This is a genomic window from Rhizobium sp. NLR16a (assembly GCF_017948245.1).
In the GTDB taxonomy this organism is placed as follows: domain Bacteria; phylum Pseudomonadota; class Alphaproteobacteria; order Rhizobiales; family Rhizobiaceae; genus Rhizobium.
The window spans coordinates 229,025-452,254 of sequence record NZ_CP072867.1; the positions used below are offsets into that span (position 1 = coordinate 229,025).

Annotated in this window: 219 protein-coding genes, 6 pseudogenes and 1 riboswitch (2 of these 226 only partly in view); of the genes and pseudogenes, 110 read left to right on the forward strand and 115 right to left on the reverse strand. The window is 61.5% G+C overall.

The window, feature by feature from the left end:
* Positions 1-45 carry the final stretch of an NYN domain-containing protein gene (locus J7U39_RS23280; protein WP_210632616.1) on the forward strand. 708 nt of this gene lie to the left of the window's left edge, so 45 of the gene's 753 nt are visible here — the last part of the coding sequence; the start codon falls outside the window, past its left edge; its stop codon occupies positions 43-45.
* Positions 46-293: 248 nt separating this feature from the next.
* Complete coding sequence (locus tag J7U39_RS23285) at positions 294-605, forward strand: DUF982 domain-containing protein (protein ID WP_210632617.1); 312 nt, start codon at positions 294-296, stop codon at positions 603-605.
* A 374-nt stretch (positions 606-979) separates the two neighbouring features.
* Here the strand turns inward: J7U39_RS23285 and J7U39_RS23290 are convergent, their stop codons facing one another.
* From J7U39_RS23290 to J7U39_RS23305, 4 genes are all read right to left on the reverse strand, one after another.
* On the reverse strand, positions 980-3,499 hold the full coding sequence (locus J7U39_RS23290; RefSeq protein WP_210632618.1) for a DEAD/DEAH box helicase family protein: 2,520 nt from the start codon (positions 3,497-3,499) through the stop codon (positions 980-982).
* A 257-nt stretch (positions 3,500-3,756) separates the two neighbouring features.
* A complete protein-coding gene (locus tag J7U39_RS23295) occupies positions 3,757-5,664 on the reverse strand; it encodes a UvrD-helicase domain-containing protein (protein WP_210632619.1) in 1,908 nt (635 codons plus the stop codon).
* The gene (locus tag J7U39_RS23300; protein ID WP_210632620.1) at positions 5,661-8,048 is read right to left on the reverse strand and encodes an AAA family ATPase; all 2,388 of its coding nucleotides are present in this window, start codon (positions 8,046-8,048) and stop codon (positions 5,661-5,663) included. The genes J7U39_RS23295 and J7U39_RS23300 overlap by 4 nt, the downstream gene beginning before the upstream one ends.
* Positions 8,049-8,377: 329 nt before the next feature.
* Positions 8,378-8,563, reverse strand: coding sequence for a 4-oxalocrotonate tautomerase (locus J7U39_RS23305; RefSeq protein ID WP_221102530.1), 186 nt, complete (start codon positions 8,561-8,563; stop codon positions 8,378-8,380).
* A 123-nt stretch (positions 8,564-8,686) separates the two neighbouring features.
* Between J7U39_RS23305 and J7U39_RS23310 the strand changes: the two genes are divergently transcribed.
* The 6 genes from J7U39_RS23310 (at position 8,687) to J7U39_RS23335 (ending at position 12,647) form a co-directional block, all read left to right on the forward strand.
* Entirely contained in the window at positions 8,687-9,571 is an 885-nt protein-coding gene (locus J7U39_RS23310) for a LysR family transcriptional regulator (RefSeq protein ID WP_210632621.1), read from the forward strand.
* Positions 9,572-9,665: 94 nt separating this feature from the next.
* Positions 9,666-10,175 carry a nucleoside kinase gene (locus J7U39_RS23315; protein WP_210632622.1) on the forward strand — a complete coding sequence of 170 codons (510 nt, stop codon included), beginning with the start codon at positions 9,666-9,668 and terminating at the stop codon, positions 10,173-10,175.
* A gap of 198 nt (positions 10,176-10,373) precedes the next feature.
* Positions 10,374-10,721 (forward strand): metalloregulator ArsR/SmtB family transcription factor, encoded by a 348-nt coding sequence (locus J7U39_RS23320; protein WP_210632653.1) that lies wholly within the window; start codon positions 10,374-10,376, stop codon positions 10,719-10,721.
* Complete coding sequence (locus J7U39_RS23325) at positions 10,714-11,217, forward strand: SRPBCC family protein (protein ID WP_210632623.1); 504 nt, start codon at positions 10,714-10,716, stop codon at positions 11,215-11,217. Before J7U39_RS23320 ends, J7U39_RS23325 begins: the two co-directional genes overlap by 8 nt.
* A gap of 103 nt (positions 11,218-11,320) precedes the next feature.
* Entirely contained in the window at positions 11,321-11,686 is a 366-nt protein-coding gene (locus J7U39_RS23330) for a VOC family protein (protein ID WP_210632624.1), read from the forward strand.
* 100 nt (positions 11,687-11,786) lie between these two features.
* A complete protein-coding gene (locus J7U39_RS23335) occupies positions 11,787-12,647 on the forward strand; it encodes an NmrA family NAD(P)-binding protein (RefSeq protein WP_210632625.1) in 861 nt (286 codons plus the stop codon).
* 91 nt (positions 12,648-12,738) lie between these two features.
* Here the strand turns inward: J7U39_RS23335 and J7U39_RS23340 are convergent, their stop codons facing one another.
* Positions 12,739-13,602, reverse strand: coding sequence for an NmrA family NAD(P)-binding protein (locus tag J7U39_RS23340; RefSeq protein WP_210632626.1), 864 nt, complete (start codon positions 13,600-13,602; stop codon positions 12,739-12,741).
* Between the two features lie 118 nt (positions 13,603-13,720).
* On the opposite strand from J7U39_RS23340, the gene J7U39_RS23345 reads away from it, so the two are divergent.
* A complete protein-coding gene (locus J7U39_RS23345) occupies positions 13,721-14,620 on the forward strand; it encodes a LysR family transcriptional regulator (protein WP_210632627.1) in 900 nt (299 codons plus the stop codon).
* A 102-nt stretch (positions 14,621-14,722) separates the two neighbouring features.
* Here J7U39_RS23345 and J7U39_RS23350 read toward each other — a convergent pair whose 3' ends face one another.
* From J7U39_RS23350 to J7U39_RS23415, 14 genes are all read right to left on the reverse strand, one after another.
* Positions 14,723-15,493, reverse strand: coding sequence for a glucose 1-dehydrogenase (locus tag J7U39_RS23350; protein WP_097598957.1), 771 nt, complete (start codon positions 15,491-15,493; stop codon positions 14,723-14,725).
* A gap of 245 nt (positions 15,494-15,738) precedes the next feature.
* Positions 15,739-17,496 (reverse strand): adenylate/guanylate cyclase domain-containing protein, encoded by a 1,758-nt coding sequence (locus J7U39_RS23355; protein ID WP_210632628.1) that lies wholly within the window; start codon positions 17,494-17,496, stop codon positions 15,739-15,741.
* A 170-nt stretch (positions 17,497-17,666) separates the two neighbouring features.
* Positions 17,667-17,828, reverse strand: coding sequence for a hypothetical protein (locus J7U39_RS23360; protein WP_210632629.1), 162 nt, complete (start codon positions 17,826-17,828; stop codon positions 17,667-17,669).
* 257 nt (positions 17,829-18,085) lie between these two features.
* Positions 18,086-18,964, reverse strand: coding sequence for an FHA domain-containing protein (locus tag J7U39_RS23365; protein WP_210632630.1), 879 nt, complete (start codon positions 18,962-18,964; stop codon positions 18,086-18,088).
* A 2-nt stretch (positions 18,965-18,966) separates the two neighbouring features.
* Entirely contained in the window at positions 18,967-19,872 is a 906-nt protein-coding gene (locus tag J7U39_RS23370) for a type II secretion system F family protein (protein WP_210632631.1), read from the reverse strand.
* Positions 19,869-20,732, reverse strand: a complete 864-nt coding sequence (locus J7U39_RS23375; protein WP_210632632.1) for a type II secretion system F family protein — start codon at positions 20,730-20,732, stop codon at positions 19,869-19,871. The genes J7U39_RS23370 and J7U39_RS23375 overlap by 4 nt, the downstream gene beginning before the upstream one ends.
* Positions 20,733-20,742: 10 nt before the next feature.
* Positions 20,743-22,641: an ATPase, T2SS/T4P/T4SS family gene (locus tag J7U39_RS23380; RefSeq protein WP_210632633.1), complete on the reverse strand. Its 1,899-nt coding sequence runs from the start codon at positions 22,639-22,641 to the stop codon at positions 20,743-20,745.
* 19 nt (positions 22,642-22,660) lie between these two features.
* Positions 22,661-23,581, reverse strand: coding sequence for an RcpC/CpaB family pilus assembly protein (locus tag J7U39_RS23385; RefSeq protein ID WP_210632634.1), 921 nt, complete (start codon positions 23,579-23,581; stop codon positions 22,661-22,663).
* A complete protein-coding gene (locus tag J7U39_RS23390; protein ID WP_210632635.1) occupies positions 23,578-24,489 on the reverse strand; it encodes a hypothetical protein in 912 nt (303 codons plus the stop codon). Before J7U39_RS23390 ends, J7U39_RS23385 begins: the two co-directional genes overlap by 4 nt.
* 1 nt (position 24,490) lies before the next feature.
* Positions 24,491-25,171 carry a pilus assembly protein gene (locus J7U39_RS23395; RefSeq protein ID WP_210632636.1) on the reverse strand — a complete coding sequence of 227 codons (681 nt, stop codon included), beginning with the start codon at positions 25,169-25,171 and terminating at the stop codon, positions 24,491-24,493.
* Positions 25,143-26,783, reverse strand: a complete 1,641-nt coding sequence (locus tag J7U39_RS23400) for a Tad domain-containing protein (RefSeq protein WP_210632637.1) — start codon at positions 26,781-26,783, stop codon at positions 25,143-25,145. The genes J7U39_RS23395 and J7U39_RS23400 overlap by 29 nt, the downstream gene beginning before the upstream one ends.
* A complete protein-coding gene (locus J7U39_RS23405; protein ID WP_210632638.1) occupies positions 26,780-27,577 on the reverse strand; it encodes a TadE/TadG family type IV pilus assembly protein in 798 nt (265 codons plus the stop codon). Before J7U39_RS23405 ends, J7U39_RS23400 begins: the two co-directional genes overlap by 4 nt.
* 5 nt (positions 27,578-27,582) lie before the next feature.
* Positions 27,583-28,146 (reverse strand): A24 family peptidase, encoded by a 564-nt coding sequence (locus tag J7U39_RS23410; protein ID WP_210632639.1) that lies wholly within the window; start codon positions 28,144-28,146, stop codon positions 27,583-27,585.
* Between the two features lie 14 nt (positions 28,147-28,160).
* Positions 28,161-28,364, reverse strand: coding sequence for a hypothetical protein (locus tag J7U39_RS23415; RefSeq protein WP_064808298.1), 204 nt, complete (start codon positions 28,362-28,364; stop codon positions 28,161-28,163).
* 509 nt (positions 28,365-28,873) lie between these two features.
* Between J7U39_RS23415 and J7U39_RS32200 the strand changes: the two genes are divergently transcribed.
* Both J7U39_RS32200 and J7U39_RS23420 read left to right on the forward strand, forming a co-directional pair.
* Positions 28,874-29,005, forward strand: coding sequence for a hypothetical protein (locus J7U39_RS32200; RefSeq protein WP_257784635.1), 132 nt, complete (start codon positions 28,874-28,876; stop codon positions 29,003-29,005).
* The gene (locus tag J7U39_RS23420) at positions 29,005-30,159 is read left to right on the forward strand and encodes an ATPase, T2SS/T4P/T4SS family (protein WP_246717755.1); all 1,155 of its coding nucleotides are present in this window, start codon (positions 29,005-29,007) and stop codon (positions 30,157-30,159) included. Before J7U39_RS32200 ends, J7U39_RS23420 begins: the two co-directional genes overlap by 1 nt.
* A 66-nt stretch (positions 30,160-30,225) precedes the next feature.
* Here J7U39_RS23420 and J7U39_RS23425 read toward each other — a convergent pair whose 3' ends face one another.
* Both J7U39_RS23425 and J7U39_RS23430 read right to left on the reverse strand, forming a co-directional pair.
* The gene (locus tag J7U39_RS23425) at positions 30,226-30,960 is read right to left on the reverse strand and encodes a class I SAM-dependent methyltransferase (RefSeq protein ID WP_210632641.1); all 735 of its coding nucleotides are present in this window, start codon (positions 30,958-30,960) and stop codon (positions 30,226-30,228) included.
* Between the two features lie 40 nt (positions 30,961-31,000).
* Complete coding sequence (locus tag J7U39_RS23430) at positions 31,001-31,252, reverse strand: DUF1127 domain-containing protein (protein ID WP_210632208.1); 252 nt, start codon at positions 31,250-31,252, stop codon at positions 31,001-31,003.
* A gap of 95 nt (positions 31,253-31,347) precedes the next feature.
* Here J7U39_RS23430 and J7U39_RS23435 point away from each other — a divergent pair, with 95 nt between their 5' ends.
* The 13 genes and pseudogenes from J7U39_RS23435 to J7U39_RS23495 all read left to right on the forward strand — a co-directional run bounded on the left by J7U39_RS23435 (position 31,348) and on the right by J7U39_RS23495 (position 44,937).
* A complete protein-coding gene (locus J7U39_RS23435) occupies positions 31,348-32,184 on the forward strand; it encodes a helix-turn-helix transcriptional regulator (RefSeq protein WP_210632209.1) in 837 nt (278 codons plus the stop codon).
* A 268-nt stretch (positions 32,185-32,452) separates the two neighbouring features.
* Positions 32,453-33,349: a GGDEF domain-containing protein gene (locus J7U39_RS23440; RefSeq protein WP_210632210.1), complete on the forward strand. Its 897-nt coding sequence runs from the start codon at positions 32,453-32,455 to the stop codon at positions 33,347-33,349.
* 136 nt (positions 33,350-33,485) lie between these two features.
* Positions 33,486-34,517: a LacI family DNA-binding transcriptional regulator gene (locus J7U39_RS23445; protein ID WP_210632211.1), complete on the forward strand. Its 1,032-nt coding sequence runs from the start codon at positions 33,486-33,488 to the stop codon at positions 34,515-34,517.
* 272 nt (positions 34,518-34,789) lie between these two features.
* Entirely contained in the window at positions 34,790-35,803 is a 1,014-nt protein-coding gene (locus J7U39_RS23450; RefSeq protein ID WP_210632212.1) for an SIS domain-containing protein, read from the forward strand.
* A gap of 120 nt (positions 35,804-35,923) precedes the next feature.
* Positions 35,924-37,264 (forward strand): extracellular solute-binding protein, encoded by a 1,341-nt coding sequence (locus J7U39_RS23455; RefSeq protein ID WP_210632213.1) that lies wholly within the window; start codon positions 35,924-35,926, stop codon positions 37,262-37,264.
* 2 nt (positions 37,265-37,266) lie between these two features.
* Entirely contained in the window at positions 37,267-38,232 is a 966-nt protein-coding gene (locus tag J7U39_RS23460) for a sugar ABC transporter permease (RefSeq protein ID WP_210632214.1), read from the forward strand.
* Positions 38,229-39,089: a carbohydrate ABC transporter permease gene (locus tag J7U39_RS23465; RefSeq protein ID WP_210632215.1), complete on the forward strand. Its 861-nt coding sequence runs from the start codon at positions 38,229-38,231 to the stop codon at positions 39,087-39,089. The genes J7U39_RS23460 and J7U39_RS23465 overlap by 4 nt, the downstream gene beginning before the upstream one ends.
* Positions 39,090-39,108: 19 nt before the next feature.
* On the forward strand, positions 39,109-39,267 hold the full coding sequence (locus J7U39_RS23470; protein WP_210632216.1) for a hypothetical protein: 159 nt from the start codon (positions 39,109-39,111) through the stop codon (positions 39,265-39,267).
* Positions 39,267-40,121 carry a PfkB family carbohydrate kinase gene (locus J7U39_RS23475; protein ID WP_210632217.1) on the forward strand — a complete coding sequence of 285 codons (855 nt, stop codon included), beginning with the start codon at positions 39,267-39,269 and terminating at the stop codon, positions 40,119-40,121. Before J7U39_RS23470 ends, J7U39_RS23475 begins: the two co-directional genes overlap by 1 nt.
* Before the next feature lie 4 nt (positions 40,122-40,125).
* Positions 40,126-41,532, forward strand: coding sequence for an FAD-binding oxidoreductase (locus J7U39_RS23480; RefSeq protein ID WP_210632218.1), 1,407 nt, complete (start codon positions 40,126-40,128; stop codon positions 41,530-41,532).
* A 116-nt stretch (positions 41,533-41,648) separates the two neighbouring features.
* Positions 41,649-42,386: pseudogene (locus tag J7U39_RS23485) on the forward strand (GGDEF domain-containing protein); the annotation flags it as partial.
* Positions 42,387-42,475: 89 nt separating this feature from the next.
* Complete coding sequence (locus tag J7U39_RS23490; RefSeq protein ID WP_210632219.1) at positions 42,476-43,387, forward strand: HNH endonuclease; 912 nt, start codon at positions 42,476-42,478, stop codon at positions 43,385-43,387.
* 176 nt (positions 43,388-43,563) lie between these two features.
* The gene (locus tag J7U39_RS23495; protein ID WP_210632220.1) at positions 43,564-44,937 is read left to right on the forward strand and encodes a hypothetical protein; all 1,374 of its coding nucleotides are present in this window, start codon (positions 43,564-43,566) and stop codon (positions 44,935-44,937) included.
* On the opposite strand, the gene J7U39_RS23500 is transcribed toward J7U39_RS23495, so the two are convergent.
* Positions 44,934-45,623, reverse strand: a complete 690-nt coding sequence (locus J7U39_RS23500) for a hypothetical protein (protein WP_210632221.1) — start codon at positions 45,621-45,623, stop codon at positions 44,934-44,936. The genes J7U39_RS23495 and J7U39_RS23500 overlap by 4 nt on opposite strands.
* Positions 45,616-47,217, reverse strand: coding sequence for an adenylosuccinate synthetase (locus tag J7U39_RS23505; RefSeq protein ID WP_210632222.1), 1,602 nt, complete (start codon positions 47,215-47,217; stop codon positions 45,616-45,618). The genes J7U39_RS23500 and J7U39_RS23505 overlap by 8 nt, the downstream gene beginning before the upstream one ends.
* Before the next feature lie 79 nt (positions 47,218-47,296).
* On the opposite strand from J7U39_RS23505, the gene J7U39_RS23510 reads away from it, so the two are divergent.
* From J7U39_RS23510 to J7U39_RS23520, 3 genes are all read left to right on the forward strand, one after another.
* Positions 47,297-47,848 (forward strand): hypothetical protein, encoded by a 552-nt coding sequence (locus tag J7U39_RS23510; RefSeq protein WP_210632223.1) that lies wholly within the window; start codon positions 47,297-47,299, stop codon positions 47,846-47,848.
* A 198-nt stretch (positions 47,849-48,046) separates the two neighbouring features.
* Positions 48,047-48,625: a hypothetical protein gene (locus J7U39_RS23515; protein WP_210632224.1), complete on the forward strand. Its 579-nt coding sequence runs from the start codon at positions 48,047-48,049 to the stop codon at positions 48,623-48,625.
* The gene (locus J7U39_RS23520; protein WP_210632225.1) at positions 48,618-49,526 is read left to right on the forward strand and encodes a hypothetical protein; all 909 of its coding nucleotides are present in this window, start codon (positions 48,618-48,620) and stop codon (positions 49,524-49,526) included. Before J7U39_RS23515 ends, J7U39_RS23520 begins: the two co-directional genes overlap by 8 nt.
* A 101-nt stretch (positions 49,527-49,627) precedes the next feature.
* Here the strand turns inward: J7U39_RS23520 and J7U39_RS23525 are convergent, their stop codons facing one another.
* From J7U39_RS23525 to J7U39_RS23565, 9 genes and pseudogenes are all read right to left on the reverse strand, one after another.
* Complete coding sequence (locus J7U39_RS23525; RefSeq protein ID WP_210632654.1) at positions 49,628-50,386, reverse strand: ATP-binding cassette domain-containing protein; 759 nt, start codon at positions 50,384-50,386, stop codon at positions 49,628-49,630.
* Between the two features lie 47 nt (positions 50,387-50,433).
* A complete protein-coding gene (locus J7U39_RS23530) occupies positions 50,434-51,423 on the reverse strand; it encodes an ABC transporter ATP-binding protein (protein ID WP_210632226.1) in 990 nt (329 codons plus the stop codon).
* Position 51,424: 1 nt separating this feature from the next.
* Positions 51,425-52,282: an ABC transporter permease gene (locus J7U39_RS23535; protein WP_064808333.1), complete on the reverse strand. Its 858-nt coding sequence runs from the start codon at positions 52,280-52,282 to the stop codon at positions 51,425-51,427.
* Positions 52,283-52,285: 3 nt separating this feature from the next.
* Positions 52,286-53,290 (reverse strand): ABC transporter permease, encoded by a 1,005-nt coding sequence (locus tag J7U39_RS23540; RefSeq protein WP_210632227.1) that lies wholly within the window; start codon positions 53,288-53,290, stop codon positions 52,286-52,288.
* A 117-nt stretch (positions 53,291-53,407) separates the two neighbouring features.
* Complete coding sequence (locus J7U39_RS23545; protein ID WP_210632228.1) at positions 53,408-55,312, reverse strand: ABC transporter substrate-binding protein; 1,905 nt, start codon at positions 55,310-55,312, stop codon at positions 53,408-53,410.
* Between the two features lie 180 nt (positions 55,313-55,492).
* Positions 55,493-57,001 carry an alpha-N-arabinofuranosidase gene (locus tag J7U39_RS23550; RefSeq protein ID WP_210632229.1) on the reverse strand — a complete coding sequence of 503 codons (1,509 nt, stop codon included), beginning with the start codon at positions 56,999-57,001 and terminating at the stop codon, positions 55,493-55,495.
* Positions 57,002-57,212: 211 nt separating this feature from the next.
* Positions 57,213-58,139: an ArsR family transcriptional regulator gene (locus J7U39_RS23555; RefSeq protein WP_210632230.1), complete on the reverse strand. Its 927-nt coding sequence runs from the start codon at positions 58,137-58,139 to the stop codon at positions 57,213-57,215.
* Positions 58,140-58,244: 105 nt separating this feature from the next.
* A pseudogene (locus J7U39_RS23560) lies at positions 58,245-58,666 on the reverse strand (type II toxin-antitoxin system VapC family toxin).
* Positions 58,663-58,911 (reverse strand): plasmid stabilization protein, encoded by a 249-nt coding sequence (locus J7U39_RS23565; protein ID WP_210632231.1) that lies wholly within the window; start codon positions 58,909-58,911, stop codon positions 58,663-58,665. Before J7U39_RS23565 ends, J7U39_RS23560 begins: the two are co-directional and overlap by 4 nt.
* A gap of 230 nt (positions 58,912-59,141) precedes the next feature.
* Here J7U39_RS23565 and J7U39_RS23570 point away from each other — a divergent pair, with 230 nt between their 5' ends.
* Positions 59,142-59,498, forward strand: coding sequence for a hypothetical protein (locus J7U39_RS23570; RefSeq protein ID WP_210632232.1), 357 nt, complete (start codon positions 59,142-59,144; stop codon positions 59,496-59,498).
* On the opposite strand, the gene J7U39_RS23575 is transcribed toward J7U39_RS23570, so the two are convergent.
* From J7U39_RS23575 to J7U39_RS23585, 3 genes and pseudogenes are all read right to left on the reverse strand, one after another.
* Entirely contained in the window at positions 59,469-59,852 is a 384-nt protein-coding gene (locus J7U39_RS23575; RefSeq protein WP_210632233.1) for a type II toxin-antitoxin system VapC family toxin, read from the reverse strand. The genes J7U39_RS23570 and J7U39_RS23575 overlap by 30 nt on opposite strands.
* Entirely contained in the window at positions 59,849-60,049 is a 201-nt protein-coding gene (locus tag J7U39_RS23580) for a type II toxin-antitoxin system VapB family antitoxin (protein ID WP_210632655.1), read from the reverse strand. Before J7U39_RS23580 ends, J7U39_RS23575 begins: the two co-directional genes overlap by 4 nt.
* A 239-nt stretch (positions 60,050-60,288) precedes the next feature.
* Positions 60,289-60,633 (reverse strand): annotated as a pseudogene (locus J7U39_RS23585) (cytochrome-c peroxidase); the annotation flags it as partial.
* A gap of 6 nt (positions 60,634-60,639) precedes the next feature.
* Here J7U39_RS23585 and acpA point away from each other — a divergent pair.
* A pseudogene (gene acpA / locus J7U39_RS23590) lies at positions 60,640-61,345 on the forward strand (acid phosphatase); the annotation flags it as partial.
* A 55-nt stretch (positions 61,346-61,400) separates the two neighbouring features.
* Here acpA and J7U39_RS23595 read toward each other — a convergent pair.
* Positions 61,401-62,159 (reverse strand): IclR family transcriptional regulator, encoded by a 759-nt coding sequence (locus J7U39_RS23595; protein WP_210632234.1) that lies wholly within the window; start codon positions 62,157-62,159, stop codon positions 61,401-61,403.
* A gap of 132 nt (positions 62,160-62,291) precedes the next feature.
* Between J7U39_RS23595 and J7U39_RS23600 the strand changes: the two genes are divergently transcribed.
* Genes J7U39_RS23600 through pcaF form a run of 3 tightly spaced genes read left to right on the forward strand, consistent with a single transcriptional unit; the run spans position 62,292 to position 64,901 of the window.
* Positions 62,292-62,999 carry a 3-oxoacid CoA-transferase subunit A gene (locus J7U39_RS23600; RefSeq protein ID WP_210632235.1) on the forward strand — a complete coding sequence of 236 codons (708 nt, stop codon included), beginning with the start codon at positions 62,292-62,294 and terminating at the stop codon, positions 62,997-62,999.
* A complete protein-coding gene (locus J7U39_RS23605) occupies positions 62,996-63,685 on the forward strand; it encodes a CoA transferase subunit B (RefSeq protein ID WP_210632236.1) in 690 nt (229 codons plus the stop codon). The genes J7U39_RS23600 and J7U39_RS23605 overlap by 4 nt, the downstream gene beginning before the upstream one ends.
* A gap of 10 nt (positions 63,686-63,695) precedes the next feature.
* Positions 63,696-64,901 carry a 3-oxoadipyl-CoA thiolase gene (pcaF, locus tag J7U39_RS23610; protein WP_210632237.1) on the forward strand — a complete coding sequence of 402 codons (1,206 nt, stop codon included), beginning with the start codon at positions 63,696-63,698 and terminating at the stop codon, positions 64,899-64,901.
* A 185-nt stretch (positions 64,902-65,086) separates the two neighbouring features.
* Here pcaF and J7U39_RS23615 read toward each other — a convergent pair whose 3' ends face one another.
* A complete protein-coding gene (locus J7U39_RS23615; protein WP_210632238.1) occupies positions 65,087-66,025 on the reverse strand; it encodes a transglutaminase domain-containing protein in 939 nt (312 codons plus the stop codon).
* A gap of 229 nt (positions 66,026-66,254) precedes the next feature.
* On the opposite strand from J7U39_RS23615, the gene J7U39_RS23620 reads away from it, so the two are divergent.
* From J7U39_RS23620 to J7U39_RS23640, 5 genes are all read left to right on the forward strand, one after another.
* The gene (locus J7U39_RS23620; RefSeq protein ID WP_210632239.1) at positions 66,255-66,737 is read left to right on the forward strand and encodes a GNAT family N-acetyltransferase; all 483 of its coding nucleotides are present in this window, start codon (positions 66,255-66,257) and stop codon (positions 66,735-66,737) included.
* 133 nt (positions 66,738-66,870) lie between these two features.
* Complete coding sequence (locus J7U39_RS23625; protein ID WP_210632240.1) at positions 66,871-68,085, forward strand: MFS transporter; 1,215 nt, start codon at positions 66,871-66,873, stop codon at positions 68,083-68,085.
* Between the two features lie 329 nt (positions 68,086-68,414).
* Positions 68,415-69,209 carry an SDR family NAD(P)-dependent oxidoreductase gene (locus tag J7U39_RS23630; RefSeq protein WP_210632241.1) on the forward strand — a complete coding sequence of 265 codons (795 nt, stop codon included), beginning with the start codon at positions 68,415-68,417 and terminating at the stop codon, positions 69,207-69,209.
* Positions 69,210-69,312: 103 nt separating this feature from the next.
* Positions 69,313-71,469 carry a glycogen debranching protein GlgX gene (gene glgX / locus J7U39_RS23635; protein ID WP_210632242.1) on the forward strand — a complete coding sequence of 719 codons (2,157 nt, stop codon included), beginning with the start codon at positions 69,313-69,315 and terminating at the stop codon, positions 71,467-71,469.
* Positions 71,470-71,484: 15 nt separating this feature from the next.
* Entirely contained in the window at positions 71,485-72,513 is a 1,029-nt protein-coding gene (locus J7U39_RS23640) for a DNA topoisomerase IB (protein ID WP_210632243.1), read from the forward strand.
* On the opposite strand, the gene J7U39_RS23645 is transcribed toward J7U39_RS23640, so the two are convergent.
* The 3 genes from J7U39_RS23645 to J7U39_RS23655 all read right to left on the reverse strand — a co-directional run bounded on the left by J7U39_RS23645 (position 72,496) and on the right by J7U39_RS23655 (position 73,946).
* On the reverse strand, positions 72,496-73,221 hold the full coding sequence (locus J7U39_RS23645; RefSeq protein WP_210632244.1) for a glutathione S-transferase: 726 nt from the start codon (positions 73,219-73,221) through the stop codon (positions 72,496-72,498). The two genes, J7U39_RS23640 and J7U39_RS23645, sit on opposite strands and share 18 nt — an antisense overlap.
* Positions 73,222-73,223: 2 nt before the next feature.
* Positions 73,224-73,514 carry a DUF3175 domain-containing protein gene (locus J7U39_RS23650; RefSeq protein ID WP_210632245.1) on the reverse strand — a complete coding sequence of 97 codons (291 nt, stop codon included), beginning with the start codon at positions 73,512-73,514 and terminating at the stop codon, positions 73,224-73,226.
* A gap of 117 nt (positions 73,515-73,631) precedes the next feature.
* Positions 73,632-73,946: a plasmid stabilization protein gene (locus J7U39_RS23655; RefSeq protein WP_210632246.1), complete on the reverse strand. Its 315-nt coding sequence runs from the start codon at positions 73,944-73,946 to the stop codon at positions 73,632-73,634.
* Between the two features lie 178 nt (positions 73,947-74,124).
* Here J7U39_RS23655 and J7U39_RS23660 point away from each other — a divergent pair, with 178 nt between their 5' ends.
* A complete protein-coding gene (locus J7U39_RS23660; protein ID WP_210632247.1) occupies positions 74,125-74,514 on the forward strand; it encodes a hypothetical protein in 390 nt (129 codons plus the stop codon).
* On the opposite strand, the gene J7U39_RS23665 is transcribed toward J7U39_RS23660, so the two are convergent.
* The 9 genes from J7U39_RS23665 to J7U39_RS23705 all read right to left on the reverse strand — a co-directional run bounded on the left by J7U39_RS23665 (position 74,511) and on the right by J7U39_RS23705 (position 84,301).
* Positions 74,511-77,246, reverse strand: a complete 2,736-nt coding sequence (locus tag J7U39_RS23665) for a response regulator (RefSeq protein WP_210632248.1) — start codon at positions 77,244-77,246, stop codon at positions 74,511-74,513. The two genes, J7U39_RS23660 and J7U39_RS23665, sit on opposite strands and share 4 nt — an antisense overlap.
* Positions 77,247-77,442: 196 nt before the next feature.
* The gene (locus J7U39_RS23670) at positions 77,443-77,991 is read right to left on the reverse strand and encodes a hypothetical protein (RefSeq protein ID WP_210632249.1); all 549 of its coding nucleotides are present in this window, start codon (positions 77,989-77,991) and stop codon (positions 77,443-77,445) included.
* Between the two features lie 11 nt (positions 77,992-78,002).
* A complete protein-coding gene (locus J7U39_RS23675; protein WP_210632250.1) occupies positions 78,003-78,734 on the reverse strand; it encodes an ABC transporter permease in 732 nt (243 codons plus the stop codon).
* Positions 78,734-79,171 (reverse strand): YqaA family protein, encoded by a 438-nt coding sequence (locus J7U39_RS23680; protein ID WP_210632251.1) that lies wholly within the window; start codon positions 79,169-79,171, stop codon positions 78,734-78,736. Before J7U39_RS23680 ends, J7U39_RS23675 begins: the two co-directional genes overlap by 1 nt.
* Positions 79,172-79,175: 4 nt before the next feature.
* Positions 79,176-79,454 (reverse strand): metal-sensing transcriptional repressor, encoded by a 279-nt coding sequence (locus tag J7U39_RS23685; RefSeq protein ID WP_210632656.1) that lies wholly within the window; start codon positions 79,452-79,454, stop codon positions 79,176-79,178.
* Between the two features lie 72 nt (positions 79,455-79,526).
* Positions 79,527-80,900 carry a cation diffusion facilitator family transporter gene (locus tag J7U39_RS23690; protein ID WP_210632657.1) on the reverse strand — a complete coding sequence of 458 codons (1,374 nt, stop codon included), beginning with the start codon at positions 80,898-80,900 and terminating at the stop codon, positions 79,527-79,529.
* A 172-nt stretch (positions 80,901-81,072) separates the two neighbouring features.
* Positions 81,073-81,852 (reverse strand): sulfite exporter TauE/SafE family protein, encoded by a 780-nt coding sequence (locus tag J7U39_RS23695; RefSeq protein ID WP_210632252.1) that lies wholly within the window; start codon positions 81,850-81,852, stop codon positions 81,073-81,075.
* Between the two features lie 78 nt (positions 81,853-81,930).
* On the reverse strand, positions 81,931-82,809 hold the full coding sequence (locus tag J7U39_RS23700) for an MBL fold metallo-hydrolase (RefSeq protein ID WP_210632253.1): 879 nt from the start codon (positions 82,807-82,809) through the stop codon (positions 81,931-81,933).
* Positions 82,802-84,301 (reverse strand): aminotransferase class V-fold PLP-dependent enzyme, encoded by a 1,500-nt coding sequence (locus J7U39_RS23705; RefSeq protein ID WP_210632254.1) that lies wholly within the window; start codon positions 84,299-84,301, stop codon positions 82,802-82,804. Before J7U39_RS23705 ends, J7U39_RS23700 begins: the two co-directional genes overlap by 8 nt.
* A 96-nt stretch (positions 84,302-84,397) precedes the next feature.
* On the opposite strand from J7U39_RS23705, the gene J7U39_RS23710 reads away from it, so the two are divergent.
* The gene (locus tag J7U39_RS23710) at positions 84,398-84,880 is read left to right on the forward strand and encodes an Lrp/AsnC family transcriptional regulator (protein WP_210632255.1); all 483 of its coding nucleotides are present in this window, start codon (positions 84,398-84,400) and stop codon (positions 84,878-84,880) included.
* 274 nt (positions 84,881-85,154) lie between these two features.
* On the opposite strand, the gene J7U39_RS23715 is transcribed toward J7U39_RS23710, so the two are convergent.
* Both J7U39_RS23715 and J7U39_RS23720 read right to left on the reverse strand, forming a co-directional pair.
* Positions 85,155-85,730 (reverse strand): peroxidase-related enzyme, encoded by a 576-nt coding sequence (locus tag J7U39_RS23715; RefSeq protein WP_210632256.1) that lies wholly within the window; start codon positions 85,728-85,730, stop codon positions 85,155-85,157.
* On the reverse strand, positions 85,727-86,209 hold the full coding sequence (locus J7U39_RS23720) for a hypothetical protein (protein WP_210632257.1): 483 nt from the start codon (positions 86,207-86,209) through the stop codon (positions 85,727-85,729). Before J7U39_RS23720 ends, J7U39_RS23715 begins: the two co-directional genes overlap by 4 nt.
* Before the next feature lie 154 nt (positions 86,210-86,363).
* On the opposite strand from J7U39_RS23720, the gene J7U39_RS23725 reads away from it, so the two are divergent.
* From J7U39_RS23725 to J7U39_RS23750, 6 genes are read left to right on the forward strand one after another with little or no spacing between them, the layout of a single operon-like run.
* Entirely contained in the window at positions 86,364-87,362 is a 999-nt protein-coding gene (locus tag J7U39_RS23725; protein ID WP_210632258.1) for a LysR family transcriptional regulator, read from the forward strand.
* Positions 87,359-88,834, forward strand: a complete 1,476-nt coding sequence (locus tag J7U39_RS23730) for an NAD(P)/FAD-dependent oxidoreductase (protein WP_210632259.1) — start codon at positions 87,359-87,361, stop codon at positions 88,832-88,834. The genes J7U39_RS23725 and J7U39_RS23730 overlap by 4 nt, the downstream gene beginning before the upstream one ends.
* A gap of 8 nt (positions 88,835-88,842) precedes the next feature.
* Entirely contained in the window at positions 88,843-89,583 is a 741-nt protein-coding gene (locus J7U39_RS23735; RefSeq protein WP_210632260.1) for an amino acid ABC transporter ATP-binding protein, read from the forward strand.
* Positions 89,584-89,598: 15 nt separating this feature from the next.
* The gene (locus J7U39_RS23740) at positions 89,599-90,417 is read left to right on the forward strand and encodes an amino acid ABC transporter substrate-binding protein (protein WP_210632261.1); all 819 of its coding nucleotides are present in this window, start codon (positions 89,599-89,601) and stop codon (positions 90,415-90,417) included.
* A 56-nt stretch (positions 90,418-90,473) separates the two neighbouring features.
* Positions 90,474-91,181, forward strand: a complete 708-nt coding sequence (locus J7U39_RS23745; protein ID WP_210632262.1) for an amino acid ABC transporter permease — start codon at positions 90,474-90,476, stop codon at positions 91,179-91,181.
* Between the two features lie 18 nt (positions 91,182-91,199).
* Positions 91,200-91,892 carry an amino acid ABC transporter permease gene (locus J7U39_RS23750; protein WP_210632658.1) on the forward strand — a complete coding sequence of 231 codons (693 nt, stop codon included), beginning with the start codon at positions 91,200-91,202 and terminating at the stop codon, positions 91,890-91,892.
* A 109-nt stretch (positions 91,893-92,001) separates the two neighbouring features.
* On the opposite strand, the gene J7U39_RS23755 is transcribed toward J7U39_RS23750, so the two are convergent.
* The 5 genes from J7U39_RS23755 to J7U39_RS23775 all read right to left on the reverse strand — a co-directional run bounded on the left by J7U39_RS23755 (position 92,002) and on the right by J7U39_RS23775 (position 94,851).
* A complete protein-coding gene (locus J7U39_RS23755) occupies positions 92,002-93,207 on the reverse strand; it encodes an MFS transporter (protein WP_210632659.1) in 1,206 nt (401 codons plus the stop codon).
* Between the two features lie 105 nt (positions 93,208-93,312).
* Positions 93,313-93,492 (reverse strand): hypothetical protein, encoded by a 180-nt coding sequence (locus tag J7U39_RS23760; protein WP_210632263.1) that lies wholly within the window; start codon positions 93,490-93,492, stop codon positions 93,313-93,315.
* 3 nt (positions 93,493-93,495) lie between these two features.
* The gene (locus J7U39_RS23765; RefSeq protein ID WP_210632264.1) at positions 93,496-93,663 is read right to left on the reverse strand and encodes a hypothetical protein; all 168 of its coding nucleotides are present in this window, start codon (positions 93,661-93,663) and stop codon (positions 93,496-93,498) included.
* A gap of 137 nt (positions 93,664-93,800) precedes the next feature.
* Complete coding sequence (locus tag J7U39_RS23770) at positions 93,801-94,067, reverse strand: DUF2934 domain-containing protein (protein WP_210632265.1); 267 nt, start codon at positions 94,065-94,067, stop codon at positions 93,801-93,803.
* A 142-nt stretch (positions 94,068-94,209) separates the two neighbouring features.
* Positions 94,210-94,851 carry a UdgX family uracil-DNA binding protein gene (locus tag J7U39_RS23775; RefSeq protein WP_210632660.1) on the reverse strand — a complete coding sequence of 214 codons (642 nt, stop codon included), beginning with the start codon at positions 94,849-94,851 and terminating at the stop codon, positions 94,210-94,212.
* 161 nt (positions 94,852-95,012) lie between these two features.
* Between J7U39_RS23775 and J7U39_RS23780 the strand changes: the two genes are divergently transcribed.
* From J7U39_RS23780 to J7U39_RS23790, 3 genes are all read left to right on the forward strand, one after another.
* Positions 95,013-96,476, forward strand: coding sequence for a phosphatidylserine/phosphatidylglycerophosphate/cardiolipin synthase family protein (locus J7U39_RS23780; RefSeq protein ID WP_210632661.1), 1,464 nt, complete (start codon positions 95,013-95,015; stop codon positions 96,474-96,476).
* Between the two features lie 95 nt (positions 96,477-96,571).
* A complete protein-coding gene (locus J7U39_RS23785; RefSeq protein WP_210632266.1) occupies positions 96,572-97,387 on the forward strand; it encodes an endonuclease/exonuclease/phosphatase family protein in 816 nt (271 codons plus the stop codon).
* A 150-nt stretch (positions 97,388-97,537) separates the two neighbouring features.
* A complete protein-coding gene (locus tag J7U39_RS23790) occupies positions 97,538-97,873 on the forward strand; it encodes a hypothetical protein (RefSeq protein ID WP_210632267.1) in 336 nt (111 codons plus the stop codon).
* A 35-nt stretch (positions 97,874-97,908) separates the two neighbouring features.
* Here the strand turns inward: J7U39_RS23790 and J7U39_RS23795 are convergent, their stop codons facing one another.
* On the reverse strand, positions 97,909-100,437 hold the full coding sequence (locus J7U39_RS23795; protein ID WP_210632268.1) for a HAMP domain-containing methyl-accepting chemotaxis protein: 2,529 nt from the start codon (positions 100,435-100,437) through the stop codon (positions 97,909-97,911).
* A gap of 751 nt (positions 100,438-101,188) precedes the next feature.
* On the opposite strand from J7U39_RS23795, the gene J7U39_RS23800 reads away from it, so the two are divergent.
* The 9 genes from J7U39_RS23800 (at position 101,189) to ligD (J7U39_RS23840) (ending at position 110,482) form a co-directional block, all read left to right on the forward strand.
* Entirely contained in the window at positions 101,189-101,911 is a 723-nt protein-coding gene (locus tag J7U39_RS23800; RefSeq protein WP_210632269.1) for a FadR/GntR family transcriptional regulator, read from the forward strand.
* A complete protein-coding gene (locus J7U39_RS23805) occupies positions 101,908-103,074 on the forward strand; it encodes a PLP-dependent transferase (protein ID WP_210632270.1) in 1,167 nt (388 codons plus the stop codon). The genes J7U39_RS23800 and J7U39_RS23805 overlap by 4 nt, the downstream gene beginning before the upstream one ends.
* 52 nt (positions 103,075-103,126) lie before the next feature.
* Complete coding sequence (locus tag J7U39_RS23810; protein ID WP_210632271.1) at positions 103,127-104,386, forward strand: sugar ABC transporter substrate-binding protein; 1,260 nt, start codon at positions 103,127-103,129, stop codon at positions 104,384-104,386.
* Between the two features lie 248 nt (positions 104,387-104,634).
* A complete protein-coding gene (locus J7U39_RS23815; protein ID WP_085781048.1) occupies positions 104,635-105,570 on the forward strand; it encodes a sugar ABC transporter permease in 936 nt (311 codons plus the stop codon).
* 4 nt (positions 105,571-105,574) lie between these two features.
* On the forward strand, positions 105,575-106,405 hold the full coding sequence (locus tag J7U39_RS23820) for a carbohydrate ABC transporter permease (RefSeq protein ID WP_210632272.1): 831 nt from the start codon (positions 105,575-105,577) through the stop codon (positions 106,403-106,405).
* A gap of 5 nt (positions 106,406-106,410) precedes the next feature.
* On the forward strand, positions 106,411-107,469 hold the full coding sequence (gene ugpC / locus J7U39_RS23825; protein WP_210632273.1) for a sn-glycerol-3-phosphate ABC transporter ATP-binding protein UgpC: 1,059 nt from the start codon (positions 106,411-106,413) through the stop codon (positions 107,467-107,469).
* A 217-nt stretch (positions 107,470-107,686) separates the two neighbouring features.
* Positions 107,687-108,586: a Ku protein gene (locus J7U39_RS23830; RefSeq protein WP_210632274.1), complete on the forward strand. Its 900-nt coding sequence runs from the start codon at positions 107,687-107,689 to the stop codon at positions 108,584-108,586.
* Positions 108,587-108,598: 12 nt separating this feature from the next.
* Positions 108,599-109,417 (forward strand): Ku protein, encoded by an 819-nt coding sequence (locus J7U39_RS23835; RefSeq protein ID WP_210632275.1) that lies wholly within the window; start codon positions 108,599-108,601, stop codon positions 109,415-109,417.
* A gap of 3 nt (positions 109,418-109,420) precedes the next feature.
* On the forward strand, positions 109,421-110,482 hold the full coding sequence (ligD, locus tag J7U39_RS23840) for a non-homologous end-joining DNA ligase (RefSeq protein ID WP_210632276.1): 1,062 nt from the start codon (positions 109,421-109,423) through the stop codon (positions 110,480-110,482).
* A 22-nt stretch (positions 110,483-110,504) separates the two neighbouring features.
* On the opposite strand, the gene ligD (J7U39_RS23845) is transcribed toward ligD (J7U39_RS23840), so the two are convergent.
* Both ligD (J7U39_RS23845) and J7U39_RS23850 read right to left on the reverse strand, forming a co-directional pair.
* A complete protein-coding gene (ligD, locus tag J7U39_RS23845; RefSeq protein WP_210632277.1) occupies positions 110,505-113,150 on the reverse strand; it encodes a DNA ligase D in 2,646 nt (881 codons plus the stop codon).
* A gap of 329 nt (positions 113,151-113,479) precedes the next feature.
* The gene (locus J7U39_RS23850; protein ID WP_210632278.1) at positions 113,480-113,794 is read right to left on the reverse strand and encodes a DUF982 domain-containing protein; all 315 of its coding nucleotides are present in this window, start codon (positions 113,792-113,794) and stop codon (positions 113,480-113,482) included.
* A gap of 227 nt (positions 113,795-114,021) precedes the next feature.
* On the opposite strand from J7U39_RS23850, the gene pepT reads away from it, so the two are divergent.
* Positions 114,022-115,254: a peptidase T gene (pepT, locus tag J7U39_RS23855; protein WP_210632279.1), complete on the forward strand. Its 1,233-nt coding sequence runs from the start codon at positions 114,022-114,024 to the stop codon at positions 115,252-115,254.
* Between the two features lie 30 nt (positions 115,255-115,284).
* Here pepT and J7U39_RS23860 read toward each other — a convergent pair whose 3' ends face one another.
* The 5 genes from J7U39_RS23860 to J7U39_RS23880 form a co-directional block, all read right to left on the reverse strand.
* Positions 115,285-116,106 carry a cell wall hydrolase gene (locus tag J7U39_RS23860; protein WP_210632280.1) on the reverse strand — a complete coding sequence of 274 codons (822 nt, stop codon included), beginning with the start codon at positions 116,104-116,106 and terminating at the stop codon, positions 115,285-115,287.
* 231 nt (positions 116,107-116,337) lie between these two features.
* Positions 116,338-117,378: a sulfate/molybdate ABC transporter ATP-binding protein gene (locus J7U39_RS23865; RefSeq protein ID WP_210632281.1), complete on the reverse strand. Its 1,041-nt coding sequence runs from the start codon at positions 117,376-117,378 to the stop codon at positions 116,338-116,340.
* Between the two features lie 10 nt (positions 117,379-117,388).
* The gene (gene cysW / locus J7U39_RS23870; RefSeq protein ID WP_210632282.1) at positions 117,389-118,261 is read right to left on the reverse strand and encodes a sulfate ABC transporter permease subunit CysW; all 873 of its coding nucleotides are present in this window, start codon (positions 118,259-118,261) and stop codon (positions 117,389-117,391) included.
* Complete coding sequence (gene cysT / locus J7U39_RS23875) at positions 118,251-119,108, reverse strand: sulfate ABC transporter permease subunit CysT (RefSeq protein WP_210632283.1); 858 nt, start codon at positions 119,106-119,108, stop codon at positions 118,251-118,253. Before cysT ends, cysW begins: the two co-directional genes overlap by 11 nt.
* 8 nt (positions 119,109-119,116) lie before the next feature.
* A complete protein-coding gene (locus J7U39_RS23880; RefSeq protein ID WP_210632284.1) occupies positions 119,117-120,142 on the reverse strand; it encodes a sulfate ABC transporter substrate-binding protein in 1,026 nt (341 codons plus the stop codon).
* A gap of 355 nt (positions 120,143-120,497) precedes the next feature.
* On the opposite strand from J7U39_RS23880, the gene J7U39_RS23885 reads away from it, so the two are divergent.
* Entirely contained in the window at positions 120,498-121,514 is a 1,017-nt protein-coding gene (locus J7U39_RS23885; RefSeq protein WP_210632285.1) for a porin, read from the forward strand.
* Positions 121,515-121,562: 48 nt separating this feature from the next.
* On the opposite strand, the gene J7U39_RS23890 is transcribed toward J7U39_RS23885, so the two are convergent.
* The 8 genes from J7U39_RS23890 to J7U39_RS23925 form a co-directional block, all read right to left on the reverse strand.
* The gene (locus J7U39_RS23890; protein WP_210632286.1) at positions 121,563-122,018 is read right to left on the reverse strand and encodes a PTS sugar transporter subunit IIA; all 456 of its coding nucleotides are present in this window, start codon (positions 122,016-122,018) and stop codon (positions 121,563-121,565) included.
* 41 nt (positions 122,019-122,059) lie between these two features.
* On the reverse strand, positions 122,060-122,752 hold the full coding sequence (locus tag J7U39_RS23895) for a response regulator transcription factor (protein ID WP_210632287.1): 693 nt from the start codon (positions 122,750-122,752) through the stop codon (positions 122,060-122,062).
* Positions 122,749-125,457 carry a sensor histidine kinase KdpD gene (locus J7U39_RS23900; RefSeq protein ID WP_210632288.1) on the reverse strand — a complete coding sequence of 903 codons (2,709 nt, stop codon included), beginning with the start codon at positions 125,455-125,457 and terminating at the stop codon, positions 122,749-122,751. The genes J7U39_RS23895 and J7U39_RS23900 overlap by 4 nt, the downstream gene beginning before the upstream one ends.
* 294 nt (positions 125,458-125,751) lie before the next feature.
* Positions 125,752-126,321: a potassium-transporting ATPase subunit KdpC gene (gene kdpC / locus J7U39_RS23905; protein ID WP_210632289.1), complete on the reverse strand. Its 570-nt coding sequence runs from the start codon at positions 126,319-126,321 to the stop codon at positions 125,752-125,754.
* 61 nt (positions 126,322-126,382) lie between these two features.
* On the reverse strand, positions 126,383-128,443 hold the full coding sequence (gene kdpB / locus J7U39_RS23910) for a potassium-transporting ATPase subunit KdpB (protein WP_210632290.1): 2,061 nt from the start codon (positions 128,441-128,443) through the stop codon (positions 126,383-126,385).
* Between the two features lie 64 nt (positions 128,444-128,507).
* The gene (gene kdpA, locus J7U39_RS23915; RefSeq protein WP_210632291.1) at positions 128,508-130,211 is read right to left on the reverse strand and encodes a potassium-transporting ATPase subunit KdpA; all 1,704 of its coding nucleotides are present in this window, start codon (positions 130,209-130,211) and stop codon (positions 128,508-128,510) included.
* A gap of 67 nt (positions 130,212-130,278) precedes the next feature.
* Positions 130,279-130,368, reverse strand: a complete 90-nt coding sequence (locus tag J7U39_RS23920) for a K(+)-transporting ATPase subunit F (RefSeq protein ID WP_003594574.1) — start codon at positions 130,366-130,368, stop codon at positions 130,279-130,281.
* A 324-nt stretch (positions 130,369-130,692) separates the two neighbouring features.
* On the reverse strand, positions 130,693-131,055 hold the full coding sequence (locus J7U39_RS23925) for a copper resistance protein CopC (RefSeq protein WP_210632292.1): 363 nt from the start codon (positions 131,053-131,055) through the stop codon (positions 130,693-130,695).
* 498 nt (positions 131,056-131,553) lie between these two features.
* Between J7U39_RS23925 and J7U39_RS23930 the strand changes: the two genes are divergently transcribed.
* Positions 131,554-132,597: an NAD(P)-dependent alcohol dehydrogenase gene (locus J7U39_RS23930; protein ID WP_210632293.1), complete on the forward strand. Its 1,044-nt coding sequence runs from the start codon at positions 131,554-131,556 to the stop codon at positions 132,595-132,597.
* 14 nt (positions 132,598-132,611) lie between these two features.
* Here the strand turns inward: J7U39_RS23930 and J7U39_RS23935 are convergent.
* Positions 132,612-133,143, reverse strand: a pseudogene (locus J7U39_RS23935) (DedA family protein).
* Here J7U39_RS23935 and J7U39_RS31900 point away from each other — a divergent pair.
* A complete protein-coding gene (locus tag J7U39_RS31900) occupies positions 133,075-133,218 on the forward strand; it encodes a hypothetical protein (RefSeq protein ID WP_247241790.1) in 144 nt (47 codons plus the stop codon). The pseudogene J7U39_RS23935 and the gene J7U39_RS31900 sit on opposite strands and share 69 nt — an antisense overlap.
* Here the strand turns inward: J7U39_RS31900 and J7U39_RS23940 are convergent.
* From J7U39_RS23940 to J7U39_RS23950, 3 genes are all read right to left on the reverse strand, one after another.
* Positions 133,215-134,576 carry an FAD-containing oxidoreductase gene (locus tag J7U39_RS23940; RefSeq protein ID WP_210632294.1) on the reverse strand — a complete coding sequence of 454 codons (1,362 nt, stop codon included), beginning with the start codon at positions 134,574-134,576 and terminating at the stop codon, positions 133,215-133,217. The two genes, J7U39_RS31900 and J7U39_RS23940, sit on opposite strands and share 4 nt — an antisense overlap.
* Positions 134,573-135,034 carry a DUF4126 domain-containing protein gene (locus J7U39_RS23945; protein WP_210632295.1) on the reverse strand — a complete coding sequence of 154 codons (462 nt, stop codon included), beginning with the start codon at positions 135,032-135,034 and terminating at the stop codon, positions 134,573-134,575. The genes J7U39_RS23940 and J7U39_RS23945 overlap by 4 nt, the downstream gene beginning before the upstream one ends.
* Before the next feature lie 97 nt (positions 135,035-135,131).
* Entirely contained in the window at positions 135,132-136,319 is a 1,188-nt protein-coding gene (locus J7U39_RS23950; RefSeq protein WP_210632296.1) for an acyl-CoA dehydrogenase, read from the reverse strand.
* A 168-nt stretch (positions 136,320-136,487) separates the two neighbouring features.
* On the opposite strand from J7U39_RS23950, the gene J7U39_RS23955 reads away from it, so the two are divergent.
* On the forward strand, positions 136,488-136,826 hold the full coding sequence (locus tag J7U39_RS23955; protein WP_210632297.1) for a cupin domain-containing protein: 339 nt from the start codon (positions 136,488-136,490) through the stop codon (positions 136,824-136,826).
* On the opposite strand, the gene J7U39_RS23960 is transcribed toward J7U39_RS23955, so the two are convergent.
* Positions 136,827-137,780, reverse strand: coding sequence for a LysR family transcriptional regulator (locus tag J7U39_RS23960; RefSeq protein ID WP_210632298.1), 954 nt, complete (start codon positions 137,778-137,780; stop codon positions 136,827-136,829).
* 248 nt (positions 137,781-138,028) lie between these two features.
* Between J7U39_RS23960 and J7U39_RS23965 the strand changes: the two genes are divergently transcribed.
* From J7U39_RS23965 to mmsB, 8 genes are all read left to right on the forward strand, one after another.
* The gene (locus J7U39_RS23965) at positions 138,029-138,268 is read left to right on the forward strand and encodes a hypothetical protein (protein ID WP_210632299.1); all 240 of its coding nucleotides are present in this window, start codon (positions 138,029-138,031) and stop codon (positions 138,266-138,268) included.
* Positions 138,269-138,602: 334 nt separating this feature from the next.
* Positions 138,603-139,808, forward strand: coding sequence for an ABC transporter substrate-binding protein (locus J7U39_RS23970; protein WP_210632300.1), 1,206 nt, complete (start codon positions 138,603-138,605; stop codon positions 139,806-139,808).
* 5 nt (positions 139,809-139,813) lie between these two features.
* The gene (locus J7U39_RS23975; RefSeq protein ID WP_210632301.1) at positions 139,814-140,596 is read left to right on the forward strand and encodes an ABC transporter ATP-binding protein; all 783 of its coding nucleotides are present in this window, start codon (positions 139,814-139,816) and stop codon (positions 140,594-140,596) included.
* The gene (locus J7U39_RS23980; RefSeq protein ID WP_210632302.1) at positions 140,596-141,297 is read left to right on the forward strand and encodes an ABC transporter ATP-binding protein; all 702 of its coding nucleotides are present in this window, start codon (positions 140,596-140,598) and stop codon (positions 141,295-141,297) included. The genes J7U39_RS23975 and J7U39_RS23980 overlap by 1 nt, the downstream gene beginning before the upstream one ends.
* A 4-nt stretch (positions 141,298-141,301) precedes the next feature.
* On the forward strand, positions 141,302-142,189 hold the full coding sequence (locus tag J7U39_RS23985; protein ID WP_085739908.1) for a branched-chain amino acid ABC transporter permease: 888 nt from the start codon (positions 141,302-141,304) through the stop codon (positions 142,187-142,189).
* 1 nt (position 142,190) lies between these two features.
* Positions 142,191-143,180: a branched-chain amino acid ABC transporter permease gene (locus J7U39_RS23990; RefSeq protein ID WP_210632303.1), complete on the forward strand. Its 990-nt coding sequence runs from the start codon at positions 142,191-142,193 to the stop codon at positions 143,178-143,180.
* Between the two features lie 76 nt (positions 143,181-143,256).
* Positions 143,257-144,852 carry a GMC family oxidoreductase gene (locus J7U39_RS23995; protein ID WP_210632304.1) on the forward strand — a complete coding sequence of 532 codons (1,596 nt, stop codon included), beginning with the start codon at positions 143,257-143,259 and terminating at the stop codon, positions 144,850-144,852.
* A 9-nt stretch (positions 144,853-144,861) separates the two neighbouring features.
* Complete coding sequence (mmsB, locus tag J7U39_RS24000; protein ID WP_210632305.1) at positions 144,862-145,743, forward strand: 3-hydroxyisobutyrate dehydrogenase; 882 nt, start codon at positions 144,862-144,864, stop codon at positions 145,741-145,743.
* Positions 145,744-145,751: 8 nt separating this feature from the next.
* On the opposite strand, the gene J7U39_RS24005 is transcribed toward mmsB, so the two are convergent.
* From J7U39_RS24005 to J7U39_RS24045, 9 genes are all read right to left on the reverse strand, one after another.
* Positions 145,752-146,531, reverse strand: a complete 780-nt coding sequence (locus tag J7U39_RS24005; protein WP_210632306.1) for an ATP-binding cassette domain-containing protein — start codon at positions 146,529-146,531, stop codon at positions 145,752-145,754.
* A 159-nt stretch (positions 146,532-146,690) separates the two neighbouring features.
* Positions 146,691-147,449: a fumarylacetoacetate hydrolase family protein gene (locus J7U39_RS24010; RefSeq protein ID WP_210632307.1), complete on the reverse strand. Its 759-nt coding sequence runs from the start codon at positions 147,447-147,449 to the stop codon at positions 146,691-146,693.
* A gap of 81 nt (positions 147,450-147,530) precedes the next feature.
* Positions 147,531-148,904, reverse strand: a complete 1,374-nt coding sequence (locus tag J7U39_RS24015; RefSeq protein ID WP_210632308.1) for an FGGY-family carbohydrate kinase — start codon at positions 148,902-148,904, stop codon at positions 147,531-147,533.
* Positions 148,901-149,221, reverse strand: a complete 321-nt coding sequence (gene rhaM / locus J7U39_RS24020; RefSeq protein WP_210632309.1) for an L-rhamnose mutarotase — start codon at positions 149,219-149,221, stop codon at positions 148,901-148,903. The genes J7U39_RS24015 and rhaM overlap by 4 nt, the downstream gene beginning before the upstream one ends.
* Entirely contained in the window at positions 149,218-150,228 is a 1,011-nt protein-coding gene (locus J7U39_RS24025) for an ABC transporter permease (RefSeq protein WP_210632310.1), read from the reverse strand. The genes rhaM and J7U39_RS24025 overlap by 4 nt, the downstream gene beginning before the upstream one ends.
* The gene (locus tag J7U39_RS24030) at positions 150,225-151,214 is read right to left on the reverse strand and encodes an ABC transporter permease (protein ID WP_210632311.1); all 990 of its coding nucleotides are present in this window, start codon (positions 151,212-151,214) and stop codon (positions 150,225-150,227) included. The genes J7U39_RS24025 and J7U39_RS24030 overlap by 4 nt, the downstream gene beginning before the upstream one ends.
* Positions 151,215-151,224: 10 nt before the next feature.
* Entirely contained in the window at positions 151,225-152,760 is a 1,536-nt protein-coding gene (locus tag J7U39_RS24035) for a sugar ABC transporter ATP-binding protein (RefSeq protein ID WP_210632312.1), read from the reverse strand.
* A gap of 74 nt (positions 152,761-152,834) precedes the next feature.
* The gene (rhaS, locus tag J7U39_RS24040; protein WP_064808509.1) at positions 152,835-153,830 is read right to left on the reverse strand and encodes a rhamnose ABC transporter substrate-binding protein; all 996 of its coding nucleotides are present in this window, start codon (positions 153,828-153,830) and stop codon (positions 152,835-152,837) included.
* A 48-nt stretch (positions 153,831-153,878) separates the two neighbouring features.
* On the reverse strand, positions 153,879-154,691 hold the full coding sequence (locus J7U39_RS24045) for a DeoR/GlpR family DNA-binding transcription regulator (protein WP_210632313.1): 813 nt from the start codon (positions 154,689-154,691) through the stop codon (positions 153,879-153,881).
* A gap of 196 nt (positions 154,692-154,887) precedes the next feature.
* On the opposite strand from J7U39_RS24045, the gene J7U39_RS24050 reads away from it, so the two are divergent.
* Together J7U39_RS24050 and rhaI are read left to right on the forward strand one after the other, a co-directional pair.
* Positions 154,888-156,984, forward strand: a complete 2,097-nt coding sequence (locus tag J7U39_RS24050; protein WP_210632314.1) for a bifunctional rhamnulose-1-phosphate aldolase/short-chain dehydrogenase — start codon at positions 154,888-154,890, stop codon at positions 156,982-156,984.
* A 212-nt stretch (positions 156,985-157,196) separates the two neighbouring features.
* The gene (gene rhaI, locus J7U39_RS24055; RefSeq protein WP_210632315.1) at positions 157,197-158,489 is read left to right on the forward strand and encodes an L-rhamnose catabolism isomerase; all 1,293 of its coding nucleotides are present in this window, start codon (positions 157,197-157,199) and stop codon (positions 158,487-158,489) included.
* A 66-nt stretch (positions 158,490-158,555) separates the two neighbouring features.
* Here the strand turns inward: rhaI and J7U39_RS24060 are convergent, their stop codons facing one another.
* Positions 158,556-159,014, reverse strand: coding sequence for a carboxymuconolactone decarboxylase family protein (locus J7U39_RS24060; protein WP_210632316.1), 459 nt, complete (start codon positions 159,012-159,014; stop codon positions 158,556-158,558).
* Between the two features lie 108 nt (positions 159,015-159,122).
* Here J7U39_RS24060 and J7U39_RS24065 point away from each other — a divergent pair, with 108 nt between their 5' ends.
* Positions 159,123-159,992: a sigma-70 family RNA polymerase sigma factor gene (locus tag J7U39_RS24065; RefSeq protein WP_210632317.1), complete on the forward strand. Its 870-nt coding sequence runs from the start codon at positions 159,123-159,125 to the stop codon at positions 159,990-159,992.
* Between the two features lie 164 nt (positions 159,993-160,156).
* The gene (locus tag J7U39_RS24070) at positions 160,157-161,371 is read left to right on the forward strand and encodes an amidohydrolase/deacetylase family metallohydrolase (RefSeq protein WP_210632318.1); all 1,215 of its coding nucleotides are present in this window, start codon (positions 160,157-160,159) and stop codon (positions 161,369-161,371) included.
* A gap of 20 nt (positions 161,372-161,391) precedes the next feature.
* On the opposite strand, the gene J7U39_RS24075 is transcribed toward J7U39_RS24070, so the two are convergent.
* Together J7U39_RS24075 and J7U39_RS31905 are read right to left on the reverse strand one after the other, a co-directional pair.
* Entirely contained in the window at positions 161,392-162,231 is an 840-nt protein-coding gene (locus tag J7U39_RS24075) for an IclR family transcriptional regulator (RefSeq protein WP_210632319.1), read from the reverse strand.
* 177 nt (positions 162,232-162,408) lie between these two features.
* Positions 162,409-162,522: pseudogene (locus tag J7U39_RS31905) on the reverse strand (PIN domain-containing protein); the annotation flags it as partial.
* A gap of 73 nt (positions 162,523-162,595) precedes the next feature.
* Between J7U39_RS31905 and J7U39_RS24080 the strand changes: the two are divergent.
* Positions 162,596-163,453, forward strand: a complete 858-nt coding sequence (locus J7U39_RS24080) for an SDR family oxidoreductase (protein WP_210632320.1) — start codon at positions 162,596-162,598, stop codon at positions 163,451-163,453.
* 97 nt (positions 163,454-163,550) lie between these two features.
* Here the strand turns inward: J7U39_RS24080 and J7U39_RS24085 are convergent, their stop codons facing one another.
* Positions 163,551-167,159 (reverse strand): hydantoinase B/oxoprolinase family protein, encoded by a 3,609-nt coding sequence (locus J7U39_RS24085; RefSeq protein WP_210632321.1) that lies wholly within the window; start codon positions 167,157-167,159, stop codon positions 163,551-163,553.
* A gap of 85 nt (positions 167,160-167,244) precedes the next feature.
* Between J7U39_RS24085 and J7U39_RS24090 the strand changes: the two genes are divergently transcribed.
* Positions 167,245-167,772, forward strand: a complete 528-nt coding sequence (locus J7U39_RS24090) for a winged helix DNA-binding protein (protein ID WP_210632322.1) — start codon at positions 167,245-167,247, stop codon at positions 167,770-167,772.
* Positions 167,773-167,824: 52 nt separating this feature from the next.
* On the opposite strand, the gene J7U39_RS24095 is transcribed toward J7U39_RS24090, so the two are convergent.
* Entirely contained in the window at positions 167,825-168,040 is a 216-nt protein-coding gene (locus J7U39_RS24095) for a hypothetical protein (RefSeq protein ID WP_210632323.1), read from the reverse strand.
* Between the two features lie 126 nt (positions 168,041-168,166).
* Here J7U39_RS24095 and J7U39_RS24100 point away from each other — a divergent pair, with 126 nt between their 5' ends.
* Entirely contained in the window at positions 168,167-168,790 is a 624-nt protein-coding gene (locus tag J7U39_RS24100; RefSeq protein WP_210632324.1) for a TetR/AcrR family transcriptional regulator, read from the forward strand.
* A gap of 63 nt (positions 168,791-168,853) precedes the next feature.
* Complete coding sequence (locus J7U39_RS24105) at positions 168,854-169,054, forward strand: hypothetical protein (RefSeq protein WP_210632325.1); 201 nt, start codon at positions 168,854-168,856, stop codon at positions 169,052-169,054.
* A gap of 1 nt (position 169,055) precedes the next feature.
* Here J7U39_RS24105 and J7U39_RS24110 read toward each other — a convergent pair whose 3' ends face one another.
* Complete coding sequence (locus tag J7U39_RS24110) at positions 169,056-169,592, reverse strand: prepilin peptidase (RefSeq protein WP_210632326.1); 537 nt, start codon at positions 169,590-169,592, stop codon at positions 169,056-169,058.
* Between the two features lie 256 nt (positions 169,593-169,848).
* Here J7U39_RS24110 and J7U39_RS24115 point away from each other — a divergent pair, with 256 nt between their 5' ends.
* The 14 genes from J7U39_RS24115 to J7U39_RS24180 all read left to right on the forward strand — a co-directional run bounded on the left by J7U39_RS24115 (position 169,849) and on the right by J7U39_RS24180 (position 182,752).
* Positions 169,849-170,043, forward strand: coding sequence for a hypothetical protein (locus J7U39_RS24115; protein WP_210632327.1), 195 nt, complete (start codon positions 169,849-169,851; stop codon positions 170,041-170,043).
* A 99-nt stretch (positions 170,044-170,142) separates the two neighbouring features.
* On the forward strand, positions 170,143-171,057 hold the full coding sequence (gene cpaB, locus J7U39_RS24120) for a Flp pilus assembly protein CpaB (RefSeq protein WP_210632328.1): 915 nt from the start codon (positions 170,143-170,145) through the stop codon (positions 171,055-171,057).
* A 55-nt stretch (positions 171,058-171,112) separates the two neighbouring features.
* Positions 171,113-172,600 carry a type II and III secretion system protein family protein gene (locus J7U39_RS24125; protein WP_210632329.1) on the forward strand — a complete coding sequence of 496 codons (1,488 nt, stop codon included), beginning with the start codon at positions 171,113-171,115 and terminating at the stop codon, positions 172,598-172,600.
* Positions 172,584-172,889, forward strand: a complete 306-nt coding sequence (locus tag J7U39_RS24130) for a hypothetical protein (protein ID WP_210632330.1) — start codon at positions 172,584-172,586, stop codon at positions 172,887-172,889. The genes J7U39_RS24125 and J7U39_RS24130 overlap by 17 nt, the downstream gene beginning before the upstream one ends.
* A 93-nt stretch (positions 172,890-172,982) precedes the next feature.
* Positions 172,983-174,587 carry a TadE/TadG family type IV pilus assembly protein gene (locus J7U39_RS24135; protein WP_210632331.1) on the forward strand — a complete coding sequence of 535 codons (1,605 nt, stop codon included), beginning with the start codon at positions 172,983-172,985 and terminating at the stop codon, positions 174,585-174,587.
* The gene (locus J7U39_RS24140) at positions 174,584-175,063 is read left to right on the forward strand and encodes a TadE/TadG family type IV pilus assembly protein (protein WP_210632332.1); all 480 of its coding nucleotides are present in this window, start codon (positions 174,584-174,586) and stop codon (positions 175,061-175,063) included. The genes J7U39_RS24135 and J7U39_RS24140 overlap by 4 nt, the downstream gene beginning before the upstream one ends.
* Positions 175,057-175,683 carry a TadE/TadG family type IV pilus assembly protein gene (locus J7U39_RS24145; protein WP_210632333.1) on the forward strand — a complete coding sequence of 209 codons (627 nt, stop codon included), beginning with the start codon at positions 175,057-175,059 and terminating at the stop codon, positions 175,681-175,683. Before J7U39_RS24140 ends, J7U39_RS24145 begins: the two co-directional genes overlap by 7 nt.
* A gap of 27 nt (positions 175,684-175,710) precedes the next feature.
* The gene (locus J7U39_RS24150; protein WP_210632334.1) at positions 175,711-176,853 is read left to right on the forward strand and encodes a pilus assembly protein; all 1,143 of its coding nucleotides are present in this window, start codon (positions 175,711-175,713) and stop codon (positions 176,851-176,853) included.
* The gene (locus J7U39_RS24155; protein WP_210632335.1) at positions 176,850-177,413 is read left to right on the forward strand and encodes a L,D-transpeptidase; all 564 of its coding nucleotides are present in this window, start codon (positions 176,850-176,852) and stop codon (positions 177,411-177,413) included. Before J7U39_RS24150 ends, J7U39_RS24155 begins: the two co-directional genes overlap by 4 nt.
* A gap of 16 nt (positions 177,414-177,429) precedes the next feature.
* Positions 177,430-178,878: a CpaF family protein gene (locus J7U39_RS24160; RefSeq protein ID WP_210632336.1), complete on the forward strand. Its 1,449-nt coding sequence runs from the start codon at positions 177,430-177,432 to the stop codon at positions 178,876-178,878.
* The gene (locus J7U39_RS24165) at positions 178,875-179,831 is read left to right on the forward strand and encodes a type II secretion system F family protein (RefSeq protein WP_210632337.1); all 957 of its coding nucleotides are present in this window, start codon (positions 178,875-178,877) and stop codon (positions 179,829-179,831) included. The genes J7U39_RS24160 and J7U39_RS24165 overlap by 4 nt, the downstream gene beginning before the upstream one ends.
* 7 nt (positions 179,832-179,838) lie before the next feature.
* Entirely contained in the window at positions 179,839-180,783 is a 945-nt protein-coding gene (locus J7U39_RS24170) for a type II secretion system F family protein (RefSeq protein WP_210632338.1), read from the forward strand.
* Between the two features lie 15 nt (positions 180,784-180,798).
* Positions 180,799-182,103 carry an AAA family ATPase gene (locus J7U39_RS24175; protein ID WP_210632339.1) on the forward strand — a complete coding sequence of 435 codons (1,305 nt, stop codon included), beginning with the start codon at positions 180,799-180,801 and terminating at the stop codon, positions 182,101-182,103.
* Between the two features lie 73 nt (positions 182,104-182,176).
* Entirely contained in the window at positions 182,177-182,752 is a 576-nt protein-coding gene (locus tag J7U39_RS24180; protein WP_210632340.1) for a hypothetical protein, read from the forward strand.
* A 118-nt stretch (positions 182,753-182,870) separates the two neighbouring features.
* Here the strand turns inward: J7U39_RS24180 and J7U39_RS24185 are convergent, their stop codons facing one another.
* The 3 genes from J7U39_RS24185 to J7U39_RS24195 all read right to left on the reverse strand — a co-directional run bounded on the left by J7U39_RS24185 (position 182,871) and on the right by J7U39_RS24195 (position 184,523).
* Positions 182,871-183,392, reverse strand: a complete 522-nt coding sequence (locus J7U39_RS24185) for a tetratricopeptide repeat protein (protein ID WP_097600785.1) — start codon at positions 183,390-183,392, stop codon at positions 182,871-182,873.
* 306 nt (positions 183,393-183,698) lie between these two features.
* Positions 183,699-184,136, reverse strand: coding sequence for a DUF1810 domain-containing protein (locus J7U39_RS24190; protein WP_210632341.1), 438 nt, complete (start codon positions 184,134-184,136; stop codon positions 183,699-183,701).
* Positions 184,137-184,247: 111 nt separating this feature from the next.
* Positions 184,248-184,523: a hypothetical protein gene (locus J7U39_RS24195; RefSeq protein WP_210632662.1), complete on the reverse strand. Its 276-nt coding sequence runs from the start codon at positions 184,521-184,523 to the stop codon at positions 184,248-184,250.
* A 270-nt stretch (positions 184,524-184,793) separates the two neighbouring features.
* On the opposite strand from J7U39_RS24195, the gene J7U39_RS24200 reads away from it, so the two are divergent.
* Positions 184,794-186,164: an amidase gene (locus J7U39_RS24200; protein WP_210632342.1), complete on the forward strand. Its 1,371-nt coding sequence runs from the start codon at positions 184,794-184,796 to the stop codon at positions 186,162-186,164.
* A gap of 66 nt (positions 186,165-186,230) precedes the next feature.
* A complete protein-coding gene (locus J7U39_RS24205; protein ID WP_210632343.1) occupies positions 186,231-187,091 on the forward strand; it encodes a TIM barrel protein in 861 nt (286 codons plus the stop codon).
* Positions 187,092-187,096: 5 nt separating this feature from the next.
* Here the strand turns inward: J7U39_RS24205 and betC are convergent, their stop codons facing one another.
* Positions 187,097-188,611: a choline-sulfatase gene (gene betC, locus J7U39_RS24210; RefSeq protein ID WP_210632344.1), complete on the reverse strand. Its 1,515-nt coding sequence runs from the start codon at positions 188,609-188,611 to the stop codon at positions 187,097-187,099.
* A gap of 95 nt (positions 188,612-188,706) precedes the next feature.
* Between betC and J7U39_RS24215 the strand changes: the two genes are divergently transcribed.
* The 3 genes from J7U39_RS24215 to J7U39_RS24225 all read left to right on the forward strand — a co-directional run bounded on the left by J7U39_RS24215 (position 188,707) and on the right by J7U39_RS24225 (position 190,757).
* Entirely contained in the window at positions 188,707-189,615 is a 909-nt protein-coding gene (locus J7U39_RS24215) for a LysR family transcriptional regulator (protein ID WP_210632345.1), read from the forward strand.
* A gap of 88 nt (positions 189,616-189,703) precedes the next feature.
* Positions 189,704-189,901, forward strand: a complete 198-nt coding sequence (locus tag J7U39_RS24220; protein WP_210632346.1) for a hypothetical protein — start codon at positions 189,704-189,706, stop codon at positions 189,899-189,901.
* 61 nt (positions 189,902-189,962) lie between these two features.
* Positions 189,963-190,757, forward strand: coding sequence for an aldolase/citrate lyase family protein (locus tag J7U39_RS24225; RefSeq protein ID WP_210632347.1), 795 nt, complete (start codon positions 189,963-189,965; stop codon positions 190,755-190,757).
* Positions 190,758-190,764: 7 nt separating this feature from the next.
* Here the strand turns inward: J7U39_RS24225 and J7U39_RS24230 are convergent, their stop codons facing one another.
* From J7U39_RS24230 to J7U39_RS24285, 12 genes are all read right to left on the reverse strand, one after another.
* On the reverse strand, positions 190,765-191,442 hold the full coding sequence (locus J7U39_RS24230; protein WP_210632348.1) for a hypothetical protein: 678 nt from the start codon (positions 191,440-191,442) through the stop codon (positions 190,765-190,767).
* A gap of 70 nt (positions 191,443-191,512) precedes the next feature.
* Positions 191,513-192,412, reverse strand: a complete 900-nt coding sequence (locus tag J7U39_RS24235) for an ATP-binding cassette domain-containing protein (RefSeq protein WP_210632349.1) — start codon at positions 192,410-192,412, stop codon at positions 191,513-191,515.
* Positions 192,409-193,212, reverse strand: a complete 804-nt coding sequence (locus J7U39_RS24240; RefSeq protein ID WP_210632350.1) for an ABC transporter ATP-binding protein — start codon at positions 193,210-193,212, stop codon at positions 192,409-192,411. Before J7U39_RS24240 ends, J7U39_RS24235 begins: the two co-directional genes overlap by 4 nt.
* Positions 193,209-194,087 (reverse strand): ABC transporter permease, encoded by an 879-nt coding sequence (locus J7U39_RS24245; protein WP_210632351.1) that lies wholly within the window; start codon positions 194,085-194,087, stop codon positions 193,209-193,211. Before J7U39_RS24245 ends, J7U39_RS24240 begins: the two co-directional genes overlap by 4 nt.
* Position 194,088: 1 nt before the next feature.
* Positions 194,089-195,066, reverse strand: coding sequence for an ABC transporter permease (locus J7U39_RS24250; protein ID WP_210632352.1), 978 nt, complete (start codon positions 195,064-195,066; stop codon positions 194,089-194,091).
* A gap of 54 nt (positions 195,067-195,120) precedes the next feature.
* The gene (locus J7U39_RS24255; RefSeq protein WP_210632353.1) at positions 195,121-196,767 is read right to left on the reverse strand and encodes an ABC transporter substrate-binding protein; all 1,647 of its coding nucleotides are present in this window, start codon (positions 196,765-196,767) and stop codon (positions 195,121-195,123) included.
* Positions 196,768-196,810: 43 nt separating this feature from the next.
* Entirely contained in the window at positions 196,811-197,833 is a 1,023-nt protein-coding gene (locus J7U39_RS24260) for a glycoside hydrolase family 3 N-terminal domain-containing protein (protein WP_210632354.1), read from the reverse strand.
* Positions 197,834-197,857: 24 nt separating this feature from the next.
* A complete protein-coding gene (locus J7U39_RS24265) occupies positions 197,858-198,337 on the reverse strand; it encodes a GNAT family N-acetyltransferase (protein ID WP_210632355.1) in 480 nt (159 codons plus the stop codon).
* Between the two features lie 207 nt (positions 198,338-198,544).
* A complete protein-coding gene (gene thiD, locus J7U39_RS24270; protein ID WP_210632356.1) occupies positions 198,545-199,354 on the reverse strand; it encodes a bifunctional hydroxymethylpyrimidine kinase/phosphomethylpyrimidine kinase in 810 nt (269 codons plus the stop codon).
* The gene (gene thiE, locus J7U39_RS24275; protein WP_210632357.1) at positions 199,351-199,986 is read right to left on the reverse strand and encodes a thiamine phosphate synthase; all 636 of its coding nucleotides are present in this window, start codon (positions 199,984-199,986) and stop codon (positions 199,351-199,353) included. The genes thiD and thiE overlap by 4 nt, the downstream gene beginning before the upstream one ends.
* On the reverse strand, positions 199,983-200,786 hold the full coding sequence (thiM, locus tag J7U39_RS24280) for a hydroxyethylthiazole kinase (RefSeq protein ID WP_210632358.1): 804 nt from the start codon (positions 200,784-200,786) through the stop codon (positions 199,983-199,985). The genes thiE and thiM overlap by 4 nt, the downstream gene beginning before the upstream one ends.
* A gap of 50 nt (positions 200,787-200,836) precedes the next feature.
* A riboswitch (TPP riboswitch) is annotated at positions 200,837-200,933 on the reverse strand.
* A gap of 128 nt (positions 200,934-201,061) precedes the next feature.
* Positions 201,062-201,646: a DUF1349 domain-containing protein gene (locus J7U39_RS24285; RefSeq protein WP_210632359.1), complete on the reverse strand. Its 585-nt coding sequence runs from the start codon at positions 201,644-201,646 to the stop codon at positions 201,062-201,064.
* A 228-nt stretch (positions 201,647-201,874) separates the two neighbouring features.
* Here J7U39_RS24285 and J7U39_RS24290 point away from each other — a divergent pair, with 228 nt between their 5' ends.
* The 12 genes from J7U39_RS24290 (at position 201,875) to aspA (ending at position 215,911) form a co-directional block, all read left to right on the forward strand.
* Positions 201,875-203,401, forward strand: coding sequence for an ABC transporter substrate-binding protein (locus J7U39_RS24290; protein WP_210632360.1), 1,527 nt, complete (start codon positions 201,875-201,877; stop codon positions 203,399-203,401).
* 83 nt (positions 203,402-203,484) lie between these two features.
* Positions 203,485-204,426: an ABC transporter permease gene (locus tag J7U39_RS24295; RefSeq protein WP_210632361.1), complete on the forward strand. Its 942-nt coding sequence runs from the start codon at positions 203,485-203,487 to the stop codon at positions 204,424-204,426.
* On the forward strand, positions 204,426-205,295 hold the full coding sequence (locus tag J7U39_RS24300) for an ABC transporter permease (RefSeq protein WP_210632362.1): 870 nt from the start codon (positions 204,426-204,428) through the stop codon (positions 205,293-205,295). Before J7U39_RS24295 ends, J7U39_RS24300 begins: the two co-directional genes overlap by 1 nt.
* Before the next feature lie 48 nt (positions 205,296-205,343).
* Positions 205,344-205,856, forward strand: coding sequence for a RidA family protein (locus J7U39_RS24305; RefSeq protein ID WP_210632363.1), 513 nt, complete (start codon positions 205,344-205,346; stop codon positions 205,854-205,856).
* 137 nt (positions 205,857-205,993) lie between these two features.
* Positions 205,994-207,190: an aminotransferase class V-fold PLP-dependent enzyme gene (locus J7U39_RS24310; RefSeq protein WP_210632364.1), complete on the forward strand. Its 1,197-nt coding sequence runs from the start codon at positions 205,994-205,996 to the stop codon at positions 207,188-207,190.
* Positions 207,191-207,224: 34 nt separating this feature from the next.
* Positions 207,225-209,072: an ABC transporter ATP-binding protein gene (locus tag J7U39_RS24315; protein WP_210632365.1), complete on the forward strand. Its 1,848-nt coding sequence runs from the start codon at positions 207,225-207,227 to the stop codon at positions 209,070-209,072.
* Positions 209,073-209,136: 64 nt separating this feature from the next.
* Positions 209,137-209,958: a bifunctional allantoicase/(S)-ureidoglycine aminohydrolase gene (locus J7U39_RS24320; protein WP_210632366.1), complete on the forward strand. Its 822-nt coding sequence runs from the start codon at positions 209,137-209,139 to the stop codon at positions 209,956-209,958.
* A gap of 93 nt (positions 209,959-210,051) precedes the next feature.
* Positions 210,052-210,771 (forward strand): FadR/GntR family transcriptional regulator, encoded by a 720-nt coding sequence (locus J7U39_RS24325; RefSeq protein WP_210632367.1) that lies wholly within the window; start codon positions 210,052-210,054, stop codon positions 210,769-210,771.
* A gap of 48 nt (positions 210,772-210,819) precedes the next feature.
* On the forward strand, positions 210,820-211,527 hold the full coding sequence (locus J7U39_RS24330; RefSeq protein ID WP_210632368.1) for a FadR/GntR family transcriptional regulator: 708 nt from the start codon (positions 210,820-210,822) through the stop codon (positions 211,525-211,527).
* A gap of 226 nt (positions 211,528-211,753) precedes the next feature.
* On the forward strand, positions 211,754-213,226 hold the full coding sequence (locus tag J7U39_RS24335; RefSeq protein ID WP_210632369.1) for an amino acid permease: 1,473 nt from the start codon (positions 211,754-211,756) through the stop codon (positions 213,224-213,226).
* A 61-nt stretch (positions 213,227-213,287) separates the two neighbouring features.
* Positions 213,288-214,382, forward strand: coding sequence for an asparaginase (locus tag J7U39_RS24340; protein WP_210632370.1), 1,095 nt, complete (start codon positions 213,288-213,290; stop codon positions 214,380-214,382).
* 101 nt (positions 214,383-214,483) lie between these two features.
* Entirely contained in the window at positions 214,484-215,911 is a 1,428-nt protein-coding gene (gene aspA, locus J7U39_RS24345; protein ID WP_210632371.1) for an aspartate ammonia-lyase, read from the forward strand.
* A 125-nt stretch (positions 215,912-216,036) separates the two neighbouring features.
* On the opposite strand, the gene J7U39_RS24350 is transcribed toward aspA, so the two are convergent.
* Both J7U39_RS24350 and J7U39_RS24355 read right to left on the reverse strand, forming a co-directional pair.
* Entirely contained in the window at positions 216,037-216,966 is a 930-nt protein-coding gene (locus tag J7U39_RS24350; RefSeq protein WP_210632372.1) for a TauD/TfdA family dioxygenase, read from the reverse strand.
* Positions 216,967-217,023: 57 nt separating this feature from the next.
* Positions 217,024-217,272, reverse strand: a complete 249-nt coding sequence (locus J7U39_RS24355; RefSeq protein ID WP_210632373.1) for a hypothetical protein — start codon at positions 217,270-217,272, stop codon at positions 217,024-217,026.
* On the opposite strand from J7U39_RS24355, the gene J7U39_RS24360 reads away from it, so the two are divergent.
* A complete protein-coding gene (locus tag J7U39_RS24360; RefSeq protein WP_210632374.1) occupies positions 217,266-217,673 on the forward strand; it encodes a carboxymuconolactone decarboxylase family protein in 408 nt (135 codons plus the stop codon). The genes J7U39_RS24355 and J7U39_RS24360 overlap by 7 nt on opposite strands.
* 78 nt (positions 217,674-217,751) lie before the next feature.
* On the opposite strand, the gene J7U39_RS24365 is transcribed toward J7U39_RS24360, so the two are convergent.
* The 5 genes from J7U39_RS24365 to J7U39_RS24385 form a co-directional block, all read right to left on the reverse strand.
* Complete coding sequence (locus tag J7U39_RS24365) at positions 217,752-219,413, reverse strand: GH32 C-terminal domain-containing protein (protein ID WP_210632375.1); 1,662 nt, start codon at positions 219,411-219,413, stop codon at positions 217,752-217,754.
* Positions 219,414-219,523: 110 nt separating this feature from the next.
* Positions 219,524-220,885, reverse strand: coding sequence for a NosD domain-containing protein (locus J7U39_RS24370; protein ID WP_210632376.1), 1,362 nt, complete (start codon positions 220,883-220,885; stop codon positions 219,524-219,526).
* A 54-nt stretch (positions 220,886-220,939) separates the two neighbouring features.
* On the reverse strand, positions 220,940-222,082 hold the full coding sequence (ugpC, locus tag J7U39_RS24375; RefSeq protein WP_210632377.1) for a sn-glycerol-3-phosphate ABC transporter ATP-binding protein UgpC: 1,143 nt from the start codon (positions 222,080-222,082) through the stop codon (positions 220,940-220,942).
* A gap of 13 nt (positions 222,083-222,095) precedes the next feature.
* Positions 222,096-222,932, reverse strand: coding sequence for a carbohydrate ABC transporter permease (locus J7U39_RS24380; RefSeq protein WP_210632378.1), 837 nt, complete (start codon positions 222,930-222,932; stop codon positions 222,096-222,098).
* Positions 222,925-223,230 carry the 3' portion of a sugar ABC transporter permease gene (locus tag J7U39_RS24385; protein WP_210632379.1) on the reverse strand. It continues 576 nt past the right edge of the window, so the window shows 306 of its 882 coding nt (coding positions 577-882); its start codon lies beyond the right edge, outside the window — the gene reads right to left on this strand; the stop codon is at positions 222,925-222,927. The genes J7U39_RS24380 and J7U39_RS24385 overlap by 8 nt, the downstream gene beginning before the upstream one ends.

The following is a 223,230-nucleotide window of genomic DNA, read 5'->3' on the forward strand; positions in this document are numbered from 1 at the left end:
CTGAAACCTGCGCCAACAAAAAGCAGGGTGAAGCCGGCAACCTAACGCATCGGCAGATAACGCTGATTGGATCTCAGATCCCGCGAGGGTTTGCGTTTCGATATGATTTGGATTGTCGCTCCCTCTGCTTCGGCGGCGGCCTCGTCAGCGTAAGCGCCGAATTACGGCGAACTTTCATTCACAAATTCGCGTTCAAGCCGTGTCTAACGACAAATTTCAATTCCAAATTTTTAAATACGCGCGTACATTGAACATGGGGACTGTAGTATCCGTGCGTTGAGGGGTCGGGGAAAATGTGCTGGAATACATCAACAGCATTCACGCCTGTCGGTTTTGCTTTGCGGGGTCCGAAATCTCGCAAAATCGTGTGGACATTGGGCGACGCGGCGCGTCTCCTGATGAACGACTGGCCTTGCGATGACGGCGAGGAATATATGGCTGCCGTCAAAGCCTGCGTCGACGCCATCACCGGCAAAATTGCCCCGGAACAATTCCGCGAAGTGCTTTTGCGTGCGGCCGACGAGGCGGGTATCCGTACGCTATCGCTGGTTCCGCTGGGAATGGGAGGGCCGCGGCCGGGCCTGCCGCCGATGATGCGATCGTAGGCCGTACATCGAGCGCCCAACCTTTTAGACGTCACCGCTGAGCCTACAGAGCGCTCACTGGGCTCGGCGTGAGGAACGGCAGATTCGGGGCCGGGAGAGGCCTGTCCGCTGTTGGGGTGCCGTAAGGCGAAAGCCGACAGTCGGTCTACTGGTACTGCTGTCCGAGTTCGGGCCGTTGCGGACATAATAGTATGAACACTAAAGCCAGCTTTGCGTCCGCGTTCCGGTCGTTCACATAGGCCGCAGGGATTTCCCCGAAGCAGCCGCTCGACATGTTTGGGCTTGAATATCCAGCTAGGCGGATGCCAGCACGTGGACAGTCCGATCGCTCGGTGCAGGGCATTGCCAAATCGGCGGTGGCGCACCGCCTCGCATTACTTCATGTCCTTGAGCTGGCGAGAGTATTTCGAGAGAAGGTCCGGAACCGACAATCCGTGGGCTTCGAGTACCTTTTGAATATGGGTTGCGGTGAGATCGTCAAGGTTCTGGTTTTCGAACGACTTGAAGAACTCGCGCGTGGCTTTTATTAGTTTCTTAAGGTCCGGCTCCCGGACGCCTTCCACGTAGTGGGTAAACGCCGCAGCGCTTTCGATCTTTCCTGCCGGATGGATAATGAGACGCTTGACCTTCATTTCCTTGTAATGCTTGGCGAACCAGGCGCTCGACCGGTTCATCTGCTCGGCTTCCCGCTTATTTATCTCGGCACGAGTCACGCCGACTTCGCTCTTGCATTCGAACAAGATGTACTGGCTGTCGTCCAATGCCCAAAGGTTGTCCGGGCCCTCCTTCCACTCTGCATCCGGCCGTTCTCCGACGAAACCAAGAGCAAAGCTCAACTCGTTAAGCGCGGCCTCAAACTTGTCTGCCTTCGTTCCGAAAACCAGTCTGCCCAGCATTTCGGTGACCACGACATTAAGGTCTGCATAATCGTTGTGGGCTCTTATCCATTTCTTGACGCGCTCTGCGCGGCCTTGGCTCACCACCGTGAGTTTGGTGACAGTAACGCCGGACGCGGGTTTAAGCAGGAGCCTGTTCCGTTTGTGCGCGGCGATCTGAAGAACATCTGCTTCGGCGCGATTGGACATGAAATTGTATCGGGCCTGGGTTTGCAAATGCCAACCCTTCTCATCATCGTCTAGGGTACCCTTATCGATGATGGCCTGAACCATCTTAACGGCACCGGCGTAGTCGCCCCTGATGTGTGCTAGTTCGGCGTCCAACTCAGATTTATAGAGCTTCAAAGCCGTTTGATCGGAGCCGGCCACTGAAACCTTCTCCATTTGCTCGGCATAGAACGCCTTCCAGTCGTCGTCTCGCTTGATACATTTGTTCGCGAGATCGACAAAGGCCTGCAATGGCTCCATGCCGTCTTCGATATCCTGCTTGGCCATATTGGTGATTTCGAGGCCGATCTCGATCTGCGTGGCCATTTGCGACGAAAGAAACCGACGCGAAGACTTATCCCGAAGCAGTCGGACGAGATCGGAACCGATGACAACTACGACCGAGTAGTCCTTCTCGCCGCGCACGCTTCTACCCATGCCCTGCTCAACGGTCCGCACGGTACGCATTAGGGTCGCGGCGCTATGCGGACGGCATTGCTCTTCGTAGAGGTCCGTGAGACTTTCGGCGTATGGCTTCGAATCGAAGACGAGGATGCGGCACGTCTTGTCGGGTAGATCAACCCCATCATAGCGGTTCGCGAGGACGACGGTCTCGTCGAACTCTCCTCGAGAAAGCGCGTCGATCGCCGTGCCGATAGTCTCTGTCTTCGGGACTAAGGCGCCACCGCTTTCCCAAGGTTTCGCCTTTTCAAAGCTGGGCACGAGCGCCACGCGTCCGTAAGTTCGCCTCTTGCTGCTTTTGGCAAATTTCTCGACGATGAAACCGTGGTCCAAATCCTCGTGGATGAGCGACGGCAACAGGACCATCTTTTCGCCCGACCACTTTTCCCCGTCGTACGTCAGCGGTTTGACGATCGTTTCCGGCGAAAGCCGTAAGCCTTTGACTAGGAATGCGTCGTCGGTGACGGTGGCGGACATGAAGATGCGATGTCTGGCCTTGTCGTAAGAACCGAAGGCGTCGAGCGGCGGGATGTAGGGCTCGATCTCGACGGCATTCCCTGAAATGACGCACTGGCAATGGGTCAAAAGATTTTTGAGCAGGGGCCAGGCGAACTTGATCGACTTGCGGTCGGAATTCTTCGAAAGGATGCCGGCTACCTCTGCTTCTCGCGGGATCCATGCCCAGTAAGGCACAGGCAGGAACGCGTCTCGTTTCTCGTTCTCTATATCGGCGTAGGTGCCCATACCCTGCTGTTCCAGATCGGCGGAAAACAATGCCTTCAATAGGCTGTAGGCTTCCTCCTCGCGGGGGATGTGGATTCGGCACTGGTTGCGAATCGTGTCCGAACAGGCATGCGCGTCGTCCATCAACATGGTGTCGACCGGTACCGACTGCTTGTTGAGTCCGAACTTAGTCAGGCCATTGAATACCTTCTGCACCGATGTGACGAAGATGGATCGGCCGTCGATGAAATCCTCTGGCAGATCACCGTCCGAAGTACACGTCCGTATTCCAAATTGGCGTGCCTGCTCACATGTCTGGTCGACCAGGAAGTTGTTCGGACAGATATAGACCACTGGTCCATGGCCGGCGTTCAAACGCGACTGCAGCATGAGAAGGCCGATCAGCGTCTTGCCTTGACCCGTATGCAACTTGACGATCGTGTCGCGCTTGTCAGTGTCGATCTCGAACCATTTTGTGAGCACGGCAATCTGTGCAGGGCGCAAAGGGCCTTTGTCCGCTTCGCGATCCAAAGTGTCGTAAAGCTTGACGGGGTCCGTCGGTTTCTCGACGGCCTTGCCGCCAAGTTTCTTCTTGAAGTCAACCATGTGCAATCACCGAAAAAGAGAGCGGACAATCAATATTCTTATTGGGATTACACGCGGCACTCACGGTCGTAAACAGCTTATCCGGGTGTTGCAGCTAGAATAGTTTCCGTGCTCTCTGGTAGCCTTGTCGCCCCGCCCTTCAGTAGCGGACGGTCCCCCCAAGTCACGCTCTCGGTTCTGTGACGGGGCCGCTAGAGGAAGTCGGCTCATCAGCTTACAGGTGGCAAAGCCGACGTTCTTAAAGCTAGTCGTCGCTCCTAGACGATCAGTTCTATCTCACCTGGCTCGAACCACTCCTGCCTAATCATTGCGTCGCGTGCCAACGTCGGATCAGCAGTGTAGTAAACGACGGCAAGGCTTTGCTCGGCACGGCTGCAGGTCACGTAAAATAGTCGCCGCGTCCGATCGATGGTCGTCTCCTTCCCGGCCGCTTCATTCTCAAGATCCGTCTTGCTCTTCGCCTTCGTCGCGAAAAGCTTGTCATAAGCGAACATGAAGCCACGGGCTTCATCGTCACTAACGACAACCATTACCCTTGGAAATTCCAGCCCCTTCACCCCCTGGTGCGTGTCGAACTGCGAGACGCCGCGAACGTAGCGATCATATCGCTCGATCTGATCGAAGGGCGCCTCAAGCGCCAACCGCCAACCGCCCAACTCGCTTTTGACATCGATTTCTTCTTCCCGGTCGTCGGCGTCGCCTGCAGCGTCAATCTCGCCTTCCGCGACTACGGCATCGGCGGCGGAAAACGGGACTAACACCTCGGGTATGGTGAAGAGGTTAGTTTCGGCGACGTAGCGCAAGACCGTGCGCGCGGTCGGCTTCTCATCCGCATTCACCAGAGCCAGCAGGCCATCGCAGGCGGCCTTTACCTTGCTGAGAATCTCGACCTGCTTCTGGTCTGCAGCTTCAAGCGCTTCGCGCTCGAGGAGTGGCGACGTGCGCCGAACGACTGCGGCGACAGCAAACCGATCTCCCGTGCGCAGGGCTGTGACCAGCGGCAGTATCTCGCGCGTGAAAAGTCCGATGCCCGCTCCGGTCCCTTGCAGAAAGCTCGTGCGGATGCGCTCGACAGCGTAGAGAGGCTCGAAGAATTGTTCGAAGCCAAACCTGCGCGCGGACATCAGGTGCTCCAGCGCCAGCGTCTTGACCGCTTCGGCTCCCTCCGCCCAACTCGGATCGCCCGTGATCTCCGCCATCCGTGCAGCTACGGTGGCCTCGGCCGCGCTCTTGTCGGCTACCGCGTGCGAGACGACGAACAGCCGAACAACGCCCTGTTCAGCATCGCTCCGCGGCTGCTGTTCCTCACCATCCTCATCCCGTCTAATTTTGTTGATGAGCGTGATGACGCGCGTGGGGCAACGATGGTTCATCCGCTTCCTCGGCCTGGCCCAGGCCTGCGGGATCGCCTCCGCTAAACGCTCCTTACCGTCGGCGTAGATTCGCTGCATCGTGTCGCCAAAGAGTCCCAGGCAAAAGGCCTCGCGGTATCCCGCCTCGACATCGAGCAGCGCGTCCATGAGCCTTCGGCTCGTATCCTGACTCTCGTCGATCAGCAGGATTGGGAAACGGGTCACTAGCAGCCGGCGCAAACCAGGCTTCGAGCAGAGAAAATCGGCGGTCATGGCGATGACCTCCGCGTGGCTCAGAGAGTCCCTCGTGCGGTTGTCGCCCGTCGGACTGTAAACGAATCGCGTAATTTCGGCGAGGTTCTCGCGGCGACGCCGCTTGCTTTCTATCGAGCGAGCGCGGTCCGACGCGGCTTTGCTGGTTGCCCGACCCTTCGCCTGTGCTTCTTCCAACTCCGCGATATCCGCCAGGAGCCGGGTCGACAGCCACCCTCTAATATCAGCGTCGTAGCCGGCAATCAACGACCACGCGAACGCGTGAATGGTCGATACTTCCACGCGAGGATCGAACTCGAGGCGTTGCTTGATCTCGTCGCAGGCGGCATTGGTGTAGGTAATCACCCCGATCTTCTGACCGGATAGCGACAACCGCCGGCCCTGCTCCTTGCACACTGTCCGGATCGCCTCGACGAGCGACCGGGTCTTGCCCGATCCGGCGCCAGCATAGAGAAAGAAGCTCCTCGGCTTCTCGACGTTCAGGCAGGCGAGGATCATCTCATCGGCTTCGGAATCGAATTTGTCGTCGACCGCGCTCATGCGTCGACCTCCTCGATTTCGGCGACGACATGCTCTTCGACCAGCGGGCCAGCCTCGACCTCCTCCTCGGGCGGTGCCTCCTTGACCAGAGGCAGAATCTCAACCTGCTTTTTCTTGAGCTGCGCGAGTAGCCACTCAAGTCCCTCGGCGATGTAGCGCGGCACGACAATCGTGTCGAAATTCTCAACCTCCATCACGTCAAGCGCAAACTCAGCCTTCTTACCGTTCTTGAGGGCGAGGTACATCTTCCCACTGATCGCGGCCACCCCGCCACCATCAGCGATCGCATCGCGAAACTTGCGGACCAGGCCGGTCCCATCCAGTTCGGCGAAGAAGCTGAGGTTGTCGAACGCCAGCGCGTCCTCAAACGTATACGGATATGCGATCTCCGGCCCGACAATACCCGGTGACGTCAGACCCATCGGGATCTGATACGCGGCTCGCACAGCAAATAGCGGATCGCCGTCCTCATGCAGCGTCTTCGTCGCGGCATCAGCTCGCATCAGCTCATCGACGTCGTCGAGCTTTGGCACCCATGTCTTCAACGTCGCATTATTGGTCTTCTGACCAGCGCCTTTTGCGGGTTGGACCGAGGCGCCGCCCGTTTTATCCAGCGTATCCAGGTCAGTGATGATCAGCGTCAGCAAGCCGAGGTGATCAATCAAAGGCTTGAGACGATGCGCGTGGCTTCCTCCGATCTCAAGTAGGGTGATGTAGCACTGGTTGAGCTCGTCGTAGTGCGCTCGGATGAAATTGGGGACGAGCATGCGCTCCGCTGGCCCCTCCACCAAAATGGCCGCGTCGGCGAAGAACAGATCCGCGTGCTGTGCCCGAAGATATCGGGTCACGAAACGCTCGGTCTCACTGCCCGGACCAAAAACCTCCGACAGATTGATAACAGTGGAGACCGGCACTTTCGCGGCCATACCCGCAGGCAGCCGCCGGAAGTAGCGCAGGCAAGAGAACGACGTCTCATGCGCGACATGACTCGAATGGGTGCTAACAACCAATTGGGTGCGCAGCTTTTGGCTGTCACCTAGGTCCTCGTGCGCACGCAGCACTGCATAAGCCTTCTTGATGAAGACTTGCTGGACCTGCGCGTGCAAATGCGCTTCCGGTTCCTCGACCAGGACGAGATGGAGGGGCTCGGTCGTGGCCACCGTCGCACCGGTTGATGCCTTCCCGACGCGCATCCAGGCGTCTCGAAAGCTCATCAACCGGAATATCATCGAGATCAGGTTTTGATAGCCGAGGCCGTTATTTGCCTCGGGCAACCGCAAAACGGGCGTCGTCGCGCCGTCCTCGGCAATGACGTCCACCTCGAAGCTGATCGCCGCATTGTGGTTGAGACCGTCGATAGCCTTCAAGCGCGTCGAGACGCGCGGACGCGGATCGGTCACGCCAGGGTATCCCATACCCTCGACTTCTGTGAACGCCACCTTGAAACTCTCGGTCAGCCGCTTGTCGAACGCGTCCTGGGCGGCTTCTATCGCCTGCAACGCGCCGAGGTCCTTCGGGTCAGGTCCCTTCGTCGGGTCGAGGTGTTTAGCGTAGTAGCTTCTGAGCTGATCGGACAGCCGACTGCCACTTGCCGACACAGGGGCATCGTCCTCCTCCGCCGCCTGCTGCTCCTCACCGAAGCCCCTCTGCGCCGGTATGTCGTGGACACGAATCAGGCCGCTCAGCGGGTCGCCATCGATCGGCCGAGAACTGCCCGGAAGGACCTGCGGGCGCGCCAGAGATTTCGCAGGAGCGATAAGCTGACCCGGATCCAGCGAATAGGCCCGGATGGTGAAGTGCGTCGACAAACGCTTGCTCAGGAAATCGATCAGACTCTCAGGCCAGATCGTCAGTTTGTGCGGAGTGGCAGGCGGATCAGCGTCAGGATTCTCCGCCTCAGCGGCCGCGACGGCCGCCGCCCTCATCGTCTCGGCATCGCTCACCGCACCCATGTACTCCTTGTACAAGAGCGCAAGGTCCTTCGGCTCGTAGCGCAGTCGGACACCGAGTCGTCCCCCCTCCCAATCCAAGGTCGGGATGAGGTCGCGAACGTGGTGCATTTCTCCCGCTTCGACATGCAGCCACAGATCCAGAGTCGGCAATGCGCTAACCCAGGGATCAACGACTAGGTCGACGATTTCCTCCGCGTTCCGGGCAGCAATCCACGCCTCACCCAAAGCGATGATCGTGGGCCAATGGCACAACGTGAAATCGTGCATCTCGAACGGGCAGCGGCGCGGCGACAGGAAGCGTCGTAGCGCAAGCATCGCCGACGTCTTGCCGCTATTGTTCGCTCCGACGAAAAGTGTGGTCGTGGTCGAAAGATCGACCCGCGTCGACAACAACTTCCGGAAATTGGTGATCTCCAAGAATTCAATATGCACAACTAGCGCCTCCTACCCCGGTATGGATCGACAATAACCTCAGAGAGGGACTACAATCTAGGGGTGTCTTGAGCGTCCGCCTCTGGGTGGAAACGAATTCTATCTGAACGTCCGTTATGGGGCGCAAAGCCGCCATCTCCCACATCAACGAAGAGTCCCTCTTAGGACAGACTCGGTCGGTTCAGATGCAAGAGAAGCCAGAATCGCCGGCGAAGCCGGCTACCCGGAGGCTTGCAGGTGTTGTATGCGGCAGCCGATAAGGTTCCGGTCAGGGCCGGAGCCGAGGTCCTGGCTATGGCCCGCCGCCCGCCGATCGCTCCTTCGGCCTCTCAGCCCTCGGATTTCAGCTTGCCGCCGACCCCCCAGGAATCCTTGGCAATCTCCGTGATCAGGATTTCCAGCGATTCCGGCGGGCAGGCCAGGGTTTCGACGGCGGCCTTGGTTGCTTCGCGCACGAAGGCGCGTTTCTGCTCGTCGGTGCGGCCGGGATGCATCTGCAGGTGAAGAATGGGCATGTTTTTTCCTTCGTTTTTGGCAATGTCCTTCGCCTTGCGGCGGGCATCACGACTATGTTGTAAATGCTGAGGTTGATAAATAAGCTGCCGGTATCGTCATTCGAAACCTGTGAGTAGGCAATCATGGACAAGCTGGCCGGCATGGCGATGTTCGTCAGGGTCATCGACAATGGCAGTTTCGCGGCCGCCGGGGAGATCGCGCGGGTGTCGCCGGCCATGGTTGCCAAGCACATCAAGACGATCGAGACCCGGCTCGGGGCGAAGCTCATCCATCGCACCACGCGGCGCCATCAGCTAACGGAGGTCGGCCAGCTCTATTACGAGCGCTGCAAGCGGGCGCTTGCCGAAGTGGCGCTGGCCGAAGCTTCGGCAAGCGAGCTGCAATCGGCGCCGCGCGGCCGGCTCCGGCTGGTGGCACCCGTCAGCTTCGGCACGCAAGTCCTGGTGCCGGCGCTGATCGAATACCAGAACGCCTATCCCGACGTCAGCATCGAGCTGTCGCTCGACAACAATGTCCATGATCTCGTCGGCGAGGGGTTCGAGCTCGGCATCCACATCGGCCCGCTCTCAGACAGCAACCTCGTCGCTCGACCGCTCACGCCCTATCGGCGCATTCTCGCGGCCTCGCCGGATTATCTTGCCCGCCATGGTCGGCCGGCCGCGCCGGAGGATCTGACCAACCATCTCTGCCTCGGCCATTCCTATTGGCGCATGCATGACCGCTGGCACCTGGTCGGGCCGGGCGGCGAAATGCGCGATGTGCCGATCTCCGGAAAATTTTCCACCAATCAGGGCGCAGCACTGCGCATCGCAGCGCTCAGCGGCGCCGGAATCGTGCTTCAGCCAGAACTGCTGCTGGCTGCCGATATCGCCGACGGGCGGCTTGAGCAGGTGCTGCCGGAATGGTCCTACAGACCTGTGCCGATGTACCTCATCTATGCCCCAAACCGGCGTCCGACAGCGATGCTGCGGACGGTGATCGATTTCCTGGTGGAACGATTCGGCTAAGCCGATCGATGTCGACATAGTGACGGGCGTGCCGGCTCATCCTCCGTCCGGTGAGACTCTTCTCACCGGATCAAAGCCCGTGATAAGAGCGCTCATGGGCATCAAGAACTATTTGATCGAAGGCAGTTCGGGCACTGGAAAAACCTCTGTCGCTTCCGAACTGGAGCGGCGGGGCTACCATGTTGTCCATGGCGACCGCGTCCTGGCATATGTGGGCGACCCCGAGACAGGCCAGCCACTCGCGGGACCACCTGAAGGCGCCGATCGCCTTGTCTGGGGATACGCGCATTGGATCTGGCCTGCCGAAAAGGTCCGGGCCATTGCTGCCGACACCACCCACCCTGTCACTTTCTTCTGTGGCGGCTCGCGCAATTTCCACAAGTTCTTGCACCTGTTCGATAAGGTTTTCGTGCTCGACATCGACGTTGAGACTTTGAACCGGCGATTGGATGGGCGGCCCGATGAGCCTGGCTTCGAGCCGGCCGAGCGGGCTCTGGTGCTCCGTTACCATAAGACCCGGGAGTATCTTCCCGTCGGCATCAATATCGACACGGCGGGTAGCATTACAGGTGTCGTCGACGATATCCTCGCTCAGCTCACCTAAAGTCCTGAAGCTGAATCGGATGCGAAGCGCTCGATCATTGTTCGAAGTGCGCTAAGCCGCGTGAAAGCTGATCAGCTGGATTTCCGTTCGTAGGCACCGGCAGCCGCCGCGGTGCATGACCTCGAGTGGCCGGTCTTCGGCGGGGAAAGTTCGGGGACGCTTGCGCTACCTGCGCGAGCAGGTTATACACTGAACCATATGGTTCAGTATGAAAGTCCTCCTCTCGATCTCTCATTCGCGGCGCTGTCCGATGCGACCCGACGCGGGATCATCGATCAGCTTGGGCGAGGGGACGCGTCGATCACCAGTCTGGCGGATAAGTTCCAGATGACGCTGACCGGCATGAAGAAGCACGTCCAGGTTCTCGAGCGGGCGGGGCTCGTCGTCACGCAGAAGGTCGGACGGGTGAGAACCTGCAAGCTTGGGAAACGCGGCCTCAAGGCGGAGGCCGAGTGGATCGAGGCGCATCGCCAGCTGTTTGAGGCCCGCTTCGAAGCATTGGATGAAATCATCAGCGAAATGAAACGGGAGGGAAGCGATGACTGAGCAAGTTGAGAGGACAGGTGACGCGCAGAACCGCACGTCGGTCGAGCGCAGAGGAGATCGCGAACTCGTCGTAACCAGGACATTCGATGCGCCGCCGAGCACGGTTTACAGGGCGTGGAGCCAGCCCGAGCTGTTCCAGCGCTGGTGGGTGCCGAAATCGGGGCCCGGCATTTCGCTGGTATCATGCGAAATGGACGTCCGCACCGGCGGCAAATATCGGCTGGAATTCGGCGCCGGCGGTTCGGATACCATGGCCTTCTATGGCAAGTATCTCGAGGTGGCGCCGAACGAGCGCATCGTCTGGACCAATGATGAGGGCGAAGAGGGCGCGATCACGACCGTGACCTTCGAAGACCAGGGCGGGAAGACACTTGTGGTTTTCCACGAAGTCTATCCGTCCAGGGAGGCGCTTGAGGAAGCACTCCAGGGCTCGGCTGTCGCATTGCCGGAGCAGTTGGAACAGCTCGACCAATTGCTTTCCAGCCTGACCGAGTAGCGGACGGCCCTTCAGACCGCCCTTGCCGCCATCCACGCAGGTTTGGAACGCACCTCGTCCTGTTTCATTACCGTGGAGGCGGTAAGCAAGGGGAGTTATGGCAATGCTGATCCAGGGAATCTACGCCGCGCTCGCAACGGCAGACATGGATAAAGCGGAGCAGTTTTACACGCAGCTGTTTGACCGGGAGCCTGATGATCGTCCGATGGAGGCGTTGATCCAATGGCGCAATGTCGCCCGGGGGAACATTCAAATCTTCCTCGACAAGCAGAATGCCGGGTTCGGCAGGCTGACCATTGTGGTGCCGAAAATGGATGAAGCCCGCAGAGCGCTCGAAGAGATTGGGGTGACGCTCACAGGTGAATCCGAGGGTGACTACGGAAGGATTGCCCAGATCGCGGACCCCGACGGCAATCGCATCACCCTTGCGGAGCCGCCCTCCCGTCCATTCGATACGCAGCGAAGATAGCGCCGCTGCTTGACGCTCTGGTTTGCGCGCGCCTAACGGCAATGGAACCTTCGGCAGCGCCGAAGTGTTGTGCTCGGCATGATTGCGGGAGGCATGACCGATGTACATCATTGTTGGCGGGACGGGGCGCGTTGGCTCAGCAGTGGCGAAGACGCTGCTCGACGGGGGCGAAGCCGTCACCATCGTCACCCGAAACCCTGAGAAGGCGGGCGCATGGCGACAGCGGGGCGCAGAGGTTGCGATCGCCGACGTCCACGACGTCACCTCGCTGCGGACCGTGTTCCGCCGCGGGAAGCGGGCCTTCCTGCTGAACCCGAACGCTGACATCGCGAGCGATACGGACCGGGAGGAGCGCGAGACCGTGCGCTGCCTGCTCGAGGCGATCGAAGGGTCCGGGCTGGAGAAGGTGGTGGCGCAATCAACCATGGGCGCGCAGCCGGGCGAGCAATGCGGCGATCTCAATGTCCTTTACGAACTGGAGACGGGCCTGAGAGGCCAGCCGATTCCCGCCAGTGTCATCCGCGCAGCCTATTACTACAGCAACTGGGACACGATGGTGGGACCTGTCGCGAAGGACGGGGTGCTATCAACCATGCTCCCGGCCGACCTCACGCTGCCGATGGTCGCGCCCGAGGATCTGGGAAGTGTGGCTGCACAGCTCCTGCGGGAGCCGATCGACCGGATCGGCATATACCCAGTCGAAGGGCCGGAACGATACTCTCCCAATGACGTTGCCGCAGCCTTCGCCGCCGCCCTCGGCCGGGCCGTTCGCGTCGAGGTGATCCCGCGCGAAACCTGGGAAGACGCATACCGCAATTTGGGCTTCTCCGACGCGGCGGCGCACTCATATGCCAGGATGACGGCGCTCACCGCCGATGGCCCCGAATATCCCGAGGACTCAATTCGCGGATCGATCTCGCTCCAGACATACATAGATGGGCTCGTTCGGGACTCGTCCTGACGCGCCTTCGTATGGGACTTGTGCCGGGGCAGGCGCCTCGTCTTCAGGTGGCGACCTCCATGGGATCGCTGAAGCCGCCACGGCGTTTTCATCAACCGCGTTCGACCAGTTTGCGGATAGCGGTCTCAAAGGTCGTTGTGCCCTTGCGCGATCGGGCCTCGCCATCTTCGAACTCGATCCAGCCTTCGTTGAAGCCGTCAAGCATGCGCATACGGGGTCGGGGGTTCTGCATGCCCTGGTTCAAAAACAGCGCTTCCCATGTCTCCCTTGCCACCGGCTCGGCACGGACCCTCTTGCCGAGCACGGCAGAGAAGGCCTCCGCCATCTGCAGCGGCGTGATGCGGAGCGGACCCTCAAGCTCGACGATGCGTTTACCGGTCCAGTCCTCCTGCAGCATTTCAGCCGCAGTTGCGCCGACATCGCGCACGGAAACCATTGGCACCGGTTTGGTGACCGGCTGCAGAAAGCTTGGCATGATGCCGCTCTCCCTTGCCGGCGCGATGTCCCAGGCTGAATTCTCCATGAACCAGCAGGCGCGCAAGAACGCTACCGGCATCGGGAGTGTCGACATTGCCCGCTCGACGAGGCCGAGCTGGCTCAGCAGATTCTCCTGCTTTGCCTGCGCGCCGATCGTCGACAGGCACACCACCTTCTTCGGTGACGCCTTTGTGAGCGCCGTCTTGAGCACTTCTATGATTGCTTTCACCTCCGGGAAACCCGGCGCAGGATCGAAGCTTGGCGGCAGAAGCAGGAAGACGCCCTCGGCGCCTTCGAAGGCTTGGGCGAGACCCGCCGCGTCCGTCATGTCGGCAATGGCGACTTCCGCACCTCGATCCCGCCAGGCGCCTGCTTTTTCCGCGTTGCGCAGGACTGCACGGACAGCAAGACCCTGATCTATCAGTTTCGCGCCGACCACGGCGCCGACCTGACCTGTTATTCCAGTGACAGCAAACATTATCGGACTCCTTTTGTCAGCGGCTTTCGCCGCGCCGAGTGAATGATGCGCCAAAGTCGCCTTTGACTGAATTGCCCTTTTGTCAGATAACTCATGACAAAATATCAGGAACCGAATGATGTTCGACGGACGATTGCTGAATGGGGTCAGCGTGCTTGCCGCCGTCGTTGAGAGCGGCAGTTTCGTGAGGGCAGGCGAGGCGCTGGGGCTGACACCTTCCGGAGTCAGCCGGGCGGTGGCGCGACTTGAGAGCCGTATCGGCGTGCGGCTGCTCGAGCGGACGACCCGTTCCCTGAGGCTCACCGATGACGGCACGCGTTTCTACGAGCAGGTCGTGCCGTTACTCGGTGGCATCGAAGAAGCCGCTGCCTATGCGGCCGGGACGACGCAGACGGTGCGCGGGAGGCTGCGGATCAATGTAGATCCCTATTTTTCGCGGCTGATCCTCGCGCCGAAGCTCGGCACCTTTCTCGACCGCTATCCCGATCTTCAGCTCGAGGTGGTTACAAGGAACGAGATCGGCGATCTTGTCGCCGACGGCATGGATGTGGCGGTGCGCTTCGGCGAAATCCCGGCCAAGAGCTCGCTGATTGCCCGGCAACTCTTTCGCACGAGGGTGATCACGGTTGCCGCGCCGTCCTATCTCGCACGGCATGGCACGCCGACGCTGCCTGCCGACCTGACCGATCATACCTGCATCCAGTATGAGGACCCCTTGACGGGCAGGCCTTTCGAATGGGAGTTGCGGCGCGGAAAGAAGGTGGTGCCGATCCAAACGCATGGGCGCATCCTCGTCAATGATGCCGGTACGGCCCTTGCCACCTGTCTCGCCGGGATCGGGATTGCCCAGGTCTTCTCGCTCGGAATGAAGCCCTATCTTGACAGTGGCCAGTTGGTCGCTCTCTATCCCGATTGGCCCGATGAGACCTTTCCGTTGCACTGCTTCTACACCTCCCGCCATCATGTGCCGGCCAAGGTTCGCGCCTTTATTGATTTTTGCTTCGAAATCGTCAGCTAGATGCCGCTGCGAGGATCGGCTCGGAGGCTTTTACCGGGCATCTTCAGCGGCTTCCAAAAGCGCCATAAGTCGCATTACAATTGCCGGCGATGTGGCCTTGCCTCAGGCGACGGACCAGCCACCGTCCACCAGCAGGTTCGCGCCGGTGATCAGGCTCGCAGCCGGCGATGCCAGGAAGACGACGGCGCCCACGACATCATCGGTTTCACCGATCCGGCCGAGGGGAATGTGATCGAGCGTCGCTTGGCGATTGGCGGCGTCGGATAGAAAGGGTGCCGTGCCATCCGTATGGATGAAGGTCGGCGATACGGTGTTGACGGTGATATTGTAGCGTGCCCACTCGGCCGCAAGGCAGCGCGAGAGGTGATTGATGGCCGCCTTGCTCATGCAATAGATGGCCTCGCCGCGCAGGGCCACGGTGCCGGCCTGTGAGCTGATGCTGATGATCCGGCCGCCATTCTGCTTGATCATCTGGCGCCCGACCGCCTGGGTCATCAGGAAGGTGCCCTTGACGTTGACATCGAGGATCTCGTCGAGGTCCTTCTCCTCGACGAGCTCGGCGAGATTGCCGGGAGCCACGCCGACATTGTTGACGAGGACGTCGATCCGATCAAACGTCGTCAACGCCGCGTCGACGGCTTGTGCGATATGGGCTTTGTTGGGAATTTCCAGTTCAACAGCGAGGACTTTTCGTCCCGTGCCCTCGAGCTCGGCGACCAGGTCCGCCGAGGCTGCGACGTCACGGACCCCCAAGACAATATCGGAGCCTGCCGCGGCACAGGCAAGCGCGCAAGCTCGCCCGATGCCACGGCTCGCGCCTGTTACCAAAGTCACTTTGCCCTCAAGGCTGAAGTCCGGCGCGTTCCTCTGCATCATGGTGCCTCCCTTGATGAAATCAATTTATGCCAGAGTCGGCGCGGCTGCCAGATACTCTGCGCATGTGCAGCGGCCTCCCCGCCGGACCGCAGCGCCGGGGTTCAAGAGAGCCTCATCATGAGTTGCCCCGCAGGGGGCCTCGAAGGACGAGGCGGGTGCTCAGCCATTGTTACCTGCAAGAAGCAGCGTTGCGGCATTCGGTAGCAAACGCCACCATCGGTTCTCGAGGACAATCCGACCCGTCAATTCAGGCCGGCACGGGTAAGTCCTTCGATCAGACGCGCCCGATCCTCGGCGCGGACGAAAGAAGATGTTGCTCCGACCGCGTCCCGTGAGATATCAGGAACCAGCGATTTAAGCCGTCCGAGCAAGTCCATGGCAGCCTCCCGGTTGTCGAGAAGTCCGGCACAGGCCGTGCCAATGATCAGCGGAACCGCATGGCCGGACCGCAATCGATGCGCCTCCCGTGCGTAACTCAATCCAAGTTCGTAATTCGCGCCCTGGAAATGAGCCATGGCGTAGTAAAACTGAAAGTCGCCGAGAAAGGCCTCGCGCGGGCTCAGTCTGAGGGCGTAGTCGATGCAACGAATGGCGTCCGCCGCGCGGCCCCCGTTGGCATGCGCAAGTCCCAACTGGCCGTGTGCAAACGCGGAGTTGGGGTTGATCGCGACAGCCTGGCTGATCGCTGCCACCGCCAGGACATTGTCGCGCGTCCCAAAGGCTATCATCGCCTGCGCAAGGTAAGTCCACGGTTCCTTATCGTCCGCGGCCATGGCTTGTTGAACGACATCCCTGGCAAGGCCCAAGGCATATCCCATGTCCTCCCACCCCTGGAACGCGCGCCACATGGTAATCCAACCTTTCATGGCGAGCGCCTGGGCATAGCCGGGGGCCAGTTCGATTGCCCGATCGAGCAGCGGGAGCATCTTCCTGCTGCTCTCCTCAGATAGTTGGGAACACAGGAACACCGCCCGCACGACACATTCCCAGGCATCAAGGCCATGATGCGGCTTGGGGCTTTCGCGAGCATGCTCCGCCGCCAGGAGTTCCGGCCCGATGCGGCCGACGACGCTTGCGGTAATTTCGTCCTGAATGGCGAAGATGTCGCCGAGGTCGCCGTCGTACCTCTCGGCCCAGAGATGGACGTCGGAGGCCGCATCGATGAGCTGCGCGGTCACCCTCATCCGGCTGCCGGACTTGCGGACACTCCCCTCGAGAACATAGCGGACCCCGAGTTCGTGCCCGATTGCGCGCACATCCACGGGCTTTCCCTTGTAGGTGAACATCGTGTTGCGGGCGATCACGAAGAAGCCCTTGAGCTTGGATAGCGCGGTGGTGATGTCCTCGGTCAGCCCATCGCTGAAGAAGTCCTGCTCCGGTTCGGCGCTCAGGGCGTTGAACGGCAGCACGGCAATGGATGGCCGCTCCGGAAGTGCAGACCTCAACGATGCCGTTCCTGCGGCCGTCCTTTCCTGAAGGGGGCGGTACAGTCGCACCGGCCTTTCCATATTCTTCAGCGCGCGCTCGCCGAGGTATTCGTAGTCGCAGTCAAGCTTGCCCGGGAGGTGATCGTAGGCCGTGCCGGAAATGCAAATGCCGCCCGGATCCGCCAAGGTCTGGAGGCGGGCCGCGATGTTCACGCCATCGCCGTAGAGATCCCCATCGAGCTCGTGGACCACATCACCCAGATTGACGCCGATCCGGAAGACGATGCGTCGCTCCGTCGGGATATCGGCCTGGTTCTCGGCAACCCCCTTCTGGATCGCGACCGCGCACGCGACGGCATCGACGACCGAGCCGAACTCCACGAGCGCACCGTCGCCCATCAGCTTGACGATACGGCCCTGATGCTCGGTCAGCAGCGGATCGATCACCTCCCGACGCAGAACCTTGAGGGCCGACAACGTCCCAGTCTCGTCATGTTCGACGAGGCGGGAATAGCCGACGACGTCAGCGGCCAGGATCGCGGCCAGCCGCCGCTCTGCTCTTGCGGTTGCCATGGCTGTCTCCCCTCAGGAGATGCGCCGAATGAAGCCCAGGCGATTGACGCGACATGCACCATCCGGCTGCCCGACACCGCGACCGTGCCGGTTCATGATACCACTGAGACGCTCATATGGCGACGATTCACAAGGGTGCCGCCTGCAACGGAACTGGAGCCGCGAAGCGGTCAACGCAAAGGTCTGTTGCCGCCCCATGGAAGAACGGCTTTATTCGAAGGAAGGTCCGTTTCGGAATTTGGAACCCACTGGCGTGGCGTGCTGAGCAGATCCTCGATCCGGGCATCGATCTCACCCAGGTTCGCTTCCAATTCGTCTACGACTTCGACCATACGCGACGCTCCCGAGGCACCCTTAGGAGATAACATCGGCCTTCATCGGAAACTTGTGGCACTTGCTCCATAATGCCGCAGCGTTGCGGCGCGCTTCGGGGCTTCGCCCCTTCGGGCTTTGCACCTCGGCGTGAGGGACGTTGGAGGATGCCGCGCTCCGATAACAGGCTCTTGGAGATGCATTACAAATCACGCGGTGGGAGAATGTAGCGCCGGGTTTCAAGAGAGCCTCATCCTGAGGCGCCCCGAACCGCCAATCACCGCCGCGCCGGCGGCTTGGTAGCGGCGCGCCGTTGCAGCGCGAAACGCGCGGCCGAGCAGTTGACGTCGGGAACGAGATCGTAGGTCTGCTGGTAGAGGCTCTGGGCCAGCGTGTTGTTGCCGCGGTTTTCAGAGGCGAGGGCGGCGAGCGCCGTGCGCTTGTAGGCCTCGACGATCGGCTCCGCCGCCTTTGCCAGCGCCGCGTCGTCGGCGGGTTCGGTGCTAAGCGCCAGTGCGGCATAGGTGACATCGCCGTCCCTACCGACGCGGCCGCCGACGGCACCGTTGAAACTCTGCTCGGAAACCTGGCGCATCCGCCGGGCGTTCTTGATGCAGGTCGGAATGCGGGCGGCTTCGGCATTGATGCGCTCGGCCGTCGGACCGGCCTCCGTGCTGCCGCCGCCGGAAAGGATCACATAGCCGATGATGCCGACGACCGCGAGGTAGACGAGGCCCATGCCGGCGAGGAAGGCCGGCTGCTTGAAGAGCGGCTTTTTCGGCTTGCCGTCGTCTGCCTTGGCAGCAGCCTCCTTTTTCGGCGCCTCCTTGGTCGGCGCCTTCTCCACGAACTGGAATTCGACATCCTTGCCGAGGCGGAAGCTGTCGCCTGTTTTCAGTGAGGCCGTCTGCAGCAGCGCCTCGCCGCGCAGCATGATCGGGTTCAGCCCCATGCGGCGGATGATGAAGCCGCCGTCGCTCTGCTTTTCGATGCGCGCATGGATCGGCGCCAGGAAGGGATCGTCGACGACGATATCGGCATTGGCTGCCCGGCCGATCGACATTTCCGCCCGGTCGAGCACATGGCTGCGGCTCTGGCCGCCGGGGCCGGTCTGCAGAAGGCTGGGTTTGTTGCCGCGAAAGAAGGAAAACACCATGATCAGAACATCCCACTCGACATCATCTCGACGATAGCCGGCGCCAGCACCAGAAGCAGGATCGAGACGACGATCATCATCGCCGGCATGACGATCTTGGCTTTCAGCTTTTCACTGGCCCTGTCGGCCTTCTCCCAGCGGCGGAAGCGCAGGTCGCGCGCATGCTCGCGCAGCAGCTCGACGCGGTTGCTGCCCTCGACCTCGCCCTGGATGACGGCGCGGATGACGCGCACCACCTCCTCGGCCGTCACGCGTGCTTCCAGGCGCTGCAGCGCCTCGATCATGCCGGTGCCGAGCGCCACGTCCTTCAGTGTCTGCTCGATCTCCTCGCTCATCACGGTGCCGGGTGCTGCCTCGGCATAGAGCCGCAGGCTTTCCGGCAGGGTCGCCTGCGCCTGCTGCGTCATGACGACGAGATCGAGGAAATAGGGAAATTCGCGCGAGATGCGTTCCTTGCGGTCCTGCATCTTGTCGTCGGCGACGACCCAGAAATAGATGGCGGGGATGAAGCCGAGGATCAGGCCGGCGACCAGCCCGCCGATGATGCTGCCGCTCGCGATGCCGAACAGCACACCGAGCAGGATGAAGCCGAACAGGCTCAAGACGATGAGAAGGGCGATATATTCACGCCCCGTCACGCCGCCGAAGGGCCGGCCGCCATAGATCAGCTTCTTTTCGAGCTGCGCGCCGAAATCGGCGAGGAGCGGCTCGAAGTGTCTCAGCACGAATTCGACGGGCGTGCGCATGCCGATGCTGTCGACGATATTCGGCGGCGGCCCGTCGCCGCCGGCCTTTCGCCGCACCACCTGGATGCTGCCGAGCAGGTCGCCGAGCCACCAGACGATGAGCGCCGCGGTGATGCCGGCAAGGACGATGATGATCGGGGCGAGCGGGATTTGCGACATCATACCGACACCTTCATCATCGAGCGCATCCAGAAGAAGCCGGTGGCGTAGAGAATGGCGCCGACGATCGCGATAACGATGCCGATGGCGTTGCCGAACACCTTGTCGATCAGCTCCGGCTGGCCGAAGAAGATCATCAGGATCATGAACAGCGCGCCGCCATTGACGACGCGGAAGTTCATCCGCGCCTGCGACGACGAGGTGCTGATCTTCTGGTCGAGCTTCCAGATCTCCTTGAAGGATTTCGACATTTCCGTCAGCGGCTCGGATATGTCGCCGCCCTGGCGGGCAAACAGGCCGAGGGCGGCGTCGACCATCTTGAAATGCAGGCTCGGCACGGTGCGGCCGTGGCGGTCGAGCGCCTCGACCAGGCCGATGCCGAGCTTCTGCTCGCGGGCGATGCGCTCGAACTCGCGCGAGGACGGCATCTGGCCGGTGTCGGCGACCGCATTGACGGCGACGGCGAGCGGCTTGCCGGTGCGCACCGCCGAGACGATCTGGTCGACGGCATAGGGAAGCTGCGATTCGATCTGCAGCCAGCGGCGCTGCAGGAAATAGCGGATCGTCGCCTTGGGCAGGAAGAAGGCGACGGGAACGGCGACGACGATGCCGACGATCGGCCCGAAGATTAGCGAGATCAGGGCAAAGACGACGATGGCGGTGATGGCATAGGCGAGGATCATCGTATAGGGCGGCACGGCATCGCGGCCGAAGACCTGGGCCGCTTCGCTGGCGAGCGCGATATCCCGTTCGGTGGCGCGCAGCAGCGGCGCCGGCCATTGCACCGGTGCGCCCCAGACGAGCAGTCCCGCCGTCACCGCGCCGAGGGCGATCGTCAGGATCTGCAGAATGCTGATGTCCATGGTTCCACCCTCAAACAAACATATCCAGGTTCTTGATCTCGCCGTCTTCGCCGAAGGCGACGAGCTCGGCGACGAAGCTCGGCAGATAGCCGGTGAAGGCATGCACCGCCTGGCCGCCGGCGCGGCCGACGAGATTGAAGATCGGCTCGACGATGATCAGGCCGGTGTCCGGATCGATGCCGATGACCTCCGATATCTCGGTGACGGCGCGCCGGCCGCTTTCCAGGCGGTTGAGCTGCACGACGAGCTCGACGGCGGCGACGATCTGCTGGCGGATCGCCGTCACCGGCAGCGAGCTCTGGCCCTGCAGCACCATCACCTCAAGCCGGGTCATCATGTCCTGCGGCGTGTTGGCATGCGCCGTCGTCATCGAGCCGGCATGGCCGGTGTTCATCGCCTGCAGCATGTCGATCGCCTCCGCGCCGCGGCACTCGCCGACGATGATGCGGTCGGGACGCATGCGCAGCGCGTTGCGCACCAGGTCGCGGATGGTGACGCTGGTCTCGCTCTCCGCCGTCTTCGGCCGCGATTGCAGGTAGACGACGTGAATGCCGTCGAGCTGCAGTTCGGACGTGTCCTCGACGGCAACGACGCGCTCGCCGACCGGAATGAATTGCGACAGGCTGTTCAGCAGCGTCGTCTTGCCGGAGCCGGTGCCGCCGGAGACGACGATGTTCTTGCGGGCCCGCACCGCCGCCTCGAGGAAGGCGCGCATCGGCTCGCTGAGCGCGCCAGCGGCGACCAGTTTGCTGATGTCGAGCCGCGACTTGCCGCCGAACTTGCGGATGGTGAGGCAGGCGCCCTTGACGGCGAGCGGCGGGATGACGGCGTTGACGCGCGAACCGTCCGGCATGCGGAAGTCGGCCATCGCCTCGCTCTCGTTGATCGAGCGGTTGGAATCGACGGCGATGCGCTCGATCACCTTCATCAGCTGCCGCTCATTGGCGAAGGCGAAGGGATAGCGCTCGAGCAGGCCAAATTTTTCGACATAGATCTCGTCATACCGCGTCACCATGATTTCCGAGATGACGTCGAGATCCATCAGTTCCGAGATCGTGCCCCAGCGATACATCAGCTCCTCGATATTCGAGCGCAGGTGCATATGGGCGATCTCGTAGCGGTCGCCGGCGTTGAACAGGGCCTGCCGGGCCTGGAAGGCGGCGCCGAACTTGGTGTCGAGCTGGGCGAAGTCGGAACGGGTGGATTCGAAGTTCAGCTTCAGTTGCAGCGCCGAGATCAGCGCCTTGCCGACATCGAAGAGCCGGCGGTTGTCCTGCTCTTCGCGGGCGAGGCTTGCCGCATTCGACGTGCCGTCGCGCCGTCCGGTGCGGGCGATGCGTTTTGCCAGCCACCGGTAGACGGCGTTCTTGATGACGAGGATGACGAGATCCTGCGGCGCTGCATCAAGCGCCTCCTTGATGAACAGGTCGAGGCGCTCGCGGATGCGGCCGCGCGTCTCCTCGCGGCCGAAATCGGAGGATTTCACCAGCCGGTCATATTGCGTGTCTTTTAGCAATCGCTCATGTATTTCCATCTGCAGCGCCAGCACCCGCTCCTGGTCCGGAAACTGCGTCACCGCTTCCGGCGCCGCCGCCGGCTCGACGAGTTCGATGGTGACATTCGGCACCCAGATCGACATGCCGGCCGAAACCGCCACCGGCGTGCCGGCCCTCAGCGGCTGGTCGTCGACCCGCGTCGGGTTGCGGCCATGATGCTGCACCGACCAGCCCTGGCCTGACTTGCGCAGCACGAATTGCGGCGAGGAGACATGGCTGCCGCGCAGCCGCACGACGCCGGCGCCGGCGGGCAGCGAAAGCGTGCTGCTTTCGCCGACGAAATAGGTCTCGTTCGCCGAGAGCGGGATCACCTCCCGCCCGCTGCCGTCCTCATAGGAAATCTTCAACAGCATGGCTCAATCCCCGAAACGATCACATGCGCGTCCAGTTGATGCTCGGCAGGTCTTCGACGCTATTGTCCGTCGGATTGCGCAGCACGAGGTTGAGGCTGCCGTTCGCCTGGCCCATGGCGAAGATCAGCATCTCGGCTTCCGACGGCGTCACTTCGACCGTCACGTGATTATAGCTGCTATTGGCCTTGGTGACCGCACCTTCCGGCGTGGTCGCCGCGCCGACGGCGAGCACCTTGACGTTCTGGAGGAAGGTGCGGGTGACGACGCGGGTGCGCGAGCTGATGCCGAGCTTGTAGTCCTGCGCCTGCTTCCGGTAGGCGTTGATGTCGTTCTCGTCGGCGCCGGGATATTGGGTGAGATAGTTCTTCAGCATCTGCTCGACCGGCGAGGGCGGCTGGACCGGCGCGGCGGGCGTCTGGCCGGGTGCGGCCGGCGTCTGCCCGGGCGTTCCCGGCTGCGTCGCGGCGGGCGGCGCCACCGGCTCGACCGGTTCGTCGACGGTGCCGAGAATGTCGACATAGCTGCCCGGCTCGACGAAATGGCCGACCGCCTCGGCGGCGTTGACCGGCAGGGTGAGCGCCCGCTTGCCGGGGGCGATCATCGTCGTCAGGCGGCCGCCGTCGGTATCGTCGAAATACTGGAAGAGCAGCACCGAGCCGGCCGGAATGTCGGCGGCGGCCGTCCGGTCCTTCAGCCATTCCTGATAGGCGCTGGCGGCCGGAACCGCGAGCTTGGCAAGCGCCCCGAAGCTTTCCGGCAGCATCACCGGTTCGGCGAGCATGTCCGGGGTGATCGCCTGTCCTCTCGTCACCTTCTTGTCGGGCTGGAGCCGCATGAAGGCATAGGCCACCTGCTCGTTCTTGACGCTCTCGGTCCAGAAGTAGAGGAGGACGCCGGTGATCAGCCCGACGATCACGGCGGCAATGAGCTTCCAGTTCATGGTGTTATTCCCTCTAAGAAGGGTTGCCTGATTTGAATGACCTCAACGGTCCTGCCGTCGGTTTTGCTTCTGGTGTAGAGAACATTGGCTTCGACACTGCCGCGCCGGCCGTAAAGTGCGATGACCCCGCCGCGCTCGGCCGGCGGCGTTTCGATGGTGAAGCCGTCGCGGACGAGCAGGTCGGCGCGCTGATCGGACCAGCGCGCGGCGGCAAGCGTGCCCTTCGACACCACGGTGCGCGACATATGGCCCTTGTCATGGTCGCCGATATCGCTCAGCACCTCGACGCCGGCCGGCGGACGCAGCGACGTCGGCAGCTTGGCGACATCGGCAGGGGCGGCGAAAGCCGGGAGCGTCGCGGCGACATCGTCGAAGCGGCTCATCAGCACTTCGGTCATCGGCGCATTTGCAGGCCGGCGGATCATGATCGAGACACCCGGGATCGGCGCTCTCGCCGACGGATTGTTCGGATCCTGCCGTCTCATGTAGGCGAGCGCAGCCTCGCCGTCGCCGTCGAAGAAGCGCACGACAACGGCAAGATCGTCGCGGATGCGGCTGACCTTCGGGACGACCATCATGTTGGCGGCGATGACGGCGGTCAGTTCCTCCCGGTCGCTGCTTTTCGGCATGGCGGGCCGGGTATTGGCGGCCAGCACCCGCAGCCACTCGTCGGTGATATCGGAAATGCTGCGATCGCTCTGGTAGGGGGTGAACTCGAGCGGCTGGCCGTTGATGACGAGATCGCGCGGCGCGCGTTCCGGAGCGCCGAGGATGCCGGCCAGCATCGAATTCAGCGTCACCCGAATATCCTTGTAGATCTCGGCGCGGCCCGGACTGGCGATCACGGCGAGCCCGACGACCAGGGCCGTAGAGAGGAGATGAAGTGAGATGCGTGATCGCTGTGCCATGTCACTTCGCCCCCGGAAAGACGCCGTCGAAGAGATCGCCGGAATCGCTTGCCACATCGCGGATTTCCCGGCGCAGCGTCGGATCGTAGCCGCGGCGCGTGGTGTCGTTGTTGTGCGAGATGAACAGCGTCGAGTCGTCGACCGTGAACGCATCCTTCCAGCGGATGCTGCGGATGGTGTCGAGATCGTCGGAATCCCTGAACTTGTAGACGCGGTCGGCGGTCGCGGTCACGAGTTGCGGCTTCTCGTCGGCGAGTTCGCCGACCATGTCGCCGAAGTCGCGACCATTGCCCTTGAGAGTGTTCTGCACGTCGTCCCAGATAAAGGTCCGCTGCGGATCGCCGCCGCCTTCATGCGAGGGCGTGCGCGAACAGTTGATCGCGTCGCCTCCGGGCAGGGCCGGCAAGGCCGGAATCGGGAAAACCTTCGAGAAATCCGAGGTGCAGTTGAGGCCGGACGCCTCGGCGAAGGCGGCGTTGCGCATGGCAAGCATGGTCGCGACCTTCTTGGTGGAAATCCTGTTCGCGTGAATGACGAAGATCACGATCAGCAGGATGACCGGCGCGGCGAGCACGAATTCGATCGAGGCCAGACCGCGCCGGTCGCGATGCAGCCGCATCATGAGGCCGCCGGCCGGAGCGCCGACCGCTTGCTCAGTGTGTGTTGACGGCAGCCCAGGCATTGGCTCCTCCATTGTCGAAGACGCGTGTCAGGCCGGTGAAACTGTCGGCAGCCGGGCTTTGTTTGATCGTGCCGGAAACCGCGCCGATATCGTCGGCGAGCGTCGCCGGCGCCAGCGAGGCAAGCCAGTCCTGCGTGTAGAGGTCGAAGGCGGTGTAGTTGTGGACCCAGCTCTGCGCCAGGGCATAAGCGGACGGCGTCCTGTCCTTGAACAGCCGGACCTGGAGCCTGGCGCGGGGCGCCCGGGAAACAATCGCCAGCGTCTGGTAGTCGGAGAGCTGGTCGCCGCCGAAGGGCGTGAAGTTGAAGGGGATGCGTCCCTTCAGCCAGTAGGGCTTCGGGAAGGAGAGGAGCGGCAGGCTGACGCCGGTCACCGAGATCGCCCCGCCCGCCGGACCACAGACCTGGTTCCAGATCATGTCGAACTTGCGGGTGAAGTCGTTCTCGTCCTTCGTCTGTTTGTCGGAATAACGTGGCGGCACGTCGATCGGCAGCTGGAAGGGGTTCACAACCCCGAATTTGATGCCGAAGAATTCCTCCGCCACAAAGAAGCTGCCATCGAGCAGCAGTTCCTGCCACCAGCTGAGATCGGCATATTGCTCGATAATCGCCTTGAACGGGATCTTGCTCAGGTATTTCGGGCCGAACGCCTCATAGAAGATGTAGAACTCGACCAGCTGATCGTCGATGCCGCTCTCATGGTTGACCCAGTCGCGGATATGGCTGCCGTCGACGCCGCCTGCCGTCAACGGACCCTTGCCGTTGGGGAAGCCGCGATTGGCGAACTCGCCGCGCATCAGGAATGGATCCTGTCCCTGGGTGCCATAGGACATGGCAAGGCACATTTCGGTATAGGCAGCGGCTGGATTGATGCCGTCACGGTCGACCGGCAGGTTGCCTCCGGCGCCTTCCCCGGCCTGGCCGCAGGATTCGCAGGGCGGATGGAAGACGACATGATCCGACTTGTTTAAACGAACCAGATGCAAGGCGTCGTTGCCGACCCGCTCGGGAAAGCTTTCGACGAGGTAATCGTTCAGGTCATTCATCGCGTCGATGATGTCGCTCGATTTGTTGATCAGACCCAGGGGATCATATTTGATCTGCGCCGCCACCGTATAGGCGATCGCCTTGGTGGCTTCGGTTGCCCGGAACCCCTGGAACGCCAGGCAAGCGCCGTAGATGATGCCGCCGACGATCGGGACCTTCTGCCAGCCGGGGCAATAGGGCATCGGCGGCAGCGGCGGCAGGAGCGACGCCGGCCCGAAGCCCTCGGTGAAGGAATATTCGGCGAGTTTCGCCAGAATGGCGGCCGAGCGCAGGGCCAGTTCCGCGGTGGTCAGCTGATAGGCGACCGACGTCGCCATGACCACGGTGGCCTGCGAGGAGGCGACATTGTTCATCGCCATGATGTTGAGATAGCGCGCCTCCCAGTCGGCATGGACGAGGGCGGCGGCATCGGCGGTGTCCTGGGTGCGCTGCTTGTCGTAGATCATCTGCCCGGTGTTCAGGATCCAGACGATCATCAGCGCCAGCGCGATCGTCATGTAGAGGATGATCGGAGACAGGAAGCCGCGCTGGTCGCGGTGCAGGCGATGGATGAAGGACGGTGTCATAGCAGGTTCACCTCCGCCGTCGAAATCGTGTAGTAGCGCCCGTCCTTCCGCTGGCCGCGGGCAAAGACCCAGCCGGCATATTCGAGCAGCAGGAAACGCGCTTCGACCCTGGCGGTGACGGGCACATGCGGCGAGCGGTTGATGGCGGCAAAGAGCGCCATCGGGGCGCGGTCGACGGTGACCGTGACGTTCTGCGGGTCGAACATGTAGCGGGCCTGGTTGCGCATCGCGCGCCAGTTCTTCGAGAGGCCCGAGGCGTCGGCCAGGCTCTTCAGCGCCTCTTCCGGCGGCTGGCAGGCGCCGACGCATTTCAGCTGGTCGTAGGGCGCCGCCGGGATCAGCGCCAGGCGGGCGGCAAGATCGGCCTTGCCCTCTGCGGCGTCGTTATCGCAGGTCTTGGGGCCGATGAAGCTGTGGATGGTGATCGGCAGGGCCGGGCAGAAATAGACGCGGGCGCTGCGGGCCGCCGCATAAGCGGCATAGTGGGTGAACAGGTGGTTCTTCGCCAGGATCGTGAACTGAAAGACCACGAACATGAAGAAGACGAAGATCGGCGTGACCAGCACGAAATCCATCATCGTCGTGCTGCCTGAGATATCGCCGTGAAGCTCCGACATCCGGCGCCGGCGGGCGGACAGCCGCGGCAGCAACAGCATCGAGGTTAGCAACAGCATGGCGATCGCGAAGGTGCCGAGAAGCGCGCCGTGATCCTGAGGGATCCAGAAGGTCCGCGAGTGCAGGATCGAACTCCAGAACGCACCGTCGAAAGTGGGGTGTTCGAGTTCCGCGCGCATTGCCGTTACCTCACGAATGAAAGAGGGGTGAAATCAGGCATGAACAGGCACCAGAGAAGTCCGAGAGCGGCGGCGACGCCGAAGCGGACGGTATGATGGGTTTCGCGCGGCTTCAGCACGGAAGCGGCATCGCGGAAACCGGCGGGCAGCAGCAGGGCGAACAGTCCGAGGCTTCGCGCCAGCGCGCCCCATTGAACCCGCCGCGCCATCGAGAAGACGGCAATCGTGCCGCCGATCATCAGCGATGCGAGCGTCACGTCGATGGCGGGCCAGAGGCCGAGAACGGCGCCGAGCGCCGCCATCAGCTTGACATCACCGCCGCCGCAGCCTCCGGCTGCGAAGGCGATGATGAAGATCAGGCCTGAGGCAAGGAGGCCGGCGAAAGCCAGGCCGATCCCCGCAAGGCCGCCGCTGATCGCTGCCAGCATGAAGCCGGCAAGCAGGCAGGGGTAGGTGATGGCGTTCGGGATCTGACCATGGCGGTGATCGAACACCGCCGCGGTCGTGGCGCAGGCGACGGCAAGAGCCGCCGCCGCTGGCATCAGGGTCAGATCGTAGGTCATGTCCATGACACCGATCCCGCTTATTGACCCGGCTCAGGAATTCTCTCGGCGTCGGAGAGAGCCGTGTTCTTTTCGTTGAACCATTCGCCGATCTGTTTGCCGAATGCGAGCAGCAGCAGCATCAGCGGAATGACGATCAGGGCGACTGCGAGGACGATCTGGGCCATGTCGCCGCGTTCGTCCTTGTGAAGTGCAATTGCGAGAGTCTTGAGTTTTGCAAACATCTGCGTATTCCTCGTTCCCAAGTTTGTTTCGGATCGAAGACCTTGGTGAAAAGAAGCAAGCATACGCTATCGATCAGAACCAGCACGTTGCTCATTCCAATGATGTTTTCTGCTTCTGCTTTTCTTCCCCGGTCGCCAACGCTTGTTGAGCAACATCATTAAGACCCAAGAGTGCGCCCAAGGCCAGCCCTCCGTCAAGCAAACGGAAGGCAGGGTTCCAATTGTCTTGGAGGCGTCGGCTGCAGACATGCGGTTGACGGTGGTGTTTTCACGCTAACTGGCTGATTACGCTGTAATTTTCTCCGGTGAGGCATGTTGTGAAGCGGTTTTCGCGAACAGCGTCAGCTGCTCCATTATTGGTCAATTGTTTCAAAGCGATAGAACAGGCGGAAGCCACGCACGCATAGTGGCGGGCGGGCGAGGGCGTCCCCATGGCGTTGCTTGCCGATCTGGATTAAGCTCGTCTTCAATATTGGCTGTGGCCCGTCAGTCGTTCCGGAGGCAAAATCATGGAAACGATGAGCAGCGTCTTGATACTTGCATTGGTCCTCATTCCACTGATGTTGTTCTTTCCGACTGCGGTCCAGATGATGGTGACGCTGTTCGGCATGAGCTCCGTTCTTGTCGGGATGCCGCTCTGATGAAAGCCGTTTCCGACGACGCTGCCGAACAGGCGACCTTCCAGGTTCTGACCCGGGCGCTGGACAAGCTCCTGGCGCCCATCCGCTTCCTGCTCGAGGATCCGAGCGTTTCCGAAATCCTGATCAATGGAACCTCCGACATCTTCGTCGAACGGCGAGGCAAGCTCGAACGCGCCGATACGCGCTTCGCCAGCCGCGAGGATCTGGAATCGGCGGCGCGCAGCATCGCGCAATTCTCAGGCAAGCGCCTGACGCCGGAGGAACCGAGCGTCGAAGCCCGTCTGCCGGACGGCTCCCGCGTGCAGATGATCCAGCCGCCGGCCGCCCGCACCGGGCTCTGCATCTCCATCCGCCGCTTTTTGAGAGAACATCGCAGCATTCGCGACCTCGTCACCCAGGGAAGCCTGACGGAGGAGTCGCTGTCCTTGCTACAGGCGGCGGTCGGGCTGCAGAAGAATGTCATCATCTCCGGCGGCACCGGCACCGGCAAGACGACGATGCTGAACGCGCTGTCGGAAGCCTTCGCCGATCATGAGCGGGTCATCGTCATCGAGGACACCTCGGAACTGCAGATCCGCAAGGAGCATGTCGTCTATCTCGAAGTCACCAAGCCCGACAGGTTCGGTCGCGGCGGCGCCAGCATTCGCGAGCTGTTCCGCTCTTCGCTGCGAATGCGGCCGGACCGCATCATCGTCGGCGAGTGCCGCGGCGGAGAAGCGCTCGATATGATCCAGGCGATGACATCGGGCCACAGCGGCAGCCTTTCGACCGTGCATGCCAATACGCCCTATGACGCGCTGCACCGGCTGGAAACCCTGGCGCTGATGTCGGATATCGACATGCCGCTGCGACCGCTGCGCTCGCAGATCGCTTCGGCCGTCGACGTCGTCGTCCAGATTGCCCGGTTCAAGCGCACCGGGCGGCGACGGGTCATCGAAATTTCCGAGATCAAGGGGCTGAATGATGACGGCCAGTATGTCGTCGAGAGCATCTACAAGCTCGACGGCGGCGGCCATTCCAATTCGGATGGCGAGTTGCGCTGGACAGGCGCCGTGCCGAGTTTCGCCACGGAAGCCTTCGAGGAGTTGGGAACCGGCCTGACGGAGCTGCCGAGCTGGATGAAGCCCGCGGCGACCCCTCACCGGCCGGAGTAAAAGGCGGGATCGGTCTGGCCTATCTTGACACGATCGCGACCGACCTCGCCGTCCATCTCCTTGGGCCTAAGCTGCGATCTTCTGCCAGGCCGAGACATGCCGATCGCTGACCTTTGTGAACGGCTCCTTTTTCCAGCCGCCCCATCGGGCTTTGAGCTTCAGGCCGGCCAGCCGCGCCATAAGGTCGAATTCCGCTGGCCATGCATAACGAAACGGGACCGAGAACTGCCTGCAGTTCCCGTCCCGGATCCGGATGTGGTGGGACGTGAAGTTCTGGCTTACCACGTCGTACTCGTCGACGCCCCAATGCGTCTCGCTGCGGTCGAACGCCAGGATCGTCTCGCCGAGCGGAAGCCGCTGAAGCGGCGGGACGCCAACCTCGATCAGGAAGTGCCCGCCAGTTTCAAGGTGCGCGGCGGCGTTCTGAAAGCAGGCGACCTGGGCTTCCTGTGACGTCAGGTTGTTGATCGTGTTGAAAGCCAGATAAACGAGGGAAAAGCGCCTCTCGACACGGGTTGTCGCCATGTCGCCGATTACCACCGGAATGTCCGCGCCGCCCTCTTTGGCGCGAAGGCGAGACACCATCGCGCGCGACAGCTCGATGCCTTCTACCTCCACCCCTTTCCGCGCGAGCGGCAGCGCCAGGCGCCCGGTCCCGATCGCGAATTCCAGCACGCGCCCGCCGCCTGCGTATTCGGCCAGGAGATCGACCGCCGGATCGACGACCTCCGGGGCCGAGATCCCGTCAGCGTCATCGTAGGTAGCCGCGACCTCATCGTCAAAAAAACCGTCGTCATGCATCTTGCTTACCTCTCTGATAGCGGAGGACCGGTGGTGGCGATCACCTTGCCCGCCGCTTCGCGGGCAACGCGTCAATTGGTCCTAGCGATCGCGCCAGCTCGCCAATCTCGTGGCGGGCGACGCCGATGTCTTCCAGATCGCGGTCCGACAGCCACTGCAGTGCCTGTTCCGTTTCGCGCCTTTGCCACCAGAGGAGGAGGGCGGGCGCTGCAAACCGCAAAGCTGCCATCTTCGTCAGAAGGCTGGGAGCAAAACGATCCGAAAGTTCAATGTGCCGGAGTTCGAATGTCATAACCTACGTCCAAGTTGTGTTGCGGTGATATCAATCTAGTGAAATGCCGGCCGACGTGTTATCGGCAGTCTGTCAAATTATGTCTGTGAGACGCCATGATCGCCCGCGACAACCTGACCAACGTTCATTTGCCGGAAGACGAATTTGGAGATTATCCGCACACCGCTGTCGCCCAGGGTGGAGCAGAGCCCGCCGGGCGGACCTATTCTTTCCACGTGCACCACCGCGCCCAGCTTTTCCAGATCGTGCGCGGTTCGCTAAGACTGGAGACCGAGCGGGGCTACTTCATCGTTCCGCCTGAACGTGCCGTATTCGTGCCGTCAGGTGTCCTTCACGAAGTGACATACCTGCAGGAGACGGAGCGCAGCTATCTCTTCTTCCGGCCCGATGCGGTCGTGAACCTGCCCGCCCAGGTCTCAGTGATTGGTACGACGCCGCTCCTGCGCGAACTGATCCTGGCCTTCCTGGAAATACCGCGCGCCGACGCCGGCAGTGCCCCTGCCGAACGACTCGCCGCCGTCATTCTCGACCAGCTTCAGACGAGTACGGTCGCGCCGCTGTCGCTTCCCTCGCCGGCATCCGAACGCCTCCGCAGCATCGCTTCGGACATCCGCAACGAACCGGGTGCCGATTGGCCACTCGATGAACTTGCCTCGCGTGCGGCCATGTCCCCCCGCAGCTTTCAGCGCCATTTCCAAACCGAGACAGGCATGAGTTTCCGCGCCTGGCGGCAGCAGGCGAAACTGCTTAAAGCCGTAGAGTGGCTCGCCGCCGGCCGAAGCGTCGGCGATATCGCCTTCTCGCTCGGCTACTCAGGCCCCAGCGCCTTCATTGCGGTGTTCCGGACGGCCTTCGGTGTCTCTCCCGGACAATATTTCCAGGGAGGCTTTCCGGGCCATGGTGCCGCATCCCCGGCGCGGCCGGCGCAATGACGCGTCCTCCGGCGGGCGACAGCAAAAAGCGCGCCCTGACCGCCAGCGCCAGCAGCGCGAGGGAGAGGGCGAAGGGTTGCGCCCGCGCGAGCCTGCACACATCAGGCACGGATACCCTTCGCCCGATCCCGCGGCAGTCGATGTCCGATCACCAGCGGGAATGTTGACGCTTCCGTAATCACGGCAAGCGCCTTTGCTTTGCCGGGCGGCTCTTTTCTCATAGGATTTCTGCGCCATCTCTTGCCGGGGCAACCAGACAGGGTGCTTTATGGACGAGACAATCGAACAGCTTCTCCATCTTTCCGCACAGACGGAAACGCTGATGGCGGTCTATGATGGCGATGACCGGCTGCGCTATGCCAACAGCGCCTTCCGCTCGGCCTATTTCATCGAGCCGGAGGAAACGCCGCTCTGGCCGGATCTGATGCGGCGCAATTTCGAGCTCGGCCGCGGCACTGTCATCCGCACGGAGAATTTCGAGGAATGGCTGCGCTCGACCCAGTCGCGCCGCGGCAAGATTGGCTATCGCGCCTTCGAGACCGATCTTGCCGACGGCCGCTGGCTGTGGATGACCGAGGCGGTGCAGAAGAACGGCTGGATGCTCTGCATCGCCAGCGACATCACCCGTCTCAAGGTCCATGGCCGCACCGTCCGGCAGGATCGCGACCAGGCGATCAAGGCCTCCTACACCGACGAACTCACCGGCGTCGCCAACCGCCGCTTCGTCATGGCGCGCGTCGAAGACATGCTTGAAGCCGCCCGGCATGGCAGCAGCGGCTGCCTCGCCGTTTTCGACATCGACAATTTCAAACGCATCAACGACCGGCTCGGCCACCACGCCGGCGATCTCGTGCTGCGAGATTTCGCCCACCGCATCCACCAGAATGTCCGCCGCAACGATTGTTTCGGCCGGGTCGGCGGCGAAGAATTCCTCCTCGTCATGCCGGCCACCGGCCCGGAAGACGCGCTTGCCATGGTCGAGCGCATGCTGACGGTGATCCGCTTCTCCCGGCCGCTGCCGGACTCACCCGATTTCAGCTACACGTGTTCTGCCGGTATCGCCGCGTGTGTGCCCACAGACAGCGCGTCCGAGCTTTACAGGCGTGCCGATCAGGCGCTTTATGATGCCAAGATGAGCGGCCGGGATCGGGTAAGGGCGGCTTAGAAAAGACGCCGAGGTCCGGCCGAGCGGGTCCGGTCGGCGCGCTTTCCAGATGCCGCTCTTGAATTGGTCGGGCGACCTCTGCTAGGCGTCATCCTGGCTTTGAAGGCCGGACAGGATCCAGCGGGGACCGAGGGAAGTGGCGCCAAAGGCAGTGACGCTGATAGACGTTGCGCGCGCCGCGAACGTGTCGCGCGCGACCGCCGCCCGCGCATTGAACGGTTACGGCTATGTCGGCGGAGACGCGGCAGAGCGGGTGCTGGCAGCGGCTGATCGGCTCGGCTATCGCAGCAATCGCGTGGCGCAAGCCTTGCGGCGAGGGCAGTTGCCGCTCATCGGTTTCATGCCGGGCGACATCCAGAACCCGTTTTTTGCCCGGATCGCTCATGATGTCGATGTCGATCTGCGCGCCTTTCGCCACAACCTGCTGATCGCCAGCAGCGAAGAGGATCCGGAGCAGGAGGTGGAACTGCTCGAAAGCCTGAGGTCCCTCAATGTGCGCGGCTTCATCGTCGCGCCGACCTCGGCCGACAACAAGGAGCACCTGGTCGGGCTGGTCCGGGACGGAACGCCCCTCGTCCTCATCGACCGCGCCTTGCCGCAGGTTGCCTGTGACAGCGTTACCGTCGACAATGAAGGCGGCGCCCGCGAGGCCGTGAGCTATCTGATCGCCAACGGCCATCGCCGCATCGGCCTCATTCAGGACGATTCCCGCATCACGACTGCCCGCGGCCGTCTCGCCGGCTATATCCAGGCGCTGCAGAGCCATGGCATCGAGGTGGACGAATCGCTGATCATCGTCTCGCGATCGACGGTGGAATATGCAATCGATGCCACCATCCGCCTGTTCAGCCGGCCGTCGCGCCCGACAGCGGTCTTCACCGTCGACAGCCTGATGACGCAAGGGGCGCTTCTCGGGCTGCGCTCGATGGGGCTTGCCGTGCCGCATGCCGTTTCCCTGGTCGGCTTCGACGACTTCAACCTCGCGACGTTCACCGACCCGCAGATCACCGTCGTGGCGCAGCCGATCGCGCAGATCGGCCCGCTTGCGGTGAAGCTGCTGATGCAGCGGATCAACGGCAGCCGCGAGCCGCCGCACAGGGAGCAGTTCCCGACGCGCCTGGTCGTGCGCGGCTCCGTCTCCCGGCCATCCCGAACGCCGGGACGCTGATCCGCTCGCGCCTCTCCCGGTCTGTCCGCGACAGGCTCTTTCCAACATCACGTGAAATTTCTGCAAAAAGTGGCTTGCCATGCCGGCCGGACCATGCATTAATCCGCGTGTGAGATCGGTCTCTCATCATTCCCGAAGAGCGGCCGGTCTTTCTTTTGATCCATGTGTGAGATCGATATCACATTGAATTGGCGACTGATGCCGGCGCGCCGCAATCCGCCGCCTGAAGTGGGGACGTGTGCGTGCTTACTACTGACAGACAAGGGACCCGAATGTTGAACTTTGACCAAGCCCGCTTCCTGAAGATCCAGACGGGCGCCGTTGCGATTGCAGACTGGATCCGCCCGCTGATGCGCGAACTGCTCGATGCGGGGATCGAGCGGCTTTACTTCATGGGCACCGGCGGCGTGCAGCTCCTGACCCTTCCTGCGATCGAGCTCGCCGCCCGCCATACGACCTTTCCGGTCTCGGCCTGCTTCCCGGCCCAGGTGATCCTCGATCCGCCGGCCGGCCTCGACGAAAAGGCGCTGGTGGTGATGCCGTCATTGTCGGGCACGACCAAGGAGAGCGTCGCGCTTCTGCCCTTCCTCAAGGAACGCGGCGTGCGCCTGTTGACGCTCACCGGCCATGCCGACACGCCGCTCGCCCAGCAGGCCGATCACACCTATACCAACTTCGCCGAAGACGACACGTCGTCGGAGTCCTTCTACCTGCAGACCATGATCATCGTCCTCGCGCTGCTCGCCGAAACAGGCAGGATCGCGAATTTCGACGCAATCGTTTCCGAGCTGAAGAGGCTGCCCGGGCTGCTCGCAGAGGCCAAGGCCGCCTATGAAGACGAGGCGGCGAAGCTCGCCCAGTCCATCAAGGACGAGCCATACCATATCTTCACCGGCGCCGGCTCGGTCTGGCCGGAGGCGCATTATTACGGAATGTGCATCCTGGAAGAAATGCAGTGGATCCGCACGCGGCCCGTTCATGCCGCCGATTTCTTCCACGGCACGCTGGAACTGGTCGAGCCGGGCGTCAGCGTGTTCCTGTTCAAGGGCGAGGATGCGCTGCGGCCGCTCGGCGAGCGGGTCGAGCGCTTCGTCCATCGCTATACCGACAAGGTCTGGATCCTCGATTCCGCATCCGTCGCCCTTCCCGGCATTTCGCCGGAGGTCCGCAGCCTGATCTCGCCGGTGGTCCTCGCCACGCTGCTGGAGCGGCTGAGCGCCCATCTCGAAGTGCTGCGCCAGCACCCGCTGACGACCCGCCGCTACTACAAGCGGGTCGAGTATTGATGCATGCCGCGAGCCTCTTCGCCGCAGCGGCGAAAGAGGCTTGCCGCTTCTGACCGGCGGATGGCGGACGGTAGGACACCGCGATCTGCCGCACGATCAACAAGCAAAAGGGGAATGAAAATGCAACGGTCCATCCACTCCACTGCTGCGATGATTGCGGCAGTATCGGTCATCTCGATTTCCTGGGGAGCCTTCCCGGCAACGGCCTCTGCGGCCGGCGATGCGCCGGTTGCCGATCCGGCCGCCAAGGTCGACTACAGCGGCAAGCTGACGATCCTGACCAAGTTCGGCCTGCAGCAGCTTTCCCCCTATTTCGTCAATGTCGCCAAGGCCTATGAGGCGCAGCATCCCGACGTGAAGATCGAGCTCATCCAGGAGAACGACGACAGCATCAAGGGCAAGACCAAGACGCTGGTCGCCTCGAACTCGCTGCCGGACATTTATTTCTCCTGGACGGGGACCTGGGGCGAGAACTTCATCCGCGGCAATCGCGCCGTCGATCTGTCCAAGGTCATCGGGCCGGAGACCGAATGGGGCAAGACGCTGAGCCCGGCCGCCGTGAAAGCCTTTTCGTATAACGGCAAGTATTTCGGTGTGCCGCTTTATCTCGATGCGAAATTCATGGGCTACAACAAGAAGATGTTCGCCGATCTTGGCATCGAGCCGCCGAAGGATTTCGACGCGCTGTTGAAGGCGTGCGATGCGCTGAAGGGTTCGGGCGTCGTTCCGATCGCGATCGGCAACAAGGAATCCTGGCCGCTCGTCCATTATCTCGGGCAGTTGCTGGCCTATAACGTGCCGACCGAGACGCTGGAGCGCGATTTCAAGCCGAAGACGGCGATCTTCGACCATCCCGGCTATATCGCGGCGCTCGGGCAGTACCGCTCGCTTCAGGAGCGCTGCGCCGGCGGCGCCCAGGTCAACGGCCTCTCCTACCAGACCGCACTCCAGTCGATGAGCGACAGGAAGGCGGCCATGTACTACCAGGAGATCATCGAGTTCGATCAGGCCGCGACCAAGGAAACCGCCCTGAAGCCGGAGGAGTTCGGCTTTTTCAAGCTGCCGGCTCCGAGCGATGGCAAGGGCTCGGCCACGGCGCTCGAAGGCGCGCCCGAGGGTTACATGGTCAATGCCAAGGCGAAGAACCTTCCCCTGGCGATCGACTTCCTGAAGTTCCTCACCAGCCAGGAAAACGGCAGGACGCTGTCGGCGCCGCCCTATGGCCAGCCGAGCGCGGTGATCGGCGGCGCGGACAAGACCAGGATCAATCCCAATGTCGCCGAAGGCATGGAGGAGATCGCCAAGGCAAGCTACCTCATGCCATGGCTCGACACGGTCAACCATCCGCGTGTCGCCGCTGCCTGGCTTTCCGGCGTGCAGGCCTTCGCCGGCGGCTCCATGTCGGCGGAAGATCTTCTCGCCTCTGTCCGCAAAGCTGCCGCGGCTGCCGCCGGGCAATGACGATGGCGAGCGTGACGGCAACCCCGACAAGCAACGGTGCCGCCCTGCGCGGCGCCGTCTCCAACCGCAGGAGATGGCTGCGGCACGGCCTGCTGCAGCAGCTGGCGGCATTGCGCTGGGGCATCGTGGCGCTGATCATCGTCGGCTGGTTCGTCTATTATCCGATCGTCGACAACCTCTTTGTCAGCACAACCACCCAGGACATCTTCACCGGCGAGGTCGATTATGTCGGGCTCGACAATTACCGCCGGCTGCTGGACGATCCGGTCGTCTGGCGGGCGCTGACCAATAACGGCCTCTATGCCGTGCTCTCCGTCGTCTTCCAGGTCTTCGCGGCCTTCGTGCTTGCTGCCATCATCGAGGGGCTCAGGAGCCGCGCCTGGCGGAATTTCTGGCGGGCCGTCTATTTCATTCCCTCGGCGATCTCCACCACGGTCACCGGCCTGCTGTTCTATTTCATCTACCAGCCGGATATCGGCCTTCTCGACGCCCTGCTGCATCTGCTCGGGCTGCAGAACCTGTCTTACACCTGGCTGGGTGACGAGCGCACGGCGATCTATGCGATCATCGCCATGAGCCAGTGGCAGGGCTTCGGCTATTCGACGCTGCTCTTCACCATCGCCATCCAGAAGATCCCGCGCGAACTCTACGATGCCGCCACGGTCGATGGGGCCGGGCCGCTCCGCCAGCTCTTCTGCATCACCTTTCCGCTCACCCGCGAAATGACCGGCATGATGATCATCGTCACCATTGCCGGCGCCTTCCAGGTTTTCAACGAAGTCATGGTGATGACCGGCGGCGGGCCGAACAATTCGAGCCAGGTGCTGGGGACATGGCTTTACGAGCAGGGCTTCAACCAGAACGATATGGGCTATGCGGCCGCAATCGGCGTGGTCATCTTCCTCGCCACCCTGACGACAGGCCTGCTCCAGCTCTGGTACACCAAGCGGCGGAGGGTGGAGGCATGAGCACGGTGGTCATTCCTGCGGGCGCGCCGCTGCGCAACCCCTGGCTGGTCATCGGCAAGGGCGTGCTGATGGCGCTGCTGGTGGCGGCGGGCATTCTCGTCGTCTACCCGCTGGTCTGGATGGCGCTCGGCGGCTTCAAGTCGAACAGCCAGATCTTCAGCGATCCCTTCGCGCTTCCCGACCGCTGGTCCTTCGACAATTATGTCGCGGCCTGGAACCAGGGTGTGCGCAACTTCCTGTTCTCGAGCCTGCTGGTGACGGTCGTATCGACCATCACCACGGTCTTCATCAGTGCTTGGACCGCCTATGGCCTGACCCGGACGCAGATGTTCGGCAAGCCTGTCATCGTCGGTTTCGTGCTCGGCGGCATGATGCTCAGCCCGACGGTCGCGCTGGTGCCGCTCGTGCAGATGATGCAGAGCCTTGGCCTCTACAACACGCATTGGGCGCTGATCATCCTTTACACGGCCTTCCGCGTGCCCTTCACCACCTTCCTGATCCGCGCCTATATGCTCGATCTGCCGCGTGATCTCGACGAGGCGGCCATGATCGATGGCGCGAGCGAAGGGCAGATCTTTCGCAAGATCATGCTGCCGCTCTGCCGGTCGATCATCGTCTCCTGCATCATCCTGCACATCCTGTTTGCCTGGAACGAATATATCTTCGCGATGATCTTCACCAACCAGATCGACGTGCAGACCCTGCCGGTTGGCCTGACCTCGCTGATGGCCAAGCATGGCACCAATTTCGCCGAGGTCTTCGCCGCCATGACCATCTCGGCGCTGCCGATCGTCGTCATCTTCTTCTTCACCCAGCGTTATTTCATCCGCGGCCTCACCGAAGGCATCGGCAAGTGATTTCATGAGGAAACCGGAAGTGCCAAAACTCTCGGCCAGGCAGCTGATCGGCGCCAATTTCAGCTTTCAGCACTATCCCTTCGAAAAGGTTGCGAAAATCATGCGCGGCTTCGGCTTCGCCGAAATCGAGCTCTGGGGGATCGCGCCTTGTCTCCAGCGGGCAGGGGAAGTCGCGTGATGGCAGCGACGCGGCTGATTGCGGTTGGTGACAACTGCCTGGACGTTTACCTCAGCAAGAACAGCATGGCTGTCGGCGGCAATGCGCTTAATGTGGCGGCGCAATGGCATCGGCAAGGCTGCGATGCCCGCTACTTCGGCGTTGTCGGCAAGGATGCCGAGGGCGACGTGATCGCCACGGCGATCGAAGCCGTCGGTCTGCCTGGGGCGGACCTCGAGCGGCGCGACGGCGCCACCGCCGTTACCCTGCTCCTGGAGCAGGATGGCGACCGCAGGTTCCTGCTTGAGGATCTTGGGGTCGGGCGCAATTTCGTTCCGTCTCCGGAACGCTATGCAGCACTGCGGCGGGCCGATTGGGTTCACCTCGGCACCAATTCCAGCGCCGAGCTCATCGAGCGGCTGATCGAGGACCGCATTCGCTTCAGCATAGACGTCTCGACGGCGCACCAGTCACTGGATCTCAAGGGCGTGCCGCTGGTCTTCGCATCCGGGCCGGATGAGCCGAAGGTCCCGGTCGAGCCGGTCATCGGAGCCTTGAAGGAGCGTGGCGCCGCCAGGATCGTCCTGACCTGCGGCCCGCGCGGCGCCTTCTTTGACGACGGTGCGGAGCTCGTCCATGTGCCGGCGCAAGCAGTCGATGTCGTCGATACCTGCGGCGCCGGCGACAGTTTCATCGCCAGCTTTGTTGTCGCGCATCTTCTGAAGGGCATGGATGCCGGGGCGGCCATGCGCCTTGCAACCGATGCGGCTGCCGGGACCTGCCTGCACGAAGGCGGCTTCCCGCAGAGGCTGGGTGCCATTCCGCCATGGCTCCTGCGGAAATATGCCGCCGAAATCTCTGCCGCGGAGGGCTGACATCATGGGCTACACCTTGAGACCGCCGGTCCTGGCGCGCGGCCCGGATCGCTCCTTCTGGCTGCAGGACGCTGGTGCCGCCCCGGTCACCACGCCGCTCGCGGGCGATCAGGCCGCCGATGTCGCCATTGTCGGCGGCGGCTATACCGGCCTGTGGACGGCGCTGCGCCTGAAGGACCAGGATCCCGGGCTCAAGATCGTGCTGCTCGAGGCGGATTGCTGCGGGGCAGGGGCATCCGGCCGCAATGGCGGCCAGGTCCACTCCTGGTTTGCCGAGATTGATCTCCTCGCCGCCGTGGTGGGAGAGACTGAGGCGCTTTCGCTCTGCCGGGCCACCGCCGATGCAATCAAGGAGCTGGAGGCCCTGCAGGCAAGCGGCGCGATCGACATGAATCTCAGGCTCGACGGATGGCTGTGGACGGCAAGCGCCAAGGCACAGGAAGGCGCATGGCAGAAGGCGCTTGACATGGCGGAGGCCCAGGGCGAAGCGCGCTTCAGCCGGCTCGATGCCGGCGAGATTGCCCGCCGCACCGGCTCCCGCGCCTCCTATATGGGCATTGCCGAGATGCGGGCAGGAACGGTGCAGCCGGCAAAGCTCGCCGCAGGCCTGCGCCGGCTCGCTCTCGCGCGCCATGTGATCATCCACGAAAAGACGCCCGTCACCGCGATCGAGCCGGGCGCCGTCGCCACCCTGCACACGCCGCAGGGCCGCCTTCGCGCCGGCCGCGTCGTGCTGGCGGCGAATGCCTGGCTTGCATCCGTTCCCGAGCTCCTGCGCTACACCTATGTGGTCGAAAGCCAGATCGTCGCCACGCAACCTGTGCCGGATCTGCTTCAGCGCCTGGGGTGGACGGGCGGCGAATCGATCTGCGACGCGCAGGCGCATGTGCTCTATTACCAGCGCACGCCGGAGGGGCGGGTGATCTTCGGCCGCGGCAGCGGCAAGATCGCCTACGGCGACCGGATCGGTCCCTCCTTCAACCGCGGCACGGAAAAGGGCGCCGATAACAGGCGCGAGCTGGACCGGGTCTATCCCGAACTGAGAACCGTGAAGATCGAGCACGACTGGTCGGGGCCGATCGACTGCACCGCCGATCACCTGCCGATCTTCGGCCATCTCGCGGGCCAGCCCAATATCTTCTTCGGCCTCGGCTTCAACGGCACCGGCATCGCCCAGACGCCCGTCGCCGGCCGCATCCTCGCGAGTCTGGTGCTCGGCCGGGATGATCAATGGAGCCGCAGCGGTCTTGTCGGACTTGGCAAGCGCAAGACGCTGCCGCCGGAGCCGATCCGCTATCTCGGCGCCAGGCTCGTCCGCAAGGCGATCCGCCTTCGCAACGATGCCGAAATCGAGAACCGGCCGGTCAACCCGATCGTCCGCTACATCTCCGAATTGAAGCCCGGCCGCTGAGGCGTGGTTGCCACTGCCATGAGGCGGCCGCGGTGCCCAAAAGACGCGTCGCCAGCGTGGTTTAGGCTCGCAGCGCGACCTTCAAGATGAGTGTCGGCCTATTTCATCGAGCCGAGCGGCGCAATTTTCATCTCGGCCGTGGCACCGTCATCCGCACGGATAATTTCGAGGAATGGCTGCGCTCCACCCAGTCGCGCCGCGGCAAGATTGGCTATCGCGCCTTCGAGACCGATCTTGCCGACGGCCGCTGGCTGTGGATGACCGAGGCGGTGCAGAAGAACGGCTGGATGCTCTGCATCGCCAGCGACATCACCCGTCTCAAGGTCCATGGCCGCACCGTCCGGCAGGATCGCGACCAGGCGATCAAGGCCTCCTACACCGACGAACTCACCGGCGTCGCCAACCGCCGCTTCGTCATGGCGCGCGTCGAAGACATGCTTGAAGCCGCCCGGCATGGCAGCAGCGGCTGCCTCGCCGTTTTCGACATCGACAATTTCAAGCACATCAACGACCGGCTCGGCCACCACGCCGGCGATCTGGTGCTGCGCGATTTCGCCCACCGCATCCACCAGAATGTCCGCCGCAACGATTGCTTCGGCCGGGTCGGCGGCGAAGAATTCCTCCTCGTCATGCCGGCCACCGGCCCGGAAGACGCGCTTGCCATGGTCGAGCGCATGCTGACGGTGATCCGCTTCTCCAGGCCGCTGCCGGACTCGCCCGACTTCAGCTACACGTGTTCTGCCGGCATCGCCGCCTGTGTGCCGACGGACAGCGCGTCGGAGCTTTACCGGCGGGCGGATCAGGCGTTGTATGATGCGAAGATGAGTGGACGGGATAGGGTGCGGGCGGCGTAGGGTGCTGACGGGTGATTGTGATCGACTCTCCTTGAATGAGGGATGCAAGCGCCGTATCTCAGCCGACCTCGTCGTGCTACGCATTGTACATGGGATTCGGGGTTTTCATTCACCGCACAGATTCAATCTACAAAGACAGGCCGGCAGAGCAATATCAGTTCCCGCGCCAGTATCTTGGTCGCGTGCAAGCCTGCCTTGGAGATTGGATCATATACTACCAGCCGCGCAAGATCGCGGCGACTCGCGGCTATTTTGCAGTCGCCAAGGTAGCCCAAGTCATTCCTGATCCGGAGGAATCCGGCATGTATCTGGCACTCATCGAGCCAGGCAGCTACCTCGATTTCATCAATGCCGTTCCGTTCAGTGGGCCGGACGGCGTCATTGAGCGAGGCGTGTTGAACGAGGAGGGGCGGATCTCCGGCAGAGCGCAGGCCGCGGTGCGCCCGATATCCGCGGCGGACTTCAATCACATTGTGTCGATTGGCCTGGACGAGCACGAGCCTGAACTGCCTCGGCTGGGTGAACCCGCAGCAACGCACCCCGCTGATGGGTTTGAAGATGGAGCCCAGGCGCCTTTCCTCTTCGAGCACGAGCGCGACCGGGTTATACAGCTTTCGTCGCGGATCGTTCGCGATCGGCTGTTTCGCCGGCTGGTTCTGCAGGCCTATGACAAGAGGTGCGCGATCACTGGCCTAAAGCTCATTAACGGTGGCGGACGTGCGGAAGTTGATGCCGCACATATCCGTCCCGTGGAGGCAAATGGGCCTGATGTTCTCACCAACGGCATTGCTCTTTCTGGCACCGCGCACTGGATGTTTGACCGCGGGCTGATCAGCCTCTCGGATGATCTCGATGTCCTGATCTCGCGGCAAGCCAACGATCCAGAAAGCATTCGAAGTCTGATTAACAAGTCGGGAAGGGCGATTGTGCCTTCACGACCGTTCGAGCGGCCCCATCCTCATTTTCTCAGCTGGCATCGCGAAAATTGCTTCAAGAAATAGAAAGATAAGAAGTCGGGTAAAGCTCCGCATCAATATCGGAGATCGTACAGGGAGAACGAACCCAGCTTTCATACGCCGCCGGTTTGTCGAGTGAGTCGAAGTTAGCTCCATTTCTTGGTTCCAGTGAGAATGCTTTTTCGCTAATAGCGACAGCTGGTCGATAGTGGGTGATGTGTATGGCTATGCATAAGGACGAGGTCCTCAACTCTTTGGCGGCGACGGCGAACGTAGCGCAATTCGTCAGTTTCCGTCCGGCGATGAATAGTTCGATCGTTCAGAGCTATTGCCGCGTGGCAGAGTATCCGGAGAACCACCGTTTTGCCGATACGCAATCTGCTGTTGAGGCCCTTCTTGCAGCCAGTTCAGACAGGATGGTCAACGTCAGAAGCTACGAGCCTAACAGTCCTCGGAGCAGAGAGTTTGTGTACGGTCTAAAGGGCGTCGATGAAGTGCTAAATGTGCTTGCGCGGTTGTCTGAAGATAGACTGCATCTCATTGTCAACGAAACCATTGACATTAATGACGGCGGTGTTTCTGGGGTAGTGCAAGGACAACTGATCGAGTTCGCACCTGATGATACGCCCCGATGCGTGGAAAAGGCTGGCGTGGCCTCTCTTCCCTTTCATTTGGGAGAGCGGATATTGCATACGGTGTATGGCTTTACGCCAGAACTGAATTTTCCTGCTAATGCTCGCGTAGAGTTCAGCATTCATCCCAAAGCCAGGGGCTACCACGGCAGACATACAATTATCTGGGAGTTTGAACCGGATGTTCCCGAGTTCCTGCCAGCCGTGGTTCATTGGCCAAATCGCTTTAGCCGGCATCTTGGGGACAAGGTATACGGCCTGTTGGTTGCAGACAGTTTGGGATTGCCTGTTCCCAGGACGACGGTCGTTGCAAGAAGGACAGCGCCATTCACCTTTGGCAGGGAAACCGGTTCATTCGAGGTTTGGACACGAACGGCACCGAGAGAGGCTCAGCCGGGCCTTTATACGACCGTGAAGGGCTGGCTCGATCCATTTGCTCTGCTGAGCAAAGAAGATCCGGAAGGAAAGCATCTGCAAGCAGTCTTGTCTCAGGCTGCGGTAAGGGCGAAATTCTCTGGCGCAGCCGTGGCAGGTCCGAAAGGTAGCCTAATAATCGAAGGCCGACGAGGCGAAGGTGACCTGTTCATGCTTGGTCATCAGCCACCTGAAAACCTGCCGTCCTTTGTTGTCGAAAATGTCCAAGCAACGTACAAGGTTCTTGCGAACCGACTAGGTCCAGTTCGGTTTGAATGGGTGCACGACGGAGATGTGGTATGGGTCGTGCAATTGCATTGCGGGGCCACGGGGTCCGAGGCTGATGTGATCGTCCCAGGGGAAGCTACATCATGGATCGAATTTGACATTGTGGCAGGGCTTGATGCCTTGCGGCAACTATTGTCAACTATTGAAGTCAATCAAGGTGTCCTGATTGTCGGCGAGGTAGGACTTACCAGTCACGTCGCGGACTTGCTGAGAAAGGCGAAACTGCCAGCGCGGTTAACGTCGAAACCAGACAATCATTAAGGGCGATCGCTGTCTGTAGCACGGTCGCTTCGCCATATCTCTTCTAAGACGCGGTCACCCTCTACCTTGTGAACCGCGAGGACATATTTGGTCAGGTCCGGCACGGAATGATCGACGACAAGCTCAACAACGTTGTCTTCTTTTCGGCGCTTTGAGCGCTCTTGGAAGGGAAAATCAGCAATTCGCTTAAATGTTTGAAGACCTCTCGGTTGAGGATTGAACAGCGTGGAGCCGCTATTCAAAGTGCTCAGCCAAATCCGCTCCCTGTGGCTCGAAATTAAGCCTGCCGCGTCAATAGTGAGTACCGTCTGCGGTTTATCTCGGTACGCCCTTGCTTTCAGCAATCGCCAAATCCGAGAGGCTGATAGCCAAAAGAAGCTTCTTGAATTTAGAAGTTCGTACCAGTCTTTAGGTGTTAGTCCATCTTCCAGGCATTTTGCCAAAAGGTGATCTCTCATTGGCTTTTGGTCACGAATAACCGCCCCCGGTAGCCTTTCTGCTCTCAACGGAACCGATTCGGGGCGTCTTTGAGATTCTAACGCGAAACGTTGCTCTCCGCCGATCTTATAGAGGTCAAGCAGAGCACTCGCACTCAGCAGCCCATGCTGCTGAATAGCAGGCCAAGCTCCATCATGAGCCATGTGATAGAGGCGCGGATAGTTTGCGATCAGCTCTTCTTCAGTCATTCCAAACCCTTCGATCAATTAAACCATTGCGGCCGAACCCCTTCGAAACCAGCGAGACCCGCACGCCACACACGCGCTCGACATCGGCAATGAACTGTCGAGCCGCGTCGTTCAATTCTTCGAAAGTCAAGGCCGATACGTTTTCGGCGCCGAGATAGTCGACAAACGTAAGAGCGATGTCGCTTGCGCCGTTCCAATATGCGGATCGTCTAATTTGCTCCCAGTCGAATTCCGCTATTCTTCGAGATTTTCCTGAAACGCTACCAATCTCGGTTTTGCTTATTGCTTCAATAGGGAGACCTGAACGCTGCGAGATTTCATCGAATGTTACTGTGATCCCCATGGGACCCGAGGGACCTCCAACGCGAATCGGATATGTCCTGGCCACTACGACGACTTTCCTCAGTTTTGTGAAAGGTATTCCCGCATCGGACAGGCAGCCAACCGCCGATGTCTCTCGAGATGTGACATGTGGGTAGGAACCATGATGTATGCTGAGATCTGTACCTTGGGTACCCTCGAGCATAACCTTTTTGCCTGACGTCAGAGCTATTTCTATCTTCTCGCGAACGTTCCCAAGATATTTTTCAAGTTCAGGAATGTCTTGAGCCAATCTGACTTTCGGCATCCAACCCAAGTCACAGCCGCGACCTAAAATTTTTCGAGCAGATGCAGCTCCTACCCCCTGCTTTGTAGAGGAAATGCCATCGAGGAGCCTTTCCTCAAAGGCAATGTCTCCTTCCTCGATGATCATCGCTTGCCTATCAATGGTGAACCCCGCCTCCTTGAGCCAAGGATGATCATCCAATTCTCGGCTAAGTGTAGCTAGAGAGATCGTTGACCCTGCAGCAATGTAAATCTCCGCCGCCTGGTTTGACCCCGTACCGGATGGGAGTTGCCGATATGTATATTTAGGCTCATGGACTTTGTGTCCCGCGTTCGGCCCGCCGACGCGAACTAGGACATCGTATTCTTTTGCCAGCAAAGCGCAGATATTACCCTTGCCCTCACTGCCCCACTGTCCCCCTACAAAAAGATCGACGTAAGCTCTCGGAGCGGTCACTGAAAGTCGGCCGGCGGTCGCAAAGGTCACGCATGATCGTACATCCGATTTCTCTGTTGAAACGACAACATCCGCAATCTCCGCAAGGCGATCAATATCAGCCTCGACAGCATCGGTTTTCGCTTCCTGATAGGTGGGCAATTCTTCTAAGTGTGTCGGCCGAAGCTTAAATCTCTCCTCAAGCACCTCTGGAGGAGCCGTCAAATGGATGTGATGAACATTTTCCCTTCCGAAACGTTCCCTCAAAAGTTCCACCTGTGCCGGTATGCGTGCACTATCGAGTAGGAGGAAATCTTTATTGGTATTAGCGCTAACTTCATCGACAGCGTCTGAAACCCAAGCTCCACCTGTCTCTCGATCCAGTTCAGCGCCGGCGACTTGAAGCGGTCCGCGCTCATTCGGAACTTGCTTAACCTTGATAATATATTTTTGAGTGGAAACTTTTTCGCAGGGGTAGCGGCGCATCAGCTCATCTGAAAATGCTGTTTTTCCCACGGCGATGGGACCTGAAAGGACGACAATCTGCTTCAACACTTGCTCCTGCCAAACGTGTGTATCAGAATCACCTATAAGTAGCAGTATTGAACCGATTCGCTCAAGAAAGATAACGATGAACGCTCAAGTCGCTATAAAGATAAAATCTGGTCCGAGCATCATGCTTGCTAGCGGAGTCTGGTTTGATCTACTAGACCCTTGGGGCAGCGAGTTTACCATAAGTGACATAGCGCAAGGATTGTCGAACATCTGTCGGTATGCCGGACAATGCAAAAGCTTTTACTCTGTAGCAGAGCATTCAATCCACGTCGCTGATACCGTCGAGGAATACAAACTTGAAGCTCTCCTACACGATGCAGCTGAAGCTTTTCTCGGCGACATTACTAGACCGTTGAAGCAGCTCCTTCCCCAATACAAAGAAATCGAAGCTTCGGTGGAAGATGCTATTTTGCAGCGCTTTGGTTTGGATGCGAAAGCGAAGGCAACCGTTAAAGCGGCTGACCTAAGTGTCTTGGCTGCCGAGCAAGCACAATTGATGCCCGCGGGTGCCGACTTCTGGGCTAATTCATCCGGAGTGGAGAGAGCGGCAATCCAAGTTGAATTCCTCTCACCGATTACTGCTCGTAATCGGTTTCTGTCCAGATTTGCCGAATTGCAAGCGAACTGATTCAAGTTCACCGCTACTTTCGAAGAAGCTGATCATGGTGAGGTAGGCCGTGCGAAGTTCGCGGGTGGTAGGTGAATAGTTTCTGTTTCGCCTTCTTTGCCGCCTTTGGAGCGTGCTTCGTCGTTTAATTATCCGCTGAGTTGCAAAATTAATTGAAATCGTTCTCTAAATTTCTAATACTAAGTCAGGGGGGGGCGCATGAACGGTGAAAAATTAGAAGAAGGTCTCGGTCTCGTCCGCTTTATCTTAGTATGGTCCAGCCTTAGCCCCGTCTTCCTTCTATGGGCGGTTCGCGGCGTAGATGCAATCGGCGACCGAATCTGGATTCCCGTCTGTTTGGCGCTTTTTGTTCTTCCAACGTTCCTTCTCTGCATTTTTCTAAAAATTTCTATGTACTATCATAATCTTAAGACGATAACGGTGGTGACATCTAAGGATCAGAGGGAGCATCTTTTAACTTATTTATTTGCAATGCTGATACCGCTGTTTGATGCAAACCTAGATGAGCGTCGAGACATAGCATCTATATTCATCGCTTTTATTTTTGTTGCGTTCTTATTCTGGCACATGCGCCTACACTACATGAACCTTATTTTCGCGATTGCTGGCTACCGAATTTATACGGTTGAGGTGAAGCTGAGCGCCGGCTCTGGAGTGGCGGATCAGCTGGCGACCTATGCAGTCATCTCACGAAGGCACTATTTGCCTGAACAGTCGCCTTTATCGGGATATCGCTTGGGTGGAAATGTCTTGGTAGACGAGAAAAACGATGATTGACCAAGAGTTCAGTATCGAAAGCGTCGCGTCGGTGAACCTGGGCGTAAGCTTGAAAGACGGACGACGCTACTTTGTACCTTCCGATGGCGGCACAAAAGATGCGCTCGTGGACATTCTCAACGATACGGCTAACTCCTTCAGCGACATCGCAACGCCTTGGGAGATGTATGATCTTTCCGAAGATTATGGAAGCAAACGCAAGATATATAGTCCACGAAACAGTGAATACATGACAGCCCTGTCCGAAGTCTTTGAAGCGGGCGTCATGCCGGATTTGACAAACATTCATCAGCATGTGTCTGATATTGAGTTTTACTTCGGAGAATTCACTGACACCCAGGGCAGAAAAGCTGTTGGCATACGCAAGGCAACACAGCTCAAGGGAACGCTTTCCGCCCGTCATCGGCTGGTCAGGCTGGTAAACGACACGGTCGTAATGATCGATGAGGAGACACTTAAACTTGACACGCAATTTGACGTGATCGTCACCGCCGCCAATGTTTTCATTCTTCATCCACGCAATGTCGAGCTTGTAGCGAGAATTTCTGAAAGAGTAGCGGCGACCGCCGCAGCAAAACTCCAGATAATACATAATACGCTTGCGTTCTTGGATATGTCGCGCATTGCCACCGCGATAGCCAAACACCCGCAAATGGCAAGACATGCCGCCTCGATTGCAGCCAATCCAGGCCTTGGAAATTTTCAAAAGGCTAAAATCGAAGAAATCGCAAACCTCCATGGGGTTGTTTTCAAGACCCTCCCTGACGGTCGCCTTCAGTGCCGCGTGCAGGACCATGCCAAATTACTCGAGATTTTGGATGCACGACGGTATCATCTCGACCTAGCTGGTAACGGTGGAGATCCGTACAGGGCGACAGCACGGCAGAAAGTTTCGGCTTAGAGACCGATTAGATCGTCGCTGCTTAGTTCTCGTCTCGATCATGAAACTGAGCGAAGAAATCGCGTCAGTAGACACCGTCCGCGATACTCCGTTCCACCTCCTCATCCCACCGCCCCAAAATCCGCCGCCAGCACCGCATCCTTCAGCGCCCGCGAATACGCATGCTGCGGATTGTCCAACACCGCCCGCGCCCGCCCCCGCTCAACAATCTCACCCTTGCGCATAATGATAATATTGTCACTGACATAATAAGCCGTCGCCAGATCATGCGTGATATAGATGATCGAAAGGCCGAGTTCGTTTTTCAGCCGCCCGAACAGGTTGACGATCGCCATGCGCAGCGATGCGTCGACCATCGAGACCGGTTCGTCGGCCACCAGCAGGCGCGGCTCAGGGATCAGCGCCCGGGCGATGGCGACGCGCTGCAGCTGGCCGCCGGAGAGTTCGTGGGGGAAGCGGCCCTTCACCTCTTCCAGCGTCAGGCCGACGTGGTGGAGGGCGGTATCGGCCATCTTTTCCACCTCCCGTCGGTCCGGCCGCTCACCGGAGGCGGAGAAATTGCGGGCGGTCTCGAAGAGGTAGCGGTCCACCCGCTTCAGCGGGTTGAAGGCTTCGAAGGGGTTCTGCAGCACCGGCTGCACCTCCTTCATGAAGGCCTTGCGTTCGGCCCGGCTGTGGATGGCGACGGTCTTGCCGGCAAATTGCAGCTCGCCCTCGGTCGGTTCCGTCTGGCCGAGGATCATCGCCGCCACCGTCGATTTGCCCGAGCCGGATTCGCCGACGATCGAGAGGATCTCCGGCTCGTCGCCGATTTCGAAGCTGACGTCCTTGACGGCGGTGATCAGCCGCCGGCCGAGCATGCCGCCCTGGCGGTAGATTTTCGTCACATGCGAGAGGCTAAGCAGAGTCAAACATGATCCCCCGTAACCGCAAAACACGCCACCCGCCGCTCTGGCGCGACGGTGACCAAGGGCGGAACCTTCTGTGAGCAGATCTCCATGCGCTTCGGGCAGCGCGGGTGAAAGCGGCAGCCTTCCGGCGGCATGGCAAGGTTCGGCGGCCGCCCCTCCAGCGAGGGCCGGGTGGTGGGGTCGCCGATCTTCGGCAGGCTGCCGACGAGGTGCTGCGTATAGGGGTGCAGCGGCGCGCTGAAGAGCTTCGCCGTCGGCGCCTCCTCGACCAGCCGGCCGGCATAGACGATGCCGATGCGGTCGGAGACCGTCGCATGCACGCCCATATCATGGGTGACGAACAGGAAGGAGGAACCCATCTCGCGCTGGATGTCGCGGATCATCGACAAGACGTCGCGCTGCACGATGACGTCGAGCGCCGTTGTCGGCTCGTCGGCGATGATGAATTCCGGCGTCAGGATGGTGGCGAGCGCAATCGTCATGCGCTGGCGCATGCCGCCGGAGAGTTCGTGCGGATAAGCGTCGAGCAGCTGCGGGTCGAGCTTCAGCCGCTGCAGGTGGTTGGCGACCTTCTCGAAAAACACCGGCTTGCTCACCTTCATGTGGCGGAAGGCGAAATCGGTGAAGGAATGGCGGATCCGGCGCACCGGATTGAGCACATTCATCGAGCCCTGCATGATATAGGAGAGATGCTTCCAGCGCAGCGCCACGCGCTCCTCCGGCGTCATCGCATAGAGATCCTGGGTGCCGCCGCCGAAATGGAATTTGACGCAGCCGGAGACCACCCGGAGCGGTGGCCGGATGGCGCCGGCAATGGTCTTGATCAGCGTCGTCTTGCCGCTGCTCGATTCACCGGCGACGCCATAGACCTCGCCGCGGCGGATCGTCAGGCTGATGTCGTCGACGGCCCGCACCTCGCGATCGACGCCATAGAGGAAGGCGCGGTAATAGGCTTTCAAGTTGTCGATTTCGACGAGATTCTCCATGCTAACTTCCCATCCGGTTCAGCCGGCTGCGCGGATCATTGTATTCGTTCATCGACATGGAGAGCAGGAAGAGCGCCAGGAAGAGAATGACGATGACGGCGACGGGGGCGGCCACCCACCACCAGATGCCCGAAATCAGGGCCGAATGCGCATTGGCCCAGTAGATCATCATGCCCATGGTCGGCGTCTCGATATCGGTGAAGCCGAGGACCGAAAGGGTGATCTCCATGCCGATCGACCAGATCATGTTGTTCATCGTCGTGGCGAAGACGATCGGCAGCACATAGGGCAGGTGCTCCTCGACCAGGATCTTGCGCATCGTCATGCCGGAATAAACGCTCTGGGTGGTGAAGGGCCGGCTCTTCAGGCCGAGCGCCACCGAGCGGATCAGCCGCGCGTCATAGGACCAGCCGAGCGAGGCCATGATGACGATCAGCGCCACCCAGGTCATGTTGTCCTTCAGCACGAAGTAGAAAAGGATCAGCAGCGGAAACTGCGGGATCACCATGACGCTGTCGTTGATCGCCATCAGCACCCGGTCGACAGCGCCGCCGGCGTAACCGGCGACCAGCCCGACCACGAGCGAGATGATGCGCGAGAGAAAGGCGACGCCGATGCCGAAATAGAGCGTGTTGCGAAGGCCGATCGTCAGCTGCCAGAAAACGTCCTGGCCGCGCGATGTGGTGCCGAGCCAATATTCGCCGTCCGGCGGCATGTCGGGCGGCAGGAGATAGATGTCGGTCGCGCCATAGGGCGAGAAATACGACAGGATGACGAGGCCGACGATGACGGCAAAGAGAAGCAGGCCGCAGAGGAATTCCATATTCTGGCGGGCGAGGTCGCGGATGATGGTAAACATGGCCTATTCCACCTTGATGCGCGGGTCGATCAGCGGGCTCAGCACGTCGATGATGAAGACGGCGGCGGCGACGCCGACGATCGACAGCGCGCTGAGGCCGAGCACCAGGCTGTAATCGCCGGCATGCACCGCTTCGATCAAGAGATTGCCGATGCCGGGATAACCGAAGACGATTTCGGTGATGACGGTGCCGTTGAAGATCGCGCCGAGCGACATGGCAAGCCCGGTGAATTGCGGCACCATGGCGTTGCGGGCGATGTAGGAGCGCAGGATCTTGCCCTTCGGCACGCCGCCGAGCTCGGCAAAGACGACATAGTCGTCGGTGATGATGTTGGAAACCAGCGCCCGCATGCCGATCAGCCAGCTGCCGGCGCCGACCAGGATCAGCGACAAGGCCGGCAGGATCGAGTGTTTGAGGATATCGATGACGAGAGCAAAGGAGAGGTCCAGATTGGCGTTCATCTCATAGCCGCCATTGATCGGCAGCACCGGCCAGATGAAGCCGAAGACGATGAGCAGCACGAAGGCGAGGATATAATAGGGGATGGGCAGCATCGCGATGAAGACGAGGCTGACGGCCTTCAGCACCATGTCCTTGCGATAATAGCCGGCAAGCGCGCCGATCGCATTGCCAAGCACGAAGGTGATCAGCGTCGAGACCGTCATCAGCCCGATCGTCCAGGGCAGCGAGCGCAGGATGATGGTGGAGACGGGGGTCGGAAAGGCCGAGAGCGAGGGGCCGAGATCGCCGGTCGCCAGCCGAAGCCAGAAATGCAGATATTGCTCCCAGATCGAGCCCTGCATGCCGTAGAGCTCACGCAGCGACTGGCGCATCAGCTCGATCGCATTGGGATCGGACTGACCCATCTGGGTGATGGCGCCTATGCTTTCTTCGACCGGATCGATCGGGGTCAGGTGGGTGACGAAGAAGGTGATCGTCACGCCGAGAAAGACGACGAGCAGAAACTGACCAAACCGCTTCAGCACAAAGATCAGATAGGGCGTCATAAGGCGGAAGTTCCTCTCTGGTTCCTTTCTTGAAAGGATCGACGAGCATGGCAACCGAGGCACATGCCCGCCGATAAGGGGGCCGGCGCGGTGGCTTACGCGCCGGCGTTGGGAGGGTTATTTCGGCTGAGCCGGCTTCAGCTTGACCATCATCAGCCGCGAATTCGCCCAGTTCGGCACCGGATCCGTATAGGGGTCCTTGATGGTGGGATAGCCGGTCCAATAGGTCGTATCCATCGAGGTGAAGACGTTATAGGACATCAGCGGGATCGTCGGCATTTCGCGGGCGACCAGCTTCAGATAGTCCTTGCCAAGCTCCATGCCCTTCGGATCGTCGGCGCTGATGCCGCGGATGCTCTCGATGATCTTGTCGAGCTCCGGATTGGACCAGCGCTGCCAGTTGCGCGGCGGCTGCACCTCACCCTTCTTGGCGACGAACTGAGAGTGCCAGCTGTCGAGGAAGAAGGAGAGGTCGGGATCGCCGCCCCAGGTCTCGACGCTCCAGGCGATCGCCACCTGGAAATCGCCGGGCTGCAGCGCCGTCTGCCAGAGCTTCGCGGCCGGCACGGCTTTGGCGTCAATGCCGAAGGCCGCCCATTGCTGCGCAATCAGCGTGCCGGCGCGGGTGAAGACCGAGCGTGTGTCGCCTTCGACCGTCATCCGGATCTTGAAGGGCTGTCCATCAGGGGTCAGCCACTTGCCGCCTGACTTTTTGAAGCCGGCCTTCTCCAGCAGTTCGCCGGCCGCTTTCGGGTTCGGTTTCCACCAGCCATAGCCGAAGGCACCGCTGATCGCTTCCGGATCGGTCGGGATCTGGTCCTTGAACTTCGGCTGTTTGCGCAGGATATCGGCGATCTGTTGCCCGACTGTCGGGTCATAAGGCTTGATCTTGCTCTTGCCGGTATCGATCTCGAAATCCTTCAGCCAGTCCTGCATCGGCGCCTGATAGTCTTTCATCGTCGCCGCCGTCGGCGGCACGCCGAGTGCCGAAAGCGTCGCCGCGCCGCGGTAGCTCGCCATGTCGACGGCCTTGATGTCAATCAGCAGAGCCAGCGCCCAGCGCACGTCGGCTTTGTCGAAGGGCGCTTCCTGGGTGTTGAAGATCACGGCCGGCAGCGTCGGATCCGGATGGGCGAAGGGGAAGCCCGGGAACCAGGTATCGACAGTCTTCGACTTCTCCTTGAGGGTGAACATGCCCTCCGGCGTATTGTCGTGGATGATATCGAGATTGTGCTCGAGCTGGGCGATCGTGCGCTTATCCGGCGGGCCGGGATCGGTATAGGTCACATATTTCGGGGCCGGCTCGCCGAAACGGGCAAGCGAGGTGCGCTGCCAGTCGTCGCGCTTTTCCCAGGTATACCATTTGCCCTGCGGGTCGTAGGCCTTGAGCTTGTAGGCGCCGAGCGAGACGGGATTGGCGAAATCGTAGCGCAGCGGATCTTCGACCTTCTCGAAGACGTGTTTCGGCATGATCCAGGCGCCGTTCCAGCGCACGGTGAAGATCGCATGAAAGCGCGAATTCGGCTTCTTCAGTTTGAACACCACGGTCTGGGGATCGGTTGCCTCGACGCTTGCCACCTGCACCGAGAAGGCCGCGCTCCAGACCATGCCGGGATGGTCCATCTGGGTCTTGACGGTATAGACGACGTCATCGGCGGTGAATTCCACGCCGTCGCTCCAATAGAGCCCCTTGCGCAGTTTCACGGTCATTTCGGTGAAGTCGGCATTATATTGCGGCTTGTCGGCGGCGAGCGAATTGTCCCAGGCCGCGCCGCCAAGCCCCTGTTCGGGGTCGATATACCAGAGCGTATCCATGGTCAGCTGCTGCAGGCCGGTCGAAACACCGCCGCCGCCATTGACCCAGATATTGAACCAGCCGGGATTCTTGATCGTCCCTTCCGGATTTTCAACGATGAGCGTCTCCTTGCGCGGCAAGGAGGTATAGTCTTGGGCTCCGGCCACCGCGGTCAGGCCGAGCGTGGCCAGCACGAAGCCGAATGCAAACCTCTTCCACTTTTGCATGAACTCCTCCCTTGTAAGCGACGATGCGGCGGCCTTCGAGGCACGCAGGGGCATGTCGCGGTTGTCGGTTCGCAGAAGCGGGCTTGTGAGCCTGACGCTTCGGCGAACCATCCTCCGGCCGCCTGCCTCCTCGCAGGGGGCCGATTTCTCAGCCGGGCCGATCGGCACCGGCGGCGGCTGTCACACCGACAGCCGGATGACGTTGTAGGACAGCGGTTTCAGCGCCGCCCGCACCCGTCCGTCTTCGATCTTGGCGCTGTCGACCTTGGCGGGCACCACCGTCTCCGGCCGCCGCGCGGTGTTGACCGCTTCGAGATCGCCATGGGTCATTTCCACCTGCTCGATCAGCCGGGCGCCGCCGAAACCTTCCAGCCGCACGTCGAGATCGAGCGCCGTATCGGGGTGGCGGTTGACGGCAAAGAAGGTCAGCGACCGGCCATCCTCGGAATGCACGGCCGAGACGTCGAGATAGGGAACCTCGTTCTCCTCGTCGCTGTCATAGGTCGGGCCGTCGACGACGAGCTGCAGCGCCGATCCGCGGCCATATCGCGAGGCGTAATAGAAGGGATAATAGATCGTCTGGCGCCAGGCCGCACCACCATCCTCGGTCATGATCGGGGCGATGACGTTGACGAGCTGGGCGATGCAGGCGATGCGGACCCGGTCGGAGCGGCGGATGAAGGTGTTGAGGATGCCGCCGACCTGCAGCACGTCCTCGAAATTATAGACGTCCTCAAGCAGATGCGGCGCATCCGGCCATTCGTCGCGCGCCAGGATCTCCTTGTCCTGCTGGTTGGAATGATACCAGACGTTCCATTCGTCGAAGGAAATGCCGATCGTCTTCTTCGAGCGCTTCTTCGCCTTGATGTAATCGATGACGCCGCCGATCGTGGTGATGTAGCGGTCGAGCTTGGTCGCTCGGGCGAGATAGTTCAGCGTGTTCTTCTCGCGGTTGGCGAAATACATGTGCAGCGAGATGTAGTCGGCGCTGTCATAGCACTGGTCGAGAACCTCGGCCTCCCATTGCGGATAGGTCTTCATGTCGGAATTCGACGAGCCGCAGACGACGAGCTCGAGCGACTTGTCGAAGCCGCGCATGGCTTTCGCCGTCTCGTCCGCCAGCCGGCCATATTCATAGGCCGATTTGTGGCCGACCTGCCAGGGGCCGTCCATCTCGTTGCCGAGGCACCAGAGTTTGACATCATGCGGATCGGACCAGCCGTGCTTGCGGCGCAGGTCCGACCAGTAGGTGCCGCCGGGATGATTGCAATATTCGAGGAAATTGCGGGCGGCGTCGAGGCCGCGGGAGCCGAGGTTGACGGCGAGCATCGGCTTGGTATTGGCCTTCTTGCACCAGTCGACGAATTCGTTGACGCCGACCTGGTTGGCCTCGCGGGTGCGCCAGGCAAGGTCGAGGCGCACCGGGCGCTCCGAACGCGGGCCGACGCCGTCTTCCCAATTATAGGCCGAGACGAAATTGCCGCCGGGATAACGGCAGTAGGGCGTGTCGAGCTCACGCACCAGATCGAGCACGTCGCGGCGGAAGCCGTCTTCATCGGCCGTCGGATGTCCGGGCTCGTAGATGCCGCCGTAGATCGCTCTGCCGAGATGCTCGAGAAACGAGCTGTAGAGCCTGGCGTCAATGGTCGCGATGCGAAAATCGCGGTGGGCAACGACATTCGTCTTCAACGGATCCTCCCCGTTTATGTATCAGGATTTTTGTTTTCGTGCCTCTAACTTGATATCAGGAATGTGGTGATGTCAACCGAGAGGCTGATTTAATCATACTAATGCCTATCCGGATGAAATATGTTAAGTTACAATAACTTACCTAAATTTAGCGGCTACTGAAATAGGAAATAAATGCAATTTTTAAATCAGGATATCCGATATTATAAATTCACACATGCAGCCGCATGATGATATCGCGGCCGTGATTGCCGAAGCCGCGGCCGAAGATATTGACGCCGCCGGTATGGCCGGCGTTCTCGGCGATGCCGACGCGCAGCCGGATCGAGGAATGCTGGCCAAGCGCCAGATCGCTGAGCGTGATATTCGATGCGGCGATACCGTCGATAAAGGTGCCGCGCGTCGAGATCCGCCAGGTTTTCATCGTCCCGTATTGCGAACCCTCGAGCTTCCACCAGGCCGGGGTGAAGGCGCCGCGCTTGTCGCCGTAATCGCCGGGCGAGGTCCAGGTGCCGATCGCCATGCCGTTGACCCAGAGCGTGATGTCGGACGGCCAGTCCGGATTGGTGCCCGGCACCTCGGACGACAGCTCCAGCGAAAATTCGATCGCCCGGATTTCCTTGTTCAACACCTTGGCATTGTTTGGAAATTTATATTCGACATAGCCGCGGCCGAACCAGACGAGCCCAGCCTGCATGCGCTGCGGATCGAGGAAATAGTCGGGCACATCGAGCGGGCCGATGACGCTTTCGGTCGAGCAGAGGCCGCAGGGCGCATGCACGTCGCAGCTCGTATAGAGCCCGACCGGCATCTCGACCTCGATGATATTGTTGGCCCGCTGCGCCGCACTTTCCTCGAAGCTGATCAGGATTTCGCTATAGACCGCCGAGCAGATCTTCTGGTTGCCCTTGCGCGCCTTGGCGAGCCTGGAATCGACCAGCCCGGCATCCTCGAGGATCTGGATGCCGGTGGCGACGGTGGATTGCGGCAGGGAAAGCGTCTGGGCGATATCGTTGATGTTGAGCGGTCCCTTGGCGCAGAGCAGCTTCAAGATCTCGATCCGCGCCGGCGCCGAAAGCGCTCGAATGGCCTCACTATTCTCGCCGGCGGCGATCGTTAAAAACGAACGTTCCATCATGTCCCCATAATTTCCGAAGTAATGATGTATATCGGAAATTATGATGCATCAAGGGATAGTTCGGCCGACCAGGTCTGGATTATACGAGTTGCATTCGATGCGGGCTCAGCGATACTTCCACGGATTGATGATCTGCAAGCCACTTCCCTCGAAATCGGACACATTGCGGGTAGCGAGTGAAGCGCCGCGCGAGATGGTGATCGCCGCGATCTGTGCTCAAACTGGCTGATCGGCCTGCCGGCCTTGCGACGATCGGTGGCAATGATGGCGTAGACATCTGCCGCGTCACGATCGAATGGCAGGACACGGCTACTGAGATCCTCATTGAATATCGGCAGGACCGCCGCCTCGAGATCACTCCGGCGCCGACCGGGAGGGAGGAGGCGCAAGCTATATAGAATTTCCGCTTCGGTGACCGCTGTCGTAAATACCGATGAGGGATGTTGTGCGCCCAGCCAGTCGATGACAGCCGCAGTCGGCGCCGGCGTGAGCAGTTCCGAAACGACGTTGGTATCGAGAATGATCACGCGTCGAAGTCCGGCGCGTCGCGGATCGGCTCTCGGGGTGGAATTTCGAGTTCAACTCCCCCGACCGGGCTGCAGGCGGGCGCGAATGATCTCGGCCAGGTTGCGCGCTGCCGGCTCGGGGTCGCAAGTGCCGTACGCAGAATATCGCGTGCTTCATCTTCCATGGAACGGCCATGCGTCGCGGCGCGAACGCGCAGCCGCTGCTTCAATCCCTCATCCAGATTGCGGATCGTCATGCTGGCCATTTTGCCTCCATTCATCAATGATAGCATATAAATCATTGATTGCATGGTCTCAAGCAACGGTCACGAAACGCGTTTCAATTCTCAGTCTATCAGTCCACGACTCGCAGCCAGTTGGGCTATCGTGTCTTCGAGACAATAGGGCCGCTCCAAGGGCGGTCTGGTTTGTGCTGTAGCAAACTCGCCCTGGAGAATCGCCAGAATGCGGGCCTGTCCGGCATCCTTCACACGGAATGCGCTTTGATTGTTGGCTTCAATTTGGTTTTACCAAGGAGAGTCTGGATCTTCTTAAACAATTGCTGCGCAAGGATACTCATTTTAAACATGAGGATGTCGTATCCGCTTTGGCTGAATTGAAAGCGCCGGAAGCTATAGAAGCGTTGTCTCAAGCTTGCTTGTGGGTTCCAGCTTATCTGGAATTTGACGAAGCTCGAGCTCTCGCGGTCAAAGTCATTTGGGCGCTAGGCGCGATCCCTGGCCAGCAGGCGCAGGCTGCCTTGATTGCGCTCGGTGAAAATCAAAACGCAAGCAGAGGCGGGCACGAAACTAAGTGTCGGCATTTAGCTGCGCCTATCGACCGGGGTGTATAGTGAAACGCCCGCCTTTCCGGCTGCTCCCTGCAGACGCTTGTCTCTGGTCCAGAGGGCTGCTCGCCGATCAAGGAGGACCGAGGCCAGCAAATGGGCATCCGTATAGCCAATGCCCATGCTGAAAATGTTGTGGCGATCAATCATCACCATGACTTCGTCGTGTGTGGCGACGGCGACTTCGCGTTGGGCCGCGAGGAAAGCGATAACGCTGCCGCGATTGCGAAGGCTGCCAAGAGCCAACTCGCCAATCACAGCCGGATGGCACAGGAGACGATCATCCTCGATAATCTTGCGCAGCTCTGGATCGGCATGGCGGAAATGATCAATCCAAATCGAAGTGTCCGCCAGAATCACTTGGCCACGGCGCTCCGGCGTCGTGGGGCTGCCTCTGCCTCCGGCATGGTTCCCCCGAGCGCGATGAGGCGTTTTCCGGATTCCACCCGGACAAGTGTCTCCAACGCTTGGCGGACGAGAGCGGCAGTTTCTTTTGTGCCGGTCAGGGCCTTGGCTTTTTGCATGAGAGCGTCGTCGAGGTTGATAGTCGATCGCATCGTCCAGTTCCCTATTCTGACGCTTAAATAGCACCATTTGGTGCTGAAATCCATGCTTGGCTCGACCCCGATACGTCGGAAATTGTTAGAACCTTCAGCCTATTCAGCGATTGCGTCAGTGCCCGTTCGCCTCGGGCTGCAGATCGGCATCCGTCAGCGTCCCGTGGAAGGCGACGATGTCGTCGATCTCGGGATCGGTCAGCGCGGGCGCATCACCGGGTTTCCGGCCGAAGGGCGGGCAGCGGGATCTTCGCCTGATTGGCGCCGCGATCGACCCGGCCGTCCCAGGTCAGGCCGCCGGTCGGGCCGTTGTCGACGCTTTCGTCACCCTCGTCCTCGGAATCGTAATAGTGCTCGGTGAAGGCGGGCACGGCCTGCAGGTAGCGCAGCGTCGGAACGGCGCGCAGGCCCGGCCGGGCCATATGCTCGCCGCCCAATTCGACCGGCGCGGCCGATGCCGGGCCGAAAGCATGCGCCGGGTCATGGCAGGAGGCGCAGGCCTGCAGCCCGGAGGCCGACAGCGATGGATCCGAGAAAAGTTTGCGGCCGAGTGCGGTCAGCGTCTCGGCCCGGGCGAAGGCCTCGGCGCTGCCAAGGACGGCGATCCAGCCTATGCCGATCCCAATGCGGCAACGACCCTGCCGCCGCAACATGAAACCACCATCGGCGATCTCCTGTCGCTGAAGGGCGTCAGCTGGGCCTGGTAAAGCGGCGCCTGGCAGGCGGCCCTTGACGGCAAGAACGTCACGCCGGTGCCGAACTTTCAGTTCCACCACCAGCCCTTCAACTATTTCGCCAATTTCGCCCCCGGGCACCCCGGCGCGTGCCGAACATCTGAAGGATGGCGGCCTGGCCGGCGAGGCCTTCCTGAAAGATATCGACGGCGGCAAGCTGCCGGCCGTCTCCTTCTGCAAGCCGCAGGGCAACCTCAACGAACATGGCGGCTATGCCGATGTTTCGAGCGGCGACCAGCATCTTGCCGATATCGTCTCGCATCTCGAGAAGAGCCCGCAATGGGGCCATATGCTGGTCATCGTCACCTATGACGAGAATGGCGGTTTCTGGGATCACGTCGCGCCGCCGAAAGCCGACCGCTGGGGGCCCGGGCAACCGCATGGCCTTCGTCATCTCGCCCTTCGCCAGGGCTGGCACGGTCGATCACACCCAGCACGATACGACTTCGATCATCCGTCTGATCACCGCGCGCTACGATCTGCCGCCCGCGACACGGCGCTGCGCGCCAACGGCCAGCCGCCGCTGGGCGACCTCACAGCCGCGCTCGAGCTGACGCATTGACCGATTGCACGTGGCCCCGGTTTTAACTGGGGCCGCGCCGCCTTCAGGCTCTTCTTCACCGGCGCAGCAGCGGCCGCAAGGCGGCCTGCGTTTCCTTCAGCAGTTCGAGATAGCGCGCTTTCATCTCGGCGGCCGGGACGAGGGCGGCCGGCGCGCCGATATTGATCGCCGCGATCGTTTCGCCGCGGTCGTTTTCGATTGGGACGGCGATCGAGCAGAGGCCGATTTCCAGCTCCTGGTCGATGATGGCGTAGCCCTCGGCGCGCACCCGGCGGAATTCTTCGATCAGTTCTTCCGGGTCGGTCCTGGTCTTTGGCGTGTTTTGTTTGAGCTCGCTGCGGGCGAGGATGGCGCGCGCCTCGTTTTCGGAAAGGGCTGCCAGCAGCACCCGGCCCATCGAGGCGCAATAGGCGGGCAGGCGGCTGCCGGGGGTGAGATTGATCGACATGACCCGGCGCTGCGCGGCCCGGGCGATATAGACGATCTCGGTGCCGTCGAGCACCGAGGCCGAGGCGCTCTGGCCGGCCTGTTCCGAGAGATGATCGAGATGCGGCTGCAACAGCGCCGGCAGCGGTGTCGCCGCCAGATAGGCATGGCCGAGCCGCAATATCTTCGGCGTCAGCGTGAAGAACTTGCCATCGTAATCGGCATAACCGAGCTCGGCGAGCGTCAACAGCGAGCGGCGCACGGTGGCGCGGTCGAGCCCGGTCAGCTTAGCGGCTTCGGCGATCGACAGCCGCGGGCGCGTCTCGCCGAAGGCTTCGATGACTTTCAGGCCGCGGGCAAAGCCGCTGACGAAATCGGTTTCGCGCATGAATTCGCTTCTCCATTCAATTTCTTATTGTGTGCGATATACGAACAAAAGTCAAATAACGCACAAAAGATCTTGCCGCTGCTCCTGCTGCCTTCTATTCTAATGACAAGGAAGGGCTGAGGAGAGTTCCCCATGGACAAGACAATCGCGAGCACGGCGCAGGCCGTCTCCGAGATCGGCGACGGCGCCACCGTCATGATCGGCGGTTTCGGCGGCTCCGGCGCACCGATCGAGCTGATCCATGCCCTGATCGACAAGGGCCCGAAAAACTTGACTGTGATCAACAACAATGCCGGCAACGGCCGCATCGGCATCGCCGCAATGATCGATGCCGGCCTGGTCCGGAAAATGATCTGCTCCTTCCCGCGCTCCTCGGATCCGCGCGCCTTCACCGACAAATATCTGGCCGGCGAGATTGAGCTCGAACTGGTGCCCCAGGGAACGCTGGCCGAGCGCATCCGCGCCGGCGGCGCCGGCATTCCGGCCTTCTACACCCCGACCGGCTACGGCACCGAACTGGCCGAGGGCAAGGTCATCGCCGAATTCGACGGCCGCCACTATGTGCAGGAGCGCTGGCTGAAGGCCGATTTTGCGATCGTCAAGGCTCAGGTCGGCGACGTCCACGGCAACCTCACCTACAACAAGGCCGGCCGCAATTTTAATCCGCTGATGTGCATGGCGGCGGCCAGGACGATTGCCCAGGTCTCCTCGATCGTGCCGGCCGGCGGCATCGATCCCGAGCATGTGGTGACCCCCGGAATCTTCGTCGACCGTCTCGTCGCCGTCCCCCATCCCCAGCAGGAAGAAGAGCTCATCCGAGCCGGAGTGGCCTACGCATGACCGTCGATATCAGGGACGACATCAAACTTTCCAATGCGCAGATCGCCTGGCGCGTCGCCCAGGACATTGCCGACGGCGCCTATGTCAATCTCGGCATCGGCTTTCCCGAAATGGTCGCCCGCTATCAGCCGCCCGGCCGCCAGGCGATCTTCCACACCGAAAACGGCATCCTCAATTTTGGCGAGCCGCCAGCCGAAGGCGAAGAGGACTGGGATCTGATCAATGCCGGCAAGAAGGCGGTGACGCTGAAGCCGGGAGCCGCCTTCTTCCACCATGCCGACAGCTTCGCCATGGTGCGCGGCGGTCATCTCGATGTCGCGATCCTCGGCGCCTACCAGGTGGCGGAGAACGGCGATCTCGCCAACTGGCGGGTCGGCAGCAAGGGCGTGCCGGCGGTCGGCGGCGCCATGGACCTGGTGCATGGCGCCAAGCAGGTCTGCGTCATCACCGAGCACGTCACCAAGACAGGCGAGCCGAAGCTGGTGGAGAAATGCAGCTTTCCGCTGACGGGTGTGGCCTGCATCACCCGCGTCTATACCAGCCATGCCGTCATCGACATCGTCGACGGCCGTTTCGTCCTGCGCGAGAAGCTTGCCGCTATGTCGCTAGAGGAATTGCAGGCGATGACCGGCGCGGCCCTCCATCTCGAGGGGCCGGTGGCCGATCTCGTCGTCCCGAAACTCTAAAGGAAACGCCATGACCGAAGCCTTCATCTGCGACTATATCAGGACGCCGATCGGCCGCTTCGCCGGCGCGCTTTCTGGGGTGCGGGCCGACGATCTCGGCGCCATCCCGCTGAAAGCGCTGATGGCGCGCAACGGCAGCGTCGACTGGGAAGCCGTCGACGACGTGATCTTCGGCTGCGCCAACCAGGCGGGCGAGGACAACCGCAATGTCGCGCGCATGTCGGCGCTGCTCGCCGGCCTGCCGGTCGCGGTGCCGGGCACGACGATCAACCGGCTTTGCGGCTCCGGCATGGATGCGGTGATCACTGCGGCGCGCGCCATCCGCGCTGGCGAGGCGGAGCTGATGATCGCGGGCGGCGTCGAAAGCATGTCGCGCGCGCCCTTCGTTATGCCGAAGGCCGAGACGGCCTTTTCCCGGGCCGCCGAAATCCACGACACGACGATCGGCTGGCGTTTCGTCAACCCGATGATGAAGAAGCAGTACGGCGTCGATTCCATGCCAGAGACCGGTGAGAATGTCGCCGAGGACTACCATGTCAGCCGTGAGGACCAGGATGCCTTCGCGCTACGCAGCCAGACGAAGGCGGCGGCAGCACAGGCGAGCGGACGGCTGGCGAAGGAGATCATCCCGGTCACCATCCCGCAGCGCAAGGGCGAGCCCGTCATCGTCGACAAGGACGAGCATCCGCGCGCGACGACGATCGAGGCTCTGGCGAAACTTGGCACGCCATTCAAGAAGGAAGGCGGCACGGTGACGGCGGGCAATGCCTCCGGTGTCAATGACGGAGCGGCGGCGCTGATCGTCGCCTCGGGAGCGGCGGCGCGAAAATACGGCCTGACGCCGATTGCCCGCGTCCTCGGCGGCGCATCTGCCGCCGTTCCGCCACGGGTGATGGGCGTAGGGCCGATCCCGGCCTCGCGCAAGCTGATGGCGCGGCTCGGCCTGATCCAGGAGCAGTTCGACGTCATCGAACTCAACGAGGCCTTTGCTAGCCAGGGGTTGGCGGTGCTACGCGAACTCGGCATTGTCGATGACGATCAACGGGTGAACCGCAATGGCGGCGCGATCGCGCTCGGCCATCCGCTCGGCATGTCGGGCGCCCGGATCACCGGCACGGCGGCGCTGGAGCTTGCCGAAACCGGCGGACGGTATTCACTGTCGACCATGTGCATCGGTGTCGGGCAGGGGATTGCGATCGCGCTCGAGAGGGTTTGAGCGCAAAACCGACGCTTGATATCGAGAGGCGCCGCATCTCCAGCTGAAGGTGCTCCGTTGCCGCGGCACATCATTTCAGACGCGAAATCCTATCACGGGAGATGGATTCCGGTTGCGCGCATGGGTCATGGGCAGTGGGAAAGCAGGTCCTTTCAGTCTGAAAGCGTGGGCAATCTTGCAGCGCTTCAGCCCTCGAGCACGCTTTCCTGACGCCGTCGCAATGAGTTGAAGACCGTGTGCGGGAGCCGTAGTTTAGGATCCTCGGAAAAACGCCGGCTCAACGCATCGAAATCTGCATCTGGATCGGCCGTAATCAAAGCGACCTCGTCAAAGAAATCCAGTTCGGAATGCGAAAGCGTCGCATTTAACGCGGGTTGCGCTCCCCAAACGTCCCAAGGCAGGATTTCGCGACCGTTGAGAGTGGCGAGATCTCGGATCAGGTTACCGGCGATGAACCACAGACCACGAAGCTGCTCAAACTCGATGCCGAACAGATTTGGATCGAGTTCTCCGCTGCGGCATCTGCGCCAGGCCTCGGAAGCGGTCAGGAATTGGGCGCGCGGAACGTCATGGATGTCGAAACGAATTCCGAGATTGCGGATGAAACCCCCGTCGAGCTGGCTGTCCAGCAGGGCCCAGCGCCCATCAGCCGCTTTCCAATACTCACATACCCAATGATCCTCGAACTTGCCCGGATTGAAGTAAGTGGCGAAGCCTCCGCGGCCACGGGCGGGAATTCCGTGCTGCCGAAGGATTGCGACGGACAGCAACATGTAATGGCGGCAGATTCCGACCAGACGCTTCTGGGGCGGCCGGGCGACGGAGAGCGGACGGTCGTCGAGCACCAGCAACGCATCGAGCATCTTCTCCAACGGCCGGACGTGGCTTTCGCCGCGGCGCGCTTCGGGAACCTTGTAACCGTAGAATGGTTCTGCGGCGTGCTCGTAGATCAGCAAAGCCTGCGCCGTGTGGGCAACGCCGGCCGGATCGGACGGCAGTATGTCGAGGAGCGCAGAATGGCGGCCGGGCGCGCTAAAGGCAGAATGCCTTGTATAATGTTCATGCTTGCAATGCTGCGCGCCATCATTGCCCGCGCAAGGGGCGGAAAGGGCCTTGGCGTTCATGATAAACCTCCTGCGGATGGACTGCCGGTACGCCTGTTCTGCCATGGGCTCTGAAGGGGTGCTTGATCCTGGTTGCTGACGTTTGCGCCTTATTCGCCCCTGGAGCTTTGTGAAGACAGCGCGCTGTTCGCTCCCGGCAGGGCGCATCGTAACCGGCACGATATAACCGGCCGCGCTATGAAACGCGCGGAACGTTGCGTGCCGCGATCTCCTTCGATAAAAACCCGGCATGCTGATCCGACTCGCAAACGACGACGACCGAAGCGCGATCTGGCGGATCATCGGCCCGACGATCCGCGCCGGCGAGACCTATGCGCTCGATCGCGATCTTTCCGAAGTCGATGCGCTCGCCTACTGGATGGGAGCGGACCGCGAGACCTTCGTCGCGGAAGAGGATGGCATTATCCTCGGCACCTATTACATCAAGGCCAATCAGGCGGGCGGCGGGCGCCACGTCTGCAATTGCGGCTACATGACCGATCCCGCCGCAAGAGGCCGCGGCGTCGCCCGCCGCATGCATGAACATTCGCTGCAGCATGCCCGCTTGCGGGGTTTTCGGGCCATGCAGTTCAACTTCGTCGTCAGCAGCAATCGCCGCGCCGTCGCGCTGTGGCAATCGCTCGGCTTCGACATCGTCGGCCGGCTGCCCGGCGTCTTCCTTCATCCGACCGAGGGCTATGTCGACGCCTTGGTGATGTTCCGCACTCTCTAAACGGCACGTGGAAAAAAGATGTAAGCGCGCTGTCGAAATCGCAGCGGTTCAAACGTCTTTAATCGCAAGGCGCGGAACCGGCGGACCGGCTGCACGCGCCGCGATCACTCTGTCGGCATGGAGGTATGAAGCCATGAGTGTTTCCTATCGTTGGGTCATCGTCGCAGTCGGCGCCCTGATGTCGTGCGTCGCCATCGGCGCAATGTTCTCGCTGGCGATTTTCCAGGAGCCGATCGCCACCGCGACCGGCTGGTCGCATGTCGGGATTGCCAGCGCCATGACGCTGAATTTCCTCGTCATGGGTCTCGGCGGTTTCCTCTGGGGGGCGGCAAGCGACCGTTTCGGGCCGCGCCTCGTCGTGCTGGTCGGCTCGGTGTTGCTCGGCCTGGCGCTGGTGTTCGCCAGCCGCACCGCAACGCTCATCGAATTCCAGCTGACCTATGGCATCCTGGTCGGACTGGCCGCCAGCGCCTTTTTCGCGCCGATGATCGCCGCGACCACCGCCTGGTTCGACGTCAACCGCGGTCTTGCCGTATCACTCGTATCGGCCGGCATGGGGGTGGCGCCGATGACCATCTCGCCCTTCGCCCGCTGGCTGATCTCGGCCTATGAATGGCGCCCCGCCATGTTGATCATCGGCGTCGCCACCTGGGTGCTGCTGGTGCCGGCCGCGCTGCTGGTCAGGCGCCCGCCTGCCGAGAGCGTCGATGCCGGCACGGAGTTTGCCGCGGCGGGCGCTCGGCCGCAGCTGTCGAAAGTCTTCCGGTCGCCGCAATTCATCGTGCTCGGCCTCACCTTCTTTGCCTGCTGTGCGGCCCATTCCGGGCCGATCTTCCACATGGTCAACTATGCGACGATCTGCGGCGTCGCGCCGATGGCGGCCGTCAGCATCTACAGTGTCGAAGGCCTGGCGGGCCTCGGCGGCCGGCTGCTCTATGGCAGCCTCGCCGACAGGCTCGGCGTGAAGCCGGTCCTGGTCGCCGGCCTCCTCGTGCAGGCGGCCGCGCTCGCGACCTATCTCCTGGTCAGCGAGCTGACGGAGTTCTATGCGCTCGCCATCGTCTTCGGCAGTGCCTATGGCGGCGTAATGCCGCTCTATGCGGTGCTGGCGCGGGAATATTTCGGCCAGCGCATCATCGGCACCGTGCTGGGCGCGGCGACGATGCTCTCCAGCCTCGGCATGGCCTTCGGCCCTCTGATCGGCGGCTGGATCTTCGATACGTTCGCTAATTATTCCTGGCTGTTCATCGGTTCTGCGATGGTTGGGCTCGGGGCTGCGGCAATCGCGCTGGCATTTCCGCCGCTTGTCCGGCGGGAGCAGGAGGCGGTTTTCGGTGTGTCGTCTTGAGGAGTCTCCAATCAAGGAAGTCTGCAAGACCAGTCTCAAGAAAGAACCCTCCCCAATCCCTCCCGATAAGGGGGAGGGGCTGAGCTCTCGCTGTATGGGGCCAAACAGCGAAACTTTTCTGCAGATGAAACGGTGAAATGGTACGCAGTTGCGGCACTTTGGTCCCTTCCCTTGTGGGGAGGGGTCTTTGGCCCGAACCGGCCAGCCATGACATCTTCCAGGACGCAAATCTCCGGCTTTCGTGCATTGCCCTTCCCCGATTTCGGCTGATAGACTTCCCCCATCTGTTTCATCACCTATGTCCTTGGTTTTCGGGAGGCTTCTTGGCCATGACAGAACTTGCTCAATTGCTCGCATCCATCAATCTGCCGGATCTCGCCGGCAAGGCCGTGCTGATCACCGGCGCCTCGACCGGGATCGGCGCGGCGCTCGCCCGCGCCTTTGCGGCTCAAGGCTGCAAGGTCGGGGTGCATTACAACGCCAGCCGTGAACCGGCCGAGAAGCTCGCCGAGGAAATCCGAGCCGCCGGCGGTACGGTGCATCTGATCCAGGGCGACGTGTCGAGGGAAGGCGAGACCGAGCGTGTCGTCGAGGAGACGGCGAAGACCTTCGGCCATCTCGACGGGCTGATCAACAATGCCGGCGGCATGCTGGGGCGCAAGCCAACCTCCGAATATACCGACGCCCATTATGCCGCGGTGATGGACCTCAACGCCCGCTCGGTGCTGGCGGCGACGCGCGCGGCCCATCCCTGGCTGAAAAAGCAGGGCGGCTTCATCATCAACACCACCTCGATCGCCGCCCGCAACGGCGGCGGCAATGGCGCGGTCCTCTACGCCGCCTCCAAGGGCTTCGTCTCGACCATCACCCGCGGCCATGCCAAGGAGTTCGTCGCCGACAGGATCCGCGTCAACGCGGTGGCGCCGGGCGTGATCGCCACGCCCTTCCACGAGCGCTATACCAATGACGAGCAGATGGAGTTGCAACGCAAATCGATTCCGATGGGCTTCGTCGGCACATCGGAGGATTGCGTCGGGGCCTATCTCTTCCTCGCTTCGCCAACACTTTCGGGCTACATCACCGGCCAGGTCATCGAGGTCAACGGCGGCCAACTGATGCCGTAAACGCTTCGATCGGCAAACGACAGCATCCGCTTTTGCCTAGGGCTACGGAACTTTCGAACCACCTTCACGTTTCCCGCTTGGTCTTTTCATCAAGCGGGGCGCCATGAGCTTTTCCTTTTCGGAACTCGACTTCCTCAAGCCGGAGCTGGGGGCGGAGTATACGGGTTCCGGTACTCATTTCGCCGTCTTCTCGGCGCATGCGCAACAGATCGAGCTCTGCCTGTTTTCCCCTGACGGAAAAGATGAGATCGCCCGGCTGCCCTTGCCCAAACGCGAGGGCGACATCTGGTCGGGCTATATAGCCGGTATCGGACCGGGCACCGTCTATGGCTATCGCGCCCATGGCCCCTATGATCCGGGTGCCGGCCATCGCTTTAATCCGAACAAGCTGCTGCTCGACCCCTATGCCAAGCAGGTGACGGGCGAACTGCAATGGCACGATGCACTCTTCGGCTATCGGATCGGCGAGGACGATCTTTCCTTCGACGACCGCGACAGCGCGCCCTTCATGGTCAAGGGCGTCGTCCAGGATCCCGACTTCGACTGGGCAGGCGAAGAGGCGATCCGGCGGCCGTGGCCGGATACGATCATCTACGAGGCGCATGTGCGCGGCCTGATGATGACGCATCCGAAAGTGCCGGACCGGCTGCGCGGCACCTTTCTCGGCATGTGCAGCGATCCGATCATCGATCATCTCGTCGGACTTGGCGTCTCGGCGATCGAGCTGCTGCCGATCCAGTATTTCCTCGACGACCGCTATCTCCTCGAAAAGAATCTGAGGAATTATTGGGGTTATCAGACGCTCGGCTTCTTCGCGCCGCAGGCGCGCTATCTCTCAAGTGACAAGATCACCGAAATCAAGACCATGGTGAAGAGGTTCCATGCGGCCGGCATCGAGGTCATCATGGACGTGGTCTACAACCATACGGCCGAAGGCAGCGAGAAAGGGCCGACGCTCTCCTTCCGTGGGCTCGACAATGCGAGCTATTACATCCTCTCTCCCGACGATCCCCGCCACACTTTCGATACGACGGGGACCGGCAACACGCTGAATGTCGCCAATCCGATGGTGATGCGCATGGTGCTCGACAGCCTGCGCTATTGGGTCGGCGTCATGCATATCGACGGCTTCCGTTTCGATCTTGCCAGCACGCTCGGCCGACAGGATCTGGAATTCGACCGTCAGGGCCTGTTCTTCGGCGCCATCCGTCAGGATCCGATCCTTGCCGGCGTCAAGCTGATCGCCGAACCCTGGGATATTGGCGCGGGCGGTTATCAGGTCGGCGGTTTCCCACATCCCTTCCGCGAGTGGAACGACAAGTTCCGCGATGACGTGCGCCGTTTCTGGAAGGGCGACGGCGGCATGGTGTCGGAGCTGGCGGCGCGCATCACCGGTTCGGCGCCGCAATTCAATCATTCCGATCGGGGCGCGACCTCCTCGATCAATCTTTTGTCTGCCCATGATGGCTTCACGCTGATGGATACGGTGTCCTTCGACGGCAAGCACAACGAGGCAAACGGCGAGGATAACCGCGACGGGCATTCCGACAATCATTCCGACAATATGGGGGTCGAGGGTGCGACCGATGATTTCGAGATAAACGCGGCACGCGCACGCCGACGGCGCAACATGATGGCGACGCTGATGCTGTCACAGGGCGTGCCGATGATTTTGGCCGGCGACGAGCTCGGCAACAGCCAGGGCGGCAACAACAACGCCTATTGCCAGGACAACGAGATCGGCTGGACGAGCTGGGACGGGCTGGACGACCCCTTCCTCGATTTTTGTCGGCAGGCCGTTGCCTTCCGCAAGGCTCATCCCGTCCTGCGCCAGGAGCGGTTCCTGACGGGGGAGACCAGTGAAGACGGGCGTATCGAGATCGCCTGGTACAAACCCGACGGCAGTTTCATGGACGACGGAGCCTGGAACGACGACGGACTGCAGGTACTCGGCGTATACTTCTCGAAGAGCGCGCATGCACTCGATACCGAGAAGATGGACGACCTCTTCCTCGTCTTCAATGCCGGCGGTGATTGCGAAGTTCATCTGCCTGAGGTGAACGGACTGACGCAGTGGTCACGGGTTCTCGACACCGGGGCGGAGACCGGCGCCTTCGAGGTACACGACGAGGCCAATCCTGTCATGGTCTACACCCAGAGCTTGGCCGTCTTTGCGCCGACAGGCCAGACGCAACCGCCGGAAGGGGCGACCAAGGCCCAGCGCCGCCGGTGGTTTCAGTTCGGCCGCCGTGACAAATAGCGGGTCGCCATCAGCATGAATGCCGAAACCATTACCGAACTTGGCCTGATCTATGTCAGCGATACCGAACCGGGCATCCGCAGGCGAAGGAAAGGCAAGGGCTTCAGCTATGTGATGCCTGACGGTACGACGCTTTCCGATGAATCGCAGCGGGCGCGCATCGGTGCGCTCGGCCTGCCGCCCGCCTACGAGAACGTCTGGATCTGTCTCTACGAGAACGGTCATCTGCAGGCGACCGGCATCGATGCGCGCGGGCGCAAACAATACCGCTATCACAAGGACTGGCAATCGTTCCGCAGCGCCGGGAAGTTCTACCAGCTGATTGAATTCGGTCAGGCATTGCCGAAGATCCGCCGCACCGTGCTGCGGCATCTCGACACCGGTGCCGAGGATGTCAACGGCGTACTGGCGGCTCTGACGACACTGCTCGACGAGGCGCATCTGCGGGTCGGCAACCAGGCCTATGTCAGGGAGAACGGCACTTATGGCGCGACGACCCTATTGAAGCGCCATCTGAAAATCGTCGACGGGCGGATCGAGCTCAAGTTCCGGGCCAAGGGCGGCAAGCGCGTGCAGCGCAGCCTCAAGCATCCGAGGCTACAGAAAATCCTGGAAGAAATTTCCGACCTTCCCGGCCGCCAGCTCTTCGTCTGGAAGGATGAAAGCGGCGCGCTGAAACCGGTCGATTCTGGCCGGCTGAATGCCTACCTGGCCGAAATATCGGGGATTCCGATCTCCGCCAAGACGTTCCGCACCTGGGCCGGATCGCTGGCGGCCTTCGGGGTCGCCCGCGAAAGGATCGTCGGCGGCGGGCGGCCGACGGTGAAGGAAATGTCGGAGGCTGCGGCCGAGGCGTTGCACAATACACCGGCGATCTCACGCTCGAGCTACATCCATCCGGCCATCATCGGCCTCGCCGGCAATGGCCATGCTTTGATCGAAGGCGGCAACGAACCGCTGCGGGGCTTGCGCGCCGAGGAAAACAGGCTGCTTGATTTCCTCATACGCGAGACTGAACTGAACTCTTCAGCTTTCGGCGTCTAGCTCGGGATAGTGCCTGAAAATTCCATCCTCATTGAAGGCGAGGCGGCGAGGGGAGGCGAGATAACGGGCGATGTTCGGCCGCTTCGCCACCGCATCGTGCAGGGCAAGGAGAGCAGGGTACTCCGCGTTGCGCTTCGCCATGGCTTTGGGAAAGGCATAGGTGAGACCCTCGATCACCTGAAAGACCGAGAGGTCGACATAGGTGAGAGCGTTGCCGATCATATGATCGGCGCCTTCTGGATTGCGCTTCAGGACACGCTCGAAATAACCGAGGAATTTTGGAATGCGATCGCGGGTGAAGGCGGCCGAACGGGTTTTGGCTTCCTGCTTCTGGTCTTCGTAATAAAGAGACAGGTCGATCGGGTGGTGCGTATCGTGCGCTTCGGCGACGAAATCGGTGATGGTGAGCTGCAGGCCGTTGGCGACATAGCGAAGGCTTTCGTCCTCCGGCGCAAGGCCGAGCTTCGGCCCGAGGTAAAACAGGATGTTGGCGACATGCGGGATGAGGAGGTCGCCGTCCTTCAGGAAGGGCGGAGCGAAGGGGATGTGCGGCTCGCCTTCGCCCTTCATGATCTCAAGCATGGCGCCTGTTCCCCGGCCGGGCTGACGCGTGACGTCGACATAGTCGGCGCCGGCTGCTTCCAGTGCCAACCGCACGAATTCGCCGCGGCCTTGAATGCCGTCCCAATAATAAAGCTCATATGCCATGCTCAATGCCTCGGTTGACGACCGAAGTCTTTTCGCAGTTCGTCCTTGGCCTTTTCAAGGGTGTCGCGCCGCTTTTTCGACAGCTGCTCGCCGGCGCGGTTGATGTAGAAGGTCAGCATCGACATGGCAGCGCGAAACGGGCTGGACTTGCGGCGATCGCTCTCCTCGGCGGAATGCTTGATCGACCGGGCAATCTTCTTCGGATCGTTCGATTTGAACGCGCCTTCCTTGAGGTCCATAGCGTTGCTGTGCTCGGTAACGTTCTGGGACCATTTCTTCTTCGATTTGGCCATGACGAAAACCCCTTTGCCGGACGGGCTGGCGATAGACTGACGCTTGCCGTTTCCCTTATCGATTAAAGAGTTGGAGCATGACGGCGCCCGAAACCGCTCACACCCTTCGGCACATGCTTAGTGGTGGCTATGGTGCTCGTTGCGCTTGCGTGTCGCGGCCGCCTTCTTGGCGGAAGCGGACCGTTCCTCCTTCGAGCGTGCCGCGGATGCAGCGCCGCCAGCCCGGCCGCCTTTTTCAGAGGATTCATGCGTATCCTTCTTGCCGCGGCCGGAACCCGATTTGTTGCCGCCGCCGCTTTCCTTGTTGACGGTCGCCCAGGCGCGCCGTTCGGCCTCCTTTTCGGAGACGCCGCGCTCCTCGTAGCTCTCCTCGATGTGTTCGGCCTTGCGTTTCTGCTTGTCGGTATAGTCGGATTTGTCTCCTCGCGGCATCTTCGCCTCCTGTGGTTTGCAAAGCGCTCGAACGCGGTTTGTAAGAGAAACCAACCGGTGCCGAGGGTAAAAGTTCCCTCTAGGGTCATTGTCCCAGATTTCGGAACAAAAGCCGGTTTTCTCAGGTTTCCGATGTGTGAGCCTGCTTAAAGCCTGCATGCGGCAAGGAACCGAGAACATGGAAAAACACATCGTCAAAGCCGATGGAAACGGCGCGATCGACGTGAACGGCCAGGTATCGCCGGTCACCTACACCGTCAGCGTCAAGGAAGGGAAGGGGCATTCCTACGAGGTCGATATCCGCCTGATGGCGCCGCGCGACTGGCTGCTGCAGAGGGGTTTCAACAGGGATGCCGTGCTTGTCAGCCAGAGCGGCGCCCGGATTCCCGTCTATCACGATGGTGTCAATCATCACGATGGCGGCAGCCATCACGATGACGATCATCATGACGGCGGCCGCCTCGATCCTGGCGACACGATCTCGATCGTATTGACGGCCCGCGACGACAGCTGCACCAGCGAGGTCGACCTGATGCGCAAATATCCCGAATTCGACGGTGCGGGTTAGAGCGGTTCAGCTTGGGAAAGCTGGGCGGCGCTCTTGACCGCCCGATCGAGTGCGGCGCTGGTGTAGGGTTTCGTCAGCAGCACCGAGCCGAAGAAGCGATCGGCGTCCGGCGGGTCGCTGTCGCCTGTGGCGAAGACCAGGCCGATGGACGGAAAGGCCTCCCGCGCCTTGGCGGCGAAGGCCGAGCCCGACATGCCGGGCAGGCCGACGTCGACGACGATGACGTCGAGGAGCGTGTGGCCAAGGATATCAACGCCCTGTTCGCCGCTGTCGGCCTCGATGACGTCGTAGCCGAGGTCCTGCAGGATTGCTGCGGTATCCATCCGAATGAATGCGTCGTCTTCCACGAGCAGCAGCCTCAGCTTGCCGGCCGTGCCGGAAACCTTTGGATCAGGTTGCTTTGCATTGGACACCGGCGCATTGGCCTCCACCTGGTGGCGTTGCGGCCGGTTGGCGAGCACCTGGCGGATCTTGCGGGCGAGCTCCTCGCGCGTATAGGGCTTGGAGAGCAGCTCCAGGCCCGGATCGAGCCTGCCGCCATGGACGATCGAGTTTTCGGTATAGCCCGAGGTGTAGAGCACGGCGATGTCGGGCAGGCGCTGTCGCGCCATGCGCGCAAGCTCCGGGCTCCGCAAGGGGCCGGGCATGACGACGTCGGTAAAGAGCAGGTCGATATGGGCGCCGCTCTCGATGACGGTGAGGGCGCTGTGCGCATCCTTCGCCTTCAGCACGTAATAGCCGAGGTCCGAGAGCATCTCGACGACCGTGGCGCGAACGCCCTCGTCGTCCTCGGCGACAAGAATGGTTTCGGTTCCGCCGGTCGCCGGCATGGTGTCGGCCGCCAGGGCGCGATCCTCGCTGCGGAACGAGCGGGCGAGGTAGAGTTTGACGGTCGTGCCTTCGCCGATCTCGCTGTAGATCTTCACATGGCCGCCGGATTGTTTGACGAAGCCGTAGACCATCGACAGGCCGAGACCGGTGCCTTTGCCTTCCGGTTTCGTCGAGAAGAACGGCTCGAAGGCCTGCTCCATCACCTCTTGCGTCATGCCGGAGCCGGTATCGGTGATGGCGAGCACGACATACTGGCCGGCCTTCACCTCAGGATGGCTGCGACTGTAGGAATCGTCAAGGAAGGCGTTGCCGACCTCGATCGTCAGCTTGCCGACGCCATCCATCGCGTCGCGCGAGTTTATCGCGAGGTTGAGCAGGGCGTTTTCGATCTGGGCCGGATCGGCGAAGGTGCTCCAGAGACCGCCGGAAACGATGGTCTCGACTTCGATTTCCTCGCCGAGCGCGCGACGCAGCATGTCGTCCATGCCGGTGACCAGGCGGCCGATATTGACGACCTTCGGCTCCAGCGGCTGGCGGCGGCCGAAAGCGAGCAGCTGGCTTGCCAGCCGCGACCCGCGTTCGACGGCAGCGAGCGCATTCGCGATGCGCTCCCTGGCCCGGCCGTTCTCCGCCACGTCCTTGCCGAGAAGCTGCAGATTGCCCGAGATCACCTGCAGCAGATTGTTGAAGTCATGGGCAACGCCGCCGGTGAGCTTGCCGATCGATTCCATCTTCTGCGACTGCTGGAGCGCTGCTTCGGCCTGTTGGCGATCGGCGATCTCGGCCGCGACCCGGACCTCGAGCAGTTCGTTGAGTTTGCGCAGCTGATCTTCCATGTGGCGACGCTGGTCGATTTCGATTTTGGCGGCGCGGAACAGCCGGATATTGTCGATCGCGACGGCCGATTGGCCGGCGAGGCTGACGAGGCTCGCCTCGGCCGCTTGAGAGAAGCGGCCGGGTTCGCCGTGGCCCAAGAACAAGCCGCCGATGACGCTGCCGTCGCGCGATTTCACCGGCACGGCGAGATAGCTCCTGACCGGCAGATGCCCCGTCGGCATGCCGGAATGCGGCGGATTCTGGCCGTAGCGCCGGTCGAGCTGGATGTCGTCGGAGCGCATGATGCCTTCGCCGCTGAAGGTCGGCTCGAAGACTTTTGTATTGCGTGGCATCGGGAATTTCTCGAAGTTCTTCCGGTCGACGCCGGAGAGCGCGTAAAGCATGTAGCTGCCGCCCTCGCCGTCATCGACATTGTAGAAGAAGGCGCCGAATTCGGCGCCCGTCAGCGTCACGCCGGCATCGACAACAATCTGGGTGAGACGTTCGACATCGGGCTCGATGGTGATAGCGGCGCCTGCCTGGTTGACGACTGCAAGCGCCTCCGATTTGGCGCGCAGTTCTTCCAACGCCAGCTTCTCGCCGCGCTTGGCGGCTACCTGGTCGGTGACGTCGAGGGTCGCGCAGAGGATGCCGGCGATGGTGCCGTCATCGTCGCGCAGCGGCGTATAGGAGAAGGTGAACCAGGTATCCTCGGTGCGGCCGTCCCGGCGCATCGGGATGAGCAGCTCTTTGAAGAGCTGCGGCCTGCCTTCGAGCGTGCTGGCGACGATCGGCGAGAACTGTTCCCAGATATCCGCCCAAACCTCGCGAAAGGGTCTTCCGAGTGCGGCAGGATGCCGGTCGGGGAAAACAGGCACATAGGCATCATTGTAAAGAAAGGCGAGATCCGGACCCCAGGCGACGAATTTCGGCTGGCGCGAATTCAACACCATTTCGGCGATATGCTTGAGAGAAGCAGGCCAGCTTTCGACCGGTCCGAGACCGACGGCGTCAAAGGCCGGATGCCGCAACAATTCGCCGATTTTGCCGCCGCCTCTCGGCCAGCCGTTGCCGACGCTTCCCATTCAAAACCGCTTCCCTGTCGCCCGCCGCGCCGGTGTGAACGGCAGAAATTCAACGTTCTACAGCATCTCTTGCGCGCCTGAAAAGGTGCGCACCGTAGGGGTTCAGCTCGTCCAACCGTCAACATAGAGGCTTGCAATGGCAGGGAAAGGGTCCGGTTGAAATATCGGTGTTCAGTGCTTTGTCATCGGGACAGGTTCAGTGCTCGGTTTGCTGCTCGGCGACGACGCTCGCGAGCACCTCGTCGCTACCGTTCGGGTAGATGGGAAGATCGAGCGTCACCGCCTCTTTCAACCCGTCGCGCTCGATCGTGAAGAACTTCCGAATACGTCCTTCACCGTTCTGCTCGCCGGACGGTTTTGCCGCTCTCGTCGAAACCAGACTGCGCTCGAAGCCCTCGGCATCGGTACCGGCGAAGGCCATCGTGCAGCTCTCGACAGCCTTCTCGCCGACCGTAGCCCTTCCAACGACCAGGGCCTCGAAGGGCGCGGCGCTGCCCGCCCCGGTGATCCAGCCGTCGAATGCCACGGGCTCCGAAAGAGGCAGAATGCTCAACGCCATGTCGGCAGCAAGCGCCGGCCACTTGTTTCGGTGCGCGAGAGCGGCCGCGCGATCATACTGCGGCCCGCGGTCCAGGCAGCGGTCGGCAAAGCGGTCGAACGAAGACAGAGCATCGTCGGCCAGGGCGTCGGCGAGAGGCCCGAATGCAATCGCCGCCGAGACGAGTATAGTCTGAAGTCTTCGCATCGCTCTGATCCTCATCGCGCGTTCAGCCAGTTCGCTATCTCGACCGCGGCGACGGCGACGAGCACGAGGCCAGCCACACCGGACGTCGCGCGCGAGACGGAGGCAAGCAATTGCGGATGCCTTCTCATCAGATAGGAGATCCTGTTCCGGAAGACCACTGCGAGCAGGGCGACCGCGGACAAGGTCAGAGCGACGCCCATCATCATCGTGGCGGCGAACAGCAGGCCGGTGACGACGACCTGGTGGATCATCGCGAAAGTCATCACGAACAAGGTAAGCGGGCATGGCACGAGGCCGGCGGCAAATCCCATCAGCAGGCCTTCACCCTGAGCGTGCGAGTGGCTATGCCGGAGGAGCGCGGTCAGCACCATCCAGAGACCGATGACGCCCAGCAGCCCGCGGCTGACGACCTCGAGTGCCGGCGACGACCCGGCGTCGACGAATGAGGGCGATATCAGGGGAAGGGCGAGCAGCGCGATCACCACGGCCATCGTGACATGGGTGAAAGACAGCGCGAGCGACACGAGGAGCGCCCGATGCGCTTTTGCGGACGAGCCCGCCAGATAGGTGGCGAGCACCGATTTGCCGTGGCCGGGGGTCATCGCATGAACGGCCCCGAAGACGACGCCCATCGGCAGGAAGGCCAGAAACGATGCCCAGCCACTGCCCGCGGCGAAGTCCTTTATATGGCCGGCAAAGGTCAGGTAGATTTCCCGCTGGATGTCGATGATCTGCTGAAACATCAGGCCAGCCCCGTTGTCACTGCTGCAAGCACCAGATATCGCCCCACTTTGGCGACGGTCACCAACAGCAGGAAGGTCGGCAGGGGCTCCCGCAAGAGACCGGCCACGACCGTAATCGGGTCGCCGACGATTGGCAGCCAGCTTGCGAGCAGCGACCATTTGCCGAAGCGACGATACCATAGCTGCGCCCGGTCGAGGGCCGTCGGTCCCACTGGAAACCACCGTTTCTCCCGAAAGCGTTCGATGCCGCGGCCGAGCAGCCAGTTCGCCAGTGCACCGAGAACATTGCCGAGACTGGCAACGACGAGCAACCAGAAGACAGGGAACTTCTCGGACAGGAGGAGGCCGACCAGAACGGCTTCCGACTGCATCGGCATGATCGTCGCAGCCCCGAAGGCGGTCGCGAACAATCCCAGATAGGCCAGCAGGTCGGCCATGCAGTCAAAGATATTTCGTGATCGTCTTGAACTCGTCGATCGACTGCCGCTTATCGCGGGGGAGGGCGCCGACGGTGTCTTCGAGGCAATGGTCGAGATGGTCCTGGATCAGCGTGCGCTTGGCGTTGACGATGGCCTTCTCGACGGCGGAAAGCTGTTGCGCGATGTCGAGGCACGGCTTGCCGCCCTCGATCATCGCGATGACGCTTCGGAGGTGGCCTTCGGCCCGCTTCAGGCGTTTGACGATCTCCGGATGGGTGGCGTGGGTGTGCGGTTCGCTCATCGTGTCCATGTTCTCGATCCTTCCGAGGGGAAGGCGGCTCGACCTTACGCCGGCGACCGCCCCCGGGACAAGTCAGTGATGATGGCCTTCCGGCTCTTCCATCCGGAAGGGAAGGTCGTCGATCTCGACGCCCGCCATCAGCTTCAGCATGGCGTCGAACTCGTGCGGTTCGGCCGGGGCGACGGCGCTTACCAAAGCATGATGATCGGTCGGCGAAGGAAGAAGCGGCAGCCGTTCGACACTGCCATCGCGGGCGATCTCCACCACGGCCTCGAGTCCCTTGACGTGCTTCGAGATCGAAAGGCGTAGGCGCTCGCCGTCCGGCGTGTCGACGATCTCCAGCAGTCCGGTCGCCAATCGGGAACTCACCGTGAACGGAGCGGGCGCGTGATGATGGTCAGGTGCGGCATGTGCCGGCTGATGCTCGTGCGCCGCGGAAGCCGAAGCCGGGGTCGCGCCGCCGTCGTCGAACTGGATTGTGGCGTTTCCAAGCGAGGGCAGATGTCCCTGCAACTCGCGGCGCAGGGCGGTCGCGATGGCGTTCGCCTCCGAAACGGTCTTCGACCGATCGACGGCGATGACCACGTCGGTGAAGAGCTTATGGCCAAGCCAGCGGGCCTTTACGTCGATGATCTCGTCGATACCTCTGATGCGTTCGGCTGCATGGCGGATATCGTCCGTGATCCCCGGTTCGACGCCATCCAGGCTACGGGTGACGATGGCCCTCGCGGACTGCCAGACGATGCCGAAGATCGCCAGCGTAATCATGAGGCCGACAATGGGGTCGGCGAGCGGGAAGCCAAGCCAGACGCCGATCGCGCCGAGCACGACCGCAAGACTTGTCAGGCCGTCGGTGCGCGCATGGTAACCGTCGGCAATCAGCGCTGCGCTGTTCATCTCGCGGCCCACCCGGATGCGGAACACCGCGACTGCCTCATTACCGACGAAGCCGACGACGCCCGCGATTGCGACCGCGGCGAGCTGTGTAATCGGCTGCGGATTCAAGAGGCGGTCGATCGCTTCGTAGCCGGCGACGAGCGCGCTGAAGAGAATGATGAGAACGATAACGAGGCCGGCGTACTCCTCGACGCGGCCGAGACCGTAGTTGAAAGTCTTCGTCGGCGCCCGACGGACGAGCGAAAAGGCGATCCACAGCGGAATGGCCGTCGCGGCGTCGCCGACATTGTGGATGGTGTCCGCAAGGAGCGCAACGCTGCCCGAATAGAAGACGACGACCAGCTGCAGCGCTGCGGTGATCGCCAGAATGACGAAGGACCATTTGATGGCCCAGATGCCGCGCTCGGAGGAGGCGATGCTCGGGTCGACGACGCCGTGCGTGTGGCCGTGTCCGCCCTCACCGTGCGAGTGCCCATGCGCGCCGTGGACGTGCGAATGCGCCTGGCCCGCCTGGCCGAAATCGAACAATTCCTTGATAGTCGAAAGCATTGCCTGCTCCAGGTTCGAAACCGCCATTCCTATCCCCCTGGAGAGGATAGGGCAAGCTCGAACGCCGGGAGCCGACTCGTTAAACCGTTACATGCAGGTGCCGGCAAGCCGCTGCTCGGCAATCTGAAGGGAATGTGGAAGCACAAGCACATTGACCGGGGCTAACGGCGACCTATCCGAGGAGGGTGCTCCACGCCATGGCGATGCCGAACGTGAGAATGGCGCCCGCAAAAACACTGTTGAGCGCAGATTGATAGGGCCTAAGGCGGTGCACAAGCTTGCAGCCGAGGACGGCGCCAAACGCGCCTCCCGCGATGAAGACCGCGGCGAGCGGCCAGTCGACGAGACCTGAGATGGAATAGGTGGCAGCCGTAGTCGAACCGAACGCCACGATCGCGACCAAAGAGGTCGACACCGCATTGATCGTCGGCATTCCGGTGGAAAACACCAGGCCGGGGACGATCAGGAAGCCGCCGCCGATTCCGAAAAAACCGGAGACGACGCCGCTTCCACCACCGATCGCAAGAACCTTGGTGGTGTTCCGAGGTTCGAAGATACAGGTATCTTCGCTGGCGACGCTTATTCGACGCAGCATCAAGATGGCGATGGCGATCATCAGCCCCGAGAAATACAAAAGTAGATGCTTCCCATCGAGCATCTTTCCGATCGATGCTCCGAGCAGCGCCCCGACGGTCCCAGTCGCGCAGTAAAGTCCCGCATACCGCCATATCACCGTTCCTCGGCGCGCGTGCATGACCAGGCTGATCAACGCATTCGAAGCAACGGCAACGGCGCTGGTGGCAATGGCGGTATGGGCGTCGGTCAGCCCTACGGCATGCACAAGAAGCGGGACTGCAAGGATGGAGCCTCCGCCGCCCAAAAGGGCGAGGGTGAAGCCAACCAAGGCGCCGCTGAGGGTCCCCATGCCATATTGAAAAAGATCTAGCGCCATTTTCAGGATCCTGCTCGAGCATAGAATGTTCAGTAAGCGGACGAGGTGCCGTATCGCCGAGAACAGCGATCGGGTTGCTCAGGACCAGACGGAACCTTGAAAGGCACCCATCGGGAGCTTGAGGTAGCGAAGGCCGTTTCCTTCGGGTTCCGGTAGCCGGCCGCCGTTGATGTTGACTTGCAGCGCGTGAAGTATGAGCTTCGGCATTGGCAGCGTCCGATCACGCGCCTCCCGAAGGTTGACGAACGCATCGGCGCAAGCACATCGCGCAACATGGATGTTTTCCGCCCTCTGACGTTCTACTGTGCTTTCCCAGAGTGGTTGCCGGCCGCCGGGCTGATAGTCATGTCCCACAAAGAGGCGCGTATCGCCGGGTAATGTCAGGATGTTCTGAATGCTCAACCAGAGTGACCTGGCGCTACCGCCTGGAAAATCCGCGCGGGCAGTGCCGCTGTCCGGCATGAAGACAGTGTCATGAACGAACACGGCGTCGCCCGCTGTGTAGGTGATCGAGGCAAGGGTGTGGCCGGGCGAATACATGACGCCGACCTCGATGTTCCCAACAGAGAAGGTGTCTCCATCGAAGAAGAGCCGATCCCACTGGCTGCCGTCGACGGGAAGATCAGGCCGGTTGTAGATCTTCGACCAGATTTTCTGAACATCCGTGATGCGGCTCCCGATCGCCGTTGGCGCGCCGGTCACCTCCTTCAGATAGGCGGCGGCCGAAATGTGATCGGCATGCGGATGCGTGTCGAGGATCCAGTGCAGGCGCAGGTCCTGGTCCCGAATGTGACCCAACAGCATCTCGGCGTTGTGGGTCGTCGTCGATCCTGACTTCTCATCGAAGTCGAGAACCGGGTCGATGATCGCACAGGCCCTGGTTTGCGGATCGCTGACCACGTATTGAATCGAGAAGGTACGCGGGTCGAAGAAGGCGGCGACATCAGGTCTACGCACAGGCCGCCTCCTGTCGACCGGACGCGACCGGTGAGAAAATCGCGCGCGCCGGATCGAAGGTGTATTGCCCGACATAGGCCGATGCATCCCGCGCGAGTTGCGCGACCGAATCCAGGATGAAGGCAACCGTTTCGTCCGATGCCAGGACGCTCAAGTTGAGCCGCGTGAATCCGGGCTTCTCGATTTCGTTGCCAGCCAAGATCGCCTGCCGCATGCGCTGCGACGTCCGGGCGTCTATCGAAAGCAGCCGATGCACGTAAGGACCAGCGCAGGCGCAGCCGCCACGGGCCTGAATGCCAAACCGGTCGCTGAGCATGCGGGTGACCAATTGCTGGTGGATGTAGCTGCCCTTGCCATCGCGCACGCGAAACGAAAAGATCGGCAAGCGTGCAATAGAGGTGGAGCCAAGCAGTTCGATCTCCGAAACGTCCTTCCACGCGGTGAAGGCGCGCCGCGCGTATTCGTCATTCAGCCGCTTGATTGCATCGAGTCCGATCGCATCCTTGACCAGGAAGGCGAGCGCCGCACGGATGTCGCCGATGACGTTGGGCGTTCCCGCTTCCTCCCGAGACTCCAGGCTGTCGCTGTAATCGTGACCCGTGGGTGAAACGAATTTGACCGTGCCGCCACCGGGCCAGGATGGCCTGCTCGCCACCACCGCGTCGTGCCGCACGACCAATACGCCGGAAGCCCCTGGGCCGCCCAGGAACTTGTGGGGTGACACGACGACGGCGTCGATTTCGGCGTCAGGCTCAGGCGTCATCGCAATCGGTACGTATGGTCCGGCCCCCGCGTAGTCCCAGACCACTTTCGCGCCTGCAGCCTTTGCGATCTTCGTGAGCGACGCGACGTCGGTCAGGATGCCAGTGACGTTCGATGCGGCAGAGAACGAGCAAATGGTCAAATCTGCGGGGGCGTTCTCAAGGCCCTTCTGCAACATGACCGGATCGGGGCCACCGTCGTTGCCCTCGACAATTTCGATGACCTCCGCTCCGCTCTCGCGCCAAGGCAGGATGTTCGAGTGGTGTTCATATGGGCCGAGGATGACGCGCACGCTTTTGCCGGCCGCGATCGCTTCGGTGACGCCCAGCAGGTTCACCAGGCGATTGAGGCCCGCCGTCGCGCCGGATCCGGCAAAAATGACGGCATGCTGTCGATCGGCACCGCAGAGCTCTCCAATGATTGAGCGGGCTTCCCGTCGAAGCCGGGTCATCATCCCTCCGCAGTAGGACGCCTCGGTATGGCTGTTCGCGTAGTAGGGAAGGACGTCTTCGAGGATGAATTCTTCGATCTGTCTGAGGGCGCGTCCCGAAGCCACATAGTCGGCATAGACGAGGTCCCTGGGGCCGAACGGGCCGTCGACCTTCGCCTTTGAGCCTATCAGCCCCGCCCTGAACCTGCCGATGGGGTCATCTCGGTTGAGATCACTCTTGAACTTGCCGAGAACAGTGGAGAGTTTTTTTGATGGATAGTGCGCCGCCAGCTCGTGCATCGTCATCCTCCGCGAAGGGTTTGACAACGATTCTAATCTGCATCACCGTTGAAAACTTCACCAATTTTTTGGATGAATGGGATAAGATTGGGTCGTATGATCGATAATAATTTGAAAATCGACGAAATTGATCTGAGGATTCTGACGTGCGCGCAGCGGGATTCTTCGCTTTCTCAACGTGATTTGGCCGAGCAGGTCGGACTGTCGCAGAATGCTTGCTGGCGCCGGCTTCAGCGCCTTTATGCGACTGGCATCATCAAAGGATCGCGCGCCTCCATCGATTTCGAAGCGCTCGGTTTTGATCTCACGGTGATCGTCATGATCCGAACTCGCCATCACTCAAAGGAATGGTCGGAAGATTTTCGCAAGCACGTCGACCGGATGCCGGAAGTCGTCGATTTCTACCGAATAGGCGGCGACTGGGACTACCTGATCAAGGTCATCACCAAAGGAATGTCGGGCTATGATGCCTTCTACCAGAAGCTGATAACAAACTTCGATCTTGCGACAGTGACCGGCTATTTTTCGATGGAAGCAATCATCAGCAATCGCGCTGTGGACCTGATGCGCATGCGGTGACGCCTACGCCGAATCCGCGGTGCACCCCCAGCGGCGTGGCATTCAAACCTCACCGCCTAATTCCGGGGCCAGGTATGAATGCCGGCGGCCACACTGCTCCGTCGCGCCGGCGCGAAGTCGTCGTGGGCTGCGACGACCTCAATTCGATAGGCAGCGGTTCAAGAAGCTTCAACCGTCAGACAGCTCAGTTTTCTAACTTATGCGAATCAGCTCCGGGCGCGACGGATCAAATCCAGACCGGGACGCGATGTGGAACTTCTGCCTGCCAAAGCACCTAGTCCTTGACTGGTTCGCCGAGCGTATGCATCAGGCGGTTCGCCCAGCCGAATATGGCGGACGACAGCACGAGGTCCAGGGCCTCAAGCTCGGAAAGACCGACGTCCGTCAGCGCCTGCGCGTCAGCTTGCGTTGCTTTCGGCGGCGTCATCGACAGATGGGCGGAGAAATCGAAGATGGTTTGAAGGTGCTCATCGAGTTCGGCGTCGAGCCCATCGGCGAAAATGGCGTCGATCACGTCAGTCCGCTTGGTATGGCTGATGAACCGGGAGGCATGGACGGCGGCGCAGTAGACGCAGCGATTGACGACGGAAGCAGCAGTGGCGCCTAGTTCGCGTTCTCCCGGTGAAAGCCCGTCCTTCCCGTACATGATCAGGTTGAACAGGGGTGAGCGGACAGCGAGGGATTCCGGGTCGTGCGCAAGCGTCAGGACGTAGGGGGAGATGCCCTTGTTGGAGGGCGTGACCTGCATTGCCTCCCGCTGCTCGGCGGTCGCAGTTTCAAGATCGACTGGAATGACGTAAGGCTGCCAGCGCGGAACCTGGGTGGTGAAGGTGTGGACGACTTCGCTCATTGTCTTCCTCCGATCAGCGCCAGCCCTGCGATGACTCGAACCTGATAATTTACGAAGGCCGCAAGCTCCGACAGCCGGACGATGTCGGCGTCGGTCGTTCCCGCACGGCGCAATCCTTCTATGTGGTCGCGGGTCGCTTCCTGCGGCGCGACCGTCAGTCGGTCCGCATGGCGGACGATCTCTGCGATGCGTTCATCGGTTGCGCTAGTACCCGGCTTAGCGAGCGGCGCTGTCGATGCCTCGGCGGCACGTTTCACCAGTTCGTCGTAGTGCTTCGCCAGTTTTTCGTTGTGGTTATGACGGGCCATACGGGCGGCAAGCGCCGCCCTGAGACCATACGACAGGCCACCGGGATCACGCGGAAGAAGGACTGCGTCGTGGGCGGCTTCGCTGAGGCGCAGGATCTCCGCCCGCTTTCCCATGGCTTCGGCAAGGGCCGAACCGGGTCTGACGGCGGCAAGAGTTTGGATGAGCGTCAAGGCAGGCTCCTTTCATCTCGCGGGAGAGCATTAGATCGGTCTGTTCATTATGTCAAAATAGCATGAAGGCTTGCAATCCATGCGAAATAATTATCTACTATCCGCTCAAATTATGGGAAGCCCATGCTTCCAAAAGCATGGCTGGCGGGAGTTCATGTTGAATATGAATAGAAACCCGTTCGACATTCGGCAACTCGAAGCCTTCGCGGCAGTGATGTCGGCTGGCAGCGTCACCGGCGCGGCCCGGCTGCTCGGCCGTTCGCAGCCAGCCGTGACGCGGCAGATCCAGGATCTGGAAGCCGATCTGGGCTATGCGCTCCTCCACCGAAGCGGTCCGCGCATCCAGCCGACGTCGCGCGGACGGCGCTTCCATGCCGAGGTCGAACGTCATCTCGCCAGCCTGACCCACATCCGCGAACGGGCCGAGGCAATCGGTCTTGACGAGCCCGCGACCTTGACCATCGCGGCAACGCCATCCCTGGCTGCAGGAATCCTGCCGGAGGCTTTGGCGGCCGTCTCGCCCGACCTGATCCCGCGTCATCTCCACGTCCAGGCGCTCGCCGCCGAAAACGTCGTGCAGGCGGTTCTCGCCCGGTCGGCCGATCTCGGCATATCGAGCCTGCCGCTCGAACATCCCGGTCTTGACATCCACTGGATCGCGGAAGCACCGTGCGTGATTGCCATCGGCGCCGACGATCCTCTCGCTGCGAACGATGTCGTTCGCCTGGCCGATCTGGCGGAGCGTCGCATCATCACGCTCGCGAACCCCTATCGGCTTCGTCATCGCGTCGACGAGGCGCTGGAACGGGCAGGGGTGGCGCCGGATCGCATCATCGACGTCAACGCCTCGCTGACTGCGCTCTCGCTGGTGCGCGCAGGACTTGGCATTGCCATCGTCGAGCCCGCGACCGTCTGCGGCGTGCCCCTCGATGGCATCGTCATGCGCGTGCTCGACCAGGCCATTCCGTTCCTGTTCGGTGCGATTACGGCGGCGGCGTTGCCGCTCGCACCGACCGTCGCCGCCGTAATCGATGCCGCGCGACTCGAGGCATTGAAGATGCCCGGCTGCCGCCTGCTGGAGGCGAATGGCATCGAAACCTTGGCGGACACGGTTTACGGGCAGGCGGCAATTCCCGAAGGAGCGCCCGCATGAGCGATCTCTCCACACATCCGGACAATCTTCACGCCCTCGAAGCGCGTCTGCGTCAGGACCTCACCTGGCTGGAACTGCCTGCCAAGGCCTGGGTTCCGGCGCGTGAAGTTGATGGCAAGCCTGTCATCGACGTCGTCATCATCGGCGGCGGCATGGCAGGCCTCGTCGCTTCCGGAATGCTGAAGCGCCTTGGCGTCGCCAACCATGTCACCCTCGACAAGGCACCTGCCGGGGAGGAAGGGCCGTGGGTCACTTTCGCCCGGATGCGTACCCTTCGATCTCCCAAACAACTCACCGGTCCCGCGATGGGACTGCCGGCGCTCACCTTCCGGGCCTATTATGAAGCGCGCTTTGGAAGCGCGGCGTGGGTGGCACTCGACCGGGCGCCGCGCGAGACGTGGATGGACTACCTGATCTGGTATCGGAAGGTGCTCGAGCTGCCGGTGCGCAACGGCGTCTCGGTCGATGCGATCCTGCCGCGCGACGACGGCATGCTCGACCTCGCCTGCAGCGAGAATGGCCGCACGGAAACGATCATCGCCCGCCATGTGGTTCTTGCAACCGGCCGCGACGGTCTCGGCGGCCCCCTCGTGCCCGACATCGCCGAAAATATCGATCGCAGGTTCTGGGCGCACACCGCCGATGCGATCGACTTCGCAGCGCTGCGCGGCAAGCGGGTAGGGGTGATCGGTGCGGGTGCGTCGGCGATGGACAATGCCGCGACGGCGCTCGAAGCCGGTGTCGCCCGCCTCGACATGTTCGTCCGCCGCAAGGAACTGCCGCGGATCAACAAGTTCACCGGCATCGGCAGCCAGGGCGTCGTCCATGGCTTCGCCGGACTGCCGGACGAATGGAAGTGGCGCTTCCTCGACTACGCCATGAGCCAGCAGACGCCACCGCCGCGTCCGAGCGTGCTGCGCGTCAGCTCCTTCGAGCAGGCCCACCTTCATCTCCAAAGCCCGATCACCGGCCTGCAGCAGGACGGCGACCAGCTCCTCGTGACGACGTCGAAGGCCAGCTACCCCCTCGACTTCTTGATCTTCGGGACCGGCTTCAAGATCGATCTGACCAATCGGCCGGAACTGGCCGTCTTCGAACCCCACATCCGACTTTGGCGCGACCGCTTTCCGACGCCGGCCGGGATGGCGAATGCGGAGCTTGAAGGATCGCCCGATCTTGGCGAGGCTTTCGAGTTCCTTGAGAGGGAACCGGGTTCCTGCCCGGTTCTCTCGAAGATTCATTGCTTCAACTTCCCGGCGACCCTCAGCCACGGCAAGCTCACCGGCGACATCCCTGCAATCAGCGAGGGCGCCGACCGCCTGGCGCGCGGCGTCGTCCGATCGCTCTTCGTCGAAGACCGCGAGAAGCACTTTGCAAACCTCCGGGCCTTCGACACGCCGGAACTTCTCGGCGACGAGTGGTTCGATGCCGAGACCGAAGCGCTTTCCGAACTATCTTCCGAAAGGACCTGAGATCCGAAATGCTTGAGATCAAGAACCTGAAGCTGTCCTACGGTCGCACGCAGATCCTGAATGGCGTCGATCTCTCGGTGAAACGAGGTGACGTGGTTTCGATCATCGGTCCCAGCGGAACCGGCAAGACGACGCTGTTGAAGTGCATCAACCATCTAGCGAAGCCGGCATCCGGAACGATTGCCTTCGACGATATCAGGATGGACTTCACGCGGCCGGACAAGACCGCCGTTCGGGCGATCCGTCTGCGCACCGCGATGGTGTTCCAGCAGTTCAACGTCTTCAAGAACATGACGGTTATTCAGAACGTCATGGATCCGCTGATGGTCGTACAGGGCAAGGCCAAGGACGAAGCCCGCGCCATCGCGCTGCAGGAGCTTGAGCGGGTGGGGCTTTCCGACAAGCTCGACAACTACCCGTCGCAGCTTTCCGGCGGGCAGCTCCAGAGAACGGGCATCGCCAGAGCGCTCGCGGTCAAACCGGACGTGATGCTCTTCGACGAGCCGACCTCGTCGCTCGATCCCGAACTCGTGAACGAGGTTCTCAAGGTGATCAAGGATGTCACGTCCTCGGGCATCACCTCGCTTCTCGTCACGCACGAGATGCAGTTCGCCAAAAACATCTCGAACCGCATCGTCTTCATGGACCGGGGTGTCGTCGCAGCCGACGGCAGTCCGTCCGAAATCTTCGACACGCCGTCCAACCCGCGCCTCGCTCAGTTTCTCAATTCCGAACGCGCGATCCAGTAAGAAAGGATGCCTGAAATGACTTCCATGAGTTCAATCTCCCGCCGTGGTCTCGGTCTCGCCGTAGCAGGCGTCGCGATCGCGTTCGCAACCGCGTCCTTCGCCGAGGACGTTCGGACGATCAAGATCGCCACCGCGGCGGAATCGAAGCCGCTCTCCTGGGGCGCGATCGGCGTCGAACCGCAGGGCTACGAGCCCGACGTCTTGAAGGCGATCAACGCCAAGCTGCCGCAGTACAAGTTCGTGATGGAGGGTGCTGCCGACATCGCGCAGGAGACGGGCCTCGCGACCGGCAAGTACGATGTCGCAACCGGCGGCTACTACCGTGCTCCCGCCCGCGAAAAGCAGTTCCTCATTCCGGAAGCGCCGATCGGCGCCAGCCTGATCAAGATCTACAGCCGCAAGGACAGCGGCATCAAGGAGATGAAGGGTCTCGTCGGCAAGAAGATCGTGCCGGTGACGGCGGGCGGCGGCATCTACAAGTTCGCGACCGCATGGCAAGAGCAGAACCCCGACTACAAGATCGAGATCACGGCTTCGAGCGCCGGCATTCCCTATCCGGATCGCCTGAAGGAGGTCGAGAACGGCAAGTATGACGCGCTCGTCCTGCCGTCGAATCTCGGCGAGCAGACCGTGATCGACCAGCAGAAGCTGAATGTCCAGGCAAGTGAGCCGGTCGCGATCAACAATACCTTCGTGCTCATCCACCGCTCGGAAGAGAACAAGGCGCTCGCCGACGGCATCGACAAGGCTTTGAAGGAGCTCAAGGCCGACGGCACGCTCGCCAAGCTCTCGCAGAAATGGTTCGGCGAGGACATCACCACGTACATGAAGTAACGCCGGGCGTCGAAGCCGGCGACCAGGCCCAAGACTGAAAGAAGGAGCGTTCCCAAGTGGACCTTTCCATAATGATCCCCGAGTTGCTTTCGGCATTGCCGCTGACGCTTGCGATCACATTCACGGCCATGGCCGCCGGCTTCGTGCTGGCATTGATCGCGACGACGTTCCGGGTGCGCAGGATCCTTGTGATTAGCCAGTTGGCCGACCTCTACGTATCCTATGCGCGCAGCGTTCCCGTCGTCCTTCAGTTGTTCGTCGCCTTCTACGGGCTCCCCGTGCTCGTCGGCCTATTCGGTATCGGCGACTTCGTCTCGCCGACGATCGCCGCCATGCTGGGCCTCAGCCTCTACCATGGCGGCTATCTCTCGGAGGTCATGCGTCCGGCCTATCTCGCAGTCGAGCGAGGCCAGCACGATGCGGCGGACAGCTTGGGCTACACCTTCCGCCATAAGCTGCTGCGCGTCATCGCTCCGCAGGCCGTCCATATTGCGCTGCCGGGGTATGGAAACTCGATCATCTACCTGATCCACAACGTGGCGCTTGTCATGTACATCGGCGCGGCCGACGTCATGGCCACCGCCCACCTCGTCATGGAGCGGGACTACAACCAGTATCAGTTCGAGACCTACCTCGTACTGGCGGTGCTGTACTCGGTCCTTTGCCTCATCGCCTGGGCGACCGTTCGGCTCTTCGAGCGCCGCTCCGGCAGGTACGTACCAGGCGAAAAGACAGTCCGTGCCCCATTGATGGCCAGCGTCTGATCGAGGAAGGAAGTCATGATTTTCGACAGCGAAGTTCTTCTCCCTGACCTTTATGAGATCCTGGGCGCTGTGCCGCTGACGCTTGTCATGGCGCTCGCCATCTTCGTCCTGTCGACGGTCGTCGGCAGCTTGTTCGCCATGGTCGAGTATCAGAGGATCCCGGTGCTCCGCCAGCTCGTGATCGCCTACAAGGTGGCGTTCAAGGGCGTCCCGATGGTGGTGGTGATCTTCCTTGCCTATTATGGACTTCCGTCGACGCTGCGGTTCCTCACCTCGCTCGTCGGCGTGGAGTACAATGGTCACTCGACGCCGAACTGGGTGACGCTCATCGTCGCCCTGACGGCCTGCGTCGCGGCTTTCCAGGCGGAGGTGGTCAAGGGCGCGCTGAACTCGTTCGACACGGGGCAGGCGGACGCCGCCTATTCGCTCGGCTACAAGAAGAGCCAGCTCTTCCGCCGGGTCATGCTGCCGCAGGTTATCGTCGCGGCCATCCCGGATCTCGCCAACTCCTTCATGGTGATCATGAAGGCGCTGTCGCTAGGATTCGCCATCGAGGTGGTCGACATCTTCGCACAGTCGCAGTTGACCGCGGCGCTGAACTTCTACTATCTCGAAGCCTTCCTGGTTGCCGTGGTGATCTACATGGTGATCGCCTATGCCGTGACCCAAATCGCCGACAGAACGGAACGAGCGCTCAGAATACGAACCTGAGGGGCATAGGCGCGTTGCAGCTGACGCTGCTCGCGCCCGCGGCGCAGCGTCAGCGCTGCGTTTTACGGGCGGTAGCCGATGAACTTCCGCCCGAGGCAGGCAGTGCACTTCAGGATTCCTCGGGCGGCTTGAGATGGCGGAACTGCAGCAACAGCAAGAGGTCGTATATGATCTTCAGGCCGGCGCAGATGACAAACGGCCAGGCCCGATAAGACGCGGCAAAAAGAGCACCTGCCAGCGCAGGGCTGGCCGCCGATGCGAGGCTGCGCGGCACCGATGTGAAGCTTGCGGCAGCGGCTCGCTCCGCCTCAGTGACAACAGCCATCACGTAGGAAGAACGGGTTGGCACATCCATCTGCGAAAGCGCGGCCCGGACCAGCAGCAAGGCAAGCACCAGTGGCAAGGTGGGGGCGAATGCGGCAAGGCCGAGGGCAAGGCTGGACGGGATGTGGGTGAACACCATGGTGTTCACGAGTCCAATCCGCTTCGATAGCCGGGCGGCGACAGGAAACGAAAACGCCGACAGCACGCCCGTCCAGAAGAAAAACACTCCAGCCTCGGATAGCGAAAGATCGAATCGTTCGAACAGCCACAGCGCGAGCAAGGACTGGACCACGAAACCTCCGGCAAAGGCATCGAGACTGAAGAGGGCTGCGAGCTTCATGACAATGGCCCGCGAAGGCCCGAGTGCCGCCGGCTTGTGGTCTTCGTGCGTCACCGGGCGAGGCGGTATGCGGGCATAAAGAAGGCCGCCGAGAATGCCGACGAGCGCATAGACAACGAACATCAGCCTGATCGAACTCAGTTGCGTCATCCCGAGCCGCATCATGACATCTGGCAGCGCCGCAGCAAGCGCGCCGCCGGCGCTTGCGAGCGCCCCGACCAAGCTATAACGCGCAAACATTCTCGTTCGATCGGCGTTGGTCACCTCCCGGGCCAGGACCGCATGTTCAAGCGGCACGAAGATGCTCACGCTGCCTGCCGACGGATTGATCGTACCGGCAAAGGCGACGGCGAGCAGCAGCGCATAGTCGCTGATCATCGGCATAGCGAGACCGGTGGCGACCATCAGGCCGGCGGCGGCCAAAAGCAGGCGGCGGAGATCATGATGCGCGCCGAGAAAGCCGATGATGATCGTCAAAAGTGCGGATCCGAAGAGGGATGTCGTCGCAATGACGCCGACCTGCAGGGGCGAAAATCCAAGAGCAAGGAGATAGACCGGCAACAGGATGGCCACGAAACCGTCGCCGAAGTCGCGCAAGGAGCGCGCTGCAAAAAGCCATGTCGTCGGCTGAACGCTTCGGGCCTGTCCCATTGTCCTCGATCTCATCCTGCTTTCCGAAAATCAATTCCGATTTTCGGGCCGATGCGCCAGATCCACCCTACTTTTTAACCGCGCGCGGGCGCCAGCTGAGAACCGTTATTTCCGGTGGAATTTCTGCGACGCTGCGAAGGCCCGGCCGATGTCGAAGGAGGGCAGTTGCAGCGGCGTACGGGACTCGCGGAAAACCAGACCGACGAGCTTATCGACGACCAGGATGAAGCCGAGCGCCAGACCGAGATAAAGCAGAGCGGCGATGAGCAGGAGCGATATTTCCATGGCTCACACGTTGGAAGCGTGGCTGCGGGCGGCAAGAGGCGCGACGACGAGCATTTCGATACGATCGTTCATGGCTGCCTCCCTCGTTTCGCCATAAACAGTTTTTGTATGATCCCCGGCTTGCGGGCGAAGGCTCAATTTTTTCGGAGGCCTCAAAGCTTGCAGCGTCATCCGGCCCTTGTTCACCCCCCGCGCGGAAAACCCGCCTGCAAGCTTCCATAAAACACAGATGATTCAGACATATGACAAAGAGAGGCCGAAGGGCGCCACGGTGACGCCCTTTCAACGATGTCAGCGGTTTTCAATATTCAGGTCGCCGTCTTGCGGCTTGCAGTCCGCTTGGGCGCCGGCGTGACGACGCCGTTCGTCTTGGCGCCTGGGGCGGCCTTCGTGGTCGTTGCGGCGCGCTTGACCCTGGGTTTGGCCTCTTTGCCGTTGGAAGAGGAGCCTTCGAGCGCGTCGCGCTCGTGGCGTGCCTGTTCCCAATGGATGGAATCCCGCCCTGTCGGATAGCCCTCTTCTTCCCAGAGGGCGTATGCACGTTTCTTGATCCACTCTTCCCGAGTTTCTGCCATCGCTGATCTCCAGTCACATTTTGCCGTCGTTCGAACGCGATACTGGCAGGATGGTTCCAGAGGAGGAGCCCGGTTTCAAGCGAAATCGAACCGCAACCGCAAATATTTCGCATTGCAGCATATCAAGGTTGAGAATCGGCATTCATCGAAGTTGAAATTCCGCCGCCTTGTGCAGATCTGACACGAATGCCTGGCGCTGCTTTTGCTGCTCGGCCTCATCGCGAATTCTCAGGAGATAAGAGGGGTGGATTGTCACCAGAACCGGGGGATGGTTTGCAGGCTGCAGGACATGACCGCGCTCGGGCGTCAATTTCGCCTTCGGCCCGAGCAGCGCATAGAGGGCGCTCGCGCCCAGCGCCACCACGAGTTTCGGCTGCAGGATGTTGAGCTCCGCGCCAAGCCACCAGGCGCAACGCCTTATCTCGCCGGCATTGGGTTTCGCATGCAGGCGCCGTTTGCCGCGGGGCGTGAACTTGAAGTGCTTGACGGCATTGGTGACGTAGCAGCGTTGACGGTCCAGACCGGACTCGTCGAGACAGAGGTCGAGCAGATGGCCTGCCGGGCCGACAAAGGGCCTGCCGGTGATATCTTCGCGGTCACCCGGCTGCTCACCGACAAGGACGATCTCGGCCTTTCCCGGGCCTTCACCAAAGACGATCTGCGTCGCATTGCGATAAAGGTCACAGCGGGTACAGTCCTCGGCCTGATGCCGGAGTTCGGTAATGCTTTCTGCATCCGCGACTTCGAGCGCCAGGGCAGGACCAATGTTTGCGGCGATGTTCACGATGGCAATCCTCATCTCCTGAGGAGGAATCGATCTCAACCGGGATTGTTCCCGCGATCGAACGGGGACTCCCGGCAAAACAATCCCGAAGAAAAATTTCGCGCCATGGGGGAGCGGCTGCATAATTGAACGCCGCCGTTTCGCGGCTATATTGGCCAGCGATGTTCTATCTCCTGTCGACCTACTGGCCGCATATCCTCTTTGTCGTTTCGATCGCCATGGGAGCCGCGGCGGCGATTCATGCCGCCATGACCAAGGAGGAGGTGCGCGCGGCAATCGGCTGGGTCGGCGTCATCATCCTCTCGCCAATCGTCGGTGCGCTGCTTTACGCGATCGCCGGCATCAATCGCATCCGCCGCAAATCGCTGAGCATTCGCCGCGACGCCCTGCTGCTCGCGCCGGGGACCGACGAGCTGGAGACGTTCGACGCCGACGCCGAGACCGTGATCAGCCAGTTCGGCCGCCGCTTTGCGGCGCTGCAGACGCTGGGCGACCGGGTGACCCGCAACCCGCTGACCTCGGGCAATACGATCGACATGCTGGAGACCGGCGATGAGGCCTATGCCGCGATGAAATCCGCCATCGATGAAGCGAGGCGCAGCATCCTGCTCGAAACCTACATCTTCGACCGTGATGTCATTGGTCTGCGGATCGCCGATGCGCTGATTGCCGCGGTGAAGCGGGGTGTGACGGTCCGGGTGCTGATCGACGCCGTCGGCGCGCGTTATTCGGTGCCGAGCATTCTCGGCCATCTCAAGGAGGGCGGCGTCACCGTCGCCGTCTTCAACGGCAATGTCATCATGGGCTTGCGGCTGCCCTATGCCAATCTGCGCACCCACCGCAAGATCCTGATCGTCGACGGACGCATTGCGCTGACCGGCGGCATGAATATCAGGGCGGGTTTCAGCGAGGAGGCGACGGGCGAGACCTTTGCCCGTGATACGCATTTCAGCGTCACCGGCCCCGTCGTCACCGATCTCTTCGATCTTGCCGCCGAAGACTGGCGGTTCACCACCGACGAACTGTTGAACGACGAGGCCTGGCGCATCGAGCCGCCGCCGCGCAGCCCCGGCGACCCCATCCTAATGCGCATCGTCGCCTCAGGGCCGGACCGCAGCCTCGAGACCAACCATAAGATGCTGATGGGCGCCTTTTCGGTTGCGCGTCAATCGATCCGCATCATGTCGCCCTATTTCCTGCCGGACCGCGAACTGATCAGCGCCCTGGTGACGGCGGCGCGGCGCGGCGTTGAAGTCGATATCGTCGTGCCGGCTCTCAACAATCTCATGCTGGTCGACCGGGCGATGACGGCGCAATTCGATCAGATCCTCAAAAATTATTGCCGCATCTGGCGCTCGACCGGCAGCTTCAGCCATTCGAAGCTTCTGACGATCGACGGCACCTGGGCCTATGTCGGCTCTTCCAACCTCGATCCACGTTCGCTCAGGCTGAATTTCGAGGTCGATCTCGAAGTGCTGAATGAGGGCTTTGCCGCCGAGATCGACGAGCATATCGAGGAAATCCTGAAATCGGCAACGCTGGTGACGCTGGAAGGCTTACGCGCGCGGCCCTTCCCGGTGCGGCTGATCGAGAAGGTCCTGTGGCTGGGTTCGCCCTATCTCTGACGGATTTTTTGCATTCCGACATGGCAAGTTCCGCGCGGCCGCCTATACTGCCGAGTGAGTAGCCTCTTTGATCAACGGAACAAGTGCGCCTCCCGATGCACGCCAGGAAAGACAGTCTTCCCGCCAGCATTCTCGCCTCGATCAGGAGCAGGAAAAAGCGGCTTGACGCGGCGCATATGGAGGCAAGGCCGCGCAGCGCCGGAACGTTGATCGCCTCCTACAATGTCCACAAGTGTGTCGGTACTGATCGCCGCTTCGATCCGGAGCGCACCAGCCGGGTGATCCATGAAATCGGTGCCGACGTGATCGCGCTGCAGGAAGCCGACACACGCTTCGGCGAGCGCACGGGCATTCTCGACCTCGGCCGGCTGGAGCGGGAGACGGGGCTAATCCCTGTGCCGGTCGCCGGAATGGCGAAGGCGCATGGCTGGCACGGCAATGTCGTGCTGTTCAAGAAGGGGCTGGTGCATGACGTGCACCAGGTCAGGCTGCCGGGGCTGGAGCCGCGCGGTGCGCTGGTCGCCGAAATCGAGCTGGAGGAGGGCGGGGTGCTGCGCATCATCGCCGCGCATTTCGGCCTGCTGCGCCACAGCAGAGCCCAGCAGGCCCGGACCCTCGTCGAACTGATCAACGACAGGCACGAGATGCCGACCATCCTGCTCGGCGACCTCAACGAATGGCGGCTCGGCGACCGCTCGTCGCTGAACACCTTCCAATCCGCCTTCGGCGAGCTGCCGCCCGCCGTGCCGAGTTTTCCCGCCGGCCTGCCGCTGCTGGCGCTCGACCGCATCATCGCCAACCGCAAGGGCATCATCTCCGAGGTGGAGGCGCATGATACACCGCTCGCCCGCATCGCCTCGGATCACCTGCCGATCAAGGCGCTCGTTGACCTGACGCCGGTGGGTGGGTAGCATCTCTAAGCTGATGTTTCGAAAGCTCCCGACGAGTATGATGCGTCTGACACTCCTTTGATAACTGCCTCGACTGCGCTTAAGAGGTCGCCCACTCCATCAATGCGTTCTGGGCGTGAAGCAGGAAAGCCTTTGCCTCGCGGAAACGACATGTCGGATTTGATGTCGCGTCTGCGCCACTTCCTGCCTCTCGCCACTGGTGGACAAGGCAAAAAGATTGTGTTGCGGCGCCCTTGGTCGAGGAGCGATGCCGACACCTATAAGGCCGCCAATTCGCCTTCTTCTGCGTCACTGGGCCATGGGTCTGTGACAATCACGTCCGCAGCGATGCCGACGGCGTTCAGAACCGTCAATGCTCCTTATGCGCCTAACTGGCTCAGTCCTGACCAACAGCCGTTGGCCACAAATCGTGATCGTCGGGACTTTGTGGCATACCGAGCTCACGCTGATGACGACGTGCAGCAGGCGCTGATGATTCACATTTGAAAGCAAGTCAAAGGGTCTGCGAATACACGCTGCCGTCATGCGGCGGCCTCGTAGCCTCTAGAAGCCGGGCTCTCAGGGCCTTCAAGCTGAAAGCGTGCGATCATCTCGGTAAGTGCGAGCGCCTCTGACGATAGCTGTTGCGTGGCGGCATTGGTCTCTTCCACCATCGCCGCATTTTGCTGCGTCATACGATCAATATCGTTCACCGACGCATTGATCGAATTGAGTGTCGTCGCTTGATCGCGGCTTGACGCGGCGATCAGTTCAATATGGCCGACGATGTGGACGATCTCGGTGGAAATCTCCATCAGCGCATCGCCAGTGCGGCCGACGAACTCGGAGCCCGACGCAACCTCTCGGACAGAATTGTTGATGAGCTCGCCGATTTCCTTGGCTGCGCGAGCCGATCGCTGCGCCAGCTCCCGCACTTCCTGCGCCACGACTGCAAAGCCCTTGCCGGCCTCGCCCGCTCTCGCCGCTTCGACTCCCGCATTCAGGGCCAAGAGATTGGTCTGGAAAGCGATGGAATCGATGGCGCTGACAATCTGTACGATCTTGCCCGACGCGTCCTCGATCCGTCCCATAGCCGATACTGCGTTTTGGACGACCGAAGCCGAGGCGTCGGCGCCTTGTTTGGCGCGTTGGACAAGCGCCAGCGCTGCTGCTGCCCGTCCTGAAGAGGTGTTGACGGCGGAAGAAATCTCCTCCACAGCCGCTGCGGTTTCTTCAAGAGCAGCCGCCTGCTTTTCAGTCCGACTGGCCAAGTCTTCGACGGCTTCCGCCATCTGGCGGCCATTATTGCTAATGAGGGAAGACGTCTCACGGATCTCGCAGAGGGTCTCTCTGAGACCCGCCACCGACATGTTGAAATCGGTGCGGATCCGATCGAGCTCAGGGGCAAAGGGCGTATCGATCGCAAAATTCAACTGCCCGCGCGACAGCCGCGTGAGCCCTTCCGCCAGCGCCTCGATTGCGGCATCAACCTGAACCTGTGCGTTACGTCGCTCGAGTTCGTTGCGGGCGCGCTCAGATTCTGCCTCACGACGCGCGATCTCGGCCTGTTGTTCCATTTCGACTTTCGACAGCGCATTTTGTTTGAAGACCGAAAGCGCACGGGCCATTTCCCCGATTTCGTCGGCCCGTGTCTCGCCCGTTATTGTGGTGTCGAGCCTTCCCTCGGCGATCTTGCGCATCGCTGCGGTAATCTGGGCGATAGGCCCCTTCAGTGTGAAGACCAGCGCGGCACCTGCGGCCATGGCAATTAGGATGCCGATGACAATCGCGCCGCCGGATATCCTATTGGCCTGTTGACGATCCTGCCCAGCATTTTCCTTCTGCGTCTCGGCGAACTGCGCAAGCAGGTTCCAGGTGTTGTCGATCTGCTCCGCGGCGCGGTCGAACTCAGCAAGCTTGCGGAGCGCACCGTCGGAGAGCGCTGCCGCGTTCGCCGCAAGCAGATCGAGAACGGGTTGAGCCTTCTTCGGAATCTCGGCAAAAACCGGATCGTCGGTCACCACGCCGGCGAGACGGCCGAGCTCGGTCTGATACATGTAGATTGATTGCTGGACTTTCTTCACTCGCGCGTCGTCTGGCTTGCCTGCAAGTTCGGCGAAGCCGACGCGGATCTCGTTATTGCTGTTAACGATAGCACGCAGTTGGTTGCCGACATTCGTCGCCTGAGAGATATCCTTGTCCGACGCGGCAAGCGCGAGTACTGAGGTCCGCATCAGGTCGTCGCCAATTGTCTTGAGACTGTCCCCAATAGCAGCAAGATTAGCGATGGCGGTATCCGTTGTCGGGACATCCAAAGTGTCTGGCGACGCCTTCGAAGCGTTAAGGATGGCATCTACCGCAGCGGCATACTGCGTTGCGAGGGCTTCTCTGTCGGTCCCTATCGCAGGCGAAAGCTGCTCCCTTGTCTTCTGCAAATCGGGCGCATATTTGGCTAGAAGGCTAAGCTTGTCAGCCGACGTTGTAGCGTTCGTATAATCATTGCTAAGTTTTGTCGCAACACTGGCGGCCGCGGTGATGGAGACGGCGTTGCTGAGGCCGCTCTTGTTGGCATTTTCCATCTTTTTCGCACTCGCCATCAGCATGAACGAGCGCTTGCCAACCTGCCCTTGCAGGTCAAGAAGCGCCGCGGAAGCAGCGTCCACGTCGCTGAGAATTTTCTGCTGTCCCGTTTCGATTTGCCAGATCGCTTCGATCTTTTGCGGGATGATTTGCGACTGATCGAGCGCGCGGTCGAGAAGCCCCACATCGGTCGTCGGCCTTAGAGTCTCGATCGTCTGCTTCAGGTTTGCCAATTGCTCTCGGGCGTCCGCAAGCGCGGTGTCACGAGCTTCCTGCGACGGCTTCATCAGAAAGCCGGTCATGCTTGAAGAAACAAGCTTGAACCCGTTCAGAGACTGCAAAATATGGTTGGAGATCTCCATCCGACCTTCGAGAAGGCTCGACGCGTAGTACCCCGTCAACCCTACTGCGCATAGGCTAATGACGAATGGCGCCAAAAGCGCGAGCACCTTCGTCTGAATGCGAGCCCGCCACATCAACCCACGTACCATATATGCACCCCCCAAATTTGAGGTAAAGCTGCCATCCTTTTCTTAAGGACCGATGAAGGGACTAGGCGTCGCCTCTGTTGCCGCCGCGGAGAACAACACCGGACAAATCGCGAAACGGAGGCTGCCGAATTGCGGGTGTCATTCGGTATGGCGATGGCATGCCATGCATCTCCCTTGTAAGCCCCGGGCGAGCCGGAAGGCTTACGTGATCACGAGACGGAGAAGCGAAAGCCGAATTGACAATTCATCAGGCGTCCATGATCGCTCGATATGGATGTCAAGGTTTTGCGCTATCCTTTGCTCCAGGATGCTTTCAAAGCCGAAGAGGGCTGGGTCGGATCTGCATTCATCCGTCCGTGCCTGTCGCCGACGGAGAGTGCTCCGTACTTCGCAGCGTTCGTTGCGACTTCGTGAAACAGGAGCGCGAGATTGTGAAAATCGCGGTTCGGGCAGGTCGCAGGCGCCGACGCTTTAGGCGCTCCCGGTGACGGGGCAATCCTTGCCAAGGTCCTGTTATAATGTGCTTGGCCAAATCAGCTGAGTTTTAATTCAAGGTGCCTTTCAGGAGGCTGCCCTGGTACGTGGTGACCTACCGACGCAAAATGGCAAACCGTAGAACCGCTTCTGCCCAGGGAGCGACGCAGCAAGATCGGCCTTATTATAAAGAAGCTTGACGTCTTGCCCCGTTTGCGAAATGCTAAGATGTCAGACCAATTCAGATCTGGCTGCCTGATAGAAAAAATGGGGAACCATGAAGGCAAATCGTAGCGACAGGCCGGTGATCCGGCCGCTTCCCGTCATGGACCGGGCGCGTCAGGTGACCGATGCGCTGGCGGATTATGTGGAGGAAGCGCGGTTGCAGGCGGGTGATCGGCTGCCGGCCGAGCGGGAGCTGATGGCGGCCCTTGCCGTTGGCCGTTCGACCATTCGCGAGGCGATCCGGCATTTTCAGGCGCTCGGCGTTATCGAGACACGCAAGGGCAGCGGCACCTATCTCTTGAAGCCGGTTTCCCGGGCGACGATCCATATGCCGCTGTCTTTCGACGCGGCGCATCTGCGCGATGCGCTGCTGCAGACGCTGGAGGTTCGCCGCGGCATCGAATGCGAGGCGGGCATGGTCGCCGCCCGGCGGCGCACGACAAGAGACCTCGTCGTCATCGAGGAGAAGCTCAACGAGATGGAGCGGGTGCACCTGGAGAAGGGCACATCCGGGCCGGAGGATCTCGCCTTCCATCTCGCCGTCTACGACGCCACCCACAACCCGCTGTTTCGCCAGCTTCTCGAGCAGATGCGCGAGACATTCGAGCGCTTCTGGGAGCATCCGTTCGACCGGCAGGATTTCGCTCGCCGGTCCTTTCCCTTTCACCGCACGCTTTTTAACGCGATCGCCGCTCGGGATGCCGAGGCGGCGCGGGCGGAGACATTGAAAATTCTCGATATCGTCGAGGAAGACATCAAGGAAATGTCCAAATGAGCAACGGCGCAGACCCGTTCGATCTTGCTTCCCTTATCACCGCCCACGACGACGGCAACTTCGCCGACGCCGTCGTGCCGCCGATCTTCCAGACCTCGCTTTTCACCTTTTCCGATTATGACGAAATGATCACCGTCTATCGCGGCGAGAAGGTGCGGCCGACCTATACGCGCGGGCTGAACCCGACGGTGCGCGCCTTCGAGGAAATGCTGGCCAAGCTCGAAGGTGCGGAGGATGCGCTGGGTTTTGCGAGCGGCATGGCGGCGATCTCGTCGGCGGTGCTGAGCTTTGTCGAGCCGGGCGACCGCATCGTCGCCGTCCGGCATGTTTATCCCGATGCCTTCCGCCTGTTCGGCACCATCCTGACGCGGATGAAGATCGAGGTGACCTATGTCGACGGCCGCGACGAGGAGGCGGTGGCGAAGGCGCTGCCCGGTGCCAAGCTCCTCTACCTGGAAAGCCCGACGAGCTGGGTCATGGAGGTGCATGACGTCGGGGCGCTCGCAGCCCTTGCCAAGCGACACGGCGTCGTCTCGATGATCGACAACAGCTGGGCGAGCCCGTTCTTCCAGCGGCCTCTGACGCTCGGCGTCGATCTCGTCATCCATTCCGCCTCCAAATATCTTGGCGGCCACAGCGACGTGGTGGCGGGCGTCATCGCCGGCTCGAAGGCGATGATTGCGCGCGTCAAGGCCGAGGCCTATCCTTATCTCGGCGGCAAGCTTTCGCCCTTCGACGCCTGGCTGTTGATCCGCGGCCTGCGCACGCTGCCGCTGCGGATGAAGGCTCATGAAGCCTCCGCCCTGGAGATCGCCAGACGGCTGCAGAAGCTCGATGTGGTGGAGACGGTCTGCCACCCCGGGCTTGCCAACCGTCTGCCCGCCGGGCTCCACGGCACGTCGGGCCTGTTTTCGTTCATTTTCCGAGAAGGCGTCGATATCCGCGCCTTCGCCGATCGCCTCAAGCTCTTCAAACTGGGAGTGAGCTGGGGTGGGCATGAAAGCCTGATCGTACCGGGCGAGGTGGTGCTTCAGCAGAAGGCACAGCCGAATTCCGCGCAAACTTTTGGAATTCATGCGCGATCCGTACGCCTCCATGTCGGCCTCGAAGGAACCGAGGCCCTGTGGAGGGACATCGAGGAGGCGCTCGCCGCCGCCTCATAATCCTGAAACCAGAGAGAACCTGACAAGAGAGACCTATAAGGGGGAACTGAGCATGAAAAAGCTGATAATCTCGACACTCTTTGCTTCGATGATGGCGGGTACGGCGTTCGCCGATACGACGCTGAAGTTGGTCGAAGTCATCACCAGCCCGGAGCGCACAGAAACGCTGAAATCGATCGTCGGCAAGTTCGAGGCCGCCAATCCCGGCACCAAGGTCGACATCATCTCGCTGCCCTGGAACGAAGCCTTCCAGAAATTCGCCACCATGGTGTCAGCCGGTGACGTGCCCGATGTGATGGAGATGCCCGATACCTGGCTGTCGCTTTATGCCAATAACGGCATGCTCGAAAGCCTTGAGCCCTATCTCGAAAAATGGGAGCACACCAAGGAGCTGACGCCGCGCGCGCTCGAGCTCGGCCGCGACGTCAAGAATACTGCCTACATGCTGCCCTACGGCTTCTATCTCAGGGCGATGTTCTACAACAAGAAGCTGCTTTCGGAGGCTGGTGTCGCCGCGCCGCCGAAGACGCTGGACGAGTTTACTGCCGCGTCCGAAAAGGTCTCCAAGCTGCCGGGCAAATATGGCTACTGCATGCGCGGCGGCCCGGGCGGCCTCAATGGCTGGATGATCTTCGCCGCCACGATGGCGGGCGACAACAAGTACTTCAAGGAAGACGGCACCTCGACCATGAACAGCCCCGGCTGGGCAAAGGGCATCGAGTGGATGGTCGATCTCTACAAGAAGGGCTATGCGCCGAAGGACAGCGTCAACTGGGGCTTCAACGAAGTCGTCGCCGGTTTCTATTCCGGCACCTGCGCCTTCCTCGACCAGGATCCGGACGCGCTGATCGCCATCGCCGAACGCATGAAGAAGGAGGATTTCGGCGTTGCGCCGCTGCCGAAGGGGCCTGACGGCAAGTCCTTCCCAACCATCGGCTATGGCGGTTGGTCGATGTTTTCGACGAGCGCCAACAAGGATCTCTCCTGGAAGCTGATCGCCACACTCGAAGGGCCGGAAGGCAATATCGAGTGGAACAAGCGCATCGGCGCCCTGCCGGCCTATACCGCGGCCGAAAAGGATCCCTTCTATGCCGGTGACCAGTTCAAGGGCTGGTTCGAGGAACTGGCGGATCCGAACACCGTGCCGACCGTCATGCCGACCTATCTGGAAGAGTTCGCCTTCTTCAAGGATTCGCTGGCGATCAAGACCTCGCAGCAGGCCTTGCTCGGCGACATCTCGGCGAAGGATCTGGCGGATCAGTGGGCGGATTATCTGACCAAGGCGCAGCAGAAGTTCCTGAGCAAGAAGTAGTGAAAAAAGGGGGCTTCGAGCTGGGGGCCCCCTCATCCGCCTGCCGGCACCTATGGCTGGGTCGAGCCACTGGTCTCGACCCGTCCTTCGGACCCCCGCTGGGGAGAAGAGACTCGTGGCGGCGCCTCATTCCCCTTCTCCCCAGCGGGGAGAAGGTGGCCCGAAGGGTCGGATGAGGGGGCTCCGGTCTCTTCGTTCAGAAGCGTCACAAATTCCCAACCGGGTAAGACAATGGAAACCGCAATCCGATGACCATTTCCGCCGATATGCTCGACATGCGTCGCGACCGCAGGCCGTGGCTGCGTCGTCTTGCCGATGCTTCGGAGCCCTATCTCTACAGCGCGCCGTCGCTGATCCTGATCATTGCGGTGATGCTGGTGCCGCTGACGCTCGGGCTGTCCTATGCCTTCCGCGATATCCAGCTGCTCAATCCCTTTTCCGGCGGCTTCATCGGGCTCGAGCATTTCCGCGAGTTGTCGAGCGACGCGGCCTTTTACGGCGCGCTGAGGAACACGCTGTGGTGGACCGGCGCCTCCGTCGTCTTGCAATTCATCTTCGGCCTCATTCTGGCGTTGCTGCTCGACAAGCCGTTCCCGGGCCGGGCGATCGCACAGGCGCTGGTTTTCCTGCCCTGGGCGGTGCCGTCCTTTCTCGCCGGTCTCAACTGGGCCTGGCTGTTCAATCCGGTCATCGGGCCGATCCCGCACTGGCTCTTCGCACTCGGGCTGATGCATGAGCCGGGCAACATTCTCTCCGATCCCGATCATGCGATGTGGGGGCCGATCGTCGCCAATGTCTGGTGGGGAATTCCCTTCTTTGCCATCACCCTGCTTGCGGCGCTGCAGGCGATTCCGCGCGATCTCTACGAGGCCGCCTCGATCGATGGTGCCGGCTGGTTTCAGCGTTTCCGCTCGATCACCCTGCCGTTTCTGGCGCCGACGATCGCCATCACCGTGCTGCTCCGCACCGTCTGGATTTCCAACTTCGCCGATCTCATCGTCGTCATGACCAATGGCGGCCCGGCCGACCGGACGCAGATCGTCGCGAGTTATATCTTCACCACGGCCTTCAAGCGGCTCGATTTCGGTTATGCCTCGGCGATTGCACTGGTGCTGCTGGCGCTGCTGCTCGCCTATTCGATGCTGATCATCCTGCTGCGGCAGACGCTGTTGAACAAGGATTGAGACCATGAAACGATCAATCCTTCCCACCATCGCGCATCGCTTAGCGATCCTCTGCTACATCGCCTTCGCGCTCTTCCCGCTGTTCTGGCTGCTCAAGGTCTCGGTGACGCCGAACGATCTGCTCTATACGGAAGGCGTGCGCATGTGGCCGTCGCGCACGAGCTGGGATCATTATGCCTTCGTGCTGCAGCACAGTGCCTTTCCCACCTTCTTCAAGAACAGCCTGATCGTCTCGGCCTCGACGGCGGTGACGGTGACGATCTGCGCCTCGCTCTCGGGCTACGCGCTGTCGCGCTTCAATTTCCGCGCAAAATACTGGATCGTCGCGCTGATGCTGCTGACCCAGATGTTTCCGCTCGTCATGCTGGTCGCGCCGATCTTCAAGATCCTGTCGCCCCTGCATCTGACCAACAGCCTGACCGGGCTCGTCATTGTCTACTCCGCCTTCAACGTGCCCTTCGCCACCTTCCTGATGCAGTCCTTCTTCGACGGCATCCCCAAGGATCTCGAAGAGGCGGCGATGATCGACGGGGCGACGCAGTTCACGGCCTTCCGCCAGATCATCCTGCCCCTGACGCTGCCAGGCATCGCCGCGACGCTCGGCTTCGTCTTCACCGCCGCCTGGAGCGAACTGCTGTTTGCGCTGATGCTGATCAACGGCAATGATGCGGCGACCTTCCCTGTGGGACTTCTAACCTTCGTTTCGAAATTCTCGGTGGATTTCGGGCAGATGATGGCGGCGGGCGTCATGGCGCTCATTCCGGCCGGCCTCTTCTTCCTGCTCATCCAACGATATCTCGTCCAGGGCCTGACGGCCGGCGCGGTCAAGGGTTAAACAGAATGGCATCGATCGATATCCAGAATATCCGCAAAGCCTATGGCCACGTGCAGGTGCTGCACGGCGTCGACCTCGAGATCAGAGATGGCGAATTCGTCGTGCTCGTCGGTCCCTCCGGCTGCGGCAAGTCCACGCTGTTGCGGATGATCGCCGGGCTGGAGGACGTCACATCGGGTGAGATCCGTATTGCGGGCGCCCGTGTGAACGAACTGCATCCCAAGGACCGCGACATCGCCATGGTGTTCCAGTCCTATGCGCTCTATCCGCACATGAACGTCGCCGGCAATATGAGCTACAGCCTCAGGCTGCGGAAGACCGCCAAGGAGAAGATCACCAGCGCGGTGGCGGCGGCCGCCGCCAAGCTCGGTCTCGATCCGCTGCTCGAACGGCGGCCGAAGGCGCTCTCCGGCGGTCAGCGCCAGCGTGTCGCGATGGGCCGCGCCATCGTGCGCCAGCCGAAGGCCTTCCTGTTCGACGAACCACTGTCCAATCTGGATGCGCGGTTGCGCGAACAGATGCGCGCCGAAATCAAGAAGCTGCATGGCGAGTTGAAGGCAACCTCGATTTATGTCACCCATGACCAGATCGAGGCGATGACGCTCGCCGACCGGATCGTCGCCATGCACGGCGGCGTGGTGCAGCAGGTCGGCAGTCCGCTCGAACTCTACGATCGCCCCGCCAACCTCTTCGTCGCCGGTTTCATCGGTTCGCCGGGGATGAATTTCCTCGACGCCACCTATGAAGCAGGCGGCGTCAAGCTGAAGGATGGGACGATCGTGCCGCTGGCAAGGCCGCTGCCGCTTGCAGACGGCGCGAAGGTGATGCTCGGCATCCGGCCGGAGCATGTGCTGATGACGAGTGACGGGACGGGGCTTGGCACCGATGTGGAGCTCGTCGAACCCACCGGCTTCGGCATTATCCTGCACCTCACCCTCCATGGCCTGCCCTTCAAGATCTTCACTCTGGACCGCGAAGCGTTGAAGGCGGGGCCGAAGGTCAATGTCGCCTTCCCGCCCCAATATCTGCATGTGTTCGACGGCGAGGGACAACGCATCGATTGAGCAGCCGAGCTCCTCAGGCGTCCCTATCTGCTGGTTGCTGTCATTGTAAAAAGCACCCCGAGAGAAAAAGATCGATCAGATTCAACGGGATGAGCGAGACTCGGAAAACGCGTGGATGATTCTTGCTAAGCTATTGAAATTTGATTCGTTTTGATTCGGAACCAATCGTAAAGTGATTCGGTTGACTCGCACTGGTTGCGGCAGGAGCGCGTGCGAAATGGTTGCCCCGAGAGCGAATTGGAAAGGCTTCATCAAGTTCGGGGAGGTGGCCTTCCCCGTGGCCCTTTACACCGCCGCCTCCACATCCGAGCGGATCGCGTTTCACACACTGAACAGGAAGACCGGCAACCGGGTGCGCCGAGAATTCGTTGACGGCGAGACCGGAGACCCGGTCGAGCGCGAGGACCAGGTCAAGGGTTTTGAGATTGAGGACGGCCGCTATGTCGTGCTCGAGCCCGAGGAAGTCTCGGCCGCCATTCCTGAAAGCGACAAGACGCTGAAGGTGGAGGCGTTCATTCCTTTTGACGAGGTCGACGACGTCTATTTCGACAAGCCTTACTATCTGGCTCCCGACAAGATGGGCAGCGACGCTTTCAAACTCCTGAGGGATGGTATGGAAAAAGCCAAGGTCGCGGCCATTGCCCGAACGGTGCTGTTCCGCCGCCTGCGAACTCTCCTCATCCGCCCCCATGGCAAAGGGCTGGTCGGCTCAACCTTGAACTTCGATTATGAGGTTCGCTCCTCGGAGAAGGCATTCGAGGAGATGCCGGATCTCAAGATCGAAGGCGAGATGCTGGAGCTTGCCAAGCACATCATCAACACCAAGAAGGGCGAGTTCGACCCGAAGCAGTTCGACGACCGATATGAAGCGGCCGTCGGCGAGCTGGTGAAGGCCAAGATCGAAGGCCGCACCCTTCCGAAGAAAAAGGCGCCGCCGGCTCCCAAACCGAGCGACCTGCTACAGGCGCTACGCGAAAGCGCCGGCATGGCGACGCCGGCCAAGGCGAAGCGCACCGCTGCAAATGCCAATGCCGGAAAGAGCAGGCAGAAGGCCGCGCGCGCGTCGACGACGAAACCACGCAGCCCGGCCGGCGCTCACCAGCGCCGCGCCGGGTGATCGGAGGTTTCCATGGCGATCCGGCCTTACTGGAAAGGTTACCTCAAACTGTCGCTCGTCACCTGCCCGGTGCAGATGATGCCGGCCACTTCTGAAAATGAGAAGGTGCGTTTTCACACGCTCAATCGCGCCACCCAGAACCGCGTCGTCAGCCACTATGTCGACGCCGTCACCGGCAAGGACGTGAAAGATGAAGACGAAGTAAAAGCCTATCAGCGCGGTGAGAACGAATATGTCTTGCTTGAGGACGATGAGTTGGAGAACGTTGCGCTTGAAAGCACCAAGACGATCGATATTGAAGTCTTTACGCCGCGCAACACCGTCGAATGGATCTGGCTCGACACGCCCTACTATCTTTCACCCGACGATCCGGTCGGCCAGGAGGCATTCTCGGTGATCCGCGACGCGATGGCCGCCGAGGACATGGTCGGCATCTCGCGGCTGGTGATTGCGCGCCGCGAGCGGGCCGTGATGCTGGAGCCTCGCGGCAAGGGCATCGTCCTTTGGACCCTCCGTTACGGCGACGAGGTGCGCGACGCTGAGAACTATTTCGATAGGGTGGACGATCAGCCGGCGGACAGCCAGATGATGCCGCTGGTCCAGCAGCTCATCAAGAAGCAGACGCAGCACTGGAACCCGAAGATGGCCTCCGACCCGGTGCAGGACAGATTGCTCGAGCTTATCGAAGCCAAGAAGAAACAGATGAAAAAGCCTGTCAAGGCCAAGTCCAAGGGAAGGGAGAAGCCAGAACCGGCTCCCAGCAACGTCATCAACATCATGGAGGCGCTGCGCAAATCCGTCGATGCCGAGAACCGATCCGGCAGGCATTGAGTGATGACCAGACCACGGCGCCCCTCCGCCCCCCTGCTTCGCGATTCCAATTCCGCGATACACTCGCGACCTGTCCGTCGGCGTGATCCCGACCAGCCAAACCTGCCGTTCGATGCAATGCCGTTGAGAGTGGAGCCGTGCCTGGCCTTGCTGAAGCAGACGGTGCCGCAAGGGCCGGATTGGCTTTACGAGGTGAAGTGGGACGGCTACCGATTGGCGGTCCACATCCAGCCAAAGGCTATTCGTATTCTCACCCGCGGCGGCCATGACTGGACCCACCGTTTTCCAAGCATCGCCGCAGCAGCAAAAGAGCTCGGTGTGTCGAGCTGCATTCTCGACGGAGAAGCCGTCGTCCTCGATGAAGAAGGTCGCTCGGACTTCGGAGCCTTGCAGCGCTCGCTCGGCGGCAGGGGCGGCAAGCGGATCTCGACCGAATCCATCTTCTACGCCTTCGATCTGTTGTATCTCGACGGTCACGACCTGACGCGGACGGAACTGTCGGTGCGCCGTCATCTTCTGGAGGATCTGGTCCCTGAGACCGACGACGGCGCCATTCGGTTCTCGCACGAACTGGATCTGGGTGGCGAGGAACTGCTCGAACACGCATGTCATCTGGGCCTCGAAGGCATCATTGCCAAGCGCAGTGACAGCCCTTACCGGAGTGGCCGGCTGGGTGACTGGCAGAAGATCAAGTGCGTTCAGAGCGACAGTTTCATGATCGTCGGTTACGAGGAATCCGCCAGCACGCGCGGCGGGCTCGGCAGTCTTTTGCTTGCAGGCCGAAAGGGCAACGACTGGATTTACGTCGGATCCGTCGGCACGGGGTTCAACCGAACCGAGGCGGAATATTTGCGCAAGACGTTGAACCGCCTCCAGACGAAAAAACCCGTCGTGCCGCTGAAAGGAAAGCGCCTCGTCTTTTCCCAACCGACCTTGATTGCCGAGATCGAGTTTCGCGGCTGGACGCGTGAGGGCAGCCTACGGCACCCCTCATACAAGGGCCTTCGCGAGATCCAGGATAACGCCGCCGTCTTCGATTTGACTGATGCCACTTCAATCAGATGAGTGCCGCGGGCCATCAGCCGTGTCAGGCGGCATGCTTGCCGGTGCGGCCGAGCCTCTTGATCGCTTGCTCCAAGGGACGCTGCCCCTCGCAATAATCCTTCCAGGCGGACGACTTCGACAGCAAAGCAGGCACGGTTCGGATCGTGAACCTTTTGGGGTCGAGGTCTGATTTCACCTGTGCCCACGTCAGAGGCATTGACACCGTCGCCCCTGGGCGGGCCCGAGGGGAGAGTGGTGCCACGGCCGTCGCCATGCGATCATTGCGCAGGTAATCGAGGAAAATGCGACCGCCCCGCAGGCTCTTGGTCATCTTGATCAGGTAGAGATCGGGATTGTTCCGGGCCATCTGCTGGCAGACGTCGTGCGCGAAGCCCTTTGCCTCCGGCCATGACAACGGTTTTCGTTTGTTGACTGCAAGCGGGGTCACGACATGCAAGCCCTTGCCGCCGGTCGTCTTGCAGAAGCTGATCAATCCGAGGTCTTCCAGCCGATCGCGCATTTCGCGGGCAGCGGCAACAACCGTGGAAAAGGGAACGTCGGGCCCGGGATCGAGATCGAATACCAGGCGACCAGGCACTTCCGGTTGGCCGGGTTCGCAGTTCCACGGATGGAGCTCGAGCGCCGCGATCTGGGCGACCGCCGCAAGCCCTTCGATGCGATCGATCTGCAGGTAAGGCTTCTTGTCGCCGAATACCTTCACCAATTCGAGCAGGTTGGATTGCCCCGGCATCGCATGACGCTGGAAGAACTGCTCGCCGCCAATCCCGTCCGGGGCGCGGATGATGGAGCAGGGCCTGCCCTTGAGGTGGCCGATCATCCAGTCGCCGACCGCCTCGTAATAGCGGGCCAATTCCTCCTTTGTCACCGGCTCACCATCATTGGCATCCGGCCACAATGGTTTGTCCGGGCTTGAAATCAGCACACCCATGACATTGGCCTTCTGACCCCCGCGGCGCGTCGATTTTGGTGCGGCCCGCGGAGCCGTCTCCGCAATCTCGGCCTTGGAGGATCTTAACGGTCGCTCCGCCTCGACTTCCCTGGCCGGCTTGTCTTCACGCAAGCCCTTGAAGGCGGCCTGCCGGACGAGACCGTCGGCGGTCCAGCCCTCGAATTCAATCTCGGCGACAAGCTCGGGCTTCACCCATACGACTTCAGCCTGCTTCTTCGGAGCGCCGACACCTGTGAACGGCGACTTCGCCGTCTCCAGCGCCTTCAGTTTCGGAAGCAGCGTTTCGACTTTCTTGGCGCCGTAGCCGGTCCCGACACGGCCGACATAGACAAAATGATCGTCGCTGAAAACGCCGACGAGAAGGGAACGAAACTTGCCGTTGGTCTTGGCATAGGCGCCGATGACTACCTCGTGCCCCGCCCGGCATTTCGACTTCGCCCAGCTCTCCGTTCGACCGGACTGATAGGGGGCATCAGCCTTTTTCGACACAATACCTTCCAGCGATAGCTTGCACGCCGACCTGAGCACGGCGTCGCCGCCGCCTGTAAAATGCTCGACGTAGCGGATGCGAGGATCGTTGCCAGCCTGCGTGAGCAGCTCCTGTAACCGCGTCTTGCGCTCCATGAGGGGCTTGGAGCGGAGATCCTCGCCGCCGTCATAGAGCAGGTCGAAGGCGAAGTAGACGAGGCTGCCGGTCTTGCCTTCCGACAGCGCCGCCTGCAGCGCGGCGAAGTCAGGCACACCGTGCTCATCGAGAGCGCAGATTTCGCCATCGATTATGCAGTCTGGAAGCGCTGACGCCGCTTCAGCGATTTCGGGGTACTTGGCCGTCCAGTCGAGACCTTTCCTGGTTTTCAGCGTCGCTTCGCCGTCGAGCACGCGCATCTGAATGCGGTATCCATCGAACTTGATCTCGTGGATCCAGCCGTTCCCGCCGGGTGGCCGCTCCAGCTTCTCGCAAAGCTGCGGCGCGATGAAATTCGGAAGATCAACCGCCGTTGCGGTGCCGGCGCGCTTTCCGCCTCTCGCCTCCTGCCGCCCCTCGGCGGCCAGTCCGTGATTACTGTCCCAGACGGCGTTAGCCTCGACCTTGGCGCCTTCCACCATGAAGGGTGTCGGTTTGCGCCCCTTGCCGGCTGCGATCATTTCCATGCTGCGGCCCGAGGCCACCGAGGTGACGTTCTCTTCCAGGACGAAAGCACCGTTCTCCTCGACGGAGAACTCGTCATGATGCTTGATCAACAGCCAGTTGGTACGCGTGCTGCGCTCGCGATCGTTGCGCATGCGCACCAGCACGAAGCTCCCGTGCAGGCGCTCGCCTTCGAGTGTGAACTTGAAATCGCCCTTGGAAAGCGCCTGCTCGGGAGTCTTCCTCCCCTCCGGCTCCCAATAGCCGCGATCCCACAGCATGACGGTACCGCCGCCATACTGGCCTTTCGGAATCGTGCCTTCGAAGTCGCCATAATCGAGCGGATGATCTTCGACCTCGACCGCAAGGCGCTTGTCGTGCGGATCGAGCGATGGACCTTTGGTGACAGCCCAGCTCTTGAACACGCCGTCGAGCTCGAGCCGCAGGTCGTAGTGCAGCCGTGTCGCATCGTGCTTCTGAATGACAAACCGGCGGCGATTGCTCTTTTTCACGCGTTGCTCGCCGCTGGGCTCCGCGGTCTTCTGGAAATCGCGTTTGGATCGGTAGTTCGATAGGCTGTCGCTGGCCATGGCTGTTCCCGGACATTCGGTCCACAAACGAAATTGCGCACATCGTTGTTCCAACGCCGCGCGACCGGCCAGATTCCTGAAAGGGAAGGGGCACGGCCACAAATTCAATCGATGCCGGCGGCATTCTTCACCTCGACCGCCTACCCCTCCGCTCGCGTCGCAGAACGCCAAGCGAAGGAGGTTATCCCATGACCACTATAACAGCCCCAGCTGTTTGCGGAAGAATTTCAAATCCGTTCGCTAAACCTGGCTTCTGTGCCAGCGCGGCTCGCATGGGGCCGCGCGGCAGGCATCGCGAGGTCCGATGCGACCTCCCGGTTACGCCGCCTTTAGCGGAGGGCAGCGACACGCGTAGGTCGGGCCGGGCGGCTGGTGGCTTGCACCTGCCAGGGAGCGGCAACTGCCGGCATGCCGGCTTCGAAGCACGCGGCCATGAAGGCCTCCCGTGCAATCAATGGCGCAATAACTCGGTTGAGGGCACCGCGACAGGTCTTGACCGCACGCTGATAGCGTTCACCATGGGCCAGTGGCCATTCGTTTTCCAGGAAATCCAAGGCATCATAGACGCCGGTAAATGTTCGTTCCAGACCGCACTGCAGCCGGACCGTCACTGGACGCGTCCAGAGCACATCGTTCAACGGCATTTTCTTCCTCCTTTCGATGCCAGCTTGCTCCGGCAAAAATATTGGAAGTAGCTGTCGGGTGTTCAAGACCGCAGCGATCAATGGCCGCTTCACACGGCGAGCCGGACCAACCGTGCTCCATTGATGAAGCTGCCGTGGTAACAGCACCATTCGCCGAGTTGAAAAATCTTTTGCCGCATTACCCGGTCGGGCTATATCCTTGGATGATCTCACTGGACTGGATTGATATGACCGACACCGTTCTCGACCGTTTCCTCCGTTATGTCGTAATCGACACCCAATCCGATCCGTCCTCAACGACTCAGCCGACCACCGAGAAGCAGAAGGATCTCGGGCGGGTTCTGGTCGACGAACTGCTCGAGATCGGGCTTTCCGACGCGCATCTCGATGAACACGGCTATGTCTATGCCACCATTCCGGCCAATAGCGACAAGGCTGTGCCGGTCATCTGTTTCTGCTCGCATATGGATACGGCGCCCGATTTCAGCGGCACGGATGTCAAGCCGCAGATCGTCAGGAATTATGCCGGCGGGGATATCCAGCTTGCTGGCGATTCGAGCCGGGTGATCCGTGTCGCCGAGCATCCGGAGCTGAACAACCAGATCGGCAATGACATCGTCACGACCGACGGCACGACATTGCTCGGCGCCGATGACAAGGCGGGACTGGCAGAAATCATGACCGCGGCCCAGACTTTTGTCGACAATCCCGATATGCGGCACGGAACGATCAAGATCCTGTTCACGCCCGACGAGGAAGTTGGTCGCGGCGTCAACAAGGTCGACCTGGAAAAGCTCGGAGCCGACTTCGCTTATACGATGGATGGCGAGACGGTGGGCCACGTCGAGGACGAAACCTTTTCGGCCGACGGCGTCGAGATCAGCATAACAGGCGTGGCGATCCATCCGGGCTTCGCCAAGGACCGTATGGAGAACGCCATCAAGATCGCCGGCGCCATCATCGACCGGCTGCCGAAGGACTTGGCGCCGGAGACGACGGAAGGCAAGCAGGGCTTCATCCATCCGGTCGGTGTGACCGGCTCGATGGAGAAGGCTTCGCTGAGCTTTATCATTCGCGACTTCACTGACGAAGGGCTCCTGCAAAAGGAGGCGATGCTCGAAACCATCGTCAAGCAGGTGATCTCAGCCTATCCGGGCTCGACCTACCATTTCCACGTGACGGAACAATATCGCAACATGAAGACGGTGCTCGACCGCCATCCGGAGATTGTCGCTAACGCGCTTGAGGCCGTGCGCCGTGCCGGCATGGCGCCGGTGCGCGGCAGCATTCGCGGCGGCACGGACGGCTCGCGCCTCTCCTTCATGGGGCTGCCGTGCCCGAACATTTTTGCCGGCGGCCATGCCTTCCACTCACCACTCGAATGGGTGAGCCGTCAGGATATGGAAAAGGCGGTCGCAACGATCGTGGAGCTTGCGAAGATCTGGGAAGAGCGCGCTTAAGGCGCTCTTCCTGCTGTGCGAAATCTAGTTTTAGCCGCCATTTACCGGGATCTCGCCGCGCAGCATCACGCTGTCATAGGCGGGACGGGGCGTGGGGATCGCGATCCGCATTGCCGGCTCGGGCGCGGTTGAGGTTTCCGGTTGGGTCACCGGAGCCGTTATTATCTGCATCGGCGCCGTGCTCGCCGTCGCCATCGGATCGGGCGCCGGCAGAGGAACGGGAACGGCGGAAGGTATCAGCGCCTCGAATTGCGGCGGCAGTATGCTTTCGCCAGGCACATAATTCATCGCTACCTCATAAGACGGCAGCGGCGGCGGCGTTTCGAGCATGCCGTTGGAATCGCGCTTCTCGTAGAAGGCGTTGCCGCCGGCGACCGTCACATAGTGCATGTTGTCGTAGGGGAATTTCAGCCCGTCGGTGTGAAAGAACATCGCATCCTTCACCTGGGGATGGCGCGCACCCTTCAGCAGGATCGCATCGGCCGCGGTGGCAAGTTCCGGTTCGGCCTGCGGCTTGACCTCGCGCGTCATGACCCCGGGCGCAAACTGCCTCGCCTGGGCGACGACACCGCAGATCGATGGGGGGTAGGCGCCTGACGTCAGCCTGTTCATGACGACGGTGCCGACGGCCAGATAGCCATCCTCGTCGGAATGCTGCGATTCGAAATACATCGCACGCTTCAGGCAGTCGCGATCCTTGGCGGTATAATTGAAAGTGACTTTCGCCGCTTGAGCCTGTTTGGTCTTTCCCGGCGTCGTCGCCGGCTTCGGTGTTGTGGTGCAGCCTGCAGCCGCCAGTCCTGCGAGTAAAATCCCGATCAGGGATTTTCCAAAGCAAATCTCCGCCCTCAACGCCAGGTGCCTCCTATGGGATTAGTCCAGCCCTTTATGATTAACGCGCACAATCTTTTACTCGTCATATGACTGAATTACAAACAACCTGAGATCACAAAAGGCCGGGTGGACTCTCGCCATGGGCGATTCCGGCTGATCCCTGCGACCGACTGGTGCATAAATCCGGAGGGTTAACGAATTATTAAGCAAGCGCCGTGCGCGCGCCAGGAAAGACGCGCGCAATCGAGATCAGCTGCGAAACAGCTTCCAGCGAGTCGGCTTGAACGCGACGTGGTTGCGGTCGAGCCTGTCGGCCTCGCTCGGCGGCAGCTCGATTTCGATATTTGGCCGGTCATTGCCGATATCGAGTTCGATATGGCGCGTGCCGGCGACACGGCGGCTGGAGACGGGCTGGCCGGCGATGCAGTTTTCGGCTGTTTCGCACAGCCTGACATCATGCGGGCGGAAGTAGAGCTGCGCCGGTCCATCTGGCTCGCCTTCGGCATTGAGGCCGAGCGAGCGGCCTTCGAAGCGGATGTCGCCGTCCGATATCTCGACCTGCAGGCAGTTGGATTGGCCGATGAAGCCGAAGACGAAGGGCGAATTCGGATAATCGTAGACTTCGTCGGGCGTTCCGACCTGCTCGATCGCGCCCTGGCTCATGACAACGACGCGGTCGGCAAGCTCCAGCGCCTCGTCCTGGTCGTGGGTGACGAAGACGGTGGTGTGGCCGGTACGGTCGTGGATCTGGCGCAGCCATTTGCGCAGGTCCTTGCGCACCTGGGCGTCGAGCGCTCCGAAGGGTTCGTCGAGCAGCAGCACGTTCGGCTCGACGGCCATGGCGCGGGCGAGCGCCACGCGCTGACGCTGGCCGCCGGAAAGCTGGGCGGGATAGCGCTTTTCTAGACCGGAAAGCTGGACGAGTTCGAGCAGTTCCAGCGCCCGCCGGCGGATATCGGCCTTCGCCGGCCGCCGCGAACCTTTTCTGACCCTCAGGCCAAAGGAGACATTGTCGAGCACCGTCATGTAGCGGAAAAGGGCATAATGCTGGAACACGAAGCCGATATTGCGCTGCTGCACCGATTTCTTCGAGGCATCCTCTTCACCGAAGAAGATCTGTCCCTCGGTCGGGCTTTCCAGACCGGCGATCAGACGCAGCAATGTCGTCTTGCCGGAGCCCGAAGGGCCGAGCAGTGCGATCAGCTCGCCGGAGCGGATGTCGAGCGAGACATCGTGGAGCGCCGGAAAACGATCGAATTCCTTGCGGATGTTTTGAACGCGTACTTCCATTCCAGATCCTTCAGTGCCGCCGGCTGGCGGAGATTTCAGCGCTATAGCGCATTTCCAGCAGCGTCTTCAAAACAAGAGTCACGAGCGCGAGCAAGGCCAAAAGCGTGGCGACGGCAAAAGCGCCGGTGAAATTATACTCGTTGTAGAGAATCTCCACCTGTAGCGGCATGGTGTTCGTCTGGCCGCGGATATGGCCGGAGACGACCGACACGGCGCCGAATTCACCCATGGCGCGGGCGTTGCAGAGCAGCACGCCATAAAGCAGACCCCATTTGATGTTCGGCAGCGTCACGTGCCAGAAGGTCTGCCAACCGCTGGCGCCGAGCGAGAGGGCCGCCTCTTCGTCGGCCGTGCCCTGTTCCTGCATCAGCGGGATCAGTTCGCGGGCGACAAAGGGGAAGGTGACGAACATGGTGGCAAGCACCAGTCCAGGCACGGCGAACAGGATCTTGATGTCATTGGCGCTGAGCCAGTGGCCAAGCCAGGTGTTGGCACCGAACAGAAGCACGAAGACCAGGCCCGAAATAACAGGCGAGACCGAAAAGGGCAGGTCGATCAGCGTGGTCAGGACCGCCTTGCCCTTGAATTCGAACTTGGCGATCGCCCAGGCGGCGGCGACCCCGAAGGCGAGGTTCAGCGGTACGCTGATGCCGGCGACGGTCAGCGTCAGGCGGATCGCCGAGAAGGTTTCGGCATCGCCGAGGGCTTCAATAAACGGGCCGCCACCTTTGCGGAAAGCCTCGACGAAGACGGCTGCGAGAGGCAGCAGCAGCATCAGCAGCAGGAAGAGCAGCGAAACGGCGATCAGCGTGTAGCGCGCCATTCTGTGTTCGGTGGTCACCGAACGCAGTTTCGCGGGTTGAAGGGTTGCATCAAGCGCCATAACCGTACCTCCGCCTGCTCCAGCTCTGGATGAGGTTGATGACGAGCAACAAGGCGAACGAGATCACCAGCATGATAGCTGCGATGCCGGTGGCCGCCGCGTAATTGTATTCTTCGAGTTTAATGATGATCAGCAGCGGTGCGATTTCCGATTTGAACGGCAGGTTGCCGGCGATGAAGATGACCGAGCCGTATTCGCCGACGCCGCGGGCAAAGGCGAGCGCGAATCCGGTCAGCACGGCCGGCGCCAGCCCGGGCAGCAGCACGCGGAAAATCGTCTGCAGGCGGTTGGCGCCAAGCGTTGCCGCAGCCTCTTCCACCTCCTTGTCGATTTCCTCCATCACAGGCTGCACGGTGCGCACCACGAAGGGCAGACCGACGAAGATCAGGGCCACGACGATGCCGGCCGGGGTGAAGGCAATCTTGATGCCGAGCGGCGCCAGGAACTGGCCGACCCAGCCGTTCGGCGCGTAGAGCGCCGCCAACGCGATACCGGCAACGGCAGTCGGCAGTGCGAAGGGCAGATCAACCATGGCGTCGATGACGCGCTTGCCGGGGAATCGGTAGCGCACCAGGACCCAGGCAAGGATGATGCCGAAGACGGCGTTGACGATTGCGGCGATGAACGCGCTGCCGAAGCTGATGCGCAGCGCGTTCAGGATGCGCGGATCGAGCGCGATCGACCAGAATTTCTCCCAGCCAAGCGCGCTCGACCGGACGGCAAGGCCGGAGAGCGGGATGAGGATCAGAAGGGTGAGCCAGGTCAAGGTAAGGCCGAGCGCCATTCCGAAACCCGGAATGACGCTCGGCCGTTTGAACCGCCACCGCGTGGGGCTATGTGCTGTCATGAAGTCTATTATTGGGCCGGCTTGTAGATTTGGTCAAATACGCCGCCGTCGCCGAAGAATTTCGGCTGTGCCGTCTTCCAGCCGCCGAAGTCATCGATGGTGGCGAGTGTCAGCTTCGGGAAGCGGGCGATGTCGGCCGGATCGGCAGCTTCCGGCTTCGTCGGACGGTAGAAGTGCTTGGCGGCGATCTTCTGACCTTCATCCGAATAGAGGTAGTTGAGATAGGCTTCGGCGACCTTGCGCGTGCCCTTCTTGTCAACATTGCCGTCGACCACGGCGACCGGCGGGTCTGCGCGGATGGAGAAGCTCGGCGTCACGATTTCGAACTGGTCAGGACCAAGCTCTTCGAGCGAAAGATAGGCTTCGTTTTCCCAGGCGAGCAGCACGTCGCCGAGGCCGCGCTGGACGAAGGTGGTCGTGGCGCCGCGGGCGCCGGTGTCGAGAACAGGAACGTGCTGCAGCAGTTTCGTCACGTATTCCTGCGCCTTGGCGTCGTCACCGCCATTTGCCTGCTTGGCCCATGCCCAGGCGGCCAGGAAGTTCCAACGTGCGCCCCCCGAAGTCTTGGGGTTCGGCGTGATGACCTGCACGTCATCCTTGATCAGATCGCCCCAGTCCTTGATGCCCTTCGGGTTGCCCTTGCGGACCAGGAAGACGATCGTCGAGGTGTAAGGCGTCGAATTGTTGGGGAACTTGCTCTTCCAGTCGGCCGGGATCTTGCCGGTCTTCTTGGCGATGGCGTCGATATCGCCTTCAAGGGCCAGCGTGACAACATCGGCCTCGAGACCGTCGATGACCGAGCGGGCTTGAGCGCCGGAGCCGCCATGCGAGGCCTGGATCGTCACGCTTTCACCCGTATCCTTCTGCCACTTGGCGGCGAAGGCGGCGTTGAAATCCTTGTACAATTCGCGGGTCGGATCGTAGGAAACGTTAAGAAGCGTCTGATCCGCGAAGGCCGGCGCAATGCTGCCGATCGCGAAGCTGCCCGCCATGACCGCGGCCGCGAGGAGCCGGGTGAGTCGTTGTGTCTGCATGGGAACCCTCCTGTTTCTGGCTTAACTCTATCAAGTCAGTCGTATAATGAAACGAAACATCTTCCGGTTCCGGCAGGTCGGATAGAATGTCATTCCATTTGAGGGGCTATTTTGAAATGGACGTCCCGGAGTTGGCCGCGGCCAATCGCGTGGCCGCCGCCATGCCGCAAAACCGTGTTTTTTTGGCCACAGTTCCTCCACATCGGACCTGAGCGATGCTGATTTCTGCCCGCATTTTGCCGCGGTGGCGTTTGCGGATTCCTATATGGCGGCGGTGCGGTCGTATTTGCCGGCCGCTACGTGGGGGCATCCCTTGAAATGCGCCTCACATTCCAACCTGTTAGGGCCATTCGAAATGAATATCAGAACGATCCTTTTTGCTTCCGTTGCCGCCCTTGCCGCGGCCTCCGGAGCACGCGCAGCCGACGCCATCGTGGCAGCGGAACCCGAGCCCGTGGAATATGTTCGCGTTTGCGACGCCTACGGTACCGGCTATTTTTATATTCCGGGAACGGAAACATGCCTTTCGATCGGCGGCTATATCCGTACCGAAGTGCGCTTCGGTGACAACATTGCCGGCGATTCCGACGTCAACTTCTGGACTCGCGGTCAGGTCACCTTCCAGGCCAAGAACGACACCGAGTACGGCACGCTCACCGGCGTCCTGACGCTGCGTTACAATGCCGACAACGCCTCCGATCAGGAAGCGCTGCTGGACGAGGGCTACATCGATATCGCCGGTTTCCGCGTCGGCAAGCTCTATAGCTGGTGGGACGACGACATGAGCGGCGAGACCGATACGCTCGCCAGCAACGAGACGACCCACAACTCGATCCGTTATCAGTACGAGAATGGCGCTTTCGCCGCCGGTCTCTCGGTCGACGAGTTGGAAGACGACTATGCCACCAAGCCGGGCGAAGGCCCGAACAACTTCGGTGTCGCAGGTCAGGTCTCCTACAAGGCCGGCGCCATCAGCGGCTACCTGCTTGCCGGTTATGACACCGACACCAGCGAAGTCGCGGTTCGTGGTATCGTCTACGCCGATATCGGCCCGGGCACGCTCGGCATCGCCGGCGTCTGGGCAAGCGGCGCCAACTACTACTACGAAGAGTCCGAGTGGACGATCGCAGCAGAATACGCCTTGAAGATCAACGACAAGTGGTCGGTCACCCCGGGCTTCCAATATTTCGAAAACATCGCCCTCGAGGCTGACGGCAACGGTTTCACCGGCGGCAGCGCCTACACCACAGGCGTCACGATCGACTACCGAATCGTCGACGACCTGCGTTCGAAGCTCAGCGTGCAGTATCACGATGAGGACGAAGGCGACGACGAAGTGTTCGGCTTCCTGCGCTTCCAGCGCGACTTCTAAGTTGGTCTGATTGCAGACAAGCGGGCGCGGCCTTCGGGCCGCGCTTTTTTATGCCCGGGAATCAGCGATGAAATCGGAATAGAATTCGTCCGCTGTCCTTGCCTTGCGCATGGCGGCAAGCACGCCATTCGATTGCAGCCGCCGGGCGATGGCCGACAGAACATTCAGATATTCGCCGCGGTTGTTCTCCCCGAAAAGCAGCACCACGGCGATGTCGGCGGGGATATCGTCGATTGCCTCGAAATCCAGCGGCCGGGAAAAGCGGAGGAGCAGACCGCGCGGGCTGCTCATGCCGTCGATCGCGGCATGCGGAATGGCAATGCCATTGCCGATCCCGGTGGAGCCGAGCTTCTCACGCGCTTCGAGCGCCTTCAAAATGGCCCGGCTGTCAACGGAAAAGGCCTTGGCTGCCTTGTCCGCCATGATATGCAGCGCGCGCCATTTTGTCGGTGCCGACACGCCGATGAAGGTATGTTCCGGCCGGATGATATTGGGAAGATACATGTCATTCTCGATACTGTTCAGGCGGCGGGTGAGAGAGCAGGTCAGTCCGGTTCCCTGAGCCGATAGCCGACTCCGGTCTCGGTGGTGATATAGTGCGGCTGGTCGGGGCTCTGCTCGATCTTCTGTCTGAGCTGCCTGATATAGACGCGCAGATATTGCACGTCGGCTGCCGGCCCCCATACCTGCTTCAAAAGAAACTGGTGTGTCAGCACCTTGCCCGCATGCTGGGCGAGCACGCGCAGGATGTCGTATTCTTTCGGCGACAGTTTGAGTTCCTCGCCATCGACCTTGACGATGCGCTTGACAAGGTCGATCGACAGCCCGCCGGTCTGGAAGATCGCCTTTTCGCCCTGCTGCTGCAGCCGGTGACGCAGCGCCACGCGGATGCGGGCGCCAAGTTCGTTGATGCCGAAGGGCTTGGTGACGTAATCGTCGGCGCCGCTTTCCAGCGCCTTGACGATGCCGGCCTCGTCGGTGCGGCTGGAGAGGATGACGACGGGTATGGACAGGCCTTCGTCGCGCCACTCCTGCAAGAGGTCATGGCCAGCCGTGTCGGGCAGACCGAGATCGAGCAGGATGAGATCGGGCCTGCCGTCGGCAACCGATTGGCGGGCGATTGCCGCATTCGGCGCCTCCTGCACCTCGTAGCCCTGCGCGGTCAGGCCGACGCGAAGCAGCTTGCGGATTGGAGGCTCGTCGTCGACGACGAGGATCTTGACGGCTGAACCGGTCATCTGAGTTCATCCAGTTTCGGTATGTCGTTGGGTTTCGGCAGGCGGATGGTGAAGACGGCGCCCGGGCGGCCCTTTCGGTTGGCGGCGGTGATCGTGCCGCCCATCGCCTCGACGAAACCGCGGCAGATGGAAAGGCCGAGGCCGGTGCCGGCGCGCACCTGATCGCCCTTGCGCACGCGATAGAAGGTGTCGAAGACGCGGGTAAGGTCGGCGGGTGGAATGCCCGGACCTTCGTCCGAGACCTGCAGGATGACGTTGTCGGCATCGGCCCAGCCTTCGATTTGGATGACCGATCCCTCGGGCGCATATTTGGCGGCATTGTCGAGCAGGTTGAAGATCACCTGCTCGAACAGCACCGGATCGACCCGCACCATCGGCAGGTCGGCGGGAATGCTCATCTCGGTCTTGTGGTGTTCGAGGATCTTGGCGGCGCGGGCCAGCGCCGTGCCGACGATGTCGCCGGCATAGTGCGGCGCAGAATTCGGCTCCATCGCACCGGATTCGATCTTGGTCATGTCGAGCAGGTTGGCGATGAAACGGTTGAGGCGCTCGGATTCGTCGACGACGGTCGAGAGCAGGTCGTTGCGGTCCTCCTCCGGCATGGAGGCGAAATAGTCGCGCAGCGTGCCGGCAGCGCCGAGGATAGCCGCAAGCGGCGTTTTCAGATCATGCGAAATCGAGGTGAGCAGGGCCGAACGCAGCCTGTCGGCTTCGGCCGCGAGCCTTGCCCGGTCGACATCGGCGACGAGCTGAACGCGTTCGATCGCAAGGGCTGCCTGATCAGCCAGCGCATCGAGCAGGCGCTGCTGTTCCGGCGTCAGCAACGGCCCGTCGCGGCGGTCGCTGTCGAGGCCGATGACGCCGACGGCGGTGCGACCGGTTCTCAGCGGCACGTATAGGCGTTTGGCGCCGGGCAGGGTATCGGCGCCGCGGCCGGCGGCGTGATTGTGCTCCCAGGCCCAGCGGGCGGCGGCGATATCGGCCTCGTCGAGCGTGTCGTCAGGGGGATAACCGGCCTTGACGGCGATGCTGCCCTCTTCGGGCAACAGCAGCACGACGCGGACCTTCAGCATCGAGGCAAGCTGAAAGGCGGTCGCCCAGAGCACGTCGTCGAGCGTGCCGGTGCCGGCGAGTTTCTTCGAGAAGAGATAGAGATCCTCGGTCGTGCGTGCCCGCTGCCGGGCTGCGGCGGCCTGGCGCTGCACGGTTGCGGTGAGGTTGCTGGCGATGATGGCGACGCCGAGGAAGAAGAACAGCGCAAGCACGCTTTCCGGATCGCTGATCGTCAGCGTGTAGCGCGGCGGCAGGAAAAAGAAGTTGAAGGACAGCGCGCCGAGAATGCAGCTGTAGAGTGCCGGCCGTAATCCATGCAGGACGGCGGAGGTCAGCACCGCCATCAGGAAGACGAGGGCGAGGTTGCGCACGTCGAGCACCTGGTCGAGCACGATGCTGACCGCGAGCGCGATGGCGACATAGACGGTGGCCAGCAGATAGGCTCTGAAATCGAATTGGGGGGGCGTGGCCGCCGCTCGGACGCCGGGTGCGGTGGTGCCGTCCTTCTCATTGCCTGAAATGACATGGACGCTGATCTCGCCGGTCTTGCGGATCAGTTTGTCGGTGATCGAACGGCTCCACCAGTCGCGCCATGTCGCCGCCTTGGGAGCGCCGATGACGATGTGGGTGACGTTGTTGGCAGTGGCATGGCGGACGAGTTCCTCCGCCACCTCGCGGCCGGGAATGGTGATCGCCTCGCCGCCGAGCTGTTCGGCAAGTCGCAGCGTCGAGGCGATCGTATCGCGCTCGGCTTCGCTGAGGTTGACCGAACGGTTGGTCTCTACATAGACGGCGGCCCAGGGTGCGCGCAGGCGCGAGGCCATGCGGGCGGCGTAGCGCACCAGCGAGGCCGAGCGCGGGTGATGATCGACCGAGACGAGGACGCGTTCGCCCGCCGCCCAGGGGCCGGAGATGGCGTGGGCCTGCATATGGGTCAGCAGCTGGTCGTCGACGCGCTGGGCGGTCTTGCGCAGCGCCAGCTCCCGCAACGCCGTCAGATTGCCCGGTGTGAAGTAATTGGTCAGTGCCCGCTCGGCGGTGCGCGGCATGTAGACCTTGCCGTCATGCAGGCGCTTGATCAGATCGTCCGGGGTCAGATCGATGATCTCGACATCGTCGGCGAGATCGATGATCGAGTCCGGCACCGTCTCGCGCACGCGGATGCGGGTGATCTGCGAGACGACGTCGTTCAGGCTCTCGACATGCTGGATGTTCAGCGTCGTATAGACGTCGATGCCGCGATCGAGCAATTCCTTGACGTCGAGGTAACGCTTCGGATGGCGGCTACCCTCGGCGTTGGTATGTGCGAGTTCGTCGACCAGCACGAGATCCGGCCTGCGGGCGAGGATGCCGTCAAGGTCCATCTCCTCGAGCGCCCGGCCCTTATAGTCGATTTCGACGCGGGGAATGATCTCGAAGCCGGCGAGCAGCGCCTCGGTTTCCTTGCGGCCGTGGGTCTCGACGACGCCAATGACGACATCGAGGCCATCGGCGAGCTTGGCGCTGCCGGAGATCAGCATCTCATAGGTCTTGCCGACGCCGGGGGCGGCGCCCAGAAAGATCTTCAGACGGCCGCGCATCTCCGCCCGGGCTTTTTCAAGAAGCGCATCGGGCGAGGGCCTGCCGACCTGGTCGCGGTTGTCGTCTGGCATGCGTGTGGTCTTTCCAATGCCTGCGACGGAGGACGGGTTCTCCTCGGGATCTCTCTTTAAGTCAGTTCAGCCGACGGCCGGCATCGCTTGAGTTGGCGAAAGGCATTCCGGAGCCGGGCTCTATGCCGCGAATAGTCCCTATGCTCGCCCCACCCTCCGTCATGCTCGGGCTTGAGCCGAGCATCCACACGGCGCCCACCAGTTGGCCGCGACATGGATCCTCGGGTCAAGCCCGAGGATGACGGAGAGTGGGGTTGGCCTTGTCGCCAAACCACAGCATCTAACCTGCCAAACTCACTCAGTCATAGAAGCATCAAGGCTCTGGTTCAACGCCAGAACATTGACGGTAGGTTCTCCCAAAATGCCGAGTTCGCGGTCCTGGACGGCGCCGTCGACCAGCGCCTTGATCTTCGCCTCGTCGATGTTGCGTGCCTGGGCGACGCGCGGCACTTGGAAATAGGCGGCCTCGGGCGAGATACCGGGATCAAGGCCGCTGCCAGACGCGGTGACGAGGTCGGCCGGCACCTCGGCGTTCGGGTTTGCCGCCTTGGCTGTTTCGTAGTCGCCCTTCACGCGGTCGATCAGTTTCTCGCTGGTCGGCCCGAGGTTCGAGCCGCTGGAGGCGGCGGCGTTGTAGCCATCGCCGGCGGCCGAGGGGCGGCCGTGGAAATACTTGTCGCTGGTGAAGGCCTGGCCGATCAGCCTCGAGCCGATCACATGACCGTTCTTCTCGATCAGGCTGCCATTCGCCTGGGTTGGGAAGAGCGCCTGGGCCGCACCCGTCATGGCGATCGGATAAAGCAGGCCCGTGATGGCCGTGGTGGCAACGATCATAACGAGGGCCGGGCGAAGTTCTTTCAACATTGTTCGTACTCCTTGACGAGTTCACGCGGAGACCGATTCCGGTGAGGAACCGGATCTTCCGCTAGGCGAGGCCGAGGGCGGCGACGGCCAAGTCGATCGCCTTGATGCCGACGAAGGGCACGAGGATGCCGCCGAGGCCGTAGATCAGCAGGTTGCGTGACAGAAGCGCTCCGGCGCCGATCGGCCGGTAGCGCACACCCTTCAGCGACAGCGGGATCAGCGCGATGATGATCAGGGCGTTGAAGATGATCGCCGAGAGGATGGCGCTTTGCGGCGTCGACAGTCCCATGATGTTGAGCACACCGAGCTGCGGATAGAAGGTCAGGAACATCGCCGGGATAATGGCGAAATACTTGGCGATGTCGTTGGCGATCGAGAAGGTCGTCAGCGCGCCGCGTGTCATCAGCAGCTGCTTGCCGATCTCGACGATCTCGATCAGCTTTGTCGGGTCCGAGTCGAGATCGACCATGTTGCCGGCCTCTCGGGCGGCGACGGTGCCGGTGTTCATGGCAACGCCGACATCGGCCTGGGCCAGCGCCGGGGCATCGTTGGTGCCGTCGCCGCACATGGCGACGAGCTTGCCCTTGGCCTGTTCCTCGCGCATCAGCGCCAGCTTCATCTCGGGCGTCGCCTGGGCGAGGAAATCGTCGACGCCGGCCTCGGCGGCGATGGCCGCTGCCGTCAGCGGGTTGTCGCCTGTGATCATCACCGTGCGGATGCCCATGCGGCGGAGTTCCGTGAAACGCTCGCGGATGCCGCCCTTGACGATGTCCTTCAGCTGGATGATGCCGAGCAATCTGCCATTGCGGGCGACGGCCAGCGGCGTGCCGCCTGATTTGGCGACCTCGTCTGATATCGACTGCAGCTCGCGGACGACGTCGTTGCCGTTCTTCGAGGGGGCCTCGCCGTTGACATGGGCGAGCACGGTATCGACCGCACCTTTGCGGATCGAGGCGCCTTCGAGATCGACGCCGCTCATGCGGGTCTGGGCGGTGAAAGGCACGAAGCTGGCCTTGAGGCTCGCCATGTCGCGGCCGCGGATCGCATATTTCTCCTTGGCGAGCACGACGATCGAACGGCCTTCCGGCGTTTCGTCGGCAAGCGAGGCGAGCTGGGCGGCATCGGCGAGCTCCTGCTCGGAAACGCCGCGGACGGGGTGGAAGGCCGTCGCCTGGCGGTTGCCGAGGGTGATCGTGCCGGTTTTGTCGAGCAGCAGCGTGTCGACGTCGCCGGCCGCTTCGACGGCGCGGCCGGACATGGCGAGCACGTTGAAGCGGACGAGCCGGTCCATGCCGGCAATGCCGATCGCCGACAAGAGCGCGCCGATCGTCGTCGGGATCAGGGTGACGAAAAGGGCGACGAGCACGATGATCGGGATCGAGCCGCCGGCATAGATGGCAAAGCTCGGGATCGTCGCGGTGGCGAGCACGAAGATCAGGGTCATCCCGGCAAGCAGGATGTTGAGCGCGATCTCGTTCGGCGTCTTCTGGCGTTCGGCGCCTTCAACCAGCGAGATCATCCGGTCGAGGAAGGTGGAGCCCGCCGCCGCGGTGATGCGCACGCGGATCCAGTCGGACAACACCTGCGTGCCGCCGGTCACCGCCGAACGATCGCCACCGGATTCACGGATGACCGGGGCGGATTCACCTGTGATCGCCGCCTCGTTGACGGAGGCGATCCCTTCGATGACTTCGCCGTCCGAAGGGATGATGTCGCCGGCTTCGACCAGCACGATATCGCCGACCTTGAGGCTGGTGCCCGGCACCATGCAGTAGTCGCTGCCGTTGTTGGCGGTCAGCAGCTTGGCCTGGGTTTCGGTGCGCGCCTTGCGCAGCGAATCCGCCTGCGCCTTGCCGCGGCCTTCGGCGACGGCCTCGGCGAAATTGGCAAAGAGCACGGTGAACCAGAGCCAGAGATTGATCTGGAACGAGAAGCCGAGATTGCCGTTGCCCGCCACGAGGTCGCGCAGGAAGAGGACGGTGGTCAGCACCGAAACCGTGGCCACGACAAACATGACCGGATTTCTGGCAAGGGCGCGCGGGTCGAGCTTCGTGAAGGCGGCGCCGGCGGCGGGAACGAGGATGCGAGAATCGATGATGCTCGCGGATTTTGCCTGGCTCATAAAAGACTCCAGCTTTGAAACGAGGACGGCGAAGGAACCCTGGGATGCGGGTTATGGCATCGCCTCAGAAGGTTTGCCCGGCGATCGCGACCAAGTGCTCGACGACTGGGCCGAGGGCCAAAGCCGGGAAGAAGGTCAGGCCGCCGACGATCAGGATCGTGCCGATCAGCAGGCCGACAAAGAGCGGACCGTCGGTCGGGAAGGTGCCTGCCGAGGCTGGAACCGTCTTCTTGGCGATCAGCGAGCCGGCAATGGCGAGCGCCGGGATGATGACCAGGAAGCGGCCGGCCAGCATGCCGATGCCGAGCGTCACGTTGTACCAGGGCGTATTGCCCGTCAGGCCGCCGAAGGCCGAGCCGTTATTGGCCGCAGCCGAGGTATAGGCATAGAGGATCTCGGAGAAACCGTGCGGGCCGGCCGTGCCGACGGAGGCGACGGCGATCGGCAGAACCGAGGCGATTGCGGTGAAGACCAGCATGGCGAGCGGCAGGCAGAGGATGGCGAGAACGGCCATCTTCATTTCCTTCGCCTCGATCTTCTTGCCGAGGTATTCCGGCGTGCGGCCGACCATCAGGCCGGCGACGAAGACGGCGACGATGATGAAGAGCAGGATGCCGTAGAAACCGGCGCCGACACCGCCGACGATGATTTCGCCGAGCTGCATGTTGATCAGCGGAATGAGGCCGCCGAGTGCGGTGAAGCTGCCATGCATCGCGTTGACCGCGCCGCAGGAGGCGGCGGTGGTGATGACGGCGAAGAGCGAGGACAAGGCGACGCCGAACCGGACTTCCTTGCCCTCCATATTGCCGCCGACGAGGCCAAAGGCATGCATCAGCGGATTGCCGGCCGCTTCCGCCCAATAGGTGACGCCGACGCCGGCGATGAACAGCACGCCCATCGCGGCCAGAACCGCCCAGCCCTGGCGCTGGTTGCCGACCATGCGGCCGAAGACGTTGGTGAGACCCGCACCGATCGCGAAGATCGAAACCATCTGGATCAGGTTGGAGATCGCATCGGGATTTTCGAACGGATGGGCGGAATTGGCATTGAAGAAGCCGCCGCCATTGGTGCCGAGCATCTTGATCGCGAGCTGCGAGGCGACGGGGCCGACCGCAATCGTCTGCTGCGCGCCTTCGAGCGTCGTCGCATTGACATAGGGTCCGAGTGTCTGGGGCACGCCGAGATAGACATAGACGAGCGTCAGCACGATGCAGGTGGGCAGCAGGATATAAAGCGTGCCGCGGATCATATCGACCCAGAAATTGCCGATCGCCTTGCCGGACGCCCGTGCGAAGGCCCGGATGAAAGCGACCGCGATCGCCATGCCGGTCGCAGCGGACAGATAGTTCTGCACCGTGAAGCCGGCCATCTGGGCCAGATACGACATGGTGCTTTCACCGCCGTAATTCTGCCAGTTCGTATTTGTGGTAAAGCTGACGGCGGTGTTGAAGGAAAGTTCCGGCGGGACGGCAGCCATGCCAGCCGGATTGTAGGGCAGAACGCCTTGCAGGCGCATCAGCGCGTAGAGCAAGAGGACGCCGAGCAAGTTGAACAGCAGCATTGCAAAGGCATAGGAGGTCCAATGCTGCTCCTCGCGTTCGCTGGTGCCGGCAACGCGGTAAAGCCCCCGTTCGATCGGAACGAGGACGGGTGACAGGAATGTGCGCTCGCCGTTGTAGACTCGGGTCATGTAACCGCCGAGCGGTTTGACGAGCGCGAGGACGATCCCGCAATAGAGCAGGATCTGAAGCCATCCGTTGAGGGTCATGGGGCTAAAACTTTCAATACCCGGCTGGTTCCCGGTCGCGCAGGCGCGGCCCCGGAAGCGTCGGTTTTCAGAAGCGTTCTGGGCGTAAGAGAGCGTAGGTGAGGTAAACGGTGAGAAACACGGTTACGGCGCCGCTCAGGATATAATCGAGGGTCATCGTCGTTTCTCCTTAGAGGCTGTCGCAGGCTCCGACATAGGCAAAGCACAGCGCGAAAAATAAGATCGCGGTGCCGAGCAGAATGATATCCATCATAATCGTGACTCCTGCTGTTCTTGTTGGAGTCAGACAAGACAAAGGGCGGCCGTTGGAGACTGCCTTTCATACTTTCTGGCGTGGAGATGATCCTTGAATCTCTCGGGCACCAATATGGATCCGGAGCGCATAAAGGTTCGAGACGGCCGAAACGGCATCAATATAAAAATCTTATAAATGCTTTCAGGCGGCTGCAGCGGAAACGAGAGCAGGGCGCGATCTTGAAATTCAAGGATCGACCCGGAACTGGTAATGGCCTTCGGCGCTGCGGCCGTCCATCGAGAGGACGCGCCAGTCGAGGGTATAGAGGCCGGGCGCCATGGAGGGATCAAGCGGGATCTTGAAAATGGATCCTTCGGGACCGGAGAGGAACGGCTTGCCCAGGGGAAGCGTCCTGCCTTGGGCATCGAGCAAGGTGGCGGTCGAGCGGGCCAGATCGACGGGACCGCTGAAGGTAAGCTCGACATTGGCCGGCACGAGCTCTTCTTCCTGCTGCTGCGAGGGCAGAGACGCTTGTTCCAGCGCCGCGGCCGCCTGGTTGGCGGCGAAGAGCAGCGATGCGAACAGGCAGAATGACACGACCGACTTCATGATGGCCTTCCTATATTGCCGTTCCAATGGCGCCGGGAGCCGTCATGCTTCCGCCGCGCCATGCGGGCTGCATGCTAGTAACGCTGTCGGGGGCGATTTCGATCCCGCGTCCGTAGAATGACGCGCATTGGCAGCCCTGGGTTGTCCCTCTGAAGGGCGGCGTTCCAATCGGCCACCAATCTGCGCCAGAATTTTCGGAGCCGTCTGAAGATCCTCGAGGAAAGCCAGTTTCCGCCGACATTGTCGTTATCATGCTTCATCTCTTTTGCCGCCTCCCACTGTGTCATGGCTGATGATGAAGTAACTGTACTCTCCGGTGCTCTCTTCCGGAATCATACGGAGGTTTATCAGCGGTTATCTTTCGGGCTACGCATATGAGCATTTCGTCACGCGATGAGCAAAAGCTTACGTTGGCGGTTGAATTGAAGCGCCTTGCGGTCTTATAGTCGGCTCAACGGCACCCTCTGAATCGCCGGGCCATAGGGAAGGAAACCGAGAATGACCAAAGTCCGTGCGCTGGTGCTGGAGCGCCAGCATGAGCTTGCGTTGCGCGACATCGATCTGCCGCTGGAGACAGGGCCGGGGCAGGTGAAGATCAAGATTCATACCGTCGGCGTCTGCGGTTCGGACGTTCATTATTACACCCACGGCAAGATCGGCCCCTTCGTCGTCAACGCGCCGATGGTGCTCGGCCATGAGGCGGCCGGCACGGTGGTCGAGGTGGGGGCCGGTGTCACACATCTGCAAGTCGGCGACCGTGTCTGCATGGAGCCGGGCATCCCCGATCCGAACTCCAAGGCGAGCCGGCTCGGCATGTACAATATCGATCCTGCCGTCAGCTTCTGGGCGACGCCGCCGATCCATGGCGTGCTGACGCCCGAAGTGGTGCATCCGGCCAATTATACTTTCAAGCTGCCCGACAATGTCAGCTTCGCCGAAGGCGCCATGGTCGAGCCCTTCGCGGTTGGCATGCAGGCGGCAGCCAAGGCGACGATCGCGCCCGGCGATACCGCTATCGTTCTCGGCGCCGGGCCGATCGGCACGATGGTCGCGATCGCCGCCCTTGCCGGCGGCTGCGCCCGCGCGATCGTCGCCGATCTCGCCCAGCCGAAGCTCGACATCGCCGCGCAATATCAGGGCGTCGTCCCGGTCAATATCCGCGAGAAGAACCTGATCGAAGAGGTCGGCCGGCTGACCGAAGGCTGGGGTGCGGATGTTGTCTTCGAATGCTCCGGGTCACCCAAGGCCTGGGAGACGATCATGGCGCTGCCGCGCCCGGGCGGTGTCGTCGTCGCCGTCGGCCTGCCGGTCAATCCGGTCGGCTTCGACGTCTCGACGGCCACCACCAAGGAGATCCGCATCGAAACGGTGTTCCGCTATGCCCACCAGTATGAGCGTTCGATCGCACTCTTGGCATCAGGCCGCGTCGATCTGAAGCCACTGATATCGGAGACGTTCAAGTTCGAAGATTCGATCAAGGCCTTCGATCGCGCGGTCGAAGCGCGGCCGAGCGACGTGAAGCTGCAGATCGTTATGGAATAGGCGCCGCAGCGCTCTTACGGATGGCTGCCGCTTGATTTCATCCTGCGAAAGAGTAGAGCCGCCACTGCCACGACAGCGGCGGCTGCGATGGCGATCAGCAGGTGCCGGTGAAGGGGCAGGCGGCCGAGTGTCTGCTGGATGCCGTGGCCGAACAGATAGCCGAGCGCTGTGAAAAGCTGCCCCCACACTAACGCGGCTACCGCATTCAGGACGATGAATTTGCCGGTCGAGATCCGGGTCGTGCCGATGACGATCGGGCTGATGGTGCGCAATCCGACGAGAAAACGGAACGCCAGGATGAAGCCGGTCTGATATTTCTCCAGAAGCCCGGTTGCGCGAGCGAGCGCGGGTCTTTCCATCAGCCGGCGCACGACGCTCCATTGCGGCATAACGGCCGGCGAAGAACCAGAGTTGGTCACCGGCGAAAGAGCCCGCGGTGGCCGCCAGCGACGCCGACCAATAGGTGAGCAGTTCGCGATGGGCAATCACGCCGCCGAGGAAGGCGGCCGTCTCGCCTTCGAAGGCTGCACCCAGGAAAATCGCCAGCAGGCCGTAGTTTTCGATCAGCGCTTCGATAGGCATGCGCGCCTCCAGCTCTTCCCGAGGTCAGGTCACGGCTAAACCGGCTTCAAATCCCCAAGCAGCGTCGGAATCAGCTCCGACACCGTCGGGTGGATCGGCACCGACCATTTCAGCGCGGGATAGGTGGTTCCCGCATTCATTGCATCGATCAGGCCATGGATCACCTCGTCGCCTTCGATGCCGAGGATCGCCGCGCCGAGGATCTCTTTGGTGTCGGCATCGGCAATCACCTTCATGAAGCCCTTGGTCTCGCCGCGTTCATTGGCCCGGCCGACGCGGCTCATCGGCCGGGTCGAGACCATGATCCTGCGGCCGGAGGCACGCGCCTGCTTCTCCGTCATGCCGACGCGACCGAGCGGCGGGTCGATGTAGAGCGCATAGGCCGGGATGCGGCTCGAGACCCTGCGGTCGTCGCCGTCGAGCAGGTTGGCGGCGGCGATTTCGAAATCATTGTAGGAAGTATGGGTGAAGGCGCCGCGGCCATTGCAGTCGCCGAGCGCAAAGATGCCCTCGACATTGGTGGCAAGCTTGTCGTCGACGGTGATATAGCCGCGCTTGTCCGTCGCCACGCCGGCGGCCTCGAGGCCGAGGTCGTCGGTATTCGGTTTGCGGCCGGTGGCGATCAGCACATGGCTCGCATCGATCTTCGCCGCGCCGACGGCAACGCCAATTCCGCTGCCATTTCGCGCGAAAGCGATGTTGCCGGCGTCGGTGTGGACTGTGATGCCTTCGGAGCGCAGTATATCGGCGATCGCGTCCGATATATCTTCGTCCTCGCGCGAAGCGAGCTTCGGGCCGTGCTCGATGACACTGACTTCGGCGCCGAAGCGGCGATACATCTGGGCGAATTCCAGCCCGATATAGCTGCCGCCGATCACCGCCAGATGCCGCGGCAGCGTGTCGAGATGAATGATCGAGGTGCTGGTGAGGTAGTCGATGTCATCGATGCCGGGCAGCTCGGGGATGACAGGTCGCGCGCCGACATTGAGGAAGATGCGCGGCGCCGTCAGGGTCTCGCCGTTGACGCGGACGGTCTTCGCATCCTCGAAGCGGGCATGACCGTAGATCACGCTCATGCCATCCATGCTGTCAAACCAGCCGATCAGGCCGTTGCGGGCGTTCATCGTCACCGTTTCCGCCCGGGCTCTCACCACTTTCATGTCGATAGCGATTTCCCCGGGGATATTGACGCCGTAGGCGGCGCCGCTTCTTGCGACATGGGCGGCGCGGGCGCTGGCGACGAGAGTCTTCGTTGGCATGCAGCCGGCATTGACGCAGGTGCCGCCGAGGAACTTGCGCTCGACGAGCGCTACCTTCATGCCCTTTTCGACTATGCGGGCGGCGAGGAACGGGCCGGCCTGGCCAGCGCCGATAACGATGGCGTCGAAGCTTTTCATGACACGGCTCCCACGATCAACACGGCAGCGACAACGGCAACGGCATCCTCGATGAGGGCGGCCGGCGGATCCTTGCCGAAGGCGGCGGCAAGCCTGGCGCGCAGCGCGGCGCCGCCATAGGTGCCGATGACGGCGCCGATCACGCCGGCGATCAGCCCGCCGAAAAGCAGGCTACTGGCTGCGCCGATCGTGGCGCCGGCAAGTGCTCCAGTGACGATGCGGGCGCCGAACTGCATCGGCACCTTGCGCGACGGCGTCGATGGCAGCTGGTCGGTGACGAGTTCAACGACGGCGAGAACGGTGAAAATCCACGGCGTCCACCGGTAGCCCATGAAGGCAAGCGGCGTCTGCGATACGTCGAACCAGCCGAGCGCCGCACCCCAGGCGACGGCAGCGGGCGCAGTCATGGCGCGAAGGCCCGAGATAACACCGATCAGCAATGCAAGAAGCAGAAACATGCGTGATCCCCTCATTGCCGGCCTTATGCCGCAGCCAGGGAAGGTCTCACATTGTCAGTCGCGTGGCAATTCGCCAGGTCTGGCCGGGCTCTGCAACTCAATTTGCAAAGGCGGCGATGCCGGTGATCGCCCGGCCGATGATCAACGCATGGATGTCGTGCGTGCCCTCATAGGTGTTGACCACTTCGAGGTTGACGAGATGGCGGGCGATGCCGAATTCGTCGGAGATGCCGTTGCCGCCGAGCATGTCGCGGGCCGCGCGCGCCATATCAAGCGCCTTGCCGCAACTGTTGCGCTTGAGGATCGAGGTCAGCTCCACCGGCGGATGGCCTTCCTCCTTCATTCGGCCGAGCCGCAGGCAGCCCTGAAGGCCGAGCGCGATCTCCGCCGCCATGTCGGCGAGCTTCTTCTGGATCAGCTGGTTGGCGGCGAGCGGCCGGCCGAACTGCTTGCGCTCCAGCGTATATTGCCGTGCCCTGGCATAACAATCCTCGGCGGCACCAAGTGCGCCCCAGGCAATGCCGAAGCGGGCCGAGTTGAGGCAGGTGAACGGTCCCTTGAGACCGGTGACGCCGGGCAGAAGATTTTCTTCCGGCACGAAGACCCCGTCCATCACCACTTCGCCAGTGATCGAGGCGCGCAAGCCCACTTTGCCGTGGATGGCGGGGGCCGAAAGCCCCTTCCAACCCTTTTCGAGTATGAAGCCGCGGATGAGGCCATCCTCGGTCTTTGCCCAGACGACGAAGACATCGGCGATCGGTGCATTCGAGATCCAGGTCTTCGAGCCGGTCAGGCTATAGCCGCCGTCGACCTTCCTGGCGCGTGTCGCCATCGAGCCTGGGTCGGAGCCATGGTCGGGCTCGGTCAGGCCGAAGCAGCCAATCCATTCGCCGGTCGCAAGTTTGGGCAGGTATTTCAGCTTCTGCGCTTCGGACCCGAAGGTTTCGATCGGCACCATGACAAGCGAGGACTGCACGCTCATCATCGAGCGATAGCCGCTGTCGACCCGTTCGACCTCGCGGGCAATCAGGCCGTAGGAGACGTAACCGAGGCCGGCGCCGCCATAGTCGGGGGATATCGTCGGGCCGAGCAGGCCGAGTTCGCCCATTTCTCGGAAGATGGCGGGATCGGTCTTTTCATTGCGAAAGGCGTCGAGAACACGGGGAGCGAGCTTTTGCTGCGCATAGGCATGGGCGGAATCCTGCACCATGCGCTCCTCGTTGGTCAGCTGCTCCACCAGGCGGAATGGGTCGGACCAGTCGAAAACTTCGCGCGTATGCTGCATGGCAGCGTCTCCTCATTCAGCCTTGCCTCGCTCAAGGTCGCATAGACCCGCCAGCCGAGCGCGTCAACAACAAGGCGGCCCTATCGAAAAGACAGGGGCGGCCATCTTTTCAAACGCGACGCCATGATCCACTTTGCCCGCGTTCGATTCTGGAATGAGGAGGCGGAAATGTCGTCAAGCGATCTGTTCGTATCGGGCGAGGGGGCCGATTGGATCAATCCGGAGCCTGGCGTCACCAGGCGCGTCATGACCTATCTGCCCGAGATGATGATGGTAGAAGTGGCGTTCGAAAGCGGCGCCGTGGGTGCTGCCCATTCGCATCCGCACATCCAGGCAAGCTATGTCGCCGAAGGCAGCTTCGAGGTGACGATCGATGGCCGCACCGAAGTGCTGCGGCAGGGCGGCAGCTTCATCGTGCCGCCCAATCTCGTCCATGGCGTCAAGGCACTGGAAAAGGGCCGGCTGATCGATACCTTCACGCCGCACCGGGCCGAGTTTCTCAAGTAATCAGCTTTCGGATTCCGACCGGCGCGCGGAACTGGCGGCGGCGATATAGGGCGGCACGAAGCGCGCATCTTCGCCGCGCACGGCCTCGCGCAGAAAGTCGATGACCGCCCGCACACGCGGCGCCTGTTTCAGATCGCGATGGCAGGTAATCCAGTAATGGCGCTTGAGGTCGATCTCCTCGGGCAGCACGCGCACGAGCTCGGGATAACGGCTGGCGAAGAAATAGGGCAGGATGCAGAGGCCGAGGCCGTTTCGGGTGGCGGTGAGCTGCGCGAAAATGCTGGAGCTCTGGAACTGCGGTTTGATGCGCGGATGCACATCGCTGAGATAATCCAGCCCCGGCGCGAAAATCATTTCCTCGATATAGCTGACGAAAGGATGCTGAAGCAGATCTTCGCGGCAGGTGATGGCAGGCGCCTTTGCCAGATAGTCGCGCGAGCCGTAGATCTGCAAGTGATAATCGGTCAGCTTTTCAGCGTAATAAGGCCCGCCTTTCGGCTCGTCGAGCACAACTGAAAGATCGGCCTCCTTGCGCGACAGCGACATGATCTGCTGGATGGTCACCAGCTCGAGCGAAAGATGCGGATGCTGGGCTGCAAAGCGCGGCAACACGGTGGCGAAGAAGAAATTGGCAAAACCCTCAGGCGCGCTGAGGCGCACGAGGCCGCGCTGCGCCATCGAGCCATCGGCAAGGTCGGTGCGCAGCCGCTCGGTCTCCTGCTCCATCCGCTCGGCCGTCTCGATGAAACGCGTGCCCATGGCGGTCAACACGTAGCCACGCGGATTGCGTTCGAAGAGCTTGACCTTGAGGGCAAATTCCAGCCGGTCGATACGCCGAGAAACGGTGGCGTGGCTGGAGCGCAACTGCCGGGCCGCCGTCGAGAGCTGTCCGGTACGGGCGACGGCTAGAAAAAACTGCAGATCGTCCCAGGTAAACTGCGGTGAGTTCGTCATCGCCATTCCCTCCGTTCAACAACCAGCAACGAATAGCATGATCTTTAAAGATTGATACAATTCATTGTTTTGTTTGAGTTTTGTTTCCAATCTATCGGCAATCGGAGGCTGCGTGTTCGGCGAAAGCCCTGGAGCTCGATGAGGCCGGGGAGGCGCCGGCGATAAATCCGTTGATGCTTCGGCGGCGGCGCTTTCAGTCTCTCTGAGTAATGCTACACGGCCGCGTTTGAAATTTTGAGGGAATATTGATGAAGAAATTGGCTCGCCTGCTGCTGACGGTCGCTCTCGCATTCGTTGTTGTTATCGGTTTTCGTTGGTATCGCTACGTCTCCAACACTGAAAGTCCCTATGACGAAGTCGGCATCACGCTCAACTCGGCTATGCCAAGCCCGATCAATGCCTGGGGCTGTGCCAAGCTGAAAGAAACCTTTAGCGGCGTCTTGCCTCCCTATGGCTGCGGTGCCGACAACGGGACGCAGTGGAAGTAACAGCAGCCTGAACGTGCCGAAATGCGCCTGTGGGATGAACGGACAAAGTAGGATTGTTCATTCGGCTGATGGCACATGCCTGCACAACTGCAGAAACTGCCCTAGTTCTAGCGCTGAGCGCTGATTCCTGGCGCTCCCTGAGGTTGGGATGGAAATTGTGCAGCTTTCTGTCTGTGCAAAAATGAACAGATACTGTTTGGAATTAGTTGTAAACCACCCGTTGCTTCAGGCGAGAATTTCCATGATCGTAGGACGAGGGGCGGTCGTTCTGAGGAGTGCGACCGGCCAAATCTGAACAGACCCGCAATCTGGCTCATCTCTGGGAGGAGAGAATATGCGTAAGAATCTCATTGCATCAGTTGCATTTCTGCTTGCGAGCAGCACTGCCGTGCTCGCGCAGAGCGCGACCGACGGCAAGGTCAAGATCGGCATCCTGAACGACCAGTCGGGCGTTTATGCCGACTTCGGCGGCAAGTCTTCCGTCGAGGCCGCCAAGATGGCCGTCGAGGATTTCGGCGGCAAGGTGCTGGGTGTACCGGTCGAGATCGTCGATGCCGACCACCAGAACAAGCCCGATATCGCCTCCAACATTGCCCGGCAATGGTACGACACCGAGCAGGTGGATGCGATCATGGAACTGACGACCTCCTCGGTGGCGCTTGCCGTGCAGGCGATCGGCAAGGAAAAGAAGAAGATCGACATCGTCACCGGTGCGGCGACGACGGATCTCACCGGCAAGGCCTGCTCGCCTTATGGCTTCCATTGGGCCTACGACACCCACGCGCTCGCCGTCGGCACCGGCGGCGCGCTTGTCAAGCAGGGCGGCGACAGCTGGTTCTTCCTGACCGCCGACTATGCTTTCGGTTATTCGCTGGAGCAGCAGACCAGCGAATATGTCAAGGCAAGCGGCGGCACCGTCGTCGGCGCCGTCCGCCATCCGCTATCAACCCAGGACTTCTCCTCCTTCCTGCTACAGGCGCAATCGTCCGGCGCCAAGGTGATCGGCCTCGCCAACGCCGGCCTCGATACCTCGAACGCCATCAAGCAGGCGGCCGAATTCGGCATCACCCAGGGCGGCCAGCATCTGGCGGCGCTGCTCTTCACGCTCGCCGAAGTCCATGGTCTCGGTCTCGAGGCAGCGCAGGGCCTGACGCTGACGGAGGGCTACTATTGGAACCGCGACGACGAAAGCCGCGCCTTCGCCAAGAAGTTCTTCGACCGCACCGGCAAGATGCCGAACATGATCCATACCGGCACCTATTCGGCGGTGACGCAATATCTGAAGGCGGTGCAGAAAGCCGGCACCGACGAGACGGAAGCCGTCGCCAAGCAGTTGCATGAAATGCCTGTCGACGACGTCTTCGGCCGCGGCGGCACGGTCGGCCCCAACGGCCGCATGATCCACGACATGTATCTGCTGCAGGTCAAGAAACCTTCCGAAAGCAAGGAGCCGTGGGATTACTTCAACGTTCTCGCCACCATTCCCGGCAAGGACGCCTATATCGATCCCGCCAAGAGCGGCTGCGATCTGGTGAAGTAGGCACGATGGCGGTTTCCGCGAGTGAAACTCAGGTAAAGCCGCGGGTGGTATTGTCCGCCCGCGGCCTGCGCCGCGATTTCGGCGGCTTCACGGCCGTCAAGAATGTCGATCTCGACGTGCATGACGCCAGCGTGCATGCGTTGATTGGCCCCAACGGCGCCGGCAAGACGACGGTCTTCAACCTGCTGACGAAGTTCCTGCAGCCGACGGCTGGCACGATCACGCTGATGGGCACCGACATCACCGGGACCCCGCCCGACAGGGTGGCGCGCATGGGGCTGGTGCGCTCCTTCCAGATATCGGCGGTCTTTCCGCACTTAAGCGTGCTCGACAATGTGCGCGTGGCGCTGCAGCGGCCGAACCATCTGTCGACGCAATTCTGGCGGCCGCTCTCGGCGCTCGAGCGGCTGAACGAACGCGCCGAGCAACTGCTTGCGAGCGTCGGCCTTTCCAAGGAGCGCGACCATTTCGCCGCCGATCTTTCCTATGGCCGCAAGCGCGTGCTGGAGATCGCCACGACGCTGGCGCTCGACCCGAAAGTGTTGCTGCTCGACGAGCCGATGGCCGGTATGGGGCATGAGGATGTCGGCGTCGTCTCCGCGATCATCCGTGACGTCGCCCGCGACCGGGCGGTGCTGATGGTCGAGCACAACCTCTCCGTCGTCGCCAATATCTGCCAGCACGTCACCGTGCTGCAGCGCGGCGAGATCCTTGCCGAGGGCGACTATGCCACCGTCAGCCAGGATGAGCGCGTCCGCGAGGCCTACATGGGCACGGAGGAGCACTGATGACCGCTCTCCTCGAGGTCCAGGGCCTCAACGCCTGGTACGGCGAAAGCCACATATTGCACGGCGTCGACATGCATGTCGGCGAGGGCGAGACGATCACCATTCTCGGCCGCAACGGCGTCGGCAAGACGACGACGCTGCGCACCATCACCGGCATCGTGCGCGCTCGCAAGGGCAGGATCAGCTTTGCCGGCAGCGACATGATGCATGTGCCGCTGCGCAAGACGGCGCACCGGGGCATCGGATTCGTGCCGGAGGAGCGCGGCATCTTTTCGACGCTCACCGTCTCGGAAAACCTGCTGCTGCCGCCTGTCGTGGCGGCGGGCGGCATGACGCTCGACGAGATCTACGAACTCTTTCCCAATCTCTACGAGCGCCGCGGCAGCCCGGGTACCAAACTTTCAGGCGGCGAGCAGCAGATGCTGGCGATCGCCCGGGTTCTGCGCACCGGTGTGCGGCTGCTCATTCTCGACGAACCGACGGAAGGGCTTGCTCCGGTCATCGTCCAGCGCATCGGCGAGGTACTGAAGAAGCTCAAGGAGCGCGGCATGACGATCCTGCTCGTCGAACAGAATTTCCGCTTCGCCAGCCGTATTGCCGATCGCTTCTATCTGATGGATCATGGGCAGATGGTGTCGGAATTCCCGGTCGGCGAACTGCCGCAGCGCATGGATACGCTGCACAAGGTTCTGGGAGTGTGACCAGATGACGATGATCTTCGGCATTCCCCTGCAGGCGCTGCTCGGCCAGCTCTTGATCGGCCTGATCAACGGTTCGTTCTATGCGCTGCTCAGCCTCGGCCTCGCCATCATTTTCGGCCTGCTCCGGGTGATCAACTTCGCCCATGGCGCCCAATATATGCTCGGCGCTTTTGTCGCCTATCTGCTGCTCACCTATGCCGGCATCGGCTACTGGCCGTCGCTGATCCTGGCGCCTGTTATCGTCGGGCTTGCCGGTGCCGTCATCGAGCGGCTGTTCCTGCGCCGGCTCTACGATCTCGATCCACTCTACGGCCTGCTCTTTACCTTCGGCCTGGCGCTCGCCGTCGAAGGCACCTTCCGCTATCTCTACGGTTCTTCCGGCCAGCCCTATGCGACGCCGGCAGCGCTTGCCGGCGGGGCCAATCTCGGCTTCATGTTCCTGCCGATCTATCGCGGCTGGGTGGTCGTCGTCTCGCTCGTCGTCTGCCTCGGCACATGGCTGCTGATCGAGAAGACCAAGCTCGGGGCCTATCTCAGGGCTGCGACCGAAAACGCCGTGCTGGTCCAGGTCTTCGGCGTCAACGTGCCGGTACTGCTGACGCTGACCTACGCGCTCGGCGCCGGCCTTGCCGCCTTTGCCGGTGTGTTGGCGGCGCCGATCTACCAGGTCTCGCCGCTGATGGGCTCGAACATGATCATCGTCGTCTTCGCCGTGGTCGTCGTCGGCGGCATGGGATCGATCATGGGTGCGATCATCACCGGTTATGTGCTCGGCATCGCCGAGGGCCTGACCAAGGTCTTCTATCCCGAGGCTTCCAACATCGTGATCTTCGTCATCATGGCGATCGTGCTTCTCATCAGGCCCGCGGGCCTCTTCGGCCGGGATGCCTGACATGACTGACATCACCGAAACCATCCGAACGGAAAAAAGTCGAACCGCTCTATCGGTGCAGGCGGGCTTCCTGCTTGTCGGACTGCTGCTTCTGCTGCTCGCGCCATTCTTCTTCTATCCGATCTTCCTGATGAAGCTGCTCTGCTTCGCGCTGTTTGCCTGTGCCTTCAACCTGCTGCTCGGCTATACCGGTCTGCTTTCCTTCGGCCATGCCACCTTCTTCGGCGGTGCCGCCTATTTCACCGCCTATACGGTGAAGGCATGGGGCCTGCCGCCGGAACTCGGCATCCTGATCGGCGTGGCGGGGGCGGCCTTTCTCGGCTTGGTCATGGGTTTCTTCGCGATCCGCCGCCAGGGCATCTATTTCGCGATGATCACGCTGGCGCTGTCGCAGATGTTCTTCTTCTTCTGCCTGCAGGCCAAGTTTACAGAAGGCGAGGATGGCATCCAGTCGGTGCCGCGTGGCCACCTCTTCGGCTTCATCGATCTGAACAACTCGACCAACATGTATTATTTCGTGCTGGCCGTCTTCCTCGTCGGCATCCTGATCATCTGGCGTTTCATCAATTCGCCTTTCGGCATGATCCTGAAATCGATCCGCGAAAACGAGCAAAGGGCGATCTCGCTCGGTTATTCCGTGACGCGCTACAAGCTCGGCGCCTTCGTCATGTCGGCAGCGCTTGCGGGGCTGGCCGGCGCGGTCAAATCGATCGTCTTCCAGTTCGCGACGCTCACCGACGTCGCCTGGCAGATGTCGGGCGAGGTGATCCTGATGACGCTGCTCGGCGGCATCGGCACGCTGATCGGCCCGCTTTTCGGCGCGGGGTTGGTGGTGGCGCTGGAAAACTACCTCGCGACCTCGGAATTTCCGGTGACGATCATCACCGGCGTCGTCTTCATGGTCTGCGTGCTGATCTTCCGCCGCGGCATCATCGGCGAATTCTATGCCTCGCGGCTCGGGCGGAAGCTGGGCTTCGTCTATCGCCGCTAACGGGCGGCCGTCTCCCTCTTTCGCAGCGTGGGCAGAGGCGGGCGGCCAAGCATCTGGATTTTCGTGCAGGGCGCACATGGATCGTTACGACTACATAATCATCGGGGCAGGCAGTGCCGGCTGCGTACTCGCCAATCGTCTATCCGCCGACGGCAGGAGCCGCGTGCTGCTATTGGAAGCCGGCGGCAGCGACAACTACCACTGGATCCATATCCCAGTCGGCTATCTCTATTGCATCAACAATCCGCGTACCGACTGGTGCTTCACCACGGCGCCGGAAGCGGGGCTGAACGGCCGGGCGCTGAGCTATCCCCGCGGCAAGGTACTCGGCGGCTGCTCCTCGATCAACGGCATGATCTATATGCGCGGTCAGGCGCGCGATTACGACCTCTGGCGGCAGATGGGCTGCAGCGGCTGGGGCTGGGACGATGTTCTGCCCTTCTTCCGCAAGTCCGAGGATTTTTATCGCGGCGAAGACGAGATGCATGGGGTCGGCGGCGAATGGCGCATCGAGAAGGCGCGGGTGCGCTGGGCCGTGCTTGACGCCTTCCAGCAGGCGGCGAGAGAAGTCGGCATCCCCGAGACGGAAGATTTCAACCGCGGCAGCAATGAAGGTTCCGGCTATTTCGACGTCAACCAGCGCTCGGGCATACGCTGGAACACGTCGAAAGCCTTCCTGCGCCCGGCGCGCAAGCGCTCCAACCTGACGGTGCTTACCAAGGCGCAGGTGCGGCGTCTGCTGGTGGAGGAGGGGGCCGTCGCCGGGGTCGAATTCCAGCACCAGGGCGTGGCGAAGCGCGCCTATGCGGGCAAGGAAACCATCCTTTCGGCCGGTTCGATCGGCTCGCCGCATATTCTGGAACTCTCCGGCATCGGCAGGGGCGAGGTGCTGCAGCGGGTGGGCATCGATGTCGTCACCGAGATCAAGAGTGTCGGCGAGAACCTGCAGGATCATCTGCAGCTGCGTCTGGCCTATAAGGTGACCGGCGTTCCGACGCTGAACGAAAAGGCGACGAAGCTGATCGGCAAGGCGGCGATCGGGCTCGAATATCTCGTCCGCCGCTCCGGGCCGATGGCGATGGCGCCGAGCCAGCTCGGCATCTTCACCCGCTCGGGGCCGGACCGGGAGACGCCCGACCTGCAATATCACGTGCAGCCGGTCTCGCTCGAAAAATTCGGCGACCCCGTCCATCCTTTCCCGGCGATCACCGCGAGCGTCTGCAATCTGAGGCCGGAAAGCCGCGGTTCGGTGCACCTGTCGAGCCCGGATTTTGCCGCACAGCCGACGATCAGCCCGAAATACCTCTCGACGCAGCGCGATCGTGACATAGCTGTCCGTTCGATACGGTTGACACGCAGGATCGTCGCGCAGCCATCCTTCGCGAGGTTCCGGCCGGAAGAGTTCAAGCCGGGGCCGAGCTATCAGACCGAGGCCGATCTGGAGCGGGCGGCCGGCGATATCGGCACGACGATCTTCCATCCCGTCGGCACCTGCCGTATGGGCGCCGACAGGGAGAGCGTCGTCGATCCCAGGCTGAAACTCAGGGCGCTCGGCAAGCTCAGGATCGCCGACGCCTCGGTGATGCCGTCGATCACCTCGGGCAACACCAATTCGCCGACGATCATGATCGCCGAAAAGGCGGCGGCGATGATCCTCGAAGACAATCGATAGGAGAAGACCATGGCAAGGATCGCATTCATCGGGCTCGGCAACATGGGCGGGCCGATGGCGGCCAATCTCGTCAAATCGGGTCACGAGGTTCTCGGCTTCGATCTCGCCGCCTCCGTGCTGAAGGCGGCCGAGGCGAGCGGCGTCAAACCGGCGAGCCATGCCAGCCAGGCAGTCAAGGACGCGGAGATCGTCATCACGATGCTGCCGCAGGGCCGGCATGTGCTGACGGCGTGGACCGATATCCTGCAGACTACCGCGCAGGGAACACTTGTCATCGATTGCTCGACCATCGATGTCGAGAGCAGCCGCAAGGCGCATGAGATGGCCAACGCAGCAGGCTGCCTGTCGCTTGATGCACCCGTCTCGGGTGGCACGGGCGGCGCGAGCGCGGGAACGCTGACCTTCATGACCGGCGGCTCCCCGGAAGCCTTCGCCCGGGCGAAGCCGATCCTCGAAGCCATGGGCAAGAAGATCGTCCATTGCGGCGAGGCGGGCGCTGGTCAGGCGGCGAAGATCTGCAACAACATGATCCTCGGCATCTCGATGGTCGGCGTCTGCGAAGCCTTCGTGCTGGCCGAGAAACTCGGCCTCTCGCATCAGGCGCTGTTCGACGTCGCCTCGACCTCATCAGGCCAGTGCTGGTCGATCAACACCTATTGCCCGGTTCCCGGGCCGGTGCCGACCTCGCCTGCCAACAATGGTTACAAGCCAGGTTTTGCCGCAGCCTTGATGCTGAAGGATCTCAAGCTCTCGCAGGAGGCGGCGCTCGCGAGCGGCGCTTCAACGCCGATGGGCGCGGAGGCTGCGCAACTTTATGCGCTCTTCGAAAAGCAGGGCAATGGCGGCAGGGATTTTTCCGCCATCATCGAGATGTTCCGCGAGAAGGTGTAGGCGACGGCCTACAAGAGATAGCTGACCGGTTCCCTTCGAACCGGGTGCGGGAAGACGTCCATGCCGACGCCGAAAATCGAGTGCAGCGTGTCGGCCTGCATGATCTCGGCGGGCGTGCCTTCGGCCGTGATCCGGCCGCGGCTGAGCGCGACGATCGCGTCGCAGTAGCGGGCGGCGAGGTTGATATCGTGCAGCACGATGACGACGGTCAGCCCGCGTTCATGGCTGAGATCCTGTACCAGGGAGAGAACGCTCGCCTGATGGGCGAGGTCAAGCGCCGATGTCGGTTCGTCGAGTAGCAGGCAGCTGGCATCCTGGACGAGCATCATGGCGATCCAGGCGCGCTGGCGCTCGCCGCCAGACATGTTGGCAACGAGGCGATCGGCAAAATCCTCAAGACCGGTGCGGGCGATCGCCTCCTCGACCTTGCTGCGGTCCGTTGCGGTGAAGCGCCCGAGCGTACCGTGCCAGGGAAAACGGCCGAGCGCCACCAGTTCGCGCACGGTCATCCCGTCGGCCGCCGGGGTGAATTGCGGCATATAGGCGACGTGCCGGGCAAACTCGCGGGCACCCCAGTCAGCCGCCGGCTTGTCGTCGAAGGCGATGGCGCCGGATTGCGGCGCGATCTGGCGGGCGAGGATCTTCAAAAGCGTGCTCTTGCCAGACCCGTTCGGCCCCACCAGACCGTAGATGCGGCCCTTTTCGAGGGTCAGGTCGACGCCCGAGAGGATCGACTTCGGCCCGATGGCATAGGTAATTCCGGACAGGGCAAGGAAGGACGAAGGCATGGTCTGCTCCAGGTTCGGCACTGCAGGTTCGGGAGGCAAGCCCTCCCTTCACACCCGGTTCCTGCAAAACTAAACTATGATTGTCAACTTATCTTTTTCCGCTGAGCAAGAAAGCGGGAGCGCGGGCATTGTCGAGGCCGCAGGCAGAAATGACGTCAATCAGGTCTTCGACACCGAAAAACTCAGCCTGGCGTCGCCGAAGAGGATGTCGATCTCGCCGGGTTCAGACAGTTCGATGGCGCCGCTCAACGTGCCCGTCGTGATCAGCGCGCCTGCCTTCAGCGATGTTTCCGGACGCAAGTCGTCATTGGCGTAGTCGACCAGCCAGGTGAGAACGTCGCCCTTCGGATGCTGGGCCGGACCGTCATAGATGGTGCGGCCGGCATGGGTGACCTTGAGCGGCGTGCCGCCGGCGGTATCGACAAGGCTGTTGTCGAGCTTCGGACCGAGCACATAGCCGCTGTTGCCGAGGCGGTCGGCGGCAAAGAGCAGGAAGGAAACGCTGCCGCTTTCCCTGACCGCGCTGAGCAGCAGTTCGGCGCCGAGATGGACAGTGGAGATCGCCTTGACCACTTCGGCGCGGCTGTACGGCTTACCCGTGCGGATCGGCAGGTCATTGCCGAGGCGAACAGCAATTTCGGTTTCGAATTTCAAGCCGGGATACCAGGGGATATCAGCACCGAAGACCGATTCGGCATAGGGATGCAGCGGACCGCTGACGGCCTGGCCTTGCGGCGAGACCGTCACCTTCCATGCATTGCTGGAAATGCCATCGGCCGCGGCGAGGAAATGCTGGGCTTCCATCGCCTGATGGAGGTCAGCTGGCGGCAGAAAGGCGCTGGTCGCCTCCTGTATGCCGGCTTGGCGCAGACTGTAAAGCCTGGCTGCGAGGGCGCGCGAATCGAATGCTTCTGTCATGCTGTCTCCTCGACCTGATTTTGGAGGTGCCACACTAACCGCAAGCCGGCGAGGAACAAGGGGCGCGCCTGGGAAAAGCTGCTATTTCATCGCCGCGAACCAGCGATCGCGATAGGCCTTGAGCCTGGGGATATCGGTCGGCGGAACATGTGTCTGCGCCCCGGAGACCGGCCGGATGCCGGTCAGAAGGGCGGCCCCCTGGCTGGTGCCGGTCGAGCCGGGAAGGGCGATGACATCGCGGCCGGTGAGGGCGGCGAGCAGCTTGAGATAGGTTCCGTTCAGGGCAAAGGGCCCTTCGACGATGACAGGGCCCTTGGCGCTGATCAGTCCGAGACATGCATCGGTCATCAGCGCGAGATAGAGGCAGCTGGCGGCAAAACGCTCCTCGCGGCTCGCGTCTTCGGCGCCGATCCAGCGGCTTGCCTTGCCCGGAAACGGTCCCGAACCGGAGGCGATATTGGCCAGCAGCATGATGCCCTTGTCGATGACGGCGCCGATCGCTGCCTGCGCGGCCTTTTCGTCGACAGGGCCGATTTCGGCCGAAAGGATATCGAATTCCCGCCCGCCCATGAAACGCGAGGAGGGAACGGCGCGGCCATAGGCGTCGACATTGGCAAGCGCATCGCGTTTCGGATCGAGGTGGTCGAGATCGCCGCCGACGCCGAAACTGATGACCCAGGTGCCTGTCGAGACGACGGCGAAAGGGGCTTGCCGATGGACGAGGTGCGGCAGCAGCGAGGCGTTGGAATCGTGGATGCCGCAATAGACGGGCACGGAGATGCCGATATCGTCGGCAATATCAGGCAGGACAGGGCCCAGCGCATCGAAGGCGGAGCGGATCGGCGCCATCAGACCGCGGATGCCGAGCCTGTCGACGAGTGAGGAATAGCTTGATGTTTTCGGGTTCCAGAGGTCGGTGTGACAGCCGAGCGAAGTCAGCTCATTGGTGGCGACGCCGGTCAGCCGCGCCGCCCAATATTGCGCGTAGGTTACGATGGTCGTGACCTGGGCGAATTCCTCGGGAAAGGCGGTCTTCTGGTAGTGCAGCTGCGCGCCGACATTGAGGCCCATTGCTAGGCGCGGCGAGAAGGTTTCCTCGAAGGAAGGACGCAGCCGCGTATAGGCATCCCGGATGTCCTCCGGATATTCATGCTCGTAGTCGATCACGGGCATGGCGAGAGCACCGTCCCGGTCGAGCAGCGCGGCTGCGGCGCCATGGGTGGTGATCGAAATGGCATCGAAGCCGGGGTCCCGCGCCAGGCCTTTCAGTGCGTCGAGGGCGAAGGACCAGAGCGCCTCGATATCATAATGCGGGTAGAGGCCGGTCTTGATCATGATGTTCGGCCGTTTCAGGACGGCGATCTCGGCGCCTGTCCCACTGTCGAGCACGACGACCTTGGCATTGGTCTTGCCGATATCGAGGACGGCGATGCGGCGATAGGAACTGGTGGTCATGGCATGTGGAAGAGGGTGACGAGGTCGCTTTGAACAGGCGAATTATCCGGATTGGTCGCCATGATATCGGCCATATGAGCCCACCATTTTTTCATGACCGGATGGTCCGGCAGGCTCGTCATCGTGTGGTCCTTCGACCGCGTCAGCACGCCGAACAGTGTGTTGGTCTCGCGGTCGAGATGGATCGAATAGTCGCTGGCGCCCGACTGGTGCAGCAGATCGACCAGCTCCGGCCAGATCTCGTCATGCCGCTTGCGGTATTCGGTTTCCATGCCGGGATTGAGCTGCATCTTGAAGGCGTGTTTTTCCAGGGTCATCGGGAGCTCATGAGCTTGATGCGGCGGGCGATAATCGGAATCGCGATGGTGATGATGAGGAGAAGGCCGATGAAGATCGACATGACGATGCCGGGCACGTTCAACAGGCCGAGGCCGAAGGTGACGAGGCCCATGACGAAGGCGGCGATCACGACGCCGCCGATCGTGCCCGAGCCGCCGAGGATTGAGATACCGCCGAGCACGACCATGGTGACGACCTCGAGTTCCCAGCCTTGGGCGATCGACGGCCGGGTCGAGCCGAGCCGCGAAGTCAGGCAGACGGCGGCAACACCGCTCATGACGCCGGTCAGCAGGAAGAGAATGAATTTGACGCGCTCGACCGGGATGCCGGAGAAGCGGGCGGCGAAATCATTGTTGCCGATCGCATAGACCTGCCGGCCGAAATTCGTCGCATGCAGCAGGATGGCAAAGAGGATCGCCAGCACGAAGAACAGCACGAATTCGAAGGAGAACACCCAGAACACGTAGCCCTGGCCGAAATAGGCGAAATCGGAAGGGTACTTGCCGTAGGCCTGGTCGCCGAGCACGATATAGGAAATGCCGCGGAACAGGCTCATCGTGCCGATGGTGACAACAATCGACGGCAGTTTCAGCACCGAAACGAGCACGCCGTTGAAGATGCCGCAGGCAAGGCCGGTGCCGATGCCGATCGCGACCAGGCCCGGCGTGCCGACGCCGAGTTGCGCCGCCGCCCCCATCGCCGTCGAGGCGAGGGCGATGATCGCGGCGACCGAGAGGTCGATTTCGCCCGAGATGACGAGCAGCGCCATGGCGAAGGCGATCATCGCCTTTTCGGTGAAGTTGAAAGTCGCGTCCGAGAGGTTCCAGGCATCGAGGAAATAGGGTGAGGCCACGGAATTGAAGATGAAGATCAGGATGGCGACGCCGAAGAGCAGCACTTCCCAACTCGACATGATGCGTTTGAACGGCGTGCCGAGCCGATCGGGAATGATCCGTTTTTCGGGCGTTGGAGAAACGGTGCTCATGCTGCGACCTCCGCTGCTGCGCGGTCACGCAGGATGATGCGGCCTCGATTGCGCTCGCGCCTTGCGTTGAAGACGACGGCGAGAATGATAACGGTGCCGGAGATCGCCATCTGCGTGAAGGGCGAAATGCCGATGACCGGCAGGGCGTTCTTGATGACGCCGAGGAACAGCGCGCCGAGCACGGTGCCGGCGACCGAGCCGACGCCGCCGGCAATCGAGATGCCGCCGATGACGCAGGCCGCAACGCTGTCGAGCTCGAAGCCGTTGGCGATATCGACATAGGCGACCGCATAACGCGAAACCCATAAATAGCTGGAAAGGCCGGCGAGCGCGCCCGAGAGCACGAAGGCGAGGAATTTCGTGCGGCCGGTATCGATGCCGGCATAGACGGCAGCTGTCGGATTGCCGCCGGTCGCATAGGCCGAGCGGCCGAACGGGCTGTAGCGCAGCAGCATGTACATCAGCGCGACGATGATGATCGCAACCCAGCTCAGCACCGGTAGGCCGAGGATCGGCGTGCGGGGAACGGCGAGGAAGGTCGGCGTCATCTGGTGGGCGTTCACCCAGGCGCCGCCGGAGAGCACGAAGGCCATGCCGCGATAGATGGTGAGCGTGCCGAGGGTCACGACGATCGGCGGGATTTCCAGGCGCCAGACGAGGAAGCCGTTGATGGTGCCGAGGGCAGCGCCGATCACGACCGCGGCGAGGATCAGCACGATCAGCGGCAGGCCGGGAAAGGCGGCGTTCATCATCGCGATCGCCATGCCGGTAAAGGCAAGGTTGGCGGCCACCGAGAGATCGATCGATTTCGTCAGGATAACAGTCATCTGGGCAAGGCCAAGAATGATGAGGATCGCTGTGTCGTTGAAGATGCCGGCGAGATTATCCGGTGTGGCGAAATCGGCCGCCCGCGTCGAGAAGATGCCAATCATCAGCACGATGATGGCAAAGAGCAGGGTTTCGCGTTTTCTGATCAGTTTGGCCATGCCCGTCACCTCATGCGTTTCCGGTCGCCGCGCGCACCAGCGCCTCCGGCGAAAGCTGATCGCGCTCGAAGAGCCCGGCCGACAGGCCTTCCTTCATCACCAGAACGCGGTCCGACATGCCGATGATCTCGGGCAGCTCGGAAGAGATCATGATGATCGAGAGGCCCTCTGCGGCAAGCTCGCTGATGAAGCCGTGGACGGCGGCTTTCGAGCCGATGTCGATGCCCTTTGTAGGCTCATCGAGGATGATGACCTTGGGCATGGTGGCGAGCCACTTGCCGATGACGACCTTCTGCTGGTTGCCGCCCGACAGCGTGCCGACCGGCACGGAGAGGGCGGCGGCGCGCAGATCCAGCCGCTCGGCATATTTTCGGGCGAGCGCGAATTCTTCCGCCGCCTGCAGGAAGCCCTTGCGCGAGGTGCGCGTCAGCGACGGCAGCGTCATGTTCTGGTAGATCGGCATCGGCAGCGCCAGGCCGTGGCGGCCGCGCTCTTCCGGCACATAGACGATGCCGGCCTTGATGGCGTCATGCGGCGAGCTGATCGAAATTTCCCGGCCTTCCAGCGTCAACCTGCCGGAGAGCGGCCTGGTGATGCCGAAGAGCGATTGCGCGAGTTCCGATCGTCCGGCGCCGATCAGGCCGTAAATGCCGAGAATCTCACCCTTGCGCAGGGTCAGCGAAATATCGCGGAATTCGGTGCGGTGGCTGTATTTTTCCACGTCGAGCACCGGGCCGCCGATCGCGACATCGATCTTCGGAAAGACGTTTTCGACGTCACGGCCGACCATCATGCGGACGATTTCGTCCTGCGGTGTTTCCTTGAGCTTACCCCGGCCGACAGCGCGGCCGTCGCGGAAGACGACGAAATCGTCGGCGATCTCGTAAAGCTCGTCGAACTTGTGGCTGATGAAGAGGATCGCCTTGCCCTGTTCCTTCAGGCCCTTGATGATGCGGAAGAGATCGTCGATCTCCTTGCGGGAAAGGGCGGCCGTCGGCTCGTCCATGATGACGATGCGGGCCTCGATCGACAGAGCGCGGGCAATCGCCACCAGGTGACGTTGCGCGATCGAGAGGTCCTTCAGCCGGATCGTCGGATCGATATTGCTTTCAAGCGCCGTCAGCAGCGTCTTCGAGCGGCTGTTCATCATCTGCCAGTCGATGGTGCGGAAGCGCGTGCGCGGCGCATGACCGAGGAAGATGTTTTCGGCAACCGTCAGCTCGTCGAACAGCACGGTTTCCTGGTGGATGGCGGTGACGCCGGCATCGATCGCCGCCTGGGCGCTCGCGAAGGTCACTGTCCGGCCGTCAACCAGGATCTCGCCTTCGTTCGGCCTGTAGATGCCGGTCAGGATCTTGACGAGTGTCGACTTGCCGGCGCCGTTTTCGCCGATCAGCGCCGTGACCGTGCCGGGGTGAAGCGCGATGCTGACATTGTCGAGCGCTTTCACGCCGGGAAAGATCTGGGAGATGCCGCGCATTTCCAGAATGGCGGGGGCATCGCCGGTTTTGCTGTCCGTGACGGATTGTTGAAAGGCGGCGTTCATCGGCTTTCTACCAGTGTCGAATGAGAAATCCCGGCGGCTAACAGGCCGCCGGGCTTTTATAGAGCTGCTTCGGATCAGAAGACCTTGGAGAACTGGTCGATGTTCGAGGCATTGTAGACGAAGGGATCGGCCATGGCGGCTTCGCCGTTGTCGCCGACCTTGATCTTGCCCATGCGGCCAGCATTGATTTCGCTGCCCGGCTTGCCGTCGGTCTCGCCCTTGACGAGGCGGTAGGCGATCTGGGTGGCGGAGTAGCCGAGGTCGATCGGGTTCCAGATGGCGAATTCCTTTGTCGCGCCAGACTTGATCGCGCCGGCCATTTCGGACGGCAGGCCGAGGCCGGTGACGTAGACCTTACCGACAAGGCCCTTGTCTTCGACAACCTTGGAAGCGGCGAGAACGCCGACCGTTGTCGGGGCGACGATGACCTTGACGTTCGGGTTGGACTTCAGCAAGCCTTCGGCTTCACGATAGGACTTGTCCGAGAGGTCGTCGCCGTAAACCGTGGTGACGAGGTTGAGGCCCGGGAAATCCTTGAGCTGCTTCTTCATCTGGTCGATCCAGATGTTCTGGTTGGTCGAGGTGGTCGTTGCCGACAGGATGGCGAAGTCACCCTTGCCGCCTTCGAGATGATCCTTGGCGAGCGTCAGGCACATCTTGCCGATCAGCTCGTTGGAGGAGGGGTTGAGCTGCAGGATACGGCCTTCCGGTGCGACGCCGGAATCCCACGAGATGACCTTGATGCCGCGCTGGGTTGCCTTCTTCAGCGCCGGAACAAGCGCGTCGGGATCGTTGGCCGAAACGGCGATGGCATCGACGCCTTGAGCGATCAGCGAGTTGATCACTTCGATCTGGCCTTCGGCCGTCGTCGATGTCGGACCGGTGTAGATCACTTCCACGCCGCCGAGTTCCTTGGCGGCTTCCTGGGCACCCTTGTTGGCGGCGTCGAAGAAACCGTTGCCGAGCGACTTCACGACGAGGCCGATCTTGATGTCCTTGGCGCTGGCAGTGCCGGCCATCATGGCGATGGCGAGCGCTGCGCCGAGCGCCAGTGTCTTTGCGAATTTCATGTCACTTTCCTCCCATTAAGATTTAGACTTCCACACCTCGGCGGCGCCTCATGCGACCGACGAGGAATCCTCCTTCGCAAGCTGCGCCACCGGGGTCGCGACAATAAGCCGGACGCCGGCATTCTCGACCATGCGAGCTGCCTCTTCTGAAATCCCGTCATCGGTGATGATCGCAGAAACACGGTCGAGCGCGCAGAGAATGAGGCTCGACCGCCGATTGAACTTGCTGGAATCGACCATCACGACGAGTTCGTCGGCCTGGTGCATCAGCTTCTGCTCGCTCTGGATGATGAGGGCGTCGGCCTCCATGATGCCGAGCGGGCCGACACCCTGCGCGCCGATGAACATGCGCCGCGCATAAAAATTGCGGATCGCGTCGTTGTCGAAGGGCGACAGGATCAGGCTCTGCTCGCGATAGATCGCGCCGCCCGGCACCGTCACGGTGTTTTTGGAATGCTTGACCAGATGTTCGGCGATGGCAAAAGAGTTGGTCATCACCTGCAGGCGGTGGCCGGCCATGTAATGCACCATCTGGAAAGTGGTCGTGCCGCCATTGATGATGATGGCGTCGCCGGCCTCGCAAAGTTCGACGGCGGCGCGCGCAATTGCGCGTTTTTTATCGATGTTGACTGATTCTGAAACCCGGAAGGGCCGGCCGGCGAGATTGCCGAGCTGCGGCGGATGCACCGCCTCCGCGCCGCCGCGGACACGGCGGATCTTGCCCTGCACGTGAAGAGCCGCAATGTCACGCCTGATTGTCGCTTCAGAAGCTTCCGTCAATTCGGAAATGTCCTGGATCGTCACGACGGACTTTTCCTGAACGGCGCTTAAGATGATGCGATGACGTTCGCGTTCGTGCATTGGCTCCTCCTCTTGTCATATATATTTCGTATCTGTTAAAGCCTGTCAATCACAAACGATCATAAATTTCCATATTGCGATGCAGCATAAGCGATTTTGATCGTTTTCGATTGACAAGCGCATTTATGATGCGCGATACCTTGAGCGAAAGGGCTCGCTGATCGCGGTGCCTGACAAGCCTATATGGGAGGATGATATGGCGGCGAACGTCCGGCTTCTGGAAAACCGGTGGGATGATGGTTATGCGGCGGGCCTCGATGAGCCCGGCAAGCTGCTCTATCGCTCCAATCTGCTCGGCGCCGACAAGCGCATCACCAATTACGGCGGCGGCAATACCTCGGCGAAGGTGATGGAAACCGATCCCCTAACCGGCGGCAAGGTCATGGTCCTTTGGGTCAAGGGCTCGGGCGGCGACGTCGGCACTATCAAGCTCGATGGTTTTGCGACCCTCTACCAGGACAAGCTGGAATCGCTGAAATCAATCTACAAGGGCGTCGAGGACGAAGACCGCATGGTCGGCTTCCTGCCGCACTGCACCTTCAACCTGAATGGCCGTGCCGCCTCGATCGACACGCCGCTGCACGGCTTTGTGCCGTTCACCCATGTCGACCACATGCATCCCGACGCGATCATCGCCATTGCCGCCTCGAAGAACTCCAGGGAATTGACCAAGCAGATCTTCGGTGACGAGATCGGCTGGCTGCCCTGGCGCCGTCCGGGCTTCCAGCTCGGCCTCGATCTCGAAGCCTTCGTCAAGGCGAACCCGAACGCCAAGGGCGTCGTGCTCGAAAGCCACGGCCTCTTCACCTGGGCGAATGACGCCAAGGCCTGCTACGAGCTGACACTCGACATCATCAACAAGGCGATCGTCTGGTTTGCCGAAAAGACCGAAGGCAAGACGATTTTCGGCGGTGCACTGACCCAGAGCCTGCCCGTCGCCGAGCGCCGCGCTATCGCCGCCCGGCTGATGCCGGAGATCCGCGGCCGGATCGGCAAGCAGGAGCGCAAGCTTGGCCATTTCGACGATCAGGACGCCGTGCTCGAATTCGTCAATTCCCGAGATCTGCGGCCGCTCGGCGCGCTCGGCACCAGCTGCCCCGACCATTTCCTGCGCACCAAGATCCGCCCGCTGATCGTCGATTTCGACCCGGCCAAGCCGGATGTCGACGCGATCGTCGCCGGCCTCGACCAGGCGCTGGAGGATTACCGCGCCGATTACGCCCGCTATTACAACGACTGCAAGCATGACAATTCGCCCGCGATGCGCGACGCCAATCCCGTCATCTTCCTCGTTCCCGGCGTCGGCATGCTGTCCTTTGCCCGCGACAAGGCAACGGCGCGCATCGCCAGCGAATTCTACGTCAACGCCATCAACGTCATGCGCGGTGCCTCGACGGTTTCGGAATATCGGGGCCTGCCGGAGCAGGAAGCCTTCGATATCGAATACTGGCTGCTGGAAGAGGCGAAGCTCCAGCGCATGCCGAAGCCGAAGAGCCTTGCCGGCCGGGTGGCGTTCGTCACCGGCGGCGCCGGCGGCATCGGCCGGGCGACGGCCGCCCGCCTTGTCGGCGAGGGCGCCTGCGTGGTGCTTGCCGATATCGATCAGGCAGCACTCGAAAGCACAGAGGCCGACTTCGTCAAGAAATACGGTGCTGATGCCGTGCGCAGCGTCCGGCTCGACGTTACCAAGGAAGATGCGGTGATCGCCTCCTTCGCGGAAGCTTCGGTCGAATTCGGCGGCGTCGATATCCTCGTCTCGAATGCCGGCATTGCCTCCTCCGCGCCGATCGAAGCCACCGAGCTTTCGACCTGGAACCGCAATATCGACATTCTGGCGACTGGCTATTTCCTTGTCTCGCGGGAGGCGTTCCGTCTGTTCCGCCGCCAGGCGCTCGGCGGCAACATTGTCTTCGTTGCCTCGAAGAACGGCCTTGCCGCTTCGCCGAACGCGTCTGCCTATTGCACGGCAAAGGCCGCCGAAATCCATCTCGCCCGCTGCCTGGCGCTGGAAGGCGCGGATGCCGGCATCCGCGTCAACACTGTCAACCCGGATGCGGTGCTGCGCGGTTCGAAGATCTGGAGCGGCGAATGGCGCGAGCAGCGCGCCGCCTCCTCGAAGATCGAGGTCGATGATCTCGAGGAACATTACCGCAAGCGTTCGATGCTGAAGCTCAACGTGTTTCCGGAGGATATCGCCGAGGCGATCTACTTCCTCGCATCGGACCTTTCGGCAAAATCAACCGGCAATATCATCAATGTCGACGCCGGCAACGTGCAGAGCTTTACGCGGTGATTTTTGACGGGCGGATGCGTCCGCCCCTCACCCTAACCCTCTCCCCGTCATGACGGGGAGAGGGGACTTGCCCAACGAAATGTTGGAGTAGGACAGAGACGGCGCGGCATATTCCCTTCTGCCCCTCACAACGGGGAGAAGGTGCCGGCAGGCGGATGAGGGGCGGCCCCACGGCAGTTCCAATGTAGAAATTGCAGAACCGGGAGGACAAAATGGCCGAGTTCAGGATCGCGCAGGATCTCGTCGCGAGCGAGAACGACAAGCGGGCAGCCGCACTGAAAGCCGATTATGAGGCGCTGGGCGCCATACTTGCGCGCCGCGGCGTCGATATCGAAGCCATCACCCGCAGGGTCGCGGAATTCTTCGTCGCCGTTCCTTCTTGGGGTGTCGGCACCGGCGGCACGCGCTTTGCCCGCTTCCCGGGCGCCGGCGAGCCACGCGGCATCTTCGACAAGCTCGACGATTGCGCCGTCATCAATCAGCTGACGCAGGCGACACCGACCGTCTCGCTGCATATTCCCTGGGACAAGGCGGACGCCAAGGAATTGAAGGCCAAGGGCGATGCGCTCGGCCTCGGCTTCGACGCGATGAATTCGAACACCTTCTCCGACGCGCCGGGACAGGCCCATTCCTACAAATACGGCTCTCTCAGCCACACCGACGCGGCGACGCGCGCGCAGGCGGTGGAGCACAATCTCGAATGCATCGAGATCGGCAAGGCGATCGGCTCCAAAGCGCTGACGGTCTGGATCGGCGACGGATCGAACTTCCCCGGCCAGAGCAATTTCACCAAGGCATTCGAGCGTTACCTCGCCTCGATGGCCGACATTTACAAGGCGCTGCCCGACGACTGGAAGCTGTTCTCCGAGCACAAGATGTATGAGCCGGCCTTCTATTCGACGATCGTACAGGACTGGGGCACCAACTATCTGATCGCCCAGACGCTCGGCCCCAAGGCCCATTGCCTTGTCGATCTCGGCCACCATGCGCCGAACACCAATATCGAGATGATCGTTGCCCGCCTGATCCAGTTCGGGAAGCTCGGCGGCTTCCACTTCAACGATTCGAAATATGGCGACGACGATCTCGATGCCGGCGTAATCGATCCCTATCGGCTGTTCCTGGTGTTCAACGAGCTGGTCGATGCCGAGCAGCGCGGCGTCAACGATTTCAATCCGGCGCATATGATCGACCAGTCCCACAATGTCACCGATCCGATCGAGAGCCTGATCAACAGCGCCAACGAAATCCGCCGCGCCTATGCGCAGGCGCTCCTCGTCGATCGCAAGGCGCTCGAGGGCTATCAGCAGGACAATGACGCGCTGATGGCGTCGGAAACGCTGAAGCGCGCCTATCGCGCCGATGTCGAACCGATCCTTGCCGAGGCGCGCCGTCGCGCCGGCGGGGCGATCGACCCGATCGCCGCCTACCGCGCCAGTGGCTACCGCAAAAAGGTGGCGGCCGAGCGTCCGGCATCGGTTGCCGGCGGCGGCGGCATCATCTGAGCTGCCGGGCTGAATGGAAGTGTGGTCGCCGGCAGCGCGGGGTGAAACGCTGCCGGCAATCGCCGATCACGGTTTCCAGGCGCCGGCGATCTGACGGGTTGCGATGTTCAACCGGTTCCAGACATTGATGTTGGCGATGGCGATGACGAGAGCCGCAAGGCTGCGGCCGTCATAATGCCGGGTCGCCTCGTCCCAGATCTCGTCCGGCACCGGGTCGGCGCGGTCGCTGGTGCGGGTCACAGCCTCGGTCAGCGCAAGGGCTGCTCGCTCGGCATCGCTATAATAGGGGGCGTCGCGCCAGCCGGCGACGGCAAAGAGCCGCTCATCCGTCTCACCGTGTTTGCGGGCAATGCGCCAATGACCATCGATGCAGACGCTGCAGCCGTTGATCTGGCTGGCGCGCAGATTGACGAGTTCGAGCAGCTTTGGCGAAAGGCCCGTTTCGGTCGGCACCTTGCCGAGTGCATTGAGCGCCTGCATGGCTTGTGGAAGCACGAGGGCGGGATTTCCCATTCTCTCCTGCATGATATGTCTCCTTGATGCGTTCAGGGTGCGACGATCCGCCGGCGCTGTCACACCGGCCCGGTTTCATTCGTCATTGATGTGACGGAACGCAGCGAAGGAATGTGACGGATGAACGAGAATAATTGGCTGGCCGATCAATTCGAGGCGAACCGGGCGCATCTGAAAGCGGCCGCCTATCGCATGCTCGGCTCGCGCAGCGAGGCCGAAGACGCCGTTCAGGAGGCTTGGCTGCGGCTCACCCGTGCGGATAGGACTGACGTCGGCAATCTCGGCGGCTGGCTGACGACGGTGGTGGCTCGTATCTGCCTCGATATGCTGCGTGCCCGCAAGACCCGGCGCGAGGAGCCGCTGGAGATGCCAGTCCATGCAGCGATCGCCGATCCTGCCAAGGATCCGGAGCGCGACGCCGCATTCGCCGATTCGGTGGGCGTGGCGCTGCTCGTCGTGTTGCAGACGCTGGCGCCTGCCGAACGGGTTGCCTTCGTGCTGCACGACATGTTCGATCTTCCCTTCGACGAAATCGCGCCGATTATCGGCCGATCATCCGCCGCCGCCCGTCAGCTCGCGAGCCGTGCCCGCCGCAGGGTGCAGGGCGTGGACGAGACGCCGGATGTCGATCTCGGCCGCAAGCGAACGATTGCGGAGGCCTTTCTAACGGCTTCGCGCAGCGGTGATCTGCAGGCGCTGATTGCCGTGCTCGCCCCAGATGTCGTGTTTCGGCTGGACGCGACGGCGGCGCGTTTCGGGGCCTTCGGCGAAACGCGCGGCGCATCCGAAGTGGCAGAGTTGTTCAAGGGCCGGGCGCAGGCGGCAGAGATCGCCATCGTCGACGGCGAGCTTGGCTTCGTCGTGCGCATCGCGGGTCAGATTCGCGTCGTAGTAGCGTTTACCATCGCCGGAGACAGGATTGCGGCCATCGAAGCCATCGCCGATCCCGACCACCTCGAACGGCTTGACTACTCAATCCTGCGAGATTGAAATCGCTGGAAAAATTTGCCGCTCCTTGGCGGGAGCGCGGTTGAGAACGAGCGCGCTGCCGCCACTGCCGTGCGGCTAGCGACGCTTCATTTCTCTTGACAGCAGTCTCTTCGGCTTTATTCTATTATAAGGATTTATATAGCATAACTATGGAATTTGGAAATATGATCATATCGGGCGACCGGACGAAGAAGCCACTTCTCCTCACCAATGTCAGACCGATGGCGTTCGGTGCGGGCGCATCCGAGGGGGTGATCGACATTCTCGTCAATGCTGACGGCCGCATCGCCGGGATTGGTCCGTCGCTTCCGGCCTCTGAGGATGTGACACGCGTCGACGGCAAGGGTGCCTTCATTTCGCCGGGCTGGATCGATCTACACGTACACATCTGGCATGGCGGCACCGATATCTCCATCCGCCCCTCCGAATGCGGTCTCGAGCGCGGCGTCACCACCCTGGTCGACGCCGGTTCGGCCGGCGAGGCAAATTTCCATGGCTTCCGCGAGTATATCATCGAGCCCTCACGCGAACGCATCAAGGCCTTCCTGAACCTCGGCTCGATCGGCCTCGTCGCCTGCAACCGCGTCGCCGAGCTCAGGGATATCAGGGATATCGATCTCGACCGGATTCTCGAAGTCTACGCCGAAAACAGCGAGCACATCGTCGGCATCAAGGTGCGCGCCAGCCACGTCATCACCGGCTCCTGGGGCGTCACTCCCGTCAAGCTCGGCAAGAAGATCGCCAAGATCCTGAAAGTGCCGATGATGGTCCATGTCGGCGAACCGCCGGCACTTTACGACGAAGTGCTCGAAATTCTCGACCCCGGCGACGTCGTCACCCACTGCTTCAACGGCAAGGCCGGTTCGAGCATCATGGAGGACGAGGATCTTTTCAATCTCGCCGAGCGCTGCGCCTCCGAAGGCATCCGCCTCGACATCGGCCATGGCGGCGCCTCCTTCTCCTTCAAGGTCGCCGAAGCGGCGATCGCGCGCGGGCTTCTGCCGTTCTCGATCTCGACCGATCTGCACGGCCATTCGATGAACTTTCCGGTCTGGGATCTGGCAACGACGATGTCGAAGCTGCTCAGCGTCGGCATGCCCTTCGACAAGGTCGTGGAAGCCGTCACCCATGCGCCGGCCTCCGTCATCAAGCTGCCGATGGAGAACCGACTTTCCGTCGGCGCGCCAGCCGAATTCACGATTTTCGACCTCGTCGATTCCGAGCTCGAAGCAACGGATTCCAATGGCGATGTCTCGGTCCTCGACAAGCTGTTCGAGCCGCGCTTTGCGGTGATGGGCGCCGAAGCGTTCACAGCCAGCCGGTACGTGCCGCGGGCGCGCAGGCTCGTGCGTCACAGCCACGGCTATTCCTACAGATAAATCCGGTGGCGCGGCAGGTGTCAGCGGTTGCGCCAACCCATCAGTTTTTCGATCCGTTCCGCCGAATTGCGCACATGCGCCGTATAATGGTTCTCATCGGAAAAGGCCTTCTGCTCAGGCAGCACGATCGAAATGGTGGCGACGCACTGGCCGGCGCGATCGCAGATCGGCGAGGCGATGCAGGCGACCGCATAGTCGGATTCTCCGGCCTGGATCGACAGGCGCGCCTCGAAGGCCTTGCCGGCCGCTTCCGACAGGGTGCTCGGATCGATCTCGGCGCGGCCGGTCGGTGATGAGCGGGCGCAGCGTTTGAAAAGCTCGATGCGTTCCTCTTCGGGGAGGTGGCCGACGAGCAGGCGGCCTGATGCCGTCCAGTTGAGCGGCACCCGGGTGCCGACGCGCGACGCCACCTGGAAATGGCTCGGACCGTCGGCCATGGCAAGCACCAGCATGTAATCGCCGTCACGGCCGCAGACCTGCACGGTTTCGCCGGCCTGGCGACAGAGATCGTGCATTTCATGAGTGGCAATGCTCATGAAATCCAGAGATCGCGCATAGGCGAGACCATAGTGATAAAGCCGGGCGCCGAGCCAGATCGAGCCGTCCGCCTGGCGCGTCAGCATGTTCTTCTCGACGAGGTCGTCGACGATGACGTAGACCGTCGATAGCGGCGCCTTCACCGCCTTGGCGATGGCATAGACGCCGGCCGGCGATCCTGTCTCATAGAGATGATCGATCACCTGAAGAGCGCGGTCGATGCCGCTGACGCGGGCGCGGCGCGTGCCCTTGCCGCCGGCTTCGCCGGCAAGGCTCTCATCTTCGGAGTAAACTGCGGGCGATGTCTTTCCGTCCAATTCCATGCACCTCATGAACACTGCAGCCATATTACATTACTATGGCACAATGGTCGCTGTGGCAAATCGCAACATCTTGTAGGTTGATCGTCTGTGCGGATGTGGTGGCGGTGGAACCGGGAGACTGCGTGATATCCGCATCCGCCGACCGCCGACCGCCGACCTCATAACAGGCAGACGCGCTCCGATGATGCTCCAGGCTTTTGCCAGCCCCTTGTCGAGCGTGACGAGCGTGGCGTCGCTACCGATTGCGACGGCGAGATGCAGTGCGTCACCGGCACGAAGACCGAGATTGAAAAGCGATCTGGCCGCAACGCCGTTGGAACAACCAGCCGCAGCCTGAGTTTGTCCCTCAACTCAGGAGGCTATAATGACACAATATCCAACACCCCCTTTCCCATCCCAGAAACAGCCGATGCCGGGTTTCACGGCACAGATGGATCCAGTTCCCGACCATGGTGAAAAAACCTATCGCGGATCCGAACGGCTCAAGGGCAAGCGGGCGATCATTACCGGTGGCGACAGCGGCATCGGCCGGGCAGTGGCAATCGCCTATGCCCGGGAAGGCGCAGATCTGGTGATCTCCTATCTTGACGAGGATGAGGATGCCGACGAGACGAAGCGGCTCGTTGAACAGGCGGGGCGCAAGGCCGTGCTCGTCAGTGGCGACATCCAGGATCCGGCCCATTGCCGGCAAATTGTCGAGACGGCGGTCAAGGAGCTCGGTGGTATCGACATTCTCGTCAACAATGCCGCGCACCAGGCAAGCTTCAAGAGCATCGACGAGATTAGCGACGAGGAGTGGGAGCTGACCTTCAAGGTCAACATCCACGCGATGTTCTACCTGACAAAGGCGGCCGTCGCCCATATGAAGCCCGGCAGCGCCATCATCAATACGGCCTCGATCAATGCGGACAATCCGAACCCGACGCTGCTTGCCTATGCCACCACGAAGGGCGCGATCCAGAATTTCACCGCTGGCCTGGCCCAGCTTCTGGCCGAGAAGGGCATTCGCGCCAATGCCGTGGCGCCGGGGCCGATCTGGACGCCGCTCATTCCCTCGACGCTGCCCGAAGACAGCGTCAGCAATTTCGGCAAGCAGGTGCCGATGAAGCGGCCCGGTCAGCCGGCCGAACTGGCCACGGCCTATGTCATGCTGGCCGATCCCTTGTCGAGCTATGTCTCCGGCACGACAATCGCGGTCACAGGCGGCAAGCCAATCCTCTGATGCATGTCGCCCGGAATTGGCGGTTTCGGGATGAAGGCATGCATGTAAACAAGGAGCTGAAGTGGGTAATCACGATCTGGTAGGATGCGCGCTTCAGTCACGGCTTGCCGTAGCCGCCGCCGGTCGGCGTCGTGACGATCACGGCGTCGCCGGCGGCGAGCATTGCCTGGTCGCAGCCTTCCAGCCTTTCGACCGTGCCGTCGCCGCGACGAATCTCCGTTTTTCCCAATTGCCCGTCTTCCCCGCCGAAGAGGCCGAAAGGCCGGATCGTTCGGTGCGAGGAGAGAATGCTGCAATCCATCGCTTGCAGGAAGCGGATGGTGCGCTCGGTCCCGCCGCCGGAACTATATTGGCCCTTGCCCCCGGAGCCGCGGCGGATGTGAAAATCTTCCAGCACGACGGGAAAGCGGAATTCCAGCACCTCGGGATCGGTCAGCCGTGAGTTGGTCATATGGGTGTGCACGCCGTCGGCGCCGCTGAAGCCGGTGCCGTCATTGAGCAGGCCGGCGGGGCCGCCGGAGCAGATTGTCTCGTAATATTGGTAGGTGACGTTGCCAAAGGTCAGGTTGTTCATCGACCCTTGGGCGGCTGCCAGCGTTCCGAGGGCCCCGAAGAGCGCATTCGTCACATGCTGGCTGGTCTCGACATTTCCGGCGACGACGGCGGCCGGATAGGCCGGGCGCAGCATCGATCCGTCCGGCACGACGATCCGGATCGGCCGCAGGCAGCCGGCATTCATCGGGATCGGCTGCTCGACCATGACGCGGAAGACATAGAGCACCGCGGCGCGCGTCACCGGTTCCGGCGCATTGAAATTGGTCGGTTGCTGGGCGCTCGTGCCGGTGAAATCGACCGTTGCCTCGCGCGCCTTCCGGTCGACGGTGATCTTCACCTTGATGACGGCGCCCTGATCGGTGGGATAGGCGAATTCGCTGTCGCTGAGGCGGGCGATCACCCGGCGAACGCTCTCCTCGGCATTGTCCTGGACATGGCCCATATAGGCTTCGACGACGTCGAGCCCGAAATGGGCGACCATCTTGCGCAGTTCCTGAACGCCCTTTTCGTTGGCCGCGATCTGCGCCTTCACGTCGGCGAGGTTCTGGGCCGGGTTGCGGGCGGGGTAGGGATGGTCCCGCAGCATTGCGGCAAATTCGCTCTCACGGAAACGGCCTTTGTCGACCAGCAGGAAATTGTCGATCAGCACGCCTTCCTCATCGACCTTGGTCGCCCGCGGCGTCATCGAACCAGGTGCCTTGCCGCCGATGTCGGCATGATGGCCGCGCGAGGCGACGTAAAACAGGATGGTCTCGCCGGCGTCGTCGAACACCGGCGTGACGACGGTGATGTCGGGCAGATGCGTGCCGCCGTTGTAAGGCGCATTGAGCGCGAAGACATCGCCCGGTCGAATGCGGCCTTCGTTGAGCCGGATGATCGTTTCGACCGAGCGATCCATCGATCCCAGATGCACGGGCATATGCGGCGCATTGGCGACGAGTGCGCCGGTGCGGTCGAAGACGGCGCAGGAGAAATCGAGCCGCTCCTTGATATTGACCGAGTGAGCAGTGTTCTGCAGCGTCACGCCCATCTGCTCGGCGATCGCCATGAACAGATTGTTGAAGACTTCGAGCATGACGGGGTCGGCGCTGGTGCCGATCGCCGAATTGCGGGAAAGCGCGATCTCGCGGGTGAGAACGATATGGTCGTGGCCGGTCAGGCGCGCCTGCCAGCCGGTCTCGACGACGATCGTCTGATGCGCTTCGATGATGAGGGCCGGCCCCTTGACGACTGCACCCGGCTTCAGCGCATCACGCCTGAAAATGCCGGCCTCATGCCAGCTTCCGCCGGAATAGAAGCGGGTCGTGCGCAGCGCTTGCGGTGCGAAGCTCCCCGCCTGCACGTTCATCTCCTCGACATCGGCGCCGCCGCCGATGCCTTCGACTTCGATGGATTCGACGACGACAGGCCGGTCTTCGAAGATGAAGCCGAACTGCTTCTTGTGGGCGGCGGCAAAGGCTTGCGTCATCTCCGCCTGCGGCCCGAAGGCGACGGGCAGGGCGGTGTCGGTGCCCTTATATTGCAGGTGCAGCCGGATGACGACCTCCATGTCGCCGGCTTCGACGCCCTGCAGCATCAGTTCCCTGCGCACCTCTTTCTCCAGTTCGGCCCGGATACCGCCGATCGCCGGCAGGGCGGCGGCTAGTTCGGCCAGCACCGCGCGCTGGCGTGTGGCGCGGATATCGGCGAGCCCCATGCCATAGGCCGAAAGAATGCCGGAGAAGGGGTGGATCAGCACCGTTTTCATGCCGAGGCTGTCGGCGACCAGGCAGGCATGCTGGCCGCCGGCGCCGCCGAAACAGGTGAGCGCATAGTCGGAAACGTCGTAACCGCGCTGGACGGAGATCTTCTTGATGGCGTTGGCCATATTCTCGACAGCGATAGCGAGGAAGCCGTCGGCCACCTCTTCCGCCGTCCGGCCGCCGCCGATATCCTGCGCCATCTCGGCAAAGGCGGCGCGCACCGCCTCGGCGTCGAGCGGCTGGTCTTGCTCCGGCCCGAAGATTGTGGGGAAGAACTCCGGCAGCAGCTTGCCCGTCATGATATTTGCATCAGTAACAGCAAGCGGCCCGCCGCGGCGATAGGATTTCGGGCCGGGCGTGGCACCCGCCGACTCCGGGCCGACGCGGAAGCGTGAACCGTCATAGCTCAGGATCGAGCCGCCGCCGGCTGCGACGGTATGGATCTTCATCATCGGCGCGCGCATGCGCACACCGGCGACCTCGGTCTCGAAAGCGCGTTCCAGCTCGCCGTCATAGTGCGAAACGTCCGTCGAGGTGCCGCCCATGTCGAAGCCGATCATCCTGTCGAAACCGGCGATGCGCGAGACCTCGACCGCGCCGACCACCCCGCCCGCGGGTCCGGAGAGGATTGCATCCTTTCCCTGGAAGAGATGCGCGTCGGTCAGTCCGCCCGAGGACTGCATGAACATCAGCTTCGGGCCCTTTCCTTCGACCGCGCCGAGCTCGACGGCGACCTGATCGACATAGCGCCGGAGAACCGGGGATAGATAGGCATCGACGACGGCCGTGTCGCCGCGGCCGACAAGCTTGATCAGCGGTGAAACCACATGCGAGGGCGAGATCTGCGTGAAGCCGATGGCGCGCGCGATGGCGGCGGCCTGCTGTTCGTGCTCGGGATAGCGGTAGGCATGCATGAAAACGATTGCGACGGCGCGCAGTCCCCGCGCATAGGCGGCTTCAAGCGCGTGCCGCAGATCATCTTCTAAGAGCGGGCGTTCCACCGTGCCGTCCGCCAGTACGCGCTCGTCGGCCTCGATCACATCGGCGTAGAGCAGTTCCGGTTTGACGATTTTCTTGGCGAAGATGTCGGCGCGCGCCTGATAGCCGATCTCCAGCGCATCGCGAAAGCCCTTCGTCGTCACCAACAGGGTCGGATCACCCTTGCGTTCGAGAAGTGCATTGGTGGCGACCGTCGTTCCCATCTTCACGGCGCCGATGAGCTCGGAAGGGATCGTCTGGCCGGGCTTGAGGCCGAGCAATTCGCGGATGCCATGAACCGCCGGGTCGCGATAGGCTTCCTGATTTTCCGAAAGCAGCTTGTTCGCGACGAGCGAGCCGTCGGGGCGGCGGGCGACGATATCGGTGAAGGTGCCGCCGCGATCGATCCAGAAATCCCACTGCCCGCTCATCGTCCGGCCTCCCGTTGAATTGAAAAATCATTGACGATTTATCGATAAAATGTCAACGTTGAGCTGTTGATCGTGGAGGGATGGAATGGCAGATGAATGCGGGCAACCGGAAATCGGGCCGATCGTCTCCTCCTCGCATCTCGCCGACGGCGCGCTTCCCGTTCTGTCGGAACTGGAATTTGGGCTCATCCTCGCCGGCAATGCCTTCGACCGCTGGATGGTGCGCTGCATGACGGCGGCGGGCGAACCCGGCTGCGCTGCGATCGACGTGCTGGTGCTGCATTCGGTGGCGCACCGGCGGCGGCCGAAGCGGCTCGGCGATCTCTGCAGCGTGCTCGGCGTCGAGGATACGCATCTGGTGATTTATGCGCTCAAGAAGCTGGAAAAGCGCGGCCTCGTGAAAAGCGCGCGGGCAGGCAAGGAGAAGTTGATCATCGCTACCGACAAGGGCGTTGAAACCTGCCTGAGATACCGTGCGGTGCGCGAAGCGTTGCTGGTGGAATCAATGAAGGGGCTCGGGCTCGATGCCGGCTCGACATCGGCAGTGGCAGCGATGCTGAGGGCACTTTCCGGCCACTACGATCAAGCAGCAAGGGCCGCCGCCTCTTTATGACGACAGCCCTTGTCGGGGGCAGGGAGAGATCCCCCGGGTTCAAGCGGCTTTTTCAGCCGAAGCAGGGGATGGCCGGCAGATTGGCGCGGCTCGCAAGCGCTCCGATCATCTTGCCCACCGGCGTCGGGCGCGGTTGACCTTTGTCGGCGGCCGTCTCCAGGAGTTGCTTGAAGTCCTCAAGCTTCACGCCGTCGGCGCGCAACACCATGGCGATCAGGGGGTCGCGAAGGGCTTCGGATATCGTCAGGTCGTCTCTGGTCTTTCTCATGGCTTGTCCTCCTTTCGTGGGCGGTCGCCCGTGTTCCACATCCGCCGCCAACCCTCTGCGTTGACTTTCGCGGCCTGTGGTGTTACCGGTAAGTAACAATGCTGTTGTTACCGATCGGTCACATTGATGTCAAGGACTTCGTCCGCAAAAAAATCAGAAACTTCGAATGAAATCTCCGCAACCGTTTCAGAAGATCGCATCCCGCCGCGGGAGCGCATCGTCTCGACGGCCGTGGAGCTTTTCCGCGAGCGCGGCATCCGCGGCATTGGCGTCGATGCCATCGCCGACGCCGCCCTGACCAACAAGATGACGCTCTACCGGCATTTCGGCTCGAAGGACGAACTCGTCTGCGAGACGTTGCGGCGCGCCTCCGAAAAGGCCAATGCCATCTGGTGCGATCTGGAGGCCGCCCATCCCGGCGATCCCCGCGCCCAGCTCGGCGCCTGGGTGGAGATGCGGGCGCAGTGTCTGAACGGCGAGCCCGCTGGCTGCGATCTCGCCAACGCCGCCATCGAGCTCAAGGGGGAGGGTCATCCCGCCCATGAAGTGATCGAACGGCACAAGGCCGAACAACGCGATCGCCTCGCCGCGCTCTGTTCGGCAGCCGGTGCGCGCGAACCTCAACTTCTTGCCGATACGCTGACGCTGCTGCTCGAAGGCGCGCGCGTCAGTCGCCAAACGATGGGCGCCGCCGGCTGTTGCGGCCATTTCGCCAAGGCCTGCAGAGCAGCGATCGCTTCTTTCACCTGATAGACCGGAACCTTACCGCCTCCACATCGTTTTCCCATCACCGGACGATGTGGAGACCGGGAGATGAACCACGTCTATCTCAAGCGGCTATATGCCAGACGCGCCGAGCTCGAAGCCAAGCTCGAGCTTCACGAGGCGCGCTATTGTTTTGGCGAGGAAGAGGTCGATGACGGCACCGACAGCGACCTGCGTCAGCGATTGAGCGAGGTCTCCGAGGAGATCGCCGCGCTGGAGAACAGGTCGGACAGAGCCTTTTCGGGGTAGGTCACCGAAGCTGCAACTGCTGTCGGATCATGGGCAAAGCCATGGTCAGGAGCGTCGCGAAAACCATGATGACGCCATAGGGTATCTTCCGGCTCGCCCGAATTTCCTCGATACGTATGAAAAAGGCGAGATGCGCGACTGCCAGCGGCACCGGCAGCCGCAGGACCAGCAGCGTCACGATGCCGAGGACAAGCAGCAGCACCGCGAACGGCATCATTCCGTGCCAGCCGATAAAAAGGCCGATCGGCAGGAAAAGCTTGGCGTCTCCTGCGCCAAACAGGCGGAACGCCCAGAGAGCCACCCCAAGCATGAACATCAGCAGACCGGCCGCGATGTCGCCGCCGATTCCACTCGAGGCAAACAGCGCCGCGCCGACATCATCCGAGCCAAGTATCAAGGCCACTGCCCGCAGTGCACAAAGTGTTACGAGCGCCAGCACGACGGCATTGGGGATTTTCCATGTACGGAAATCGGTCCAGGCCGCGTAGAGAAAAAGAAATACTGCAAGAGAACTAGTAACATTGACCATTTGCAGCATGGGCTTCGACCTTTTCGGCTATTTTAATCTTATTGTGTAGGCTAGATTCACTCGATTACGGCAAAATTGTCGATTTTTACGGCCGGTTCTTTCATCCCAGTTTTAACCATAAAGTATAGATATCGCCCGTTCGCCTACAAAAGATTTGACTAAATTAGAATTAACAGATTATTAATATTTCCAGTCGAAGGGGCGGTCTCGACGACAAAGTGCCGGGGGAAATACGGCGCACCACTTACCTGGGAGGTAATTCTCGATGAAAGCATTTGTAAATAGCGTACGCGCTTTCGCGCGGGAAGAAGATGGCGTCGCACTTACCGAATACCTCATTCTGCTTGCCTTGCTGGTTGGCGGGGTGATCACGGCGGTGACACTGGCCGGCACCAATCTGAGTGCGGTCTGGACGGCATGGGCAGGGTGGTTCACGACCGCGCTGGCTGTCCCGGCCTGATATTGGCGTTCGACGAAGGGAGGGGTTTTTGTTAACCCCTCTCTTCTAAATTAGAAATAATGAATGGATGCACTCCGTCCAGTGTAGCGAGTAACCGCGATGCGTTCTTCAACGATTTTAAGTCTCGTTATTGCATTTGTACTCGCCGCCGCCGCAGTTTTCGGGATGCGCGCGTATCTCTCCGATCAGAAGGCCCGACTGCTGGCGATGAACGGCGTGAAGGCCGAGGAAAGGACACTTGTGGTCGCCGCCACGCCAATGCGCTTCGGCGACCGGATTCGATCCGAAAACCTCAGGGCCATTCCCTGGCCCTCCAATGAAACACCCGCAGGCTCGTTCGTCAGCATCGATCTGGTCGTCGGCAACGATGCCCAGCCGCGTTATGCCATGGCGGCGATCGATCCGGGCGAGCCGGTTCTATCCTCGAAAATCACCGGTACCGGCGAACGCGCCACGCTGTCGGCGGCGCTCGACCAGGGCATGAAGGCGGTCTCCATCCGGGTCAACGACGTGCTCGGCGTTGCCGGGTTCGTAAGGCCTTCCGATCGCGTCGACGTGCTTCTGACGCGGGTCGTGCGCGGACCGGCCGGCAACGATCAGACCTTCGTCGACGTGCTGCTGCAAGGCGTCAAGGTGCTGGCGGTGGACCAGACGGCGGACGAGCGCAAGGACGAGCCATCCGTCGTCAAGACCGTGACCTTTGAGGTCACGACCGACGAGGCGCAGCGCCTTACCCTCGGCTCCAGTATCGGCACGCTCTCACTGGCGCTCCGCAATGTTGCCTCTTCCTCTATCGAGCAGACCCGGCCGATCACCGTCGCCGACCTCGGTGGCGGGGCGATGGCGACAGAACTGGGCAAGGATTTGGAAAAGAAGTTGCCAGAACCCGAGAAACAAGTGCAGATTGTGGAGCAAAGGGTCGAACCGGTGTTGCCGGTTGAGCCGAAGTGGGTGACAGTGGGGGTCTGGAACACGACGAAGCGCGAGGAGCACCGAGTCGGCCTGGTCCAGTGATGTTTATGCGGCATGCCGCAGGTGCGGCTAGCCGAATGAGGGGGCTAAAGCAGGCATGGCGAGCGGCAAGAGAAGAATCGCAGGGACGAAAAGCCTTGCGGCATTAGCGGCAGTGTTTTCGGCCTGTGTGTGTTTGGCCCCTGGATTTGCCGGCTGCGCCAACGCACAGGAAAAGTCCGTCACTTTAGGCGAATCGGTCCAGCACGTGACGCTGCCTCCGAACGAGACGCTGACGCTCAATACCGGGCAGCCCTTCGGGGATCTCGTCATCGGCAGCGCCGATATGATCGACGTGGTGCCGCTTTCCGACCGCTCGCTGTTCATTCGCGGCAAAAAGATCGGCGCCACCAATATCTCGGTCTATGGCGAAGACAAGTCGCTTCTCGGCGTCATCGACATCCGCGTTGCCAGCGATTTTAGCGAAGTCGCCTCCGCCATTCGCTCTGCCGCGCCCTCGGCTCGGGTCAGGGTCATCAACTCCAACGATCGCATTCGCCTGACAGGCTTCGTCCGCGACGGCATCGAACTGCAGCGGGTGATGGAAATCGCCCAGTCCTATTCCGACCAACCGGTGCTGAACCAGTTGCGCGTCAGTGACAGCCAGCAGGTGATGCTGGAGGTCCGGGTCATCGAAGCCTCGCGCCAGACGGGTCGTGACCTCGGGATCGGTTGGTCCGGGCACGGCAACAACGGAATCGGCAAGGCAACGACCAGCCAGGGTATCACCGTGGACGATGACGGCAACCTGGTCCGTAGCCTCCTCGATCCCAAGGGTGCGGCAACGGGGGCGCTGCCCTTCGGCCAGTTGATCGCCAAGGTGCTGGAAATCTCGGGCGGCCACATCGACGTGGTGATCAACGCCCTCGAGCAGAAGGGACTGGTGCGTCGCCTGGCGCAGCCGAACCTCATCGCCATGAGCGGCTCGACCGCCAGCTTCCATGCCGGCGGTGAGGTGCCGATCCTGAAGACGACGAACAACGGCACGACGGTCGCCACCGAGACGGACTATCGCCCCTTCGGTGTGCGGCTGACCTTCAAGCCGGTGGTTCTTGATGATGGGCTGATCAATCTGGAGATCGAGCCTGAAGTTTCCGAACTCGATCCGTCGATCAACGTCAACGGCAATCCGGGCTTCATCTCGCGCGCGGCCAGCACCACGGTCGCGCTTCGCGACGGCCAGAGCTTTGCCTTGGCCGGCCTGCTGCAGTCGATCAATGCCAAGGACATCCAGCAATTGCCCGGCCTCGGAAAGATACCAGTGCTCGGCGCACTATTCCGTTCGACGAGTTTCCAGAAGAAGGAATCCGACCTCGTCATCGTCGTCACGCCGCACATCGTTCGACCGGCCCGCCCTGGCGAGGATCTCTACAGTCCGCTCGACCAGACGCGTTCGTCCAACGACCTCGAGCTTTTTGCGCTCGGTGTCATGGAAGTCGACAAGGACATGCTCCGACGCTTTCGCAATGGCGAAGGTGTGACTGGGCCCTATGGCCATCGTCTCGACCTGAACCAGGGAGTCCAAGCCGTTGCTACAAAACGCTAAGCGCGTCCTTTTCGTCCTTGCAGCCGCCGGCCTCGCTTCCGGCTGCGCCGACTACATGAACCATCGCGACACGATCACCTTCGGGCTCGGCAATGCCGTGGAAGCAAACAAGGCCATCCACATTCAGGACCCGTTCCCGCCGGAAGCCCAGCGAACGCAAATCGCAAGCGACGGCAAGGTGATCCGCAGGGTGGTCACTCAATATCAGAACGGCGGGTTGGGCGTTGTTCAGCCGTCGCCGGCCATGGGGGCGAATGGGGCCTCCAACGGGGCGACCGCCAGCCAATAGGCTGGCGAAAGGCATGAACTGCGGCAGTGCGCCGGAGGGAAAATGCACGAAACGGGGTCATCACGGCGATAGCGCCGTGATGGGGGGACGCCAATGCTCAGCAGGGTTGTCAGACGGTTCTGGAACGATCATCGCGGCTATGTCATCGCCTTGACGCTCATCGCCATGCCAATGCTTCTCGGCTTTTCGCTGCTGATCATCGATGTCGGTCGCAGCAGCAACCTGCATACCGATCTCCAGAACGCCGTCGATGCGATGGCGCTGGCCGGGGCCCGCGAACTCGATGGCCGCGATGATGCCATTACGAGGGCGCAGACGGCGATCGAGAAAATCGCCAACAGCGCGGCCTTTTCCGGCGGCGGAACCGGCATGTCGCTTGGCTCGAATATCAGCGTGACCTATGACGCCGGCAACGATGCCGGAAGCACTGTTACCGTGCTTTTTCTGAAGGATATCCCGGCCAACGACGATACATCAATCCCGGCTTCGATGGAAACGACAGTGGCCAGCGAAGCGTCCTATGCCTGGGTCATCGCCAAGCCGCAAGCGATGCAGACGATCTTTCCGATCCCGGTCGGCTTTACCCGCGATACAATCAACATCGCCGCCGACGCCGTGGCGGTATATCACGCCAGTGCCTGCGACGTGACGCCGATCTACATCTGCAATCCGTTCGAGCCGGTGGGGAACACGAGTGAAAGCGCCAGCGAAACTGCAGCTACGGCCCTGCACACCAACTTTGCGGCCGGCAATCTCTACGGACGACAGATCGAGCTTCACAGCACCGCGGCATCCAATCCCGGTCCCGGCAATTTCGGCTTCCTGCGGACCCCCTTGGGCAATGGTGCGTCCGTGCTGGCGGAGGCTCTTGCCACCGGCAATCCCGGTACATGCTACACACAGGACAACCTCGATACAGAGACCGGCGCAAAGGCGGGGCCCGTCGAGGACGGGGTCAATACGCGCTTTGGCTTCTACTCCTCGTCGTTCAACAAGGCGAACGGAGATTATCGTTACCGGCCTGCCCAGAACGTGCGCTCCGCGCAGTCAATCAGCGGCAAGGGCAAGAAGGGCTGCGATACCTATGATCCAGTCATGGTCGGAGCCGTTGTCGGCGATGCGACCAAGGCCTTGCCGCTCGGCTATGGAGCGGGCATGACCTCGCTTGCCGGCGGCAAGATCAGCAGTGGCAACAATTGGAACTACACGACCTATTGGAATGTCGCGCAGGGCACGGCAGCGCCCTCGGTGAGCACGGTCCTCAGCAACTACTCCAGTTATCCCCCGCAGGCGACCGGAACGCCAGCACAGCCCTCCGCTTATGACGTCTATCGCTACGAGCTTGCAAACGCGGCTCTCATCAATCATGCCTCGGCGAATGGTGAGACCGGAACGCCGGCAACGGGTGGTCAGTGCTATGCCGGCCCGGACCTTTCGAACTATACGGCAGCCGAATATGGCGACCGCCGCGAGATTTTCTCGGCCATTGTCAATTGTGGCTATGAGGCTTCGGTCGGCCATCTGAACGGTCACAAGGCCACGCGCGCCGTTGCCTTCGCGCGCATGTTCCTGACCAAGCCGGCGATAAAGGATGCCGGCGAACGATACCTTTCCCTGGAGATGATCGACATCACCGGCAAGGGTGGTCGCGGTACGCTGGACGAATTCCTGCGGGAAGAATCGGAGCTGGTCAGATGATTGCGTTCCGCAATTTTATTCTGCATCGGCTTTGCCTCGGTTTCTGGCGGCGGGAGGAAGGCGCAGTGCTCGCCGAAGCGCTGCTCGCAATCCCCTTTGTGACGCTCTTTGCGGCTGGAATACTGGAGTTTGGCAGCATCTTCTGGCAGCGCATGCAGATCGACGCAGGCTTGCGCGATGCGGGGCGTTACCTTTCGCGCTGCCGACCGGCCTCGGGAACCTATGTGCCGACATGCAATCAGGCGACGGCCAAGACCATTGCTTTTTACGGAACGCAAACACCCGCGGCAGATGCTGAGCCCCGTGTCCCCGGCTGGAACGACCCTTCCGACATCACAATCAGTGCACCCGATGCGGACGGCAACATCACCATTTCCACTGCGCATCTCTATCAGAGTTCACCGGTATTCGCCTTTCTCGGACTCGACGCCATCACGATCAGTTCCTTCCATGAAGAGAGATACATCGGATGGTGACCTCCAGGGCAATCAAGGCATTCTGGCAGGATAGCAGTGGCGCCAGCCTTGTCGAAGCATTGCTGACCTTTCCGATCGTCATGCTGGTCTTCGCCGCCTTCATCGAGTTCGGCTATGCCATGTCGCAGTGGAATCAGACAGTCAAGGCACTGCAATATGGTGCCCGACTGGCGGCCGTATCAGATCCGCTGACAACCAATTTCGCTGCCGTTTTCCCGGTCGAAGCTGCCGATCCGCTCAACAACGGCAAAGCGACGCCGAACGATGCCACGATATCCTCGACCTGCGGACCGGCTCTTGCGAACTGCAGCACGGCGGCATTGAACCGGATTGTCCTCGGAAGCGACGGCGTTTGCAACGCGGGAACCGATCCCCACCCGGGCATTTGCGACCTAAACTGGCGCATCACGCCGGATAAGCTGATGGTCACCTATCAGCGATCGGGGCTCGGCTATTGGGGCCGCCCGGACGGGCCGGTGCTGACGATGCGGCTGGAGGTGCGCGACATCACCTTCGATCTGCCGATCCTCGGCGGGCTGCTGGGACTGAACGACGTCACCATCCCGGCCCATCCGGTGACGATCACGACGGAAGACCTGAAGACCTGCTCAACCTGCTGACTTCTTGTTACGCGTAGGAAAGCGAAAATGACAGCGCACATGAACATTGCCGCATCCACCAAGATCCTGGTTCTCTCCGACGACGCGGCCGCAGCGAGCTTCATGCTCGATACATTCGGGTCGCTTTCGCGTTACGATGTCCGCCATCTCTCGCTGAAGGCGCTCGGAGAAAAGGGCCGACTCGATCCGACGCAGTTCGGACTGATCGTTCTCGACGTCGACAACGGGGAATTGCTGCAGCAACCGGAGCTCTTCGCGTTTCGCACCCGCTATCGGGACGTTCCGCTCGTCGTCGTCTCCGAAGACTTGCCGGACGACATGCTGCGGCTGCTCTTCCGCCTGAACGGCAATGACTGGCTGAAGAAGCCGCTCGAGCGCCGCGCCATGATCGACATGATTTCGACCCATGCGCCAGGCACGGGCGCCAGCGACAGCCGGGTGCATGCCGTGGTCTCAGCCGTCGGTGGCGCGGGCGCCAGCATGATCGCTTCGTCGCTCGCGCATGTGCTGGCCCAGCCGACCAAGAATTCCACGCCGAGGATCGACTTGTTCGACACGGATTTTTGTTCTGGGGCGCTCGGCTATTATCTCAATCTTGTCAACGACTACGACTTGAAACCGGTCATCGCCAATCCTTCCCGGGTCGATCTCGAATTCATCGATCTTGTCCGAAAGCGGCATCCGGGCGGCTTTTCACTGCTGTCCTTCAAGCAGCCGTCAGTCCTTCTGGCGCCGAAGGGCGGTGAACTCGTGCTGCGTATGCTCGACGTGGCCGCCTTTGAGAGCGACCACACGATCGTCGACATCCCCTATTATGACACGCCGTGGAAATACGAGGTGCTCACTTCGGTCAACAGCATCTATATCGTCACAGAAATGACGGTCCCCGCGCTTTCTCATGCGAAGGATTTGTTTTCAAACCTGGTGCGGCTGCGAGGAAGTGCGGATCAGATATTCATCGTCATCAACAAATACCGCGCCAAGTTTTTTGGCCTCGGCCTGCGCCGACAACAAACGGAGAAGATATTCAAGGACATCCCGACGCACGTCATTGCGGATGACTGGGAGACTTTGAGCGAGGCGGTCAACCGCGGAGTGCTGCCGGTTCAGGTGAATTCCCGTGCGCGCTTCTGCGGCGCGGTCGGTAAACTTGGAGCATTGGTGCGATGAAGGCGATTGACAGTGGGTGCATAAGGTCCTGCGTCGGCCTTGTGTTTCTGGCCGTTCTGGCCGTCGCCGGGGATGCGGCGGCAGCCGGGCTAGTGCCGCGAAGCCTTGGGCCGACGACAAGCACGGTGGTGACGATCGAAAAAGGCTACGCGGCTGGAACGATCGTCATCGTCAGCGCGAACCGAACGCTGGATCTCGTCATCTCCGATGGACGGGCGATCCGTTACAAGATCGGCGTCGGACGAGATGGATTTCGCTGGAGCGGGACTGTCAAGGTTGGACGCAAGGCGGAGTGGCCCGACTGGCGCCCGCCTGCCGAGATGAAGGCGCGCGCAGCCGGGCTTCCGGACCTGGTGCCCGCCGGGCCGCTCAATCCCTTGGGCGCTCGCGGGATCTATCTCTTCAAGGGCGGGACCGACACGCTCTACCGCATTCATGGAACGAACGAGCAGTCGACGGTCGGCGATTTCGCGTCATCGGGCTGTTTTCGCATGAGCAATGCCGACGTCATCGATCTCTATGAGAGGGTGAAAGTCGGTTCCACGGTCATTGTAAAATAGTTCAGGGGTGGGAAACATGGCGAACGGCATCATGGGGCGTTTCTACAAGCATCAGCAGGAGCCTGAAATCCGCGAACATCCGGAGGCGGCCGAACTGTCACTCGTCGCAGCGCAGAACATGCCTGCCCAACCGGTCTCTGTCAGCAGCACGGTGAGTGGCGAAGAAGCTTCGCTTGGGCCGGACCTGGTTTCCGAGCGGGTCAATCTGCACCGCTACCTGCTCGATCGCATCAACCTCGGGATTCTCGACACGCTCGACAACGAGGAGATCGCCACCGAGATCCGACCGCTGGTCAAGGATTACATCCGCAATAACAACTTTCCGCTGAATGCCAAGGAAATCAATGATCTGATTCGCGATATCACCGACGAGATGCTCGGGCTGGGGCCGATCGAGCCGCTGCTGGCCGACGACACGATCGCGGATATTCTCATCAACGGCTACAACAGCGTCTATGTCGAGCGGAGCGGCAAGCTCGAGAGCACCGCCGTGCGGTTCAAGGACGAGGACCATCTGCTTCGGGTGATCAACAAGATCGTCTCGGCCGTCGGTCGCCGCGTCGACGAGTCGACGCCGATGGTCGACGCCCGCCTCAAGGATGGCTCGCGTGTCAACGTTGCCATCAGGCCGATCTCGGTCGATGGACCGCTCGTTTCCATTCGCAAATTCACCCGCAAGCCGCTGACATTGGAGCGCCTGGTGCAATATGGCGCCATGGCCGATGCGATGCGCATCCTTCTCAGCGCTGCGGTCAAGGGCAAGGTGTCGATGGTGATTTCAGGCGGCACCGGTTCCGGCAAGACCACCTTGCTCAACGCTCTCTCGTCCCAGATTTCTCCAAAGGAGCGCCTGATCACCATCGAGGATGCGGCCGAACTGCAACTGCAGCAGCCCCATGTCGGGCGCTTGGAAACCCGACCGCCGACGCTCGACGGACGCAACGAGATCCGCCAACGCGAACTTCTGAAAAACGCCCTGCGCATGCGCCCCGACCGCATCATCGTCGGCGAAGTCCGCGGCGACGAGGCATTCGACATGCTGCAGGCGATGAATACCGGTCACGAGGGGTCGATGACGACGATTCACGCCAACACGCCCCGCGACGCCGTCGGCCGGCTTGAGCAGATGGTCGGCATGGCCGGGATGCCGATGTCGCAGTTGAGTATTCGCTCGCAGATCTCGTCCGCCATCACCGTCATCGTGCAGGTACAGCGCCTGAGCGACGGCAGCCGCAAAGTTGTCTCGATCTCCGAGATCACCGGCATGGAGGGCGAAGTCGTGCAGATGCAGGAGATTATGAAATTCAAGAAAATCAACACCGATGAAGGTGGGCGGATCCATGGAGAATTCCGCGCCACCGGCATCCGGCCGCGGTTCGTCGAGGAATTTGCCGAACTCGGGATCGAGATCCCTGTGGCGATTTTCGATCCCGGTAAACCGCTGCAAACGGGACCTGTTCAATGACGACCCTCACGCTGCTTTACGCCGCCGTTTTCACCGCGGCCCTAGTCGCTGTCGAAGCGATCATGCGCGGCTATTTCAAGACATCCGAACGCCACCGCGCGGTGAACCATCGGTTGCGCTTGCTCGAGGTCAGCGATGATCATCGTAAAACCTATAGCGATATGCTCAAGGAGCGCGGTGCCGGCGACAGTTGGCGGCAAACCCCCATAATGCAGCGACTGCTGCGGTTCTACGCCCAGTCGGGAATCAAGTTCGATATCAGGCGTTTTGCTCTCTTCGCGATCGCCGGCGCACTTGTGACATGGCTGGTCGTCCAGTTCCTCGTGCCGAGCACTCTGTTCAGAATACCCGTCTTTCTCCTGATCTGCCTCCTCGTCCCGGCACTCGTCGTCTGGCGCGCCCGGGCCAGCCGCATGAAGAAATTCGAACTGAAACTTCCTGAAGCGCTGGATGTCGCCAATCGCAGCCTCGCGGCTGGCCACCCGCTGCCAGCGGCGATCGCTCTGGTGGCCCGCGAGATGCCTGATCCGATCGGCACCGAGTTCGGCCTCCTCTCGGATGAACTCACCTACGGCGTTACACTGGATGATGCCCTTCTCAACTTGGCGGGCCGGGTCGGCGTCGAGGATCTGAATCTGCTCGCGATATCGTTGAGCGTACAGGCGGGAACCGGCGGAAATCTCGTGGAGATCTTGCAAAACCTTTCGAAGACGCTGCGAGACCGGACGATGCTGAAGGCGAAGGTCAGAGCGATTTCCTCGGAAGGGCGTATCACGGCGATCTTCATGTCGGTTTATCCCTTTCTGCTCTACGCGATGATCAAGGCATTGTCGCCGACCTACTTCGATCCCGTCTGGGATAGCGGCTACGGAACCGCCATTGTGAGCGTGCTGCTCACCGTCATGGCGATCGGGAATGTCATTCTCTACAAGATGGTCAACTTCGAGTACTGAGGCGGTCATGTCGAGTGAGTATGGAATTTACCTCATCGTCTTCTTTGCAGTCCTGATCTTTACAGCAGCAGCCTCGGAACTGTTTTTTCGACAGCGCGAGGTCGCGGTTCGGGTGTCGAAGAGCTCGGCGGCAGCCCGCGAGGAGTTCCACCTCGGCGATACGACGATCGCCGATCTCGGCGAGGCTGAAAACCGCCTGATCCGTCGCTATTTCGAGATTACGCGACGCGACACGAATGTGAACTCCACCCAGAACCGGCTGATTCGTGCGGGGTATTTCGCTGCCGGCGCCGTGACCACCTTCCAGGTGGTTCGCGCGGTGGTCTGTATCAGCGTGCTCGTTGCGGCGGTCTGGGCCGTAAACCGGATCGCACCCAATATGTCGCAGATGGCGGCCCTGATCATTGCGATGTTTGCTGCGGGCGTAACCTTCATCCTGGTCAACATCTATATCGACCGGCGCGGCGCCGCCAAGGAGAGGGAGTACCGCCGACTCTTTCCCGATTTCATGGATATGCTGATCGTCTGCCTCGATGCGGGCATGAGCATCGAGGCGGCGGCAAACCGGGTTGCTCGTGAATTCGTCGACAAGAAGCAGGACTTCGGCCTGCATCTCTCGATCATGATGCTGGAAGTGCGTGGCGGCCGGCGATTGCGCGAGGCGCTCGCCAACCTTGCCACCCGCCTGAGAATCGATGAGGCCCGGGCCCTTTCCGTTCTGTTCCGCCAATCGGAGGAACTCGGGACCAGCGTTACGCAGACGCTGCGGGTCTACAGCAAGGAAATGCGCGACCTGCGTATTGTCCGCGCGGAGGAAAAGGCCAACGCCCTGCCGGTCAAGATGCTGCTGCCGCTCGGCGCCTTCCTTTTTCCGGTGAGCCTCATCATCGTTCTCGTCCCCATTGTTATCCGTGTCGTCATGCTTCTCGTCAGCATGAAACCCGGCGGTTGAGCCAAGCGAGGTCGTATGCAGTATTCGCTCGAACAAAATCGTAATGATGCGATCATTTCCCTCGACCCGCGGATGCCAATGGCACCGGCAAGCCTAGAACAAGCGGGATTGGATCAGTCGTTCCTGCTCCGGCTGGCCGCAAAATGTGCGGCCGAACAGGATACGACCACGGCATCTCATCTCGCTGAGCGCATGAAATTGCCGAAAGTGATCGTCAACATCCTGATCAAGGAACTGGTGAAACTCGCCTATCTCGAGGCCCGTGGCTTGGCGGGTGAGGATGTCAAATCCGATGTCCGATATGCGCTGTCAATGAAGGGGTTCGAATATGCCCACACGGCGTCGCGTCAATGCCAATATGTCGGACCGGCGCCGGTATCGCTCGACGCGTTCTGCCGGCAACTCGGTTTGCAGTCCATCCATGACGAGCGCGTGACCCCCGAGCGGCTGACCGACAGCCTTGAGGGGCTGGTGCTCGCGCACACCCTGGTCGAAAAGCTCGGCCCGGCCATTAACTCCGGCCGCTCTATTCTGCTTTACGGACCGCCCGGCAACGGAAAGACCAGCATCGCCGAGCGGACGTCGCAGCTGTTTCGCCAAACGATCTGGGTGCCCTATGCCATCGAGGTCGGCGGCCATGTCATCAGTTTCTATGACGAAGCCGTGCACCACCCTGTATCCGAGGCTGATACGGATTCTCATCCGAAAGCGGATCGCCGATGGATCGAATGCCGCCGCCCGGTGATCAAGACGGGCGGGGAATTGACCCTCGATCAGCTCGATCTCACCTTCAACGCCGGGCCAAATGTCTATGAAGCGCCCATACACTTGAAGGCCTCCGGCGGCGTCTTCATAATCGACGACTTCGGGCGTCAGCAAGTGGCGCCGCAGGCGCTCATCAATCGCTGGATTGTGCCGCTCGAGCGCGGATATGACTTCCTGACGCTGCACACCGGCAAGAAGTTCAAGGTTCCCTTTGACGAGTTGGTCGTGTTTTCGACCAATATCGCACCGAAGGACCTCTCCGACGAGGCGGGCTTGCGGCGCCTCAAATACAAGATCTATGTCAACACGCCGTCGCGAGACGAATATATCAGAATTTTCAAATCCTATGCCAGCGGCGCCGGAGTGGTTGTCTGCGATCCAGACCTGAACCTGTTCTACGATCGCAAGTACAATGGCGATGTGCTAGCGTCGTGTTATCATCCGAAATATCTTATCGATTTCGTCGGTTCTTACTGCGAATTCAACGGCATAACAGGAATCGCGTCGCTCGATATGCTCGAACGGGCGTGGGAAGGTGTATTTACGTCGGAATGATTGCGGGCCTGGTGCTGATCGCCTGTTCCCGGACAATGTGTCCAACTTTATGACTTACGGGGGAGTAACACAAATGACCGGCATCCCGAATATCGACATCGAAGCCGACCGCGCAAAACCAAGCCACATGCGAACACCAGAGCCGAGAGGCTCAAGAAACCCGCTGCTCGTCGGTTTGATCCTCATGCTCCTGCCGGTGAATGCCGGCGTTCTCATTTATACGGCCAAGAACTCAGCCGATGTTCGCGAGAGCCGCGAAACCATCGCCGCGCTCAAAAGGTCCATTGATGGCCTGAGAGGACAAATGGAAAAGCAGTCGGGCAACATCGCGGATACTGCCAAGGCCGACGAAGTCGCACTGATCCGCCAGGAGATTGATAGCTTGCAAAAGTCCATTTTGTCGATGAACGAAGGGATGCGCAACGACATAAGCGGTGCACGCATGGGTTCAGCCTTGGTCCTCAGCGCGCCCGGCAAGGAACCAGCACAATTTTTCGCACCTTCGGTCCGCGCCCTGTCGGCGGAAACTCTAACGCCGGATAGCACTCTTGCGTCCATCGAAGCCGGCGGCATTCCAATCAATAACCTGCCGCGTTACGAACGCACGCTCTCGCCGGAAGGCAAGCTCATCCTTCGGAAGGCACGGTAAATACCGACTTCGCCGAAATCCCCAAAGCAATCGGTGGACGCCGCCAGGGGCGCCGTGCCGCTGCTCATATCTAGGGCGTTCTCATCTCGACGCAGATTGCCGATCGCTGAAGGATCGATTACCTCTGAGCATACTTCACACTGTTCTTCATCAGTTCGAGATTACGGGCAGTGACTTCGTTTCCGGGATCGAGCTCATAGGCTTTCAGGAAATAGCGTCTGGCAGTCCGCAGGTCGCCACGTAACAGGTGAGAATATCCGATATTGTTGTAGTAGACCGGGGTGTTGCCGATCATCCGCGAGAGTTGCTGGTAGGCGCGGTCGGACGTGTCAAAGCGGGCAACCATGTCGGCGGAGGCTGCCAGGCCTAGCCAGGCGGCCGGGTCTTCCGGAAAAACGTCGACGGCGCGCTTGTAGATGGCGTAGGATTTTCCGTAGTTTTTTTCCTGAAACTGCAGTTTGCCGTTGGTTATCAGCTCGTCGTTCTTGTAGAAGGCGACCGCCGAGTCGTCCTGGAGGGTTTTGGCACTGTCGCCGTAAGCAGCCAGACCATCAACGCCGGATGACTGGCAACCAGCCAAAATCGCTCCGGTCGCCAGCAAAAAGGCAATGCATTTCGTCCCAGCTCTGATCTGCAACATTGGCAATTTGATCCCCACCAGACATTCTTACCCAAGACTCGGATGCGTTCACCGGCATCATCATGAAAAAAAGCTAACAACTCAAGAATTTAAGCAATTACTCACAAAAAAGCGACGGAGGCGGCCTTCGCCGGGATTGCGCAATGGGTGATAAACCCCAGCTATCCAGGGTAGGTATCATGTGCCCAGTGTTTCTCAGAGTAGAAAATTAATCGACGTCGCCCACCCTGTTCGCCAGGTCAAAGGATGGAACGCCGCATGCGGATCGCCATTTTTTCGCTGATGCGACTGGGGCCAGCACTGGCCTTAGTCCCTGGCGCTGAGGATCTCGATCGTCCGCTCGTCGAATTTTCCTTGATAAAAACGATCGATCACCCGGTGGAAGGGTGAGTCGTGATCGCTGATCGCAGCAAACAAGGTCATCGAAGAGCGCAGCTTGATATCATCAGGCGAGCCGAGGATGTCATGAGCCGATCGGCCGTCGATCGATAAAATCGCCTCGACGCAGCGCAGCAGCCGGCTTGAGAGCGTGGGATCGGCGAGATAGGCAGCGGCTTCCCCGGCCGAGCGTATGGCGTATTTTTCCGCCATTGCCGAGGTGCCGAGACCAGTTATCTGCGGGAAGATGAACCACATCCAATGGGAGGTTTTCCGTCCGGCCCTCAGCTCGGAAAGCGCCTGCTCGTAGATGCCGTTTTGGGCATCGACGAAACGTTCGAGATTGTAATCGATCTTGCCGGCCATGGTTCTTTCCCCTTTTTGCTGTCAACGCAGCCTTGAGCCAGAGGTCTCCATGCCCGGCGAAGGAACGTCTCCCCGGCGAACAATGTCGCCCGGGGGTAGTCGACTTTGCTATCAGCAGACCCTTTCAGCATAAGGGCTACTGTCACGGCAATGGCCGTAAGGCTGATGGTGCGGCGTATCGTCAGGGGTGGCGGCAATGGCCGATGTCGTCACCGGATCCGTCTCGCTGGATGAATATGCGGCAAAACCGACAAAGCTCAAGACAACCAGCGCTGCGACCACGACGATGCGCTCGAAACCGGAAAGTTTCTGGGCGCTGACATGTTCCACATAGTCGCGCTCGCCTGGACCGGCAGTTTCGTCCTCTTTCACGTGGAGGGTCACCATGTCCTGGCGACGGCTTAAATTTTCACAATCTGTCATTTTTATTACTCCTGGAACACATGCGAGCCGGTCGAAGAGTAAACTCTCACCCTCGTGCCGAACCGGCTCGCCATGCGTGCATGCATGTGTGTCTTCAATCGTGGCAATTGAAGGGGCGATATTCAAACTCAGTGTTCAAAAATTCGTACCAATAAATGCAAAAGATCGTGAGGCTCTGGCCCGCTCGAATGATCCGGGTTAGTCCTAGGCGGCATCTCTCATCAGGACCGTCCCATGAGCAAATCCTTCGGTGCGATGTCTGTCGCCCAGCTTTCCGTTCTCATCCAGGGCGGTGTCGCCGATCCGGTCGATGTGGCCGAGACGGTATTCGAATCCATCTCGGGTTTTGCCGACAAGGCGGTCTTCACCACATTGCTCGAAGGCCGGGCGATGGAGGAGGCGCGCGCCTCCTCCAAACGTTTGCGGGAAGGCCGCTCGCTCGGTTTGCTGGACGGCGTTCCGATCGCCTGGAAGGATCTTTTCGACATTGAGGGCCTGCCAACGACGGCAGGGTCCGTCGTCCTGGCCGCCGATCCGCCCGCCACTCGCGATGCGGCGGTCGTCGGTCTCCTCAGGCAGGCGGGCATGATTGCCATCGGCCGCACCAATATGAGCGAGTTCGCCTTTTCCGGCCTTGGCATCAATCCGCATTACGGCACGCCGGTCAATCCGCGCGGCACCGATCTCCCGCGCATCCCCGGCGGCTCCTCCTCCGGCGCCGGTGTTGCCGTCGCAGCCGGGCTGGTGCCGGTCGCGATGGGCACGGATACCGGCGGGTCGGTGCGCATTCCCGCCGCCTTCAACGGGATCGTCGGCTATAAGGCAACATCAGGCCGTCATGCGATGGACGGCGTCTATCCGCTGGCAAAGAGCCTCGATTCGCTGGGGCCGCTCTGCCGCAGCGTCAGGGATGGCGTGTGGATCGATGCGGCGATGCGCGGCCTGACCGCGCCTGATGTCGTCGAGTGTCCGTTGCGGGGGCTGGAATTGCTCGTGCCCGAAAATATCGTTTTCGATGCGGCGGAACCGGGCGTTGTCGCTGCTTTCGAGATGGCTTTGGAACGTCTTCAAAGCGCCGGTGCCTCTGTTTCCCGCACCGTCATTCCCGCCTTCAGCGAAATCTTCGATCTGATGACGAGATATGGTCCACTGGTGACGGCGGAGGCTTTCGCCCTTCACCAGGAACGTTTGGCGGGGCCGGATGCAGACCGTATGGACCATCGCGTCGTCATGCGTACCCGCTTGGGAAGCAGGACAACGGCGTCCGATTACATCGCGATGCTGCAGGCGCGCAGCCGCCTGATCGCCGATACGAACCGCCTCATTGGCAATCGCCTGATCGCTTTTCCCACGGTCGCCCATGTCGCACCGCCGATCGCGCCGCTGGAAAAGGATGACGAACTGTTCTTCGCCACGAATAACAAGACGCTGCGCAATACCGCGCTCGGCAATTTCCTCGACTGGTGCGGCGTTTCCATCCCCTGCGGCACGGGCGTAGCAGTCATGCCGGTCGGTCTGCTGCTTTCGGCGACCGCAAATCGCGACGAGGCGCTGCTGGGGGCGGCACTTGTGGCCGAGGCGGTGGTCCGGGGCGATTTCGTCTGAAATTGGCAATTGAACCGCCCGGTGTTTATTGCCATTGATGGGTGAGGAGATTCTGGAGGAAGGCACGTGCAAGTTTTGCAGAACGGACGCTTCGCGGTTTCGACCTGGTCGCTGCATCGGCTGCTTGGCGCTGTTTATGCCTATAGCCCCGATCCTGATAAGAGTGCGGCGCCGAAAGAGCCCTACGGCCCCGGCGGCGCGGCGCTGATCGACATGCCGGCGGCGCTCGCGGCGCGCGATATCCACCGGCTGGAGGTCTGTTCTTTCCATCTGCCGAGCCTTGATGCCGCCTATCTAACTGAACTCAGCGACGCGGTGGCGTCGTCGAACGTGCTGTTCCAGACGCTACTGGTCGAGGACGGCGATCCAAGCCATCCCGAAACGGCCGAACGCGATGTCAGATGGATGGCAGAGTGGATCGATATCGCGGCTGCGCTTGGGGCGCAAAGGATGCGCGTCATCGCCGGCAAGCAGAAGCCGACGCCGGAAAACCTTGCCCGCGCCGCCCGCCATCTTGATTGGCTGGCAGAGCAGGCGGAACGCAGCGGCGTGCGTGTCGTCGTCGAGAACTGGTTCGACCTGCTGCCGTCACCGGTCGAGACGAACTGGCTGCTTGACCGGCTGGACGGCACGGTCGGGCTCAACGGCGATCTGGGCAACTGGACGGCGCCGGCCAAATATCAGGGCCTCGCCGATATCATGCGCCGGGCGGAAATCTGCCACGCCAAGGCGGACTATAACGCTGCGGGTCTCGATGCCGAGGATTACCGCAAGTGCCTGGAGATGTGCGAGACGGCCGGTTACGCCGGTCCTTTCACTGTGATTTACGACTCGCCGTTCTTCCCCAACGAATGGGACGGCATTCTGCTGCAAAAGGCGTTCATCGAGGATTTCCTGCATGAGACGCCGGCGCGCAGGTTGGCTTAATAAGCTTATTCCTGGCGCGGGAACCTCTGGCTCTCCTCCAGCACGTTCAGGTCCATGTGGTTGCGCATGTAGCGCTCCGAGGCTTTCTGCAGCGGCTGATAATCCCAGGGATAATAGGCACCATTGCGCAGCGCGGCATAGACCACCCAGCGGCGCGCCTGGCTTTCGCGCACGGCTGCGTCGAAATCGGAAAGGTTCCAGCGCCGGCCGGCCTGTTCGACAAGGCTTGCCAAGGCGTCGGCATGCGCCGGATTTTCCGCCAGGTTCTCGAGCTCGTGGGGGTCGGCCTCAAGGTCGAACAGCATCGGCGGGTCCTTTTCGCAGAGCGAGAGCTTGTATCGCCCGTCCCTAAGGCAGACGAGCGGCGCTTCGGAACCTTCCGCGGCATATTCCATCGGCACGGGGCCTCGGCTGCCGCCGCCCTGGGCAAGCGCTGCGAGATCCCAACCCTCGGTCCACGGTCTCAGTGAGGCGATATCGATCCCGACGAGGCCGGCGAGTGTCGGCGTCACGTCGAGGGTGGAGACGGGCTGGTCGATGCGCTTCGGCTTCCAGCCCGGTGCCGCAATCATCAGCGGAACGCGAGCCGAACCTTCGAAGAAGTTCATCTTGAACCAGAGACCGCGATCGCCGAGCATGTCGCCATGGTCTGACACGAACAGGATGATCGTGTTGTCGGCCATGCGGCTGCGTTCCAGCACGTCGAGAATCTCGCCGATCTTCTCGTCGACATAGGAAATGTTGGCGAAATAGCCGCGTCTTGCCCGCCTGATCTGCTCCCGACTGATGTCGAAAGCATCGTGGTCGCAGGCTCTCATCAGGCGCTGCGAATGTGGGTCCTGCTGTCCATATGCGATCGGCGCGACCGCCGGGTCGAGGGCCGGGCAATCCTCATAGAGATCCCAGAATTTGCGGCGTGCGACATAGGGATCGTGCGGATGGGTAAAGCTGACGGTCAGGCACCAGGGGCGTTCATCCTGGCCGCGCGAGAGATCGAAGAGCTTGCGGGTGGCGTGATAGGCGACCTCGTCGTCATACTCCATCTGGTTGGTGATTTCGGCCACGCCGGCGCCGGTGACCGAGCCGAGATTATGGTACCACCAGTCGATGCGTTCGCCGGGCTTGGTGTAGTCGGGCGTCCAGCCGAAATCGGCCGGATAGATATCCGTCGTCAGGCGCTCTTCGAAGCCATGCAACTGGTCGGGGCCGACGAAATGCATCTTGCCTGATAGCGCCGTCTGGTATCCGGCCGCGCGCAGATGGTGGGCATAGGTCGGGATGTCGGAAGCAAATTCGGCCGCATTGTCGTAGACGCGCGTCCGGCTCGGCAATTGCCCGGACATGAAGGAGGCGCGCGCCGGCGCGCAGAGCGGGCTTGCCGTATAGGTATTGGCGAAGCGTATCGAGCGCTCTGCCAGCGATTTCAGATGCGGCGCGTGAAGAAAATCGGCGGGGCCATCGGGAAAGAAGGTTCCATTCAGCTGATCCACCATCAGGATGAGGATATTCGGGCGCGCCATTTGAATTGCCTTTTGCTATTTGAAGATTTTATTGAAGCGTCTAATATCGCGCCTGTAAAGGCGGCTTTTTTCGATATCTGCCCAAAAGGATTTTTATGTCAGAACGGACGCCTGAGCTCGGATGGATGCGCCTCTTCGTCGAGGTGGCGCGGCTCGGGAGCTTTTCCGCGGCGGCAGCGCTTCTCGGTTTGAGCCAGCCGGCCGTGAGCTATCAGATCCGCCGGCTGGAAGAGCAGTTCGGCGTCAGCCTGCTGCGCCGCCAGCATCGTGGCGTCGAACTCACCGCGGAAGGCGAGCGGCTTCTCGAGGTGGCTGCCAAGGCGGTCGGCGACATCGACGCGCTCGCCCGCAGTTTCCGGGTCGAGGCGCAAAGACCGGTGGTCAGGCTGAGAACCGATTATGCTTTCTCGGCACTTTGGCTGATCCCGCGCATGGATGGCTTTCGCCTTCTGCACCCGGAAACGGATATGCAGATCGTCGCGACGCAGCGGCTTGCGGCCGGATTTCGCGACGAGGCGGATGTTGCGGTGGTTTTCGGTACGCGGGCGGAATTCGGCGCCGTCGGTACGCTTCTGCTGCCGGAAAGGGTCGTGCCTGTCTGCACACGCGGGTTTCTCGATCGCAATGGTCCTTTCGACGATCCGAGGCAGGTTGCCAAGGCGAGGCTGATCCATCTCGACGCGCCGCTGCCATCGCCCTGGTTCGACTGGCGCGGTTATTTTGCCGAACTTTCCGTCCAGCGTGACATCAATGCCGGCCGCGGCGACATCAGTTTCAATACCTATTCGCTCGTTATCCAGGCCGCACTAAGCGAGCAGGGCGTGGCGCTCGGCTGGATCGGCCTCGTCGATACGCTTCTTTCGGCGCACATGCTGCTGCAAGCCGGCCCGCAGTTGGAGGCGGCCGACCGCGGTTATTGGCTGGTGCCGCCGCAGTCTCCAAATGTCCTCAGCGAGAAGCTCTGCACCTGGCTGTCGGATGAGGTAGAGAGAAATGCTGAGTAGCGGTTGCATTTCTCCACGGGAGAAGCCTTGTCATCGGCGATGCCGATCGACATTGTGGGATCGAATTCATGAAGAAGGTGGCTGAAGCATGCGAACGATCGGATATGTCATCGGACTGCTTATGGTCCTGCTCGGCCTGATCTGGATTGGGCAGGGAAGCGGCTATTTTCCCTATCCGGCCTCCAGTTTCATGATCGCCCAAAAGATCTGGATGCTCTGGGGAGCAATTCTGGCGGCGGCGGGCATCGTCGTGATGGTCATCATCTCGCGGCGGCGCAGAGGATAAACTGCTGCCGCCGCTTGGCGGCAATCCGGCCGGAGACGGCCTGTCGAATGAGGAGAATGGCATGAGCGCAGCTGAAATCGATGGCTTTGCGGACCGGATCAGGAAGCACCAGGGCGGCATGATCTCCGCCTGGGTCGGCATCCCCGACGCCATGCTCGTCAACCACCTGGCGCAGGAAGCTTTCGATGCCGTCGTGCTGGATATGCAGCATGGCATGTGGGACATGCAGTCGGCGGCAAACGCCGTCGCTCAGACGCGTCTTGCCGGCAAGCCGGCCATCGCGCGCATTCCCGTCGGCGATTTTGCCTCCGCTTCGCGGCTGCTCGATGCCGGCGCCTCCGGTATCATCGCGCCGATGATCAATTCGGCCGAGGACGCGCGAGCCCTGGTCAGGACCACGAAATATCCGCCACTCGGCGAGCGCAGCTGGGGGCCGTCATTGGCGCTGAACCATACCGGTCTGTCGGCTGACGTGTATCTCAAGAGCGCCAACGAACTCACTGTCGCCATCGCCATGATCGAAACCCGCGCCGCTCTCGACGCGATCGACGGCATTCTCGGCGTCACCGGCATCGACGGCATTTTCGTCGGTCCTGCCGATCTTTCGATTGCGCTGTCGAACGGCGACCAGGTGGCGCCGAACGCCGCCGAAATCGACAGCGCCATGCAGCATGCCGTTGCTCGCTGCCGCGCCCACGGCAAATTCGCCTGCGCCTATGCCGGCGATGGCGAGCGGGCTGGCGAACTGCTGAAGTTCGGCTTCGACCTGGTCATTGCCGGTGCGGAGACCGTGCAACTGCGCGCCGGCGCCCGCCGTGCGATCAACGCAGCGCGCAGGATCGCTTCCGGCGGCTGAGCTCGTCTCAGCGGACCGGTTTGACCGCCAGCCAGATGACGTGGCGGGCGCCGCGCTTGCGGTTGGCGCGGGTGTTGACGACGTCGACAGAAAAGCCGCTGTCCTTGAGACGCCGTGTGAAATCCGGATCGGGGCCGGACGACCAGACGGCGAGCACGCCGCCGGGGCGAAGTGCGTCGCGGGTGGCGCGAAGGCCGTTAAAATCGTAGAGCCGGTCATTGGATTTGCGGGTCAGCCCGTCCGGGCCGTTGTCGACATCGAGCAGAATCGCGTCATAGCCTGCCTTGCCGGCACGGATCGCCTCGCCGACGTCGCCTTGATGGATGCCGACGCGGGGATCGTCGAGACAGCCCTTGAAGACCTCGGCCATCGGCCCGCGCGCCCAGGCGACGACGGCGGGCACGAGTTCGGCGACGGTGACGCTGGCATCTTCGGGAAGGACGGCGAGGGCGGCACGCAGGGTAAAGCCCATGCCGAGCCCGCCGATCAAGATTCGGGGCTTCGGATGCGCCGTGATCCGTTCCCAGGACAGCGTTGCCAGCGCTTCCTCCGAGCCGCTGAGGCGGCTGTTCATCAACTCGTTGGCACCGAGCATGATCGAGAATTCGCTGCCGCGCTGCTTCAGCCTGAGTTCGCCGTCTTCGCCGGGAATGGTCGCGGAATCGAGCTGAATCCAGGGCAGCATGACGGTTTCGCCTCACATGAAAGGAACCGTCCCCTAGCACAGGGCGAAGAGCGAGGCCAGCAAGCCGGCCTCAGATCATCCGCATGAAATGGTTCTGCTCCGCTTCGACGATCTCGTCCTGCGGTGCGGCCGAACGACGGCGGATATGTTCCACCTCCTCGGGCATCAAGCGCGCCTTCGGATCGTCGAAGCGGACATCGGGATCGGGCACTGCCGAAAGCAGCAGCCTTGTATAGGGATGCAGCGGGTTGTCGATCACCCGAGCGGTGCTGCCCCATTCGACGACCTGGCCGGCATACATCACCGCGATGTCCTCGGCGACGTAACGGGCAGTGGCGATGTCATGGGTGATGTAGAGCAGACCGAGATTCATCTCCTGCTTCATCTCGTTCAGAAGGTTCAACACGCCCAGGCGCACCGAGACGTCGAGCATCGAAGTCGGCTCGTCCGCCACGATCACCTCCGGCTTGACGGCGAGGGCGCGTGCAATGTTGACGCGCTGGCGTTGACCGCCGGAGAGTTCATGCGGATATTTCGGCGCGACAAGATCCGGGTCGAGCCTGACGCGCTGCAAGAGTTCCCGCACCGTCGCATCGATCTCGCTGCGGCGGATATCCGGCCTGTGCAGCTTCAGCGGCCGCTGTAGATGGTGGGCGATCGTATGCGCCGGGTTCAGCGAGGCGAACGGGTCCTGGAAAATCATCTGCACGGATCTGCGGTAGCGCGCGATCTCGTCCGCCCCGGCGCCTTCGACCGGGCGGCCCTTATAGAGGATCTGTCCTGCTGTCGGCTGATATTCGCGCATCGCCATGCGGGCGCAAGTGGTCTTGCCGCTGCCGGATTCGCCGACGAGCGCCAGTGCCCGGCCAGCATGCAGCGAAAAGGAGATCGAGCGGGCGGCATGGACGGCGGATGCGCCGTGGCCGAAGGTTTTGCTCACTTGGTCCAGGACGAGGATGGTTTCGCTCATAGCAGCACGCCTCCATGAAGCGAGGGGAAGGAAGCCCAGAGCTTTTTCGTATAGGCGTGCTGCGGTGTCTTGTAGATCGCGCCGGCATCGTTCTGCTCGACGAGCCTGCCGCCGAGCATGATGCCGATGCGATCGCAGAACTGCACCATCAACCCGAGATCATGGGTGATGAAAAGCACCGAGAAGCCGAAGCTGCGGCGCAGTTCGTTGATGCGCTGCAGGATCTCGCGCTGGACGACGACGTCGAGCGCCGTCGTCGGCTCGTCCATGACGACCAGTTTCGGATCGAGCGCCATGCAGATGGCAATGACGATGCGCTGGCGCATGCCGCCGGAAAACTGGTGCGGGTAGTCGCGCATGCGGTCCGGCGCGATGTCGACCAGTTTCAGCATCTCGGCGGTGCGCTCGCGGGCCTGCGCGCGGCTCATGTTCTTATGCGTGCGCAGCACGTCATAGAATTGCGTCTCGACGCGCAGCACCGGGTTCAGCGAATTCATGGCGCTCTGGAAGACCATGGCGACTTCGCGCCAGCGGAAGGCGGCAAGCGCCTGCCGGTCGAGGCCGAGCACGTCGCGGCCGTCGAGCAGGATGCGGCTCTCCTTGCGGATCAGCGCCGGCGGCCTGTGCAGGCGGCTGATGGCGAAGGCGATGGTGCTCTTGCCGCAGCCGGATTCGCCGGCGAGGCCGAAAACTTGGCCCGGCGTGACGTCGAAGCTGACGTCGTCGACGGCGCGGAAATCCTTCTCCTCGCCGATATAATCGATGGTGAGGTTCCTCACCGAGAGCAGCGGCTGCGTCACAGGCGGCCCTCCCCGGAGTGGACGAGCAGCGACCAGCGCTTCAGGTGATTGCCAGTGCGCAGACGCGGATTGGCGATCTCGTCGACGGCGAAGTTGAGGAGCGACATGCCGATGCCGAGGAAGGCGAGCGCGAAGCAGGGGGTGAGGATATCCCACCAGGCGCCGACCGAAAGTGCGGAGGCCTTCTGCGCATTATAGAGCATCGTGCCCCAGGAGATCGCTTTGGGATCGCCGAGCCCCAGGAATTCCAGTGTCGCTTCGGTGATAATAGCGAAGATGACGCTGCCGATGAAATTGATGCCGACGATGGATATGACGTTGGGGAAGATCTCGAATGTCATGATGCGCCACTGCGGCTCGCCCATCATCTCGGCCGATTTGACGAAATCCTTGTGTTTGACCGAGAGCGTTTCGGCGCGGGTGACGCGTGCGCCCCAGGCCCAGGAAGTGGCGCCGAGGATGAGGGCGATGACGAGCGGGCTTGCTTGGCCGATGAAGGCTGCGAGCACCAGTAGCAGCGGCAGATTGGGAACGACGAGCACCATGTTGGTGAAGAAGCTGATGATTTCGTCCGTCTTGCCGCCGCGATAACCGGAGATGATGCCGAGCGCTGTGCCAACGAGCGTGATCAGCAGCCCGGCGCCGAAGCCAACGGCAAGCGAGGTGCGGGCGCCGTAGAGCAGGCGGGCGAAGACGTCCTGGCCGATGCGAGTCGTGCCGAGCAGATGGTCGAGCGATGGCGGCTGGTGCGGCCTGCCGGTGCGGGCGGCCGGATCGTAGTGCGTCAGCAGCGGTGCCGCGATCGCGACGGCGATGATGAGAGCGATGATGACGAGGCCGATCAGCGCCTTGCGGTTTCGCAGCAGGCTCTTCATCTCACGCTCCCTTCAGCCGCGGGTCGAGCGAGATATAGCTGACGTCGACGATGAAATTGGCGATCAGCATGGTTGCTGTCATGATCAGGAGCTGGCCCTGGATGACGGGATAATCGCGGGCGAGGATTGCCTGGTAGAGAATGTTGCCGAGACCGGGATAGTTGTAGACGACCTCGGTCACCAGCGAGCCGCCGAGGATGGTGCCGATGGCGATGGCAAGGCTGGAGACGGTCGGCAGCAGGGCGTTGCGCGCCGCATACCAGAGCATCACATGCCGGTCGGAGAGGCCCTTGGCGCGGGCCATGACGATATAGTCCTCGCCGAGCAGGTTGATCATGTTGTTGCGCATGGTGACGGTGAAACCGCCGATCAGCACGGTGCAGAGGGTCACCATCGGCAGGATGCCGTGATAGGCGACGCTGCCGATATAGTGCAGGCTGAAGGCCGGATCGAGCGACGGATCGGCGGCATAGCCGTTCGGAAACCAGCCGAGCGTGAAGCCGAAGATGAAGAGCACGATCAGCGACGTCACGACGGCCGGTACCGAGGTCGCGAAGATCGCGCCGACGGAGACGATGACGTCGAACCTGCTGCCGCGCCGCCAGGCGGCGAGGATGCCGAGGAAGGTGCCGAGCGCGAAGCTGACGATCGTCGCCGTTCCCATCAGGCCGACGGTCCAGACGAGGGCATGGCCGAGAACCGAGGTGACCGGCAACGGGAAATACTTGATCGAGCGGCCGAGATCGCCGGTGAAGATGCTGCCGAGATAGGTGAGATATTGCTGCCAGAGCGGACCGTCGACGAAGCCGAAGGTCAGCTTCAGCGCCTGCAGGCTTTCCGGCGGCAATTCGGCGCCGGCGCTCGAAAACATGATCTGCACGGGATCGCCCGGCATCAGACGGGGCAGGAAGAAATTGATCGTCGCTGCCGCGGTGAAGGCTGCCATGTAGAAGACGAGGCGGCGAAGCAGGAAAGCCATGGGGACTCCGTCGTGAGCGGAGCGGCGTGACGCGCCGCTCCCGAGATCAATGCCTTACTTGACCGGCTCCAAGGCGAGCAGGTTCAAGAGGCGCGCCGGATTGGTGCGCGAGATCGACGGATTGACGAAGGGATTTTCCTTGGTCGACCAGCCGGTGAAACGCTTGGTGTTGTACTGGTACCAGTTCGGATTGTTGAAGACCGGAATGACAGGCATGTTTTCGGCGACGATGCGCTGCGCCTTGTTCATCGCTTCCTTCTGTTTGGCGAGGTCGGCGGTCTGGGTGAACTCGGTGACGAGCTTCTCCACATCCGGGTTGAACCAGCGCTGCGCGGTGAAGCGGGTCTTGCCTTTGTCCGAAGCGCTGAAGGCGCGCTTGTAGGGATAGTAGGGCGAAGCCGAAGCCGGCAGGCTGTTGATCGCCGCATCGAAGGTGCCGTTGATGAGGTTGCCGGTCCATACGGCTTCTTCAGGCGTTTCGATCTTGGCATCGATGCCGACCGCCTGCATGCCTTCGACGGCGATGTTGACGGTGTCGACCCAGTCCGTCCAGGAGTTCGGGACGATGATCGAGAAGGCGATCTTGCTGCCGTCGGAATTGTCGCGGAAGCCGTCGCCATCCTTGTCCTTGTAGCCGGCCTCGTCGAGCAGCGCCTTGGCCGCGTCGGCGTCATAGGTCGCGTATTTGCCGAAGTCGGCCTTGATGGAAGGGTCTGCCCAGCTCTTGTAGAGTTCACCCATCAGGCCGGGGTCTTCGTTCAGCGTCGGGTAGCCGTAGCCGGCGACGTCGATCATCGTCTTGCGGTCGAGCGCCATGCCGACGGCGCGGCGGAACTTCACATCGTTGAAGGCCTTCTTGTTGTTCTCGTTTGCGGTTTCCAAGTTGAACAGGAAGGCGACCATGCTGCTCGGCGAATACCAATAGTGGAAATGCGCCGGGTCCTTCGAGACATAGACATTGTCGATGTCGGGAATGAAGGAGACGCCCCAGTCGAGCGTGCCGTCGGCGGTTGCCGTCAGGATCTGATTGTTGTCGGCAAGCTGCGGAAAGCGCATGCAGTCGATCTTCAGATGCGCGTTGTCCCAATAGTTCGGGTTGCGGCACTGGTCGTAGGTCTGGCCGGTGAAGCGCGGCACCTCCGTCAGCGGGCCGCTGCCGACCGGGGTCTCGTTGGCGAAGGTGACGGGATCGGCGACGTCCTTCCAGACATGTTCGGGAACGATTGGCAGCTGCGAGATCTGCTCGGCGGCAAGCGAGCTCGGATTGGCGAGGGTGAAGCGCACCGTCTGGCCGTCGACGGCTTGGACGTCGGTGACGAACGTCCAGATGCTGACGAAATCGAGCGCCGGGAATTTCTTCAGATAGTCATAGGTGAACTTGACGTCGGATGCGGTCAGCGGCTTGCCATCAGACCATTTCAGGTTCCGGCGCAGCTTGAATTCGATGCTCTTCAGATCGTCGGAGAGCTTGAAGCTTTCGGCCAGGCGATAGACTGGCTTGTTGCTGTCGAAGCGATTGAAAATCACCAGCGGCTCGTAGATGAAGTCGAGCGTCGACTGGCGCGACGAAGTCTGGTTGAACGGGTTGAAGTTGCGAACCCAGGTGGTTGCCGGTTCGATATTCGCCGTCAGGATCGTCTGCGCCATGGCGGATCCCGAAATCAGCGTGAGTGCTGCGGCCCCAAGAAGATATTTTTTCATGTTCCATTCCCCTTCTTCTTATACGTGAAAAATGATGTGCCGGTCAGGCGGCCGGCACGCTGGCAAACATGTCTTCGACTTGCCGGTGAGCGGCGCGATAATCGATCTTGAGATTGCCGAGGCGGGCCTTGCCGGCGGCGATGCGCTTGAGAGCGGCGTCGGTCAGCGGGCGGGCGGCCTTGGCTGCGGCTTCGCTTTCCCTGACGTCACCGTGGCTGTGGAGGGCGATATCGAAGCCCGCGTCGAGCACTTGGGCGACGCGTTCCGGCAGGGTGCCGGAGAGCGACTGCATGAAGATGCAGTCGGATATCAGCACGCCCTCATAGCCCATCTCCTTGCGGATCAGGTCGTGCATAACAGGCGAGATCGAAGCCGGCAGCTCCGCGTCATAAGCCGAATAGACGACATGGGCGACCATGGCCCAGGGCGTATCCTTCAGCGTGACGAACGGCTTGAAATCGGTGGCGATGAGCGTTTCGCGGCTGGCATCGACCACCGGACGCTCCTTGTGGGAGTCGAGCGTGGCGCGGCCATGGCCGGGAATATGCTTCATGACGGGCATGTTGCCGGTCTCTAGCAGGCCGTCGACCACCTCGCGGCCGAGGGCGGCGATGAAGTCCGGATCGGGGCCGAAGGAGCGGGCGCCGATGACCGCGCTCGTCGTCTCGAAGACGAGGTCGAGAACGGGCGAGCAGCCGCTGGAAAGGCCGAGTTCCGTCATCATCGCGCCCATGGCCTGGGAGGACAGGCGCAGTGCCTTTTTGCCGAGATCGAGATCGCGCCGCGCCAGGTCGGCGAACTGGCCGAAGCTGCGGAAGAGCGGCCAGGGACCGGCGTCGAGGTGTTGGACGCGCCCGCCTTCCTGGTCGGTGAAGACAGGCGCATCGTCGCGGCCGACGGCTTCGCGAAAGCGCTCGATCAGCCGCCTCGTCTGCTCCGGCTCGCGCTGATTGCGCCGCCCGACGAAAAGGCCGAGCGGGTTGGTGTCGCGAAAGAGCGCGAATTCATAATCCGATATGATGGGATTCGGAAGCCCGACGAAAAGGGCAAGAGGGGTCGAGGACAATTCTGGAACTCCGGTATCAGATGGTCATTTCGGCGCGCTTCTGAGCATGCCTTCGTAAATGCCCTTGTCGGGGGCGGGGATAACGATGGCGCCTGCGGTCCTGGCGTAGAAGTCGACGGGGCCGGCATCGCCGATGAAGGCGTAGGCATGGCCGAGCGTCTTCATCGTCTGAAGGCAGGCGGAAAACAGCGCGAGGCCGATGCCCCTGCCGCGTGCTCCGGAATCGACGCCGGTCGGGCCGAAGAAGCCACGCGCCGTGGTGTCGTAGCAGGCAAAGCCAAGCAGCTTGCCGCCTTCGACTGATATCAGGCAGGCGACGGGCTGGCGGGAAAAAGCGACCGAAACCTCGCTCGCCCAATTCTCGCTGAATTGTTCGCGAACCCAGTTGACCACGAGGTGCAGTTCCGCAGGAAGAGCCGGACGGATGGAGGCGCCGACGACGTCAGCCCGCTCTTTCAGTTCGGCGAGCCTGGTGGAATATAAGCTCACAAGCAGGTCCGGCACCCGTCTCTCCTCTGGATGTTCCGTTATTGCGGAATATATCCCCTTTTAATGTCATAGACTTGGCCATCTCAGAAGGCTTGTCAACAGGGATTTTCTTGGACGCGACTGTTCTCGTTGCGGCCTCGACGTGCGGTATGGGTCCAATGCAAAACGGCCCGGAACAAGCCGGGCCGTTTTACATTTGCATCTGTTTGCCGATGCCAGCGCCTATTCGCCCTCTTGCCAGAGCGCGTGGAAATGCTGCACCGGACCGTGGCCGGAGCCGACGCTGAGCTTTCCGGCGGCTACGACCGCGCCGGCGAGATAGTCCTTGGCAGTGGCAACAGCCCCTGGCGTCGAGTCGCCTTTGGCGAGTTCGGCGGCCAGCGCGCTGGACAGCGTGCAGCCGGTGCCGTGGGTATTCTTGGTCGGCACGCGTCGCGCCTCGAACCAGTGCAGGCCGTCGGCAGTGGCAAGCACGTCGGGGCTTTCGTCACCGTCGAGGTGTCCGCCCTTGACCAGCACGGCGGCCGGACCAAGGGCGCGCAGCCGCTCGGCCTGGGCGGCCATCTCGGCCCGGTTTGTCGCGACCGGCTGGTGCAGAAGTGCGGCGGCTTCCGGCAGGTTCGGGGTGAGAAGCGTGGCAAGTGGCAGCAGCCGCCTGGTCAGCACGTCGACCGCTTCAGGTGCGAGCAGGGCGGCGCCCCCCTTGGCGATCATCACCGGGTCGAGAACGACGGGGATGCCACGCCGGTGCGCGAGGGCTGCGGCAACGGCCTCGGCGATGCCGGCATTGGCGATCATGCCGATCTTGACGGCGTCGACGCGCACATCGGCAAAGACGGCATCGATCTGGTCGGCGACGAATTGCGGCGGCACCAGATGCACGCCGCTCACCCCTTGCGTGTTCTGCGCCGTCAGCGCGGTCAGCACCGCCATGCCGTAGACGCCGCGGGCGGAAAAGGCCTTGAGATCGGCCTGGATGCCGGCACCGCCCGAGGGATCGGAGCCGGCGATGGAGAGAACGTTGCGGATCATGGGCGGACCTTTCGGATTTCTGCGGCGATGCGGCGCGTGGCCGCCTCGGGGTCCGGCGTGCCGGCGATGGCTGAGACGACGGCAAGCCCATTGGCGCCTGCGGCAAATACCTCGGCCACGTGGTTCGCCTTGAGGCCGCCGATGGCGACTGACGGCACCGGCGAAGCCTTCACCAGCCTTGCCAGACCGTCAAAGCCGATCGGCTGCTTGTGGTCGGCCTTGGTCGGCGTCGCAAAGACCGGTCCGACGCCGGCATAATCGACGAGACCAGGATCGACGGCCGTGGCAAGCGGCGCTGTCTCGACCGAGAGGCCGAGGATCATGTCGGGACCGATCATCGTCCGTGCCGTGCGCGCGTCCATGTCCTCCTGGCCGATATGCAGGCCGTCGGCACTTATGGCGATCGCCGCCTCGACATCGTCGTTGACGATGAGCAGGGCGCCGGTTCCCGCAAGCGCTTGTTTCAAGGCTCGGCCGGTCTCGATCATTCTGGTCGTGCCCGCATGTTTGTCGCGCAGTTGCACCATCGTGGCGCCGCCGGCAACGGCAAGGCGCGCGGTCTCGACCATGCCGATCCCGGCGCAGAGTTCGGGGTCGAGGACGAGATAGAGCGAAAGGTCGAAAACCTTCATACGGCCGAAATCCTTGCCCGGGCATCGAGCGTTTCGGCGTCCAGGGCTGACAGCGCATCGAGGAAACGCCAAGCGAAGGAGCCGGGGCCGGCCGCCCCGAGGGCGGCATCCTCGCCCGCGACGGAGAAGGTCGCAAGGGCCGCAACTGTCGCCCCGAACGTATCCTCAGGGGCGGTCGCGGCAAAGGCGCCGATCAGGCAGGTGAGCGAGCAGCCGAGTGCGGTGACCTGCGGCATCAGGACCGATCCGCCTTTGATGCGCACGGCTCTTTCACCATCGGTGACGAAATCGGCCGCACCGGTGACGGCGACCACCGCCCGCTGCCGCTCGGCGAGCCGCCGCGCCGAGCCTTCCGCCTGCTCGACCGGGTCGCGGCTGTCGACGCCCTGGCCGCGGCTCTCTCCGCCGGCAAGGGCGATGATCTCGGAAGCATTGCCGCGGATGATCGTCGGCTTCAGCGCCAGGAGATCGGCGACCGCTCCGCGGCGGAAGGCCGTCGCGTAATGCGCGACCGGATCGAGGACCCATGGTTTGCCGGCTGCGTTGGCGGCCCTCGCCGCCGTCTGCATGCCTTCGATCCATTGCGTCGAAAGCGTGCCGATGTTGATGGTCAATGCATTCGCGATGCCGGCGAATTCGCCGGCTTCTTCAGCGGCGTGCACCATGGCGGGCGAGGCGCCCGACGCAAGCAGAACATTGGCCGCGATGTTCATGGCGACATAATTGGTGATGCACTGGACGAGCGGCGGCTTTTCGCGCATCGCCTTCAGCATGGCTCCCGACGTGATCTTGTTTTGCATGGCGCCCCTTTCAGGCGGGGGCGGGCACGGGGCAATTCGTGCGGGCGAAACCGCGACCCCGAGCGACTCCCTCCGCCGGCATTATCCGGTTCAGGTTCGAAGGGTGCTTCTCAGCCCGTCTGTCGACGGGCGCCCCTGTCTCTCATCGCGCTCTTTTTCGCAGAGAACGGGGCGGATGTCATCTCGAAAATGAGGGTTCGGTACTCTCCTTGCGGCTGCGCTTTAGGCGTGAACGTTGCTGCTCAGGAATGCAATCCCGATCGCATCCTATCCGGCTAACTCAAATCGTGAAGATCCGTCGTAATCGCCGGCCCGATCGAAAACTCCGAAAACCGCACCCTCAACCCGCTGCGCTCCGGCGTGCAGGCCGCCGGCCCGACTTCATAGCGGTCGGCAGCCGGGAAGGGCGCTAGCCGCAGCAGCGGCCAGCGGCTGCCGTCGCGGGAGGCCTGGATGCGCATGGCGCCGCCTGCAACGGTGACGCGGATGTGGAAATCTTCGAGTTCCTTGAAGGGCTGGGACACCGACCAGTCGGATCTGCCGTCGGTGACGACGGCGCTGAGGAAGGCTTCGCCGTCGGTGAATTCGACGCCTGACTTCACCCAGCGTGTTTCGTCGAGGCGCACCATCAGGCCGGCCTGATCGTAGAGGGTGCGGAATTCGCCCTGGATGCGGATCTCGGCGGTGAAGCTGTCACCGGTGGGAAAAGCGAGGAAATGGCCGTTGTCGCGGGTGAAGCCGTAATAGGTTTCGCACCAAAAATCGGTTTTCTCGTCGGTCGTCAGGGTGAGGCTGGTTTCGTCTGCGCGCCAGCTGGCCGGCTCGTTCAGCCACTTTCCTTTGTTGAAATCGATGCTCATCCCGTTCTCCCGTTCTGTTGAAGCCTGACCGCAGGCGACCACCTGACTTTGGCATATCATGCCGCTTTCATGCAGCGCAGACAGCCGCAGATGAAGATGGTGCTTTTTCGGCGTCGCGCTATCCGCGGCTGCATAATCCGTCGCCCGCGCTTGACAGGATCGATCCAGTTCTTATTCTGTTACAAAAAGATGAATTGCATAATAATGGAACTAAACGGGAGCCATCACATGAAAACACTGGTCGCATTCCTGCTCGGTACCGCGCTCGTCGCCCTGCCGTCCGCCCTGCTTGCCCAGGAAAAGGGCGGCGTCATCAATGTCGCGACGATCGGCGAGCCGCCGACGCTCGATCCGATGTCGTCGACGGCTGATCTTGTCGGCATCGTCACCCAGCATATTTTCGAAACGCTCTACACCTTCGACAAGAGTTGGAACGTCACGCCGCTGCTGGCCGAAAGCCTGCCGGAGATCAGCGCCGACGGCAAAACCTATACGATCAAGCTGAGGACCGGCATCAAGTTCCACGACAATACAGACATGACGTCCGAGGATGTTGTCGCCTCGCTTGGCCGCTGGACGAAGATCGCCTCGCGCGGCAAGCAGGTGGCGGGCTTCATCGGCAAGATCGCCGCGACCGATCCTTCGACCGTCACCATCACCCTGAAGCAGCCCTATGCGCCGCTGACCTCGTTGCTCGCCTTCAACAATTCGGCGGCGATCATCATCCCTTCCGAAAAGCAGGACGAACCGATGAAGGAATTCATTGGCACCGGCCCCTATATGCTGAAGGAGCGCAAGGCCGACCAATATATCCAGCTCGTCCGCTTCGACGGCTATAAGTCACGCGAGGGCGACGGCAATGGTTACGGCGGCGCCCGCCATCAATATCTCGATGAAATCCGCTTCGTGCCGGTGCCGGATCCGAACACCCGCGTCGAGGCCGCCATTTCGGGCCAATATGATTATGTCGACTCGATCGCGGTCGAATCCTACGACAAGCTGAAGGCGTCGACTGCCTCGCAGCCGGTCATGCTGAAGCCCTTCGGTTATCCGGTCTTCGTCTTCAATACGAAGGAAGGTGTGGCTGCCAACGTCGAGGTCCGCAAGGCGATCCGCCAAGCGCTCAGCATGGAAGACATGCTGGCGGCAGCCTTCGGCAGCAAGGATTTTTATGCGCTCGACGGCGCCATCTACCCCAAGACCTTTGCCTGGTCGACGGATGCCGGCGTCGAGGGCGCCTATAATGTCGCCGATCCGGAAGGGGCGGCGGCTGCCGCCAAGAAAGCGGGTTACAACGGCGAGCCGATCCGCATCCTGACCAGCCGTCAATACGAGTTCCATTACAAGATGGCGCAGGTCGCCGCCGAATATCTGAAGCTTGCCGGCTTCACCGTCGATATGCAGGTGGTGGACTGGGCGACGCTGACGCAGCGCCGCACCGATCCGAAGCTCTGGGATATCTATATCACCCACAGCCCCTTCCTGCCGGAGCCGGCCCTCATCGGCTCGCTCTCGACTAGTTCGCCGGGCTGGTGGGACACGCCAGCCCGCAAGGCCGCCGTCGATGCCTTCACCTCCGAGGTCGACCCGACGAAGCGCGTGGCGCTCTGGGCGGATGTTCAGAAGGCGGTTTATACCGACGCGCCCTTCATGAAGATCGGCGATTTCAACGCCGTCTCGGCGAAGTCGGTCAAGCTCGAAGGAGTCGATCCGGCTCCCTGGCCGTATTTCTGGAACGCTTCGATCAAGAAGTGAGCATCACCGCCGGCACCGGTCCTTCGGGACCGGTACCGGTCATCTTTTCTGCCGCATCTGCAAGGGCTTGAAGGCCGGCATTCATGATCCGCTACATCCTCCAGCGCCTGTTCGGCATGATCGTCGTGATGTTTCTCGTCGTCACGATCGTCTTCGTCATCGTGCGTGTGACGCCGGGAGATCCGGCCGCCGTTATGCTCGGGCCGGATGCGACGCCGCAGGATATTGCCGATCTCCGAACCCGGCTCGGCCTCGATCAATCGCTCGGGTTGCAATATGTCTATTATATCGGCCAGTTGCTGAAGGGTGATCTCGGCCAGTCGATCTTCCTGAACATGCCCGTCACATCGGCCCTCATCGACCGGGCCGAGCCGACCTTCTTCCTGACGCTGTTTTCGCTTGCCATTGCCAGCGCCATCGCCCTGCCGATCGGCATCTATGCCGCCTATCGGCGCGGTTCCTTCATTGACCAGGCGGCAACGACGCTCGCCATGTTCGCCGCCAGCATTCCGAGCTTCTGGCTCGGGCTCATTCTCATGCAGTTCTTCGCCGTGCGGTTCAATCTCTTCCCGGTCTCGGGATATGGCGGCCCGGGCTCGACCTTCATCGACCGGATGTATCACCTGACCCTGCCGGCCTTTGCGCTTGGCATCGTCTCCTCGGCGTTGATCCTGCGCTTCACCCGCGCCTCGATGCTCGATGTGCTCGGCGACGATTATATCCGCACGGCCCGCGCCAAGGGCTTGATCGAGCGCAAGGTCATCCTCAAGCACGCGTTGAGGAATGCGCTGATCCCGATCCTGACGGTGCTCGGCCTGACGGCGGCGGTGCTGATTTCGGGCGCTGTTGTCACCGAAACAGTCTTCGGCCTGCCGGGTGTCGGCAATCTCGTCGTTTCGGCGGTGTTGCGCCGCGATTATCCCGTCATCCAAGGGGCGCTGCTCGTCATCGCCGCGCTCTATGTGCTGATCAATTTTGCGATCGACATGCTCTACCTGCTGGTCGATCCGAGGGTGCGCTACTGATGGCCGATATCGCAATCAAACCAGCCGAAAGCGAAGGCGGCAAATTCGTCCGCCGCCTGATGAAGCGCAGGACGGTGGCCTTCGGCCTGCTGATCCTGGCGATCTTCGTGCTGCTGGCGGCCTTCGCGCCTGTAGTCGCGCCCTATTCGCCGTCGAAGCTTTCCATCGTCAACCGACTGAAGCCGCCGAGCGGCACCTTCTTCTTCGGCACTGACGAGTTCGGTCGCGACGTCTTCTCGCGCACGATCTTCGCGGGCCGCCTGTCGCTGTTCGTCGGGGCTGCGGTCGTCGCGCTTTCGGCCGCAATTGGCGTCACGCTCGGCCTGCTCGCCGGCTTCTTCCAGAAGCTCGATACGCCGATAGCCCGGCTGATCGACGCGATGATGGCTTTCCCCGATATTCTGCTGGCGATCGCGCTGGTCGCCGCCCTCGGCCCGTCATTGACGACCGTCATCATCGCGTTGTCGGTCGTCTATGCGCCGCGCCTTGCCCGCATCGTGCGAGCCTCGACGCTCGTTATTCGCGAGCTGCCCTATGTCGAGGCGGCGAGGGCGCTCGGGATTTCGACCTTCCACATCATGACGCGGCATGTGCTGCGCAATCTGCTGTCGCCGATCCTGGTGCAGGGCACATTCCTCTTCGCCAGCGCCATGCTTGCCGAGGCCGGCCTGTCCTTTCTCGGCCTCGGCGTCAGCCCCGAGATCCCAACCTGGGGAACGATGATCGCCGCCGGCCGGCAATATATCGGCCAGGCCGACTGGATGACGCTTTTCCCCGGCGTCGCGATCGTTCTCTCGGTGCTGTCGCTGCAGATGGTCGGCGACGGCCTGAGGGACATGCTCGACCCGAGACTTCGCAAGGACCTTTGATCCGTCGACCAGCGGTCGGCCAATCCAAATTCGCCAATCGAAATTCGCATGACAGGAGTTCGCGTGAATCAGTTCCCCGCCGCAGCCGGCAAGGTCGAGAATTCGCCTTACCAACGGTTAGCCGCTCTTGGCATAACGCTGCCGCCGCCGCCACCGCCGATTGCCAATTTCGTGACGCATGTGGTGGAAGGCAGCATGCTCTATCTATCCGGCCAGGGGCCGCGCGAAGCCGATGGCTTCCTGCATGCCGGCAAGGTCGGCGGCGGCGTCGGTGTCGACGAGGCGTACCGGCATGCGCGGCTGACCGGCATCAACCTGCTTGCCGTCATGCATGAGGCGCTCGGCGATCTCTCGCGCGTCAGGCGGGTGGTCAAGCTGCTCGGCATGGTCAACGCCGTACCCGAGTTCGAGGACCATCCGAGCGTCATCAACGGCTGTTCCGACCTGTTGATCGCGGTCTTCGGAGCGGCAGGCGAACATGCCCGCTCGGCCGTCGGCTTCGGCTCGCTGCCCGGCAATATCACCGTCGAGATCGAGGCGATCGTCGCTTTGCATGGATGACGAGGTGTGTTTTCATGTTTGGAGTGGTCTTCGGATGACCTTTTCCTATCTTAACCCGCGTCCGTTCTCCGGCTGTTCGACACTGCCGGACGACCGCCCCATGTTTCGCCCTTCGCCCCAGACTTCCGGAGATCTTCATGCCCGATGATATCAGACCTTCGCTCGGCCTTCGTCCCGTCATCAATGTGTCCGGCACGATGACCAGCCTTGGCGCTTCGATCGTCGTTCCCGAGGCGATCGCGGCGATGGCGTCCATCCTGCCGCACTTCGCCGAGATCAACGACCTGCAGCGCAAGGCAAGCGGCGTCATCGCCCGGCTGACCGGCGGCGAGGCGGGCTTCGTCACCGCCTCCTGCTCGGCCGGTATTTCGCTTACCGTCGCCGGTGCGATCACCGGCAACAATCTGCTGGCTATCGAGAGGCTGCCGGATGCCGTGTCTGAGAAGAACGAAGTGCTGGTGCAGATGGGCCATGTGGTCAGCTACGGTGCGCCCGTCGACCAGGCAATCCGGCTTGCCGGCGGCAAGGTCGTGCTTGTGGGACAGGCGACTTCGACCCATCGCTTCCATATGGAAAACGCCATCACCGACAAAACCGCAGCCGCCGTCTATGTCGTTTCCCACCACGTCGTCGATTACGGCCTCTTGAACCTCAAGGAATTCGTCGAGATCGCCCATGCCAAGGGGGTGCCCGTTATCGTCGATGCGGCATCGGAATATGACCTCAAGATTTTCCTGGAGCAGGGGGCTGATATCGCGCTTTATTCCGGCCACAAGTTTCTCGGCGGCCCGACCTCCGGCGTCGTTGCCGGCAGGAAGGATTTGGTGCGCCATGCCTTCCTGCAGAATATGGGCATCGGCCGCGGCATGAAGGTAGGCAAGGAGAGCATTTTCGGCGTCATGGCGGCGCTGGAAGCCTGGGAAAGGCGCGACCATGCCGGCATCCGCGAACGCGAGACCGGCTATCTCAATCTCTGGAAGAAGACCCTCCAGGGTCGTCCCGGCGTCACCGCGCTGATCGAGCCCGACCCCACCAACAATCCGCTCGACCGTCTGCGTCTCATCGTCGATCCCGAACAGGCCCATATCACCGCCTGGGATCTGGCCGATGCGCTGGCGAGAGGCAACCCGCCGATCATCGTGCGCGACCACGAGGTGGAGCACCGCTATTTCTATCTCGACCCCTGCAACCTGCATCCGGGCCAGGAGGTGATCGTCGCAAACCGTCTTGCTGAGGAGCTCGACAAGGCGCGCGCCTCCAACGAGATCATCGCAACCCCGATCGAAAACCGCAGCCGGCACCGCTTCGACGGATTGCTGCGCTGGCCGGATTGACCCGCCGTTCTCATCCGCCGCAAGAGGAGCCGAAATGGCCAACGCCCAAGCCCAGCCGATCGAGACATTGAGCCCCGTTCTTTCCGTCGACAGGCTGACCACCTCCTTCCTCGTGGACGGCGCCTGGAAACCGGTCGTGCGCGATGTCTCCTTCACCGTCGCGCCCGGTGAAACCGTGGCGATCGTCGGCGAATCCGGCTCGGGCAAGAGCGTGACGTCGCTGTCGATCATGCGGCTGTTGCAGCCGGAAACGAGCCGCACCGAAGGCTGCGTCGTGCTCGGCGGCCGCGACCTGCTGGCGCTGCCGGAACACGCGATGCGGCAGGTGCGCGGCAATGAGGTGGCGATGATCTTCCAGGAGCCGATGACCTCGCTCAATCCGCTTTTCACCATCGGCGATCAGATCTCCGAAGCGCTGCTTTGCCATTCCGATTTGAGCCGGGCCGATGCCAGGGCCGAAACGATCAGGCTCTTGGAGAAGGTCCGCATCCCCTCGGCCGCCTCGCGCTTCGACGAATATCCGCACCGTTTTTCCGGCGGCATGCGCCAGCGGGTGATGATCGCCATGGCGCTCGCCAGCCGGCCGAAACTGCTGATCGCCGACGAGCCGACGACAGCGCTCGACGTGACGATCCAGGGGCAGATCCTCGATCTCATCAAGATGCTGCAGGCGGAGGAGGGGACCTCCGTTCTCTTCATCACGCATGACATGGGCGTTGTCGCCGAGATCGCCGACAGAACGGTGGTGATGTATCGCGGCGAGCAGGTCGAAAGCGGCGTCACCGCCGATATCTTCCACCGCGGCAGACATCCTTATACGAAGGCGCTGCTGTCCGCCGTGCCGGTGCTCGGCTCGATGCAGGGTCGGCAGAGGCCGCTGCGTTTTCCCGTGGTCAATACCGCAACGGGCGAATCCGACGTTCCCGCCGAGGCAGCCGATACGGTGGCAGTGACGCCCGTCCTGCAGGTGAAGAACCTCACCAAGCGCTTCGATATCCACTCCGGCCTCTTCGGCCGGCTGACGAGCCGCGTGCACGCGGTCGAAAACGTCTCTTTCGATCTCCATGCCGGCGAGACGCTGTCGCTCGTCGGCGAATCCGGCTGCGGCAAATCGACGACAGGGCGGGCCATCATGCGCCTGATCGAGCCGCAGGCCGGTTCGGTGCTCGTCGAGGGGAGGGAGGTGCTCGGCCTCGACAGGAGGGCACTGCGCGAAATGCGCAAATCCGTGCAGATGATCTTCCAGGATCCCTTCGCCAGCCTCAATCCGCGCATGACGGTGGGTGCTGCGATCGCCGAGCCCTATCTCGAGCACGGCATGGGCACGGCGAAACAGTCCAAGGACGTCGTTGCCGATCTGCTGGTCAAGGTCGGCCTTTCCGCGGAGATGGCCGGGCGTTATCCGCATGAATTTTCCGGCGGACAGCGCCAGCGCATCTGCATTGCCCGGGCGCTTGCCCTGCAGCCGAAGGTCATCATTGCCGACGAAAGCGTTTCGGCGCTCGACGTCTCGATCAAGGCGCAGGTCATCAACCTGATGCTCGACCTGCAGCAGAGCCTCAACCTCGCCTTTCTGTTCATATCGCATGATATGGCGGTGGTCGAGCGCGTCAGCCACCGCGTGGCGGTGATGTATCTCGGCGAGATCGTCGAGGTCGGCCCGCGCGCCGCCATATTCGAAAATCCGCAGCACCCCTATACGAAGAAGCTCATCGCCGCCGTGCCGGTGCCCGATCCCGACCGTCGCCACGAAAAGCGCCTGGTGGCGAATGACGAGATCAAAAGCCCGATGCGACCGGTCGACTATGCCCCCCCGAAAGCTTTCTATCGCGAGGTCGGGCCCGGCCACCTGGTGATGGCGGATCGCTCGTCCGGCTTGTGAGTTGCCTAACGGATCGGCGGCGCATAAAGCAGGTGCAGAGACAAATGCTTGGAAAGCCGCACCGATGAACAAGACGGATTATTTTTCGACGCTCGGCGGATTGCCGCCGCAGAGCCAGCTGCTCTCGGGCCGGGCCGTTTTTACCACGGCTTACGCGGTCATCCCCCGCGGCGTCATGAGCGATATTGTCACGAGCCTGCTCCCGCATTGGACGGGCACGCGCGCATGGGTTCTCTCCCGGCCGCTGTCGGGCTTCTCCGAGACCTTCTCGCAATATGTGATGGAAGTTCAGCCGGGCGGCGGTAGCGACCGCCCGGAGCCCGACAAGCGGGCTGAAGCGGTGCTGTTCGTCGTCGAAGGCGACATGACGGTTGAGCTCGAGGGCGTCAGCCATGCGCTGCGCGCCGGTTCCTTTGTTTACATTCCAGCGGATTCGGCCTGGCGTCTGAAGAATGACGGCTCAGCCGCAGCAATCTTCCACTGGGTCAGAAAGGCCTTTCAGGAGGTCGAGGGGCTGGAACCGCCGCCGGGGATCGTCACCCATGAGGACGACCATCCGATCCGGGCCATGCCCGACACCGACGGGCGCTGGGGCACGACCCGCTTCATCGATCCGGCCGATGTGCGCTACGACATGCACGTCAACATCGTGACGCTGGAGCCGGGTGCGGTGATCCCGTTCATGGAAACGCATGTCATGGAGCATGGTCTCTATGTGCTGGAGGGCAAGGCGGTCTATCGCCTGAACCAGGATTGGGTCGAGGTCGAGGCTGGCGATTTCATGTGGCTGCGCGCCTTCTGCCCGCAGGCCTGCTACGCCGGCGGCCCCGGCCGGTTCCGCTACCTGCTCTACAAGGACGTCAACCGCCATATGAAGCTCTGGTAGTCGCTTTCCGCGACGCGTGCCGCACGCCCGCACGCTCCCGATCAGCCTGTTCGGTTGCTTGACAGCTCTGTGGATTGCCCGCATCGTTCTTCGATGCGGAATATGGATTCATGGCTCTCGGAGAAGAAAGAAATAGGCCGAAGAAACGCTGCCGAGGCGGTCTTCGAAGATATCCGCACGGCCATTGTCGATCGGAAACTGGCGCTCGGGATCCGTCTGCCCTCGGAGGTGCAACTTGCCGAACGTTACGGCATCAGCCGGGCGATCGTGCGTGAAGCGCTGCGTTCGCTGCAGACACTGGGGTTCACGCAGACCAGGACCGGCCGGGGCACCTTCGTCGTTTCGGAAAGCCCCGCGCGCCAACTCGGCGGCGGCGCCTATTCCGCCCGGGATCTGATGGAGGCGCGCCCCTGCATCGAGATTCCGGCTGCCGGTTGGGCGGCATTGCGGCGCTCGGACGAGCAGCTGACCCGGCTCGCATCCTTGTGCGACCGGATGGACGAGGAAGAGGATGTCCGGGAATGGGTGCGGATGGATGCGGTCTTTCACGGAGAAATCGCGGAGGCTTCCGGCAATGCGATCTTCCGGAAAGTCGTCGCCGATGTTCGCGGCGCGCTTTCGACGCAATCCGAACTCGTCGAGCATGTTCGCGGCCGGCGCAAAGCGTCCAACGCCGAACATCGCCGAATTCTGGAGGCAGTTGCCGCGGGCAGCGAGCAGGATGCGCGCGCGGCAATGGCGGAGCACCTGCTGGAGGTCGAGCGGTCCATCATCGGGATTGCCGATAACAGACGAACTGCCTGGAAGGCCTGATTTCAATTTTGCGCCCGGACATTCCGCCCGGCCAATCGAATGCAAGCGATGAACGATCTAGAAAACTGGCTGTCCGATCCCGCGACCCTCAGTCGCAAAAGCGCCTCGGAACTTGTGTTCGATGAATTGCGCAGCCTCATCCTTTCCGGCCGTTTTGCTGCCGGTTCGAAGCTGCCGTCGGAAGCTAAGCTGGCGGGAAAATACGGCGTCAGCCGCCCGATCGTCCGGGAAGCGCTGCGCTCGCTGCAGATTTTGGGGCTGACGGAGACGCGAACGGGCAGCGGCACCTATGTGCTCGCGGCTGCCGGCGACGGAAATATCAGTTACGGCGATTATTCGGCGCGTGATCTGATGGAGGCGCGGCCTCACGTCGAAGTATCGGCCGCCGGCTGGGCGGCGCTGCGTCGGAGCGATGACGAGCTGTCCCGCTTGCTCGGACTTTGCGACGAGATGGAGCAAGAGAAAAATACCGAGGCCTGGGTGCGGTTGGATTCGGAATTTCATGGGCTGATCGCGGCTGCATCGAAGAACGCCGTCTTCCGCGACATCGTCGACGAGGTCCGGGAGGCGATGGCGCAGCAATCCGGGCTGCTGACGGTCTTAGGGCCGCGGCGCCAGGAGTCGAACGACGAGCATCGCGCGATTGTCGACGCGATCCGTGCAGGCTCGGAGATCGAAGCCCGGGCCGCGATGGAGGTTCATCTCCAAAAGGTCGAGACGGCGGTCAATCGCATCCTCGGCGCCGCACTGCGTTAAGCAGCCGCGAACGCTTCCTCCAACACCGTGCGCTTGGGCATCGGCAGCTGCCAGATGGGCGAACCGGCGTTCATATATGCACCCTCTCGAACGAAAGACCTTGACCGTGGCGCGGATCCTCAGCTATTCCACAAACCTGTCAGACCGCATAGCAGATTAACATCTATGGAGCGACTGCGCGGAAGGGCGGCCGGGGAGGCTGCCGAATCCAGGATAGGGAGGAGTAATGACAGTCATGGAATCCACCAGAACCGAGGCCGATGGCCAGATCTTCGCCGAGGAGGATCTCGGTTACAAAAAGGCGCTGAAGCCGCGTCAGATCCAGATGATCGCCATCGGCGGCGCCATCGGCACCGGCCTGTTTCTCGGCGCGGGCGGGCGGCTTGCCGCTGCCGGTCCGGCGCTCGTACTCGTCTATGCCTTGTGCGGCTTTTTCGCATTCCTCGTTCTCAGGGCTCTCGGCGAACTGATCGTCCATCGCCCGACCTCGGGCTCGTTCGTCTCCTATGCCCGTGAATTTTACGGCGAAAAGCTCGCCTTCGCGGTCGGTTGGCTGTACTGGCTGACCTGGGCGATGACGGCGGTCGCCGATGTCACCGCGGTGGCGCTCTACATGAATTTCTTCAAGGCCTATGTCCCATGGATCGCCATGATCGATCAGTGGGTATTTGCGCTGACGGCACTGGTCCTTGTTCTCGCCATGAACCTTCTGTCGGTGAAGGTCTTCGGCGAACTGGAATTCTGGTTTAGCCTCGTCAAGGTTCTCGCTCTGGTTGTCTTCCTGATCGTCGGGGTTTACTTCGTCATCTCCGGCACGCCGATCGACGGCCACGTTCCGGGGCTGAATACGATCACCGATTTCGGCGGCATGTTTCCGAGCGGGATCCTGCCGGCGCTGGTCGTGATACAGGGGGTGGTTTTTGCCTATGCCTCGATCGAGCTGATCGGCACCGCCGCAGGCGAAACCGAAAATGCGCGCAAGGTCATGCCCCGGGCGATCCGGACGGTCGTGCTGCGCCTGGTGGTCTTCTATGTCGGCTCGGTTCTGCTGCTGTCGCTGCTGCTGCCCTATACCGCCTATAAGGGCGGCGAGAGCCCCTTTGTCACCTTCTTCGGCAAGATCGGCGTCCAGGGCGCCGACGTCGTCATGAACCTCGTCGTGCTGACCGCGGTCCTGTCGTCCCTCAATGCAGGCCTCTATTCGACCGGCCGCATCTTGCATTCCATGGCGATCTCAGGCTCGGCGCCGGCCGCCCTGGCGAAAATGAACAGATCCGGCGTACCCTATGGCGGGATTGCGGTGACCGCAGTCGTGACCGCCTTCGGCGTCGTGCTGAACGCCGTCGTTCCGGCAGCAGCTTTCGAGATCGGCTTGAATGTCGCGGCCCTCGGCATCATCGCGGCCTGGGGCGTCATCGTCCTCTGCCAGCTCAAGCTGTGGTACCTGTCACGTCAGGGCAAGCTGGCGCGGCCGGAATTCCGGATGTTCGGCGCGCCTTACACTGGCGTGCTGACGCTGGGCTTCCTGGCGATCGTCGTGATCCTGATGGCCCTCGATTATCCAGTCGGCACCTACACGGTCGCGTCTCTGCTGTTGATCATTCCGGCGCTGGTGGTCGGCTGGCTTCTGATGCGGGAGCGCATCCACCTGATTGCAGCCGAACACGGCGACGATCGCGGCGGTTTCGATCTGGCCTGACCCGCGATAGCTATCCCCGGCGCGCCGAAGGCCGTCGGGCACCGCATCAATGGAGAGAGAAATGATCCCGAGTGAGGATTCCGTCGTCACCGATCGTGGCGGCATCGTCGAGAACCGTCACCGCGTCCATGCGGCGGTCGTCGATGCAACGGGGAGGCTGCTTTACGCGCTGGGAAACCCGACGCGCCTGACGCTTGCCCGGTCTGCCGCCAAGCCGGCTCAGGCGCTTGCCATCCTCGAGACGGATGGGTTCGAGCGCTACGGCTTCGATGATGCCGATCTCGCGCTGATTTGCGCTTCCCACAGCAGCGAAGAGCGCCATATCGTGCGGACGCGGACCATGCTATCAAAGATCCAGGCCGAGGAGGCGGATCTTCGCTGCGGCGGCCATCCTTCCTTGTCCGAAAACGTGAACCGGGCCTGGATCAAGCAGGACTATACACCGACGGCTGTCTGCAGCAATTGTTCGGGAAAACACGTCGGAATGATTGCCGGCGCCCGGGCCATCGGAGCGGGCGCCGACGACTATCACCTGCCGGATCATCCGATGCAGCTGGTCGTGAAGCGGACGGTCGCCGAACTCTGCGACCTGGACCCGCAGGACGTCGAATGGGGGATCGACGGATGCAATCTGCCGACGCCCGCTTTTCCCCTGGATCGCCTGGCGCGCCTCTATGCCAAGCTTGCTTCGGCCGCGGACCGGGGCGAGGGGCGGGAGGGCTCGTCGACGCGAGACGCAGCGCTGGCTCGCATTTTCCGGGCGATGGCGTGCTACCCTGAACTGGTCGCGGGCGAAGGGCGTTACTGCACGGTTTTGATGCGCGCATTCGACGGCGCAATGATCGGCAAGCTCGGCGCCGATGCCAGCTATGCAATCGGTGTTCGCGCCTCGGACGATACCAGGCGACTGGGAGCGGATGGGGCGCTCGGCATCTCGGTCAAGATCGAGGACGGCAACATCGAAATCCTCTACGCCGTCGTGACGGAAATCCTCGAGCAGCTTGGCGTCGGCTCGTCGGAACGTCGCAGGCAGCTTGCGGAGTTTCATCGCCCCAGGCGCGTGAACACGATGGGTATCACGACCGGCGGCGTGTCCTTTCCATTCAAGCTGCGCGGATCCAAGCCGGACGGAGAGAATTCCCGTCCCGCGGCTTGACCGGATGACACTTCCGGATCCGGCAATTTCTGCCGCGTCCCCATTCATCATTCTTCCGGCCTGCCGCCGCAGCCGCAGCGCCGCCTCTCGAAAGTTCAGCCATGACTATCTCCGATATTGCGAAAATCCGCGTCGAGCATGACCTGATCGGCGACCGCGACGTTCCGGCCTCGGCCTATTACGGCGTGCATACGCTGCGCGCGGTCGAGAATTTTCCGATCACCGGTCAGACCCTGCGTGAATCGGCGGATCTGATTGCCTCGCTCGCCGCGATCAAGCAGGCGGCGGCTCAGGCCAATGCAAGCCTCGGCCTTCTCGATCGGGCGCGCGCCGACGCCATCATCGCAGCGTGTGTCGAGATCCGCGACGGCGCGCTGCACGACCACTTCGTCGTCGATCTCATTCAGGGCGGCGCCGGCACCTCGACCAACATGAATGCCAATGAGGTGATTGCGAACCGGGCGCTTGAAATCATGGGATATTCGCGGGGCGAGTACCAGCACCTGCATCCGAACGAGCACGTCAATCTCTCGCAATCCACCAACGATGTCTATCCGACGGCGCTGAAGCTCGCCGCCTGGATCGGCGTTCACCGTCTCGTCGACGCCATGGCAATCCTGCGCCGGTCGTTCGAGGCCAAGGCGGTCGAATTTGCCGACGTCCTCAAGATGGGTCGCACCCAGTTGCAGGACGCCGTCCCGATGACGCTGGGACAGGAATTCGGAACCTATGCACTGATGCTCGCGGAGGATGAGGCGCGCCTTGCCGAAGCCGTCTCGCTGATCCGCGAGATCAATCTCGGCGCCACCGCCATCGGTACCGGCATCACCGCCCATCCCCACTATGCAGCGCTGGTGCGCGAGCGCCTGTCCGAGATCGTCGGCGTCGATCTGGTGACGTCGCCGGATCTGGTCGAGGCGACGCAGGATTGCGGATCCTTCGTGCAGCTTTCGGGCGTCCTCAAGCGCGTGGCGGTCAAGCTGTCCAAAACCTGCAACGACTTGCGACTGCTGTCCTCGGGACCGCGCGCGGGACTGAACGAGATCAACCTGCCGGCGCGGCAGGCCGGCTCTTCGATCATGCCGGGCAAGGTCAACCCGGTCATCCCCGAGGTCGTCAACCAGGTCGCTTTCGAAGTGATCGGCAATGACGTGACGATCACCATGGCCGCCGAGGCGGGCCAGCTTCAGTTGAATGCTTTCGAGCCGGTGATCTTCTACAGCCTCTACCGCAGCCTGAGCCACTTGACCAATGCCTGCCTGACGCTCGAAGCGAACTGCATTCGAGGCATTACCGCCAATCGTGACCGGCTGCGGCAGACGGTCGAGCAGTCGATCGGCATCGTGACGGCGCTGAATCCCTATATCGGCTATCGCAACGCCACGGAGGTTGCGCTGGAAGCGCATCATTCGGGACGGGGGGTTTACGAAATCCTTCTCGAACGCGGCCTGATGCAGAAGGAGCATCTCGATGCGGTGCTGCGCCCGGAAACCCTGACCCGGCCGAGCGAGAAGCTATCCTTCTCGTAAGGCATGTGGCTCTTTTTGCTGTTGCGAAGGGCGCCCGGCCGCTTCCGCAATCTCTCCAAAAGGATGTCAGCGGCACATGAAGCTCTGGTCGCTTCATGTGCCCGGCAACACTCATCTGTGCGTGATCACGCCGCCTTTGCTTGCGGCTTGGCGGCCTTGACATGGGTTATGCTGCGGCGGCCGTCGATGCCAACGGGAATATCGCCGTCAACCGTGGCGCGGCGCACGACGCGGTGCTGGTCGCCATAATCGTTGACGGCATAGTGCTGGGTGGCGCGATTGTCCCAGATCGCCACATCCCCCGCTCTCCAGCGCCAGCGCACGGTATTTTCCGGGGCGGTGACGTAGGACTGGAACACCTCGTAGAGTTTTACGGAGTCGCTCTTCGACAGGCCGACAAGGCGCTGAACGAAGTTGCCGAGCAGTAGCGATCTTTCGCCGGTTTCCGGATGGACACGCACGACCGGATGCTCGGTCTCATAGATGGTCGAGGTGAAGACCTCCTCGAAATGCTTCTTCTCTTCAGCGGTGGCGCGAGGGCGAACGGCAGCATAGTCATAGGCATTGCTGTGAATGGCCCACAGGTGATCCGCCAGCAATTTGAGCGGCGCCGGCAGGCTTTCATATGCGGCATGGGTATTGGCCCAGATCGTGTCGCCGCCGGCCGCCGGAATGACGACGCCGCGAAGAACGGAGAATTTGGGATAGGCATCGACGAAGGTGACGTCGGTGTGCCACTGGTCCGCCCTGCCGCCGCCGCGGCTGGAATCGAGATTGAGGATGGAAGCCGTGCCGGCGACCGGTCCCTGGGTTGGATGCGGCACAAGGTCGCCGAGGCGGCGTGCGAAGGCTTCCTGTTCGGAATCGTCAAGATGTCCTTGATCGCGGAAGAAGATGACCTTGTGTTTCAAGAGAAGCTGGTTGATGGCCGCCACCTTTGCATCCGAAAGATCACCGCCGAGGCGGATACCCTTGATTTCGGCACCGACGCGGCCGGTCAGCGGGACGACATCGGACTCGGGGATGATCTGATTGACGAGAACCGGATTGCTCATGGAAATCTCCTGTTGAAATTGGAAGAAGTCGGCAGGTCACTGCGCCCGATGAAGGATTCATCGGGCGTTCGAAATCTCATCGCTGGATGTCGACGGGGCTATGGAACGGCATAATCTATAAAATATATAGACAATAATTTCTAATTTTGCCTGTTTTCCTGAAATGCGATGTTCGATTTCCTCACCGGCGGGGAGGCTGGCGGCCGTTGCCATTTCTTCGTATGTTCCGCCGGTCAGCGTGGGATCGCCGAGCAAATCATGCTTGAGGCCCTGGATCCGCGCCCGGAAAGGAACTTGCGATGGCAACAGTCAAACTCCTGTCGGATGAAGAGGCCGCAGCCATTCCGACCGTGCAAGCCGTGTTCGATGACATCAGGGCGACACGCAAGACCGATTTCATCAACAATTTCTGGCGTGCTCTCGCAAATGATCCCGCAAATCTCAACCGGGTGTGGGAGACGCTTAAGTCGGTCATGACGGTCGAAGGCGCGATCGATCCGTTGACGCGGGAGATGATCTATATCGCCGTGTCGACGGCCAATGCCTGCCAATACTGCATTCAATCCCACACCGCGGCCGCCCGGGCGCGCGGCATGACCGATGCCCAACATGGCGAACTCCTGACGATCATCGGGCTTGCCGCGCAGACAAATCATCTCGCTCTCGCCATGCAGGTTCCCACAGATCCGGAATTCGAGGTGCGGTAGGAAACGACCCGAATAACTTCGCGGCTGCGGCATCGACGTACAGAATCGGCCGCTTGGAGCGCCTTCAGCACGATGCGATTACCCCCCGCTGAAAACGCTCACATGTGCCTTTGACAGGATAACAAGATCGTCCGGTCTGACGTTGAGATAGTTGCGCCGCGTGCCGCAGACGGCTCCTCCGTCAGCAAAAATCTCTACGATGCCCTTGTCGTGGATGACTCTCAGATCCGTGGCACCGGCAATCGCCGCGGCGTAACGGATCGATCCGTCGTCTTGTGGCAGCTGCACGGAGATACTTTGATCTTCCACCATGATGGAAAATGACAATTGTCCGGCTTCGGTCGCAGTGATCCTTGTTCCGTCGAGCATCCCGTTCAATCGGATATCGATCGACGCTTCGTCCAGAACATATCTGCCGGGCTCTGCGGAAGACAGAGGCGCATGAGTGAGGGCCTCCTCCACTTCGTCAGCGGGTCTCATGCATATCCTGTTGCGCGCATCCAGCGACAGCTGGCGAGGTAAGGACAACTCGCCGGAATACGGCGACCCGGCAGGCTTGCGGAACTCCCAATTGAACAACCACGCAAAGGCAATCTGCCTGCCATCCGTCGCGAAGCTCTGCATCGCATAATAGTCGCTACCGAAGTCGAGGAGTTGCAGCGCATCGGAGTCCGGAATGAAGCGGTCATCGACGAAATCTCCGACGAGCCCATAAAGCAGGTTGTGTCGGCCGCTGCCTGGATCACAGTGTCCGACAAGTCCCATGATCAGCACCCATTTGCCGTCGATGGGGAAAAAGTCGGGGCATTCAACTGCTCTGGCGCCCTGCTCACGGAAGAAGGGCGGTGCACGGAACAGCGGTCCCAGGTATTTCCACTCACGCAGATCCTCCGAACCGTAAAGCAAGACTGCCGGGTCGCCATGAATAGAAGCGCCGAGCACCATGCGATAAGCGCCGGCGGCTTCATCCCACCACACCTTTGGATCGCGGAAGTCGTGCTCGACTCCTTCGGGGCGCTGCTCGAGCACGGTCGAGATGCTCGCCGCCTTGATCATCCGCCGGTCCGGCCGGGCGATCTTCTGTATTTCTCGATAACCTTTGAAAAGGTCATAGGCGGGCAGGCGCTCCGTATAGAAGAACATCAGCCTGCCATCCCTATCCTCAAATGCATTGCCGGAGAATGCGCCTCCGGTTGCACCGAGACGCCAGAGGTTCTGCTCCGGATGGAGGAAAACCGGCATGTGTGTCCAGTTGAACAGGTCAGGGCTGGTAGCATGTCCCCAGTGCATTGGCCCCCAGTCGCCGCCGCATGGATGAAATTGATAAAACAGGTGCCAACAGTCGCCCATCCTGCAGAGACCCACGGGATCGTTCATCCAGTTGCGACAAGGAGAAAAATGAAGTCGAGGCCGCTGAGGATCGCTTCGCAGCCATGTGCCAATTTCCTTTCCTGCGCGAATTAGAATCTCATCCGTGCTGAATTCCCATAGCTTTATGCCGGCCTCCGCAACGGTTGCCGGATCGTAGGAGTAGGCCCAAAGGAATGCTTCCGGCCGATCCCATTCAACGACAACGCTGCCGGCCTCGCGGTGGTGATAGGAATAGTATGATGGATGAGCTTCGAAAGCGGGCACACGCCAGAGGGTCTCACCATATTGTGAAATGGTGACGGCCCCGGGACCAACTGCCCAGAATTCCAAACGCTCGCCCGAAGCAAAAGAGACAGTCGCTTTAGCCATTTGGAGACGCAATCTGAGTGAAGAACGGCCGGTCCGAAGACTGGCCCAAGTTTTCTCGGGAAGAGGACTTGTGGTCCCACGACCGGCGGGAGAGGCCTGGCGGCTGCGGTCTATTGCCCAGGAACCGGAGTGCCCCTGAATGCATTGACCGCTCGGTCCATCACCACTTGTTCGACATTTCCGGAGTCCAGGACCGTATTCCCCACGGAGGCCTTTTGCACCAGCACAGTCGTTACGTCGAGCAAAGTCGAATTCCCGATTGAAAGCAATGCGCTCACTTGTGTTGAAAAACAGGCGCTGTTTGGCGTGTCGCTCCCGTCTTTTTGAGCTATTTCGGTGGTGGCCACAATGTGGTTGTTGGCTATGTAGTTTCCACTGCCGGAAACTACATTGATTATGACAGGTTTTGCTGCGGGAGGCTTGATATATTGAGTGTCAACGGTGTGCGAAATATGGTTCGCGATCAGCGAATTGTTGCTGCCGTCAATCTGCAGAAGTCCAAACAGATCATCCAAGCCATTGTCGTACTTCTGCATCGGCGCCCATGGCTCGCGATCTCGCAGAAAATGATTTGACGAGACCAAATTCTCGCAGCAGTTAGCAGCAAGAACCAACATTCCGGGATAAAAGGAATGGAACCTGTTTCCCGTGACCGAGGAACGCACCACTCCGGAGAAATGGACACTGCTTGCTCCTCGAGGAAATACGTTGTTTGAGGACACCAGAATGCCGGCGTAATTCTCGGCGTAAATCGAGTGTCCCCTATATCCCGCGCCGACGAAATTATTTGCTATTCTCGAGGCCTGCCCCATACCTTTCAGTTCGATACAGTTGCCGCACTCTGCGATGAAATTGTTGTCTATCGCGAGCGCATCTGCATCATGAACAGTAACTCCGTGTTCCAGGTAGATAAGGCCCATCCCGGTTATTCGGAATGAGTCATTGGCGCTGCCCACATAGATTCCCGTTTTGCCATTTCTGTATGTGTTTTCTGCGTCGTCTTGCCCCAAACCATCATCGATGAAGTGCAAGCCATCGATGCAAAAGTCGGCAAACTCCACAGAGCTTATACGAGGATTTCCGTTGCGCTTGACATAAAACGCGGCACCAGCAGCCTCACCGTCTGCGGCCTCTGGAGAAATGTCCACAAGGATTCGACTTCCGCCCGGCCACACCTCGTGCCAGTGGGCCAACTCGCCTGCGGGTGTGTTGAAGCGGATGCTTGACGACGTAAAACCATGACCAGAGCCAACGATTTTCAGATAGCTCACGTCTATAACGACTTGAGTGACGAGACGATAATCGCCTGGTGGTATGTAGATAACTGATCCAGGTTTTCCGCCGTCATTTACATCGACAACCGCTTGCCTGTTCTTGATATCTGCAATGATGTTATTGATGACGGCGCCAATATCCTCCCGAGGATTGCCTGTTGGATACTTCGTGACGTCGTAACAGTTTTCGCTAACCATTGTCATGTCTCCTCGGACAGCGAGGGTTAATCTTGTTTTCTTTTGGCTGTGCCTTCACCAGATGCTGGTGCGGGTGCCCGGGTCAAAGAAGTGAAGTTCTTCGGCATCGACAGCGATGCGCGCGATGTCACCTGCTCGCACTGTGCTCTTTGGAGAAAAGCGGGCTACCGCAGCTTTTTCGTCGCCGATGTCGACGATGGCGTCCGGGTCGCCAGCGTCCACCCATGGTGCATCGATATTCAGATGCACCATGGATTCAGAACCCAGCGCCTCAACAAGAGTGACCGGGGCCGAGATCTCGGCCGAAGAAGGCCGGATTGAAGCGTCATTCATGTGCTCCGGCCGGATGCCGAGGAGGATTTGACGGTGAGACGCACCGTTGAGCGAGGGACGGCATTCGAAAACCCGGTCAGGAATTTCGAAACTGTTGCTGCCCAGGATCACCGTCCTTCCATTCAGAACGGCCTCGTACAAGTTCATCGAGGGCGATCCGATAAAGGCCGCAACAAAGACGTTGTCGGGGCGACTGTACAGGTTCTGGGGAGTGTCGACTTGCTGCAGCACGCCGCCCTTCATGACAGCGACACGGTCCCCCATCGTCATTGCCTCGACCTGATCGTGAGTGACGTAGATCGTGGTGACGTTGAGTTTTCTCTGGAGGCTGGCAATCTCGGCGCGCATCTGCACACGCAGTTTTGCATCGAGATTGGACAACGGTTCATCCATCAGGAAGGCGGACGGCTGGCGGACGATCGCCCGACCCATGGCGACGCGCTGCCGCTGGCCGCCCGAGAGCAGCGCCGGTTTGCGGTCGAGCAGAGCCGTCAGCTCGAGGATGCGCGCGGCCTCATCCACGCGGCTGGCAATGTCGGATTTCGGCAACCCCGCCATTAGCAAGGGAAAGGCGATGTTTTCGCGCACGGTCTTGTGCGGGTACAGCGCGTAAGATTGAAAGACCATGGCGATGTCGCGATCTTTGGGATCGACATCGTTGACGACCCTGTCCCCGATCCTGAGTTCGCCGCTCGAAATGCTCTCAAGGCCGGCGATCATCCGAAGCGCCGTCGATTTCCCACAACCCGAGGGACCGACAAACACCATGAACTCACCATCCCTGATGTTGAAACTCAGGTCGTGTAGCGCATGAAAGCTGTTGCCGTAGATCTTGTTGACGTTGCGCAGTTCTATATCGGCCATGTCTTAGCCTCCCTCATCCTTTTACAGCGCCGAAAGTCAGGCCGCCGACGATCTGCTTTTGAAGTGCGAGCGTTACGATGATGACGGGCAGTGAATAGAGCACGGCCGCCGCCGTCATCGCTCCCCAGGCAAGGCCATAGACGGAGTTGTATTCAGCAATGACGATCGGTGCCGTTTTGGTCGCCTCTGACGTCAGCAGCAGTGCGTAGAGGAACTCATTCCAACTCGTGATGAAGGTAAACAGCGCGGTGACGGCGATTCCGCCCGTCATGATCGGAAGAATGACCTTCAGAAAGGCCTGGAAACGGGTGCAGCCGTCCATGCGCGCCGCTTCTTCCAGATCCTTCGGAACGCCTTCGAAGAAGGCTGCCATGAGAAGAAGCGCAAGAGGTACCGCGGCTGATGTGTGGGCGAGCACCAGACCGGGAACGGTATCCAGCAGACCGAGCGACTTAAGAAGCTGGAACAGTGGCACGCCGAGCGACACCGATGGCACCATGCGCGTGACCAGCGCGAAAAGCAGGAACAGGGTGGTGATCCGGCGCCGGTAGTGGGTCGCGACATAAGCGGCCGGAACCGCCACAGCGAGGGAAAGGATGGTCGTCAGCACCGCCACCATCAGCGAGCTTGCGAAGGCCCGCGGCAGGATCGACGATTGCAGGACATCGCGAAAATTCTCGAAAGAGATCACCACGGGAAAGAAGCTCGGCGGAATCTGCTGGACATCCGCTGCCGGCTTGATCGACGTCATGAGCAGATATACGTAAGGCAGCGCATAGGACAGGACGAGGACGAGCGCGGCGGCATTGATCACCATGCCGTTGAGATTGAAGCGGCGCGCACTACGCATGGACCGGCCTCCATATCTTCCAATAGGCAGCAGCAGCCAGAACCATCATGACGATTAGAAACAGCGTGCCGGAGGCCGAGGCCTCGCCGAGATCGCCGAAGCGCATCATGCGCTGATAGATGTTCATCGAAAACACTTCAGAAGCGTGGTTGGGGCCACCCTGCGTCTGAATCCAGATGAGGTCGAAGGTCTTGGCCGCATCCACCCCACGCACGATGACGACGACGGCGATCACCGGGCGCATCAGTGGCAGCGTGACATGCCAGAAGCGCTGGAACGCGTTCGCGCCGTCGATCCG

What these genes read in the sequence shown, in the direction of transcription:
- J7U39_RS23285 (WP_210632617.1), top strand. Translation starts at nt 294, where the DNA reads ATGTGCTGGAATACATCAACAGCATTCACGCCTGTCGGTTTTGCTTTG.
- J7U39_RS23290 (WP_210632618.1), bottom strand. Translation starts at nt 3,499, where the DNA reads ATGGTTGACTTCAAGAAGAAACTTGGCGGCAAGGCCGTCGAGAAACCG.
- J7U39_RS23295 (WP_210632619.1), bottom strand. Translation starts at nt 5,664, where the DNA reads ATGAGCGCGGTCGACGACAAATTCGATTCCGAAGCCGATGAGATGATC.
- J7U39_RS23305 (WP_221102530.1), bottom strand. Translation starts at nt 8,563, where the DNA reads ATGCCCATTCTTCACCTGCAGATGCATCCCGGCCGCACCGACGAGCAG.
- J7U39_RS23310 (WP_210632621.1), top strand. Translation starts at nt 8,687, where the DNA reads ATGGACAAGCTGGCCGGCATGGCGATGTTCGTCAGGGTCATCGACAAT.
- J7U39_RS23315 (WP_210632622.1), top strand. Translation starts at nt 9,666, where the DNA reads ATGGGCATCAAGAACTATTTGATCGAAGGCAGTTCGGGCACTGGAAAA.
- J7U39_RS23320 (WP_210632653.1), top strand. Translation starts at nt 10,374, where the DNA reads ATGGTTCAGTATGAAAGTCCTCCTCTCGATCTCTCATTCGCGGCGCTG.
- J7U39_RS23325 (WP_210632623.1), top strand. Translation starts at nt 10,714, where the DNA reads ATGACTGAGCAAGTTGAGAGGACAGGTGACGCGCAGAACCGCACGTCG.
- J7U39_RS23330 (WP_210632624.1), top strand. Translation starts at nt 11,321, where the DNA reads ATGCTGATCCAGGGAATCTACGCCGCGCTCGCAACGGCAGACATGGAT.
- J7U39_RS23335 (WP_210632625.1), top strand. Translation starts at nt 11,787, where the DNA reads ATGTACATCATTGTTGGCGGGACGGGGCGCGTTGGCTCAGCAGTGGCG.
- J7U39_RS23340 (WP_210632626.1), bottom strand. Translation starts at nt 13,602, where the DNA reads ATGTTTGCTGTCACTGGAATAACAGGTCAGGTCGGCGCCGTGGTCGGC.
- J7U39_RS23345 (WP_210632627.1), top strand. Translation starts at nt 13,721, where the DNA reads ATGTTCGACGGACGATTGCTGAATGGGGTCAGCGTGCTTGCCGCCGTC.
- J7U39_RS23350 (WP_097598957.1), bottom strand. Translation starts at nt 15,493, where the DNA reads ATGCAGAGGAACGCGCCGGACTTCAGCCTTGAGGGCAAAGTGACTTTG.
- J7U39_RS23355 (WP_210632628.1), bottom strand. Translation starts at nt 17,496, where the DNA reads ATGGCAACCGCAAGAGCAGAGCGGCGGCTGGCCGCGATCCTGGCCGCT.
- J7U39_RS23360 (WP_210632629.1), bottom strand. Translation starts at nt 17,828, where the DNA reads ATGGTCGAAGTCGTAGACGAATTGGAAGCGAACCTGGGTGAGATCGAT.
- J7U39_RS23365 (WP_210632630.1), bottom strand. Translation starts at nt 18,964, where the DNA reads ATGGTGTTTTCCTTCTTTCGCGGCAACAAACCCAGCCTTCTGCAGACC.
- J7U39_RS23370 (WP_210632631.1), bottom strand. Translation starts at nt 19,872, where the DNA reads ATGATGTCGCAAATCCCGCTCGCCCCGATCATCATCGTCCTTGCCGGC.
- J7U39_RS23375 (WP_210632632.1), bottom strand. Translation starts at nt 20,732, where the DNA reads ATGGACATCAGCATTCTGCAGATCCTGACGATCGCCCTCGGCGCGGTG.
- J7U39_RS23380 (WP_210632633.1), bottom strand. Translation starts at nt 22,641, where the DNA reads ATGCTGTTGAAGATTTCCTATGAGGACGGCAGCGGGCGGGAGGTGATC.
- J7U39_RS23385 (WP_210632634.1), bottom strand. Translation starts at nt 23,581, where the DNA reads ATGAACTGGAAGCTCATTGCCGCCGTGATCGTCGGGCTGATCACCGGC.
- J7U39_RS23390 (WP_210632635.1), bottom strand. Translation starts at nt 24,489, where the DNA reads ATGGCACAGCGATCACGCATCTCACTTCATCTCCTCTCTACGGCCCTG.
- J7U39_RS23395 (WP_210632636.1), bottom strand. Translation starts at nt 25,171, where the DNA reads ATGCCTGGGCTGCCGTCAACACACACTGAGCAAGCGGTCGGCGCTCCG.
- J7U39_RS23400 (WP_210632637.1), bottom strand. Translation starts at nt 26,783, where the DNA reads ATGACACCGTCCTTCATCCATCGCCTGCACCGCGACCAGCGCGGCTTC.
- J7U39_RS23405 (WP_210632638.1), bottom strand. Translation starts at nt 27,577, where the DNA reads ATGCGCGCGGAACTCGAACACCCCACTTTCGACGGTGCGTTCTGGAGT.
- J7U39_RS23410 (WP_210632639.1), bottom strand. Translation starts at nt 28,146, where the DNA reads ATGGACATGACCTACGATCTGACCCTGATGCCAGCGGCGGCGGCTCTT.
- J7U39_RS23415 (WP_064808298.1), bottom strand. Translation starts at nt 28,364, where the DNA reads ATGTTTGCAAAACTCAAGACTCTCGCAATTGCACTTCACAAGGACGAA.
- J7U39_RS32200 (WP_257784635.1), top strand. Translation starts at nt 28,874, where the DNA reads ATGGAAACGATGAGCAGCGTCTTGATACTTGCATTGGTCCTCATTCCA.
- J7U39_RS23420 (WP_246717755.1), top strand. Translation starts at nt 29,005, where the DNA reads ATGAAAGCCGTTTCCGACGACGCTGCCGAACAGGCGACCTTCCAGGTT.
- J7U39_RS23425 (WP_210632641.1), bottom strand. Translation starts at nt 30,960, where the DNA reads ATGCATGACGACGGTTTTTTTGACGATGAGGTCGCGGCTACCTACGAT.
- J7U39_RS23430 (WP_210632208.1), bottom strand. Translation starts at nt 31,252, where the DNA reads ATGACATTCGAACTCCGGCACATTGAACTTTCGGATCGTTTTGCTCCC.
- J7U39_RS23435 (WP_210632209.1), top strand. Translation starts at nt 31,348, where the DNA reads ATGATCGCCCGCGACAACCTGACCAACGTTCATTTGCCGGAAGACGAA.
- J7U39_RS23440 (WP_210632210.1), top strand. Translation starts at nt 32,453, where the DNA reads ATGGACGAGACAATCGAACAGCTTCTCCATCTTTCCGCACAGACGGAA.
- J7U39_RS23450 (WP_210632212.1), top strand. Translation starts at nt 34,790, where the DNA reads ATGTTGAACTTTGACCAAGCCCGCTTCCTGAAGATCCAGACGGGCGCC.
- J7U39_RS23455 (WP_210632213.1), top strand. Translation starts at nt 35,924, where the DNA reads ATGCAACGGTCCATCCACTCCACTGCTGCGATGATTGCGGCAGTATCG.
- J7U39_RS23460 (WP_210632214.1), top strand. Translation starts at nt 37,267, where the DNA reads ATGGCGAGCGTGACGGCAACCCCGACAAGCAACGGTGCCGCCCTGCGC.
- J7U39_RS23465 (WP_210632215.1), top strand. Translation starts at nt 38,229, where the DNA reads ATGAGCACGGTGGTCATTCCTGCGGGCGCGCCGCTGCGCAACCCCTGG.
- J7U39_RS23475 (WP_210632217.1), top strand. Translation starts at nt 39,267, where the DNA reads ATGGCAGCGACGCGGCTGATTGCGGTTGGTGACAACTGCCTGGACGTT.
- J7U39_RS23480 (WP_210632218.1), top strand. Translation starts at nt 40,126, where the DNA reads ATGGGCTACACCTTGAGACCGCCGGTCCTGGCGCGCGGCCCGGATCGC.
- J7U39_RS23490 (WP_210632219.1), top strand. Translation starts at nt 42,476, where the DNA reads ATGGGATTCGGGGTTTTCATTCACCGCACAGATTCAATCTACAAAGAC.
- J7U39_RS23495 (WP_210632220.1), top strand. Translation starts at nt 43,564, where the DNA reads ATGGCTATGCATAAGGACGAGGTCCTCAACTCTTTGGCGGCGACGGCG.
- J7U39_RS23500 (WP_210632221.1), bottom strand. Translation starts at nt 45,623, where the DNA reads ATGACTGAAGAAGAGCTGATCGCAAACTATCCGCGCCTCTATCACATG.
- J7U39_RS23510 (WP_210632223.1), top strand. Translation starts at nt 47,297, where the DNA reads ATGAACGCTCAAGTCGCTATAAAGATAAAATCTGGTCCGAGCATCATG.
- J7U39_RS23515 (WP_210632224.1), top strand. Translation starts at nt 48,047, where the DNA reads ATGAACGGTGAAAAATTAGAAGAAGGTCTCGGTCTCGTCCGCTTTATC.
- J7U39_RS23520 (WP_210632225.1), top strand. Translation starts at nt 48,618, where the DNA reads ATGATTGACCAAGAGTTCAGTATCGAAAGCGTCGCGTCGGTGAACCTG.
- J7U39_RS23525 (WP_210632654.1), bottom strand. Translation starts at nt 50,386, where the DNA reads ATGCTCGGCCGGCGGCTGATCACCGCCGTCAAGGACGTCAGCTTCGAA.
- J7U39_RS23530 (WP_210632226.1), bottom strand. Translation starts at nt 51,423, where the DNA reads ATGGAGAATCTCGTCGAAATCGACAACTTGAAAGCCTATTACCGCGCC.
- J7U39_RS23535 (WP_064808333.1), bottom strand. Translation starts at nt 52,282, where the DNA reads ATGTTTACCATCATCCGCGACCTCGCCCGCCAGAATATGGAATTCCTC.
- J7U39_RS23540 (WP_210632227.1), bottom strand. Translation starts at nt 53,290, where the DNA reads ATGACGCCCTATCTGATCTTTGTGCTGAAGCGGTTTGGTCAGTTTCTG.
- J7U39_RS23545 (WP_210632228.1), bottom strand. Translation starts at nt 55,312, where the DNA reads ATGCAAAAGTGGAAGAGGTTTGCATTCGGCTTCGTGCTGGCCACGCTC.
- J7U39_RS23555 (WP_210632230.1), bottom strand. Translation starts at nt 58,139, where the DNA reads ATGATGGAACGTTCGTTTTTAACGATCGCCGCCGGCGAGAATAGTGAG.
- J7U39_RS23565 (WP_210632231.1), bottom strand. Translation starts at nt 58,911, where the DNA reads ATGGCCAGCATGACGATCCGCAATCTGGATGAGGGATTGAAGCAGCGG.
- J7U39_RS23570 (WP_210632232.1), top strand. Translation starts at nt 59,142, where the DNA reads ATGCGCTTTGATTGTTGGCTTCAATTTGGTTTTACCAAGGAGAGTCTG.
- J7U39_RS23580 (WP_210632655.1), bottom strand. Translation starts at nt 60,049, where the DNA reads ATGCGATCGACTATCAACCTCGACGACGCTCTCATGCAAAAAGCCAAG.
- J7U39_RS23595 (WP_210632234.1), bottom strand. Translation starts at nt 62,159, where the DNA reads ATGCGCGAAACCGATTTCGTCAGCGGCTTTGCCCGCGGCCTGAAAGTC.
- J7U39_RS23600 (WP_210632235.1), top strand. Translation starts at nt 62,292, where the DNA reads ATGGACAAGACAATCGCGAGCACGGCGCAGGCCGTCTCCGAGATCGGC.
- J7U39_RS23605 (WP_210632236.1), top strand. Translation starts at nt 62,996, where the DNA reads ATGACCGTCGATATCAGGGACGACATCAAACTTTCCAATGCGCAGATC.
- pcaF (WP_210632237.1), top strand. Translation starts at nt 63,696, where the DNA reads ATGACCGAAGCCTTCATCTGCGACTATATCAGGACGCCGATCGGCCGC.
- J7U39_RS23615 (WP_210632238.1), bottom strand. Translation starts at nt 66,025, where the DNA reads ATGAACGCCAAGGCCCTTTCCGCCCCTTGCGCGGGCAATGATGGCGCG.
- J7U39_RS23620 (WP_210632239.1), top strand. Translation starts at nt 66,255, where the DNA reads ATGCTGATCCGACTCGCAAACGACGACGACCGAAGCGCGATCTGGCGG.
- J7U39_RS23625 (WP_210632240.1), top strand. Translation starts at nt 66,871, where the DNA reads ATGAGTGTTTCCTATCGTTGGGTCATCGTCGCAGTCGGCGCCCTGATG.
- J7U39_RS23630 (WP_210632241.1), top strand. Translation starts at nt 68,415, where the DNA reads ATGACAGAACTTGCTCAATTGCTCGCATCCATCAATCTGCCGGATCTC.
- glgX (WP_210632242.1), top strand. Translation starts at nt 69,313, where the DNA reads ATGAGCTTTTCCTTTTCGGAACTCGACTTCCTCAAGCCGGAGCTGGGG.
- J7U39_RS23640 (WP_210632243.1), top strand. Translation starts at nt 71,485, where the DNA reads ATGAATGCCGAAACCATTACCGAACTTGGCCTGATCTATGTCAGCGAT.
- J7U39_RS23645 (WP_210632244.1), bottom strand. Translation starts at nt 73,221, where the DNA reads ATGGCATATGAGCTTTATTATTGGGACGGCATTCAAGGCCGCGGCGAA.
- J7U39_RS23650 (WP_210632245.1), bottom strand. Translation starts at nt 73,514, where the DNA reads ATGGCCAAATCGAAGAAGAAATGGTCCCAGAACGTTACCGAGCACAGC.
- J7U39_RS23655 (WP_210632246.1), bottom strand. Translation starts at nt 73,946, where the DNA reads ATGCCGCGAGGAGACAAATCCGACTATACCGACAAGCAGAAACGCAAG.
- J7U39_RS23660 (WP_210632247.1), top strand. Translation starts at nt 74,125, where the DNA reads ATGGAAAAACACATCGTCAAAGCCGATGGAAACGGCGCGATCGACGTG.
- J7U39_RS23665 (WP_210632248.1), bottom strand. Translation starts at nt 77,246, where the DNA reads ATGGGAAGCGTCGGCAACGGCTGGCCGAGAGGCGGCGGCAAAATCGGC.
- J7U39_RS23670 (WP_210632249.1), bottom strand. Translation starts at nt 77,991, where the DNA reads ATGCGAAGACTTCAGACTATACTCGTCTCGGCGGCGATTGCATTCGGG.
- J7U39_RS23675 (WP_210632250.1), bottom strand. Translation starts at nt 78,734, where the DNA reads ATGTTTCAGCAGATCATCGACATCCAGCGGGAAATCTACCTGACCTTT.
- J7U39_RS23680 (WP_210632251.1), bottom strand. Translation starts at nt 79,171, where the DNA reads ATGGCCGACCTGCTGGCCTATCTGGGATTGTTCGCGACCGCCTTCGGG.
- J7U39_RS23685 (WP_210632656.1), bottom strand. Translation starts at nt 79,454, where the DNA reads ATGAGCGAACCGCACACCCACGCCACCCATCCGGAGATCGTCAAACGC.
- J7U39_RS23690 (WP_210632657.1), bottom strand. Translation starts at nt 80,900, where the DNA reads ATGCTTTCGACTATCAAGGAATTGTTCGATTTCGGCCAGGCGGGCCAG.
- J7U39_RS23695 (WP_210632252.1), bottom strand. Translation starts at nt 81,852, where the DNA reads ATGGCGCTAGATCTTTTTCAATATGGCATGGGGACCCTCAGCGGCGCC.
- J7U39_RS23705 (WP_210632254.1), bottom strand. Translation starts at nt 84,301, where the DNA reads ATGCACGAGCTGGCGGCGCACTATCCATCAAAAAAACTCTCCACTGTT.
- J7U39_RS23710 (WP_210632255.1), top strand. Translation starts at nt 84,398, where the DNA reads ATGATCGATAATAATTTGAAAATCGACGAAATTGATCTGAGGATTCTG.
- J7U39_RS23715 (WP_210632256.1), bottom strand. Translation starts at nt 85,730, where the DNA reads ATGAGCGAAGTCGTCCACACCTTCACCACCCAGGTTCCGCGCTGGCAG.
- J7U39_RS23725 (WP_210632258.1), top strand. Translation starts at nt 86,364, where the DNA reads ATGTTGAATATGAATAGAAACCCGTTCGACATTCGGCAACTCGAAGCC.
- J7U39_RS23730 (WP_210632259.1), top strand. Translation starts at nt 87,359, where the DNA reads ATGAGCGATCTCTCCACACATCCGGACAATCTTCACGCCCTCGAAGCG.
- J7U39_RS23735 (WP_210632260.1), top strand. Translation starts at nt 88,843, where the DNA reads ATGCTTGAGATCAAGAACCTGAAGCTGTCCTACGGTCGCACGCAGATC.
- J7U39_RS23740 (WP_210632261.1), top strand. Translation starts at nt 89,599, where the DNA reads ATGACTTCCATGAGTTCAATCTCCCGCCGTGGTCTCGGTCTCGCCGTA.
- J7U39_RS23755 (WP_210632659.1), bottom strand. Translation starts at nt 93,207, where the DNA reads ATGGGACAGGCCCGAAGCGTTCAGCCGACGACATGGCTTTTTGCAGCG.
- J7U39_RS23760 (WP_210632263.1), bottom strand. Translation starts at nt 93,492, where the DNA reads ATGGAAATATCGCTCCTGCTCATCGCCGCTCTGCTTTATCTCGGTCTG.
- J7U39_RS23765 (WP_210632264.1), bottom strand. Translation starts at nt 93,663, where the DNA reads ATGACGCTGCAAGCTTTGAGGCCTCCGAAAAAATTGAGCCTTCGCCCG.
- J7U39_RS23770 (WP_210632265.1), bottom strand. Translation starts at nt 94,067, where the DNA reads ATGGCAGAAACTCGGGAAGAGTGGATCAAGAAACGTGCATACGCCCTC.
- J7U39_RS23780 (WP_210632661.1), top strand. Translation starts at nt 95,013, where the DNA reads ATGTTCTATCTCCTGTCGACCTACTGGCCGCATATCCTCTTTGTCGTT.
- J7U39_RS23785 (WP_210632266.1), top strand. Translation starts at nt 96,572, where the DNA reads ATGCACGCCAGGAAAGACAGTCTTCCCGCCAGCATTCTCGCCTCGATC.
- J7U39_RS23790 (WP_210632267.1), top strand. Translation starts at nt 97,538, where the DNA reads ATGTCGGATTTGATGTCGCGTCTGCGCCACTTCCTGCCTCTCGCCACT.
- J7U39_RS23795 (WP_210632268.1), bottom strand. Translation starts at nt 100,437, where the DNA reads ATGGTACGTGGGTTGATGTGGCGGGCTCGCATTCAGACGAAGGTGCTC.
- J7U39_RS23800 (WP_210632269.1), top strand. Translation starts at nt 101,189, where the DNA reads ATGAAGGCAAATCGTAGCGACAGGCCGGTGATCCGGCCGCTTCCCGTC.
- J7U39_RS23805 (WP_210632270.1), top strand. Translation starts at nt 101,908, where the DNA reads ATGAGCAACGGCGCAGACCCGTTCGATCTTGCTTCCCTTATCACCGCC.
- J7U39_RS23810 (WP_210632271.1), top strand. Translation starts at nt 103,127, where the DNA reads ATGAAAAAGCTGATAATCTCGACACTCTTTGCTTCGATGATGGCGGGT.
- J7U39_RS23815 (WP_085781048.1), top strand. Translation starts at nt 104,635, where the DNA reads ATGACCATTTCCGCCGATATGCTCGACATGCGTCGCGACCGCAGGCCG.
- J7U39_RS23820 (WP_210632272.1), top strand. Translation starts at nt 105,575, where the DNA reads ATGAAACGATCAATCCTTCCCACCATCGCGCATCGCTTAGCGATCCTC.
- ugpC (WP_210632273.1), top strand. Translation starts at nt 106,411, where the DNA reads ATGGCATCGATCGATATCCAGAATATCCGCAAAGCCTATGGCCACGTG.
- J7U39_RS23830 (WP_210632274.1), top strand. Translation starts at nt 107,687, where the DNA reads ATGGTTGCCCCGAGAGCGAATTGGAAAGGCTTCATCAAGTTCGGGGAG.
- J7U39_RS23835 (WP_210632275.1), top strand. Translation starts at nt 108,599, where the DNA reads ATGGCGATCCGGCCTTACTGGAAAGGTTACCTCAAACTGTCGCTCGTC.
- ligD (WP_210632276.1), top strand. Translation starts at nt 109,421, where the DNA reads ATGACCAGACCACGGCGCCCCTCCGCCCCCCTGCTTCGCGATTCCAAT.
- ligD (WP_210632277.1), bottom strand. Translation starts at nt 113,150, where the DNA reads ATGGCCAGCGACAGCCTATCGAACTACCGATCCAAACGCGATTTCCAG.
- J7U39_RS23850 (WP_210632278.1), bottom strand. Translation starts at nt 113,794, where the DNA reads ATGCCGTTGAACGATGTGCTCTGGACGCGTCCAGTGACGGTCCGGCTG.
- pepT (WP_210632279.1), top strand. Translation starts at nt 114,022, where the DNA reads ATGACCGACACCGTTCTCGACCGTTTCCTCCGTTATGTCGTAATCGAC.
- J7U39_RS23865 (WP_210632281.1), bottom strand. Translation starts at nt 117,378, where the DNA reads ATGGAAGTACGCGTTCAAAACATCCGCAAGGAATTCGATCGTTTTCCG.
- cysW (WP_210632282.1), bottom strand. Translation starts at nt 118,261, where the DNA reads ATGGCGCTTGATGCAACCCTTCAACCCGCGAAACTGCGTTCGGTGACC.
- cysT (WP_210632283.1), bottom strand. Translation starts at nt 119,108, where the DNA reads ATGACAGCACATAGCCCCACGCGGTGGCGGTTCAAACGGCCGAGCGTC.
- J7U39_RS23880 (WP_210632284.1), bottom strand. Translation starts at nt 120,142, where the DNA reads ATGCAGACACAACGACTCACCCGGCTCCTCGCGGCCGCGGTCATGGCG.
- J7U39_RS23885 (WP_210632285.1), top strand. Translation starts at nt 120,498, where the DNA reads ATGAATATCAGAACGATCCTTTTTGCTTCCGTTGCCGCCCTTGCCGCG.
- J7U39_RS23890 (WP_210632286.1), bottom strand. Translation starts at nt 122,018, where the DNA reads ATGTATCTTCCCAATATCATCCGGCCGGAACATACCTTCATCGGCGTG.
- J7U39_RS23895 (WP_210632287.1), bottom strand. Translation starts at nt 122,752, where the DNA reads ATGACCGGTTCAGCCGTCAAGATCCTCGTCGTCGACGACGAGCCTCCA.
- J7U39_RS23900 (WP_210632288.1), bottom strand. Translation starts at nt 125,457, where the DNA reads ATGCCAGACGACAACCGCGACCAGGTCGGCAGGCCCTCGCCCGATGCG.
- kdpC (WP_210632289.1), bottom strand. Translation starts at nt 126,321, where the DNA reads ATGTTGAAAGAACTTCGCCCGGCCCTCGTTATGATCGTTGCCACCACG.
- kdpB (WP_210632290.1), bottom strand. Translation starts at nt 128,443, where the DNA reads ATGAGCCAGGCAAAATCCGCGAGCATCATCGATTCTCGCATCCTCGTT.
- kdpA (WP_210632291.1), bottom strand. Translation starts at nt 130,211, where the DNA reads ATGACCCTCAACGGATGGCTTCAGATCCTGCTCTATTGCGGGATCGTC.
- J7U39_RS23920 (WP_003594574.1), bottom strand. Translation starts at nt 130,368, where the DNA reads ATGACCCTCGATTATATCCTGAGCGGCGCCGTAACCGTGTTTCTCACC.
- J7U39_RS23925 (WP_210632292.1), bottom strand. Translation starts at nt 131,055, where the DNA reads ATGAAGTCGGTCGTGTCATTCTGCCTGTTCGCATCGCTGCTCTTCGCC.
- J7U39_RS23930 (WP_210632293.1), top strand. Translation starts at nt 131,554, where the DNA reads ATGACCAAAGTCCGTGCGCTGGTGCTGGAGCGCCAGCATGAGCTTGCG.
- J7U39_RS31900 (WP_247241790.1), top strand. Translation starts at nt 133,075, where the DNA reads ATGGGCAATCACGCCGCCGAGGAAGGCGGCCGTCTCGCCTTCGAAGGC.
- J7U39_RS23940 (WP_210632294.1), bottom strand. Translation starts at nt 134,576, where the DNA reads ATGAAAAGCTTCGACGCCATCGTTATCGGCGCTGGCCAGGCCGGCCCG.
- J7U39_RS23945 (WP_210632295.1), bottom strand. Translation starts at nt 135,034, where the DNA reads ATGTTTCTGCTTCTTGCATTGCTGATCGGTGTTATCTCGGGCCTTCGC.
- J7U39_RS23950 (WP_210632296.1), bottom strand. Translation starts at nt 136,319, where the DNA reads ATGCAGCATACGCGCGAAGTTTTCGACTGGTCCGACCCATTCCGCCTG.
- J7U39_RS23955 (WP_210632297.1), top strand. Translation starts at nt 136,488, where the DNA reads ATGTCGTCAAGCGATCTGTTCGTATCGGGCGAGGGGGCCGATTGGATC.
- J7U39_RS23960 (WP_210632298.1), bottom strand. Translation starts at nt 137,780, where the DNA reads ATGACGAACTCACCGCAGTTTACCTGGGACGATCTGCAGTTTTTTCTA.
- J7U39_RS23965 (WP_210632299.1), top strand. Translation starts at nt 138,029, where the DNA reads ATGAAGAAATTGGCTCGCCTGCTGCTGACGGTCGCTCTCGCATTCGTT.
- J7U39_RS23970 (WP_210632300.1), top strand. Translation starts at nt 138,603, where the DNA reads ATGCGTAAGAATCTCATTGCATCAGTTGCATTTCTGCTTGCGAGCAGC.
- J7U39_RS23975 (WP_210632301.1), top strand. Translation starts at nt 139,814, where the DNA reads ATGGCGGTTTCCGCGAGTGAAACTCAGGTAAAGCCGCGGGTGGTATTG.
- J7U39_RS23980 (WP_210632302.1), top strand. Translation starts at nt 140,596, where the DNA reads ATGACCGCTCTCCTCGAGGTCCAGGGCCTCAACGCCTGGTACGGCGAA.
- J7U39_RS23985 (WP_085739908.1), top strand. Translation starts at nt 141,302, where the DNA reads ATGACGATGATCTTCGGCATTCCCCTGCAGGCGCTGCTCGGCCAGCTC.
- J7U39_RS23990 (WP_210632303.1), top strand. Translation starts at nt 142,191, where the DNA reads ATGACTGACATCACCGAAACCATCCGAACGGAAAAAAGTCGAACCGCT.
- J7U39_RS23995 (WP_210632304.1), top strand. Translation starts at nt 143,257, where the DNA reads ATGGATCGTTACGACTACATAATCATCGGGGCAGGCAGTGCCGGCTGC.
- mmsB (WP_210632305.1), top strand. Translation starts at nt 144,862, where the DNA reads ATGGCAAGGATCGCATTCATCGGGCTCGGCAACATGGGCGGGCCGATG.
- J7U39_RS24005 (WP_210632306.1), bottom strand. Translation starts at nt 146,531, where the DNA reads ATGCCTTCGTCCTTCCTTGCCCTGTCCGGAATTACCTATGCCATCGGG.
- J7U39_RS24010 (WP_210632307.1), bottom strand. Translation starts at nt 147,449, where the DNA reads ATGACAGAAGCATTCGATTCGCGCGCCCTCGCAGCCAGGCTTTACAGT.
- J7U39_RS24015 (WP_210632308.1), bottom strand. Translation starts at nt 148,904, where the DNA reads ATGACCACCAGTTCCTATCGCCGCATCGCCGTCCTCGATATCGGCAAG.
- rhaM (WP_210632309.1), bottom strand. Translation starts at nt 149,221, where the DNA reads ATGACCCTGGAAAAACACGCCTTCAAGATGCAGCTCAATCCCGGCATG.
- J7U39_RS24025 (WP_210632310.1), bottom strand. Translation starts at nt 150,228, where the DNA reads ATGAGCACCGTTTCTCCAACGCCCGAAAAACGGATCATTCCCGATCGG.
- J7U39_RS24030 (WP_210632311.1), bottom strand. Translation starts at nt 151,214, where the DNA reads ATGGCCAAACTGATCAGAAAACGCGAAACCCTGCTCTTTGCCATCATC.
- J7U39_RS24035 (WP_210632312.1), bottom strand. Translation starts at nt 152,760, where the DNA reads ATGAACGCCGCCTTTCAACAATCCGTCACGGACAGCAAAACCGGCGAT.
- rhaS (WP_064808509.1), bottom strand. Translation starts at nt 153,830, where the DNA reads ATGAAATTCGCAAAGACACTGGCGCTCGGCGCAGCGCTCGCCATCGCC.
- J7U39_RS24045 (WP_210632313.1), bottom strand. Translation starts at nt 154,691, where the DNA reads ATGCACGAACGCGAACGTCATCGCATCATCTTAAGCGCCGTTCAGGAA.
- J7U39_RS24050 (WP_210632314.1), top strand. Translation starts at nt 154,888, where the DNA reads ATGGCGGCGAACGTCCGGCTTCTGGAAAACCGGTGGGATGATGGTTAT.
- rhaI (WP_210632315.1), top strand. Translation starts at nt 157,197, where the DNA reads ATGGCCGAGTTCAGGATCGCGCAGGATCTCGTCGCGAGCGAGAACGAC.
- J7U39_RS24060 (WP_210632316.1), bottom strand. Translation starts at nt 159,014, where the DNA reads ATGCAGGAGAGAATGGGAAATCCCGCCCTCGTGCTTCCACAAGCCATG.
- J7U39_RS24065 (WP_210632317.1), top strand. Translation starts at nt 159,123, where the DNA reads ATGAACGAGAATAATTGGCTGGCCGATCAATTCGAGGCGAACCGGGCG.
- J7U39_RS24070 (WP_210632318.1), top strand. Translation starts at nt 160,157, where the DNA reads ATGATCATATCGGGCGACCGGACGAAGAAGCCACTTCTCCTCACCAAT.
- J7U39_RS24075 (WP_210632319.1), bottom strand. Translation starts at nt 162,231, where the DNA reads ATGGAATTGGACGGAAAGACATCGCCCGCAGTTTACTCCGAAGATGAG.
- J7U39_RS24080 (WP_210632320.1), top strand. Translation starts at nt 162,596, where the DNA reads ATGACACAATATCCAACACCCCCTTTCCCATCCCAGAAACAGCCGATG.
- J7U39_RS24085 (WP_210632321.1), bottom strand. Translation starts at nt 167,159, where the DNA reads ATGAGCGGGCAGTGGGATTTCTGGATCGATCGCGGCGGCACCTTCACC.
- J7U39_RS24090 (WP_210632322.1), top strand. Translation starts at nt 167,245, where the DNA reads ATGGCAGATGAATGCGGGCAACCGGAAATCGGGCCGATCGTCTCCTCC.
- J7U39_RS24095 (WP_210632323.1), bottom strand. Translation starts at nt 168,040, where the DNA reads ATGAGAAAGACCAGAGACGACCTGACGATATCCGAAGCCCTTCGCGAC.
- J7U39_RS24100 (WP_210632324.1), top strand. Translation starts at nt 168,167, where the DNA reads ATGTCAAGGACTTCGTCCGCAAAAAAATCAGAAACTTCGAATGAAATC.
- J7U39_RS24105 (WP_210632325.1), top strand. Translation starts at nt 168,854, where the DNA reads ATGAACCACGTCTATCTCAAGCGGCTATATGCCAGACGCGCCGAGCTC.
- J7U39_RS24110 (WP_210632326.1), bottom strand. Translation starts at nt 169,592, where the DNA reads ATGCTGCAAATGGTCAATGTTACTAGTTCTCTTGCAGTATTTCTTTTT.
- J7U39_RS24115 (WP_210632327.1), top strand. Translation starts at nt 169,849, where the DNA reads ATGAAAGCATTTGTAAATAGCGTACGCGCTTTCGCGCGGGAAGAAGAT.
- cpaB (WP_210632328.1), top strand. Translation starts at nt 170,143, where the DNA reads ATGCGTTCTTCAACGATTTTAAGTCTCGTTATTGCATTTGTACTCGCC.
- J7U39_RS24125 (WP_210632329.1), top strand. Translation starts at nt 171,113, where the DNA reads ATGGCGAGCGGCAAGAGAAGAATCGCAGGGACGAAAAGCCTTGCGGCA.
- J7U39_RS24135 (WP_210632331.1), top strand. Translation starts at nt 172,983, where the DNA reads ATGCTCAGCAGGGTTGTCAGACGGTTCTGGAACGATCATCGCGGCTAT.
- J7U39_RS24140 (WP_210632332.1), top strand. Translation starts at nt 174,584, where the DNA reads ATGATTGCGTTCCGCAATTTTATTCTGCATCGGCTTTGCCTCGGTTTC.
- J7U39_RS24145 (WP_210632333.1), top strand. Translation starts at nt 175,057, where the DNA reads ATGGTGACCTCCAGGGCAATCAAGGCATTCTGGCAGGATAGCAGTGGC.
- J7U39_RS24150 (WP_210632334.1), top strand. Translation starts at nt 175,711, where the DNA reads ATGACAGCGCACATGAACATTGCCGCATCCACCAAGATCCTGGTTCTC.
- J7U39_RS24155 (WP_210632335.1), top strand. Translation starts at nt 176,850, where the DNA reads ATGAAGGCGATTGACAGTGGGTGCATAAGGTCCTGCGTCGGCCTTGTG.
- J7U39_RS24160 (WP_210632336.1), top strand. Translation starts at nt 177,430, where the DNA reads ATGGCGAACGGCATCATGGGGCGTTTCTACAAGCATCAGCAGGAGCCT.
- J7U39_RS24165 (WP_210632337.1), top strand. Translation starts at nt 178,875, where the DNA reads ATGACGACCCTCACGCTGCTTTACGCCGCCGTTTTCACCGCGGCCCTA.
- J7U39_RS24170 (WP_210632338.1), top strand. Translation starts at nt 179,839, where the DNA reads ATGTCGAGTGAGTATGGAATTTACCTCATCGTCTTCTTTGCAGTCCTG.
- J7U39_RS24175 (WP_210632339.1), top strand. Translation starts at nt 180,799, where the DNA reads ATGCAGTATTCGCTCGAACAAAATCGTAATGATGCGATCATTTCCCTC.
- J7U39_RS24180 (WP_210632340.1), top strand. Translation starts at nt 182,177, where the DNA reads ATGACCGGCATCCCGAATATCGACATCGAAGCCGACCGCGCAAAACCA.
- J7U39_RS24185 (WP_097600785.1), bottom strand. Translation starts at nt 183,392, where the DNA reads ATGTTGCAGATCAGAGCTGGGACGAAATGCATTGCCTTTTTGCTGGCG.
- J7U39_RS24190 (WP_210632341.1), bottom strand. Translation starts at nt 184,136, where the DNA reads ATGGCCGGCAAGATCGATTACAATCTCGAACGTTTCGTCGATGCCCAA.
- J7U39_RS24195 (WP_210632662.1), bottom strand. Translation starts at nt 184,523, where the DNA reads ATGGTGACCCTCCACGTGAAAGAGGACGAAACTGCCGGTCCAGGCGAG.
- J7U39_RS24200 (WP_210632342.1), top strand. Translation starts at nt 184,794, where the DNA reads ATGAGCAAATCCTTCGGTGCGATGTCTGTCGCCCAGCTTTCCGTTCTC.
- betC (WP_210632344.1), bottom strand. Translation starts at nt 188,611, where the DNA reads ATGGCGCGCCCGAATATCCTCATCCTGATGGTGGATCAGCTGAATGGA.
- J7U39_RS24215 (WP_210632345.1), top strand. Translation starts at nt 188,707, where the DNA reads ATGTCAGAACGGACGCCTGAGCTCGGATGGATGCGCCTCTTCGTCGAG.
- J7U39_RS24220 (WP_210632346.1), top strand. Translation starts at nt 189,704, where the DNA reads ATGCGAACGATCGGATATGTCATCGGACTGCTTATGGTCCTGCTCGGC.
- J7U39_RS24225 (WP_210632347.1), top strand. Translation starts at nt 189,963, where the DNA reads ATGAGCGCAGCTGAAATCGATGGCTTTGCGGACCGGATCAGGAAGCAC.
- J7U39_RS24230 (WP_210632348.1), bottom strand. Translation starts at nt 191,442, where the DNA reads ATGCTGCCCTGGATTCAGCTCGATTCCGCGACCATTCCCGGCGAAGAC.
- J7U39_RS24235 (WP_210632349.1), bottom strand. Translation starts at nt 192,412, where the DNA reads ATGAGCGAAACCATCCTCGTCCTGGACCAAGTGAGCAAAACCTTCGGC.
- J7U39_RS24245 (WP_210632351.1), bottom strand. Translation starts at nt 194,087, where the DNA reads ATGAAGAGCCTGCTGCGAAACCGCAAGGCGCTGATCGGCCTCGTCATC.
- J7U39_RS24250 (WP_210632352.1), bottom strand. Translation starts at nt 195,066, where the DNA reads ATGGCTTTCCTGCTTCGCCGCCTCGTCTTCTACATGGCAGCCTTCACC.
- J7U39_RS24255 (WP_210632353.1), bottom strand. Translation starts at nt 196,767, where the DNA reads ATGAAAAAATATCTTCTTGGGGCCGCAGCACTCACGCTGATTTCGGGA.
- thiD (WP_210632356.1), bottom strand. Translation starts at nt 199,354, where the DNA reads ATGATCCGCAACGTTCTCTCCATCGCCGGCTCCGATCCCTCGGGCGGT.
- thiE (WP_210632357.1), bottom strand. Translation starts at nt 199,986, where the DNA reads ATGAAGGTTTTCGACCTTTCGCTCTATCTCGTCCTCGACCCCGAACTC.
- thiM (WP_210632358.1), bottom strand. Translation starts at nt 200,786, where the DNA reads ATGCAAAACAAGATCACGTCGGGAGCCATGCTGAAGGCGATGCGCGAA.
- J7U39_RS24285 (WP_210632359.1), bottom strand. Translation starts at nt 201,646, where the DNA reads ATGAGCATCGATTTCAACAAAGGAAAGTGGCTGAACGAGCCGGCCAGC.
- J7U39_RS24290 (WP_210632360.1), top strand. Translation starts at nt 201,875, where the DNA reads ATGAAAACACTGGTCGCATTCCTGCTCGGTACCGCGCTCGTCGCCCTG.
- J7U39_RS24295 (WP_210632361.1), top strand. Translation starts at nt 203,485, where the DNA reads ATGATCCGCTACATCCTCCAGCGCCTGTTCGGCATGATCGTCGTGATG.
- J7U39_RS24300 (WP_210632362.1), top strand. Translation starts at nt 204,426, where the DNA reads ATGGCCGATATCGCAATCAAACCAGCCGAAAGCGAAGGCGGCAAATTC.
- J7U39_RS24305 (WP_210632363.1), top strand. Translation starts at nt 205,344, where the DNA reads ATGACAGGAGTTCGCGTGAATCAGTTCCCCGCCGCAGCCGGCAAGGTC.
- J7U39_RS24310 (WP_210632364.1), top strand. Translation starts at nt 205,994, where the DNA reads ATGCCCGATGATATCAGACCTTCGCTCGGCCTTCGTCCCGTCATCAAT.
- J7U39_RS24315 (WP_210632365.1), top strand. Translation starts at nt 207,225, where the DNA reads ATGGCCAACGCCCAAGCCCAGCCGATCGAGACATTGAGCCCCGTTCTT.
- J7U39_RS24320 (WP_210632366.1), top strand. Translation starts at nt 209,137, where the DNA reads ATGAACAAGACGGATTATTTTTCGACGCTCGGCGGATTGCCGCCGCAG.
- J7U39_RS24325 (WP_210632367.1), top strand. Translation starts at nt 210,052, where the DNA reads ATGCGGAATATGGATTCATGGCTCTCGGAGAAGAAAGAAATAGGCCGA.
- J7U39_RS24330 (WP_210632368.1), top strand. Translation starts at nt 210,820, where the DNA reads ATGAACGATCTAGAAAACTGGCTGTCCGATCCCGCGACCCTCAGTCGC.
- J7U39_RS24335 (WP_210632369.1), top strand. Translation starts at nt 211,754, where the DNA reads ATGACAGTCATGGAATCCACCAGAACCGAGGCCGATGGCCAGATCTTC.
- J7U39_RS24340 (WP_210632370.1), top strand. Translation starts at nt 213,288, where the DNA reads ATGATCCCGAGTGAGGATTCCGTCGTCACCGATCGTGGCGGCATCGTC.
- aspA (WP_210632371.1), top strand. Translation starts at nt 214,484, where the DNA reads ATGACTATCTCCGATATTGCGAAAATCCGCGTCGAGCATGACCTGATC.
- J7U39_RS24350 (WP_210632372.1), bottom strand. Translation starts at nt 216,966, where the DNA reads ATGAGCAATCCGGTTCTCGTCAATCAGATCATCCCCGAGTCCGATGTC.
- J7U39_RS24360 (WP_210632374.1), top strand. Translation starts at nt 217,266, where the DNA reads ATGGCAACAGTCAAACTCCTGTCGGATGAAGAGGCCGCAGCCATTCCG.
- J7U39_RS24365 (WP_210632375.1), bottom strand. Translation starts at nt 219,413, where the DNA reads ATGGCTAAAGCGACTGTCTCTTTTGCTTCGGGCGAGCGTTTGGAATTC.
- J7U39_RS24370 (WP_210632376.1), bottom strand. Translation starts at nt 220,885, where the DNA reads ATGGTTAGCGAAAACTGTTACGACGTCACGAAGTATCCAACAGGCAAT.
- ugpC (WP_210632377.1), bottom strand. Translation starts at nt 222,082, where the DNA reads ATGGCCGATATAGAACTGCGCAACGTCAACAAGATCTACGGCAACAGC.
- J7U39_RS24380 (WP_210632378.1), bottom strand. Translation starts at nt 222,932, where the DNA reads ATGCGTAGTGCGCGCCGCTTCAATCTCAACGGCATGGTGATCAATGCC.